The organism is Brucella sp. H1_1004 (assembly GCF_047308065.1).
In the GTDB taxonomy this organism is placed as follows: Bacteria; Pseudomonadota; Alphaproteobacteria; order Rhizobiales; family Rhizobiaceae; genus Brucella; species Brucella pseudogrignonensis_B.
In genome coordinates this window covers 64,277-235,000 of record NZ_JAYKZA010000002.1, presented here as the reverse complement: position 1 = coordinate 235,000, position 170,724 = coordinate 64,277, and the positions used below count along the sequence as shown (strand labels likewise).

Below are 170,724 nucleotides of genomic sequence, written 5' to 3'. Positions count from 1 at the left end.
AATGCTGACATGAGTAACGATAAAGGGAGTGAGAGACTCCCTCGCCGAAAGTCCAAGGGTTCCTGCTTAAAGTTAATCTGAGCAGGGTTAGCCGGCCCCTAAGGCGAGGCCGAAAGGCGTAGTCGATGGGAACCACGTTAATATTCGTGGGCCTGCAGGTAGTGACGGATTGCGTGTGTTGTCAGGTCTTATTGGATTGATCTGGCAGCGAAGCGGTTCCAGGAAATAGCTCCTGCATATAGACCGTACCCTAAACCGACACTGGTGGACTGGTAGAGAATACCAAGGCGCTTGAGAGAACTGCGTTGAAGGAACTCGGCAAAATGCACGCGTAACTTCGGAAGAAGCGTGACCCTTCTTTAGGCAACTATTGGAGGGTGGCACAGACCAGGGGGTAGCGACTGTTTACCAAAAACACAGGGCTCTGCGAAGTCGCAAGACGACGTATAGGGTCTGACGCCTGCCCGGTGCTGGAAGGTTAAGAGGAGATGTGCAAGCATTGAATTGAAGCCCCAGTAAACGGCGGCCGTAACTATAACGGTCCTAAGGTAGCGAAATTCCTTGTCGGGTAAGTTCCGACCTGCACGAATGGCGTAACGACTTCCCCGCTGTCTCCAACGCAGACTCAGTGAAATTGAATTCCCCGTGAAGATGCGGGGTTCCTGCGGTTAGACGGAAAGACCCCGTGCACCTTTACTATAGCTTTACACTGGCATTCGTGTCGACATGTGTAGGATAGGTGGTAGACTTTGAAGCCGTGGCGCCAGCCATGGTGGAGTCATCCTTGAAATACCACCCTTATCTATATGGATGTCTAACTGCGGCCCGTTATCCGGGTCCAGGACCGTGTATGGTGGGTAGTTTGACTGGGGCGGTCGCCTCCTAAAGAGTAACGGAGGCGCGCGATGGTAGGCTCAGAACGGTCGGAAATCGTTCGTCGAGTGCAATGGCATAAGCCTGCCTGACTGCAAGACTGACAAGTCGAGCAGAGACGAAAGTCGGTCATAGTGATCCGGTGGTCCCGCGTGGAAGGGCCATCGCTCAACGGATAAAAGGTACGCCGGGGATAACAGGCTGATGACCCCCAAGAGTCCATATCGACGGGGTTGTTTGGCACCTCGATGTCGACTCATCGCATCCTGGGGCTGGAGCAGGTCCCAAGGGTATGGCTGTTCGCCATTTAAAGCGGTACGTGAGTTGGGTTCAGAACGTCGTGAGACAGTTCGGTCCCTATCTGCCGTGGGTGTAGGAATATTGATAGGATCTGTCCCTAGTACGAGAGGACCGGGATGGACGTATCTCTGGTGGACCTGTTGTCGTGCCAACGGCATAGCAGGGTAGCTATATACGGACTAGATAACCGCTGAAGGCATCTAAGCGGGAAACTAACCTAAAAACGAGTATTCCCTATCAGAGCCGTGGAAGACTACCACGTTGATAGGCCGGGTGTGGAAGTGCGGCAACGCATGTAGCTTACCGGTACTAATAGCTCGATCGACTTGATCATTCTCATTTACAATATCCATCGAACAAAGTTCGATGAAAACTTTGCCCCTCACGCCTTATTCACTTCGTGAATGGCTCCGGGAGGGCGCCGGGCAACCGGCGGCACACAGTCGTGTGCTTATTGTTTATCAGCGCTCTATAAACGCGCTGAATTATCTGCACGAAAGACAACAGCTTCTCATATTTGTGTTCTTCGCCGACCTGGTGGTTATGGCGGAGCGGCTGCACCCGATCCCATTCCGAACTCGGCCGTGAAACGCTCCAGCGCCAATGGTACTTTGTCTTAAGACACGGGAGAGTAGGTCGCTGCCAGGTCTGCTAAGCACACAAATAATCAACATCTTCTCAAAAACATACAAAACAGACATTCAACGCAATAAGCGCAAAAAATACCGAATATATGATTATGTGAGAGTGGCTCGGAGCAGCCCGTTCGGTCTAAAATCGATAATCAATCGATTTTTAAACGACCTCACCTCATCAGGCCAATGCCATGAAAAAAGGCGCCTGACTTCGCTCCCGGGCCGCAATGGTTCGTAACTCATAACGCGGGGTGGAGCAGCCCGGTAGCTCGTCAGGCTCATAACCTGAAGGCCGCAGGTTCAAATCCTGCCCCCGCAACCACTGATAACGACAAACCCGTAGCACCCGCTGCGGGTTTTTTGCGTTTCTGATAGCGGGTGATAATCGCTAAAGCTAACACCCCGGCAAATAAATATCCCGATATTGTGATAACATAGAATTTTGTCGTTGGGTGCCCAGCTGATAAAAGCCCGAGAGAAATAATCTCAACGGAGACAGTAATGAAGCTCTATTACAAACCCGGCGCATGTTCATTGGCACCCCACATCGTGCTCAGCGAAGCGGGATTTTCCTATGATCTCGAAGCCGTCGATCTCAAGGAAAAGAACACTGCCAGTGGTGCCGATTACCTGAAAATCAATCCGCGTGGCGCTGTTCCAGCACTTGAAATAGAACCCGGTGTTGTCATCACGCAGAACGCGGCAATCCTTCAGTACATTGGCGATCACTCCGACGTCGCTGCCTTCAAGCCAGCATACGGATCCATCGAACGCGCTCGCCTGCAAGAAGCACTCGGCTTCTGTGGCGATCTGCATGTCGCTTTTAGCGGTTTGTTCGCGCCCAATCTGACGGAAGAAGCAAAGACCACGATGATTGCCTCCATCAATCGTCGCATGGGGCAGCTTGAGGCGATGCTTTCAAGCGATCACGACTTTTTGCTCGGTGCGGATTTTACGCAACCCGACGCCTATGCATCGGTCATCATCGGTTGGGGCCATATGTTGAAGGTCGATCTTACGGCCTATCCTAAGTCTCTTGCTCTGCGCGAACGCGTCATCGCAAGACCGGCAACCCAAAAGGCCCTCAAAGAAGAAGGCCTGATCTAAACACAAAAAGCCCTGTGGCAAACTGTCGCCGGGCTTTTGGTTTCTAGAGCATTTCCAGTTTTCATTGAATCATTGGAAATGCTCTATGTCTCTTTTTTTTAAGCGCATCCCGAAAACCGTTTTATATTTTTCAGGATGCGCTTTAGAGCGACGAACTGAAATGTGCTTGTATACACTTGATGTACGCGACGAAGCCTAAATTCTAACTATTCTCAGGTAGTTGTTGATGGTTTGGTGTCAGGGCGTTCGACGAAGGCGCAGCTTCTGCGGTCTGTGCTATAGCGGCAGCTGTGCTCACCTGCTCAAACTTATCGACGTGCATTGAATGGTTTTTACGCCATCCCCCATGAAGATAGAGAGCGCCTGCCATAAGCATCGTCGAAAGCATAGCAACAGGGAAGCTCAGCCACAGGGCATCCGCTCCCAGCCAGTCTCGCATGCCTACGGCAACACCAAGTCGTACCGGGTACATTGAAACAAACAGAATGATTAGCGGCCAGATAACTTGCCCATTCGCCCGTACGGTACCAAACAGAACCATGGAAACGCCAAAGGCGATAAAGCCCCAGGTTGCGATCTTGCCAATGTGCTGACCGATTGGAATAGCTGGGCTTTCAGAACCCAGGAATATTTGCATGGCCTGCTTGTCGGCAATGAGCAGCAAAGCAACCAGAATACCGGTCATCAGAATGGCGTAAAAGACGCCAATCCGCGTGATGCTGGTGACGCGATCCCATTTGCCAGCGCCTATGTTCTGAGCAGCCATCGCACTCACCGCTGCGCCAAGCGCCATGGCTGGCATCTGAACATAGGTCCATAATTGTTGTGTTGCGCCAAAGGCTGCGGTCGTATTGACGCCTTCCTGATTGACCAGTCGCATCATTGTCAGCATGGCACTCGACACTACGATCATCTGGATACCTATCGGAAGCCCTTTGCTGAAAATCAGCTTCAAGACCTTGAGGTCAGGCACAAGAAGCCAAAGTTCCTGTCCTTTGAGGCGCAAAGGCAAATCCTTGCGATAGACATAGATGAGCATGGCCGCGAGACTGATATAGTTGGCTACGGCTGTGGCGAGTGCCGAGCCCGATATGCCGAGCGGGGGAATTGGGCCGATCCCGAGAATGAGCAGTGGGTTAAGTGCAATATCGAGGAGCACGGCGAGACCCATAAAAATCAACGGGGTCATGGAATCACCGCTGCCGCGTAGCGCCATCATTAGGATGGTTTGCATGAGAATGGCAGGCATCGCGACGAAGGTAACTTGCAGGAAGGCGCGCGCCAGTGGTTCAATCGTTTCCGGAGTGCCGAGCAGTCCCAAGACATGCGGTGCGAGGAACCAGCCAACCACAGCCACGATAATGCTGACGGGAATGAAAGCTCCAAGTGTCGTGCCTGTGATGGCACGAGCTGTTTCGATATCCCGCCGCCCAAAAGACTGGCCGATCAGGATCGTCGAGGCCATGCCGAAGCCGAAGACAAAGGCGGTGAGCAGAAACATTACCAGATTGCCGTTTGTTGTCGCTGCAAGAGCGTCTGTCCCCAGCAACTGACCGATCCAGATTGCATCGATGGAGCCGTTCGCCGATTGCAGGATTGATGAACCGAGCGTCGGTAGAGCGAAAAGCAACAGTGCCTGATTGATGGGCGCGGTTGTCAGATCAATGGCTTTTTTCATCCGGTCTCAATCTTAGTGTGCGAGCTACATTTGGTTGTGAACATACTTCATTCGGATGGTTTTCACAGTCCGACTTTTAACGCAGTAACGTTTGAAGCAGTTGCACAGCCGTTAGAGAAAATTCGCTTTGATAGAGTGAATCATTTTGCCCTTCTTTAATCTTCGGCACTTGTCAGACCCACTAAATCTGGCTAGATCAAAAATGTAATGTTATTACGTTGCATTGCGCGCGGAGATAAATGGCTTCGCACCTGAAAACAGGAGTTTCACAGTGCTAAAGACGCTTTCACAAATCGCTGTAGCTGGCCTTCTTTCTGGTATCATCATGACGGGGCAGACAATGGCGCATGATACTGCCAAGGAAGAAAGATCTGACGGATATTCACATCGTCATTCTCATAGCCACGACAATGATATTGCTCAGGGTTTTTTCAAGAATAGTCAGATCAAAGACCGTACTCTTTCTGATTGGGAAGGAGACTGGCAGTCTGTTTACCCCTATCTGAAGGACGGGACACTAGAGCCGGTTTTGGCGCATAAGGCAAAACACGGTGACAAAACGGCTGAGCAATATCATGCTTATTACGACACGGGGTATAAGACAGATACTGATCGCATCGTGATTACAGGTGACAAGGTCACTTTTCATGAAAACGGCAAGGCTGCTACGGGAGACTATGCCAGCGATGGTTATGAGATCCTTTACTATGACAAGGGCAAGCGCGGCGTGCGTTATATTTTTAAAAAGACGTCCGGCGATCAGTCTGCGCCGCAGTTTATTCAGTTCAGTGATCACGGCATCGCACCCGAGAAGGCAGGCCATTATCATCTTTATTGGGGTAATGACCGCGCGGCTCTGCTGAAAGAACTCACCAATTGGCCGACTTACTATCCGTCATCATTATCCGGCAAAGAAATCGTTGAGGAAATGATCGCGCACTAACATGCAATAGCTGTCTGCGCATTGGTTTATGTTTTTTTTAAAAACGGCCAATGCGTGGATAGCTCTCAGACGGGCTTTCAAAAAAGATCAGCGCGGCTCGATCTTTGCTTTGACAAAAACATCATAGCGGGTGCTTTTGCCGAGTATCTGATGCGACGGTTTTCGTATTCCGGCCATAGGCTCCGCACGCAGAGGCCATTTAAGCACAACGCGATTTTGCGCATGTTCCAGTGCGACCTGCATCAGCTTTTCCGAATCCGGATCGGTGCCGACGATCTCGCGGATCTGGCGCATTTCTTTTTTGACAAGTGCTGAATTTCCGCGTGGCGGATGCATTGGATCAACGAGAACGACCTGCGGTTTTAATTCTGGCAAAAGCTGACTGGAATCTCCATACAGTAAAGTCATCCGCGCGACGGTTTCGGCATATTGCCCACCCTCTGCAGCGGCCTTAGCCAGAGCATCGGCAAGAAGGGCATGCATGCGTTCTGAACGCTCAATCAACGTGACCTTTGCGCCAAGCGAAGCGAGCAGAAAAGCATCGCGTCCAAGGCCGGCTGTTGCATCCACAATCTCGGGCGTAACCCCTTTTGTGAGGCCTGCGGCTTTGGCCAGAGCCTGACCACGACCTTCGCCAGAGCGAAACCGGTGGCCGACTGCACCGCCAACAAAATCAACGACAAGCTCGGATGCTTCTGCTTTTTGGGACATGACTATTCTCAGAAGGGGCAGGGGGCGGAGAAGCGTACATCGTTGCCGTCGGGATGTGTGAAGCCAATGTCCTGCGCATGCAACATCAGGCGGTCTGCCGAGGCAAGTGCCGGGCCTTCGGCATAAAACGCGTCACCGAGAATGACATGCCCAATTGCCTTCATGTGAACGCGGAGCTGATGGGTTCGCCCGGTCAATGGAAACAGTTGCAGCCGGGTGGTATTTTCGCCCCGCTCTAAAACCTCCCAGCGCGTTTGTGCAGGTTTGCCATTTTCTGGGTCAACACGATGGCGAGGTTTGTTATCGGGATCAATCGCAAGGGGAAGGTCGATGAAACCTTCATTCTTGTCCACTTTTCCCCATACCTCGGCAATATAGCGCTTCTGCGTTGTCCGCGCTTCAAACTGTGCCGCAATGGTTGCATGCGCTTTGCGGTTCAGTGAGATCAGCACGAGACCAGATGTATCCTTGTCGAGGCGATTGATCATCAGCGCTTTTGGAAACTGTTTCTGAACACGGGTGGCGAGGCTGTCGAACAAAGCAGGGTGCCGTCCGGGAACCGACAACAGACCGCTTGGTTTATCCAGTACAAGCATGTCCGCATCGTGATAGATGATCGAGATGTGCGGCTCAAGCGGCGGATTATAAATCGGAATGTCAGACGATGTTAAATTCATATCTTTCATCTAGCATAGTTTGACTCTTCCGGAGAAGTGGCGTGCGCTTTAAAGCTTTTTGCGTCCGCCTCACTTCTCCACATTTCTTGCGTAAATGGATCGAGACTATTTATGGCATCAAAGACCACGCTCAATGCGAAAAATCTTGAAGCGCTCGGCGCAGAGCGTCTGGCCGAACTGCTTATTGAAATCAGCACAGGCAATGCGAACCATAAACGCCGCCTTCGTATGGAGCTTGCTGGAAATTCCAGTGGTTCGGAATTAGCGCATGAGGTGCGCAAACGCCTCAATAGTATTTCGCGCGCCCAAAGCTGGATTGGGTGGCGGAAGATCAAGTCCTTTAAGACCGATCTGGAAAGCCAGCGTAAGATGATCGTGGAGAAAATTGCGCCTGTCGATCCAGATGAAGCTTATGAACTTATCTGGCAGTTCCTGTCGCTTGCGGATTCCGTGTTTGAACGATCGGATGATGGTAATGGCACAATTATCAGCAGCTTTCATGCCGCAAATGAGGATGCTGCACTCATAGCAAAGCAGGCGAAAATCTCATCTGACAGGTTGGCTGAGAAAGTCTTCAATGCCTTACAGGATAACAGCCACGGCCAATATAATAATCTGATTGTTGCCATGGTCCCCGCACTTGGGGAGTTGGGTTTGCGAAAGTTGCAGCATTGCTTTGAAGACTGGTTAGCTGACAGCCGTGATAGCAGGCAGTCGAACAGCAGATCGTTCACTGCCAGACCAGCACTTCAGCAGATAGCGGATGCCCTTGGAGACGTTGATCTTTATATCGCGCAACATCCGCTTAATACACATGTCATTCCGCGCGTCTCAACGGAAATAGCCCGCAGGCTGCTTGATGTTGATCGTGCGCAAGAAGCTTTGACAGTGCTGGACAAGGCCAAGTTTGAGGGGCGGCGGGATATTTCGACTGATTGGCAGGCGATACGGGCCAAAGCGCTCGAAGTGCTTGGCCGCCGCGATGAAGCGCAGCAGTTTCGCTGGCAGAGCTTTGAGCAATCGCTCAACGAAGAGCTATTGCGAGAATTTGTGCGCCGGTTGCCGGATTTCGATGATATGGAAGCGGAAGAGAAGGCCTTCACTTTTGTGGCCGATTACCCGGATGCGAACCGTGCGCTGCAATTCTTTCTGCGCTATCCGTCTCTCAGCGATGCTGCGAAGCTTGTTCTAAAACGCAGTTTGGAGTTGGGCGGTGATCAGTATGAATTTATGTCACAAGCGGCAGAAAAACTCGCAGATAAATATCCTCTTGCAGCAATGCTCGTTCTTCGGAACATGATCGATTTCACACTCGGACATAGCCGCTCAGGTCGATATAAATATGCGGCGCAGCATCTACTTGAATGTAAGATGCTGCATCGTAATATTGTCGACTACGGAATATTAGTTAATCACGATATATATGTAGCAAACCTTCGCAGACAGCATGGAAAAAAGCGCGCCTTTTGGGACCTGATAGATTGATCCTTATTCTCGCAGAAAACATCGATGCCCATCATGGATAATGCAGTGGTCGAGCAACTGGAAAAAGAGGTCGCTCGCTTGCGGCTAGAATTGGCTGACAAAGAAAAACTCATTAATGAGCAGGCGCAGGCACTTCTGCACTTTAAGAAAATCTATGGCCAGTCTTCAATCGTCGCACAGATTGGCATTTGGGAATGCACTTTGCCCGATGAGGAATTAACCTGGTCAGACTATGTGTATGATATTTTTGAGTTGCCCCGCGGTTCTTCCCTTACACGCGCGCATACGCTGGCTTGTTATACTGAGGCTTCCCGGCAAGAGCTGCAAAAGCGGCGGTCAGACGCAATTGCCAGTCGCAGTGGTTTTACGTTCGAAGCCGAAATAACGACGTTTCAGGGCAATAAACGCTGGATACGTATCACTGCGTCGGTTGACTGTCAGGACGATGTGCCAGTTCGCATTTTTGGTATGAAGCAGGACATTACTGATCAGAAAGCTCGTTTTGATCGAATTATGTATCTTGCTGAATATGATCAAATGACTGGTCTGGCCAATAAAAGCCAGTTCCATATGAAGTTATCTTCTGCGCTCGAAGATGTCGTGATCGACAATGAACCTGATTACCTTTTACTCATTGATCTTGATGGCTTCAAAAGAATAAATGACGAATTCGGCCATCTTGCGGGTGATGAATGTATCCGAGAAATCGGCAACCGCCTCAGCAAGACTGATCTTTCGGGCGGCAACATTTTCAGAATTGGTGGTGATGAGTTTGCAATCATCACATCCCATATTTGTAAGCCGGAACAAGTCAATCAGTTGGCCAAAACCATTATCGAAAGTGCGTGTGATCCCATTTCCTATAATGGTATCAATTTAAAGCTCGGCGCATCAATTGGGATTGCGCCTATATCAGGCAGATCAGCGCCTGACGTTTTTTCCAATGCCGATGCGGCTTTGTATGCGGCGAAAGCTTATGGAAAAGGTGTGTTTCGCTTCCATCAGGGATAATATCGACTAAATCAACGTTCAGTCTTTCTATTTTTTGATGCTGTATTAGTTTTAGGCTTGGGTACTCAGAAACTGGTTATATTAGATCGATAGGGAGATAGCTGATGGCAAAAGTGAATGTCGCTGTTCTGGTTGGAAGTCTGAGAAAAGAGTCGTTCAATCGTAAGGTGGCAGTGGGTTTGAATGCGGTAACGCCGGATGACATGGCCCTGACGCTTGTTGAAATTGGCGATTTGCCGCTCTACAACCCTGATCTCGATACGGATACGCCGCCCGAAGCATGGACGCGGTTTCGCTCGGAACTGGCGAAAGCCAATGCTGTTTTATTCGTAACACCTGAATATAATCGGTCTGTTCCGGCTGCGCTTAAAAATGCCCTTGATGTAGGGTCACGCCCTTATGGCGAGAGCGTGTGGAGCGGAAAGCCAGCAGCAATTATCAGTGGCTCGCCGGGCAATATTTCAGCGTTTGGTGCCAATCATCACTTGCGTCAGTCGCTCGTTTTTTTGGATATGCCGACTTTGCAGCAGCCAGAAGCTTATCTCGCGCATGTTGATAAAATGCTGGATGAAAGCGGGAAACTGGTGCCTGATACGGCAAAGTTCCTCGGTGATTTCCTCAAGGCATTCGATCAGTTTTCTCAGAAGAATATCTGATAGAGCTATTTAAAATGATGTAAAGATCGCCGCGCATCCAGTGACTGGTTGCGCGGCGATTTAGTTTTGAAAATTATTGATTGCTTGAGCTGATCCTGCGTTTTAGATCGCAGCGATAGCACATGCTTCATCAAACTGGCCGTCGGTGCACCAGCGACACCCACTGCTCCCATCGTTACATCGCTGACCTTCACCGGAACACAGTCAGCCAGAACGAGGAAGCGATCAATGAATGCGAGTTCGCCTGCTGCAGGGTTCTTGGAGATGTTTTCGGCCAGTGCCTGGTTAACATATGCGGGACGATGAAATGTAAGCCTTCTGCCGTACGGCTTTTGGAGTGCATAAGCTAGTATTGTCGGCATGCAACAGGGCACGAAGGACACCCGCGCGACCAACAACAGCTGTTGAAACATTATAACCCTCAGCGAAACACGCTGCGACTGCTTCGCGTACAATCGTATTGGCCAATTCCACTGACATATTCTTTTCTTCAAGGATCTGTGCGGATGAAGCCGAGGTCTAAGGCGGCGGCCGTGGCCGTTTCAAGTGTGTTTAACGCACCTTTTTTCAGAGTAGCGCACAAAGACCAAAATACTCTTTTTGCATCATAGGCTTTGGTAAGCATCGTTAAATATTCTTCAGTATGACGCGGATATCACTATCAATTGTAATCAGTCGTAATTATTATTTGCTGAGGTGATCCTTGAAATGGTGGGGCAGTAAATGGAGCAGACAGCAGCTAACGATAGCGTTGCAGCGGATATTTTCCGGCTTAAACCTGCCAAATGGAATTCTTGGCGTGCAATTCGCGCTGCTTTTTGCATCGGTTTTCCATTCGCTGTAGGAATCATCTTTGACGATATAATGACGGGTATGTGGGTTGCTATGGGTTGCCTTATGATGGTAACCGGCGAAGGATCTGGCAGCTACAATTCGATTTACAGGAAGATGCTGATTTCAGCGCCCATGGGTGCTGCGGGTTATCTCTTTGGTTATCTCGGCTCTTTGCCATGGGGCGCAGTCGTAGTTTCTATGATGGTTGCTGGCTTTGGGGCCGCTTTTCTAAGCAGCAAAAGCAGTGCACTGTCCATCGGTACATTGCAAACTTTGCTTTTGGCCTCAATCGCGCTGGGTGTTCCTGCAATAACCCCTTTTTGGCAACCTGCCCTTCTATATTTGGTTGGAGCTCTTTTTTACGCAGCAGTTCTTAGCGTGGAGGTTCTGTTGAGAGGCTGGCATTCCGAAGATAGTTCGTCAGAAACTACCAACGTAAAGCAGCCCGCTCAAAATCTAGCTAAAACCGAGCATTTAGCTATTGCAGCTGCGATTGCGTTTTCGGTCTGTCTTGGTGTTTCGTATTGTGCGCATTGGTTTGATCGCGACGCACATTGGTTTTGGATACCCTTAACCGTTGGTTTGGTGATGAAACCCGATTTTGGATCAATACGAGATCGTGCGATTCAGCGCGTGATCGGGACAATCGCAGGCGTTGGAATCGGTGCTGTAGTTTTGGTAACTTTACCAAAGGGTGCTCTGTTTGTTGCAATAATGGCGATTTTGGCGGGGCTTCTCCCTTGGGCAATGCAGCGTTCGTATGTTTTGCAGGCCGTTTTTCTTACACCTTTGATTTTGATGCTGGTTGATGTCATTATTCCGGGGACCGCAAATATCGATTACGGAGTCCAGCGCTTGATCGATACAGCGATAGGAGGCGCGATCGTTATTATCATAGGATATTTGCCACTTCGATATTTCTACAATAGTTCTTACTGAGCAGTGGTTATATCGTCTGCGGGCATTGAATTAGGCAAAGAGCCATCCTGAACTCTTATAAACAATTCTATTTCAGTGTTTTTGTTGGGCGTAGCCATGGAATGGGTGTTTATTGGCATCCATAGCATGCCCAAAGCCGGCGAAAAGGGCGTCTCTTGACTCATCGCGACAGTCATTTGATATAGATGCAAACTTATCCGAGTAATGACTAATAAAGCTCTGCGACTAAATCGAGAACGCGACTATCAGTTCCACCTATCGTTTCAATATCATACGCCGATTGTTGAAGCGCATTCTTCACGTGTAGCAGTACGCGTTGATTACCCTCAACATCCATGTCCTAAAGTCTCCCAAAATCACCATTCACCTCCTTCTTCCCGTCTAATTTCCCCTCTTTTCGACTTTCTTTTTTCATTTATCGAAGTTCGTGAAACTTTGAGCGACAAGTGTTCGCGCTGTTGATTGCCGCTGAGAAGAGAAGTGGCTCGGGAAATCTGCACAGCTAGGATAAGTGGAAATTCTGCCTGACTTCGGCTTAGATGCCGGGAACAGGAGATACCATGACGAGACGACCACGCCGAAACCATAGCCCAGCTTTTAAGGCAAAAGTTGCGCTGGCTGCGATTAGAGGCGAGCAGACGCTAGTGGAATTATCCCAGCATTTTGACGTGCACGCGAACCAGATAAAGCAATGGCAAGATCAGCTTCTTGAGGGGGCCATTGGTGTTTTCGGCGACGAGACCAAGGCGGAATCAGCAGAGCCAACCGTCGACGTTAAAACGCTGCATGCCAAGATCGGTGAGCTAACTCTGGAGAACGATTTTTTAGCCGGAGCGCTCAGCAAGGCGGGATTGCTGGGCGGAAGGAAATGATCGACCGCGCTCACAAGCTTTCGGTCGCACGACAGGCAAAGCTCCTCGGGTTCAGCCGTAGCAGTGTCTACTATTCACCGCGCCCTGTATCGGATGGCGATCTGGCACTGATGCGCCGGATCGATGAATTGCATCTGGAATACCCATTCGCGGGAAGTCGGATGTTGCAGGGGCTTTTGAAAGGAGAAGGGCTTGAAGTTGGGCGGCTGCATGTCGCTACGCTGATGAAGAAGATGAGCATCGAGGCGATTTACCGTCGCCCAAACACCTCGAAGCCAGCGCCAGGGCATAAAATCTATCCCTATCTCCTGCGCAAGCTGGCGGTCACCAGACCCAATCAGGTGTGGGCAATGGACATAACGTATATTCCGATGGCACGTGGCTCTGTCTATCTGTGCGCTGTCGTCGACTGGTTCAGCCGCCGGGTTCTATCATGGCGACTGTCGATCACAATGGAGGCGGACTTCTGCATCGAAGCGGTTGAGGAAGCTCTGGTCAGCTATGGAAAGCCTGAAATATTCAACACGGATCAAGGATCACAGTTCACGTCCATCGACTTCACTAACTTGCTGAAAAAGGCAGAGATCGCCATCTCGATGGATGGCAAGGGTTCGTGGCGAGACAATGTCTTTGTCGAGCGGCTCTGGCGATCAATCAAATACGAAGAGGTTTATCTTCACGCCTACAAAACCGTGTCCGAGGCCCGAACTGGCATCGGCAGATATCTAAATTTCTACAACAGCCGACGGCCACATTCATCGCTTGACCGACAGACACCGGATCAGGTGTACTTCAACGCGCTGACACCAATGATCGTGGCAGCATAATCGAGGCGGTAATCCACTTAGCAAAACGCCCGAAACTGTTCAGACAAACCGAACCACTTCTGTAATCAATAGAATTTTAGTGAAAGACCGTACGGCTAAAGGCTTGCAATGGCGGAGAGGGTGGGAGAAGTTTCCACTTTTGCCTACTCTCAGGATATCAATAGGTTGCGACAATGCCCTCCTTGGCGTCACGATATTAATGTACCACATTACTGTACCAATGCACGATTAATTGCTGGATTTGCGAGAAATTCCATTCGTATTGGAAGAGGTAGATAAACGGACAGTAGAATTATCGCCGCTACTGCCTTGCACGCAACATCGGACATTCATGCGAGTTATCCCTTTGCTTAGAAGCGGACATCCCTCTCCACGGCTCTTTATTGCACTCACCCCCGGGCCCTGTGGCCCGACGGTCGAGCAGAACCGTCACTCATCGGCTACTGGCAAACGAGGTAAACCAAGTTCTTTTAGAAAAGTGTTATACTTCGCTGTTGCCTGACGGACCTGCTTCTCGATCTTAACCAACTCTCTCTGCGTTTCATCCAGATCGATTTCAGCCTCAGCCACAGCAGTGCTGATGTAGCGCGAGATGTTGAGGTTGAAGCCTTCCTCAGCGATGCGCTCCATACTCACGCGCTTGGAGTAGCGGTCCTCTTCTTTGCGGAACTGGTACGTTTCGATGATCTTCTGAATGTCATTCGGTTTGCCATCTAACCCCTCACGCAGTCGGTTCTGTCGCTTGCCTTTTTCATAATGATCGGCCGCGTTGATGAAGAGAACGTCATCCGGCTTCTTGCACTTCTTCAGCACAAGGATACAGACTGGGATGCCGGTTGAATAGAACAGGTTTGCGGGCAGGCCGATAACTGTGTCGATGTGACCATCCTTCAGCAGCTTCGTACGGATGCGCTCTTCTGACCCACCCCGGAAAAGGACGCCGTGCGGCAGGATGATGGCCATCACGCCCTCATCCTTCAAATAGTGGAAGCCGTGCAGTAGGAACGCAAAGTCTGCGGCGGATTTGGGCGCCAGCCCATGGTTCTTGAACCGCACGTCGTCGCCCATCGCTTCAGCCGGCTCCCAACGAAGACTGAAGGGTGGGTTGGCCACGATCGCATCAAACGAGGGTTTCTTGGCAGGGTTCAGCTCTCGAAGGATGTCCCAGTCATTGTTCAGCGTGTCGCCATGGTAGATTTCGAACTCCGTGTCTTTCACGCCGTGCAGCAGCATGTTCATGCGAGCGAGGTTATATGTGGTGATGTTCTTTTCTTGCCCGTAGATTTTTCCTATGCCATGCGGTCCCATACGCTTTCGCACATTCAGCAACAGCGAGCCGGAGCCGCATGCAAAATCGAGCACGCTGGCGAGGCGCTCTTTCTTTCCGGTTGCGGGTTCTTGGCTGTCCAACGTTACGATTGCGGAAAGGATGTCAGACACCTGCTGTGGGGTATAGAACTCGCCTGCCTTCTTTCCAGAGCCAGCGGCAAACTGGCCGATCAGGTATTCGTAAGCATCGCCCAGCGCGTCGACATTGGATGAAAAATCGGCGAGCCCATTAGCGATCTCAGTAATGATCGCGCAGAGCTTCGCATTGCGGTCAGCATAGGTCCGGCCAAGCTTTTCAGAGCCAAGATTGATTTCGGAAAAAAGCCCACTGAACGTGCTCTGGAAAGACTCGTTCTCGATATATTTAAAGCCTGCCTGCAGTGTGTTCAGAAGGTCGTCGCTCTGCGTGCGCGCCATGTGGGCGATGCTGGCCCAGAGGTGTTCCGGTTTGATGACGTAATGCGCCTTAATGCGCATCTGCTTTTCAAAGGCCGAAACATCGTCGGGGTTTTGCGCGTACCACACGGAAAGGGGCGAGCGCCCGCCATTGCCAATCGTGTTGGGATCAGGGTAATCGCGTCCAAGCTCCTTCTTGGCGGCCACCTCGTAATTGTCCGAGAGATAACGCAAGAATAAGAAGGACAGCATATAATCGCGAAAATCGTCCGCGTTCATCGCTCCGCGCAGCGTGTCGGCGATGTTCCAGAGCGTCTTGCCCAATTGCTTTTGGATTTGATCGTTCATTGTGCTGGGGCTTCCACGGGCTTTGGCGCATGAAGGACGAAATTGTACTTGTCCTTCAAGCCAAGGAAAACTCTGTCAAACAGTTCTCGCGTATCATCCTCTAGTAGATCGCCTTCGAAGTAATACACCTTCTTATGTGAAAGCGTGTTGATGACGCGCGCGACGTCCTCAGGATCAGTAATGCCAATTTCTTTAAGCACATAGCCAAACTGGCCAACCCCAAGAAAGGACGCTACGTTCTCCAGCACCTGCCGCAGTAGCGCAAAGTGAAACGCCCTAACCTCATTCGCTAACGACGCTTGCTCAAGTAGTTGCAGAAGGCGCAAGTGATAAAGCAACACGTTGTTGTTCGGGCTCTCTAGTGAAAGCTTACCATTCTTGGCGCTGAGAATGCCGACCTTTGCCTGCTTCTTGAATTTGTCGGCCTTCTCACCCTTCTTCAGCCAATCGGCCAGTATCGCGAAAAATCCTAAATGGTGCGTGGTGATGATGATCTTGCGCTTCTCGAAGTGTTCCTCGATCAAATCGAACAGCGTCGAGGCCGTGATGAAGATGTTATGGTCATCCAGACTTGAAACAGGATCATCGATGAAGAAGTGGGAAGCCTGCTGGTCTGCCCATCCATCAACCTCAAAAAGCGCGAGGAAGAAGCACCAGACGAAAATTCTCTCTTCCCCGCGTGATATCTTGAATGCAACCTTTGAGATATTGTTAGGGTCATCCGGGTCCGCCTCCTCTTGAAAGAACGATACCGCCTGAATGCCGTCTTCGGGATCGTCATAGGGAATGAACTCGAAGCGATAGGCTGGTTTGAAGCGGTTCAGCTTGTCGCGCACGTTATCTTCGGTCAGCGCGCTGTGGAACTTGTTCAGGCTGCACTTGCGGATATCCAGCTTAATGGGCGTTCCGTCGTTCTCGGGGTCATTTTGCCAGATGAAAAGATCCTCACTATAGGCATTGTAGTACACACCTGAATGCGAGCCTTCATCGTCCTTGGTCTCATCCTTGTAGGCGACGGAAAGACGGGTCTTGCCGGTTGCGTTGAAGGCATAGACTAGGACGATCTTTTCCTTTGCGTCGCGGAGGTCGGTGGCAATCTCAGAATGGTTCACGATTGGGGCTCTTCAATGGATGGGAAAAGTTGCTGCATGAGGCCATTCTTGTGGGTCCCGAGCGTGTCGAGCTTTCGTGTCTCGGCGACGATCAGGTCGTCGAGGTAGGTGAGGCCGTCGGCGATGCGTTGTTGTTCGACTGAGTCGCTCGGGTATGAAAACGCGAGCCCCTTGATTAGGCCTTGGCTAAGGTTTTCTTGCCCACCACTGTTGCTAATCCCACGCAACTCCTCGTAACGACTAGCCAAGTTTAGAAACACAAAATTTGGGTTGATGCCCTTTCTTGGTAGAATGGCAGCACACGCTTGATTGGTTGCGGCCTTTACTCCCAACATCGCTACTTGGCCACGCGTTTTTCCTTGGCCATACATCGCCAACAGAATGGTCTTCTCAGGGAAAATTTTCGCCGATGATTTCTTTAACCCAACCTCGCTAATGAATTCGGTAGCCTCAGAAATAACGTTAAAGTTGACGAGTGAAGTGGTAATCCAAGGAATACCACCGTTCCAGTACTCTTCTTTGCTGCGTTCGGGAGTACCTCCCGACGTGATGTCGAAGAGGTTCCCCAAGGTATCCTCAATCCACTCCCCCGTCCCCTCGAACTCGCGGAAGCGGAGGCGGGGTTGGTTTTCGCCTTCCTGTGGGAAAAGTTGTTTCATTAGACCCTTCTTATGTGCCCTAAGCGCCTCCAACTTCCGTGCCTGCGAGGCAATCAGGACGTCCGCTGAGTCGAGACAGTCGGCAATCTTTTGCTGTTCGGGTAGGGTCGGTTTCAGCAGTTGCAGTTCGGAAAACTGCTTGTAGCTGATCATTTTCCCGTCGCGCAGACCTTCAAGGTTCCGAGTCAGCTGTTGGATGAAATCATGTGACTTGAAATGCTGCCGGTAGAACGTGTCAGACAGTCGCCCACGCTTACGGAGTATCACATAGGCTGGGCTACAGACTCCGTGATAGTTAGAAAACTCGATGCCGCCCTGAAAGGAGCGCAAACTGATAATGAAATCACCGGGACGGACTTCCTTGTAGGTCTCAAGGCTTCTGTCGGTCACCGAAACATGATAATCGATCATATGCCTTGGGATCGCGCCATGTTCCTGCGTGATGGCAAGGATCGGAAGGCCCGGGGGCGTTTCACGGTTGCTGACTTGCTTGAATAGTTCGTCGCCCGGCGCGGTATCCCAAACGCCAGTTTCCTGAAACTCCGGAAACCGCAGCTTGGGCACTAAAGCAGCCCCACTGTCTGCCTTGGAAGCAGATTTACCGTTATTGCTCATAAGCGCTAAGCCCCGAAATCTCACGCCCACCGGCGCGCTTGAGCAGCAACGGCATCAGGTTAGCCATCAGGTCCAGTTCCTTCACCCGGCGCATCTTCCAGTTCAGGCCAAGGGGTTCCATCAGATCGGTCAGCGCCTCTCCGTCAAAGATCATGCGTTGCAGGATGGTGTCGACAAAGCTTTGCAGCGCTTCGGTGGCCAGCCCGTGCTTGCCCGCAATCTGCGCCAGTTCCACGGCGTTCTTTTCCGCCTTGAAGCGGCTATAGCCCTCCCGAATAGCCTTTTCGCTGAGCCCTTCACCCGCTTTGAGGGTATTGATGTAGGCCGCGATATCCACCCGCTCGTCCATGAACTTGGCGTCAGACTGGATAAGGCCGATCAGCTCCTCACGGCTCATCTTCTGCTTGCCGGGCATCGCCTCTGAATAGCGAGCGATCAGGCCCATGATGTAGTCATAGTCGATGACGGCGGACGCGAAGAGGACGAATTCGAAATCCAGTTGGTCGGTTTCCTGCGAAGGCTTTTCCGTACCCTTGCCCTGCTGCGCTCGCAGGCGCTGGGCGGTTTCCAGATAAGCGCCGCGGAAGCCAAGCAGGTTGTCGCGCGGCAAAACCTGTTCGATGGTCTTACGGTTTTCGTCGGTCAGGTCCGTGTATTGGTCAAGTTGGGTCTTGAGCCGCTGGACCTCTTTGAAGTGCTCAATGAATGCCGCACGAGCCGCGTCGCCCTTGAGGTTAGGCACGGCTTCCGGGGCGTAGTTAAGGCCCTGTGATTTCATGAAGGTATCGAGATCCTGGACCGCGGCCTCCAGTTTCTGAATTACCAATGGAGCCTTGTCGACTAGCCAGATTTCCCGGGCCTTTTCGGCGGCGGTCTCGCCCGAGAAAAGCGCGATGGCTGCATCGACCGCGCCTTGCTGCTGGCGGAAGTCTAGGATGTTACCGTAGGGCTTGGTGGCGTTCAGCACCCTGTTCGTGCGCGAGAAGGCCTGGATCAGCCCATGATGCTTCAAGTTCTTATCCACATAGAGGGTGTTCAAAAACTTGGAGTCAAATCCGGTCAGTAACATGTCGACGACAATCGTGATGTCGATCTTGCGGTGCGGCTGGTTGGGGTAAGCCTTCTTAAGGTCGGCATCAGGCCATTGCTGATCTTTAATACGCTTCTGCACGTCCTGATAATAGAGGTCGAATTCGCCGATCTTGTGATTGGTGCCGTACTGGACGTTGTAGTCGGCGAGGATGACCTTCAAGGCTTCTTTCTTCTTTTCCGGCTCGACCTTGTTGTCTTCTCTCTCGTGTTCAAGGTCCTCCGAGAGCTGTTCGATGTCCTTCTTCGCCTCTGGGGTTTCCGCCAGTTGGGCAGGCGGGGAAAAGACGCAGGCGATATTCAGAGGTCGGAAGTTAGGATCAACGGCAAGTTTTTCTGTCTGCATCGTCTTGAAGAGGTCGTAATACTCAATGGCGTCATTGATCGATGATGTGGCAAGTAGGGCGTTGAACCGACGCTGCCCAGTGGCTTGGTCGTGCTTGGCTAGGATTGCCTCGATCACTGCCTTTTTGGCCAGAGGTTTGCCGGGCTTGGGAAGAGTTTTGCCCTGCGGCTTGAAATAGTCGACGTGGAACCTGAGGACGTTTCCGTCCTCGATAGCGTGGGTGATCGTGTAGGTGTGAAGGCACTGCTGGAAGAGGTCTTCCGTCGTCATCATGCTACCTTGGGTATCTTCGATCTTCTCGCGGTTTGAGTTTTTGTCGAAGATAGGCGTGCCGGTGAAACCGAAGAGCTGGGCGCGTGGAAAGAAATCCTTAATGGCCTTGTGGTTTTCGCCGAACTGCGACCGGTGACATTCGTCGAAGATGAAGGCGATGCGCTTATCGCGCAGGGGTTCCAGCTGTTCCTTGAAGCTTTTCTTGCCGTCCTTCTTTTGCTGCTTATTGCGTTTGCTGTTTTCGTCCAGCGCGAGGCCGAGCTTTTGGATCGTGCAGACGATGACCTTGTCGGCGTAGTCGTCCGAAAGCAGACGGCGAACAAGGGATGCGGTGTTGGTATTTTCCTCGACGCAGCCATCCTGAAACTTGTTGAATTCCTCGCGCGTCTGCCGATCGAGATCCTTCCGGTCCACGACGAAAAGGCACTTCTCAATGTCGGGATTGTCCTTCAAGAGCGTTGACGCCTTGAAGGAGGTGAGCGTCTTACCACTGCCCGTCGTGTGCCAAATGTAGCCGTTGCCGCAGTCTTGGGCGATGGAGTCGACAATCGCCTTCACCGCGTAAACCTGATATGGTCGCATCATAAGTAGTTTCTGCTCGCTCGCGACCAGAACCATGTACCGGCTGATCGTCTGGCCGAGTGTGCACTTGACAAGGAATGTATCGGCGAAGCTGTCGAGATGGACAATCTTCTTGTTGTCTACGTCCGCAAACTCATAGACCGGGAGAAATCGCTCTTCGGCATTGAAGGCGAAATGGCGCGCATTGTTGTTCGCGAAGTAAAAGGTTCGATCGCGGTTGCTAACGATGAAGAGCTGAAGGAAGCATAAAATGGTCTTTGTATAGCCGTTCCCGGGGTCGTTCTTGTAATCGACGATCTGCTCCATGGCACGACGAGGGCTTATGCCGAGGGTCTTCAGCTCGACCTGAACTACCGGGACGCCATTGATCAGGAGAATGACGTCATAGCGGTGGTGACTGTTGTCCGTGTTGATACGAAGCTGGTTGATCACCTCGAAGGAATTCTTGCACCAGTCCTTGATGTTCACAAGCGTGTAATTCAGCGGGGTGCCGTCATCGCGGGTGAAGCTGTTGCGCTCGCGCAAGATCTGAGATGCCTTGAAGACATCGGGATTGACGATCTCGTCCAAGAGGCGGCTAAATTCGGCTTCTGTGAGTTTAACGCGGTTGAGCGCTTCGAACTTCTCACGAAAGTTCTGTTCAAGCGTAACGCGGTCCCGAATGTCCGGACGATGTTCGTATTTGAGGTCATGCAGCTTGGCGACAAGTGACTCTTCAAGGCCTCTTTCAAGTGTGTGCATGTTAAGACGATTACCCCGCAGACTATCCAAGCGTGCATGCCCCTTTCGAGGATTCGAATTGTATAGCTGTCTATTCATAAAAAGGGGAGCCCACGGTAGACGTAATCTTCAATTTGATGGGGCAATCAAACCGCTTGGCCCGAAATGGACCTCCATCAAAGGCATTCTGTCAAATGCTGACAGTCCGCTCACGGCCCAATAGCTGTTGTACTCGGACGGCAGGCGCATAATTAGGTGATGCACTGCCGAGAGATACCTTTCGAGATCACACATGTGTTTAAAACCCAGGAGCATTTAACTATTACCAACATGAACGAGGCGCTCAAATAGTAAAACACGGGTGCTCCTTGTAGGTCTTGATAATAGATAGTTATCCAAGTTGGAAAACTCCCCTTTAGCGATTTCTTACCCCTCTCGTGTTAATCGATGCACCTGTGAAAGCATAGATACAGCAGTTTAGACAAACTGAGGGGCCGGGGGACGCATGGCTAAGATCACGGCAGATCGTTATGAGCCGTCATATGATGAACTTGAACAGCTCTTCGTTAATAACGAAGCACTTCTGTCAATTGAAAAGCATCTGAACAAGTTTAATCCGATCAAGGTGATGAAGATGCAAGGGATGGAAATTCGCCATTCCGCTATCCTTGCTTGGCTATTAGACCCTAAAGAAACCCATGGGCTTGCGGACAGCTTTCTTAAGGCGTTTCTGGCTGAAGCACTTCGGGGTAATGGGCTTAGCAAAAAGCCCAACGCGTTGCAGATATCACAAGCTGATCTTCGCAATGCAGAGGTGCGCAGTGAGTGGAAGAATATCGATATCTTCATTTTATCACCGGAGAACCGGTGGGCCTTCATTATCGAGAATAAGGTTTACAGCAGTCAGCGTAAAAGCCAATTAAGCGACTATCGGCAGCGCATTGAGGAGCTTTACCGTATTCAAGCGACAGACATTGAAAGACCGCTTGATATTATCGGGATATTTCTGACGCTTAATGATGAAATCCCTGAAGATGGCGAATATGTGCCTATTCGCTATGGCGCAGTGTGCAACTTTATAAGGTTATATCTTAATCACGAAGCCTACTTGCTTCAACCAGAAGTCACTACGTTTTTGACCCACTATATGCACGTGCTGGAGGAATTAATGGGCAATAGTAGCGAACGCACAGAGATGGAAGCTCTTGCCCGGAAGATGTATCGGGAGCACAAAAAAGTCCTGGACTTCATTCTTGAACATGGTGCCGGATCGGATTTCGCGTTGGCGGCCCATCGGATTTTTGGAGACAACCCAAATCATGGAGATGAATTTAACATCCGGGACCGCAAATTCACCTACACGGGTCTGAACGCACGGACTTTTAGTTTTGTTCCAGCGAGTTGGCTTGCCGGCATTGGCGGTTTTAGTAAGAACTGGAAAGGCTGTGAAAAATGGTGGGCTGGATTGCCATTCATTTGTTGGATGGAGATCGTGACTCACGCCGATGGAAAGCAGGGTCATTTGAAAATCGTTGCAGAAATTGGACCACTTGAGGACTACGAGTTCAGAAAGCGCCTTATTGAAGGCATCGAAGACCTTTCAGCTGAACACAATCTGAGTATAGGCTTTCAAAGCGGCGCGAAGCAGAAAGGGACGATGTATTCACGCTTTTTACGACGTAACACTGAAAAGCTTGATGACGTCCAAAACAGCGAAGAGATTTTTCGTAAGATTGAAATTCTTATCCATCGGTTTAATGACGCGTTCGATAGGATTGGAGTTATTTTACCCGAACTCTGCAAGGACGAAACCTTGGTCATTCAAGAGGCCAAATGATGATGCCTCCGTGCCAATTTTAGATTGGCGCGGCTTCTAAAAACAATCACTCGCAAAGCTTCAGTCCACGGCTGATCCAGTCCTGTGGAACGGGCGCTTTGTAAGTCCCGTCCTCGTTAGTAGCGATAAATGGTCGGGGGTCAGGATAGCCACCGATGCTTAGAGCTGGGCCGTTCAATCCATACGCAGGGCCATCGGGCTTATACTGAATGATGACCATGGGACGCCCCGTAGGATCATGGCGGAGGCACTTTATCGTCGCTTCGTTGAACCGGAAATAAGGCCAAGCTGATCCATACTCACTGGCTGTTACATGAATGCTGTTTGCATCATTGGACTGTGTGGTTCGCGTATAGCCGCCGGGAGTTCTTGCGGGTAACAACTGAGCCACTGTGCTAAATGCCGCTATCCCTGCGAAGCCACAAAGCCAAAGCGTCGCAATCTTCTGATAACTCCAGCGGGGAGACATTTTTGGCTTCTCATTCGTGTTCATAGTTGGACTCTCTTTAAGCTGGATCAGCCCGTTACATCATGAATGCGGTTCTGTTTGAGTAACAATCGATGCTTGCAACCCGGACAGGTGATTGCCCCCGGTGGGTTTGCTATGATTTTCACAAGTGTATCGCAGTGCGGACACGTTCCCTGCCGGTAAAAATTTGGAACGCCTTTAAAGGTGAGAAAAAGCATAAGGACATTCGCGCCAAGAAATATCGCAAGGCCCAAGTAGATCAGAGGTCCGAGTGCCGCAGTGACTATAAGTATGACGATGCTTGCCAGATAAGGCATACATCCAGCGCTGCCACGCCCGCCCGAGACGCCAATGGTTCCACTGCTGGGAAACTTATTGGGTTGGCCGCCATCTGCTACTTCATCGCTTGTCTCGACGCATGCAAACTCTTGAGCAGCACTGACATCATTTTCTCGTTCGGCCATGTCAATCATCCATTCCTTATTACGTTCAGGGCTTAACCTTGATCATCCTGATCGTACCGGGGGCTTGCGGTCTTTCGACCTCTTTAAAGCCGTAGTTCGGAGCGATGATGAGCGTGTTGGGCGCGATGAAGCCAAAACATGCGTCGAGCGGATGCGTGTCGGTGGCATTAATTGTCACAAGGCCACAATAAAGCGTCCGACCCTTCGCATCGCGGCGGTCACCAATAAACTTGCGGCCTGCTGAAAAGACATACTGGTTCCACGCATGGTCGCGCACAACGGTAGCGCGGGTGAACTCAATCGCATCATACCCCGCTGACGTGGGCTGGATTGGATTGATCGATACGCAGGCTGATAAGGACAGAGCCGCCACTGCCATCGACAGACCGTGCATTGCTTTTCTGGCACCGCCAGCTGCTGCTGCGGTTTTGCTGAAACTAGTTTCTTGTCTCATGGAATGCCCCACATAATGCCCGAAATTGACCGGCCCCGACTCATCGCTATGAGTTCCAGTCTCGATAAATCCGTAACTCATTTGCGGTAAGTTGCAAGTGTTTTACCGATTTCATCAAATTTGCAATTAATGTCACTGCTTCAAGCGTGGCCGCATGCCTACACCCTTGGGAATGGAGTGTGGCGCATGGATCATCTGAGAAAGAGGTTTGGCCGTTTGCTGGCCGTTCATCGGCGTAGCGCGGGGTTGACTCAAAGTCAGCTTGCCGAGCGTGCCGAAATCAGTGTCGATATGGTCACGAAGATTGAGACCGGCACTTCGGGTGCTCGTTTTCCGGTAATCGAGAAACTCGCTCGCGCATTGAATACCGACCCGGCGGAATTCTTCACACCAGACCTACCCACGAAAGGGCGGACCAATCCCGTCTTGATGGAAATGAAAGTGCTGTTGGCCGGACTAGATGAGAAAGACCTGCTTTGGGTGAAGTCGATCATCGACGCCGCGCTCAATCAGAAGAAATAGCTAGCGCAGCTCGTTTTTCTATAACAGCCGATATATTGCAGCATCCGTGAATAGGTCCGTGTCGCGGATATAGCGCGACAAGCTGCTTTCAGTGTGATGCCCTGTTGTTTGTCTGATTTTGTATGTTGAGGCCCCCGCCTGTGCTGCCGATGTCGCGAAGCCTGCGCGAAGGGAATGGCCTGAGAATGGCTTCGGGTCATATCCCGCATCTGCAATCCGTGTCTTGACAACAAGGCTGACTGCTTCTCCTGAGGCGCGCCGATTGAGCATATGACCGTGCTTGTTGACGCAGACGAAAACGGGGCCGGATGATCTGCCGATCAAGTCTAGCCAAGCTTTCAAGGCCGTCACGGGGCAGTGTCGTGTTCTGCCCAAGGGTACGGCAATCATGCGGCCATGTCCTTCCTGATCCGTTTTTGATCGACGTAGGTTTACCATCATGCCTCGGGGTATGAATTCGATATCATCTACATCAAGCGAAGCCAGCTCTGATCGGCGCATAGCTGTCGCAAAGCCCAACAACAATAGAGCACGATCCCGGACATCTTTCGGGCGCTGGTCACCTAGCTTATCAAGCATGGCAAAAAGATCATCACGCAGAATAGCCGCTGCCTGTCGCTGCTTGGTTCCAAATGATCGACGGATACCGCGCATGGTCGACCTGACAAGTTCAGCTTTACAAGGATCATCATAACCCCGTGTACGATGTGCCTTTGCCAACGATGCCAATCTTCGCTCGATAGTAGCGACCGCGAAATGCCCCGCCATATCTGCAATATAAGTTGCTAAGCCAGAAGGTGGAGCCGGGATAGTGCGTCCAGTAGCTTCAAAATGCGCTAAATCTGCCCGGTAGCTTCGTTTTGTATTCTCGGAAAGGGAATGTGAGAGGAGATCGAGAACAGCCTCTGGCGGCTGAAAACTATGCTCGTCTGATTTGCAATTAATTGCAATCCAATTACGGAAATCAACAGATTTGCAATTAATGTCAAACTTATCGCTTTGCGAAGTGGCTTCCGTATCATGCATCGATACGCGCTCCTTTGCTGCTTCTGCGCTGTAAGCACTGAGCACGAAGGTCATTCAAATGTTCGATATTGGCGCTAACAGCTTCACCAAGCTCTTCAATGCCCTCAATCGGGAAACCGACATGAAGAAAGTCGGCTTCACGTCCAAGACGTTCAAGTTCTACTGATCCCTGCCATATGAAATGGGGACGCACTGGAATGGCATCGACATAGAAAGCCGCCATTGCCGCGGCATCACGAGCGCGAAAATCAGGTGTCCATTTGCTTAGCACATTGGCGACTTGCGCATTCTCAGCCGCCAGCCGACCGATTGCAGCTTTACCTGCGTATGTGTGCTTATCGTAAGCGTAAGCTGGTACGCCGCGAATTGCTGGCGATGGCGGAGCAGTAAAGTCCTTAACTCGTGGAGCGGATGAATTGCCGGGTGAATACGCTGCCGCCCACAACACGGGTAGCATGATCGATATGGGGTGGCGGGTTCGCTCACATGCATAAGAAACGTCAGATAGAAACTCTTCTGGCACCCCCGCATGCGCGAAGCCCGACAGCAATGCTGGCAGGTTGCCGGTTCCGACCCTGCTTTCACCAGACCAGTTCAAACCTGAAGCAAACCATGCTGCAATGGCGCGAGTTACAATCGGCTGGGACGGATCAACAGAAAGCGCGATACGTTCTTCTATCGTCTGCCTACCGACCAGACAGTGTTGCTGCTCGAAGCCCGTATGTGAATAGGTTGCTGAGACGAGGTAATCAGAGCAGCGGCATTTGGGGGCAAGGGCGAGCGTTTCGATCAAACGGGCCAGTGTCCCGATCACATCGCCTTTCGGCTGCCCACGGGTCATTTTGGCGATTTGAATAGCTAGTGAGAGTGCTGAGGGTGATGCGATGCCAATATCCTCCACCGTGATCAGCAACAAGCGAGACCAGATTGCCGCTCCGCGCAACTGATGTAGTCGCAAACCAGCCGAAACTGCTAACTCGACGTCGCTACGGCGTATGGCCTTTTGTAACAAGCTGGAACAGACCCACGGATCAAGCCCACTAACAACATCCCATGCGCTCTCGCTGTAAATTCTGGCTTCCGCAGCATGGGGGCTGTGTACGTTTATTGTCATCACGAATTTCCTTGAGTTTAGGTTCAAGGAAAACGTTAGCTTTGAGCGTGCTAAAGCCAATGAATATTACGGTTTTTTGAGAAGAAAGACGAAATGGACAAACGTTCAAAATGCCATGTGTTCCATTAAGACTTCTGTGTCTCAAAGAATGTCCAAATCTAAGCTCGGGACACTTGTCTGTATTGATGCAAGCGGTGTTAAGCCAACGACCAAAGGTATACGTAACCCGATCTGTTCACTAACCCTTTTCGCTCCTTGTTAAAGGCAAACCCACGTCTGGTTAGGCCTCTGATCGCTCGAATTACATCGTGGTTTTCAAACTCTCCCTCACGACCGCATGATCGCTCTGCGAGCTCGCTTGTCGTCAAACTTGAATTCTGTTGCAGCGCTTCAAGGACTAGCCGCTGGATACGCCCCTGAGGTTTTGCCATGACTTCAATTTCAGTTTTCTTTGACATTGTTCCGCACCCTCACTGTTTGCCAAATCAACCCAACACTGCGACGGGGATCATTCGCCGTAAGATACAATTCCGGAGCAGTCTTTTCTGAAAACTGCCCCGTCTTAAAAGCATCCGAATGAGTCGCTGTCATCAAGTGGTATGGCTGGTGGTGCAGACTATGAGCTGGGAAGCCTTATGCGCTTGCGGCTCAGTCTCCCGGCAACTTCCCGGTGAACTTCATGCCCTCAAGGACATTTTCCCAATTTGACCAGATCGCTTCAGGATCCCACCAAGGAGCAGCACTCTGTTTTATATGCTTGCGGAAGTCAGCTCTTTTTTCGTCAGATAGCAACGCCAACGCATTGCCTAACTGCCTGATCTGCACGCTATCGCAAAACATTTGCCACTGCCCCTTCTGGGGAAGGCTTTTGGCACTAGGAGGTGGCGTGCTCGGTAGATTTTCCAACAATGTTAATTTGGCAAACGGGTTCTCTAGTTTGATGAGCTCTGCAACGTTCAACGGTGGCAGTTTAGATAACCGCCTTTCAACTCGCACTCCCTGCTTGCCTTCATCCGATTGCTTCTTTGCCTTCCGTTTAGCGCCACGATCATAAACGATCGTCTGATTACCAGCTTTCTTTCCGAAGACGATCGTTTGCAAACTGCCGCCCATGCTCCAAGTCCGAGAACTGATCGCCTGATGTGAAAGAAGGAGGAAGTTTTCCATCGACACGTCGGGAATATCTATGCTGACATCAATACGCGTGACTTTGCCGTGCTTACGCACATATCCCCAGCCGCCATCAATTAAACCGCCGAGAACGATGTTCAGTTCATCCATGCCATCGGCCCCAAGATCGACAGGAACGAATTCCAGTCTGAACCGTTCAATAAGCTTTTGTTCTTTAACGTAACGGAACTGTATCAGGGGATAGTGTTTGAGCTGAGTAGCCGTCTGGAGCACGATCCGCTTGGCGAACTGATACACGCCTTTTGGTTTCGGTCCGTCGGAAAAATAGAGCTTCTGATCAAGATCGGTGATTAACTCTTGATACATCGCGTGGCCCCGTTCTTTGTCAGGAGTCACGACAATGCTTATCTTATCAATAAATGGTATGGGATATTTTAGGCTGTTTATACCAGTAGTAGCTGCCTGTTGATGAATATTGATTTCAGGCTTTTCCGGGTGGGTTTCTGTCTTGTTAGAACCCGTGCCCGTCTTTTTTTTGGGAATGATTATCGCCACGTCAACCGTTGCCCACCTAAAGTTTGCCTTAGCCTAAATTGGCTTATTGTAAGAAATCGCCAACTCACATTTCGCTGGAACAGTTAGATCAATTACTTAACAACATCTGATCGATGGTGCCATAACTAACCTTACATATTCCCTCATGAACGCGCTTTAGGCGTGCCTTCGTCCCATATCGTAGGTGGCTGTCGGTTTTCGCAGCGTTGTCGGTGTGCCCTGTTAGCTGTCGACTAACGTCCTCTGCAACTTCAGCCTCTCTCATCGCGTCGGCAAAATTATGTCGGAAGCTGTGAAATGAATTTTTCTTAGTTTTTATCTTTATTATCCCGGTGTAACGGCTCCAGAATTTTGAAAAATTAGCGGAATAATAGTTGTCAGCACTCGGCTTTATGTCGTCGAATATGCGTTTCCGCTTATTTTTGCGTCTCTCAGCTACGTAGGATAATAGCCCTAGAGAAATGAGAATAGGGTGGACCGGTACACGCCTTATTGAAGGAAGCGTTTTGACAGTTTTATCGTCATCTTCATCCAAACATACATCAAAATAGGCAATGCCCTCCTCGGATTTAAAATCGTCTACCCGAAGCTGGACTATTTCACCAAGTCGCATGCCTGAGTAAAGTCCGACCAATGGTATCCAGTATTTGTCATCATAGATCATAAGGGTGCCGGGCAAATTTCTCCGTCCCGGAGATTTACATCCAGCATAAAGCGGAGAATTCAAAATATTGAGCAACTCTTCATCTGTATAAGGGAGCCTCTCTTCGATTGCTGTTTCTTTAGGCGCACCCATCATTTTAATTTTTGCGCCTGGAACGTCGCTAATGAGTTCTTCGTCTTTCGCCCAGTTAAAAAATGAACGGATCATAGTGAAATATTTATCGGTAGTTTTAAAAGAGAGGGTAGCGCTATTCTGATTGTCTTTAATAACTTCTTCGAGCGATTTGCCATTTGAGCTTCTAGCCTTGAAGGCGTTTGCAGGCATGCGCATCAAGGTATCTCGTACCTTGCGCATGTCCTCCGTCTTAATTGTCGCCATTAAAGCGTTTTCGCCTATTATATCCCGCATTAGATATAAACAGCGTTTTTGGTCTGCTTTCGTCTTCCTAGCCCAAACACTAGCTTTCAAATCCATGTATTTATCAATCGCTGAGCCAAGATTGTTTGCGAATGCACTCTGACTATCACTCCACTCTGGTAAAGCGTTTGGTTGTATATTTTTGAATACAGCATCGTCAGGCGCACCGTTGTATGATGAACCCGACAAGTGTTGTACCAAATATTCATTTTGTAAGATCATAGCTCTTGCGACGAGCTGTTTTGTATACGTCAGTGCATCGTCAACGAGGTTGTCGCCGCCAACCTTTCCCAGTATCTCTTTTGCATCAATTTCGACAATCTGATCATATTTGCGTTTTGCAAGCATCGTACGCAACACAGCGATGCGTTCGACGGACCCCTGTATTTCGAATTCAAGATCAATATTATTATCACTCGGAAGATCAATGCTTAATTCTAGCGCTTTGTTCAGACGTTCTTGAAAATAGGCTTGAGCGACGAGATGAATGCGATCAAGCGGTATCTGCGCCATGTTTTTTTCCCCAAAGAACCAATCGAATGCGTTACATAATGATCTGCACCGAATATTCGCTATCATGCGATCCGTAGTTTGCAAGGAGAACTTGAGTTCAGTGCGCAAGAAAGCTAATCGCCACTTGATCGGGATAGCGGCGCGAAAATAGAAGGTATCGTTTCGCTTCTGGAGCCGATGCGAATTTTTACGAGTCATAGAACCCCACTGTACCAGTAGAATGTACCAGTGCCGTGGACGACAAAATCAACCAATGATATTCTTTAGTATTTTCAGTGTGTTAACTGAAAGATGGCGGAGAGGGTGGGATTCGAACCCACGGTGGAGTTACCCCCACGCCGCATTTCGAGTGCGGTACTTTCGACCACTCAGCCACCTCTCCGCATGGTGCACTACGGTAGAACGATTTATAAAAACCGTGCCGTTGGTAAGCATCTAAAGCGAATGCTAAGTGTGTAGCGGCTCAATAACGGGCCAAATGCAATTAGACAAGACCTAATTTGCATAAGAGTGCGAAAATTCTTGACTTTTCCGCTGTCTCACACCTATAAGCACCAGACTTTAAGCGCAGATCTATCCGCGCCTATTGTTTTGATTGGAGATTTTCGGTTTACCGGGCTCTGATCTGGAGGCTGAAAAGCTTTCAAAATCAACCGACTGATAAAAAGACGGCCCGTGCCCAGGGCGCTCGCGTTCAAAGGGCATGAGAGCTGGACCGAACGACCCGAAAGGAAAACAAATGTTCGCAGTCATTAAGACTGGTGGCAAGCAGTACCGCGTTGCCGCAAACGACCTGATCAAGGTTGAAAAGGTTGCTGGTGAAGCCGGCGACATCGTAGAATTTGCAGAAGTTCTGATGGTTGGTTCGACCATTGGCGCGCCAGTTGTTGCAGGCGCTCTCGTAACGGCAGAAGTCGTTGAACAGGGCCGTGCACGCAAGGTTATCGCGTTTAAGAAGCGTCGTCGTCAGAACTCGAAGCGCACCCGCGGTCATCGTCAGGAACTGACGACAATCCGCATCTCGGAGATCCTCACCGACGGCGCGAAGCCTTCCAAGAAGGCCGCTGAGAAGAAGGCTCCAAAGGCAGACGCCGCTGAAGGCGAAGTCGCAAAGCCAAAGAAGGCAGCGCCTAAGAAGGCTGCAGCCAAGGCCGATTCGGCTGAGTAAGTAGAAGAGATTAAAGGAGAAATCCAATGGCACACAAAAAAGCTGGTGGTTCGTCGCGTAACGGTCGCGATTCAGAGTCGAAGCGCCTTGGCGTGAAGAAGTTCGGTGGCGAAGCTGTCGTTTCGGGCAACATCATCGTGCGCCAGCGCGGCACCAAGTGGCATCCGGGCGCCAATGTTGGCCTCGGTAAAGACCATACCATTTTTGCTACCACCAATGGTTCCGTTGCTTTCCGCACGAAAGCCAACGGTCGTACTTACGTGTCGGTCACCCCGATCGCGGAAGCAGCAGAGTAAGCCGGACCTCTATAAAGTACCGGCGTCCCATGGACCCGGTACATATGGCGACCTGCCAGAAGATCAAAGGGAAGATGGGACAACCATCTTCCCTTTTTTTCGTCTGGAGGACAGAACAATGGTCGTCGAAGTTTTAGAAGAAGATTATTACGAGAGCTGTAGTGAGCGGGAGGCCAGCTATGCTGATCTCTCGCCGGGATTAGCAGATCAGTTGAATTGCCCCGTTCTTGTGACTGACAGGCTGGTTCTGCGCCCGCCGCATGTCGAAGACGTGGATGCAATTTCCTATCTTGCCAATAATGCCCGCGTCTCCACTATGCTCGCCCGTATGCCTCATCCATACACTCGCGAAAATGCCGTGGACTTTGTCGAGCGCGTGCGAAAAGGCGAGATGGGAAATTGCATTTACGCAATTACCCAAGCTGAAACCGGTATTTTTATGGGCTGTTGTGGCATCCATCCGCACAGCCACAGCGAAGGTCTGGAGATTGGCTATTGGCTGGGCGAGCCCTATTGGGGGCATGGTTTTGCTACGGAAGCTGCCCACGCATTGATTGATCTGGCCTTTCGCGCCACGCCAATCGAGCGGTTGCATGTTTCCTGCCACGCCAGCAATGGCGGTTCGCGCAAGGTGATCCATAAGTGCGGTTTTCAGTTCAGCAGTATGGGTATGGCGGATTCACTTGCTGCCGGAAATGTTCCCGTCGAGCGCTATGTTCTCGATCGGCGGACATGGATCGGCCTGAGAAGCTGGCAGTCATAATCATAATGAATGGCCCTGCGTTTAGAGCGCATCCCGAAAAGTGTGAAACGGTTTTCGGATAAGATACGCGTTAAAATAAATAGTTAGAGCGCAGGGCCGATAATCATCGGGGAATATAATGAACGATATTTACGCAATCACCCGCCAAAGGGTTGAGGTTCGGGCACTGGATAAGGGCGACTTGCACCGGTTTCGTGCGATACGCCTTTCGGCTTTGCAGCTTGCGCCGCAAGCCTTTGGTTCGACCTTTGAAGAAGAAAACGCTTATTCCGAGAGCGTGTTCGCACGTCGTCTAGAGCAGATAAATGGTAACGTCATTTTTGGTGCGTTTGATGGTGAGAACCTGATGGGCATCGCCGGCATGTTTCGGCATGAGCGCAAGTCGGAGCGGCATCGTGGCACTTTGGTGAGTGTCTATGTTGCGCCCGAAGCGCGTGGACTGCATCTTGGCAAGGCACTTGTTCAGCGTGTTATCGAACATGCAGCAAAGCATGTGGTGATATTGGATGCGAAGGTTTTGGCAACAAATGAGCCCGCCAAGCGCATTTATGACGAACTCGGCTTCAGATCCTATGGTGTTGAGTTAAAGTCACTCTACGTGCAAGGGCAGTATCTGGATCAGGAACTGCTTTACATCGATTTCAGTGATCCAGCATGGAAACTGAATTTAAGCTGAAAACCTATGAGTTCTGCTGTTTGCAGGACGCGGGTTTTGCTGTAATTGCAAATCGGATTGCGCGAGACTTTGCGCAATCCCAAAGTTTAAGACGCGCTCCGATACAAATACGGTGCGTCACAAGAGGTAAGTTCAATGAAGTTTCTCGATCAGGCCAAGATTTACATTCGCTCCGGCGCGGGCGGTGCGGGCGCTGTTTCGTTCCGGCGCGAGAAATTTCTTGAATTTGGTGGCCCTGATGGCGGCGATGGTGGTCGCGGTGGTGACGTTTGGGTTGAGGCCGTTGACGGTCTTAACACGCTGATCGATTATCGTTACCAGCAGCATTTCAAGGCTCAGATCGGCATGCACGGTATGGGGCGCAATATGACCGGCGGCAAGGGCAATGATGTTGTTCTCAAGGTGCCAGTAGGAACGCAGATTTTTGAAGAAGATAATGAAACACTGATTTGCGACATTACTGAACTCGGCCAGCGTTATCGTCTGGCGAAGGGCGGCAATGGCGGGTTTGGCAATCTGCATTTCACAACGTCGAGAAACCGCGCGCCGCGTCATGCCAATCCCGGTCAGGATGGAATTGAGCGCACAATCTGGCTGCGTCTGAAACTGATTGCTGATGCAGGTCTTGTTGGATTGCCGAATGCGGGCAAGTCCACATTCCTCGCAAGTGTCACAGCTGCAAAGCCGAAGATTGCCGATTACCCGTTCACCACATTGCATCCGAACCTTGGCGTTTCGCGCGTCGATGGCCGCGAGTTCGTGATCGCGGATATTCCGGGGCTGATTGAAGGTGCAAGCGAAGGCGTAGGCCTTGGTGATCGCTTCCTCGGCCATGTCGAGCGTACGCGTGTGCTGTTGCATCTGGTTTCTGCACAGGAAGACGATGTGGCGAAAGCTTACACAGTTATTCGTGGCGAGCTTGAAGCCTATGAACATGGCCTGTCTGAAAAGACGGAAATCGTAGCCTTGTCGCAAATCGATACGATTGATCCTGAGACGCGTAAGGAAAAGATTAAGGCGCTTAAAAAGGCATGTGGGCGCGATCCGATGCTGCTTTCCGCGGTCAGCCATGAAGGCTTGAACGATGTTTTGCGCCAGCTTGCGAGCGTGATTGATAAAAGCCGTGCAGCGGAAGCTGGAACAGCCGAAGAAGAATAACAGTAGGGTTTTATTTAATCGCGCATATTTTCCGAAAACCGCTTCACACTTTTCGGGATGCGCTTGATAATGCGGCGCAGGAACTGAAAACATGTTAAAACAACTCAAAGACTATCGCCGCATTGTTATCAAAATTGGATCTGCGCTTCTCGTGGATCGTTCAACCGGTCTCAAGCAGAGCTGGCTTGAAAGCCTTGGACAGGACATCGCAAACCTTTCGCGCGCCGGTGTTGAAGTGTTGGTTGTATCATCCGGCGCTATCGCATTGGGGCGCACGGTGCTTGGACTGCCGAAGAAATCGCTCAAGCTTGAGGAAAGTCAGGCTGCGGCTGCTGCCGGTCAGATTGCACTCGCAAAAGCTTACGCCGATGTGTTGGGCGGTCATGGCGTGAAGTCGGGTCAGATTTTGCTCACGCTGGATGATACAGAAGAGCGTCGTCGCTATCTCAATGCACGCGCAACAATCGAGACATTGCTGAAGCTCGGTGCGGTCCCGATCATCAATGAGAATGATACGGTTGCGACCACTGAAATTCGCTATGGCGATAATGATCGTCTGGCAGCACGCGTAGCCACTATGATGGGCGCTGATCTTCTCATTTTGCTGTCCGACATTGACGGGCTTTACACGGCGCCGCCACATAAAGACCCGAACGCACAGTTTTTGCCTCTTGTGACGGCAATTACCCCACAGATTGAAGCTATGGCGGGTGTGGCTGCTTCCGAGCTTTCGCGTGGTGGTATGAAGACCAAGCTTGATGCAGGCAAGATTGCCAATGCAGCTGGTACGGCCATGATCATTACTTCTGGTACGCGTATGGCACCACTTTCAGCGATTGACCGCGGTGAGCGTGCGACTTTGTTTGAGCCATCCAATGCGCCGGTCAATGCATGGAAAACATGGATTTCCGGCAATCTGGAACCCGCTGGTCGTTTGACAGTTGATGCTGGTGCTGCCAAGGCGCTTAAATCTGGCAAGTCGCTGTTATCTGCCGGTGTCAAAGACATCGAAGGTCAGTTCGAGCGCGGTGACACGGTTGCCGTTCTTAACGAAGATGGTCGTGAAATTGCACGCGGTTTGATCGCTTATGATGCGGAAGATGCGCGCAAAATTGCTGGTCATAAAAGCGATGAGATCAGTGAAATTCTTGGATATGATGCACGTAGCGCGATGATCCATCGAAATGATCTTGTTGTGCGCACGGCCAGTAATGCAGAAGTTATATAAGAGGGAAGAGATGTTGAACAAAGTGGATGCCGGTACTGATATCGCGGCCATTATGGCTGAGGTTGGTCGTAAAGCCAGACAGGCAGCGGCTCCGCTTTCCATTGCTTCGCCTCAACAGAAAAACCAAGCCTTGCTTGCTGCTGCAGATAGCATTCTGGCAAGCAAAGATGCAATCCTTGAAGCCAATAAGCTTGACCTTGCCAATGCTGCGCAAAGTGGCATGGCGGCTTCGTTTGTGGATCGCCTGACGCTGGATGATAGTCGTATTCAGGCTATCGCCGATGGTATTCGTGCGATAGCTGCTTTGCCTGATCCGGTTGGCGAAGTGATTGCCGAATGGGATCGCCCAAATGGTCTGCACATTGAGCGCGTGCGCACGCCGCTTGGTGTGATTGGCGTCATCTATGAAAGCCGCCCCAATGTAACGGCGGACGCTGGTGCGCTTTGCCTCAAGGCTGGTAATGCGGTTATTCTGCGCGGCGGTTCTGATTCCGCGCATTCCTCGGCAGCCATTCACAAGGCGCTTGTTGCAGGATTGGAAGTGGGCAATTTGCCTGCGGATGCCATCCAGATCGTGCCTGTGACAGATCGTGCAGCGGTTGGTGAGATGCTCAAAGGACTGAATGGTGCGATTGATGTGATCGTACCACGCGGCGGCAAAAGCCTCGTCGCGCGCGTGCAGTCTGAAGCGCGTGTGCCGGTTTTTGCGCATCTCGAAGGCATCTGCCATCTCTATATCGATAAGTCTGCCGATCTTGATATGGCGCGTGCGATTGCGCTCAATTCCAAGATGCGCCGCACTGGAATTTGTGGTTCTGCCGAAACGTTGTTGGTTGATCGTGCAGTGGCGAACACTCATCTTGTGCCGATTTTGCAAGATTTGGCTGCCAAGGGCTGTGAAATTCGCGCAAGCCAAGAGGTGTTGGCACTTTATCCCGATGCTGTGCCTGCAACGGAACAAGACTGGTCGACTGAATATCTCGACGCGATTATATCCGTGAAGCTGGTTGACGGCGTTTCAGATGCAATTGCGCATATTGGGCAATATTCATCGCATCATACCGAAGCGGTTATTGCGGAAGATGCAGAGGTTGTGGCGCGTTTTTTCAACGAGATTGACTCGGCTATTCTTTTGCACAACGCCTCGACCCAATTTGCAGACGGTGGCGAGTTTGGCATGGGTGCGGAAATCGGCATTGCCACTGGAAAAATGCACGCACGGGGCCCGGTCGGTGTCGAACAGCTGACATCGTTCAAATATAGAGTTCGCGGCAATGGTCAGGTTCGGGGCTGATGAAATTCGGCTTCGGGCTATCCGCTTTAAAAGCCGCCTATCCAGATGTTGACGCGCATTATCTGCGTATGCCTCATGTTGAGAGGGGCATGACAGTCGGCTTGTTTGGCGGCTCGTTCAACCCTCCACATGGGGGACATGCGCTGGTTGCCGAAATCGCTATCCGGCGGTTGAAGCTCGATCAGCTCTGGTGGATGGTGACACCCGGTAATCCGTTAAAGGATACGCGCGAACTGGCATTACTTGCAGAGCGTTTAAAGCTGAGCGAAGATATATCGACCGACCCGCGCATCAAGGTGACGGCACTCGAAGCGGCTTTCCATACGCGCTACACTGCCGATACTTTGGCCCTGATACAAAAAGCCAATCCGGGCGTGCATTTCGTCTGGGTGATGGGAGCGGACAATCTTGCATCGTTCCATCACTGGCAGCGCTGGCGCGAAATTGCAAAGAATTTTCCTATTGCCGTGATTGATCGCCCGGGCTCAACGCTTGCCTATTTGTCGTCACGGATGGCGCAGACGTTCTCTGCCAGTCGCATTGACGAGCATTATGCGCCATTGCTGGCACGTCGCGCGCCTCCGGCATGGACCTTTATCCATGGGCCGCGCTCGACGCTGTCATCAAGCGCGCTTCGCAAGCAGAAATCAAAAAAGTGAATGGGTGCTATTAGCGTATCCCGAAAAGTGTGAAGCGGTTTTCGGAAAAGATGCGCGGCAAAAAGGATTAAACTCTTGAAAGAATGCAGGGACTCTGCCTATCTTATGCATGTACGGTGCTTATAACTGCCGTATTGCGTTGTTCTTGCTGAAAGGAAATACACTGAGAACAGCAATTGAGAAGAAGGCTCACCACGCGCCTTCATCGGTCGGGATGAACGAAACCACTTTCGTGTCCCAGGCCTTCGATGCGGCTTTGGCCAGTCTCGAAAACTCCAAAGCAGAATCCATCACTCCTATCGACATTCGCTCACGATCTTCGATCGGTGATTTTATGATCATCGCGTCGGGTCGTTCGCATCGCCATGTTTCGGCTGTCGCGGATCATCTTTTGCAGGCGCTTCGTGAGATGGGCTGCAAAGACATTCGGGTCGAAGGGCTCGAAGCTGGTGATTGGGTTCTTATCGATACAGGCGATATTGTCGTCCATATTTTCCGTCCGGAAATCCGTGATTTCTACAATCTGGAAAAGATCTGGATCGACAATGACCTCGAAGACAAACGTGCATCGGGAACTGTGCACTAATCCAGTCTGAGTGAGGGCGCTATGCGTGTGAGTGTGTTTGCCGTGGGCCGGATGAAAGCCGGCCCCGAGCGGGAGCTGGTCGAGCGCTATTTTGACCGCTTTTCCAAGTCTGGACCGCCACTTGGTCTTGAGTTCGCCGGTGTGAGCGAAATCCCAGAAAGCCGTGGACAGACGGCAGAATTACGCAAGACCGAAGAGGCACAGCGCATCAATGAGGCACTGGATAATGGTGCCGCGTTGATTTTGCTCGATGAGCGCGGGAAAACGCTTGGATCGGAAGATTTTGCCGAGCGGATTGGGCGTATGCGCGACGATGGCAAGCGTCAGTTGATTGTCGCCATTGGCGGTCCGGATGGACACGATCCGGCATTGCGCTCGCGTGCTGATCTGGTTTTAGCTCTGGGTGCTTTAACGTGGCCGCATCAGATTGCCCGCATTTTGGTTGCTGAGCAATTATATCGGGCCGCAACAATTCTTGCAGGGCATCCGTATCACCGATCCTAATTCTTTCATGTTCTTCTCATAATCGATGCAACGGGTCGGGTTTCATAACTGCCTCGTGCATCATTTGAAGAATTACATGTCGCTTTCATCGACGAACACAACGTCGCCGCAGATTGCATTCGTAACCGATCGCGGCTTTCTCAAACCCACGCTCGTTGCAATGTGGGGCATGCTGCGTCACTTAACGCAGCCCGGTATCGTGCATTTCTGGGGCGACGGTCTTGAAGAGCAGGATTGGAAGGCGGTGCATCGCGTGGCAGCCACAAATCCTGCCGTGACAGTCAATTGCTTGCGTTTGACTGCCAATGATCTGGAAGGCGCCAAGGGGCCAACCTCGCATATTTCGGCGGCATCGATGGGTCGGCTGCACATACCGTCGCGTATTTCTGGCCGCGTTCTCTACATTGATGGCGACACGCAAGTGGTGGGTGATGTCTCGCCTCTTTTTGCGCTTGATCTTAACGGTTGTCCGGTTGGTGCGGTGCGCGATAGTGTCGTGGCGAAATGGTCGGCTCGCAGTCTCAAGGTCCGCGAAAAGTCGATGCCGCGTGTGCGCGAATTACAGACATTGATGCAGCAAAGCGATATCTCGCGCTATTTCAATTCAGGTATTCTTTTGTTGGATACCGATGCCATTCGTGCAGAACCCGAACTGCATCAGGCCATGCATGATTTGGCCCGCGCGTCGGCCTGTCCTTTGGGTGATCAGGACCATCTCAACAATGTTTTTCGCGGTCGGGTGCATCTGCTCAACCCGGCCTACAATTCGTCATGGAGCCAAGTGGCGCGGCAGCGGCGACATATTGCTCGACTTGGCGGCGATGCTGAGGAAAGCAGAGTTAGCCCTGAAATTATCGTCCATTTTCACGGTCCTGAAAAACCATGGAAGCGGCCACGACATGATCTTTGGAGGCATCGCGCCCGCGCAGTTTGGCGTTATCGTCGCGAGATGCATGAATACGCGCAGGGCTATCCCGATCTTTTGCCGTAATATTACGCGCTTGCTATCTATGGCTAACAATTCCTTAATGCTCTCGGGCTAGTTTTGGCCTTGTTTCTTTCAGATATAGCGCGCCATGAATTCTGTTTGCTCTTTCTCAAAGCTGCCTTTGCTTGCTCTTTTGCGGGCCGGCTTTGCTGCGACTGCGCTTTTGGCAGGTGCGTCTCAGGCCTATGCGCAACAGGCTATTCAGCAGCAGCGCGATCAGGCGGCAAGCGAATATGAGCAGCTAACCACCGAATTGTCGGTGACAGGCGACAAGCTCAAACAGCTTGAAGGCGAGGTGGCGAACCTCAAAAAAGATCAGGCGACGATTACGGCGGCACTTATTCAGTCGGCAAAGACCGATAAGAAGTTGCAGCAGGATATTGCTGATAGTGCCGATAAGCTTGAATCTCTGCGCGAGCAGGAAGATGGCATTCGCACGTCTTTGCGTGCGCGACGCGGGGTTCTGGCTGAGGTTTTGGCTGCCTTGCAGCGTATGGGGCTGAACCCGCCACCGGCGATCCTTGTACGCCCAGATGATGCGCTCGCATCGGTGCGTAGTGCGGTACTGCTGGGTGCTGTCGTACCGGAAATGCGTGGTCAGGTCGAAGAGCTGACGGATGATCTTGCCGATATGCAGCGTGTGACTGCTTCCATAGCACAGGAGCAGGAGAGGCTCAAAGAAACGCGCACGCAACAGGCAGAAGAGCAGAAGCGTCAATCACTTCTTCTTGAAGAAAAGAAGAAGTTGCAGTCACAATCCGAGCAGGAAATTGAAGCCCAGCGCAAGCGCTCTGAAGAGCTTGCAGATCGGGCAGGCAGCCTGAAAGAGCTGATTGATGGGCTGGATAAGCAAATGGCGGGCGTGCGTGATGCCGCTGATGCAGCGCGTAAGGCCGAAGCGGAACGTCTTGCAAAAGCACAGGAAAAAGCCGGAGAATCAACGCCTGATGCGAACCGTCTTCATGCGCAGATTGACTTTGCATCGTTACAGGGAAGGCTGGCACTGCCTGCCACTGGAAAGACGATCAAGCATTTTGCGGAGAAGGATGGTGTCGGCGGCAACATGATGGGGCAGGTGGTTGAAACCTTGCCCGCTGCCACGATTACGTCACCTTCCGATGGCGTTGTATTATATGCAGGAACATTCAGATCTTATGGACAGCTCTTGATCCTCGATGCGGGCAATGGATATCATATTGTCATGGCTGGCATGGGTCGAATCGACGTTGCTCAGGGTCAGTTCGTTTTGGCGGGTGAGCCTGTTGGCGCGATGGGAGAAAAACTTCTCGCAAGTGTTGCACCAATTGAGGTGGGCAATGGCGCTCCATTGCTCTACATTGAGTTTCGAAAAGATGGAAAACCCGTTGATCCGGCCCCATGGTGGTCCGAGCGGCTTTCTGGAAGGACACAAAATGATACGTAAACTGTCGCTGCTGTTCGCCGGAGCCCTGTTGGGCGCGTCAGCCATGGTGATGGTTCAGGGCGCGCCTGCTTCCACTGCTTTTGCAGCAGCGGGAAAAGACAGCGATGTCTATAAGGACCTGGCTCTTTTCGGTGATATTTTTGAGCGTGTGCGCCAGCAATATGTGACGCCGCCCGATGATAAGAAGCTGACGGAAAGTGCGATCAACGGCATGTTGACCTCGCTTGATCCGCACTCTTCTTACCTTAACCCGGAAGCCGCGCAGGATATGCGCGTGCAGACCAAGGGTGAGTTTGGCGGTCTTGGCATTGAAGTCACGATGGACAACGATCTTGTAAAGGTCATTGCACCGATTGACGACACGCCTGCGTCAAAAGCTGGTGTCCTTGCGGGCGATCTGATTAGCAAGATTGACGGCACGGAAGTGCGTGGTCTGAGCCTCAGCGACGCAGTGGAAAAGATGCGCGGTGAAGTTGGTTCTCCGATTGAACTGACCCTTATTCGCGAAGGCGCGGAAAAGCCGATTACGCTCAAGATTGATCGCGCTGTGATCAAGGTCAAGGCCGTTCGTTCGCGTGTTGAGAATGACGTTGGCTATCTGCGTGTGATTTCGTTTACGGAACAGACTTCTGACGATCTGCGTAAGGCAATCAAGGATATTCAGGAAAAGATTCCAGGCGATAAGCTCAAGGGCTATGTACTTGATCTTCGTCTGAATCCGGGTGGTTTGCTTGATCAGGCTGTCGCCGTTTCGGACACTTTCCTCGACAAGGGTGAAATTGTTTCGACCCGTGGTCGCGATCCGCAGGACGTAACCCGTTTTGATGCACGCAAGGGCGATCTTGTTGATGGCAAGCCGGTGATCGTGCTGATCAATGGCGGTTCGGCCAGTGCGTCTGAAATTGTTGCTGGTGCATTGCAGGATCATCGCCGTGCGACGGTGCTTGGCACGCAGTCCTTCGGCAAAGGCTCCGTTCAGACGATTATCCCGCTTGGCGAAAATGGATCGCTGCGTCTGACGACCGCGCTTTATTACACGCCATCGGGCAAGTCGATTCAGGGTAAGGGTATAACGCCGGACATCAAAGTTGAGCAGCCGCTGCCACCAGAAATGTTGGGTCAGGATGTCGTTCGTGGTGAGTCCGAGCTTAAGGGTCATATCAAGGGCAATGCTGAAGACGATCAGGGATCGGGATCGGCTGCCTATGTACCGCTTGAAGCCAAGGATGACGTGCAGCTCAATGAAGCATTGAAGCTCCTGCGTGGTGAAGTCGCCAATGCGTCATTCCCACCAGACCCTAAGAAAGCCGTTTTGAACTAACTGGTTTTCGATGTGACAATTATAGACGCGGGAGTTCAGGCTTCCGCGTTTTCTTTTTGTCGCACGTCAATAACATTGAAACACTACAAACTGCCGCATAAGACTTATTCAAACACCCGCATACGGAGATACCATGTCGAAGCACAAAGGCCTTGTCGATCCTGAAAGCCTACCCTATCGCCCCTGCGTTGGGCTGATGGTACTCAATAAGGCTGGTCTCGTCTGGGCGGGTCGCCGCATTGTCATTCCGGGTGATGAAATGGATGGTGCAACACAGCTTTGGCAGATGCCCCAGGGCGGTATCGACAAGGGCGAAGATCCAGCAGTTGCCTCGTTGCGTGAGCTCTATGAAGAAACCGGCATGAAGTCTGTCACTTTGCTTGAAGAAGCACCGAACTGGATCAATTATGATCTGCCCCCGCATCTCGTCGGACAGGCGCTTAAAGGCAAATATCGTGGCCAAACCCAAAAGTGGTTTGCCTATCGCTTTGAAGGTGATGAGAGCGAAATCGCGATCAACCCGCCGCCCGGTGGACACACGGCTGAGTTTGAGGAATGGGCATGGAAGCCTATGCAGGAATTGCCTGAGCTGATCGTGCCTTTCAAGCGCAAGGTCTATGAAGAGGTCGTGAGCGCTTTCCGGCATCTCGCACCATAATTTGTAAGCCCTCTTGTTTGCTAAGCCGACTCATTGTCAACTCGCCACAGGCGCGTCGGAGATGTGCTGTGATAGGGAGAGATGCTTATGGATGGTATGAGTCTTCTTGTATTTCTGTTCGTTGGTCTGATTGCGGGCTGGCTGGCTGGCAAAGTCGTGCAGGGCGGTGGCTTTGGCCTCATCGGCAATATTATTGTCGGTGTGATTGGGGCCTTCTTTGCAGGATGGTTGTTGCCGCGTCTCGGCTTTTCGGTGGGCGGAGGTGTGATCGCTTCCATCGTCAATGCGTTTATCGGTGCAGCAATCCTTTTGATTATTCTGCGTATCGTCAAACGCGTCTGACGAAATTTTGCCCGGTTGTAACAATCGGGCGACTTTCTTTTAAAGCTTGGAAAAATGACACCGAATTCAAAGCTGTCGCTTGGTTTGGCTTTAACGGCTGCCGCTGGTTTTGTTGATGGAATAGCCTTTCTGGAATTGGGAGGCTTTTTTGCTTCTTTTATGAGTGGCAACACGACACAGCTTGGTCTCGCCATCGCCAGACAGCCGGATATTATGGGCCGGATAATTGTCTGGCTTCCGGTCGCGCTGGTCGGCCTGTTCTTTGCTGGCGCCCTTTTCGGTACGCTTGCCGTCCGCGCTTATGGCCGAAATGGTAGCATCGCCGTCATGGCAATCGTGGCGCTGACACTCGTTCTGGTCTGCGTCTTGCGCCATTTTGGACTGGATTTGATCCATCCGGTGTTGATGCTTGCGGCTGCGATGGGCGCACAAAATGCCGCCGTACAACCGATTGGTTCTGCGCGTTTGGGCGTTACGTATGTAACCGGAACATTGTTTAATTCAGCTGCAGACCTTGCTGGGTATATACGCGGAGAGGTTCCGCGCTGGCGCTGGTTGCAACATTTTTCCGTCTGGCTTTCACTGATGATCGGAGCGGTTTGTGGCGGCTTGGGGCATTATTTTATCGGACTGTATGCGCTCTATATTCCGGTCGTGATTATCGCTGCCGTCATGGCGATTTACGCGCGTATTGGTTAGCTAAACAGCGATTTCTCGTTCTCGACCAGCTCTGAAATCAGCGCTGAAACTGCCGTGACACGCCGCAAGGTGCGTGCGGATTCGTGATAAGTCAGCCAATAGGCGCGCCGGATTGTGCGATCTGTAAACAGCGGTACAAGATCGGGATCAGCCCTCGCAATAAACGCGTGAAGAATGCCAATACCAGCACCTGCTCGAACCGCTTCCACCTGACCAAGCGCACTGGAAACCTCAAAATCGGGCTTCCAGTCGCGGCTTATTTCTGGGGCATAGGCCAGTGATGGGTTGACCACAAGATCTTCGACATAGCCAATTAGCCTGTGATTACTCAGCTCTTCCGTGTTTTGCGGTGTGCCGTGTTCTTCAAGATAGCTGCGATGCGCATATAGGCCGAGTGTATAATCCACGAGCCTGCGGGCAATCAGCCGTCCCTGTTCAGGGCGTTCTACGGTAATGGCGATATCCGCCTCGCGCCGCGACAGCGAAAACGAGCGGGGGACGGGAACCAGCTGTATGGTCAGGTCAGGATATTGTTGTGTGAGACGTGCAAGCCGGGGTGTGAGAAAATTTACACCGAAGCCATCGGGTGCGCCGATGCGTACTGTGCCGGAAACGGCCACATCGGCGTTGCCGATATTTGAACGTGCGGACAGCATCTCTGCTTCCATACGTTCAGCAGCAAGCAGAAATTCCTCGCCCGCATGGGTAAGTGTCGAACCGTTTGTGCGGCGCGTCAAAAGCGTGGTCGACAGAGCCGCTTCAAGTGCAGTCAGACGACGCGCAACGGTGGTGTGGTTGATGCCAAGTCGTTTTGCAGCTCCGAGAATCTGCCCAGAGCGTGCAACAGCCAGAAATATCCGAATATCATCCCAGTTCATGGCATTCTCTGCTCATATGAGTTTTCGGAAACCGTACTATAAAAAATGCACAACGGATACGCTTTTCAGTGCCTTGCAATAACGAATTTGCAGAGTCAGGATGGGCTACAAGAAGACGGCTTTTGACGCCGCCTTAAGGAACAACATAAGGGAGGCGTTTTGATGCGCACTGTAGGACATTTTATCGGCGGCAAGCATGTTGCCGGAAAAAGCGGCCGTACGGCTGATATTTTTCAGCCTCTTGATGGCACAGTTCAGGGTACGGTGGCTCTCGCCACAAAAGATGAAGTCCGTGCAGCGGTCGAAAATGCAAAGGCAGCGCAGCCAGCATGGGCTGCAACCAATCCGCAGCGCCGCGTTCGCATTCTGCGCAAATTCCTTGAACTGGTTGAAGCTGAATATGACAGCCTTGCAGAGCTGCTGGCCCGCGAGCACGGAAAGACGATCGCTGACGCCAAGGGCGACATTCAGCGCGGTCTGGAAGTGGTGGAAGTCTGCCTCGGTTCCGCTCATATGCTCAAGGGCGAATTCACCGACAATGCAGGTACGGGCATCGACACCTATTCGATGCGTCAACCGCTCGGTGTTGTTGCTGGTATAACGCCGTTCAATTTCCCTGCCATGATCCCGCTTTGGAAGGCTGGCCCGGCGATTGCCTGCGGCAATGCCTTCGTATTGAAGCCATCCGAACGCGATCCTGGCGTGCCAATGCGTCTGGCCGAACTGTTCATGGAAGCCGGTCTTCCAGCTGGCATTTTCAACGTCGTTAACGGCGACAAGGATGCGGTCGACGCGCTGCTCGACGATAAGGATGTGCAGGCAATCGGCTTCGTCGGTTCGACACCAATTGCACAATATATCTATGGTCGCGGTTGCTCGAACGGCAAGCGCGTCCAGTGTTTCGGTGGTGCCAAGAACCACATGCTGATCATGCCCGATGCCGATATGGATCAGACCGTGGATGCGCTGATCGGTGCTGGTTACGGTTCGGCTGGCGAACGCTGCATGGCGATTTCGGTTGCTGTCCCTGTTGGTGAAGATACTGCAAACCGTCTGATGGAAAAGCTGATTCCAAGGGTTGAATCTCTGAAGATTGGCCCTTCGACTGATAATTCAGCCGATTATGGCCCGGTTGTCACCAAGGCCGCTCTCGACCGCATTCGTGGGTATGTCGATCTCGGTGTTGAGGAAGGCGCAAAGCTTGTCGTTGATGGCCGTGGGTTCAAGATGCAGGGTTATGAAAACGGCTTCTATATGGGTGGCTGTCTGTTTGATCATGTGACATCCGACATGCGCATCTATAAGGAAGAAATCTTCGGCCCCGTTCTCTCGGTAGTTCGCGCCAAGACCTATGAAGAGGCGCTCGCTCTGCCAAACGAACATGAATACGGCAATGGCGTTGCTATCTTCACCCGTGATGGCGATGCAGCACGCGATTTCGCAAGCCGCGTTCAGGTCGGCATGGTTGGTATCAATGTGCCAATCCCGGTTCCGATTGCTTACTACACGTTTGGCGGCTGGAAAGCTTCGGGCTTCGGTGATCTCAACCAGCACGGTCCGGATGCATTCCGCTTCTACACCAAGACCAAGACTGTTACCTCGCGTTGGCCGTCTGGCGTTAAGGATGGTGCAGAATTCGTCATCCCAACGATGAAGTAACCTCCTTTTCATGAGGTTGCGCGTTCCCGAAAGCAGTGCGCGCCACCTTACTTCTTCCTCCAAGTGAGAGACCTCGCACATGGTACCCCCGCCATAGGCGAGGTTTTCTTTATGTAATCTTTGCGATGAAACAGGTGCACTTTTCCTCAGTGCACACTAGATTACGTCTTATTGAGAATATCAGGAGACGGATTTATGAGCGGAAAAATCAATCAGCAGATCGTCCTTGCATCACGCCCGGATGGAAAGCCAAGTGCCGAGAATTTTCGTCTTGATGAAGCTGCAATCCCTGAGCCCGGTGAAGGCGAGGTTCTGCTTAAAATCCGCTATCTGTCGCTTGATCCCTATATGCGCGGGCGCATGAGTGCAGCCAAATCCTATGCTGCTCCGACTGAGATTGGTGCTCCAATGGAGGGGGGTACAGTTGGCGAAGTTGTAAAAAGCAACAGTGCGGGCTTTCTTCCGGGTGACTTTGTTCTCTCGTATTCAGGCTGGCAGAGCTTTGCGGTTGCTGATGCATCGACGCTGCGCAAGCTTGATCCGAAGCAGGCCCCGGTTACAACTGCACTTGGCGTCATGGGGATGCCGGGCTTCACCGCTTATTCAGGACTTCTGACAATCGGTCAGCCCAAAGATGGTGAAACTGTTGTCGTTGCAGCAGCAACCGGTCCAGTTGGCTCTGCTGTTGGCCAGATTGCCAAGCTTAAAGGTGCACGAGCGGTCGGAATTGCCGGAGGTCCAGACAAATGCAAAGCACTGATTGATGAATTTGGCTTCGATGAAGCACTTGATCATCGCAGTGAGAATTTTGCTCAGGAGCTGGCGCTGGCTTGTCCCAAAGGCATTGATGTCTACTTTGAAAATGTCGGCGGTAAGGTTTTCGATGCGGTTCTGCCACTTCTCAATCCGTTTGCACGTGTTCCGGTGTGCGGTCTGATTGCGCAATATAATCAGAAGGGCGCTTTCGATGGACCGGATCGGATGCCGATGCTGATGCGTGATATTCTGACCAAGAGCCTGACAATTCGTGGTTTCATCCAGCGTGATTTTGCAGATCAGGCGCAGGCTTTTCAGCACGATATGGCGAAATGGATTGCCGATGGTCATGTTCGCTACCGCGAAGACATTGTAGAGGGGCTTGAAAACGCGCCAAAAGCTTTCATTTCAATGCTCGAAGGCGGCAATTTCGGCAAGCTCATCGTGAAACTGACATAAGCAGACAATATTCTGCTTGCAGAACTGCCGTTCGGGCATAATGCTGTATCGTCTAATCCGGAGCACGAGTCTTTCTTGAAGGCAGGCAGAATATGGGAGAACGCCATCAGGCGGGCATAGGCGAGGGCGGAAATCCGGGACGCGAGCGTCAGGATGAGGCTGAGCGTATTCTTGAGCGTCTGGCGCGCGAGCAAACAGGCCCGCAAGCGATGGTTCGGCGTGGGCTTTCTCGTACCAGCAAACATCTCTCTGCCGATGATGCGCCCGAAAACGATCCTATCGAACTCTGGGCCACGCGCGTCGGGCGCTGGCTTGGTCTCATCATCACGCTGGCGATTATCGTCTGGCTGATTTCCTATCTCATGCAAAGCCAGGTTTAACATGACGCTTTCTGCGCCTTCGGACGCGACAACCGTTATTGTCATCTCAAGCCATGTCGTGCGCGGTTCCGTTGGAAATCGTGCCGCTGTTTTCGCTCTGGAAACACTCGGTTTCCCAGTTTGGGCTGTGCCGACCGTGGTATTGCCATGGCATCCGGGCCATGGTCCTGCAGGGCGCATTGTGCCACCTCCACAAGAGTTTGCGACACTGATGCAGGATCTTGAGCGCGCACCTTGGCTCGGTGAAGTGGGCGCAATTCTCACCGGCTATCTTGGCCATCCTGAACAGGCAGCAGCCGTGGCGGGGCTGGTTAAAAAGGTGAAAGAGCACAATCCCAAAGCGCTTTACCTTTGCGATCCGGTGATTGGTGATCAGAAGGGGCTTTACGTGCCGGAAGCGACAGCGATCGGTATTCGTGATCATCTGATGCCGCTTGCCGATATTGCAACACCCAATCGCTTTGAGCTTTCCTGGCTGACGGGTGTTGAGCTTGAAGACAACAAGGCATTGATGGAAGCAGCCCTTGATACAGGACCAGCAACGATGCTGGTAACATCGGCTTTTCCGTTGATGACTGGAAGCATCGGTAATATTTTGCTGACGCCGACCTCAGCACTTATGGCGGAGCATCGTTGCGTTGACGGGCCGACCAATGGTCTTGGCGATCTTACCGCTGCTGTGTTCCTAGCGCGAAGACTTGCGGGCTTCTCGGAGGAAAAATCTCTTCAAAGCACTACGGCTGCCGTCTTTGAAATCATGGCGCGTTCGGCAAAGCGTGGGGCTGATGAGTTGATGCTGGAAGCCGATGCATCGAGTTTGGCCAAGCCTATGGCCATGGTGCAGACAAGACGGCTGGTTCATCCGACCAAAGGCTTGCGTGCATAATGCATTTATAAGCGGCAACGGGTCGCAAGGATTATGGCCCGATGTTTTTTGATTGCTCTGCGTTTTCGATAGGGATAATGGAAAGTCATGGCTGATATTCCAGATACACTCCTCGCCGGTTACCAAACCTTTATGAGCGAGCATTTCGCGTCTGAAACGGCACGTTATAAGGAACTCGCTGAAAAAGGTCAGGCACCACAAACACTGGTGATTGCCTGCTGCGATTCCCGCGCCGCTCCAGAAACAATTTTCAATACCGCTCCCGGTGAGATTTTCGTTCTTCGTAACGTTGCAAATCTCATCCCGCCTTATGAGCCGGATGGCGAATTTCATGCGGCTTCGGCGGCACTGGAGTTTGCTGTGCAGAGCCTTAAGGTGAAGAATATCGTCGTCATGGGCCATGGCCGATGCGGTGGTATCAAGGCGGCTCTTGATACACAATTTGCGCCGCTTTCGCCGGGTGATTTCATCGGCAAGTGGATGAGCCTGATTGCGCCGGCCGCAGAAACGGTCAATGGCAATAGTCTAATGACGCCAACTGAGCGTCAAACGGCGCTTGAGCGTATTTCGATCCGCTATTCGCTCAACAATCTGCGCACATTTCCATGCGTCGATATTCTTGAGAAGAAGGGTAAGCTCACCCTTTTTGGCGCATGGTTCGATATTTCGACCGGCGAACTTTGGGTGATGGATCAACAAACCGGAGACTTCAAAAGGCCGGAAGTTTCAGTGGAAAATGCACCGGAAACACCAGCGTAAGACGAAAAAAAGCCCCGAAAATCGGGGCTTTTCTCTGTTTAGATTATTGCGAAACAGCAAACTGTTAAGCCATACCAATGATTATTGGTCGATTGCCTTGCCCATTTCAGCAATAGCACGCTGGTAAACCTGCGCAGCATTCCAACCCTGGATCGCACCGTAGTTTGGTTCACCTGGCTGGTAGCCAGCACCGCGTTTCCAGCCGTGGCCGACGAGGAAGTTGGCGGTCGAATAAAGAGCGTCAGCCTTTGAACGCGCCATGTCGATATGGCCGCTGCCATCACCATCGACGCCGTATTTCAGAACGTTGACTGGCAGGAACTGGGTCTGGCCGATTTCACCGTGCATTGCGCCAACCGCATTCGGATCGAGGTCCTGATTGTCGATCAGCTTAAGTGCTGCGTAAAGCTGCTGTGTGAAGTAGTCACTGCGGCGGCAGTCATAAGCCAGCGTAGCAACTGCTGATAGCGTGTGCTGCTTGCCGAGATAAGCGCCGAAGCCGGTTTCCATGCCCCAGATTGCAATCAGTGGACCAGCAGGAACGCCATAACGCTTTTCAATTGCTGCGAAGAGCGCTGCATTCTGCTTCTTGATCGATTTGCCACGCTGAATGATGGTGTTAGCGCCACGCTTCTGCATGAACTGCTCAAACGTCAGCTTGAAGCTTTTCTGATTGCGGTCGGCATTGATGGTTGCCTGCGCATATTTGGTGTTCTTCAGAGCGTTGATGGCGCGATTGCCAATGCCGCGCGACTGCGCTTCCTTGATTGTCTGCTGGAGCCAGGCATTATAGCCAGCGCCATTGTTGCCACACTGGGCTGCTTCGACGATGCTTGTACCAGCCATCATGCTCACTGCAAGAACTGCTGCTGCCGTCCATGTCCGGCCCTTGGCAAACAATGCCATTCGTTTCTCCTTCGGAGTTGATTCTACCTCGGCGCGAATTTGCCATTCTTTACACCGGATGTCATGTTGCAATGGGCCCCTAAGCCCAAAGAACAGCGGCGCGCTTATAATCCTTTTTCCACGTAATCTTCAAGTTTTCGTAAACTGGCGCCAACTTGCCTGCTTTTATGGGCCAAACAGCCGTTTAAAAGTGCTGTTTTCTGGCTTTTGCTTGACATGACAGGCTCCCCACTTTAAAGCGACAGCCAATCTATCCGCGATCTTTAGAACGCGAGCCACCGACCGGGACCCATTTGGTATAAAAAGATCCCGGAGGTCCACATCCGACAGCGCGATGCGCCCTCGGGTGTTGTATCGCTTTGGTTGGTTCTTGAACTGGTTTGGTCAAAGAACGATCTATCCCGATGAAGCAATGAGCGTCCTCGCGGATTAAAAGGAAATTAGATGTTTGAATCACTTCAGGAGCGTCTTGGCTCCATTCTGAACGGCCTGACCGGACGCGGCGCTCTCTCTGAAAGCGACGTGGCGGCTGCGCTGCGCGAAGTGCGTCGTGCGCTGATCGAAGCCGACGTTTCGCTGGAAGTGGTTCGTTCTTTCACTGACCGCGTTCGTGAGAAGGCTGTCGGCGCTGAGATTCTTAAAAGCATCAAGCCCGGCCAGATGGTCGTTAAGATCGTCCATGACGAACTTGTCGAAATGCTTGGCACCGAGGGCGTTACAGTTGATTTGAACGCACCAGCACCTGTCGTCATTATGATGGTTGGTTTGCAGGGGTCGGGTAAGACAACAACGACAGGCAAGCTGTCGAAGCGCCTGACCGAGCGTAACCGCAAAAAAGTGCTGATGGCGTCGCTTGATACGCGCCGTCCGGCAGCGCAGGAACAGCTTCGTCAGCTGGGTATCCAGACCTCTGTCGATACATTGCCAATCGTCGCCGGACAGTCGCCGGTCGAAATCGCCAAGCGTGCCGTTCAGGCTGCAAAGCTCGGCGGTCATGATGTCGTGATCCTTGATACCGCTGGTCGCACCCATATCGACGAGCCGCTGATGGTGGAAATGGCGGATATCCGCAAAGCCGCCAATCCGCATGAAATTCTGCTCGTGGCCGACAGTCTGACTGGTCAGGACGCGGTTAATCTTGCGCGCAACTTCGATGAGCGCGTTGGCATTACCGGCATCGTTCTCACCCGTATGGATGGTGATGGCCGTGGCGGTGCAGCGCTTTCGATGCGGGCCATCACCGGCAAGCCGATCAAACTGATTGCCACTGGCGAAAAGATGGATGCGCTTGAGGAGTTTTATCCAAAGCGTATTGCCGACCGTATTCTTGGCATGGGCGACATTGTTTCGCTCGTCGAAAAGGCTGCCGAAAACATTGATGCGGAAAAAGCCGCAGCGATGGCCAAGAAGATGCAGTCGGGCAAGTTCGATCTCAATGATCTTGCCGATCAGCTTGGCCAGATGAAAAAGCTCGGCGGTATGGGTAGCATCATGGGTATGATGCCCGGCATGGGTGGCATGAAGGATAAGGCAGCAGCTGCCGGTCTTGATGACAAGGTATTTGATCGTCAGCTCGCGATCATCGGTTCGATGACCAAAGCCGAGCGCGCCAATCCTGATCTTCTCAAGCACAGCCGCAAGCAGCGCATTGCTAAGGGTTCTGGCACCAGTTCTGCCGACATTAACAAGCTTCTCAAGATGCACCGCCAGATGGCCGACATGATGAAAGTCATGGGCAAGGGCAAGGGCGGAATGATGAAGCAGATGATGGGCGGTCTTGCTGGCAAGATGGGCCTTGGTGGTCTTGGTGGCGGTATGGGCGGTATGCCTGATCTGTCCAAGATGGATCCTAAGCAGCTTGAAGCGCTGGCCAAACAGGCAGAAGCCGCTGGTCTGACCAAAGGTGGCGGAATGCCTGGCCTTCCCGGTGGAGGTCTGCCGGGCTTGGGCGGTCCTAAACTTCCCGGTTTTGGTGGCGGTCTTCCCGGCCTGCCAAAGAAGAAGTGAGTAAGATGGCTGACGAACAGAACACCGTACCCGCTGAACTTCTCTCTCTGCGTGCTTCCATCGATAATATCGATGCTGCACTCATCCACATGCTTGCTGAGCGTTTTCGCTGCACAAAGGCTGTGGGTGTGTTGAAAGCCGAGCGCGGCCTTGCTGCTGCTGACCCAGCACGCGAGAAGCGTCAGGTCGAGCGTCTGCGTGCGCTGGCTGTTGATGCGCATCTCGATCCCGATTTTGCTGAAAAATTCCTGAACTTCATCGTGAAGGAAGTTATTCGGCACCATGAGCATGCCGCTGCAAATCACAGCGGAAACTGAATAGCCAAACTGGCTTAACCGATTGCCCGACAGGGCAGGATAATTGACTAAAGGAAAGAAAAAATGGCTCTTAAGATCCGTCTCGCCCGCGCTGGCTCCAAGAAGCGTCCTTACTACCACGTTGTTGTTGCTGACGCTCGCAGCCCACGCGATGGCCGTTTCATCGAAACCGTTGGTGCATGGAATCCAATGCTTGCCAAAGACGCAGAGCGCGTAAAGCTCGACGCTGACCGTATCCAGCATTGGATTGCACAGGGCGCACAGCCAACCGATCGCGTTCTTCGCTTCCTCGATCAGGCCGGTATTGCAAAGCGTGAAGAACGCAGCAACCTGACCAAGGGTCTGCCAGGCAAGAAGGCTCAGGAACGTCTTGCTATGGCTAAGCAGGCTGAAGAAGAAGCTGCTGCAAAGGCCGCTGAAGCTGCTGCTGCCGCAGCTGCACCAGCTGAAGAAGCTGCAAGCGAATAATTTTTCGCATATTGCGAGTAAGAAGGCAGTGGAGCAATCCGCTGCCTTTTTTATTTGGTTTTCGACTTCGAGCAAATCGACTGGAAAATGCCGGAATTTCGTCTATCTTATTGATTTGACGGCTCGCATTTTCGTGAACGCGCATATGCCAGCATAGAGTTTTACAGCGCTGAAAAGGCGCCCTGTTCAGGAGAATACCATGTCGGCTGTAACGGCTATTCGTGCGTTTTCATTCCGTCGCATTTTCGTTGCTTTGGGTTTGGCTGTTTTGGTTCCGCTGCTTTCAGCTTGCGGCTTCAATACAATCCCCACAAATGATGAAAAAGCCAAAGCCGCTTGGAGCGAAGTGCAGAACCAGTATCAGCGCCGCGCTGATCTAGTGCCCAATCTGGTAGAGACCGTGAAGGGCTATGCCGCGCACGAAAAGGAAACGCTGGAAGCCGTGATCGAAGCTCGTGCCAAGGCGACACAGGTGCAGATTACCCCAGAAACGCTCAACAATCCTGAACTCTTCAAACAGTTTCAGGATAATCAGGCAAACCTAACCAGTGCGCTTTCACGCCTGATGGTGGTCGTGGAGCGTTATCCTGATCTGAAGGCCAATCAGAACTTCCTGGCGCTGCAATCGCAGCTGGAAGGTACGGAAAACCGCATAGCTGTGGCCCGACGCGATTATATTGAAGCGGTCCGCGTCTATAATACATCGATCCGCACTATGCCGACTATGATCTGGACATGGATCTGGTATCGTGATGCTGCGCCGATGCAAACATTCAGTGCCGATGCATCGAGCCAGAGCGCACCGCAGGTCAACTTTAACAACTGATTGGGCGAGCAGTGGCGGCGTTAATCCCAATGCGTGATGCGGTGGTTCGTGGCCTGAATTGGCCGCGATTGCTCGTGGTCTTGCTGCTTTTCATGTTTGCAAGCTTTGTTGCAGTTGGTGCCAACGCGCAGGATGCGTCAAAGCCGACACAGTCTTTGACAGGTCGAGTGGTTGATGCGGCTGGGATTATCGATCCGTCGCAATTGCAGCAACTCACACAGAAGTTGGCTGATTTTGAAGCAAAGTCATCCGATCAGGTGGTCGTAGTAACGGTACCGAGCCTCAATGGCGAAGACATCGAAAGCTACTCCAATCGTCTGTTCCGGGCTTGGGCCTTAGGGCAAAAGCAGGAGAACAATGGTGTCCTGCTGGTTGTGGCACCCAATGATCGCAAGGTGCGTATTGAGGTCGGTTACGGGCTTGAAGGTACGATGACCGATGCGCTTTCGAGCGTCATCATTAATGGCACGATCATTCCAGAATTTCGTAGCGGCAATTACTCTGAAGGTATCGTGCAAGGTGTTGATGGCATTTTGTCGGTTCTTTCCGGTGACGCCGCCGAACTGGAAGCCCGTGCCAAGCGGAATGTTCAGACCAGTTCTGGTTCCGATGACATCGACTGGGTTTTTGTTATCTTTATCATCTTCTGGGCGGTGATCTTCTTTGGCGGCTTCGGCATGGCGATCTTGACACCGATTTTTGGACGCAAGATTGGGCCTGGAAAATATCGCTGGCTTGGCATGGTTGTGGATTTTAATTCCCGTGGCGGTTCCGGCGGCGGCGGATTTTCTGGCGGTGGTGGCGGTTGGTCATCAGGCGGCAGAGGTGGCGGCGGCTTCTCCGGCGGCGGTGGGTCGTCCGGTGGCGGCGGCGCTTCGGGTAGCTGGTAAGGGAGACGTCTGTGAGTTCTAAAAACCTTATCAGCGAACAGGATCACGAGCGCATTGCTGTTTCTATCCGGGATGCGGAAGCCAACACGAGCGGTGAAATTTACGCAGTTCTGGCCCGTACCAGTGATGATTATTTCTTCGCGGCGGGTTTTGTTGCCACCTGCGGCATTCTGATTGTTTCGGTCATCATGGCTTTTCTCGCACATTGGTATTGGTTTGATATCAGCCTGCCGATGTTTGGCCTTGCTATACTTGCGGCTTTTGCCACAGCGATGCTGCTTTTGTGGTTGGTGCCATCCATTCGCATGTTGCTGGTGCCGCGCCATATTCGTTACAAGCGTGCGCATCTCAATGCTTTGCAGCAGTTTCTGGCACGCAATGTTCATATCACCGAACACCGAACTGGCATTTTGCTGTTTGTTTCTATGGCTGAACATTATGCGGAAGTGATTGCCGATGCAGGCATTCATGCGCGGGTGGAACAGGAAGAGTGGAACGGGATCGTTGCGACGCTGACGCACCATGCATCACGCTCGGAAGTGGCCGAAGGCTTTGTCCTGGCCATTGGTCAGGCAGGCCAATTGCTGGAGAAACATTTTCCGGCAGGCGCGCATAATGCCAATGAATTGGATGACCATCTCATCGAACTTTAAGTGCCATTAACAGCACAAGATTCGGCGGTGATTTGTGGCGAAATTTAGCTTTTGTGACGCTTACGTAAATACGCTGTGGCATTTCCGTACAGCCTCGTCGGCACATTCTGAAATTTTTCAAAAGCTTTCCGAAGTTTTGTTCCAATTTAAATGGATTAGATGCAAATTTTCTGACTTTCACAGAAATATTTGGTTGTTTTCAACGATTTGTCATCGAAACGAGCCGGCAATCTGCTAGTTTGGCGCGCATTGCCATCATGACAGGAGTATCCGACGTGACTGCAAAGCAGGATCGGTCGAGCAAAGTTAAGGGTTCCAAGGCAGCCAAGGAGGAAAAAAAGGGAGGAAAGTCGAAGACGCTAACCGCCTTTTCGCAGCTTCTCTTTGAATGGGCACCGCCCGAAGATCTCGCGGCATATGATGCCGCAGCGCTCGATAAATCTGCCCAGTATGGCTATGAAGCGCTTGAGTCCTATCGCAAGGGTAAGAGCATCATCAGCATCGATAACAGTATCGAACGCCATGGCCGCCCTGTCAGCGTCATTACCATCGTCAACGATAATATGCCGTTCCTGCTCGACTCGATCATGGGTGAGCTGAATGATCATGTCAGCCAGATTTTCATGGTTGTTCATCCGGTTCTCGATATTGAGCGGGAAAAAGACGGCCTGACTATTTTGGGCGAAGCATCGCAGCTCGCACCTGTTAAGGGCATCGAGCGCGTTAGCCTTGTGCAGATCCATCTGCCTCTGCTCGATAAGCAGGCTAAGTCCGATCTGACTGCCGCTCTCAAGCGTGTTCTTGGACAGGTTCGCTCTGCGGTCAGTGACTGGAAGCCAATGATCAAGCGCCTTGATGTGGCGATTGATGATTACAAGCGCGTTCAGAAGCTCACCCTTGATCCGGCTATGCCCGAAGCAATCGCCTTCCTTGAATGGCTGCGTGATGATCGTTTCATCTTCCTTGGTATGCGTGAGCTGACCTTCAAGGGGAAGGGTGATAAGCGAGATCTTGTTGCGGACAAAGAAACGCTTGGCATTCTCAATGACGGCGAAGTCCGCGTTCTGCGTAAGGACGATGACGATAAAGCGACGCCACGTGAAATCACAGACTTTCTCGACGGCAATGAACCGCTAATCGTGACGAAGGCGAATTCGCTTTCACTGGTGCATCGCCGATCCTATCTTGATTATGTCGGCGTGAAGATTTTCGGCCCAAATGGTGAAGCTATTGGTGAGCTTCGTGTTGTCGGCCTGTTTACGTCAGTTGCCTACACAAGCTCGGTTGCAGGTATTCCGTTCATCCGCTCTAAGGCGGATACGGTTATCAAGCATCTTGGCTTTAATCGTGAAGATCATTCCGGCAAGGCGCTTATCAATGTGCTGGAAGAATATCCCCGCGATGAGCTTTTCCAGATCGATACGGAAAGCCTTACGGCCAATGCCGAACTTATTCTGGCATTGGGTGAGCGTCCGCGCGTGCGTGCGATCCCGCGTCTTGATCGCTTTGGCCGTTTTGCCACTGTGCTGGTCTATATTCCGCGTGACCGCTACGATTCTGTTGTGCGTGAAAAAATCGGTCGCTATCTGGTCGATATTTATAGCGGCGACAGCTTTGAATTCCATCCGGTGTTCTTGCAGAACGGCCTGACGCGTGTACAGTTCGTCATCCGTCGCCATGAGCGTTCAACGCCGCATGTGGATCGCGATGCGCTGGAAGAAGAAGTGCGTTCTATTGTTCGCACATGGGATGACGCTGTGCGTGAAAGCGCGGATAGTGCTGATGCAAAGACGATTGCTCTGGCGTCAAGCTTCCCGCAATCCTATCGTGAAATCTTCACAGCGCCGGAAGCACTGGTCGATGCGCAGCGTATCGCTGGCTTGAGTGCAGAAGCCCCGCTTTTCGTAGACTTTTATCGCTATCGTACTGATGGACCGGATGCCGTTTCGCTGAAGATCTACCATCACGGTGCGCCGGTTGTGCTGTCGCAGCGTGTTCCGCTTCTTGAAAATATGGGCTTCCGTGTTGTCAGCGAGCAGACCATTGACCTGCCGTTAGCCGGCAAAGATGGTGCAGCTGTTTACGTGCATGACATGCAGCTCGTAAACGCTTATGGCGCGCCGGTCGATTTGTCCGACGATGGCGAAATGCTGGAAGATGTGTTCCGCACTGTATGGGACGGTCTGGCTGACAATGATGCTTATAATGCGCTGGTGCAGACTGCACGTCTCAGCGCACGTCAGATCATGATCTTGCGTGCCTATGGTCGTTATCTGCAACAGGCGGGTATTGCTTACTCGCAGGGTTTCATTGCGGCGGCGCTCAATCGTTATCCAGAAATTGCGAACGACCTCTATTCGCTGTTTGATCTGCGCTTCAACCCATCGGCTAAGCGTCGTGAAGCGGCGGAAACCAAACTGGTTGACGCTATTGAAACCGCTCTTCTTGGCGTACCAAGCATTGATGACGATCAGATTTTGCGTCGTTTTCGCAATCTGATCGAAGCAACGCTGCGTACCAATGCCTATCAGCCTCACGCAGACGGCAATCCACGCGTAACATTCGCGTTTAAGCTCAATCCGCGGCTTGTGGAGGGTCTGCCAGATCCACGCCCTTATCGCGAAATCTTCGTCTATGGGCCTGAAGTGGAAGGCGTGCACTTACGCTTTGGCGCTGTTGCACGTGGTGGCCTGCGCTGGTCGGATCGTGCACAGGATTACCGCACGGAAGTGTTGGGTCTGGTGAAGGCACAGCAGGTCAAGAATGCGGTGATTGTGCCTGTAGGCGCTAAGGGCGGCTTCTATCCGAAGCGTTTGCCTGTGGGCGGTGATCGCAATGCGGTGTTTGAAGCCGGTCGTGATGCTTACAAGGTTTTCATCTCGACGCTTCTTTCCGTCACCGACAATATTCACGACAATGATGTTGTGCCGCCTGTTGATGTTGTTCGTCACGATAAGGATGACCCATATTTCGTGGTGGCTGCCGACAAGGGCACTGCGACATTCTCCGATACGGCGAATGCGATCAGCCAGGCGCATGATTTCTGGCTCGATGATGCTTTCGCATCGGGCGGTTCTGCTGGTTATGATCACAAGGGCATGGGCATTACCGCTCGTGGGGCATGGGAAGCTGTGAAGCGGCATTTCCGTGAACTCAACACAGACATCCAGACCGAGCCTTTTACGGTTGCTGGTGTGGGTGATATGTCGGGCGACGTGTTCGGCAATGGTATGCTGTTGTCCGAGCAGATCAGGCTCGTAGCAGCCTTCGATCATCGCGACATCTTCATCGATCCGAATCCGGTCCCTGCTGACGGCTTTGCGGAGCGCAAGCGTCTGTTTGATCTGCCACGCTCGAGCTGGCAGGATTATGATCGCTCGAAGCTGTCGGAAGGTGGTGGCGTCTATAGCCGTAGTCAGAAAACAATTACGCTTTCAGCGGAAGCAGCAAAGGCCATCGGCCTTGGAAAAACCACTGCTTCACCACAAGAAATCATGACGGCGATCCTGAAAGCGCAGGTTGATCTTCTGTGGTTCGGTGGTATCGGCACTTATATTCGCTCAACCGCTGAGAACGATGCACAGGTCGGTGATCGTGCCAATGATGCGATCCGCATCACAGGATCGGAAGTGCGTGCACGGGTGATTGGTGAAGGTGCAAATCTTGGGCTGACGCAGCGCGGGCGTATTGAATATGCGCTGACCGGTGGTCGCAACAATACTGATGCTATCGACAACTCGGCAGGCGTCAATTGCTCTGACGTTGAGGTCAACATCAAGATTGCACTGGCTGCTGCCATGCGATCAGGCAAGTTAAAGCGCCCAGCACGCGACAAGCTGCTGGTGAGCATGACTGACGATGTGTCGGAACTGGTGTTGCGCAACAACTATCTCCAGCCGCTCGCATTGTCTCTGAGCGAACGTCATGGTCTCACGGAGTTGCCTTATCAGGCACGTTTCATGGCTGAGCTTGAAGCCCGTAAGCTGTTGGACCGTAAGGTAGAATATCTGCCTTCGGATGCGGTGCTCAATGATCGTCAGAAATCCGGTCAGCCGCTGACGCGTCCAGAACTTGCCGTTCTGCTCGCTTATGCCAAGTTGTCGTTGTCGGATGATCTGGTTGCAAGCAAGTTGCCTGATGAGCCATATTTCGAGCAGTTGCTGTTTGGTTATTTCCCGAAGCGCATGGTCAAAACATATGCGGAGGAAATTTCAAACCACCGTTTGAAGCGCGAAATCGTGGCTACTTTGCTGGCTAATGATGTGATCAATCGCGGCGGCATCACCTTCATCAGCCGTCTGGCCGATACGACAGGCAAGGCGCCTGCCGATATTGTTCGCGCCTATGTTGCAGTGCGTGATGGCTTTGAGATCGATGCGATCTATGACGCCATTGATGCGCTCGATAACAAGGTGGCGGGTGATGTGCAGAACCAGTTCTATCATCTGGTTGGCGAAATGCTGCTTGCAACGACAGCATGGGTGCTGCGCAATGACACAACGCGTGCAAACTTGACCGAACTGGTGAGCACGATCACCACTGCTCGCGCAGCGCTTGAGCCACGCTTTGATGGTTTGATGCCTGATTACCTCATTGAGGCGGTTCAGTCTGACAAGGCGGCCTTTGTTGAAAAGGGTGCGCCAGAGAAGCTTGCTCAGCGTCTGGCCAATCTTCAGCTTGCAGGCATCATGCCGGACATTGCGCTGATTGCACATTTGGCTTCTGCCGATCTTGTTGCAACCGCAAAGGCCTATTTTGGTGTGTCGCAAGCGTTCCGTATTGGCCGTATTGAAGAAGCAGCACGCACCATTCCAGTCACCGATTATTATGATGGTCTGGCCTTGTCGCGTGCGAGCGATACGATCACGCAGGCTGCTCGTGGCATTACAATTGCGGCACTCAAGAAATACGGCAAGGACAAAGACGCAGCGGCTGCGTGGTTTGCAGAAGATGCTGTCCGTATCGATCAGATCCGAAATCGTATGGTCGCATTGACCGAGGGCGGTGATCTCACCGTCTCGCGTCTCGCGGTTGCAGCGGGGTTGATGTCAGATTTGGCACAATAGAATGCATTCCATTGGAAATGAAAAGGGCAGCTTCGGCTGCCCTTTTTGCATTGTTGTGGTGTGAAAGCGAGCAGTGTAAGTTCGCAGCGCTTCACGGGGGACGGGCGCGAAAATGACGGAACATGCAATGCCAACAGACAGCTATTCTTCGCGCCGCGGTGTGTGGGGTTGGATATTTTTTGACTGGGCGGCGCAGCCGTTTTTTACAGTCGTCACGACGTTTATTTTTGGTCCTTATTTCATTTCCCGCATGGCAGAGAGCCCAGAGGCTGGGCAGATCGCATGGGGCTATGGCTTTGCAGCAGCAGGGCTTGCGGTTGCGATCCTGTCGCCAATCCTCGGAGCTGTGTCTGACAGAACAGGACCGCGAAAACCATGGATAGCGTTCTTTGCGATTATCAAGATTACAGCGCTTGCTACGCTGTGGTTCGCTGTTCCGGGTGCCAATATTTATTGGGTGCTGTTTGCATTTGCGTTGGCGATGATTGCGGCAGAGTTCTCGATTGTCTTTAATGATTCCATGATGCCGCGGCTTGTTCCGCAAAAAGATATTGGCCGGGTGTCGAATATTGCTTGGGGGCTTGGCTATCTTGGTGGCATGACGGTGCTGATTTTTATCGTGTTTTGTCTGGCTGCTTCACCTCAAACAGGTAAAACAATCATTGGCATTGATCCGCTGTTTGGGCTTGATCCAGTGAAAGGCGAAGACGGACGCATAGCCGGACCGATTTCTGCTCTATGGTATTTCGTGTTTATCCTGCCGATGTTTTTCTTCACGCCTGATGTGGCGAAAGGTGAAAAACTTGCACCAGCTTTGCGCTCAGGTTTGAGTGAATTGAAAAATACGCTTGGCGAAGTTCGCAAACGTCCCGGCATTACCCGTTTCCTGATTGCGCGTATGGTTTATCAGGATGGCGTCAATGCGCTGCTGGCGCTTGGCGCTGGTTACGCGGCAGTGCTATTCAGCTGGTCTATCACCGAAATTGGTCTGTTTGGCATGATCCTGAACGTGATGGCTATTTTTAGCTGTCTGATTGCAAGCAAGCTGGATACGCGGGTGGGATCAAAGGTTGTGGTTCTAGGATCGATTGTCCTGCTATTTATAGCGTCTCTTGGGATTGTATCGACGGGCCATGACTATACGATGTTTGGCTTAATTTCATTCGCGCCGACTGATGCGAAAGGCTTGTTCGCAACACCTGCCGAGCACGCTTATCTGATCTACGGGTTGATGATTGGAGCCGCATTCGGGCCTGTGCAGGCATCATCGCGGTCGTGGTTTGCGCGCAGCATTAAGCCTGAAGAGTCAGGCCGTTATTTTGGTATCTATGCGTTGGCAGGGCGGGCCACCAGTTTCATTGGACCATTTCTGGTGGCGACTGTTACAGCGCTCAGCGGATCGGCGGCGCTCGGCATGTCGGTGTTGGTCGTGTTATTTGGTGCAGGTTTTCTGCTGGCCAAAGCTACGCCCTATCCGGCTGAGCGTGTTTGAAAATAGGGCGCAGCGATGACGCTGCGCCCTATAGTTCACATCATGCCAGCAGCTTTGGCGCAGGTAACTGCGATCAGTCCGCCGATGATGGGGGCTGCTACGGGCACCCAGGCATAAGACCAATCCGAGCCACCTTTACCCGGAATTGGCAGCAATGCATGGGCGATGCGTGGTCCGAGATCGCGTGCCGGATTGATTGCATAGCCTGTTGGCCCACCCAGTGAAACACCAAGTGCCCAGACAAGCAGGCCGACCATCAGTGGTCCAAGGACGCCTGTTGCACCGACGGCCTTTGCCCCAATGGCAATGACAACGAATACCAACACGAAAGTGCCAATGATCTCTGTGAGGCAATTTGCCGGAAGATTGCGGATGGCAGGTCCGGTGCAGAAGACGCCGAGCTTGAGGCCTTTGTCTTCCGTTGGCTTCCAGTGGGGCAGGTAGGCGAGATAGACAAGCACTGCACCTGCGAAAGCACCAAGCATCTGCGCCGCAATATAGGGCGCTACGTTAGCCGCCGGAAAACTACCGGCCGCAAAAAAGGCAAGCGTCACGGCAGGGTTTAGATGACCTGCACTGCCAGCTGCAAATCCAACCATCACGCCGCAGAGAACCGCAAAGCCCCAGCCTGCGGTAATGACGATCCAGCCGGAATTCTGGCCTTTGGATTTTGCAAGAAGCACGTTTGCAACCACGCCATCGCCCAACAGGATAAGTACCATTGTGCCAAGAAATTCGCCGATAAAACCATTACGCATCATCTACTCCGAGAAAATAATTTAGGTACTAAAAAGCCGCCCGGTGAGCGGATTTACTCACCGGCTGTCGATAATCATTGATCGTTTTCAAGTTTGGTTTGTTACGAGAGCCTTCGTTTTAGAGCCCGTTTCGATCTGATTGAATCAGATCGGCGCTCTAAAACCTTTTACTTTAAGCATAATCTTATCGATCCTCGTTCCACTCCGGTCGGATTATGTTCTAATCGACCCAGTTGAGAGACCGCTGCACGGCCTTCTCCCACGCGTTGAACAGACTGGTGCGTTCCTTTGCCGTCATCTTTGGATGCCAGCGCTGGCCGACCTGCCAGTTCTCAATAATGTCGTTGGTCGACTTCCAATAGCCGACCGCAAGCCCAGCCGCATAAGCTGCACCCAGGGAAGTGGTTTCGATGATCTTCGGACGCACGACCGGAACATTCAGAATATCAGACTGAAACTGCATAAGCAGTTCGTTGATGGTCATGCCGCCATCAGCGCGCAGTTCAGTGATCTCTACACCTGAATCCTTGGCCATGGCTTCCAGCACTTCGCGCACCTGATAGGCACTTGCTTCAAGGGCGGCGCGGGCGATGTGACCTTTATTTGCAAAGCGTGTCAGGCCAGCAATGACGCCGCGTGCGGAATCTTCCCAATGCGGTGCATAAAGGCCGGAGAAGGCCGGGACGAAATAGACATCGCCATTGTCTTCGACTGTGCGCGCCAGTGTTTCAATGTCAGCGCTGGCTTTGATAATGCCAAGATTATCGCGCAGCCATTGCACAAGTGCGCCGGTGATGGCAATCGAGCCTTCCAGCGCATAGACTGGCTTTTGTTCACCAAGCTGATATGCAACAGTCGTGAGAAGTCCATAGGTGGATGGAACCAGCTTCTCCCCTGTATTCATCAACATGAAGCAGCCGGTGCCATAGGTGTTCTTGGCTTCGCCCGGATCAAGGCAGGCTTGACCGAAAAGGGCTGCCTGCTGATCGCCCAGAATGCCTGCAAGCTTCACACTGACAAGCGCGGGCAGGGTAATCTCGCCATAGACTTCGCTGGATGAACGAATTTCCGGCAGGCAAGCTGCGGGAATACCGAACAGCTGCAAGATTTCCTCGTCCCATTTGAGCGTAGACAAGTCCATCAACTGCGTGCGTGACGCATTGGTTACATCAGTGATGTGAATGCCGCCATTTGTGCCGCCGGTGAGATTCCAGACAAGCCAGCTATCCATCGTGCCGAACAGCGCATCGCCTGCTTCTGCCTTTTCACGCGCTCCCGGAATATTATCAAGTATCCAGCGCAGTTTAAGGCCGGAGAAATAAGTCGAAATTGGCATTCCGGTCTTATCGCGCAGACGATCTGCACCACCATCTTTCACAAAATGATCGACCAGCTCGTCCGTACGTGTGTCCATCCAGACAATGGCATTATAAAGCGGTGCGCCGGTATTCCTGTCCCACAGCAGCGTTGTTTCGCGCTGATTGGTAATGCCTACGGATGCAATATCGGAAGCCTTGAGCTTCGCTTTCTTCAGCGCTTCGCTGATAACATGCTGCGTATTGCGCCAGATTTCATTGGCATTGTGCTCAACCCAGCCAGCCTTGGGATAGATCTGCTCATGTTCGCGCTGATCCATTGCGACAATATTGCCGTTTCTATCAAAAATAATGAAACGCGAACTGGTGGTTCCCTGATCGATAGAACCGACGAACTGTGTCATTAAAAATGCTCCTCCGCGTTTCATTGCAGTCTAAACTGAACTTAAACGAAAGTGATATGAATGCAAAGAAATAGCCCCCGCAACACCGAAGTTGTGGGGGCTAAAAATTGTTTCAGCAGTTGCTGAAATTAATGGCGGAAGTGACGCATACCAGTCATCACCATGGCAATGCCATGCTCGTCAGCAGCTGCAATCACTTCATCGTCACGCATCGAGCCGCCCGGCTGGATAACCGCAGTGGCGCCTGCCTGAACAGCAGACAGCAAACCGTCAGCAAACGGGAAGAACGCGTCGGATGCAACAACGCAGCCCTTGGTCAGCGGCTCAGCAAGACCGGCTGCTTCTGCTGCATCTTCTGCCTTACGCGCTGCGATACGGGCCGAGTCCACGCGGCTCATCTGGCCTGCGCCGATGCCGACTGTTGCGCCATCCTTGACGTAAACAATGGCGTTCGACTTCACATGCTTGCCAACGCGGAAAGCGAACTTCATGTCGTTGAGTTCGGCTTCGCTCGGGCTCCGCTTGGTGACGACCTTGAGATCAAGGTCATCGACATTGCCGTTGTCGCGTGACTGCACCAGCAGGCCGCCTGCAACGGTTTTCGCTGCAATGCCCTTGGCGCGCGGATCAGGCAGACCGCCCGTTACCAGCAGACGCAGGTTCTTCTTGGCTGCAACGATCGCCTGTGCGCCTTCGGTCGCGTCCGGTGCGATGATGACTTCGGTGAAGATTTTGACGATTTCTTCAGCGGCGGCTTCATCAAGTGTCTTGTTGAGCGCAACAATACCACCAAAGGCCGAAACTGGATCGCAAGCGAGCGCCTTGAGATAGGCTTCCTTGATGGTGGCGGCTTCCGCAACACCGCATGGATTGGCGTGCTTGATGATGGCAACGGCTGCGGTGCGGGCTGGGTCAAACTCGGCTACGAGCTCAAAAGCGGCATCGGTGTCGTTGATGTTGTTATAGGAAAGCTGCTTGCCCTGAAGCTGGGTTGCTGTGGCCACGCCCGGACGCTGTTCGCCCGTCAGATAAAAGCCCGCGGTCTGATGTGGGTTTTCACCATAGCGCATGACGGAGTGCAGCTTGCCTGCAACCGAGCGATAGGTTGGGGTTTCATCATTGATTGCTTCGGCAAACCAGTTGGAAATAGCAGCATCATAAGCGGCTGTGCGTGAAAATGCCTTGGCTGCGAGCTTTTTGCGGAAAGAAAGAGGCAGCGAGCCTTCGTTCTTTTCGAGTTCAGTTACAACGTCTGCATAGTCAGCCGGATCGACAACGGTTGCGACATAGGCGTGGTTCTTTGCCGAGGCGCGGATCATGGCCGGTCCACCAATGTCGATGTTTTCGACAGTGGTGTCGTAGTCGCCGCCCTTGAAGCGGACTTCTTCAAATGGGTAGAGATTAATGACGGCCAGATCGATGCCGCCAATACCGTGGGCTTTCATCGCCGCAACATGTTCAGGATCGTTGCGCACTGCAAGCAGGCCGCCGTGAACCGATGGATGCAGAGTTTTTACGCGCCCGTCCATGATTTCCGGGAAGCCGGTAACTTCCGAAACGTCTTTTACAGGAATGCCTTCGGCGGCAATCGACTTGGCGGTGCCGCCGGTCGAGAGAATTTCAACGCCGTGGGCATGAAGTGCCTTAGCGAAATCGATGAGACCGGTCTTGTCGGACACGGAAAGAAGGGCGCGGCGCACCCGATGAAGATCGGGAGCGGGAATATGCTTGGAGCTGACAGCCATAGGAAACGGTCTCTTCGTTGCTGAAGCGTTTTGCGTTCAGGAAGGGTGGGACGATGGCGAGTTAGCACAGCTGAGACGTGAATCATACCCTAAAAGCCAGAGATCGAAGCTTTATGAGCTAGGTATAGCTTCCGATGGCAACACGGCTGAATTGCCAGTTCACTTCCGGCAGTTCGTGTGCCGGGAACGAGAGTACGATTTGCTTTGATGTCACAGGTCCGCGGAAACCAGCAAAGAAGATGCTGTCTTCAAGCTGCGGAGCCACTTCAAAGCAAGAGAAAGCCCATGTGTCGTCGTGCGGAGCACTTAGATTTATCAGCCCGTTTTCATCAAACGAGATTTCCACCGACGGATGGATATGAAACCGCACAGCAACATTATCGCGGCCATTGGCTTTCAACGCTTTGGCATCGCCACGATAGAAACGGTCGGCACCCTGAATGACACTCCCATTATGTGAAAGCACAACACGGCGTTCATGAAAAATACCGAACAAGCGAACATAGCCATCATGGTTCGCGACAAAACCTTGCCGCCCCTGATCTTCCACACGGTCGCGTTGAACGCGGGTCGGGCCGGCAACGATTGGTGTGCCAATCATGCTGGACAGGCCGGTATTATGACTGAAACGGCATGATGACGTATCATTGATGGTGGCGGTCGAATGTGCGGCAGTTGAGCGACCTAGGGGACGAAATTCCGGCGGGCCGTAACGGTCGATGCCGGAATTTACAATATAGCGCTGGCGCCCTGAGGACATTTCAAAGGCGAGGCAACCGGCATGGGCATCGCGCGATGCCGTCACCGGCGGCGGCAGACCCGTATCGGCGATAATCGTGGTCGCCCCCATCGAAAGGCGTTCATAACCGGAATAGGGCGCGTGTGTCAGCGGTGAGCCTGCGGTTTCATCATGACGCAGCACGGAAATGATGCGCTCAGACAAGGTCGGGCCGACGCCGTTAAACAATGCGAGACTTCCATCCTGATGTCGGAAGAAACGCAGCGCCGGCAACATACGCTCGACCGCTTCGATCAATGCCTTTGGCGGGGATTCCGTGCCATTGGCATAGGTCTGACGCAGCGGCAGAAGATCGGCCAGCAATTCAAGGATCGTCACCGGATTGCGCGAGGTATGCCCGCCATCAGGAAGGATTTGCCGTTTCAATTCATATTCGAGATTGCGGCGTGCGGCGCGCGCGGTCGGCGGCGAAACGGGTAGGGCAAGTGCTGCAAAGGCAAGCGCAATGCGCGCACGCAGACGTTCTTCGCCGTCATCCATGGCGGAGGCGACGGTGCGCAGATAACGCACTTGCATGGCAAGCGAACGCATAAACTTGCGATAAGCAGGTAGTTCTGCGCCAGACAAAATCAGATTGGAATGCTGCAGCCAAGCGATGATGCGCTGCGCCGTTACTTCCGGCGACCAGGCAAGACCGCCGATGCGCTTGCCATAAAAACGCATCCAGTCATCGACCAGTGCGCGCGCGTTTGCGGTGGCAAGTTCGCTGTTGGCACTTTTGAGATGCCTAAGCCAGCCAAAGCCCTGAAGCGCTGCTTCCCATTCCGATGTTGGTGGTTCGACTGCAAAAGGCGACATGCCGCCAGTTTCAACAAGCCGACCAGCCAGCGCGAAACGACCGTGGTAGAATTCCTGTGCCAATTGTGGATCGGCAACGCGGAGATCGGGGGGAGCAATCAGGATGCGTTCCGGCGTGAAGCCGGTGAAACGCCAGCGGTAAAGCGGGCCCATGCGCAGGCGACGGCTAAACTTGCGCCAAGCCTGTGCAACAGCCAGTCCCCAAAGATGCGGGGTTTCGCTCAACGCGACTGCCACCCTCTCGTTCTCCGTATTCAAATTCATTCGCAATGGACCCGATAAGGCAGGTCCGTCCTTTCACGTCATGATGTATCGAAATGCCGGTTTCCGGACTTCGGAATCATGCATTCTTAGAATCGTCTATAATGGTGAATCGAGTGTTAACCATAATGGGTGCAAAGCACCCATTATGCCAAATCCATCGATTTTAATCAGCAATTGCTAACTGATTAAAGCGCGTCGCAATTTATCGTATTCAAGAGACGCGCTTTAAGTCGTTGTTTTCACGCATGTCGTTATCGGATTGAAGCGGGATCAGAAATTAGTCCAGTGGACTAATTTCCCCGCGCAGGCGATTCCCACTTTTCCGCGACATGCTTTAGGCCTTACGTCTGAAACGAGCGGCGAAAAAGCCGTCCATGCCTGCCATATTCGGATTACCATCGAACCTTTCCGGAGGCAGATCGGCAGGGGTTGAGCGCAGGAAGCCTTCTTTGGTGACCAAGCCTTCAAGGCCGGGGCAATCGTCAAGCGTGATAGGATAGGCTTCAATGGCCGGATTTTTGAGCGCATTGCGGGCCATGTCCTCGCCCTCCTGCGGATGCAACGAGCAATTGGAGAACAATATCGTGCCGCCGGGTTTCACAAGCGTGATGGCCTTCTCAAGCATTTTGGCCTGAAGTGTCGCGAGCTTCTTAATATCCTGCGGTGTTTTGGTCCATGGCACATCCGGGTGACGGCGCACGGTGCCGGTGGATGAGCAGGGCGCATCCAGCAATACGGCATCAAACAACGTATCCGGCTTGAAATCCATCATATTGCTTGCAACCGTGCGGGCTTTAAGGCCCAGACGTTCCAGATTGCCGTCTAGGCGCTTGAGGCGGTTCTCTGACATATCAAGCGCTGTCACATCAGCACCCTGAAGCACAAGCTGTGCTGTCTTACCGCCGGGGGCTGCACAAAGATCGGCCAAGCGCTTGCCTTTGATGTCGCCCATCAGGCGCGCTGGCAAGCTTGCGGCGGCATCTTGCACCCACCATTCGCCTTCGGCAAAGCCGGGCAGGTCGGTGAGGTTGCCCGCAACCGTTTCAAGACGGACAGAACCGTTAGGCAAGGCTACACCGCTGAGCTTCTCTGCCCATTCCTTCGGATCACCTTTAACGGTGAAATCGATTGGCGGCTCGTAACCATGCATAGTCAAAATAGCTTCGGTTTTCTTGGGGCCATAGGAATCGATTAGGCTTCTTGAAAACCATTCCGGCACATTTTTTTCAGGCTGCAATGTGTGCTCGAGCGCGCGTTCTTTGTTACGCGACAGACGACGCAGAAGAGCGTTCACCAGACCTGCATATTTGCGATTGCGCGGGTCATAATTTGCCGCTTCAACGGCCAGATCAACCGCTGAATGATCGGGCAGGTTGAGATAGAAAATCTGCGCGACAGCAACATGCAGCAAGTGTTTGAGCGCATGCGCATTTTCTGGCAATGGGCGATCAAGACGCTTGTTGATCGCCCTATCAATGCTGCCGCGATTGCGCAGTGCGGAGCCCAAAATGGCGCGAACCAGCGCGCGGTCGCGTGGTTCGAGCGCGAGATATTGCGGATGCCCGTGGCTGTTATCTGTCAGACCGTCAAGCGATGTGTTCTTTTCAATCACCGCACCAAGCAGCCGGGCCGCAGTCAGACGTGCAGCAAGACCGGGCCTTTGCTGTTCAGCACGGTCTGCGACGTAATCATGTGTCTGCGACTTGTTATTTCCACGCTTCGGCGCAGGTTTCTTATCGTTCACGCTGTTCTACTTTATCTAACGCTTGGGATGCGTTTTTACGACCACGGGCCTCGGTAGCCAGAATTGGAACCACCGCTGTTATTTTTGTCTGCATTACCACTAGTTTGCCCCCAAGGACCACTGTTTTGTGCAGGGGCCGCGTTTCGCTGCGTTATTCCCGCTGAGCGAATACCCATTTCAGCTGCCATCTGTTCGAGTGCCTGAATACGATTGTCGGTATCAGGGTGGGTCGAGAACAGATTGTCTGCACCACGTCCGCTTAGCGGATTGATGATGAACATATGCGCTGTCGCGGGGTTATGTTCGGCTTCTTCATTGACAACAGACTTGGCGCCACGCGCAATCTTGCCAAGAGCTGAGGAAAGCCAGAGCGGGTTGCCGCAAATCTCGGCACCACGACGATCGGCTGCATATTCGCGGGTGCGGCTGACGGCCATCTGCACGATCATTGCCGCAAAAGGCGCTACGATCATCGCGAGGATCGTGCCGATCACGCCGATGATGCCATTGCCGTTTTCGCGGTTTCCACCAAGGAAGAAAGCGAAATTGCCGAGCATGGAAATCGCACCGGCAAGCGTTGCCACGATTGTCATGGTCAGCGTATCGCGGTTTTGAACGTGCGCCAGCTCATGCGCCATCACACCCGCAACCTCTTCTGGCGTCAGGCGGTTGAGAAGGCCAGTTGTGGCTGCAACGGCAGCATTTTCCGGGTTGCGACCTGTGGCAAAGGCGTTGGGCTGGTCTTCATGGATGATATAGACTTTTGGCATCGGTAGTCCTGCATTGGCAGCGAGACCACTGACCATCCGATAATAATCGGAGCCGGAACGCTCATCGACTTCCTGCGCATTATACATGCGCAGCACCATTTTGTCGGAGTTCCAATAGCCAAACAGGTTCGTGGCTACAGCGACCACGAGCGCGATCATCATGCCGCCGCCGCCGCCCAACAAATAACCAATGCTCATGAACATGACTGTCATGAGAGCAATCAGCATGGCAGTTTTCATCATATTCATGTGTCGAGATCTCCAATTCAGCAACAGTTTATATCAATCGGGGTTTTGCTTACCCACGAAGTTTAACTATATGATGGGTATGGAACGTTACCGCTTCAATAATGGATTTGCCGCTTATGACCGATAAGTTCAACGAAACAGAATTGAATGACAACGCTGATCGGCGCAAAATCGACACGCTGCCGCCAGCAGCTCAGCGCGCGTTAAGGGAAGCAGAAGAACGCCGCGCCGCCGAAAGCGCTGAAATACTTCCGCGCGAGATTGGCGGGCGCGGCGGTAAAGATCCAGCGCGCTTTGGCGACTGGGAAATTAAGGGGCGAACGATAGATTTTTGAGCTGTTCGGGGCGTGCATTTTGAAAATCAAGGCAATTTCCATAGTCGCTCCGAGTGGCAGTAAAATCGCTTCCGGCGAGAAGACGCTTGAAGTGAGAAAGTGGGTTCCTGATGTTACTCCCTATGAAGATGTTCTAATCGTAGAGAATAAATTTTTCCTGGGCGATATGATCAGCGTTGACCCGGATGGCTATGCGCTGGCGGTTGTGAAAATTGTGCATGTTCGTCCATTTACGCTAGACGACCTAGCGGCTGCTTGCGCTTCGTCTTTTGAAGATGGGTGGTTTGCATGGGAGCTTTCAGATGTGCGGCCGTTGGCAAATCCAATCTCCGCATTGGCTGCGAGAAAAATCTATGAGCTAGATATGGGCAACCTGGTCTTCAGTTGAAATTAAAAGCCCCGGTTTCCCGGGGCTTTTTACTACTTCTTGTTCTGGCGGTTTTCGATCAGATCATCCACGACGCCCGGATCGGCGAGTGTCGACGTATCGCCAAGCGAGCCGAACTCATCTTCAGCAATCTTGCGCAGGATACGGCGCATGATCTTGCCCGAACGGGTTTTCGGCAGGCCGGGTGAAAACTGAATCTTATCCGGCGTTGCGATAGGCCCGATTTCCTTGCGCACATGCTGTGTCAGCTCTTTGCGCAGGGCTTCTTCGTCCTGCACGCTTTCGCCGGTCATCAGCGTAACATAGCAATAAATGCCCTGTCCCTTGATTGGGTGCGGATAGCCGACAACGGCGGCTTCCGATACCGAATGGTGCGAGACGAGCGCCGACTCAATTTCCGCCGTGCCGAGACGATGGCCGGAAATGTTGAGCACGTCATCGACGCGGCCGGTGATCCAGTAATAGCCGTCTTCATCGCGACGGCAGCCGTCACCTGTGAAATACTTGCCCTTATAGGTGGAGAAGTAAGCCTCGATGAAGCGCTTGTGATCGCCGTAAAGTGTGCGCATCTGGCCCGGCCAGCTGTCGATGATACAAAGATTGCCATCGACTGCGCCTTCAACAACAGCGCCTTCATTATCAACCAACTGTGGCTTTACACCAAAGAATGGGCGGGTTGCAGAACCCGGCTTGAGATCGGTTGCGCCCGGCAATGGTGTAATCAGAATACCGCCGGTTTCTGTCTGCCACCATGTATCAACGATTGGCGAATGCTGATCGCCGACTACGTTGTAATACCATTCCCATGCTTCCGGGTTGATCGGCTCGCCGACTGAGCCGAGAAGGCGCAGCGTGGAACGCGACGAGCGGGTAACAAAGTCATCGCCTGCGCCCATCAGCGCGCGGATCGCCGTTGGTGCAGTGTAGAAGATGTTGACATGATGCTTGTCAATCACTTCCCAGAAACGTCCCTGATCAGGGAAATTGGGGACGCCTTCAAACATCAGTGTTGTTGCGCCATTGGCCAGCGGTCCGTAGACGATATAGGAATGGCCTGTGACCCAGCCCACATCCGCAGTACACCAGTAGATGTCGCCGTCATGATAGTCGAAGACATATTGGTGTGTCATCGATGCATAGACGAGATAGCCGCCGGTGGTGTGCAGCACACCCTTAGGCTTGCCGGTTGAGCCGGACGTATAAAGAATGAACAGCGGATCTTCCGCATTCATCGGTTCTGGTTCGCAAGTCGGTTCGACGCTTGCGACTTCCTGATGATACCAAAGATCGCGGCCCGGGCCCCAGCTGACCTTGCCGCCGGTGCGGCGTACAGTCAGAACCTTGTTGACGAACACATACTGCTTGGCGGCAATGTCGATAGCCGTGTCGGTGTTCTCTTTCAGCGGGACTGGCTTGCCGCCACGCACGCCTTCATCGGCTGTGATAACGAAAGTGGATTCGCAGTCAACGATACGACCTGCCAGCGCTTCTGGCGAGAAACCAGCGAAAACAACGGAATGCACTGCACCGATACGGGCGCAGGCCAGCATCGCATAGGCGGCTTCCGGGATCATCGGTAGATAGATGGTAACGCGATCGCCTTTCTTGACGCCATGCTTTTTGAGCACATTGGCAAGGCGGCAGACATTTTCATGCAGCTCGCGATAGGTGATCTTTTTGTCGATATAGGGATTGTCGCCCTCCCATATAATCGCAACCTGATCGCCACGGCTTTTCAGATGACGGTCGATACAGTTGTAGGAGATGTTGGTAACACCGTCCTCATACCACTTGATCGAAACGTCGCCGTTGAAATCGGTATTTTTGACTTTGGTGAAGGGTTTGAACCAATCAATCCGTCGGCCGTGCTTGGCCCAGAATCCATCCGGGTCGGTCACGCTCTCATTATACCATTCGAGATATTTCTCGTTGTCGATGAGCGTGTTTTTCTTTGCCTCCGGCAGAACAGGGTAAAGCTTTTCCGACATGTCGTCCTCCTTGCTGTCCGGCGATCCTCCCGCCGCAATCGATAGCTCGCATCGGGGCGAAGCTATCGCCAGACTCATCTACATTCCGTCTGGCTCAACGTAAATTAGACATTCGGATCGACTATGGTCCACAGTGACGCAGCATGAAAATATGATCAGCGTGGCAGCACTCATACCTAGACGATGCTAACATATTGTTTTTACTTTTTAAAAACTAATTTCTGCAATTATAATTTCTGTGGGGTCCGCTGAATGTTCACAATGAGATTCCTATAAAAAGGGGAAATCGCCATGACGACATCCGCTTTTCTTTCAAAGTCTGCTTTTGAATTACAGCTTGCCGGTTACGGTCTGACAACGGCAAAGCTTTTCTACCATATGCCTGATCATCCGCATTTGCTGCAGCTTTTTGTCTGGCAGGATTATGATCTCGCACCGGAATTTCCGGTGCTGCATCATTTCATAGAATTCTGGAAAGAAAAGATCGATGGCCCGCTGCATTCGGTTGTCTATGCGCATTGCAAACTGCTGGGGCCATCAGACTGGAAGCATTTAAAGGGAGAAATGCTGCTGCATTGATAAAACAATCAGGCGGATGGTGAATAGGCCCGTCCGCCAAAGATTGCTGAGCCAACACGCACAGAGGTTGCACCGAAACTAACCGCAGTCTCGAAGTCGCCGGACATGCCCATGGAGAGCTTTTCGACGCCTGCTTCGCGGGCGATCTTTTCCAGCAGTGCAAAATGCGGCCCAGGATTTGCATCCGCTGGCGGGATACACATCAGACCTTCTATTGAGAGGCCGTGTTCCGTGCGGCAGCGTTCGACAAAGGCAACAGCCTCTTTTGGCGGTATGCCAGCTTTTTGTTCTTCAAGGCCGGTATTCACTTGTACATAGAGCTTTGGACTTTTGCCCTGCTTTTTGATCTCGACAGCTAAAGCGGCGGCGATCTTCTCGCGGTCCACAGTTTCGATCACATCAAACAGAGCAACAGCATCGGCTGCTTTGTTTGATTGCAGCGGTCCGATGAGATGTAATTCAATATCGGAATAGGCTTCGCGTAAGCCTGGCCACTTGGCTTGCGCTTCCTGAACGCGGTTCTCACCAAACACCCGCTGACCGAGATCGAGCGCCGGGCGAATTTCGTCTGCATCGAATGTTTTGGACACAGCAACGAGTGTGACAGAGCCTTTTTTGCGGTGCGCTTCTTTCTCTGCATTTGCAATCGCGGTCTTGACCGTGTTCAGGTTCGAACCAATATCTGACATGAAACTCTCGCTTTCAGGCTTTTAAGTCCGCAAAAACTTGACGCTCTCGCCAATACGTGGTGAAGGTCGCCATTAAATATCGACTCTCCTTATTGCATCACCTTCGTACGAGTAAATACGCTCATGGCATCCGAACGTTATAATCCGCGTGTTGCGGAAGCACATTGGCAGAAAATCTGGGAAGAAAACCAGACTTTCGAGACTGACAACAGCGATCCGCGCGAAAAATACTACGTGCTCGAAATGTTCCCTTATCCGTCAGGGCGCATTCACATGGGCCATGTGCGTAACTATGCGATGGGTGATGTGGTGGCGCGTTACAAGCGTGCCAAGGGTTTTAACGTCCTTCATCCGATGGGTTGGGACGCATTCGGCATGCCTGCGGAAAACGCGGCAATGCAGAACAAAGTGCATCCGAAAGAATGGACCTATCAGAACATCGACACGATGAAGCGTCAGCTGAAATCCATGGGTCTTTCGCTCGACTGGTCGCGTGAGTTTGCGACCTGCGATGTCGAATACTACCATCGTCAGCAGATGCTGTTCATTGACCTGTTTGAAAAAGGTCTGGTGACGCGCAAGACCTCCAAGGTCAACTGGGACCCGGTCGACAACACCGTTCTCGCCAATGAGCAGGTGGTGGATGGCCGCGGCTGGCGTTCAGGTGCGCTGGTCGAACAGCGCGAACTGACGCAGTGGTTCTTCAAGATCACCGATTTCAGCGAAGACTTGCTGGCTGGTCTCGACACACTTGACCAGTGGCCGGAAAAAGTCCGCGTCATGCAGAAGAACTGGATCGGTAAGTCGGAAGGCTTGCAGGTTCGTTTCGCATTGAATGCGTCTACGGCCCCGGCCGGTTTCTCGGAAGTTGAGGTTTACACGACCCGCCCGGACACGTTGTTCGGTGCGTCTTTCGTGGCGATCTCGCCTGATCATCCGCTGGCTAAGACGCTTGCTGAAAACAATGCTGAGCTGACCTCATTCATTGATGAGTGCCATCAGCATGGCACGTCGCTTGAAGCGCTGGAAAAGGCTGAAAAGAAGGGCTTTGATACTGGCGTTAAGGTCAAGCACCCGTTTGATGAAAACTGGGAGCTGCCGCTCTATGTCGCCAATTTCGTGCTGATGGAATATGGTACGGGCGCGGTGTTCGGCTGCCCGGCGCATGATCAGCGCGATCTGGATTTCGCCAATAAATATGAGCTGAAAGTCACACCAGTTGTTCTGCCAAAGGGTGAGGATGCTGCGAGCTTTAGCGTTGGCGAAACGGCTTTCACCGACGATGGCGTGATGATCAATTCGCGCTTCCTGGATGGTATGACACCGGAAGCAGCATTTGCTGAAGTGGCTGATCGTCTCGAAAAGACTGAGCTTGATGGTCGCCCGCAGGCTCAACGTAAAGTTCAGTTCCGTCTGCGTGACTGGGGTATTTCGCGCCAACGTTACTGGGGTTGTCCGATCCCGATGATCCATTGCGAAAGCTGTGGCGTTAATCCGGTGCCGCGTGCCGATCTGCCGGTCAAGCTGCCGGATGATGTCGAGTTTGACCGCCCGGGCAATCCGCTTGATCGTCATGCAACATGGCGTCATGTGAAGTGCCCGAAATGCGGTGGCGAAGCGCGTCGCGAAACCGATACGATGGATACGTTCGTCGATTCGTCGTGGTATTACACACGCTTCACGGCTCCTTGGGAAAACGAGCCGACAGATCGCGTGGCTGCGGATCGCTGGTTGCCGGTTGATCAGTATATTGGCGGCGTTGAGCATGCGATCCTGCATCTGCTCTATTCGCGCTTCTTCACCCGCGCCATGAAAGTGGCTGGTCATGTCGGCATTGATGAGCCGTTCAAGGGCTTGTTCACGCAGGGCATGGTGGTGCATGAAACCTATAAGGCTAATGGCCAGTGGGTGGCACCTGCCGATATTCGCATTGAAGAATCAGACGGCAAGCGCATTGCGACTATGCTTGATAGTGGCGCTCCGGTTGAAATCGGCTCGATTGAAAAAATGTCGAAGTCGAAGAAGAATGTGGTCGATCCGGACGACATTATCTCGTCTTACGGTGCTGATACTGCACGCTGGTTTATGCTCTCCGACAGCCCGCCAGAACGGGATGTGATCTGGACGGAAGCGGGTGCCGAAGGTGCACATCGCTTTGTGCAGCGCGTGTGGCGTCTGGTTTCGGAAGCTGCTCCTGTTCTGAAGGATGTTGTTGCGAAGTCCGGTGCAGAAGGCGAAGCACTTGCTGTTACGAAAGCTGCGCACAAGACGGTTCAGGCTGTCGGCGATGACATTGAAAAGCTCGCTTTCAACCGCGCTGTTGCCCGTCTTTACGAACTGGTCAACACACTTGCAGCACCATTGCAGCAGGTTGCATCTGGTAAGGCTGATGAGCAGCTAAAGGGCGCTGTGCGCGAGGCCACTGAAATGCTAGTTCTGATGCTGGCACCGATGATGCCGCATTTGGCTGAACAATGTGTGAGCGAGCTTGGTGGAACAATTGCTGGCGAGCAAACGATTGCCGCAACTGCGCCATGGCCGAAGTTTGATGCAGCGATGATCGTGGAAAACGAGATCGTTCTGCCGGTTCAGATTAACGGTAAGAAGCGTGGTGATTTGACAATCGCGCGCGACGCTGATCAAGCTACAATCCAACAGGCAGTGCTCGAACTTGACTTTGTCAAGGCAGCTCTCGAAGGGGGCACGCCGAAGAAGATCATCGTGGTTCCGCAAAGGATCGTCAATGTCGTTGCCTGATCGCTTCATGACCGCTGTTAAGAACCTCCGCGTTGCCGTTGTGGCACTCGGAGCTGCGGTTCTTCTGGCTGGCTGCACCGTGCAGCCGCTCTATTCGGGCGGCGGCAGTGCTGGCAGCACCATCGGTGGCAGTGTTACGCCGGATATGCGCTCGAAGCTGGCATCGATCTCGGTTGAGCCGGTGAATGACATTTATGGTGTTCAGGTTCGCAACCGGCTGATTTTCTTGCTTTCGGGCGGCGCTGGCGAGCCTGCAAATCCGGTCTATAAACTCCGTCTTGGTCTGAGCAAGTCGGTCACGTCATTTGTCAGTGTTGATATTGGCGATCAGACTGATCGCACGGGCCGTCCATCGGCAGGTACGGTCAATGCAAAGTCCAACTTCGTGTTGTTTGATAAGGACGGCAAGCCGTTGAAAGCCGGTACGCGCACTGTTGGCGCGTCGTTTGACCGTCCGCGTCAGGAATTTGCAAACCTGCGTGCAGAGCGTGATGCGACCAAGCGTGCTGCCGAAGAACTGGCCGAGCAGATTTATCTCGCCATCGCGATGCAGATGTCGAAGCTCTGAGCGGATTAGTTCGTTGAATTATAAAAGGCGGCGCATCTTGTGCCGCCTTTTGCTTATCTGACAGAGGAAATTATGCGGCTCGTTTCATTCTCAGCAAAAGGCTATCGTTCACTTCGGTCTGTCCGGTTTGATCTCGGACAGGTTACGGTTTTTGTTGGTGAAAATGGTGCCGGGAAATCCAATCTCTATCGCGCCCTGCAATTGGTGAAGGCTGCCGCCCAAGGTACGTTCTCAAATGAAATTGTCCGTGAAGGTGGCATGCAATCCGCCATGTGGGGCGGTGTGCGGCGCAAGCAGGAGTCCGCCCGAATCATTCTTGAAGCCGAGTTTGAAGACGAACGGCTTGCCTCGCGCTTGTCTTATCGTGTCGAGGCTGGTCTGCCGCCGCCGGTATCGGGTGCATTTCCGTTCGAACCACAGATCAAGCAAGAGCAGCTTAATCTCGATACCGGGCGACGTCCTGTTGATCTCATGGATCGCAAAGGACCTGCGGTTTTTGCGCGCGACGGGGAGGGGCGGCGAACCGAACATCCAAGTCGTCTTTTGACGTCGGAGAGTGCATTGTCGGTGCTTGGACAATCCGGGCATTATCCTGAGATCGGTGATCTCGCGGCGCAAATGCGCGGCTGGCGTTTCTATCATGGTTTCAGAAGTGACCGCGATGCACCTATGCGTCAGCCATCAATCGCAGCAACCGCTTCGATGCTCGATGAAGACGGCAACAATCTCGCTTCGGTCTTTGCGACGCTTGCGCATATCCGTCAGGATACGGTTGATCTCGGTGAGTTGATTGCAAGTGCGCTTGAAGGCGCGAAGCTCGATACCCCCTATCCGCAAGAGACGGCGACATTTGGTCTGAGTTTCCCAGCTTTTCCGCATCGCGTGTTTAGTCCGGGTGAGTTGTCCGATGGGCAGATACGTTTGCTGGCTTTGGCTGGGGCGCTTTTGTCTTACCGCTTGCCGCCTTTGATTGCTTTGAATGAGCCAGAGGCAAGCCTGCATCCCGATATGATACCATCGCTTGCTAAGATGATCGCGCGCGCTTCTGAGCGCAGCCAGATATGGGTGGTGACACATTCGGCTCGGCTTGCTGAGGCGATTACCGAATATTGCGGTAGCAGGCCGATCCATGTTGCAAAGCATGATGGCGAAACGGAACTTGGATAAACAAAAACGGCGGATCACTGATCCGCCGTTTTGTATTTTAATCAGTGAACTGATTAAGCGATTTTCTGGCCAGTCTTCGCCCAGTCGGCGAGGAATGTTTCGAGGCCCTTGTCGGTCAGCGGATGCTTGACGAGTGCCTTGAGTGTTGCTGGTGGTGCAGTAACAACGTCTGCGCCGATGAGAGCAGCTTCCTTGACGTGGTTTACGGTGCGAACCGAAGCAGCCAGGATTTCGGTACGGAAATCGTAGTTGTCGAAGATGGTACGGATTTCAGCAATCAGTTCCATGCCGTTGATGCCCATATCATCGATACGGCCGATGAATGGCGAAACGAATGTAGCACCAGCCTTTGCAGCGAGCAGAGCCTGATTGGCTGAGAAGCAGAGCGTCACGTTGGTTTTGTGACCATCGGAGGTCAGTGCCTTACAAGCCTTGAGGCCATCGAGCGTCAATGGCAGCTTGATGCAGATATTGTCTGCGATCTTGGCAATGACGGCAGCTTCCTTCATGATCTGCTCATATTCTGTTCCAGCAACTTCAGCCGAAACCGGACCCTTGACGAAGGAGCAGATTTCTTTGGTTACTTCAAGAATATCGCGGCCGGACTTCAGGATCAGCGATGGATTGGTGGTCACGCCATCAACCAGACCGAGATCGTTGAGTTCGCGGATTTCCTTGACGTCCGCAGTGTCGACGAAAAACTTCATAACAGCGTTCCTCCATAATGAGCGCGGGTTAGGGGATTTAAATTGATTTAAATCCGGCAAGGTGGCTTTTCTTTAGCGCAAAGCCGCGCCAAGGTCACGCTATCATGTCGAAAGATTCGCACGATATTTTGAGCCTGTTTGCGGAGCCCACCCAAAGCGTGGTGCCGGTGCTTGTACCTATGCCCGCAGAGCGTCCTTATTCTTATATGGTACCGGCTGGAATGCATGTCCAGCCCGGTTCGATCGTGCGCGTGCCTTTGGGGCCGCGCGAGGTTGCGGGCATTGTCTGCGATGGCGCCACCGATGCGGTGGATTCCAAAAAACTGCGGGCAATTACTGAAGTTTTTGATTGCCCGCCTGTCGATGGCGAAATGCTGCGCTTCATGCGCTGGGCCGCAGATTATACACTTTCGCCGCCCGGAATGGTGGCGCGGATGGTGTTGCGCGCGCCTGCGGCCTTTGATCCTGAGCCAAAAGTGCCGGGGATTCGTTACAATGGTAGTGAGCCAGAACGAATGACCGTTGCACGCGCTCGCGTAATGGAGTTGGCGCGTGACGGGCTTGCCTGGACACGTTCAGGCCTTGCGCATGCTGCCGGTGTCTCGCTGACGGTTGTAGATGGCTTGAAAACGCAGGGCGTGTTTGAAGAAGTCATTTTGCCTCCGCCCGCAGTGGTGGCAACGCCTGACACGAGTTATGCGCGAGCAGCACTTTCGGAAGATCAACAAGCGGCTGCTGAAATGCTGGCCGAATCAGTTGAAGCAGATGCTTTTTCCGTATCGCTGCTTGATGGCGTGACCGGATCGGGCAAAACCGAAGTTTACTTTGAAGCGGTGGCCAAGGCACTTGATCAGTGCAAGCAGGTGCTGATTCTCCTGCCTGAAATTGCTCTGACGCAGCAATTTCTTGACCGTTTCCATGATCGTTTTGGCTCAAAACCTGCGGAATGGCACTCTGATCTTGCACCGCGAACCCGCGAGCGTGTTTGGCGGCAAGTGACTGAAGGCACAGTCCGGGTGGTTGCCGGTGCGCGTTCGGCATTGTTTTTGCCATTCAAAGAACTTGGCCTGATCGTGGTCGATGAAGAACATGATCCGGCTTACAAGCAGGAAGATCGCGTCTATTACAATGCGCGGGATATGGCCGTGGTGCGTGGTCATATTGGTGGTTTTCCGGTGATACTGGCGTCGGCGACGCCATCTATCGAGAGCCAGGTCAATGCTGATCAGGGGCGATACAAGCGAATCAAGCTTTATGGTCGTTATGCGGAAGCGGCACTGCCGACACTGAAAACCATTGATATGCGACGGTCGCCGCCGCCGCCGGGGCGATTTTTGTCGCCAGCGCTCACAGAAGCTGTGGGTAAAACAGTGGAACGCGGTGAGCAGGCGCTGCTGTTTCTCAACAGGCGCGGTTATGCGCCGCTTACGCTGTGCCGTGTCTGCGGCCATCGTTTTCAGTGTCCGCAATGTTCCAGCTGGCTGGTCGAGCATCGCTTTCGCAAGCAGTTGATGTGTCATCAATGTGGCTATCACGAGCCAGTGCCGGAAGCCTGCCCGGAATGCGGTACGCTTGATCATCTGGTCGCTTGTGGCCCCGGCGTGGAGCGGATTGCGGAAGAAGTAGCCGCAACCTTCCCGGATGCGCGAATCATTGTGCTGTCATCGGATATGGCGGGTGGTGTGAAGCGTCTGCGGCTTGAACTGGATGCCATCGCCAAGGGCGAGGCGGATATCGTTATCGGTACACAGCTTGTCGCCAAGGGGCATAACTTCCCCAATATGACGCTCGTTGGCGTGGTGGATGCCGACCTTGGGCTTGCTAATGGCGATCCACGTGCGGCTGAACGCACATTCCAGTTGCTCAATCAGGTGACAGGTCGTGCAGGGCGTACGGGCCGCAAAAGTCTCGGCCTTTTACAAACCTATCAGCCTGATCATCCAGTGATGAAGGCTATTATTAGTGGCGATTCGGAAGCCTTTTATGCACGCGAAATCGAAGAGCGGGAGCGTAGTGTTCTGCCGCCTTTTGGGCGTCTCGCGGCACTCATTATCTCTGCGGATAACCGGCCAGATGCCGAGAACCATGCGCGTGCGTTGCGCCGTGCAGCCCCCGCATCACCAGAGATTTCTGTGCTAGGACCAGCAGAGGCACCACTTGCGATTGTGCGTGGGCGCCATCGCTTCCGTATCCTCATTCACGGAACAAAACGCGCAGATATTCAAGGGTTTATACGTGCTTTGTTGGCTGCTTCTCCAAAAGAACGCGGTTCGATCCGGGTGAATATTGACATTGATCCGCAAAGCTTCCTTTAGACAGCTGATATTTTGGTTATGCTGGCCTGCAAACGGCGTCTTCGCGCGCTTCCGGTGCTCACGTACTTCAAGTACGCTGCGCGCCGGTTCTCCTAATCCACCGTTTTCGGCCTAGCAAAACCAAAATCTGCGCTGTCTAACCACCTCAGAGAGCAGGCATGACAACAAGCCCTGATTTCAGCTACAGAGTGCAAGATTGATAAGAGGATAACATCTGATGGAATTCTATCTTCCTGCGACAACTGGCGAATGGCTTGCATGGAGTGCGGCAGTCGTAACAGCGCTGGCCGGTGTCGTCATGTTGTTTGCACCCGGCATCACAATGAAGCTGCTGCGTCTGCAGCCGATCAATGCACGCCCGGAAGCTTACAGCTCCATTCGCGCAGTTCTGGCTGGTCCATATCTGGGTGTAGGACTTGGTTGTCTGATTTTTGCACAGCCATTTTTGTGGGTTGTGCTTGGGGCTGTTTGGGGATTTGCGCTGTTCGGACGCTTCATTTCGATGATGTCGGACAAAGGTGCAACTTTTTACAATATCATCGCTGCCGTCATCGAATTTGCACTTGCTGCCGCAGCTCTGCTTTACGCTTTTGGCTTTATCAGCTGAAGTTGGATTGCTGTGCTAAAAAGCATCATGCTTGATTAGTGAGCTTAGTCAGTCGTTTTCTAACCTAAAATAGCGGCAAAACTTACACAAAAGTGCGGGATTCGCGTGTTGCGAGTCCGGTTCGTCTATGCTAGACGGCAATCACATTTCGGTGTTGTCGCGCTCGCGCGTCAGGGGTTCCCCGGAAACATTCAATAAAATCATCTGCTTGGGCCATTTGGTCCTGCTGAACTCCCAAAAAGATGGTTTCAACGTAGAGAGCAGGTTGTTCGTGGCAGAAACGTCTTCGCTCATTTCAGGTGTCGCACAGCGCTACGCCGGATCGTTGTTTGAGCTTGCGCTCGATGCAAAATCCGTTGCTGCTGTGGAAAAAGATCTTGGCCGTTTCGAGGCGCTTCTGAGCGGAAGCGAAGACCTGAAGCGTCTGATTTCCAGCCCGGTCTTCAATGCGGAAGACCAGCTTCACGCCATTGGCGCGATTGCTGATAAGGCTGGCATCAAGGGTCTTGTCGGCAATTTCCTGCGCGTCGTGGCGTCTAATCGCCGCCTTTTCGCGTTGCCTGGCATTATCGCCGCTTTCCGTGCGATTGCAGCCGAACATCGCGGTGAAATTTCCGCCGATGTTATCTCTGCGCACGAATTAACTGCTGCACAGCAGAACGAATTGAAGGCAACGCTGAAGGGCGTCGCCGGCAAGGACGTGACGATCAATGTCACCGTCGATCCTTCGATCCTCGGCGGGCTTGTCGTCAAAATGGGTTCGCGTCAGATCGACACGTCCCTTCGCACAAAACTTTCTTCTCTCAAGCTTGCACTGAAAGAGGTCGGCTGATGGACATCCGCGCCGCGGAAATTTCCGCTATCCTGAAAGAGCAAATCAAGAACTTCGGCAAGGAGGCTGAGGTCTCCGAAGTCGGTCAGGTTCTGTCCGTTGGCGACGGTATCGCCCGCGTTTACGGTCTGGACAATGTTCAGGCTGGCGAAATGGTCGAATTCCCTGGTGGTATTCGCGGCATGGCGCTTAACCTCGAAACCGACAATGTCGGTGTGGTTATTTTCGGCGCCGACCGTGACATCAAGGAAGGCGACGTCGTCAAGCGTACCGGCGCGATCGTTGACGTTCCAGTCGGTCCAGGCCTGCTCGGCCGCGTTGTCGATGCTCTCGGCAACCCAATCGACGGCAAGGGTCCAATCGTTGCTACTGAACGTCGCCGCGTCGACGTTAAGGCGCCGGGCATCATTCCGCGTAAGTCGGTTCATGAGCCAATGTCGACCGGCCTCAAGGCTGTTGACGCTCTGATCCCTGTTGGTCGTGGTCAGCGCGAGCTGGTCATCGGTGACCGTCAGACCGGTAAAACCGCGATCATTCTCGATACTTTCCTGAACCAGAAGCCAATCCACGACAACGGCCCAGACAGCGAAAAGCTTTATTGCGTTTACGTTGCTATCGGCCAGAAGCGTTCGACTGTTGCTCAGTTCGTTAAGGTTCTCGAAGAACGCGGCGCTCTTGAATATTCCGTCGTGATCGCGGCTACCGCTTCTGATCCGGCTCCGATGCAGTATCTTGCACCATTCGCAGGCTGCGCAATCGGCGAATATTTCCGTGACAATGGCCAGCACGCTCTGATCGGTTATGACGATCTTTCCAAGCAGGCTGTCGCTTACCGTCAGATGTCGCTTCTGCTTCGTCGTCCTCCGGGCCGTGAAGCGTATCCGGGCGACGTTTTCTACCTTCACTCGCGTCTTCTCGAGCGCGCTGCGAAGCTCAACGACGAAAACGGCGCTGGTTCGCTGACGGCTCTGCCAGTCATCGAAACGCAGGGTAACGACGTTTCCGCGTTCATTCCGACCAACGTGATCTCGATCACTGACGGCCAGATCTTCCTCGAAACCAACCTGTTCTATCAGGGTATCCGTCCTGCTGTTAACGTGGGTCTGTCGGTTTCGCGCGTTGGTTCGTCCGCTCAGATCAAGGCCATGAAGCAGGTTGCCGGTTCGATTAAGGGTGAACTCGCCCAGTATCGTGAAATGGCAGCATTTGCTCAGTTCGGTTCGGATCTTGATGCTTCGACACAGCGCTTGCTTAACCGCGGTGCACGTCTGACCGAACTTCTCAAGCAGCCACAGTTCTCGCCGCTCAAGACGGAAGAACAGGTTGCCGTGATTTACGCTGGCGTGAATGGCTATCTCGACAAGATCGCCGTCAACCAGGTTGGCAAGTTCGAAGCGGGTCTTCTTTCTTCGCTGCGCACCGAGCACAAGGATGTTCTCGACGCGATCCGCGATGAAAAGGCACTCACCGACAACATCAAAGCAAAGCTCAAGGCAGCGGTCGACGCGTTCGCCAAGTCTTTCGCTTGAACTTTGTGACGGGATGAACGGATGCCTTCACTAAAGGATCTGAGAAACCGTATCGCCTCGGTCAAGGCGACGCAGAAAATCACCAAGGCGATGCAGATGGTCGCCGCGGCGAAGCTGCGCCGTGCCCAGGAAGCTGCAGAGGCCGCACGGCCTTACTCGCAGCGCATGGGTGCCGTTCTCGCTAACATCGCGCAGAACGTGAGCGGTGAAGATGCACCGGCTTTGATGGCTGGTACAGGTAAGGACGACGTGCATCTGCTCGTCGTCGCGACGGCAGAACGTGGTCTTTGCGGCGGTTTCAACTCGCAGATCGCGCGTTATGCGCGTGATCATGCCCGCAAGCTCCTGAGCGAAGGCAAGACAGTCAAGATTCTGACCATCGGCAAAAAGGGTGCAGATATTCTGCGTCGTGAATTTGCGTCGTTGATCATCGACCATGTCAATCTGCGTGAAGTCAAACAGCTTGCTTTTGTGCATGCCGACCAGATCGGCCACAAGATCATCGAACTGTTTGAACAGGGCGCATTTGATGTCTGCACACTGTTCTATTCCGAGTTCAAGTCGGTGATTGCACAGATCCCAACTGCACAGCAGATTATTCCGGCTTCGGCTGGTGCTACTGAGCAGGCAGGAACTGCAGGCGATGCGATTTATGAGTACGAACCTGATCCTGCGGAGATCCTGAGCACCCTGATCCCGCGCAATATTTCGGTCCAGATTTTCCGCGCTCTGCTGGAAAATGTGGCGGGCGAAATGGGCGCGAAGATGAGCGCGATGGACAATGCAACGCGCAACGCGGGTGACATGATCAACAAATTGTCGATCACGTATAACCGTCAGCGTCAGGCTCAGATCACCAAAGAACTCATCGAAATCATTTCGGGCGCGGAAGCGCTTTAGAGTTAAGGTTCATCGCATGGTTTTCTCCGAAAGGTCTGCAACTTTTCGGGATCATGCTAACGGAAGGTAAAGGATCGATGGCAAAAGCAGCGACCCCGAAAACTACCGCCGCGGCCGAAGCAAAGCCAGCAGCGGCAAAAGCTCCAGCCAAAAAGGCTCCTGCAAAGACTGCTGCCACTAAGGCCGATGCAGCTCCGAAGGCTGCAACGACAGGCGCAGTTGGCAAAATTACACAGGTTATCGGCGCTGTTGTCGACGTACAGTTCGAAGACGGTCAGCTTCCGCTGATCCTTAACGCTCTGGAAACTGACAACCTCGGTAGCCGTCTGGTACTCGAAGTTGCTCAGCATCTGGGCGAAAACACCGTTCGCACGATTGCTATGGACTCGACCGAAGGTCTGGTTCGTGGTCACGAAGTACGCGACACGGGCAACCCGATCATGGTTCCGGTTGGCGAAGAAACGCTTGGCCGCATCATGAACGTTATTGGTGAGCCAGTTGACGAAGCCGGTCCAATCAAGACCACTGCACGTCGCGCGATTCACCAGGAAGCTCCTGAGTACATCGAACAGTCGACGGAAGCTGAAATCCTCGTAACGGGCATTAAGGTTGTTGACCTTCTCGCTCCTTACGCAAAGGGTGGTAAGATTGGTCTGTTCGGCGGTGCGGGCGTTGGTAAGACCGTTCTCATCATGGAACTGATCAACAACGTTGCTAAGGCGCACGGCGGTTACTCGGTATTCGCAGGCGTTGGTGAACGTACTCGTGAAGGTAATGACCTTTACCACGAAATGATCGAATCAGGCGTTAACAAGCTCGGTGGCGGTGAAGGCTCCAAGGCCGCACTCGTTTACGGTCAGATGAATGAGCCGCCAGGTGCGCGCGCTCGTGTTGCTCTGTCGGGTCTGACGGTTGCTGAAAACTTCCGTGACAAGGGCCAGGACGTTCTGTTCTTCGTGGATAACATCTTCCGCTTTACGCAGGCTGGTTCGGAACTTTCGGCTCTTCTCGGGCGTATTCCATCTGCTGTGGGTTATCAGCCAACGCTGGCAACTGACATGGGCGCGATGCAGGAACGCATCACCACTACGACGAAGGGTTCGATTACTTCGGTTCAGGCAATTTACGTTCCTGCCGACGATTTGACCGACCCTGCACCAGCAACGTCGTTCGCTCACTTGGACGCGACAACCACGCTGAACCGTTCGATTGCTGAAAAGGGTATCTACCCGGCTGTGGATCCACTAGAATCCACCTCGCGTATGCTTGATCCAATGATCGTTGGTGAAGAACACTACGCAGTTGCCCGTCAGGTTCAGGCAATCCTGCAGCGTTACAAGGCTCTTCAGGATATCATCGCCATCCTTGGTATGGACGAACTGTCGGAAGAAGATAAACTGACCGTTGCGCGCGCTCGTAAGATCGAACGCTTCCTGTCACAGCCGTTCTTCGTTGCTGAAGTGTTCACGGGTTCGCCAGGTAAGCTTGTTGCGCTCGAAGACACCATCAAGGGCTTTAAGGGCCTTTGCGCAGGTGAATACGATCATCTTCCAGAACCAGCCTTCTACATGGTTGGCTCGATTGAAGAAGCGATCGAAAAGGCGAAGAAGCTGGCTGCTGAAGCTGCTTAATGAATTGAATTTTCGGCGGGTTTTAAAGCCCGCCGAAAATGCCTGTTCATGTGTTTGAGTATGATCTTTTATCGAAGCTGTTTTGTTTTCGGGATCAGGCTCCAGAAATTTAAGTGAGAACCATGGCTCAAGCTTTCCAATTCGAACTCGTTTCGCCAGAGCGCCTTCTGCTTTCGGCTGAAGTGACGGAAGTTGTCATTCCGGGCAGCGAAGGCTACCTGACGGCGCTTGCTGGTCACTCGCCGCTGATGACGACGATCATGCCGGGTGTCGTTTCGGTTAAGCTGAGCGACGGCAAGTCTGACTCCTACGTGGTGTTTGGCGGCTTTGCTGACATTACCCCACAGGGCTGCACTGTGCTGGCTGAATCGGCAACGCATGTTGATGATGTCGATCCGGCTGATATTCAGAAGCGCATTGAAATTGCACGTAAGCATCTTGAAGATGCTACAAGCAACGAACATCGCACGAAGGCAGAGATTTTCCTGCACCAGCTGATGACGTTGCAGGGGTCGGTGCTTCCGGCCTGAAAAGGACAAGCTTCGGCTTCCCATTAAAAGAGAATTTGAAAAGGCGGACTTCGGTCCGCTTTTTTTATTTTGAACGGTAGAGCGACCTATACCATCACGGTTGCGTGAGGTGTCGAAGATCGCTTGAAAATAATATTCCGGCCTTTTATCTCATGATAGAATTGTTAGGCTGCTAATATAAAGGTTGATGCAATGAGCAGAGCAGAACTCAGCGCGGAAATGATCGATGCAATGGCGAAGGTCAACCGCAAGCTTCGTACTGTTTTTGATGCTCGTGTGAAGGAACGTGGCCTGACATTGGCACGCGCACGTACCCTGTTGACGCTGATGGAACAAGAGGGCCTTTACCAGAAAGAACTGGCAGAGGTGTTGGAGATTGAGAATGCCACGATGGTTCGTCTGATTGACGGGCTTGAACGTCAGGCGTTTGTTGAGCGCCAAGCCGTTAAGGGCGACCGTCGTGCAAAACGCATCGTCATGACACAAGAGGGTAAAGCCCTTGCCCAGCAGGTCGTAGATCTCGCCGCTGAAGTCCGCGTTGATCTTCTTGAAGGCATTAGCGATGATGATTTGAACACAACGCTTCAAGTTATGCGGAGAATGTCGGACTTAATGCATAAAGTCAGCTAAAGGCATAAAGTCAGCTGACGCTGATCGCATATTTGTGATGTGATCGCTTATTGTTGCGATGTATTTGCCATTATTCTGACATGAGACGGCGCTTAATTTGAGCCGTCAAATTCCATGGCGGAGCGTTGGAGATGCGTTACTCGTCGCAGGCACTGTTCGGCTTTATGGCCATATTTTCGATCATGACAGTTCAGAACATTGATATGGCGCATGGAAGCCGGCATTCTTATTTGCAGGCTACCAATGACATTGGCACTGATGACGGAGTTATCTTCGATACCCGCTCGGTAGCAGATTCCGACGTGAGTTCTACTTCCTATTCAAATCGCCTGACGAACGCGGGTTGAAGTTTCGCATTACGGAGCCAGCGTGCGCAAATAGCTCATCAATTCGCTGGCGGTATCACTCGCGCGGTCTGGCTCTCGTGATATGATCGCTTCAATGAGTGTCGCGTGGGCACTTGCTGAGCCAACAATCCCTGTTGTTGGACGCAACCGGAACCAGAAACGACGGCTGTGTGTTTGCAATGGAGCTGCAAGGCGCGTGGCGTAGGGGTTACCGGCAGCGCTTCCCAACACGATGTCGAAAGCTTTGTCAGCATCAAGAAACAATGAAACATTATCAGTCGGGATTGCTTCTCGCATCGCATCGGCGGCAGTTTGTAGTCGTTCGTAATCGCGCGCGCTGCCAAAGCGTGCAGCGTCGCGAGCCAATACGCGCTCAACGCCTTCGCGGGCATCCAGAACCTTGTTGAAGTCCTTTGGATCAATCGGCGCAATAGCAATGCCGGAACGTGGCCTAACTTCAACCAGTCCTTCCCATGCAAGCCGCTGGATCGCTTCGCGGATCGGGGTGCGACCCATGCCAGTCAATTCGATCAGCGTGCGTTCATTGACGATAGAGCCCGGTTCAAGTTCCAGCGTAACGATCAAGCGTTCCAGCACCCGATAAGCTTGTTCAGCAAGGCTTTCGCTGCCCCAGCTATCTATGAGGGTTATACTTTTTCTGGCTGCTTTATCACTAACACTTGCACGTTCCATGCAGTCGAAGCCTCATACTGATTGCGATTGACAGGTATCGAGCCTACAGATATATCATTGATATATCAATTAAGAGCAGTTTGCCGTCGCAAAAATAATACCGATAACGGTAAGGAGCGACTATCATGGATAACGGGCTTTTCGCATGGTGTCATTCCAAAAGATGCTGAATGATGGTCGTGCTACCAGATCCAAACTGTGCCAGAATTTTGTGCTGAGACGATGATGGCTGAAACGGTCGGGAGCCGTGCATTTATGAAATCTGATCCGAAGGCCTCGCACGACATTGTTATTATCGGCGGCGGGATCGTGGGCGTGGCGACGGCAGCATTGCTTGCAGAGGCGGGCCGTGATGTTCTGGTCATTGATCGAAGCGGCATTTGTGAGGAAACCAGTTCCGGCAATGCAGCAGCGCTCGCTTTTTCTGATATTCTGCCGATGGCTTCCAAAGGTGTGATGGGTAAAGTTCCGGGTTGGCTGATGGATCCGCTTGGACCGTTCACGATCCGCGCGTCGTATTTCCCAAAAATGATCCCGTGGCTTTATCGATTCTGGCGCGCTAGCAGCAAGCACGCATTGGAAAAGACCACTGTTGCGCAGGGCCATATGATGCAGCTTGCGCAAAGCGAGATGTTGGGTCTGATTGATCGCGCTGGCTTGCGTGACCGTTTGCGTGAAGACGGCAACCTAGAACTTTATGAGAGTGAAGCAGAACTGAAGGCGTCTCAACCCGGATGGGATGCGAAAGCAAAAGCTGGTATCGCTTATGAGCATGTTCGCGGCGAGCGTTTGAAAGCATTGCAGCCGGGTCTCGACCCGCGTTTTGTTGCCGGAACCTTTGTTCCTGGCTGGAAGAATGTCAGTGATCCCAAGCTTTTTGGCCAGGCGATATGGGCCTATGCCGAAAGCAAAGGCGCGCGTTTTTTGAAAGCCTCCGTGAAAAGTGCACATGCAGAGAATGGCGGCGCAGTCGTTCGTCTCGATGATGGTTCGGAAATTGCAGCTTCACATCTGGTTCTCATGGCAGGTGCCTGGTCGAAGAAGCTTGCAAAAGGTTTTGGTGATGTTGTGCCGCTCGATACTGAGCGCGGCTATAACACGACTCTTCCGGTTGACAGCTTTGATGTAAAGCGACAGCTCACCTTCCCCGGTCATGGCTTTGTCGTGACGCCTATGGCTACGGGTTTGCGTGTTGGCGGTGCGGTTGAGTTTGGCGGTTTGGAACTCGCTCCTAACTATGCTCGCTCGGCTGCAATGCTGAAAAAAGCTTCACAGTTTTTGCCGGGATTAAAAACTGAAAGTGGACGCCAATGGATGGGATATCGCCCGTCCATGCCCGATTCCATGCCGGTCATCGGACGCGCCTCCGCTGGGGGCAATATTTACTATGGCTTCGGCCATGGCCATCTTGGCCTTACACAATCGGCAGCGACGGCACGCATCATTCGTGATCTGATCATGGGCAATGCGCTGGCGCTCGATATAGAACCTTTCAAGCCACAACGTTTTCGGAACTGACCATCATGGCAAGACATTCTTTTTTCTGTGTCGACGGACATACATGCGGCAATCCAGTGCGGCTGGTTGCAGGTGGTGGCCCAAATCTCGTTGGCGCCAACATGATGGAAAAGCGCGCACATTTCTTGCGCGATTATGACTGGATTCGTACAGGCCTGATGTTTGAGCCTCGTGGCCATGACATGATGTCTGGCTCAATCCTTTATCCGCCGACACGCGATGACTGTGATGTCGCCGTTTTGTTTATTGAAACATCCGGCTGTTTGCCGATGTGTGGTCATGGCACCATTGGCACCGTTACCATGGCGATAGAGCAGGGGCTTATAACGCCGAAAGTTCCGGGCAAAATTAATCTCGAAACGCCTGCCGGTCTGGTTGCAATCGAATATGAGCAGAACGGCCAATATGTTGATCGGGTGCGACTGACGAATGTTCCAGCTTTCCTTTATGCGGAAGCGATGGAAGTGGAATGCCCCGATTTAGGCACGCTTAAGGTCGATGTTGCCTATGGTGGAAACTTCTATGCGATTGTTGAACCGCAAGAAAATTACACTGACATGCAAGATTATTCCGCATTGCAACTTATTGCGTGGAGTCCAGTGCTGCGTGAGCGCCTGAATGCGAAATATAAATTCCAGCATCCGGAACTGGCGGATATCAATCGCCTTACGCATATTCTTTGGACAGGCAAGCCGAGACACCCGGAAGCGCATGCACGTAACGCGGTATTCTATGGTGACAAGGCAATCGACCGTTCCCCTTGCGGAACCGGCACTTCGGCCCGCATGGCGCAGCTTGCGGCCAAAGGAAAGCTCAAGCCGGGTGATGATTTTGTGCATGAATCCATCATCGGATCGCTGTTTCATGGCCGCGTAGAACGGGCCGTTGAAATTGGTGGCAGGACGGGAATCATCCCTTCAATCGCCGGTTGGGCACGCATGACCGGGTACAATACAATCTTCATTGATGACCGTGACCCGTTCGCGCATGGGTTCACTGTTGCGTAAAAGCGGTACGGCTGGCAAAAATAGGGATCTGATCCCTATTTTTTGTCTGTGAAGCCTCGGGAAAAATATGGAACAACGCGCCTTAAATAGGAGAAAAATATATATACAAGGTGCTTTCTAGGGGACATAACTAGTTTGTGGAGGAAGTAAGACATTAGCCTTTTGTCTGAGACAAAAGGGGCTTGCAATCCTTAATACAGCCGTTAGGTGTAATTATCCGGGAAAAAAATGAAGGCGCACGAAATAATGATGCGTCAATAAAATCCCGGCAGAGTTAAATGGGTGGCTTCTCGATGGAATATTTCTTCCAGCAGGTGATCAACGGGCTCGCGCTCGGATCGATTTATGGCCTGATCGCCATCGGTTACACGATGGTCTACGGCATTATCGGCATGATCAACTTTGCGCATGGCGATGTCTTTATGCTCGGCGCCTTTATGGCGCTGATTGTTTTTCTGATCATAACAACATTCATTGGCGCGCTGCCAATTGCGCTTATGCTGATGCTGATGATGGTTGTTGCAATGCTTCTCACGGGGCTGTGGAGCTGGACGATTGAGCGGGCCGCTTATCGGCCATTGCGCGGATCGTTTCGCCTGGCGCCGTTGATTACGGCTATCGGTATGTCGATTGCGTTGTCCAACTTCGTTCAAGTAACGCAGGGACCACGCAATAAGCCGGTGCCACAGTTGCTGAACGGCTCTTATAGTATCTTCGGAACCGATGTGACGATCTCGCTCAAGCAGATTGTGGTTATTGTTGTGACGGCAGTGCTGCTGACAATCTTCTGGTACATCGTCAACCGTACCTCGCTTGGCCGTGCACAGCGCGCCTGTGAGCAGGATCGCAAGATGGCTGCGCTTCTTGGCATCAATGTCGATCGCGTTATCTCGCTGACCTTCGTGATGGGTGCGATGCTGGCCGCTGTTGCGGGTACGCTTTATCTCTCCTTCTACGGTGTCATTTCCTTTGCTGATGGGTTCATACCCGGGGTTAAGGCCTTCACCGCTGCCGTTCTGGGTGGGATTGGCTCGCTGCCGGGCGCCGTTGTTGGCGGCTTGCTCATCGGTCTTATCGAGGCCTTGTGGTCAGCTTATTTCTCGATCGACTACAAGGATGTTGCCGCGTTCTCGATCCTGGCAATCGTGCTGATCTTCATGCCGTCCGGCATTCTTGGTCGTCCTGAAGTCGAAAAGGTGTAATCATGGCCGTACAATCAGGTCCACGCCCGGATTCCCTTTTTGCCCGGGCCATTCGTGAAGGGTTCATTGCCGGTCTTGTGGCTTTGGGACTTTTCATCCTCATCGTCGGTTTCAAAACCGATCAGAATATCAGCAATGAACTGGTGCTGACACAGCGCTGGGGTGCACTCGCGATACTGGTGGCGATTGCCGCCATTGGCCGCTTTGCTTTCATCGCGTTCCTGCAGCCATGGCTTCAGGCGCGCAAGTTTGAAAAGGCAAGTCGGCCTATAGGTGCGGTCGAAGCGCCATCGTTCTTCCGCAGGCATTTCTCGCATTTCGGTGTTGCATTCCTTTTTGCCTATCCAATCCTGATTGTTGCCCTCGTTGGCTGGCAGGGTTCGCTGAAATGGGTCGATAACTTCGGCGTCCAGATCCTCATCTACGTGATGCTGGCTTGGGGTCTTAACATCGTGGTTGGCCTCGCAGGTCTGCTCGATCTGGGTTATGTCGCCTTCTATGCGGTTGGCGCTTATTCCTACGCTATTCTGTCCGCTTACTTTGGTTGGTCGTTCTGGGTTCTGTTGCCAATTGCAGGTCTTTTGGCGGCAACATGGGGGGTGATCCTCGGTTTTCCAGTTCTGCGTCTGCGCGGTGACTATCTTGCTATCGTGACATTGGCCTTTGGTGAAATCATCAGGCTTGTGCTGATAAACTGGACCGAACTCACCAAAGGTACTTTTGGTATTTCGGGCATCGCCAAGGCAACGTTCTTCGGCCTCCAGTTCAACGCAAGCAAGGATGGTTTTGCAGCCTATTACGGCCTGACCTTCTCGGCGGCACACTACAAGTTCTTCCTCTATTATATCATCCTCATTCTGGCGCTGATCACCGCACTTGTAACGATCCGTCTGCGCCGCTTGCCGGTTGGTCGTGCGTGGGAAGCGCTGCGTGAAGATGAAATCGCCTGCCGTTCGCTCGGTATCAATACCACAACCACCAAGCTCACCGCTTTTGCGACTGGTGCTATGTTCGGTGGTTTTGCGGGTTCTTTCTTCGCTGCACGTCAGGGCTTCGTCAGCCCGGAATCCTTCGTGTTCCTTGAATCCGCAGTCATTCTGGCAATCGTTGTTCTGGGTGGCATGGGATCGCTTGTTGGGATCGCCATTGCGGCAATCGTGATGATTGGCGGCACGGAAATTCTGCGCGAGATGAGCTTCCTGAAAGCTATCTTCGGTCCAAACTTCACGCCTGAACTCTACCGCATGCTGATCTTCGGTCTTGCCATGGTGGTAGTTATGGTCTGGAAGCCGCGTGGATTTGTCGGAAGCCGAGAACCAAGCGCATTCCTCAATCAGAAGAAGATGGTGTCAGGTGCCTTTACTAAGGAAGGGCACGGCTGATGGCGGAGACAAAAATTATGGCTGGCAATGGTTCGAAAGACACCATTCTTACAGTTGAGCATCTGTCGATGCGCTTTGGCGGTCTCGTCGCGATCAACGATCTAAGCTTTAATGTGAAGCGCGGTGACATCACGGCGATCATTGGCCCAAATGGTGCAGGCAAGACCACGGTATTTAACTGCATCACCGGCTTCTATAAGCCGACCGGCGGCATGCTAACGATGAACCGGAATACGGGCGAGAAGTTCCTGTTGGAACGCTTGCCGGATTTCAAAATTACGCAGGATGCGCGTGTTGCGCGTACCTTCCAGAACATTCGCCTGTTTTCAGGTCTGACTGTTCTCGAAAACCTGCTTGTCGCGCAGCACAACACGCTGATGCGCTCGTCGGGTTATACGATCCTCGGTCTGCTTGGTTTTCCAACCTATCGCAAGGCTGCGAAGGACGCGATCGAGAAAGCACGTCAATGGCTTGAGAAGATCAATCTGATTGATCGTGCAGATGATCCGGCGGGTGATCTTCCTTATGGCGATCAGCGTCGTCTGGAAATCGCACGCGCCATGTGCACCGAGCCGGAAATCCTTTGCTTGGATGAACCGGCAGCGGGTCTAAATCCGCGCGAATCGGCAGAGCTGAACAAGCTTCTGCTCGACATTCGTAAGGAAACAGGCACCTCGATCCTGCTCATTGAGCACGATATGTCGGTGGTTATGGAAATTTCCGACCACGTCATCGTGCTTGAATATGGCACCAAGATTTCGGATGGTTCGCCTGAAGAGGTCAAGAATGATCCGCGCGTGATCGCTGCCTATCTTGGCGTCGACGATGATGAGATCGCTGATCTCATCGACGAGGCTGACAAGCCGGGTACTGGCGACCCTGCTGACTTTATCGCGTCGCAGCTTGCTGAAGAGGCGATCGAGGAAGAAAAGGCAGAGGAAGCGGTCCGTTTCGCAGGCGGTCTGGCTGCAGCGCGAGATGGCACGCCCGACAATCTGACGCTCATCAAGGGCATCGGTGAAGTCAACGAAAAGAAGCTGAACGAACACGGCATCTATCATTTCGATCAGATTGCCGCCTGGACTGAAGCCGACATCGTTCAGGCCGAAACCTATCTGGAATTTGACGGTCGTATTGCCCGCGAAGACTGGGTTGGACAAGCAGCACAGCTTAGCGTTGGTCAGGCAACGGCGTTTTCAGCGCGTGTTGAAGCAGGCGATGTCCCAACAAGCCATAAGACCACTCCCGCAAAGGCAGCCCGAGCGCCGAAAGGCAGCAAAGCTCCGGCCAAGCCTAAGAAGGGAAGCGAATGATGACGGCTGAAACCATGCAGACAAAACAACCGCTTCTTGCCGTTGAAAAGGTCGAAACTTACTATGGCAATATCTGTGCGCTGAAGGGCATTGATCTCACCGTGAATGAGGGTGAAATCGTTGCGCTCATTGGTGCAAACGGTGCCGGTAAGTCCACGCTGATGATGACAATCTTTGGCTCGCCGCGTGCGCGCTCAGGCCGCATTCTCTTCGGTGGCAAGGACATTACCGCCATGCCTCCGCATGAGATCGCCAAGCTGCGCATTGCGCAGTCGCCGGAAGGTCGCCGCATTTTCCCGCGGATGACGGTTCTCGAAAACCTTCAAATGGGCGCAAGCCTCGATAATCAGCAATATTTTGAAGAAGATGTTGCGCTGATGTTTGATCTGTTTCCGCGTCTGAAAGAGCGTATCACGCAGCGCGGCGGTACACTTTCTGGTGGCGAGCAGCAGATGCTGGCTATCGCTCGTGCACTGATGGCGCGTCCGAAGCTGCTGCTTCTGGATGAACCGTCGCTTGGTCTGGCACCGCTGATCGTGAAGCAGATTTTTGAGGCGATCAAGGAGTTGAACCGCACACAGGGGCTGACCGTGTTCCTCGTTGAGCAGAACGCATTTGGTGCGCTCAAGCTTGCTGATCGCGGTTATGTTATGGTCAATGGATCAATCACAATGAGCGGCGCAGGCCGTGAACTGTTGGCTGACCCGGAAGTGCGTGCTGCCTATCTCGAAGGCGGAAGGCATTAAGGAGCAAAAACATGCAGGGAATTCTCTACGAAGAACCGTCATTCTGGCTGTTTTTTCTCATCACTTGCCTTCTGGGCGGTTGGGCCGCGTGGATGACAGGACGTGCCTGTGCTCAGACATGGCGGACTTATCCGCAGCTTTTGCTGTATCTTATCCCATTGGGTGCGGCGGTGCGTTTCATTCATTATGCTTTGTTTGGTGGTACGCTGCTGTCGTGGCACTACTACCTGGTCGATCTCGTCGTTCTGGTGATCGTTGGAACGATAGGGTTTCGCTTTACCCGTACCAAGCAGATGGTGCGTCAGTATAACTGGCTCTATGAAAAGGCTTCGCCTTTGAGTTGGAAGGCAAAGTAATTTAAAATTTCGCCGCGAGAGACATGCAAAGCATGGCTTTAAAGCAGTCGTTCTGAAAATAAAAACTAAAATGCTCTGGCGGCGGAGTTTTTCTAAGAGATCACGTTGAACAAATAGAATTCAGCGTCGATATTGCTGGGGAATCAGCAAGAAAATAAGCGATGCAAAACATCGTTCGGGGTAACTATAATCGGGAGTTCAAGTAAATGAAGAAATCGCTTTTTTCCGGCGTTGCTCTTGCAGCAGTGATGGCTTTCAGTGGCTCGGCTTGGGCAGACGTGCTTTTGGGCATCGGTGCACCATTGACTGGTCCAAACGCTGTTTACGGTGCGCAGATTCAGAAGGGTGCTGAAGCCGCTATCAAGGAAATCAATGATGCCGGTGGTATCAATGGTGAAAAAATAACGATCACGCTCGGCGACGACGTGTCTGATCCGAAACAGGGTATTTCCGTTGCAAACAAGTTTGCTGCTGATGGCGTGAAATATGTGATCGGTCACTTCAACTCCGGCGTTTCGATCCCGGCTTCTGAAGTTTATGCCGAAAATGGCATTCTGGAAATTTCGCCAGCTGCAACCAACCCGGTGTATACCGAGCGTGACCTGTGGAACACGTTCCGTACCTGCGGCCGTGATGACCAGCAGGGCATCGTTGCCGGGCAGTACATCTTTGACAATTTCAAGGATGGCAAGATTGCTGTCATCCACGACAAGACGCCTTATGGTCAGGGCCTTGCCGATGAAACCAAGAAGAAGCTGAATGAACTTGGCGTGACGGAAACTGTTTATGAAGGCGTGAATGTTGGCGAAAAGGATTTCTCGGCACTGATCGCTAAGCTCAAGCAGCAGGGTGTGAATGTTCTGTATTGGGGTGGTCTTCACGCTGAAGCCGGTCTCATCATCCGTCAGCTCGCTGATCAGGGTCTGAAGGTTCAGTTCATTTCGGGCGATGGTATCGTTTCCAACGAACTGGCTTCGATTGCTGGCGACGCGGTTGCTGGAACACTCAATACGTTCGGTCCAGATCCACGTAACAATCCAGCCAATGCTGAGCTCGTCAAGAAGTTCCGCGACGCGGGCTTTGAGCCTGAAGCTTACACGCTCTACTCTTATGCCGCTGTTCAGTCGCTGGCAGGTGCTGCAAAAGCTGCTGGTAGCAACGACCCACAGGAAATTGCGAAAGCGTTGAAGGAAAAGGGTCCGTTCCCAACCGTTCTTGGCGATCTGTCTTATGACGAAAAAGGCGATCCAAAACTCCCAGGTTACGTAATGTATAAGTGGGAAAAGGGTGCTGACGGGAAATATACTTACATTCAGCAGTAAGTTTTTCGTAGCATTATTTCGTAGATTGATAGAATGCCCGGCTTTGTGTCGGGCATTTTTATTTTAGAATTATTTAAATGAATGACATCATGCGTAAAAAACATGATTTTTAGTTTAAATTGGTGTGGACTTCTCAAAAAGAAGATAATCTATCTGCTTTGTCGAATTCTAATGGCGATTATCGCGGCGTATATTTGTTTGCCCTGAGGAGGGGTGAATTAGCTAGGGAGTAGTTGAAATGAAAAAATCCTTATTCTGCGGTGTGTGTCTTTCCGCGTTGGTGGCAATGGGGGGAGCCTCTTTCGCTGATGTACTTTTGGGCGTTGGTGCACCGCTTACAGGCGGTCAGGCTGCCTATGGCGAACAGATCAAGCGTGGTGTAGAGGCTGCAGTTGCGGAAGCCAATGCCAAGGGCGGCATGAACGGCGAACAGATCACTATTGTGTATGGTGATGATGCCGCCGATCCGCGTCAGGGTATTTCCGTTGCAAACAAGTTTGTCGGCGATGGCGTTCAGTTTGTTATCGGTCATTTCAATTCTGGCGTAAGTATTCCAACATCGGATATTTATGCAGAAAACGGCGTGTTGATGATTGCGCCTGGTACGACGAACCCAACCTTTACCGAGCGTGATTTGTGGAACACCTTCCGCACATGCCGTCGTGACGATCAGCAGGGCATCGTTGCAGGTAAGTATATTGCCGACAACTACAAGGACGGCAAAGTTGCTATCCTGCACGACAAGACCCCTTATGGTCAGGGCCTTGCCGATGAAACCAAAAAGTCGCTCAATGCCAATGGCAAGGAAGAAACGCTTTATGAAGGCGTCAATCAGGGCGACAAGGATTTCTCGGCGCTGATTTCCAAGATGAAGGCAGCCGGAATTACCGCTGTTTATTGGGGTGGTATGCACCCGGAAGCAGCACTCATCATCCGGCAGATGGCCGATCAGGGTTTGAAGGCGCAGTTCATTTCGGGTGACGGCATTGTTTCCAACGAACTGGCCTCGATTGCAGGTGATGCGGTTGCCGGTGTGCTCAATACTTTTGGCCCAGACCCGCGTGATGATGCAGCCAATGCTGCCCTGATCAAGGCGTTCCGCGACAAGGGATTTGAGCCAGAAGCCTACACCTTCTATGCTTATGCGGGTGTTCAGTCGCTGGTTGATGCAGCCAATGCTGCCGGAAACAATGATCCGCAGGAAGTTGCCGCTGCTCTCAAGGGCAAGGGTCCATTCAAGACAGTTCTCGGTGATCTGTCCTATGACGCAAAGGGCGATCCTAGCCTTTCGCCTTACGTGATGTTTGAATGGCGCAAGGGTGATGATGGCAAATACAACTACTTCCAGAAGAAGTAAGTCAGACTCAGTCAGTCAATTTGATTTCTGAACGTTGTTCAGTCAGCTGAATGCACTAATTCCTGAGTAAATCAGTGCAATCTGCCTCATATATTAGCAAGTTTTGCTTCTAATTTTAGCAGTGTGCCCGGCTTTTGGTCGGGCATATTGTTTTTCTCTCCTGATTGCACAGTTTGTTTGCGCTTGCTTACATTGCACGCTAATCAAAGTCGTATCTATCATTGCAGTCTTGGGAGTCCTGCCTTGCCCATTAGAAAAATTCTGGTCGCCAATCGTTCAGAAATTGCTATCCGCGTGTTCCGTGCAGCCAACGAGCTTGGCATAAAAACGGTGGCCATATGGGCAGAGGAAGACAAACTCTCACTGCATCGCTTTAAAGCAGACGAAAGCTATCAGGTCGGTCGTGGACCGCATCTGGCGCGTGATCTTGGACCGATTGAAAGCTATCTGTCGATTGATGAAGTGATCCGCGTGGCTAAGCTATCGGGCGCTGATGCTATCCATCCGGGCTATGGCCTTTTGTCGGAAAGTCCTGAATTTGCCGAAGCTTGTGCGCAGAACGGCATTATTTTCATCGGCCCTAAGCCGGAAACTATGCGCCGTCTGGGTAACAAGGTTGCCGCGCGCAATCTCGCCATTGAGATTGGCGTTCCTGTGGTGCCCGCGACCGATCCGCTGCCGGACGATATAGCCGAAGTAAAGAAGCTCGCCGCCAAGATCGGCTATCCGTTGATGCTGAAAGCATCATGGGGTGGTGGCGGTCGCGGTATGCGTGCCATTCGTGCTGAAGAAGATCTTGATCGCGAAGTGACGGAAGCCAAGCGCGAAGCCAAGGCTGCGTTTGGCAAGGATGAAGTCTATCTCGAAAAGCTTGTCGAGCGTGCACGTCACGTCGAAGTGCAGATTTTGGGCGATACGCATGGCAATGCTGTTCATCTTTATGAGCGCGACTGCTCGATCCAGCGTCGCAATCAAAAAGTGGTTGAGCGTGCGCCTGCGCCTTACCTCAATGACGAACAGCGTCAGGAACTGGCCAGCTATGGTCTGAAGATCGCTCATGCCACCGATTATATCGGTGCAGGCACCGTTGAATTCCTGATGGATGCCGACACTGGCGCATTTTACTTCATCGAAGTGAACCCGCGCATTCAGGTTGAGCACACCGTCACGGAAGAAGTAACAGGCATCGATATCGTTAAAGCCCAGATTCATATTCTGGAAGGCTATGCGATTGGTACGCCAGAATCGGGCGTGCCGGAGCAGAAGGATATTCGCCTCAACGGTCATGCGCTGCAGTGCCGCATTACCACCGAAGATCCTGAGCAGAATTTCGTTCCAGACTATGGCCGCATTCAAGCCTATCGCTCGGCATCGGGCTTTGGCATTCGTCTCGATGGCGGCACAGCCTATTCTGGCGCGGTCATCACGCGCTATTACGATCCGCTGCTGGTGAAGGTCACAGCGTCGGGTTCTACGCCGATTGAAGCCATCCGTCGTATGGACCGCGCATTGCGTGAATTCCGTATTCGTGGTGTGGCGACAAACCTCACCTTCGTTGAAGCAATCATCAATCATCCGAAATTCCAGTCGAATGATTATACGACGCGCTTTATCGATACGACGCCTGAGCTTTTCACCCATATGAAGCGTCAGGATCGTGCGACCAAACTCCTGACTTACGTTGCTGATGTGACGGTCAACGGTCATCCGGAAACCAAAGGTCGTGCGTTACCAACTCAGGATGCGGCGAAGCCGATTGTGCCGTGGTTTGGTGATCTTCCGGTCGTCGACGGCACCAAGCAGTTGCTCGACAAGCTTGGACCGCAGAAGTTTGCTGAATGGATGCGCAATGAAAAGCGTGTTCTGTTGACCGATACGACCATGCGTGACGGTCATCAGTCACTGCTGGCAACGCGTGTGCGTACCTATGATATTGCGCGCGTGGCCAATGCCTATGCGCAGGCACTGCCGAACCTCTTCTCGCTTGAATGTTGGGGCGGTGCGACCTTTGACGTGTCGATGCGCTTTTTGACGGAAGATCCGTGGGAGCGCCTGGCAATGGTGCGCGAAGGCGCGCCAAACATCCTGCTGCAAATGCTCCTGCGCGGCGCGAATGGTGTTGGCTACAAGTCCTACCCGGACAATGTGGTAAAGTATTTCGTGCGTGAAGCAGCGCGTGGCGGCATGGACCTGTTCCGCGCGTTCGATAGCCTTAACTGGGTTGAGAACATGCGCGTATCGATGGATGCGGTGCTGGAAGAGAACAAGCTTTGTGAAGCGGCGATCTGCTACACAGGCGATATCCTCAATCCAGAACGCGCTAAATACGACCTTAAATATTATGTCGATTTGGCCAAGCAGGTTGAAAAGGCTGGCGCGCATATAATCGCCGTCAAAGACATGGCGGGCTTGTTGAAGCCTGCGGCGGCACGTGTGCTGTTTAAGACGCTGCGTGAAGAAACCGATCTGCCTATCCATTTCCACACCCATGATACGTCGGGCATTTCGGCGGCGACTGTGCTTGCAGCCGTGGATGCCGGTGTCGATGCAGTTGATGCGGCAATGGATGCCTTCTCCGGCAATACATCGCAGCCATGCCTTGGGTCGATTGTCGAAGCGCTTCATGGATCAGATCGTGATCCGGGCCTTGATACGGAAACTATCCGCCGCATTTCCTTCTATTGGGAAGCGGTGCGCAATCAGTACGCGGCCTTTGAAAGCGATCTCAAGGGACCGGCTTCGGAAGTGTACTTGCACGAAATGCCGGGCGGGCAGTTCACAAACCTCAAAGAACAGGCGCGTTCGTTGGGTTTAGAAACCCGCTGGCATGAAGTGGCGCAGGCCTATGCCGATGTGAATTGTATGTTTGGCGATATCGTCAAAGTCACGCCATCTTCGAAGGTGGTGGGCGACATGGCGCTGATGATGGTTTCTCAGGACCTGACTGTTGCCGATGTTGAAAACCCGGACAAGGACATTGCTTTCCCGGATTCGGTCGTCTCGATGATGCGCGGCGATCTTGGTCAGCCGCCATCGGGCTGGCCAGCATCGTTGCAGAAGAAGGTGCTGAAAGACGAAAAACCATTCACTGTACGCCCTGGTTCGCTGCTTCCAGCCGCTGACCTTGATGCCGAACGTAAGTCGATTGAGGAAACACTTGGTCGCGAAATCACGGATCAGGAGTTTGCTTCCTACTTGATGTATCCAAAGGTCTTTACCGATTATGCAGCAGCGCAGGAAAATTATGGTCCGACCAGTGTTCTTCCAACGCCAGTTTATTTCTATGGCTTGAAGCCGGAAGAAGAAGTGTTCGTTGATCTCGAACGCGGTAAGACACTTGTGATCGTCAATCAGGCAATGTCTGAAACGGATGAGAAGGGCATGGTCACTGTGTTCTTCGAGCTCAACGGTCAGCCGCGCCGCGTCAAGGTGCCAAACCGCGCTAAGGGTGCGTCGGGTGGTGTGAAGCGCAAAGCGGAACTCGGCAACGACAAACATGTTGGTGCGCCAATGCCGGGTGTTGTGTCCACTGTCGCTGTTTCTCAGGGCCAGAACGTGAAAGCTGGCGATGTGTTGCTGTCCATCGAAGCGATGAAGATGGAAACGGCCCTGCGTGCTGAACGCGATGGTTCGATTGCCGAAGTGCTCGTGCGCCCCGGCGAACAGATTGACGCGAAGGATCTTTTGATCGTCTTTGGAGAATAATTTCTTTTTTTAGAAATCTTGAAAACGCCGCGCCCTGAAAAAGAGCGCGGCGTTTTCTTTTGCTTGCGTGGTCATAAAAATCTGCTATGCACGTTTTCGCCGATTCATGCATGTTTATGCATGGTAACAGGAATGAGCGATGACAGAGCTATTACTGGACGAAAGACAAGCGCGTATTCAGCAGTTGCTTGAGCAGTCTGGCCGCGTCTTGGCGAGCGAACTCGCTGAATCCTTTGGTGTTTCGGAAGATACAATCCGACGTGACCTTCGCGAGATGGCGGCTGCGGGCCTCTGCAAGCGTGTTTATGGAGGTGCCTTGAAGGCCGCGCCTTCCTACGCGCCGCTTTCTGAACGTGACACGGAAAGACCGGAGGCCAAGACGACCCTTGCCGCCGCGCTGGCTGGTCTGATCGAGCCAAACATGACGGTGTTTCTCGATTCCTCCTCAACCAATCTGGCGCTTGCACGTCTGCTCGTGGATCGGGGTGATGTGATCACCATTGTCACCAATACGCCATCGATTGCAGCAATTGTTTTGCAGTCGGACAAGATCGATGTTGTGATGATCGGTGGTCCCATTGATCGCCGCGTCAGTGCAGCGGTTGGTGCACGCGCTTTGCGTGATGCGGAGCTGGTGCGACCTGACCTTTGTATGCTCGGAGTATGCGGCTTTTCTGCCGAAACAGGCATTACAGCGCTTCATCTGGAAGATGCGGAATTCAAACGGGTTATCGCTGGGCGAAGTCGTAAGGTTGTGCTGGCAATCACCAGTGACAAGCTCGGGACGGTTGCTGCGCACGATGTCATACCCATTGAGGCTGTTGCTGTTATGGCTGTTGAACATGATACAAAAGAAGATGTCCTTGCGCCTTATCGGGCATCAGGCATGACGATTATACATGCCGCAGAAGGGCGTGACTGAGGAAGCCATGGAACAGACTGCCGGACGAAATGATGCGTTGAGTGATCGGGCGCCAATCGTAACCAGAGAGCGCATTGCGGTGGCTCTGCTCTTTCTGATGAACGGATATATTTTTGGTGGCTGGGCACCAAAAATTCCCGAATTTGCAGGTCGTCTTGGGCTTGATACCAGTGGCATGGGGCTGATGATCCTTGTGTTTGGTATTGGCTCGCTTTCGATGATGCCGGTGGCAGGCGCGCTGTCCGCACATCGTGGATCTGGCGCGGTTGTGAAGCTGTTTGCAATCGGCCTTGTCCCGGCTTTGCTGATTATTGCGCTGGTGCCCAATATCGTCACAGCCGTGATTGTCATGTTCTATTTTGGTGGCATGATCGGCGCGATGGACGTTGCAATGAACGCGAATGCGGTTGGCGTCGAAAAGCATATGCGTCGCGCAATCATGTCGTCCTGCCATGCTTTCTGGAGCCTTGGCGGACTGATTGGGGCAGCAACGGGCGGCTTTTTGATTGCGCATGTTGGCTCAACTGCTCATGCGCTGATTGCAACGGTTGTAGCCGCAGGCGTGCTTGCTTTTGCTTGGCCTTCAATCATTGCCGATAAGCATTATCATCCAAGTGGTGAAAAGCAGAAGCTGACTTTGCCACGCAATGCACTCCCATGGCTGGTGGGCATTATCGCTCTGTTCTCGATGATCCCAGAAGGCGCAATTCTCGATTGGGGTGCCTATTATCTTCGCGATGAACTGGGCGCATCCGTGACCGTTGCTGGCTTTGGTTTTGCTGCCTTCTCAATGACCATGGCAATCATGCGCTTTGCAGGTGATATTGTCCGCGACCGTTTCGGCGCAATCAACACGCTGCGTTTTTGCACGTCGATTGCCATTATCGGCATGGTGATTGTCGGCCTGTCGAGCAACCCTTATGCGGTAATCTTTGGCTTTGCGATTTGCGGTATTGGCATCTCCAACATGGTGCCGATAGCCTTTTCCATCGGCGGCAATCTGCCGGGCATCAATCCAAGTGTCGGCCTGTCGATTGCCACCACCATGGGCTATTCGGGGATGCTGGTTGCACCTTCGCTTATCGGCTTTGTTGCCAAGCATAGCGGTTTCAGCGTGGTGTTTCTGTCGCTGCCTGTCCTGTTGCTGGTGGTACTCGCCTTCTCAGGGCTGGCAAAATACGCGGACAGTTCGCATTAAGCATTTCCAGCAAAAGTGCGTAGCGGTTTTGCGTAGGATAATGCGTGGAAAAAATACATCGAGCGATTATTGCTCGATGTTTATTCAGCGGTCCAGCCGCCCTCGACCGGGAGGGCGGCACCGTTGATCTGTGCTGCGGCATCCGTTGCAAGGAAGGCCGCAAGTGCGCCAATCTGGGCAGTCGTTACAAATTCCTTTGTCGGCTGCTTATCCAGCATGACCTCGCGGATCACCGTTTCGCGATCCATGTTATGGGCTTTCATCTGATCGGGTATCTGAGCTTCGACAAGCGGGGTGAGTACATAGCCGGGGCAGATGGCATTGGCTGTAATCTTTGCGGTGGCAAGTTCAAGTGCCAGCGTTTTTGTGAAGCCAACAATGCCGTGCTTTGCTGCGACATAAGCCGACTTGAACGGTGACGCGACCAGCCCATGCGCTGACGCGATATTGATGATACGGCCCCAGCCAGCTTTTTTCATATGGGGGATCGCTGCGGCTGAGGTGTGAAAAGCCGATGTCAGGTTGATCGCGATAATCCGGTCCCATTGATCGGTCGGAAATTCTTCGACGGGCGCGACGTGTTGGATGCCCGCATTATTGACGATAATGTCTGCGCTGCCAAAGGCGTCAACGCTCTTTTCGATCAATGCGCGACAATCGTCAGGCTTTGACATATCAGCGGCAACATAGATCACGCTTACGCCATGTTCTTTGGCGATTGCTTGTGCCAGATCGTGGTCTTCGCTGCGGTCTGTGAAGGAGTTGATCACAACATTGTGCCCGGAACCGGCCAACGCATGGGCGATGCCAAGACCAATGCCGGAATTGGAACCCGTGACAATAGCGGTTTTGCGGGCCTTAGCATTTGCCATGTTTCATCTCCTCCTCTGGAATCATTGCATAATGAGGAGGCGACAAGCCGTCGGCAAGTGATTATATAACAAGAAAACGATGCAGGCAGGCGTTGACAATTGCGCCTTGCTACGCCACCTGAAAACAGGCCCGTACGAAGAGCGGTTTCCGATACGCGAAATATAATTTGCTTCGGCAATTGCAGCAGGACAAAAGAACAGAGCACAATGTCTTCCGAGACCGTCAGCTATTTTTCGCATCCTTTTCCCCGTCGCCGATCCGTTGGCGTGAGCGTTGGCGGAGTTATCGTTGGCGGCAGCGAGCCTGTTGTTGTCCAGTCAATGACCAATACCGATACGGCTGATGTTGATGGAACTGTTGCACAGGTTGCTGCTTTGCATCGTGCCGGTTCCGAGATCGTGCGTATTACAGTGGATCGGGACGAATCGGCTGCGGCTGTGCCGAAGATCCGTGAGCGTCTTGAACGCCTCGGCATGAATGTGCCACTGGTCGGCGATTTTCATTATATCGGTCACAAGCTTTTGGCCGATCATCCGGCCTGCGCTGAAGCGCTCGCGAAATATCGCATCAATCCGGGCAATGTCGGTTTCAAGGACAAAAAAGACAAGCAGTTCGCTGACATCGTCGAAATGGCGATCCGGTATGACAAGCCGGTGCGCATTGGTGTGAACTGGGGTTCACTCGATCAGGAATTGCTGACCACGCTGATGGATCGCAATCAGGCCGAGGGTGCGCCTTTGAGTGCGCAGGAAGTCATGCGCGAAGCCATTGTGCAATCGGCACTGATTTCTGCTAACCTTGCCGAAGAGATTGGTCTCAGTCGCGATAAGATTATCTTGTCTGCCAAGGTCAGTCAGGTTCAGGACTTGATCGCTGTCTATACGATGCTTGCGAATCGTTGCGATCATGCTCTGCATCTTGGTCTCACCGAGGCCGGAATGGGCACCAAGGGCGTTGTCGCGTCATCCGCTGCGATGGGTATTTTGCTACAGCAGGGCATTGGCGATACAATTCGCATTTCACTCACACCAGAGCCAGGTGGTGATCGCACGCGCGAAGTTCAGGTGTCGCAGGAATTGTTGCAGACCATGGGCTTCCGCCAGTTCATTCCAATTGTTGCGGCGTGCCCGGGGTGCGGACGTACGACGTCTACGGTTTTTCAGGAATTGGCGCAGAATATTCAGGACGATATTCGCCGTAGCATGCCGATCTGGCGTGAAAAATATCCAGGCGTGGAAGCACTTTCGGTGGCGGTCATGGGATGCATTGTCAATGGTCCGGGCGAATCGAAACATGCCGATATTGGCATTTCGCTTCCGGGTACAGGCGAAACGCCGTCCGCCCCCGTCTTTGTCGATGGCAAGAAGGTGACGACGCTGCGCGGACCGGAGATTGCCGCTGATTTCCAGAAAATGGTTGCCGAATATATCGAGAACCGCTTCGGGCTTGATCAGAAAGTGGCTTCTTAGCTAGCTTTGCCGTTCTGCGATGAAGCGGGCGGCTTGCTTGAGAATCGTTGCATTTTCACCAAATGGCTCAAGAAGGTCCTCAGCCTGAGCAACCAGACCGGAAAGCTGTTTGCGGGTCCATTCGATGCCATGAAGCGACACGAGCGTAGCTTTGCCTGCCGCTGCATCTTTGCCAGTTGCTTTGCCCATGACGGCGGCATCCGCAGTCACGTCCAGAAGGTCATCGGCAAGCTGAAAAGCAAGGCCGATAGCTGAGCCAAACTCCGCCATGCGCTCGCGGTCTTCGCGCGATGCACCTGCAATGATTGCTCCGGCTGCACAGGCAAAGCGGATCAACGCACCGGTCTTCATGGCTTGCAGCGTGATGATACCCGCTTCATCCGGTTTGTTGCTTTCTGCCATCAGATCAAGCGCCTGACCGCCAGCCATGCCACCGATGCCTGATGCACGCGCCAGCGCCGAGACTAGTTCGATGCGGATTTTGGCTGGAAGATCAGTTTCGTCAGACGCAACAATATCAAAGGCATAGGTTAGCAGACTGTCACCTGCGAGGATCGCTGCGGCTTCATCAAAAGCCTTATGCACGGTTGGTTGCCCGCGCCGCATGTCGTCATTGTCCATTGCAGGCAGATCATCATGCACCAGCGAATAGCAGTGAATGCATTCGAGTGCCGCTGCTACGCGCAGTACAGAATCGCCGTGCTTGCCAAACATGGCGGCACTCTCAACAACGAGAAAGGGGCGCAGGCGTTTGCCACCATTCAGTACACCATGGCGCATAGCGGCTAACAATCGCTCGGGGCGCGCCACTTCGCCGGTGCGCAACCGAAGATCCAGAAGCCCGACCAGCATTGTCTCGACTTCGAGAGCGCGCAGATGCAGGGATTGAGCAAAATCTACAGACACGTTTTCCATATGTTAGGGGATGGACCAAAGTGCAGATTTGGTCAACTGGGCACAACGATCAGCACAGGCTTTTTCATCCAGCGGTCATCAAACAGGTTGTTTCTTGTCAGAAGCTTTATGGAATCAGGTTCATTATTGTTAAGGAATAGTTTATGTCGCTTAATAAGGAATAACGGGCGGTGGATGTGGCAAAAATCATTCTCAGGAGCAAAGATGGTCGCAATTACTTGGCTGATCCCGTTTGGGGTGGCAGGATTGCCCTTATGCTCAAGATTTTGATCGGTCTTGCCGTCTTACCGCTTTTTTTGATCCTCGTTTATTCAATACCCTTTGTGCGCCCGATTTCGACATTGATGGTGAAGGACTATGTTCTTTTGCGCGATGTGGACCGGCAATGGGTTAGTATCGACGATGTTGCGCCAGTTCTGGTGAATTCCGTGATGATGGCTGAGGATGGGCAATTTTGCAGCCATGGCGGCGTAGACTGGCACCAGCTCAGTCTTGTGCTCGACAGTGATGGCGCCCCCAGTCGTGGAGCTTCGACCATTACCATGCAGACAGTGAAGAACCTTTTCCTCTGGAATGGCCGGTCTTACGTGCGCAAAGGGCTGGAGTTTCCATTGGCGCTGGTTGCCGACGCTGTGCTTTCAAAGCGACGCATTATGGAGATTTATCTCAATATTGCTGAGTGGGGTCCGGGCATCTATGGCATTGAGGCGGCGGCTCAACATTATTTTAAACGCCCCGCATCGCGGCTGAATGCGCAGCAGTCGGCCTTGCTCGCTGTAACGCTTCCCAACCCATTGCTTCGCAATCCTGCCAAACCGACACGCAACATGCAGCGCATTTCACGTATTGTTGCCGGACGTGCTTCACGCGCTGGTCCTTATGTGACTTGTGTTCAATAGCTGGAAAAAAGATAAGACTCCGCTGGTCAAATGCCGCAAGAGCGTGTATAGGCACGTGACTTTCCGGAATTTTGTCCGATGTGACAGGCTCTTCGGGGCCGTGCCGGACGTTTATTGATCGATCAGTGGAGCTGAATCCATGGCAGTACCTAAACGCAAAACGTCTCCGTCGAAGCGCGGCATGCGCCGCTCGGCAGACGCACTCAAGGCCCCGACTTACGTCGAGGACAAGAACTCGGGCGAACTTCGTCGTCCACATCATATCGACCTTAAAAGCGGTATGTATCGTGGCCGTCAGGTCCTCGAAGCTAAGGAATAGTCTTAAGCTGCTTTGCAGCTGAAAGATGGTTTTCAAAAACGCCGTTTCCGGTTTCCGGAAGCGGCGTTTTCTTTTTTATCCGGCATCGGCAACAAAGCTGGCAGCTTCAATGCCAGCAACAGCAGCAATTTCATCATTATCCGAAGTGTCGCCGGAAATGCCAACCGCACCGATGATTTCGTTGTTTGCATCCTTGATGAGAACGCCGCCCGGCACTGGTACGATTCTACCGCCGGAAACATTGGATAGACCTTCAAGGAAATGCGGACGGTCTTTTGCCTGGTTGTTAAGCCAGCGTGATCCAGCGCCGACAGCGAGAGCGCCGAAGGCTTTGCCGGCTGCGATTTCAAAACGTAGAATCGATGCACCGTCCTGTTTCTGAAAAGCCTTCAGATGACCACCGGCATCAAAGACTGATACGGCCAACGGCTTTAGCTTCAGTTCCGTGGCTTTTGCAAAAGCGGTTGTGATGATGGCATTGGCTTTTTCTAGTGTCAGTGCGGACATAGTGATCTCCTTGGTTTCCGTGATCCTAACTTAACGCGTGTTGCGCGAGGCGTGTGGTCTTAACTGCGCGTTCCATGACGAAACAGATTATTGATTTGAGCAAAAATACTTCGCATCGCCTTATTCTACGAAACTTGCAAAGCGATGCGTTTTGGTCTTTCTCTGTCGGTGATTTTCAAGGAGGAAAGAATGACTGCATCACATATCCAGAAAGCAATCGTCATCGCCAGTGCAGCGCGTACCGCTGTGGGGGCGTTTAATGGCGCTTTCGCCAATGTAACCGCGCATGAACTTGGAGCCGCTGCAATTAAGGCCGCACTTGAACGTGCCGGTGTTGATGCAACGGACGTGGATGAAGTTATTCTCGGGCAGGTGTTGACGGCAGGCGAGGGGCAGAATCCGGCTCGTCAGTCCGCCATGGCCGCGGGTTGTCCAATTGAGACGACTGCCTTTTCGATCAATCAGCTTTGTGGTTCGGGCCTACGTGCCGTGGCGCTCGGAATGCAGCAAATATTGGCAGGTGATGCGAAAATCATTGTCGCAGGTGGTCAGGAATCGATGTCGATGGCGCCACATTGCGCGCATCTGCGCAGTGGCGTGAAGATGGGCGACTTTAAGATGATCGATACAATGATCAAGGACGGCCTGACCGATGCCTTTCATGGATATCATATGGGTATCACCGCCGAAAACATCGCAAAGCAATGGCATCTGAGTCGGGATGATCAGGACAGCTTTGCGCTTGCTTCGCAAAACAAGGCAGAGGCAGCGCAGAAGGCAGGCCGTTTCGATGATGAAATCGTGCCGTTTGTTGTCAAAAGCCGCAAGGGTGAAACGGTTGTTTCTGCGGACGAATATATTCGCGCAGGAACGACCATCGAAGCGCTTTCAAAACTCAAGCCTGCTTTTGATAAAGAAGGCACTGTGACGGCTGGTAACGCATCCGGTATTAATGATGGTGCTGCCGCGCTGGTCCTGATGGATGCCGATGAGGCTGAAAAGCGTGGTGTTGAGCCGCTTGCACGGATTGTTTCCTGGGCAACAGCCGGTGTTGACCCATCGATTATGGGAACAGGACCAATTCCTGCTACGCGCAAAGCACTCGAAAAGGCTGGCTGGACAGTTGCAGATCTTGATCTGGTTGAAGCCAACGAAGCTTTCGCCGCGCAATCCTGTGCTGTTGTTCGCGATCTTGGGATTAATCCAGAGATCGTCAACGTGAATGGCGGAGCGATTGCCATTGGTCATCCGATTGGCGCATCAGGCGCGCGCGTGCTGACAACGCTTCTTTATGAGATGAAACGCCGTGGTGTGAAGCGCGGTCTTGCTACGCTTTGCATCGGTGGTGGCATGGGCGTCGCCATGTGTGTGGAACGGCCATAAACAGCTTAAAGGTTAACGCCAATATGGCTTGAAACGACATTAGGGCAGCAAATCTGCGCTGCCCTATGGAATTCCAATCACAGAACCACTACATATTGTGAGAACAAAGGCAGAAAATCGATCAATCAGCGATTCGTCGCCGATTCGTTCTGGCTTTGAACTGAAGGTTAATGAAAAGACGTTTTTAATCGGCCTGAATTAAACTAAGGCCCGGAAAAAAATGATAATTTAGAAACGAGTGATTTAATTGCGCTCTGCGAATTTTGTCGATGAATGCAAAGGTTAACAATCGCGCAGTTCTATTCTTAAAAAGTCCGATGCATTAACGATTGCGATTCAGCATATAGTGGCAGGATAGGCGCCAACGTCTATATGTTGCCGTGAACAAAAGGCGAAGAGTGCGGAGTCAGCGATTCGTCGCCGATTCGTTCCAGAGTCGTTCTATTTGTTAAACGGCGTATTTGTTAAGATGTCTGGGCATCGAAAACCCAGAGTGAATCATGTGTATTGAGGCGCAGTGCCATGGATAAGCCGTTTTGTTTTTTTGAGGGTGCATGCAGCAAGAGTTCCGGCTAGAACAGTCGCGGCTTTGACCGCGCCGGAATTCCTTTAAGAACATAGGTCTAAACTTAACAGGAGCGCTTTCGGCTCAAGTCATATAGTGCTATCGCATAGCTTTACGTATGGCATTTGTTCCGGGAATTCTACAATTGGCATGAACCACCTCCCTGCCCATGATCTGCCGCTGACCTTGAGCGGCCGCGGTGTGACTGCGGTGCTTGGGCCGACGAATACCGGTAAGACGCATCTCGCGATTGAGCGTATGTTGTCACATGGCAGTGGCATGATTGGTCTTCCGCTACGGTTACTCGCGCGCGAAGTCTACAATCGTGTCGTCGAGAGAGTGGGCGCGGCTAATGTTTCGCTGATTACCGGCGAAGAAAAAATCGCTCCGCCCAATTCGCGCTATTCTGTTTGCACGGTTGAGGCCATGCCGCGCCGCACGGATATGCCCTTTGTGGCTATCGATGAAGTGCAGCTAGCAGGCGATCTTGAACGCGGGCATATTTTTACGGATCGCATTCTGCATCTGCGCGGGCGGCAGGAAACGTTGTTGCTCGGCGCTGGCACGATGCGCGGCATTTTGGAAAAGCTGTTGCGTGGCATTACGGTGGTGACGCGTCCGCGCCTGTCCCATCTCACCTATGCAAGTTCGAAGAAGATTATCCGCTTGCCGAACCGTTCGGCGGTTGTCGCTTTTTCTGCGGATGAAGTTTATGCGATTGCTGAATTAATTCGCCGTCAGCGCGGTGGTGCTGCGGTGGTTATGGGGGCTCTGAGCCCACGCACCCGAAATGCACAGGTCGAGCTTTATCAGTCGGGTGATGTTGACTTCCTCGTGGCGACCGATGCCATTGGCATGGGCCTAAATCTGGATGTTGATCATGTCGCCTTTGCGCAGAATCGCAAGTTTGATGGCTATCAGTTCCGTGATTTAACGCCGTCTGAGCTGGGACAGATTGCGGGCCGTGCCGGGCGCCATTTGCGTGATGGTACGTTTGGCGTAACAGGTCAGGTTCGTCCGCTGGATGACGAAATGGTCGAGCGGATTGAGGCGCATGACTTTGACCCAGTTAAAGTTCTGCAATGGCGGACGGGTCGCTTCGACTTTTCTTCGCTGAATGCTTTGCTCTACTCTTTGGACACACCAACGCCGGTTGTCGGTTTAACCAAGGCTTTGCCTGCTGTTGATCAGCAGGCTCTTGAAAATTTGTCGAAAGACGAAGACATTGTGCGGCTTGCAACAACGCCTGCGCGAATTGAACTTTTGTGGGATACCTGTGCGCTCCCCGATTATCGTAAGATCGCGCCGGCGCAACATGCCGATATCATAGCAACCATTTATCAGGATCTGGTCCGCCGAGGGAGCGTTGATGAAGATTATATGAGCGAACAGGTGCGCCGCGCCGATAGTACAGAGGGGGAAATCGACACTCTGTCTCATCGCGTCGCGCAAATCCGTACCTGGACTTTTGTGTCGCACAGGCCCGGTTGGCTTGCCGATCCGACACACTGGCAGGAAAAGACGCGCGAAATTGAGGACAGATTGTCCGACGCGCTGCATGAAAGGTTGACGAAACGCTTTGTAGACCGCAGGACAAGCGTGCTTATGAGGCGCCTGAGAGAGAATGCTATGCTAGAAGCAGAAATCAGTTCGACCGGAGACGTAAACGTCGAAGGCCATAATGTCGGGCAACTGGAAGGATTCCGTTTTACCGCTGACGTTCAGTCCGATGGACCGGATGCGAAGGCAGTAAAGACGGCTGCACAAAAGGCGCTGGCCGCCGAATTTGACCGTCGTGCGGAGCGTTTTGCTGCTGCTCCCAACGGTGATTTTGCGCTCGGTTCAGACGGTGTTCTGCGCTGGGTTGGTGCGACTGTCGCCACGCTTGTTGCGGGTGATGATGTGTTGAAGCCGCGCGCGGTCATTTTGGCTGATGAGCAGCTGACTGGCCCAGCGCGCGATAAGGTGGCTGCACGCATTGAACGTTTTGTCGCTCATCACATTGAGACCGTTTTGAAGCCTTTGACGGATCTCAGTGCCGCTGATGCGCTGACCGGCATGACACGCGGTCTGGCTTTCCAGATCGTGGAAGGTCTTGGTGTTCTTCAGCGCCGCGATGTGAGCGAAGAAGTACGTGGTCTTGATCAGGACTCGCGCGCAGCACTTCGTCGTCTTGGCGTGCGCTTCGGTGCTTACCATGTTTTCATGCCAATGCTGCTTAAGCCTGCTCCTGCTGGCCTGATCACACTGCTTTGGGCGTTGAAGAACGAAGGCAAAGAACGCGCCGGTTATGGCGATGTGGTCAATGTTCTGGCCGCTGGCCGTACATCGGTTGTCGTTGATCCGGCTTTTGATCAGCAGTTCTACCGTCTTGCAGGCTATCGCGTGCTGGGCCGTCGTGCTGTTCGTATCGACATTCTGGAACGTTTGGCTGATCTTATCCGTCCGGCACTTGCCTGGCGTCCAGGCGCGGGTACGCGTGCAGAGGGCGCATTCGATGGCGGTCGCTTTATTGTGACGCCAGCGATGATGTCTATTCTGGGTGCAACTGCTGAGGACATGGAAGAAATTCTGAAAAGTCTCGGTTATCGTCAGGAAGCGATGGACGCGGCTGCTGTCACCGCTAAGCTTGCCGAGCTTGATGCATTTGCGGCTGCTGCTGCAACTGCGGCTCAAGCTGAGGTTGTTGAAGAAGAAACTGTCTTCAAAGCAGCCGTTCCAGCTTCTGCGCCGGCTAGCGAAGCAAAGCCCGCTGTTCCTGCTGCGGAACCTGTTCCAGCGCCTGTTAAGGCTGTTGCACAAGCAAAGGCAGCATCAGAAGCAGTTGAAGCTCCAGCTGAAGAGCCAAAGCCAATTCTTCTCTGGCGGCAGGGCCGCTTTGAAGGCCGCAATCGCAATCATGACCAGAACCAGAATCGTCAGCGCAACCATCGCCCACAGCAGGGTGATGCGCGCAAATCAGATGCTGGTTCTGAAGGTGGTGATGCGCAGGGCGCACGCGATAATCGCGGTGGCGCGAAGCGTTTTGACAAGAACCGTCGGAATGATGGCGAAGGTCAGGATCGTGGCCAGAACAAACGTGAAGGCTTTAAAGGCAAGGCTCGCGATGGCAATCGTGATCATCGCCAGTCAAAGCGTGACAATGTGAACCCACAGGCAAACAAGCGCGTTGAGCAGGAACGTCCGGTTCGTATCGACCCCGATTCGCCATTTGCCAAGCTTCTTGCTCTCAAGGAGCAGATGAAGAAGTAAAATGGTGACCGAAGCGATTGCACGACAGCGCATTGATAAGTGGCTGTTCTTTGCTCGCGTGGTTAAATCAAGATCGCTGGCGGCGAAACTCGCCGCTGGCGGCAAGGTCCGGGTCAACAGTGCAAAGATCGATCAGGCCGCCTATCAGGTGAAGATTGGCGATGTTCTCACCATCACGCTTGAACGACATATTCTGGTCTACAAGGTTTTGGCTCCCGGAGAACGCCGCGGCCCAGCACCCGAAGCGCAGCTTCTTTATGAAGATATGACGCCCAAACCAACGCAACAATCGAAAGCTATCGAGGCTGTTCAGCCACAGCGTGAAAGTGGTGCAGGGCGACCAACGAAGAAAGAACGGCGTGAAACGGATCGTTTGCGCGGTCACTGATGCGGACGCAATGACGCAGTTTGATGTGCCTTAACGAATGAAATTTCGTGTTAAGCGTCTAAAATAAAAGCATTTTCTGAATTTTAACACGCAAAAGAAATGTCATTTCAGATGTTCGTGACATAGTGATATTGCGTCGTTTGGACCCTTGTCATGGCGAGATAAAATCGTTACCTCACCGTTGGCGATTGCATAGGCATGAGCTGGCAAGCAAGCCACACGCCGTAGCACCATATGCGTGACACATATGACGTGACCGGAGCGAAAACATTCAGATGTTCGATCTGCGTGTTTAACTGTCAGTTCACTAGAGATAAGCCGTCTCTTCAAATGGGAGAGTGGCAACAGGAGTTGGACAATGACTTATGTCGTGACCGATAATTGCATTCGTTGCAAATATACGGACTGCGTCGAGGTTTGTCCTGTCGACTGTTTCTATGAGGGCGAGAACATGCTCGTCATCAATCCGGACGAGTGCATTGATTGTGGTGTCTGTGAGCCTGAATGCCCCGCTGAAGCCATTAGTCCTGATACTGAGCCGGGCCTCGACAAGTGGCTTGAGCTGAACGCTGAATATGCAGCGAAGTGGCCAAACCTGACCGCCAAAAAAGATGAGCTTCCCGAAGCGAAAGAAATGGACGGCGTGTCGGGTAAGTTTGAGCAGTTCTTCTCGGCCGAAGCTGGCCCCGGCGATTGATTGCTCGTCCGAGCTTTTTTCGATTAATTTTGATAAAAATAGTTGCCTCAAAAATGCGTTCTGAATCGTGGAATGCGACATATTTGGCAATTTGTTGATTCTTGCGCGAAATTGTGTTACCTTGCGTAAATAATTTCGGTGACTGGACGTCAACACGTGGCGCAAATGCGTTAATCTCTGAAAGGGCTAATCTTTTTTACTGGGCTGTATGGCACCGGGATGGATTATTGCGAATGCAGCAACCGTTCCTCACCAAACTCTCCCGGTAAATAAATTTGTGCCTGAGATGCGTTTCCAGCTCAAAACCGCAACGACTTCCGTACGTCTCCCAAGACGTGCGGTCGAAATCATGTGTTAACCGGCTAGTTGTGCCGGGCACAACAGGGAGTATTAGAGCGTATGACATCCCAGCAGAAGAAGGCGCCGGCTCGTCAGGGTTTCAAGACCGGTGAATCCATTGTTTATCCAGCTCACGGCGTCGGCCAGATCGTTGCCATCGAAGAGCAGGAAGTTGCCGGCCACAAGCTTGAGCTTTTTGTTATCGACTTTGAAAAAGACAAGATGCGCCTCAAGGTGCCGGTCGCTAAGGCTGTCAGCATCGGTATGCGCAAGCTGTCGGAAACCGATTATGTTGAACGCGCATTGAAGGTCGTACAGGGCCGTGCACGCGTCAAGCGCACCATGTGGTCGCGCCGCGCACAGGAATATGATGCAAAGATCAATTCCGGCGACCTAATCATGATTTCTGAAGTTGTACGTGATCTGCATCGCGCAGAAAATCAGCCAGAGCAGTCCTATTCTGAGCGTCAGCTTTATGAAGCAGCGCTTGATCGTATGGCCCGCGAAATTGCTGCAGTGAACAAGCTTTCGGATACAGAATCTGTTCGTCTCATTGAAGCAAATCTTGCTAAGAGCCCGAAGCGCACCAAGGCTGATATTGAGGCCGAAGGCGATGCTGAAGGTGATGAAGTCGAAGCAGCATAATAAATTGTTGTAATTTTTCTAAAAAGCCCGGTTTTGCCGGGCTTTTTATTTTCTGAATAACAGATTTGGGCATTGCCCAAGTGATCCTGAACTCTATTTTCTTTGATATCTGAAGATTTGTTGCGTTCCTTATGGAACCGCAGAGCTTCCTTTGCGTTGTAATCAAACCAGTTCGTAAACGGGTTTGTTTTGCGGCGTATTAATCTGGCCTCAAAGCAGGTCTGTCACAGGGTTTTTGAACGAATACGAGTTGTTCATTCAATTGTTCTTCGCAGAGCTGATTTATCTTTTGTCTTGTCCTTCAAAGTTCTTTTGAAGGCTTTGCACTAAGAACAGGAGAACCAGATGAGCATGTTGTCGATTAGCAGTTCCTCCCCAGTTCCAACCCAAGTTTCAGCATCAGTTCCCTCGTTGCGGTTGCCGAAGGCATCGCGCAATATGGTGCCTGCACCATCTTCTTCCCCTCAATCCATGATCCGCAACGCTATGTCAGCGCCTTATCTTGAGCGTGACGAAGAGCGTTCGCTGGCAATAGCGTGGAAAGAAAACAAAGATCAGAACGCACTGCATCGAATGACTGCATCACATATGCGGTTGGTCATTTCGATGGCGGGACGTTTCCGGAAGTTTAAGCTGCCGATGAGTGATCTCATTCAGGAAGGTTATGTGGGTCTGCTTGAAGCGGCAGCACGCTTTGATCCTGAGCGTGAAGTTCGTTTCTCGACTTATGCGTCATGGTGGATCCGCGCTTCGATGCAGGATTACATTCTGCGTAATTGGTCGATCGTCCGTGGTGGCACCAGTTCGGCGCAAAAGTCGCTGTTTTTCAATCTTCGTCGCCTGCGCTCGAAGCTTGCGCAAGAAGATGAAACACTGACGAAGGCAGAAATCTATCGCCAGATTTCCACCCAGCTTGGAGTTTCGGCGAATGACGTTGAAGTGATGGATAGCAGGCTTTCGGGGTCTGACAGTTCGCTTTCAGCGTCGTTGAACAATGATGAATCAGGCACGTCAAGCCGCATGGATTTTCTTGTCGATGATCATCCTTTGCAGGATGAGGTCGTGGAAGGCGCAATCGATAGCGAACGTCGTGTTGGCTGGCTTCACACGGCACTCCATGCGTTGAATGAACGCGAGTTGCATATCATTCGCGAGCGTCGTCTGGATGATGATGGTGTGACGTTAGAGGCGCTCGGTGAAAAGCTTGGCATTTCAAAAGAACGTGTCAGGCAGATTGAAAGCCGCGCGATGGAAAAACTTAAGATCGCGCTGCTTGATCAGCACGAAATGGCGGTTTACCAAGTCTAATATTTAGCCCTGACTTCCGTTTAATCGGCCTGACCAGTCTTCTACTTTACGGTTCTCAAGGCGGCGAATGGCATAGCGCTTCCAGCCATCGGCAAGGTGAACGATCTTGGCCATCTGTGCCAGTTCGTCATAATTGAGCGTATCGACATAAAGCAGATTCCAGAGACGGTGTAACGTCCATTCCGGCGACAGACGCTCGATCAGTGTCATTGCATCGTCTTGGGCCACGACGCCTTCTTCCAAAACACGATAATACCAGCCGGTACGCCCCGTCTTCTGAACACGGACGGCCATATCTGCGACATTGAAACGAGCGTTTAGCTTCCAGCAGGGTTGTCTGCCTTGAGAGACTTCAATGACAGCCGTGCCTATGCGAAAGCGATCACCGACTGCAACATTTTGCTCAGTTAGGCCGATGGTAGAAATATTCTCGCCAAAGGCACCTGCATCATTCAGCTGCTCATTTTCTCCCAAATCGTTGAGCCAGTCTGCGTAATGATCGCGTGGGTAGTGATGGACGGCCTTCTCAGGCCCACCATGCACTTTTTTGTCGCCTTGTTCGTCGCACTCCAATCCATCGCGCAGCAGGCGCACAGGGCCAGAAACCGGCTTTTTATCAATGCCGCTTGGCGCTTGCCGCTCGCCCAAGGGAGAGATCTTACCAGCGAGCAATGATTGGACGATGACTTCCATTGGGATTTACTCGCTGATGAGCTTCACGCGGTCGCCAACAGATACCGTCGCACCGGCTGGCATAGCATTCAGAAGGCGGAAGAGTTCAAGTTTGCGCGTCGTGCCCTGCATGCGCGCCGAAAGGCTTGCCATGGTGTCGCCCGGCTTCACAGTGACCACGCGAATGCGCAATGGTTTGATAGCTTCTTGTTCAGCGCGTGTAAGCAGGCGGAACGACTGTGTCACGGTTTGCGATGCAGGCATCAAAGCATTGCTGCCTTTTGGCGCTGCTGTGAGGAAGCGATAAACTTTGTTATTTGCGGCTATCACCACAATATCGAATTGCCAGCGATCGGCACTTGCGCGTGCAGTTGCAGCGGGCAGGCCGTTGATGGTGATCGGACGGATTGAACTTTCGTCCAAGCCTGTTACCCAACCCGATTTGATGTAATCGGTGAGGTTTGAGCCTGACGGTAGCGAAGCGCCGTCGAAGCGGATTGCCACTTCGCCCGGGCCACTTGCCATGACGGCTGTCGCCGAATTGTCGATGGTGAAACCGGCGGGAGCTGTAAAGGTCACACCAAGTTTTGGATGAATGAAAGTCTGCTCGCGAACGTAGCCCTCACTCGGTGAGTCGCCATAAAGCAGCCCATCAATACCATTGAGGAAAGAATCGCGATCCGTGGTGCCGACGCCCGGTGCACCGATACGGCGCGCATGGCCAAGTGCCAACTGAATGCGCTGCGGCGTTGCAGGGTGGCTCGCAAGGAAGTCGAGGCTTGCATCGGTCGCGCCAGAAACCGAACGGAAATCCGTATAGGCTTCCATCGATTGCAGGAAGCGTGCAGACGCAAAGGGGTCGTAACCCGCTTCACCGATCATCTTGATGCCGATAGCATCGGCTTGCAGTTCCTGATTGCGTGAGAACTGCGCAAGACGCAGCTTACCACGAATGTCTGCTTCACGGCTGGCGCTTTCATTGTGCAGCACTTCGGTTGCAACACGTCCGGCGATTGCCGTCTCGGCTTCTTTTTCCTGACGAAGAATACCGTGATTGGCAACCACATGGCCCATTTCGTGTGCAATGACGGCTGCAACTTCCGACGAGTCATTGGCGAGCGCCAACAGCCCACGCGTTATGTATAGAAAACCGCCCGGCAATGCGAAAGCATTGATGTTGGGGCTATCCAGAATCGTGATGCGATAGGTTTGATCCGGTTTGTCAGAAACGGTGGTGAGATTACCCACAATTTTGGCGACCATGCGCTCAAGCTTTGCGTCCTTATATTCGCCGCCATAGGTGGCAAGAATACGCGGGTGCTGCTGTGCGCCGATTTGCGCCAGGCGATCATTGCGCGAAACGTTTTCAACGGTCACCGGATTTGAAGACGGCTGAAGGCCGAGATCCTTACTGGAATTGATCGACTGGCAGCCCGAAATCACGGCAACAGAAAGCAAGCCAAAACCGATGGCTGATTTCCGCCAATTGTGCTGTGCCCATTCTGGCAGCGAAAGGGGGAGACACAGGGAGGCCCGAAGACGGGTCGTATGACGGAACAGTATTTTACCCTCGCAATTGAATCAGTACCGATCACTCTGGCACAAATCTAGCTACTGACTGAAACACCTACAAGAAGTAGTTCGGTCATCAAAGCTGTTGTTCAAGGCGAATGCGAACAAAATATGTCCGCGACGGTAACTCTATTTGAGCTGGAAAGTCTGATCGCCGATATAGCGCTTCAAAGCGTCTGGTCCAGATGGTGACAGCAAATCACTCGCCGGTCCGTGAGCGGTAATGTGACCATTTTCTAAAAATAGTAGCAACGCATCGAGATAAAGTGCGTCTTCCGGCGTGTGCGTGACCATGAGTACGGTCATAGCATTTTCCTGCTGCAACTCTCGTACAAGATCGAGCATCTGATGTCGAAGGGCAGGGCCGAGCGAAGCAAAAGCTTCATCGAGTAGCAGGACCGGGCGCTCGCGCACGAGTGCTCGTGCAATCGCCACACGCTGGCGTTCGCCACCGGAGAGCGCTTCCGGATTACGTTGTTCTTTGCCCTTCAAGCCCACGCGTTCTAATGCGGTGGTAATGGCTGCGCGATCCAGCTGGGTAAGCTTGAGGTTTGGCGAGCGACCCAGGCCGATATTCTGCTCAACGGTTAAGTGAGCGAAGAGATTGTTTTCCTGAAAAACCATCGAGACCGGACGGCCAGCAGGCTGCAGAGCGGTTACATCTGCATCGCCGATAATAATTGCCCCCGATTGGGGGGCTTCAAAGCCGGCAATCAAATTGAGCAGGGTGGATTTTCCCGAACCGCTGGGGCCGACAACAGCCGCAATTACGCCGCCCGGTATAATGGCGTCGAAGTGCATGGTGGTTTCGCCATAGCTGAAATGCACATCGCGAAGCCTGATGTCGGCTTGAACTGTCATGAGAGTGGCGTTTCCTTTCGCGATGCTGCACGGTCTGCAAGCATCATCAGGCAAAGACATAAGATTCCGAGGATAAGCGCAAGGCCTGCCGCGTCGAAAGTGCGATAGCTGCCCATGCGCTGAAATAACAGATAGGGGAGTGTTAAGAGCGCATCGCTGCCAAAAAGTGCGATCGTGCCGAGGTCTCCAAGCGATAATGCCATGGCGAAGGCAAAGGCCATGCCGAAAGGTTTGCGGATGGATGGCCAGTCTATCAGCCGTAAGCGATTGAATCCGGTTATGCCAAGCTGTGCACAGAGCCTGTTATGGCGTGCTGCTGAAGTATCCCACGCTGGGCGCAATAGACGCACAGCAAAAGGCATGGCCATCGCTGCATTAACGGTCACAACCATGAAAGGCGCCACAGTAAAGGGGTCGGTGAAGTTTCTGAGCAGAATGAACCAGCCTGCACCAAGCACAATGGGAGGCATCACAAGAATGAGGCTTGAGCCGGTATCGAATAGGCTCGAAAGCCGCGCACTTCTTGTTGCTTCGTGGGCAATGACAAGTGAAAGCGAAAGAACTACCGAAAGAAGGGCTGCGGAAAAGCCGAGCGCGATGCTTGTGCTGATGGCCCGCCACACGGTTCGTTCGCTCAACAATCGAATAAGATCGGCAGCAAGGCCGGAAATGACCACGCCACTAACGGGTAATGCAACATAGAGAAAGCCCAGGGCGATAGCTGCGATGTTGAAAATGCGCTCAGGCGCGGTGGGCTTGCCATAACGCTTAGTAGTGTTTGTCAGCGTAAAACCTTCTTCGGATGGACGTCCGGTCAGTCGCAAAGCCAGCAGCATTACCAGTGTAAGCGTGAGTTGTGCCAGTGTAAGCGCCACAGCCCGTGCCGGATCGAAATCGAAATGCAGGCTCTGGTAGATCGCGACTTCCAGTGTCGTTGCGCGTGGCCCGCCACCGAGCGTCAGAACAGTGGTAAAGCTTGTCACGCAGAGCATGAAGATGAGGCCGATCATGCCCGGCAGATTGCGCCGGATGACAGGCCACTCAATCAGGCGGAAGCGTGCTTTGTTACCCATGCCAAGCTGAGCGGAAAGCTTCCAGTAATCAGCAGGGATCGATTCGTAGGCTGCCAGAATGAGCCGCACTGCCAGCGGCATGTTGAAAAATACATGCGCGATCAAAATGCCGGTGAGGCCATAAATGTCGGGCGAGACCGGATAGCCAGCTGATTGCGAAAGCTGCGCGATAAAGCCGTTGCGACCATAAATGCTGGTGATACCCAAAACGGTTACAAGCGCTGGCAGGGCAAGCGGCAACGCAAAAAGGCGTAAAATCAGGCCGCGTCCGGGAAAGCTCGTTTCCGAATAAAGTGCGCGTGCCACAGGAATGGCAAATAGCACCGACAAAAGCGCCGATGCTGCCGCTTGCAGCACGGTAAAGCGCGCAACACGCAGCAGATAGGCGTCGAAATAAACGTCAGTGTTAAAGCCGCTGGCTTCAAACGCCAATGCTATCAAAGAGCCGCCGACCAGAACCGCTAAAAAGCAAAGCGCCAGCACGCCTGCGAGTTGCTTCATCGCAGGCGTATTTCTGGCAGAGTTTTTGGTCGGCGATTTTATCATTTGCTGGATGCAGCCAGCCATTCATCGACCCAGGCGTTGCGGTTTTTCGCAACGTCATCAGCCGGGATCAGCAGTGTTTTTTCAGGCTTTGGCAGTTTGTCGAAAGCCGCAGCAAGCGGTGCGGACGTTTTTCCTGCTGGATACATCCAGTTGGTTTCAGGGATTACGTCCTGAAAGCCGGGGCCAGTCATGAAAGCCAGAAACTTTTGCGCCAGCGGGTTCTTTGCGCCGGTTGTTGTCTGTGCTGCAAGCTCGATCTGAAGGTAATTACCTTCCGGGTAAGCTAGCGCCTTATAGCGCTCAGTGCCTTCCGCAATCATGTGATAGGCAGGCGAGGTCGTGTAGGAAAGCACCATCGGCGCTTCGCCTTTGGTGAACAGGCCATAGGCTTCGGACCAACCCGGCGTGACCGTGAGAATGCGCTTCTGCAGCTTTTCCCAAGCTTCGCCTGCCTGATCGCCATAGACTGATTTGATCCAGAGCAGAATGCCAAGGCCCGGTGTCGATGTGCGTGGATCCTGAATGACGATCTTTTGCGACGAATCACCTTCGACCAGCTCTTTCAGGCTTTGCGGTGGGTTGGGCAGTTTTTCGGAGTCATAAACGACAGCAAAATAACCATAGTCGTAAGGCACGAAAATATCGTCCTTAAAGTCGCCCGGCACTTTGACATTGGTGAGATCAACATTGCTAGGCGCGAAATAGCCGGTAGCGCGTGCTTCCGTGGTCAGGTTGGTATCGAGGCCGAGAACGATGTCGGCTTTGGTATTGCCGCCTTCAAGCTTGAGGCGATTAAGAAGGGCAACACCATCCGCCGATGCGACCCATTCCAGCTCACAATCGCATTCTTTTTCAAAGTTTTCCTTCACTTTGGGGCCGGGACCCCATTCGGAAACAAAACTGTCATAGGTGTAGATGGTGAGTTTATCCTTGGCCTGCGCTGAAAAGGCAAAAGCCGCAGTCAACGATAATGTAAGCAGAGATAAAAACCGCATAACGGCATTCCTTTCTTTTGTTCGAAAAGATTGTGCGCCGTTATCAAAATCGGTCAGCATCTAATCCCTCCGCCGGTACAAACCGGATCAGGTTCAGCGGGTTAGCCGGAGTACGGCCTCTCAGCCATTCAAAGACTGAATGGCACCCCGTTAGAGCAGGATCGATAATAGTGGTTCGCGCGTCCGAGGGCAAGCGATGAAGATGCGGGCTTTCGGGGATAATTCTCGCGTGTTATGAGCGACTTATGAGTACATTTGTCATTCTTCTCGGCGGTGATCTTGTTGTCACAGAACGCCTGAAACGTCAGATAGCGGGTGCACGGGTATTGGCCGCGGATAGTGGTATGCGCCATGCGCAGGCGCTTGGTGTTGAGCCGGAGCTATGGCTGGGCGATTTTGATTCCACATCGGATGACTTGCTTGCGCAATATGCGCATGTACCGAAAAAAACGTTTCCAGCCGCCAAGGATATGACTGACGGAGAACTTGCTCTCGAAGAGGCATTTGAGCGCGGCGCTGAGCGCGTTATCCTTTGCGGCGCATTCGGTGGTTCACGCACGGATCACACGCTTTTACATTTGACGATGGCGACAGCACAGGCGGCAAAGGGCCGTGAAATTTTGCTCTCAAGCGGTGCTGAAGAGGCGTGGCCGCTGGTTGCCGGAGACTATGTTTACGATTTCCCTGATGGTACATCATTCAGTGTCGTTAATTTTTGTACTGTTGAAGGACTTTCAATCACAAATGCAGAGTGGCCGTTAGACAATGTGACCTTGCCTTTCGGTTCTTCATGGACGGTTTCTAACGTTGTGCGCGGAACCCTTTGTGTTTCCGCGCGTTCTGGTCTTGCGATACTTGTAGCAAACCTGATTGATCCATCATCTGTTCAGGCGTGCCGCTAACCTTAATAATTGAAACTGCTTGACGCTGTACGTCGAAACGTATTGTAACTATGTCAAGCGTGACGCCGAATTTGGGGACGCAACGTCGGTGTTAGTGTAACTCTAATAGGAGATTGTTTCATGAAATCACGTCTTTCCATGATCGCAATCGTCGGTGCGCTTGCGTTCTCAACAGCAGCATGCACGACGGGTGAACAGCGTACAGCCGGTTACGGCGTTGGCGGCGCAGCGCTTGGTGCGCTTGCAGGTGGCGCTATCGGCGGTAACGGTCGCGGTGCTTTGACTGGCGCTGCAATTGGTGCAGTTGGTGGTACGCTGCTTGGTGCAGCAACAACACGCAACAATGTTCAGTATTGCCGTTACCGCGATAATTACGGTCGCGTTTACGAAGCGCCTTGTAACTAAGACGCCTAAGCTATTTAAGTTTGAAAACAGGCCGGAGAAATCCGGCCTGTTTGTTTTTCCGGGCCATATCATTTGACAGAATGCGTTTTGTCCTCGACAAGCAGGTCACAAATTTCAACGGCAGTTTTCAAAGAGAACCATGGCACCTCCGCTTCTTCGCCTCGACCAGATCAAGCTCACCTTTGGCGGTACACCGCTTCTGGAAGAAGCAGCCCTTTCTGTAAGTGAGGGCGACCGCATTGCGCTGGTCGGCCGCAACGGTTCCGGCAAATCCACTTTGCTTAAAATTGCAGCGGGAATGGTTGAAGCGACATCCGGTGAAATATTCAAGCATCCGGGCGCGACTATTCGTTATCTGCCGCAGGTGCCAGACCTTGATGGCTATGCCAATGTGCGCGCTTATGTGGAAGCCGGTCTTGGACCGGCAGATGATCCGCATCGTGTGACCTATCTGCTTGAGCATCTTGGCTTGACCGGTGAAGAAAAGCCGGATCACCTTTCAGGCGGTGAAGCGCGCCGCGCAGCGCTTGCGCGGGTTATTGCTCCTCAGCCTGATGTCCTGTTGCTAGACGAGCCGACCAACCATCTTGATCTTACAACAATCGAGTGGCTTGAAGGTGAGTTGCGCCAGATCCGTTCGGCGATCGTTCTGATCTCGCATGACCGTCGTTTTCTTGAAAATGTCAGCCGTTCGACGGTCTGGCTTGATCGTGGCATTACACGCCGTATCGATCAGGGCTTTGCGCATTTCGAAGAATGGCGCGACAAGGTTCTCGAAGAAGAAGAGCGTGATCATCACAAGCTTGGCCGCCAGATTGCGCGCGAAGAACATTGGCTGCGCTATGGTGTAACCGCGCGCCGCAAGCGCAATATGCGCCGGCTTGGTGAGTTGCATTCCATGCGCGCTGATTTCCGCAATCATCGCAAAGCGCAAGGAACCGCCGTGCTTGCGGCAAGTGATTCCAAAGAGTCCGGCAAGCTGGTGATCGAAGCTAAGAAGCTCAACAAAGCTTATGGCGAACGGGTTCTTGTTCATGATTTTTCTACCCGGATACAGCGCGGTGATCGTATTGGTCTTGTCGGGCCAAATGGAGCGGGCAAGACGACGCTTTTGTCGATGCTGATGGGCAAGCTTGAGCCTGATTCGGGCACGTTGCGCCTCGGCGTTAATCTGGAAATGGCAGAGCTCGATCAGAAGCGTGAAAGCTTGAACCTTGATGACACGCTAGCGCATTATCTGACCGATGGGCGCGGGGAAAATCTGGTCATCAATGGCGAACAGCGCCATGTCGTGTCCTATATGAAGGACTTTTTGTTCCAGCCGGAACAAGCGCGCACCCCAATCCGCGAGCTTTCCGGTGGTGAACGCGCGCGTCTGATGCTGGCGCGTGTTTTGGCGCGGCCTGCCAATCTGCTGATCCTCGACGAGCCGACCAATGATCTCGATATGGAAACGCTCGATCTTTTGCAGGAGCTGGTTTCTGGCTTTCCCGGAACCGTTATCCTTGTCAGCCACGACCGTGATTTCCTTGATCGCACGGTAACGTCCGTAATTGCGCCGGAAGGTGATGGCAACTGGCTGGAATATGCTGGTGGCTATGCCGATATGATGGCGCAACGCAAGGAGCAGGCCTTAGCGCGTCGCAATGTGAAAACAGCTGCTGCACGTTCAGATGACAAAAGCACTGACGCACCGCAGCCTAAGCGTGAAGAAAAGCGCAAGCTTTCCTACAAGCAAAAATTTGCGCTTGAAACCTTGCCCGGCAAAATGGACGCTTTGGCAAAAGAAATGTCAGTGCTCGAAGGCAAGCTTGCTGATCCGCAGCTTTACGCCAAAGACCCAACACTTTTTGGCAAGACCGCCGATCTTCTCGACAAGAAGCGCTCCGAGCATTCCGCCATGGAAGAAGAATGGCTGGAGCTGGAGATGCTGCGGGAAGAACTGGAAGGGTAGTTTACCCTTCCGTTTCGTTTTTGGTTAAGCGCTTGCCTTGTCGAGTAGGGCGATTGCTTCATCGTCCAGCTTGATCTGTACAGCATCGATCAGCTCATTGAGCTGGGTGAGACGTGTTGCACTGGCAATCGGTGATGTGACAGCGGGTCGTGCGATCAGCCACGCGATTGCGATCTGCGCGGGTGTCGCATCATTGGCGCGGGCAACCTGATCAAGCGCAGCAATAATTCGCGATCCGCGATCGGTCAGATATTTTTCGACCGTTTGACCACGTGCGCTTTGACCAAGGTCATCTTTTGAGCGGTATTTGCCGGTTAGAAAACCGGAAGCCAGCGAGTAATAGTTGATGACGCCAAGTTCGTTGTCACGGCAGATCGCTTCAAGCCCATCCTCAAACCCTGCACGATCGTAGAGATTATAGAGCGGCTGCAATGTTTCGTAGCGCGGTAGGTTGTGCTGCTTTGCAACACTGAGCGATTCTGTCAGGCGTTCTGCTGTGAGATTGGATGCGCCGATAGCACGGACTTTACCGGCCTTGATCAGTTCCTGATAGGTGCCCAATACATCTTCGAACGGCGTTTCGGGATCATCCCAATGCGATTGATAAAGATCGATATAGTCAGTTTGCAGCCGCTTGAGAGAGGCATCGACAGCTTTGCGAATATAGGCGGGAGACAATCCCTTTTCGTCTGGTCCCATTTCTGAACCGACTTTGGTGGCGATCACAACTTTGTGACGAAGGCCACGAGATTTCAGCCAGTTTCCGATGATGGTTTCGGATTCGCCACCGAAATTGCCCGGTGCCCATGCGGAATAAACATCGGCTGTATCAATAAAATTCAGTCCCACATCGACAAAACGGTCGAGAAGCGAAAATGATGTTGCTTCATCGACCGCCCAGCCAAATACGTTGCCGCCAAAACACAGCGACGAAACCTCGAGTTCAGTACGTCCGAGTTTTCTAAACTCCATGGACCCTATCCTCTTCCTTTGCCTGCGGCCCATTTCTGAGCCTTAGCGTTATGATTTCAGGAAGAAGGAATTGGATCCAAAGAATCAACCCATGCCAAGCGCGTCCATGTAAAGCTGGAGCATCGCTTCTTCTTCCTGACGTTCATGGTCTTCTTTTTTACGCAGACGAATAATGGTCCTTACGACCTTGCTGTCAAACCCCGAACCCTTCAATTCCGCATAAACTTCCTTGATATCGTCGCCAATGGTCTTTTTTTCTTCTTCGAGGCGCTCGATGCGCTCGATGAAAGCACGCAACTGGCCAACAGCAATGGTCTGGGCTTCGCTGGTAATGTCGTCGCTCACGCGTTTCTCCAATTCAAAGTCGATTATGAATGCGGGTCAAAGGTCATCCGTTACAGGAACAGGACCATTGCCGAAAGTCGGACTTAGTTTTTCTGCGAGTCGCAGGCAAAATTAAGAGCCAGTGGGCTTGGAAATGCGCTTTTTATCGCCGACAGGCTGTGGATAGCGGGCAAAGGATCAGCCAATCGGGCCAGTTCGCGAACCGAAATGCCGGATTTCATGGATTTCGGGCATCGCGTTGATTTTTGCCAGCATTGGCGCCAGCAGTTCCGCCCATTGTGTTGCCCCGGCTTTATCAGCAATCAAATCCTGCCGCACTTCAATGAGAACATGCGCAAAGCCTCTGGCGGTTGCATGGCGATAAAGCGCATCGTTTTTAAGTGCGCCATCATAAGGTTCGTTATCGCCGACAACCAGTCCAGCCTCATTGCGCAGCATGGAAAGGAAAGGGGTAACACCACGCGGGTCAGCATCCCACAAAAGCCCGATATGCCACGGGCGGTCTTTGCCGCGCCAGTTTGGTGTAAAGGAGTGGATCGCGACGATGAATGGTGCTTTGCCGCTTTCGCCTGCAACCTGCGTACTCATCGAGGCAACGGCATCATGATAAGGGCGATAGAAACAGTCGAGCCGGTTTTCGCGCTCTTCCGGCGTCATTGGATAGTTGCCGGAAATCACTGCGCCGTCTGATAATTGCATGATGAGTGTTGGGTCGTCTTCGCCGCGATTGGGATCAATCAGCAACCGGGAAAAGCCACCCATGACCGCTGGGGCGTTGAGCTTGGCTGCCAGCTGCCGCGTTAGTTCTTCGACGCCGATATCATAAGCGATATGGCGCTCAAACTCGCTTTGCGCCATGCCAAGGCTGCCATATTTGACAGGCAAATCACGCCGGGCATGGTCGGCAGTCAGAAGCAGGCCGAGGCTAAGGTCGCCATCGAGCTGATATACGGGTGAGAACGATGGATCAAATGACATGGATGCAGCTTCTTGGGTGGGATTTCTGTCATAAATCGCAAGTAGTTTCAGCTCTGTCATGAGAAAGTCGGTATTGCAACGATCATTCTCAAAAGAATGGTGAAGGCGTTTCGGGATTGAGGCAAGCCAGGAATCTAATCGTTTAAATTGCGCGAAAATCGCTATGCAGTTTGATTGGAAATGCTGTAACTGATTTGTTCTCTCCGGGATTGCGTTGACATCAAAGGCGAAACTGCCGAAAAGAGATCGACCGAAAGAGGATTTCCTTGCGTGAGACAAAAGCGATTGCGGACTGAAGGAGTTCGGCGAATGCGACTTCCAGTGTTTTTGGGTTTGTTTTCCACTGTGCTTGTGGGTGCTTTGGGTGTGACTTCCATGGAAGCGCGTGCTGATTTTCGAGTATGTAACTCAACTCAGAATCTGGTTGGTGTTTCCATTGGCTATCGAGCCAAGGCCGGCTGGGTGACAGAGGGCTGGTGGCATATTGATGGCTCCACCTGCAAGACGCTGATCGAGGGGCCGTTGACCTCCCGATATTATTATCTTTTCGCAGAAGATTCTCAGAGCGGCGGTCGCTGGGAAGGCAAAGTGAACATGTGTGTGGCGGAAAAAGAATTCCGTATCACAGGTGTTCAGGACTGTTTTGCCCGTGGTTTCCAGCGCAATGGCTTTCAGGAATACGATACCGGGGAACAATCGAGCTGGATGGTACAGCTCACGGACGAAACGCCGTTAGAAAACTCCACAGTTACAGGAACGAATAGCCCATGAAGCGCAACCGCAAGGTCAAGATTCTCGCCACACTCGGCCCGGCGTCTGGCGAGGAATCCGTTATCCGTCAGCTTTTTGAAGCAGGCGCAGACGTCTTCCGTATCAATATGAGTCATGCTGATCATGATATGATGCGTGCGCTTGTGAAGCGCATCCGCAATGTTGAAAAAGAGCTTGGTCGTCCAATCGGCATTCTGGCCGATCTTCAGGGTCCAAAGCTCCGCGTTGGCAAGTTCAAAAATACCAAGGTCACATTGACCGTTGGTCAGACCTTTACCCTCGACAACAATCAGGAACCGGGCGATGAAACCCGCGTTTATCTTCCGCACCCGGAAATTCTGGAAGCTGTGGAAGCTGGCCATCGTCTTCTGATTGATGACGGCAAGCTGGAGCTGATTGCAGAATCAAGCGATGGCAAGTCGATTGTTTGTAAGGTTGTTGCTGGAACCAGCATTTCCGATCGTAAGGGTGTTAGCCTGCCAGATACCACGCTGGGTGTCGGCGCTCTGACGGAAAAAGATTACAAGGATTTCGACGCGGTTCTGAAGGAAGATATCGACTGGGTTGCCCTGTCGTTCATTCAGCGCCCGGAAGATCTGATCGAAGCACGCAAGATTTCAGGCGGCAAGGTCGGCCTGATGTCCAAGATCGAAAAGCCGCAGGCTGTCACCCGTTTGGATGAGATCATCGAACTGTCCGACGCGATCATGGTTGCCCGTGGTGATCTTGGCGTTGAAATGCCACTGGAAAGCGTTCCGGGCATTCAGAAGCAGATGATCCGCAAGGCACGCCGCGCTGGTAAGCCGGTTGTGGTTGCGACACAGATGCTTGAATCAATGATCACCGCACCTGTTCCAACCCGCGCTGAAGTATCGGACGTCGCAACGGCTGTTTTTGAAGGCGCAGACGCGGTCATGCTTTCGGCAGAATCGGCTTCCGGTCAATATCCGGTTGAAGCAGTTGCCACGATGAACCGCATTGCGGAAAAGGTTGAGCGCGAGCCGACCTATCCGGGCATTCTGGATGCGCAGCGCGCAATCCCTGAACCAACCGGTTCCGATGCGATTGCTTTGGCTGCACGTCAGATCGCTGAAACGCTGAACCTTTCAGCAATCGTCACCTACACGGCTTCGGGTGCAACTGGTCTTCGTGCGGCGCGTGAACGTCCTCGTACACCAATCATCGCGCTGTCGCCGGTTGTTGAAACTGCACGCCGCCTGTCGGTTGTCTGGGGTCTGCATTGCGTTGTCACAGAAGACGCGCATGATCTGGAAGACATGGTCGATCACGCCTGTCAGGTCGCATTCAAGGAAGAGTTCGGCAAAGCTGGCGATCGTCTGATCGTTACGGCTGGTGTGCCATTCGGAACACCGGGCGCAACCAACCTTCTTCGCATCGCCTATATTGGGGCGGATGGTCAGTCTTCAACTGACTAATTCTGAGCATCCAGTTTTGGGTGGGCCTGATGTACAAGAAAAAACGCGCTCCTTTCGGGGCGCGTTTTTGTTTGTATCTCTGTCAGAGAATCAGGTGCGGGTGTCGCTCAGCTCTTCCGTGAGATCGAGCAGATTCTTCTGCGCATCACGCATCATCGGATTAACTTCGAGCGCTTTCTCGTAGGCCTTCAGAGCTTGCTCCTTGAGGCCGCGAGCGCGCAGAATGTCGGCCATGCCAGTTAGCGCGCCGTAATGGCGTGGTTCAAGCTCCAGCGTGCGATTGATGTCATACATGGCATGCGCATAATCATTGCGCAGGTAATAGACCGTCGCACGACGATTCCATGCTTCCGCATAATCGGGATTGATCGCGATGGCTTCATTGAGAAAATCGAGCGCTGACGTATAGCGCTTTTCAAGCATCGCTGAATTGGCCCATTGCACTAGAAGGTCCACCGTGGCGCTGCCAGATTGCTGCCAGATCTGATTGATCTGGATCGTCAGGCGACGAGCCTTGGTCGCATCGGAGGTGCGCTTGAGATCAGCAAAAAACTTATCGAGCCGCTCTTCAGGCGTCTGGTCTGCTTGTTCTTGAGGTTTGGGAGTGGGCTTTTGTTCGCTGTCGGCACCCGTCTGCACAGGCAGGATAGGGGCGGTCAGCTGAGGCTTCGTATCGGCGAGCGCAGGGCTGGTGATCAGCAGAGCTGCGCTAAAGGCAGATAGGAGCGTGAAGTGTATTGGATAAGCAAAAACGTTCCGCATACGCATAATGTTGATTATACGTAGCGAAACGTCAAATGCAAAATCAGAAATAAGATTAGCCCTGACGTGCCTTGAAGCGCGGAGCAGTCTTATTGATGATGTAAACGCGGCCCTTGCGACGAACGAGCTGGCAGTCACGATGACGGCCCTTGAGCGCCTTGAGCGAATTCTTGATCTTCATGTCAATCACCGGTCTTGGTTGGGCCCATCGACAGCACGTGTCGCGGGGCGGCATAAAAACAGGCGCCCAAGGCGCCAATTGGTTACAGGCAGTATTCCTGCCCGAAGGGTTGGCCGAAATACACAATATTTCAGCCGAATGTCAACTCCTGCGCCGCAGATTCACGAAGACTGGTCCCGAAAATCTTGCCGCAGGACCTGCTAACGCAGGAATCTGATCGATTCCTGCGCAATGCTTAGCGCGCGCGGGGGTGAATGCGGGTCACATGACCCATTTTGCGGCCTGGGCGGGCTTCTTTTTTACCATAGAGATGCAGCACAGCATTCGATTCTGCGAGAATCGCCGGAACCTGCTCAATATCGTCGCCGATGAGGTTTTCCATCACGCAATCGGAATGGCGCACCGTGTCGCCAAGCGGCAGCCCTGCAACGGCACGGATATGCTGTTCAAACTGCGAGATCGCGCAGGCAGCTTCTGTCCAGTGACCCGAATTATGCACGCGCGGTGCAAATTCATTGGCAAGCAGCGTTCCGTCAGCAAGAACGAAAAACTCAAGACCAAGCACACCGACATAATCAAGCGCATGGAGAAGCTTCTCTGCGGCCTTGCTGGCGGTGTCAGCTGTCTCAGCCGAGATTGCTGCGGGAACCGTCGAAGTTGCGAGAATGCCGTCCTTATGGACGTTTTCTGAAATATCGAAGATGGCAACATTGCCCTGGCGGTCGCGCGCTGCAATCACAGATACTTCGCGCTCAAAAGCAACAAAGCCTTCAAGGATTGCCGGTGCGTGCTTGATTGCGTGAAGCGCGTTCTTCGCTTCGCTTTCGTCGAGCGATGTGAGGCGGACTTGTCCCTTGCCATCATAGCCGAGGCGCCGAGTTTTCAGAATACCGCGTTCGCCAAGTGCTCCGAGCGCTGCAATGAGCGATTCTTCATCGTCAACGAGACGCCACGGGGCGGTTTCGATGCCGCTTTCATTGAGGAATTGCTTTTCGGTAAAACGGTCCTGCGAAATCTCAAGCGCTGCTGGTGGCGGAAATACGAGCGCCGATTCTGCAAGTTTGTCGGCGGCTGATACCGGCACGTTCTCAAACTCATAGGTGATGACATCAGACGCTGCAGCAAGCTGTGCCAGCGCTGCCGGGTCATCATAGGCCGCAATAATCTGGCGATTTGCCACCTGAGCAGCCGGGCAATCGGCTTGCGGCTCGAGAATGATGGTTTCATAACCAAGGCGTGCAGCCGCCATAGCGAGCATACGCCCAAGCTGGCCCCCGCCGATGATTCCGATTGTAGAACCGGCCTTCAATGCTGAAACTGCCATATCAGACCTCATCGGATGGGCGTTCTGCAACGCTTTCGGTCTGGGCAGTGCGCCACTCGTCAAGACGGGCCGCAAGTGCATCGTCATAAAGCGCAAGGACTGCTGCCGATAAAAGCGCTGCGTTGACTGCGCCAGCACGACCAATGGCAAGTGTGCCGACTGGGATACCGGCTGGCATCTGTACGATGGACAGAAGCGAATCCTGACCAGAAAGCGCTTTCGACTGAACCGGAACGCCAAAGACCGGAAGTGGCGTCATTGCTGCGGCCATGCCGGGAAGGTGGGCAGCGCCACCAGCGCCAGCAATCACGACCTTGAAGCCTTCGGCTTTTGCGCCTTTGGCAAAAGAAACGAGGCGATCAGGAGTACGGTGTGCCGAAACAATGCGGGCATCGAAAGATATGCCCAATGCGTCAAGCGTATCAGCGGCATGGCGCATTGTTTCCCAATCGGATTGGCTTCCCATAATGATTGCGACATCTGCACTTCTGCTCATTGATCCGTCCTGCTTCTTGAGATCATGGAATGAAAAACAAAGCCGGGTGACCCCCGGCTATGAAACGTTTTTTATATGATGCTCAGGCGATGATGTCAGGGATAACCTGATCTTCCAGTTCCTGAAGCTTGTCTTTGATTGCGAGTTTTTTCTTTTTCATGCGCTGTATGCGCAGCTGATCGCAGCCGACTTGCATCATAGCATCGATGGCTGCATCAAAATCCGCGTGTTCCTGTTTCAGACGTGCGACGGCCAATCTGATTTCGGCCTGATCCTGATCGGACATGCGGTTTGCCCCATTTCTTAAAAATAATATTACGGGCCGCTCCAGACTGGTGCAGACCCGTTTCAGGCGAAGCCTTTATCACATTTTTCGTGATTGGAAAATCCTACCAAAACAAATTCGACTTTGCATCAAACTCATGCCACAGTGTCATTGTTCTGTCATGAACAACGGTTGCTAACGAAACTGTTGAATGGCAGCCGGGACTGCGTAATTGGCCCGGATAGCAGGAGGTGTACTACCGGGCGTTTGCGCAGGTGAGAGCGGATAGAGCCATTTGTTGGCAAAACGCGACATGGCTCTGTCCTTTTGGTTAAATCAATCGAAGGAGAATTGATGATGGCTATTGAGTCCCATCTTGCCACGCTTGAACAGAAGCACGGCGCTTTGGAAGAGGAAATCTCCGAAGCTTTAGCGTCACCGGCAATAGATGACCTGCATGTTACGTCTCTCAAGCGCAAGAAGCTGGCTCTTAAAGAGCAGATTGAAAAACTGAAAATTCAGGTGACGCGTCACTGATCTCCTAGTCCGATGCTCAGCACACTTAAATTGTTGATATAGTATCGTTTTCCGTTTCCGCTTAAACTAAAGCGTGTTGCAATCAGATTAAATCAGATCGGCGCTCTAAAGATTGTGATCTGGATAGCGATGCAAACAATCATCCCTTAGATATTGGCGGCTGCGTTACAGCCGCCGAACATCTTTATTTAATTCGCTTCGCCTTCCGCCCGTGGGTCGAGATTCATCCCCTCAGGCGTTGCGCTTTTCACTGATGGCATGCTCTTGAACTGCTCTTTTTCAGATTTCGGTACAGATGCACGTCGGCGTGAACGAAACAATGCATAGCCCGTGATCGAAATATGCGCGAGTGCCGTGATTGCAAACAGTCCCGATGGCCAGAAAATATCCATCGCAGCTGCAGCCAGCAATGGCCCAAGCATAGTGCCAAAGCCATAAAGCAGCAGCAGTCCGCTTGATACTTTCACAAAGCTTTCAGATGTGGCATGGTCATTGGCATGAGCGACTGCGACCGGATAAAGAGCATAGGCAAGCGCGCCATAGCAACCGGTCATAATGATGATAACTGTGCCGTTTGACGGCCCAATGATGAAAGCGGCCAGACCGACAAGTGCTGCCAGGGAAGCGACGCCAGCCAGCACATAACGCCGGTCTATCAGGTCGGAGATACGGCCCACAGGTATTTGCATCAAGGCCCCTGCGGCAATTGTAACGCTGACCATGAGGGCTATTTCGGCGGTAGAAATGCCGGATTTTGCGCCGAATACCGCGCCTAGCGTTCCCCATGCCCCATTAGCAATGCCGATCAGGATGCAGCCGACGAATGCGGCAGGTGAATTGCGATAGAGTGCTTTGAGGTCCAGCTGCACTTCGGTCAGTGGTTTGGGGCTGACGGCAGTAGACATGGCGGTCGGGATCAGTGCCAGGCAGAACAAAATGCCAGTGATCATAAAAAGGTGATCAGAACGAATATCGCCGTTGGCCACCATCATCTGGCCACTCATAGTCGCACCATAGTTGACCATCATATATAGGCCGAAAATCTTGCCACGCGATTCATTGGTGGCGCGCTCGTTGAGCCAGCTTTCAATGACCATGAAAGCGCCGGCCATTGAGAACCCGGTGAAAGTGCGTAAGATTATCCAGGATACTGCATCGATATATATGCCGGATAGAAGGGCAATGATTGCTGCGGAGGCTGCGAAACAGCCAAAAGCGCGCACATGGCCGACACGTCGCACAAGACGCGGTGCAAACAGGCAACCAGCAACGAAGCCACCTGCCCATGTGGTGCCGAGCATACCAAGTGATGCGACAGAAAAGCCTTCGAGTCCGCCGCGTAATGGCAGAAGCAGACCATGCAGGCCGGAGGCCATTAACAGAAAGGCTGTGCCGCAGAGCAGCGCCAGAACCTGAATATAAATGCGCAAGATCACGTTCCCGGGATTTTATGAAGCCGCATAGCTGCTACTTCGCTTTGTCATTGATGAGGAAACAGCGCAGTCTCAACGGAAAAGAGCTTCCGCCGCAGCGCGGCTGTCTCCCTTCTTTAGCCTCTCGGCTTTTAGACGTTCTATTTCAGACTGGAGCAAAGCGATGTGCTGGTCGATTTCGATAACCGACAACAGCGATAATTCTTCATCGCTAAGAACCACACTGTTGCGTGGTTTTGTAATATCTTCGTCAAAACCGCTCATGGCCTTCCTCCGGAGTCTCGAGCATTTCTTGTTTAGATTTGACCGTGCGAAATGCTCAATTTTTTTGTTTTACGCGCACCTTATTCCGAAAACCGCTTCGCACTTTGCGGGATGCGCTATAGGCTGCGCTTATAAAGACAGAAAAGATTTAACACCTTGAATCTTCGCATATATATTTTCAGAAATCGATGATGATTTCGCCAAATTTGCTTAGGATGCCATTATGTGCGGCATTTATGCGACGATGGGACGAAACAGGAGCTTTGATCATGACGGCTGAATTGCCTTCCCACATGACTGCAGTCGAAATTGTGCAGCCGGGTGACGCAAATGTATTGCAACCTGTTGAGCGCGTAGTTCCTCAGCCGCAAGCTGGCGAAATACTGGTGCGGGTTCGCGCTGCGGGTGTGAACCGTCCCGATGTGTTGCAGCGACAAGGGAGTTACGCCCCGCCACCGGGAGCGTCCGACATTCCGGGGTTGGAAATTGCCGGTGATGTTGTAGCACTAGGGGAGGGGGTGAAGCGCTATCGCATTGGCGATGCGGTCGTGGCATTGCTCGGCGGTGGTGGTTATGCAGAATATGCCACGGTGCATGAAAGCACGGCTCTGCCGTTGCCATCCGGCTATAGCTACATCGAAGCGGCGGCGATCCCCGAAACCTTCTTCACCGTTTGGCACAATGTGTTTGAGCGCGGCGGGCTGAAAGAAGGTGAGACACTGCTGATCCATGGCGGGTCATCCGGCATTGGCACGACGGCCATTCAGCTTGCCAAGGCTTTTGGTGCGAAGGTGATTATTACTGCTGGCTCCACTGATAAATGTGAAGCTTGTCTCAAGCTCGGTGCCGACCGCGCGGTGAATTATCGTGATGAAGATTTCGTTGCCGTAGTGAAAGAAATGACGGACGGCAAGGGCGCCGATGTTATTCTTGATATGGTTGGCGGCGATTATGTTGATCGCAATTATAAAGCTGCCGCTGAAGATGGCCGTATTGTACAGATTGCTTTTCTCAATGGTGCAAAGGCTACAGCCAATTTTGCACTCCTGATGACGAAGCGCCTCACACATACGGGTTCGACATTGCGATCACGTTCAGTGGAGTTCAAGGCAGGTATTGCGCGTGAACTGGAAGCAAAAGTCTGGCCGCTTCTGACGGAACGGAAGGTTGCGCCGGTGATGGATATGACCTTTCCGTTGAAAGATGCGCGGCAGGCGCATGAGCGCATGGAGGGCAGTCAGCATATCGGCAAGATCGTGCTCGAAGTCGCCTGATTTTGTTCAATGAAAAGAGAACATGGGATGGGATGGCAGCAGTTTCTTGCTCTGCGCTCAAAAAAAATATATATAGACCGTGATTTCCCGGAATTTGTGGTTTTTCCCACGGCCCGCCCTACCGGAGCGGACGAACAAGAGGATTATATCTAATGGCCACCCAGCTTCTTATGCCGAAGGCAACGGCAGTCTGGCTCGTTGATAATACGGCTCTGTCCTTTGATCAGATCGCGGCTCTTTGCAAGCTGCATCCGCTCGAAGTGAAGGCTATTGCGGACGGTGAGGCCTCGCAGGGTATCAAGGGACTTGATCCGGTGATTACCGGCCAGCTTTCGCGCGAAGAAATCGCGAAGGGCGAAAAAGACCCGTATCATCGTGTGAAGCTCTCTGAGCCAAAGGTTCGCGTGCCAGAAGCCAAGCGCAAGGGGCCACGTTATACCCCGCTTTCAAAGCGTCAGGATCGTCCGAATGCGATTCTCTGGCTGGTTCGCAACCATCCTGAATTGAAGGATGCGCAGATTTCGCGTCTGGTTGGAACGACAAAGTCGACCATCGAGCAGATTCGCAACCGTACCCATTGGAATTCGGCAACCTTGACTGCAATGGACCCGGTAACACTTGGTCTTTGCTCGCAGATTGATCTCGATCTAGAAGTTGATCGCGCAGCACGCAGCCGTCCTGTTGTCGAATCTGACAGCACATTGTTGCCAGCATCCGCGACCGAAAACTTTGATTACCGCGATGCGGCTCCTGAAGAAGAAGAGCTGGATGCGGAAAAGGTTTTCGCCAAGCTTTCTTCATTGAAGAGCTCAAACACGGATGAAGACGAAGAATAATATTTTCTTCGACTGAATACAGAAAACCCGCCGGTCTGGCGGGTTTTTCGTTTTGAGCTGGATGGCGATTCAATCCTTAAAAGAATTCCACTCGCTTAATTCCATGAGCCGATAAAAGTCAGCCAGTGTTTTGCCGCGTTCTGAACGGAATGTGCGACCAGCCTTGTCGGCGGCGATAATGCGGTCCGTGCGAAAAGTGCGGAAAGCATTGCGCAATTCGCACCAGCCGATCACAGTCCAGACTTTCCCCCAGAACCAAAGACCAAGCGGACGGATGTCACGCTCACTCTCACGGGCTTCAAGGTCTCGATAGCGGATGCTGAGCACGGTGCCTTCATCAACAGCGCGTTCGACTGCATCAATAATGCGCCGTTCATCCACACTAATGGACGTGGACGGCGCATGAATTTGCGTGCTGGTAATGCGCGCGCGCTCTTCCTTGGGCAGAACGGCTTCAATCTTTACAAGTGCTTCCTCGGCACCGCGTGCCATGGAAACACCACCCCATGCACGAATCAGGCGCGCACCTGCAACCAGTGCTACGATTTCATCGCGCGTAAACATTAGCGGCGGCAGCTCGAACCCCTGACGCAGAATATAGCCCACACCAGCCTCTCCATCGATAGGAACACCCGTTGATTGAAGATCGGCTATATCGCGATAGATGGTGCGTTCAGAGACTTCCAGCCGTTCGGCAAGCTGCCGTGCGGTAACAAGCCTGCCCCCGCGCAGGTGCTGAACAATCTGGAATAGGCGGTCTGCGCGGCGCATTCCGAGCTTATTCTCCGTTACATTGTTTTGCTTTACGCTGTTCCAGATGGCGATCTGGCCAGCCCATATCCTTTACGCAGTTCGCCCGGAAGTTCATCGAGTGCGCGCTGTGTAAGAATGTAGTGCCGACGTTCGTTTTGTCTGCGCCTGTATTCCTTCAGAATTGCGAGCAGTGGTGCGATTGCGAATGCCATGGTGAAATCCCTCGTCTGTAAGAATGCACTATGGCATAGTGCTCCTGACAACTTTCTGTCAGGAGTAAAGCTGTTGCTTAGGGTTTAAATCGCGGTTCTGCCGTGTAGCTGAGCGGCAGGCGTCCGCCGTCAGCATAAATGGTCTGACCGGTGATGAAACTCGACTCATTGGATGCCAGGAATGAAGCAATTGCTGCGATTTCAGCGGCTTGACCGATTCGGCCCAATGGCGTGCGGTCGATTATCTTTTTGCGTGCTTCCTTGTCTTTATTCACCGCAGCAAGCATATCGGTTTCAATCGAACCGGGGCCAATCGCATTAACGCGGATACCCCATTTGGCAAGTGCCACTGCCATTGTGCGTGTCAGCTGGTTGATGCCGCCTTTGGAGACAGAATAAGCGAGCTGTTCTGGTAGGCCGTAAATGGCATTGATGGACGACATGTTGATGATTTTGCCAGCATCGCCACCGGCTTCCACGCGTGCGACCATGCGTTTTGCAACAGACTGCCCACAGAGAAATGCACCCTTGAGATTAACGCGCACCACCCGGTCGAAATCGTCTTCCTTCAGATCAAGAAAATCGGCCTGATGCACGATACCGGCATTGTTGACCAGAATATCGATTTCGCCAAGATTGGTTGTCGCATAGGTCAGCAGATTGTGAATGTCGAGCTTGTCACCCACATCGCAGGCAATCGACAGGACCTTGCCATATTGCTCCAGATCTCTGACGGCCTTTGCAGCTTCTGATCCGTCAATATCTGATAAAACAATGCTGGCACCATCCATCAGAAAGCGTTTGGCAATGGCATAGCCGATGCCGCGCGCAGCTCCTGTGATGATCGCGACCTTGCCTTCTAACTGCATATATTATTCTCCGAATTTTGCCGGAGAGTGGACCGGCGACTTTCGCCGGTCAATGCATGATAAATAAATTAAACAAAAGCCAGCCCGATATGACGTTCGCGCAGAACCGTGCTGATCTCGTCGAGAATCGCCGGGTCATCAATGGTTGCAGGCATTTTCCATTCCACACCATCCGCGATTTTCTGAATTGTTGAGCGTAAAATTTTGCCGGATCGGGTCTTTGGCAGACGTTTGACCGTGAGGGCCAGCCGGAAAGCGGCGACCGGCCCAATGGCATCGCGAATCATGCTGACGCACTCTTTTTCGACTTCATGGCTATCGCGGTCGATATTGGATTTCAGCACCAGAAAGCCGCAAGGCACCTGACCTTTGACAGAATCGGAAATGCCAAGCACCGCGCATTCTGCAACATCCGGATGGCTGGAAAGCACTTCCTCCATGGCGCCCGTAGAGAGACGGTGGCCCGCGACATTGATGATGTCATCGGTGCGGCTCATGATGTAGAGATAGCCATCATCATCCATATAGCCCGCATCGGCGGTTTTATAATAGCCGGGAAACTCGTTGAGATAGGCTTTGCGAAAGCGTTCATCGGCGTTCCACAAGGTCGGCAGGCACCCCGGTGGCAAGGGCAACTTAATCAGGATATTTCCAAGCTGTCCGCGTTCGACTTCGTGGCCTGCGTCGTCGAGCACCTGAATATCATAGCCGGGCAGGCAGACCGCAGGTGAGCCATATTTGGTTTCAAGTAGCCCAAGGCCGAGCGGGTTGGCGACCATCGGCCAGCCGCTTTCTGTTTGCCACCAATGGTCGATTACCGGACAGCCGAGCAGATTTTCTGCCCAGTGGATCGTGTCTGGATCGGCACGTTCGCCTGCCAGATAGAGCGCACGTAATTTGGAAAGATCATATTTGCGCACGAAATTGCCGTCAGCATCGTCTTTTTTGATGGCGCGCAAAGCCGTTGGTGCGGTGAACATCACTTCCACATTATGTTCAGAGATGATGCGCCAATAGGTGCCTGCATCGGGCGTGCCGACTGGCTTACCTTCAAACAGAATGCTGGTGGCACCGGCAATGAGTGGTGCATAGACAATATAGGAATGGCCAACGACCCAGCCCACATCAGACGCGGCCCAGAAGACTTGTCCTGGTTCAACGCCAAAGACATGCTTCAGCGACCATGCAAGCGCCACCATATGTCCGCCATTGTCGCGCACGACACCTTTGGGCTCACCTGTGGTGCCGGATGTATAAAGCACATAAAGCGGATCAGTAGCATCAAGCGGCGTACAGGGAACGTGACGACCGCGTGCAGCATCGACGGATGTGCGGTAATCAATGTCGCGTCCTTCAACGAGATTATACGGATGCTGGTCGCGCTGAAGGATAATGCAATGTTCGACCTTATGACGGGCAGTGGCAATCGCTTTGTCGAGCATGGCCTGATACGGCACGATACGGGTTGGCTCAATCCCGCAGGAGCCTGCGATAATCATCACTGGCTTTGCGTCGTCAATACGGGTCGCAAGCTCGTTGGCAGCAAAGCCACCAAACACGACGGAATGCACGGCGCCAATACGCGCTGAGGCCAGCATTGCGATCGCTGCTTCCGGTACCATTGGCATATAGATAAGCACACGGTCGCCTTTGCTCACGTTATTGTCGAGCATGACGGCGGAAAGCGCTTCTACCTCTTCCAGCAATTCGCGATAGGTGAACTTGCGTACGGAACCAGTAATCGGGCTTTCATAGATGAGTGCCACCTGATCGCCACGCCCATTTGCGACATGACGGTCGAGCGCATTATAGCAGGTGTTGCATTCGGCGCCTTTAAACCAGCGTCCATAGACGCCTTCATCGTTCGCAAAAACCTGATTCCATGGCTTAAACCAGTCAATGGCTTTGGCCGCGTTCGCCCAGAACTCCTCCGGGTCGTTCTGCCATGCAGCATAGGTTTGCGCATATTTCGATGTCATGCTGTTCCTCCCAGACGCACGCTTTGACGGGCCGATAGCCTATAAAAGCGTTGCGATAATATGTTGGATGAAAGTGCAAGATTTGGCTTGTTGGCCTTGTCTCCTCCACGCGCTTTTCATCTCTTCCGGGGGTGAGTGTAAGCTGATGAGCGAAGTTTCGTCCATCAAACTAAAGATGAATAAAAATATCACAGTCGGGAAAGCAGTGATCAGACTTGCAGCAGGCCTGTTGCTACGTCACTAAAGCATGTCGCGGAAAAGTGGGAACCGGTTTTCCGATAACGACATGCGTAAAAATAAGGAGTTAGAGCGAGTGCTGTGGATACGAATAAGCGCGATACGCTCTAGGAGGTATGAGAGGTGCTTCGTGACGAAAATTCTGCCGGTGCTGCTTGTAGCCCTCATGGCTCTGCATATTATCAAGCCGCTGGGCTGGCCGGGACTGAAAAAACGCGGTGATTTCTGGAAGATCGCCGTGTTTGCAATTTTCGCTATGGCGGTGGTCGTCGGATTTCATTTCGCTGAAAACTAAAATTATCGATTAGCGTGAGTTTTTATTGATATTTTCACAGCTTAACAGTCATTTTAGCCATAATTGGGTTTTGAAATGGCGTTGAAAAATCCCATCTAAAGGTGAACAGAGTATTTCCAGTTTTCATTGAATTATTAGAAATGCTCTATCTCTTTGTATTTTACGCGCATCTTGTTCCGAAAACCGTTTCACACTTTTCGGGATGCGCTCTAGTTATAGGAGGAGAGATGCGACGTGCCCTGTTAAGCCTGCCATTCATGCTGGCTGCATCGATGATCGCCGTTCCGATGCAGACCGCATTCGCGGAAAGTATCAATGCAGGAAGCAGGGAGGCGACCACAGAGTTACCCTTTAACGTCGCAGCAGTGGCAGAATTTGATACTCCATGGGCGATTGCATTTCTGCCGGGCGGAAAATTAATCCTTACCGAGAAGGGTGGCAAAGCTTTTGTCGTAACCCAAAAGGGCGAAAAGACTGAAGTTTCCGGTCTTCCTGAAGTCCTCTATAGTGGCCAGAATGGATTGCTGGACATCCTGCCTGCGCCTGATTTTGCCAAGAGCAAGGCAATTTACTTCACCTATGTCATGCCGGAAAATGGTGGCGGCAGTCTTGTGCTGGTGCGTGCCAATTTGTCTGAAGGCAAAGGCAAGGCCGAGTTTAAGAACCTTGAGGCAATCTGGAAACAGTCGGCGGTTGCAAAGGGCGGACAACCCGGTGGCAAGATCGCGTTTTCGCCCGATAAAAAGCATCTGTTTCTGTCGGTCGGTGATCGGATGATCCCTGCTACTGCGCAGGATGAAAATGCACCAATGGGTAAGATTTTGCGCATGAATCTTGATGGTTCTGTTCCAAAAGACAATCCACATGCATCAGAAGAGGGCGTTAAAGCGCTGACATGGAGCATGGGGCATCGCAATCCCTATGGGCTTGCTTTCGCGCCTGATGGCAAGCTCTGGGAGCATGAGATGGGACCGCGCGGTGGCGATGAGTTCAATCTCATCAAGCCGGGTTTGAACTATGGCTGGCCGGTTGTTTCCAATGGCGACAATTATAGCGGCAGACCTATTCCACGGCACAGCACACGACCGGATTTTGAGGCTCCGATGCTGTTCTGGACGCCGGTGATTTCACCGGGCGGACTGGCTTTCTATAAGGGCAAGCAGTTCTCGGATTGGAATGGTTCTGCGCTGATTGCTGGGCTTTCATCGCAGGCATTGATCCGCGTCACGATCAATAGTGATGGTCAGCCGAATGAAGCAGAGCGCTTTGCGATGGAAAATCGCATCCGCGATGTGGCGGTTGCGCCTGATGGTGCGATCTGGGTGATCGAAGACGATAATCCGGGTCGTTTATTAAAACTGACGCCTAAGTCATAAAGAAAAAGCCCGGAGGAAACTCCGGGCTTTTTGTTTTCTTATTTCTTCAGCACATCAACGCCGGGAAGCGGCTTGCCTTCCATCCACTCGAGGAAAGCGCCGCCTGCGGTCGAGATATAGGTGAAGTCGTCTGCGACGCCTGCATGGTTCAGCGCTGCAACCGTATCGCCGCCGCCGCCAACCGAAACCAGCTTGCCAGCTTTGGTGCGGGCTGCGACATGCTTTGCGGTCTTAACGGTTGCTGCATCGAACGGACGCAGTTCAAACGCACCGAGCGGACCGTTCCAGATGAGCGTCGCCGCATCATCAATAGCGGAAGCAATCAGGTCGGTTGAAAGGCTGCCGGCATCGAGGATCATGCCGTCGTGTGGTACGCCATCAACGCCATAGGTCTGGTTTGGTGTGTCGGCAGCAAAGTGCCAGCCCACAACAGCATCAACAGGCAAGATGATGGCGCATTTGGTCTTTTCAGCTTTGGCCATGATTTCGCGTGCGGTTTGCGCAAGATCATGTTCGCAAAGCGATTTTCCAACATCGTGGCCCTGTGCTGCGAGGAAAGTGTTGGCCATGCCGCCGCCGATAACCAGCGCATCAACCTTTTCAATCAGGTTTGAAAGCAGGTCGAGCTTGGTGGAAACCTTGGCGCCGCCAACGATTGCAACAACCGGACGCGCTGGCTGGCCGAGGCCTTTTTCCAGTGCTTCCAGCTCTGCCTGCATACCACGGCCTGCATAGGCTGGCAGTACGTGGGCCAAACCTTCGGTCGAAGCGTGCGCGCGGTGTGCAGCCGAGAACGCGTCATTGACGAAGATGTCGCCGTTTGCAGCAAGTGCTGCCACGAATTCCGGGTCGTTCTTTTCTTCGCCTTTGTGGAAGCGGGTGTTTTCGAGAAGAAGAATATCACCGTCTTTCAGCGCATCGACTGCAGTCTTGGCTTTGTCGCCAATGCTGTCTTCCGCAAAATGCACACCATGACCAAGAACCTTGGCGAGCGGCTTTACGACATGCTTCAGTGAGTTTTCATCAGAGGCCACACCCTTCGGACGACCGAAATGGGCGAGCAGGATAACCTTTGCACCCTTCTTCGAGAGCTCCGCAATGGTTGGAACAATACGTTCGATACGGGTGAGGTCAGTTACCTCGCCGTTTGCCATTGGTACGTTGAGGTCCACGCGAACCAGAACGCGCTTTGATTTGACGTCGACATCATCAAGGGTGCGGAAAGCCATTTTTCTTCTCTCAAAATTTGGAACGCTAAGTGAAAACGCCCCTTCGTGATTGAAGGGGCGTTGTCAGTTATTAGATCAGCTTGCCCATAGCGACAGCGGTGTCGCTCATGCGGTTCGAGAAGCCCCATTCATTGTCGTACCACGACAGGATACGAACCATCGTGCCGTCCATGACCTTGGTCTGGTCGGTATGGAATACCGATGAATGCGAATCATGGTTGAAGTCGTGCGATACCAGCGGCTCATCGGTGTAACCGAGAATGCCCTTGAGACGACCATTGGCAGCTTCACGGATCGCATTGTTGATTTCTTCAACAGTGGTGGTGCGCTTGGCAACGAAAGTCAGGTCAACGACCGAAACATTCGGGGTTGGAACGCGGATTGCAACGCCGTCGAGCTTGCCCTTAAGTTCTGGCAGAACCAGACCAACGGCCTTAGCAGCGCCCGTCGAAGTTGGGATCATCGAAAGAGCTGCTGCACGTGCGCGGTAGAGGTCCTTATGCATGGTGTCCAGCGTTGGCTGGTCGCCCGTGTAGGAGTGGATCGTGGTCATGAAGCCCTTTTCGATGCCGATTGCATCGTTAAGGACCTGTGCCACTGGCGCAAGGCAGTTGGTGGTGCACGAAGCGTTGGAAATGACCTGATGGTCCTTCGTCAGCTTGTCGTGGTTCACACCGAAAACGACAGTCAGATCAGCGCCATCGGCAGGAGCCGAAACGATAACGCGCTTTGCGCCAGCTTCAAGATGAAGAGCTGCCTTGTCGCGTGCAGTGAAAATGCCGGTGCATTCCAGAGCGATGTCGACGTTTTCTTCTTTCCACGGCAGTTCAGCAGGGTTGCGAACAGCGTGAACCTTGATCGGGCCGTAGCCAACGTCGATGGTGTCACCAACGACTTTTACTTCCTTTGGAAAACGACCATGAACGCTGTCATAGCGCAGAAGGTGCGCGTTTGTTTCGACCGGACCGAGGTCGTTGATTGCAACGACCTGAATGTCGGTGCGGCCCGATTCGACGATAGCGCGAAGGACATTGCGGCCGATGCGGCCAAAACCGTTGATTGCGACGCGAACTGCCATTTTCTCTCATTCTCCCAAAAGGGTTCTGCATATGCAGTGGCTTGATAAAACAGCTAAGGCGGTAAGCCCCAACTGGAAAGGTAAACGCCGGCGTGTTTAGCGCCGGCGTTTGATCATTATGCGGCGTTGAGCTTCTTTTCCGCAGCTTCAGCAGCATGTTCTGCTGTGATGCCGAAATGCTTGTAGAGATCGTTGATCTCGCCCGAAGCGCCGAAGCCCTTCATGCCGATGAAGACGCCGTTTTCGCCGATGAAGCGTTCCCAGCCCATCGAAATACCAGCTTCGATTGCGACATTAACGGAAGCATCGCCAAGCGTTGCCTGCTTGTAAGCATCGCTTTGTTCTTCAAACAACTCAAAGCATGGAACCGAAACAACGCGGGTTGCAATGCCCTTGGCTTCGAGAAGGTCACGCGCCTTGAGCGCGATTTCAACTTCGGAACCAGTTGCAAAGATCGAAACTTTCGCATCGCCCTGTGCAGCGGCCAGTTCGTAAGCGCCGAATGCGGAGAGGTTTTCTTCGCGATGTTCGGTACGAACGACAGGCAGGTTCTGGCGGGTCAAAGCGAGCGTCGAAGGCGTGCCCTTCGAATGCAGTGCAAGCTGCCAGCATTCTGCAACTTCCACAGCGTCAGCCGGACGGAAGACATTGTGGTTCGGAATGGCGCGTAGAGCTGCAAGATGCTCAACCGGCTGGTGGGTCGGACCGTCTTCGCCAAGACCGATCGAATCATGGGTCATGACGTAAACAACGCGGATGCCCATCAGCGACGACAGACGCATGGCCGGACGGCAATAATCCGAGAAGCACATGAAAGTGCCCGAGTAAGGGATCAGACCGCCATGCAGTGTGATACCGTTCATGGCAGCAGCCATGCCGTGTTCGCGGATACCGTAGTGGATGTAGCGACCACCGTAGTTTTCCGGCGTAACAGCCTTGGTCTGGCTGGTCTTGGTGTTGTTGGAGCCGGTCAGGTCGGCAGAGCCGCCGAGCGTTTCAGGCACAACGCCGTTGATCACTTCCAGAGCCATTTCGGACGACTTGCGGGTCGCTACCTTTGGCTTTTCAGCGGAAAGCTTCTTCTTGTATTCGTTGATCGCGTCATCGAAGTTTGCAGGCAGATCGCCACGCATACGACGTTCAAATTCAGCGCGGGTTTCTGCGTCAGCCGCAGCGAGACGCTTTTCCCATTCCTGACGCTTCTTCGCTGCATTGAGGCCAGCAACGCGCCATGCGTCGAGAACTTCAGCAGGAACAACGAAAGGCTCAGAAGCCCAGCCGAGTGCCTTGCGTGTTGCAGCAATTTCTTCTGCACCGAGTGGCGAACCGTGAACCTTGTTGGTGCCAGCCTTATTTGGCGAACCAAAACCAATCGTGGTCTTGCAGGCGATGAAGGTTGGCTTGTCCGAAACCTTGGCCAGTTCGATTGCCTTTGCAATCGCATCTTGATCATGGCCGTCAACGGCCAACGTGTTCCAGCCGGACGCGGCGAAACGTGCAGGCTGATCGGTGTTGTCGGACAGCGAGATTGGGCCGTCGATGGAGATGTTGTTGTCATCCCAAAGAACGATCAGCTTATTGAGCTTCAGATGACCAGCAAGCGAAAGAGCTTCCTGGCTGATGCCTTCCATAAGGCAGCCATCACCCACGATCGCATAGGTGTAGTGGTCAACGAGGCTGTCGCCGAACTGTGCGTTCAGAACGCGTTCGGAAAGCGCCATGCCAACAGCATTGGCAATGCCCTGTCCAAGTGGACCCGTTGTGGTTTCTATACCAGCGGCATGACCGTATTCCGGGTGACCCGCAGTACGTGCGCCGAGCTGACGGAAATTCTTGATTTCCTCAATCGAGATGTCTTCGTAGCCCGAAAGGAAGAGCAGCGAATAAAGAAGCATCGAGCCGTGACCTGCGGAAAGCACGAAGCGGTCGCGATCTGGCCAATGTGGGTTCTGTGGGTCATGCGACAGGAAGCGCGTGTAGAGCGTGGTCGCAATATCGGCTGCACCCATAGGCAGTCCGGGATGGCCGGAGTTGGCTTTTTCAACCGCATCAATCGAGAGGAAGCGGATTGCATTGGCCAACTGATTTTGTTTATCGGAATTCGTCATGGTCTCAGCCGTCTTTCCAGAGTGGTTTGAACGGGGTTGCGGCGATGCCTCGGGACTGAAGCACGAACTTCTTATACTAAACGATTTAATCAATTTAAACCGATTAAATGCGTCAGATGCTCGCGCTGCAAAAGGCTTTGGGACACATAGCACCTGCGACCGAGGAGTCAACAAAACGATAGCTTTTCGACGATAAACACTCCGCGATTCAGTACGAAATGCGGGCAATTGCTGGGGCGACTAACACTGAAAAGCCTTTTTTGCGCTGATAACGGTGCATGAACGGGGTCAAAGCCCCCTCATTTGTTGCTTATCGGGCTGACGATTATTACAGTCTTTTTAAAGATGCCCGTCCGGCAGGCGCGATTCGAAGTCTGTAATCTGGGTCTGTGATCTGGCATTGGAAAGGATATGGATGGCACCCGATACGACCCTCAGGCAAGTCCTCGAACGGCTGGACAAAGCACTCAACACGCTTGAACAAGCAGTTGATCTGCGGCTGGACAAGGAAGGCGACTTCGCCGAAGCCGAGGAAGAGGTGCAGCGTATGAACGCTGACCGTAGCAAACTTGCTCAGGAACTTGATCAATCTGAGGCACGCGCAGAGCGGCTTGAGGCTGCGAACCGTGAAGTGTCACGTCGTCTTGTGACCGCTATGGAAACCATCCGCGCCGTTCTGGATCGATAAAGGATACGTGCATGGCGACTGTAACTGTTACCATTGATGGCAAAGCTTATCGGATGGCGTGTGACGAAGGGCAAGAAGAGCACCTCTCTGGTCTTGCGGATCGTTTCGACCAATATGTCACTCACTTGAAATCCTCTTTTGGTGAAATTGGTGATCTGCGTCTTACTGTTATGTCTGGCATTATGGTGATGGACGAGCTTGCTGAGACGCAGAAGCGTGTCAAAGCGCTCGAAAAAGAGGTTGAAAATCTGCGTCACTCACATGATGAAGCGCTGACAAATGCAGATAGAAATGACGCTGCCGTCACCGGAATGCTCGCAGATGTTGCAGCGCGTCTTGAGCAGGTAGCAGCGCGTATCGCACCGCGTCGTAGCTCGACTTAATTTTCCTAAAAGTTTTCTGTATCTGTCTTGATTGCTCTGGCGCTTATGTGTGACTGCGCCTATATATGTTGTCGGCGTACTGCGCTTCCCGACAGGTGTAACAGCATCCCCGGGGCCTTATTGATCTCTAAGGGAGCTGTCCCTGTGAAGGCCTGTGGGCTTTCGCATATGGCGCCCACCTACGTTGTAGGTTCCCGGGATCAAACACTACCATCGGTCGTCGTGGTCGCCACTTTCTCTCGCTTAACGCTTTTTTGAGCCAAGCGGTTTGTTAATTCAGACGAATATAGTCTAAAACGCCTTATCCCTTCAAAGATATGTGCGTTTACTGATGACATATACTCCCCCTGATTTACCTCCAGTGTCTGAACGTCTGCGCGTCGCTGTTCCGATTGCGATGGTCTACGGGCTGTTGCTCTATATGCTGATCTGGCTGACGCCGATTTCCGATATGATGCCCTTTTTCGGTGGCCTTATGCTGTTGCCGATGGGGATTGCAAGCCTTGCATCCAGCATCAGCGACCCGCGTGCGCAAAAAGCCCTTTGGAATCACGTAAAAATGGCCTGGATGATAATTGGCGGCCTTGTCGTGATCAGCATGGTCTTCTTTCGCGAGGGCGGGATTTGCGTGATTATGGCTGCGCCATTCTTCGCAGTTTTTTCGGCGATTGGATCATGGGTGACGCTTTCCCTTATTCGGCGCTTCCGTTCACCGCGTTCGACAATGCTGGTGATTGCACTTCCTTTGATGGTTTACCCTTTGGAACCGTTGCTGAAATATGAGCCCCATGAGGGGGCGGTTACCACCGTCATCGATATTACAGCTTCACCTGACATTGTGTGGCAGCAGACGGCTGAAATCCGCAACCTTCGCGCGGATGAACTGTCTTGGACATTCAGTCACGGGATCGTCGGAGTTCCGCAACCTGTCGATGCGCGGCTTGAGGGCAAGGGTGTCGGCGCTGTACGCCAGCTTGAGTGGACACGCGGTGTAAAATTTCAGGAAATCATAACGAAGTGGGAAGAAAATCGTCTTCTTGCATGGGATTTCAATTTTGGACCGGAATCGATCCCTGCAGCCGTTGAAGCGCATATCGATGTGGATAGTTCCTATCTCAAGCTTACCAATGGCGATTATCAGCTTGAAGCACTTCCGAATGGTCACACGCGCCTGACACTGACCACGCGCTACCGGATTGCCACGCCGATCAATTTCTATTGTGATTTTTGGGGCAAGGTTTTCCTGAATGATTTTCACGGTGTTGTGCTGAAAGTCATTCGTGATCGTTCGCAACGGATTGCAGCTGCTGCTTGACTGATGCCGCCATTCCGGGTCCACTATCAGCAATTGGTGGAGGCGTTTTATGAATGACAATGGACAGCCGCAAGGTGGCGATAAGCAGGAGTTAAGGCGAGCAGTGCTTTCGCGTCGCGATGCGCTTGATCCGCGATTTCGTTACGAGGCGTCTTTGTCGGCGGCTAAAAAGGCAGAAGCTGCTCTTCATATTCCCAAGGGAACAATGATCGCCGGGTATTGGCCGATCCGGTCGGAGATTGATCCACGCCCGCTATTGTCTTTTCTGCGTGATAAGGGTGTGCGGCTCTGTCTGCCAGTGGTTGTGGATAAGGAGACAATTGCTTTCCGCGAGTTTTTGCCGGATGCGGAACTCGTGCAGACGGGCTTTGGTACGATGGGACCAGATAAAAATGCCCCGCTGGTTGATCCTGCCATTTTGTTGATGCCGCTTGCCGGCTTTGACAAGCGTGGTCACAGGCTTGGTTATGGAGCAGGGCACTATGATCGGGCACTGTCGCGTTTTACCAAGCGCGGTCTCGAGCCGCTCCTGATCGGCATGGCATTTGAATGTCAGGAAGTGCCACATGTGCCCAATGAGCCGCACGATATCGCTCTTCACCAGATACTGACTGAGACTGGCTTGCGCTCCTTCGATCAGGGCTGATAAAGACGGATTTATGAGATTACTTTTTCTTGGTGATATGGTGGGCCGGTCGGGGCGCACGGCGGTCTATGACAAGCTGCCGGGGCTTATTTCCGATCTGAAGCTGGACTTCGTGATCGTCAACGGTGAAAATGCCGCTGGCGGCTTCGGTATTACCGAAGAGATTTTTCACGACACAATCCGCGCGGGTGCCGACGTTGTAACGACGGGCAATCACGTTTGGGATCAGCGCGAGGCGCTTGATTTTTCCAAGCGTGAAGACCGTTTTCTGCGTCCTGCAAATTTTCCGAAAGGAACGGCGGGCAAAGGCGAAGGGCTTTACATCGCCAAAAACGGTGCGCGCGTGCTGGTCTCCAATGTGATGGGCCGCGTTTTCATGCATCCCGACCTCAACGACCCGTTCATCGCAGCCGAGAAAATTCTCGAAGCCTGTCCGCTCGGTGAGCAGGCCGATGCCGTATTCTTCGATTTTCACGCAGAAGCCACCAGTGAAAAGCAATGCTTCGGCCATTTTGTCGATGGTCGCGCCAGTGCCGTGGTTGGAACGCACACCCATGTACCGACGGCAGATTATCAAATTCTGCGCAACGGCACGGCCTATATGTCGGATGCTGGCATGTGCGGCGATTATGATTCGTCGCTGGGCATGGAAAAGGAAGAGCCGCTTAATCGGTTCCTGTCGAAAGTACCGAAAGGTCGTTTTGAGGCCGCCAGCGGTCCTGCGACGGTTTGCGGCGTGGGGATTGAGATTTCTGATCGCACGGGACTTGCTGAAAAAATTGCACCGTTGCGTATTGGCGCGCGACTGGAAGAGCATATTCCAGAATTCTGGAAATAGTTCCGAGCTACAATCTGATTTGAACGCCCGCATAATCGTCCTGGACGGCGATGCGGGTGCAGAGATCTGACCATTCGCAAGACCGGCAGGCTTTGCGAATGATTCCTGCTGCAAAGGCAGTGCGCATCAATGCAAGTCGAGCCGCATCAAGCTCGAAATCAGAGCCTGCGGCAATTGTCGTTTCAAGTAAGTCTGAGACGGCGTTAAGCGCCAGTCGGTCGCGCACCACAACATTCTCATTGAAGCAGTGGCAATCGCCGGTACAAAGCAGCGGTTGGCAAATATCGTCCGGCCCATCAATGATCTCGATGTCTTCTCCACCAGACAAGCGCCTGGCAATCGTGTCATAATTGTCCACGAATGCCGGGCTGTAGCCTTTGCCGATATAAGTCAGCATGCAGAGAAGATGATGGCCGCGCAGGCGTACCGTCATTTTTTGCTTATCGGTTTGCTGCTTTAAGGATTGCAGCGCCGAGTGCGGATTTGATCACGGCACCGACGATGAATGGCGTGACACCGAAGGCAACGGCCTTTTCAATGCCAATAGCGCCCGAAAGCCATAGGGCGCCAAGCGCCAGACATATTGCGTTGGCAGCAAGAAAAGACATGAAGCTCAGAACAATGCTCTTATTCCAGCCGCGCTCAGCGAGATAGCCGGTCAGCGCTGCGATAATGGGGAAGGCTGCGAGATAGCCAGCCGTTGCGCCTACGAAGTGGTGGATGCCACCCGCACCGCCTGCCAGAACGGGAAGGCCAATCATCGCCTGACCAAGCCATGCTAGCACTGTGACAGCACCCAGGCGCCAGCCATAAAGCGCACCAATCAATGGCACGATCAGCGTCTGAAGTGTGATGGGAACGGGGATCATTGGAACGACGATCTGCGATGAGATTGCCAGTACCAATGTGCCAAACGCGACGGCTGCAATGCGCAGGGCAGGCGAGCGGGACTCAAGATCAAGCGGGCTGAAAGATACACTCTTCTGGGTGATGTCGGTCATAGCTTCCTCAAATTATAGATAAAATTGCGACTCAATCTATTTAAAATCTCTGGATTGATGCTTCTTGGCAAGTGAGAAATAGATAAAATATATAAAATTTAGGAATTATTTAAAATTAGTACGATAAAACCTGTTCGCGATCTGCGTCAGCGGCAGGTCACGGGGCAGTAAAAATCTGTTTGTTAAAGCTGGCTTCTAGCCGACGATAGCGAAAGAATCGCGGGTTTTGCCCGACGCCGTTTTGATCGGGCGATGGCCGATCCATTGAACATGGCGGGCCAGAATGGTCGTTGCTGCTTCAATGTCATTTTGACGAAGCGCAGTTAAAATAGCTCGGTGGTCATGATCGGTGCGGGTTTCCCACTCCGATCGCCATGTGGCGAACAGAAAGCGCGCACTGGCTGCATGCAGATCGTCGATTGTCGCCAGAAGACGCGGCATGTTGCAGGGTTCGAGAATCAGCCGATGAAAACGGCGATTGGCTTCTTCCCAGCTTCTGACGTCGCGTGATTTATCACCTTCGACGGTTGCCTGCTCTGCTGCATCAAGCGTGGCGCGTGTGATGTGCGGTGCCGCATGGCGCAATGCCAGCACTTCAAGAGCTGCACGCATTTCGGCGACTTCACGAATTTCTTTGATGTCGAAAGAAGCAACCCGAACACCACGCCTTGGCTCTGAAATTGCCAGCCCTTGCGCTTCCAGTCGTCGAAACGCTTCGCGGACAGGGACATGGCTCGTTTCAAATTCTTCAGCAATATGATCCTGCCGCAACTTTACGCCGGGCTCGATCTCACCCGCAATAATGCGGTCAGCCAGAATGCGGCTGATGCGGGTAGCAATTGTTTCGCTGGAGGTATTGCTGGAATGCTGTTTCATGGCTTTATAGATAAAGCTGTTTGGGTCCGGGCGTCGACAGCTAATCGCATAATTGACAGAGGAATTTGTAATTTGGCGCTTTTGCTGGACGAATGAGCCTCAATTCCTTATAACGCGCCCATTCTGCACGGAAAGCACGCTGGCCCGAGCTGTGGCCTGCCCTCTTCTCAAGTGACGCTTTCTCCGTGCGCTTCATTTGAACCGAACAGGGGTGCCATGGCTGGCCATTCACAGTTTAAGAATATCATGCACCGCAAAGGCCGTCAGGATGCCGTGCGGTCGAAAATGTTTTCAAAGCTCGGACGCGAAATTACCGTTGCGGCCAAGCAGGGTCTGCCTGACCCGTTGATGAACCCGCGCCTGCGTCTGGCAATTCAGAATGCCAAGGCGCAGTCGATGCCGAAAGACAACATTGAACGCGCCATTAAAAAAGCTGCAGGCAATGACGGGGAAAACTACGATGAAGTGCGTTACGAGGGCCGTGGCCCGGGTGGCGTTATGGTCATCGTTGAAGCCCTGACTGATAACCGCAACCGTACCGCATCCAATGTGCGTGCAGCTTTCACCAAGTCTGGTGGTGCGCTGGGCGAAACCGGTTCTGCAGCCTTCATGTTCGATCGCGTTGGCGAAATCGTTTATAAGATTTCCGTTGGTGATGCCGACAAAGTCATGGAAGCAGCGATTGAAGCCGGTGCTGACGACGTTCAGTCGGGCGAAGAAGAGCATGTGATCCTCTGCGCCTTTGAAGATATCGGTGACGTATCTAAGGCGCTGGAGGCAGCGCTTGGAGAAGCCGAATCGATCAAGACGATCTGGAAGCCACAGACCAACACTGAGCTTGATGAAGAAAAGGCGCGTTCTGTGCTGAAGCTTCTCAACGTGCTTGAAGATGATGATGACGTACAGAACGTCTACAGCAACTTCGAAGTCAGTGACGAAGTTATGGAAAAGCTGAGCGCCTAAGTTCTGGTTTCAGTTTTAATTCTTACAACTCCCGGTTTGTCCGGGAGTTTTTTATTAGAGCGCTGCATTATACGGTAGCCACTGGCGTGAAATGCAGACAACAAAAAACCCCGCCAGAGCGAGGTTTTTCGTAAGTTCATCAATAACGATATTAGATACCGAGATTGCCGAAACGGTTTTTGAACTTGGTAACGCGGCCACCGCGGTCGAGCAGAGTCTGCGAACCACCGGTCCATGCTGGATGCGTGGTTGGGTCGATATCGAGGTTCATCGTATCGCCTTCTTTGCCCCAGGTGGAACGGGTTGTGTATTCGGTGCCATCGGTCATCACGACCTTGATGGTGTGGTAGTCGGGATGGATATCAGCTTTCATCTTCTCAATCCTGAAAGTCTGGGAAGAAAAGCCCAGCTCTAATGTTTAAAACTGCGGCACTTTCGCCCGATGGTCAATATGAAGACCCGTTACCAAAGGCAACGGCTTCCAAAAGGGTTGGCGAGCCTATACATCAGGCGCACGGCAATAACAAGGGCGCAATCTCAAGAATGGCCAGCACAGATAGTCAAATTCGCATGAATCCTGATTTCAACACCCAGGAAGATCGGAAACGCCGCTCGCTTAAGCCTTTGAAGCGGATGATCCCATTTCTCTCGCGCTATAAGCGTCTGGTTGTTGGCGCGCTTTTTTCGCTGGTCCTTGCTGCTGTAACAACTCTTGCCGTACCTGTCGCCGTTCGCCGGATGATTGATCATGGATTCTCAGGTTCTGATGCGATCTTCGTCAATAATTACTTTGTCATGCTGGTGGCATTGGCGCTGGTGTTAGCGCTGGCATCCGGGCTTCGCTATTTCTTTGTGATTTCGCTTGGTGAGCGCGTAGTGGCCGATCTGCGCAATGCCGTGTTTTCGCATGTGACCAGCCTTTCGACCGAATTCTTTGATCGCTCGCAGTCTGGAGAGATCGTTTCGCGACTGTCTGTCGATACAACGCAGATCAAGTCCGTTGTCGGGGCTACGGCATCGGTTGCTTTGCGCAATGTGATTCTCGGCATTGGTGCGCTGATCATGATGGTCGTCACCAGCCCCAAGCTTTCCATGCTGGTAATTGCTGCTATTCCGTTGATTGTTATTCCGCTGATTGCCTTTGGTCGTTCGGTGCGCCGACGTTCGCGCATGACGCAGGACATGCTTGCGCATGCGAATGCTTATGCCAGCGAGCAGATTGGTGCTATGCGCACTTTGCAGGCTTTCACCAATGAAAATATGGTGGTGGGTCGTTTTGCGGGCGCTGTTGAAAAGGCCTATCAGGCTGCACGTTCATCCATCAAAGCACGTGCTATTCTCACCGGCTTTGCGATCTTCCTGATCTTTGCCAGTGTTGTTGCGGTGTTGTGGTTTGGCTCGCGTGATGTGTTGTCGGGCACAATGAGCGCAGGGACGTTGGGCCAGTTTGTTCTCTACGCGGTATTTGCGGCCAGCGCCTTTGGTGCGCTTTCTGAAGTGGGTGGTGAACTTGCTCAGGCCGCTGGTGCTGCTGAGCGTCTTGCTGAAATTCTCGATGAGAACCCGGGTATTGTCGCACCGTTAAAGCCAGTTGCTCTTCCGCAACCAGCGCGGGGCGACATTAGCTTCGATAATGTGCACTTCTCTTATCCGACGCGTCCCGATGCGCCATCGCTCAATGGTGTGAGCTTCGCTGTAAAGCCCGGTGAGACGGTTGCGATTGTTGGCCCGTCGGGCGCTGGTAAAAGCACGATCTTCTCGCTGGTGATGCGTTATTATGATCCTCAGACGGGTTTGGTGCGGATGGATGGTGTGGCTTTGCCTGATGCTGATCCAGCTAAGGTGCGCGAACGTATTGCAGTCGTGCCGCAAGACGTTGTGATTTTTGCCACCAGCATTCGTGAAAATATCGGCTTTGGTAAGCCGGGCGCGAGTGATGCGGAAATCGAAGCCGCAGCAAAAGCAGCACTTGCACATGATTTTATTCTGGCACTCGACAAGGGATATGACACGGAAGTCGGCGAACGTGGCGTAACGCTCTCAGGCGGTCAGCGTCAGCGTATTGCAATTGCGCGCGCAATCCTGCGGGCGGCACCCATTCTGTTGCTGGATGAGGCGACTTCGGCGCTTGACGCCGAAAGCGAAATGCTGGTGCAGAAAGCGCTCGATAGCCTTATGGATAATCGCACGACGCTGGTCGTGGCGCATCGTCTTGCAACCGTTCTCAAAGCCGACCGCATTCTGGTGCTCGATAAGGGCCAGATTGTCGAAGAGGGAACCCACCAGACGCTGGTTGAAAAGGGTGGGATTTATGCCCGCCTTGCCAAGCTGCAATTTGAAGCTGGTTCCGGCGTTTTCGGGAAATAAATAAAGGGGCTAAGCGCCCCTTTATTTCTATCTTTCAGTCAGTTTTAGCTCGATGCGGCGGTTTCTGGCGCGGGCATCGGGCGTATCTGCATTATCAAGCGGCTGGTATTCGCCAAAGCCCGCCGCAACCAGTCGGTTGGGCGGAACACCGTTGGCGATCAGGTCTTTGACGACAGCTGTCGCACGCGCTGAGGAAAGCTCCCAGTTGTCGCGGAAGCGACCAGTGCCTGCGAGCGGCACATTGTCAGTATGGCCATCCACACGCAGAACCCAGTTGATGTCATCCGGGATTTCCTGATTGAGTGTGATGACCGCCTCGGCAAGCTTCTTCATCTCCTCCAGTCCAGCGGGATTGAGATCAGACGAGCCAGTCGGGAAAAGAACTTCCGACTGAAACACGAAACGGTCTCCGACGATGCGGATGTTTTCTTTGTCGGACAGAATCGCCCGCAGGCGACCAAAGAAGTCTGAGCGATAGCGGTTCAATTCTTGCACGCGCTGTGCAAGCGCCACGTTCAGGCGGCGACCGAGATCGGCGATCTTGGCGTTTGACTCGCGATCTCGTGATTCTGACGCATTGAGTGCATCTTCCAGTGCCGCAATCTGACGACGAAGTGCAGAAATCTGCTGGTTGAGCAATTCAACTTGCGAAAGCGCGCGTGCGCTCACCTGTTTTTCTGCATCTAGGCTCTGGCTGAGTTCCCCGGCGCGTTTTTCAGCGGCAGCACCAGCACCACTGCCTTCATTGAGCAGAGCTTGCAAGCGGGAACGCTCGCTCTCGGCACCTGACAAGGATGCTTGCAGATTGGCAATCGTGTCCTGCATGTCCTGAGAGTTGCTTTTTTCGAGCGACAGAAGCTGGGTGAGTTCCTGTATCTGGCTGTTGAGGCGTGCGAGAGCGGTATCTTTGCTATCGACATCGCGGCTCAACAAAAACTGACCCAGCACAAAGACTGTAAGCAAGAACATGATGGCCAGCAGCAATGTTGTCAGTGCATCGACAAAGCCGGGCCAATAATCGACATGACGTTGCGGGCGGCGGTTACGGCCTAGAGCCATGCTGCTTACTCCGGCCGTTTGCTGTCACTAGGGCGACCTGGAGCGCGCTCGGCAGGGGCTCTGGAGGCAATGGCGTCATTGAGACGACCAAGTGTTTCACGGATGGCCTGTTGCTCTTCCGTTTGCTTCTCAGCCCAGTCGCGCATCAGCTGCTGTTCGCTGCGCATACTCTTGACTAGCCCCTGAATGCCTTCCGCAAGATTGGCAAGCGCTGCTGTCGTGCGCTGGCTGGAAGCCTCGCCACCTTGCAGGTTCTGCACATGCTCTGTCAGGCTACGTATGCCGCCCAGATGCTCATCGGTGCTGATATCCGAACCAAGGTCGGTCACAGATGACAACCAGTTTTCAAGCTCGGTATAGAAACGATTTTGGGCACGGCCCGATTGCAAATCGAGGAAGCCCAGAATCAGTGAGCCGGAAAGGCCAAACAGCGACGACGAGAACGCCGTTCCCATACCTGATAGCGGCGCTTGCAATCCGGCTTTGAGCGAATCAAGCACATCGGTTGTGCTACCCGAACTCGGGTCGAGTGACTGGATGGTTTGGCCAATAGAACCCACTGTTTCAAGCAGGCCCCAGAAGGTACCAAGCAGGCCGAGGAACACAAGAAGGCCAATCAGATAACGTGAAATATCGCGGCTTTCATCAAGGCGGGTGGCAATCGATTCGAGAATGGATCGGGTTGAAGTGGTCGTCAGTGCCATGGATTGCCTGCGACCGATCAGAGCGCGCATTGGCGCAAGAAGCACCGGCGGGCGTGTCGTGCCATCGCGCTCGCCATCGCGGAATGAATTGACCCAGCGGATTTCCGGCAGTAGCCGCAGTACCTGTCCGAAAGCGAGCAGAATGCCGATGAGCAGCACGCCAAAGATCAGACCATTCAGGCCGGGATTGGTGACGAAGAACGTATGGATCTGCCGCATCAGAATCGCTGCAAGGAATGCAACAATGATGAGAAAGATCACCATGGAAAGAATGACAATTCTCGGGCTGCTCAGGCGGTAGGGGTCATAGTCCCGTGCATCGTCGAGGCGTTCCCGTGAAAGTCTCAGATCGCTCATGCGTTTGGCTCCATGGATATCCGTTGGGATAATCTGTCGCGGGGGAGCCTACTGCATAATTTAGCGAAGCGGAATCGCTTAAAGCGAAAAAATAATGCGCCCCGGTTGGAATACCGGAGCGCAGTAAAACATAGAAATAGGAAGCGGATCAGATTGGCTTGTTGACCGTTTTAAGCAATGCTTTCTGAATAATTTCATTGCCAGCAACAATGGTCTTGGTGCCAAAAATGTCCTGGCCACCCTTCTTGTCGGATACAAAGCCACCAGCTTCGCGGATCATCAGCATGCCTGCGCCGAGATCCCAAGGATGCATGCCGTCTTCCCAGAAGCCATCAAGGCGACCTGCTGCGACATATGCAAGATCAAGTGCAACGGCACCCATGCGACGAATGCCCGATGTTTCAGCCATGACATTGCGCAGTTCGACAAGGTATTGGCCGTGGCCGGGACGACCGAGATGCGGGATGCCGGTGCCGATAACGCAATCAACCAGCTTGTTGCGGGCCGCAACGCGCAGACGACGATCATTGAGGAATGCGCCACCGCCGCGTTCAGCGGTGTAAAGCTCGTCCATAGCTGGATTGTAAATCACGCCAGCAACAATCTGTCCCTGACGCTCAAGAGCGATAGAGACTGCGAAAACAGGAATACCATGCAGGAAGTTTGTGGTGCCGTCGAGTGGATCGACCAGCCAGCGATGCTGTCCGTCTTTCGATTCAACCTCACCCGATTCTTCCATCAGGAAGCCAAAGTCCGGGCGGGCGCGGCTCAGTTCGGTGTAAATGACTTTTTCGGCTTTGCGGTCGGCCTGGCTGACATAATCGCCTGGACCTTTAAGGGAAACCTGAAGGTTCTGCACTTCGCCGAAGTCGCGCGCGAGACCGCGTCCGGCTTTCATAGCGGCCTGAACCATAACATTGAGAAGGGCTGAACGCGCCATCTGATCGTCCTTTTAGAAGCGCATTCCGAAGCCTTGGAGCTTGCTTTCGAAAAAGATGCGCGTTGATAAATCACAGAGCGCCGATTTGATGAGATCAAACCTATGGCACTCAGAACTGAGCAAGCTGAGAAAGAACTGTCGCATTTCTCTTCAAAGAGAATGGACTGCGGCGCCCAATTTGCAGGCGCCGCATGATTTCAAATATTCGATTATGCGCGGCTGACGTAGGTCAGTTCGTTGGTATCAACGATCACGCGTTCACCCGAAGCGATGAATGGTGGAACGAGGATACGGATGCCGTTTTCAAGAACAGCCGGCTTGTAAGAAGAAGCTGCCGTCTGGCCTTTGACGACCGGATCAGCTTCGACGATTTCAAGTGTAACCTGATCAGGAAGACGAATGCCGATTGGCTTTTCTTCGTAGAGTTCAACGGTAACCATCATGCCGTCCTGAAGGAAGGCGGCGCGGTCACCAACGAAATCCTTCAGCAGCTCAAGCTGTTCGTAGGTTTCGGTATCCATGAAAACCAGCGCTTCGCCCTGTTCGTAAAGGAACGAGAAGTCCTTCTGTTCCAGACGAACGCGCTCTACGGTTTCAGCTGCGCGAAAACGTTCGTTGAGCTTGGTGCCGGTGATAAGGTTCTTGAGTTCAACCTGATTGTAGGCGCCGCCTTTACCAGGCTTGACTGCATTGGTCTTAACCGCTGCCCACAGGCCGCCATCATGTTCGATAACATTGCCTGGGCGGATTTCGTTACCATTGATCTTCATAAGATTAATCCGGGAGTAAATGTGAAACTGTTGCGGCCCGGCGCATCACGACAGAAAGGCAATCTCCCGCTTATTTGCAGGGATTGCGTCCATCTTTAACTCGAACCACGATAATCGGGCTCTCCAAGACCATAAAATAGCGCTTTGTGCAAGCCTGAGCCGCAAATCAGCGTGTCAGCTCATCAAAAAACTGTCTGGTTTTATCGAACGCGGAGATTGTTTGCGATCTGGATTGCCTGCTTAAGCTGATCATCAGCTAAACCATCCATCATGTCATTGAGGTCTGGTGAGCGATAACCGGCGCGCTGAGCAACGATATACCATGCTGCGGATTTGACTGTGTCACCATCCGTGCCGATACCATCGCGATAAAGACGAGCAAGCCATGCCTGCGCCATCACCATGCCGCGCTGGGCGGCAATCTGCATCCAACCAAAGCCCTGCTCGTAATTGCGATCACCACCACGACCCTGAATGAGCCAGTTTGCGAGATCGTATTGCGCAGTGTCATAACCCTTGCGCGCAGCGCGCAGCAGATATTCACGCGCCTTCTTGTCGTCATGCGGTATTTTGTCGGTGCCGTTGGCGTAAATCTGGCTCAAAGCATATTCAGCATCGGCGAGCTGCGCGGTAGCAGCTCTCTCAAACCAAGGGAAAGCCGCATCGATGCCAGAAGCAGTCGTCGCTTTCATCATGAGCAGCTGGCCATAATTGAACTGCGCCATGGCATTGCCGCTTTCAGCAGCTTTTTGCATCAGTTCCGTCGCCTTGGCGGTGTCTTTTTTGACGTAGCGGCCTTGAAGCAGCAGGGCGGCGTAGCGGAACTGCGCTTCATGCACGCCTTTATCGGCAGCTTTGGCATACCATTCGGCAGCTTTTTTCTGATCGGCAGGGACACCCAGACCGCGCGCGTAAATTTCTGCGACAAGTGTCTGTGAAGCCGGATCGCCTTGCTCAGCTTTTGGTTTCGCCAGATTGAATGCGGTCAGATACAGCCCACGCTGATAGGCACCAAAGGCTTCATCTGCGGGCTTATCGCCAAACCGGCTTGGATCAATTGCAGGCAAAGCGCTGGTCGATGCCGGTTGTGGCAGCATCTTGGGCTTTTCAGCAGGTTTATCGCTTTTCTTGTCTTGTTTCTTTTGAACGCCTGCGGGTTCACCAGCAGTTCCGGCAGCATGAACAACCGGAACAGACGCAGCGAATATCAAAGCTGTGGTGAGAAGAATTTTGCTCTTCATAGGGCGTACAAAACCTTGGGCGTTATTTCTCGAAACGAGGTGCGTGTTCGTCAAGAAGCCGGTTGGCTTCCGCAACAGCTTCCGCAGGGTTTTCCGCTTCAAATATGGCACTACCAAGGGCGACAAAATCTGCACCAGTTTGCGCGGCAGCGATGACGCTTTCCAACGTGTTACCGGCCTGTGCGATGCTTGGAATTTCAACCAGCTCAGACCACCATTCAGCCAGAGACAGGTTGCGCGGGTGCGCGTCTGGCTTGTTGTCAGCGCCAATCTTGCCGAAGAAAACATAATCAGGCTGCAATTCACCGATTTCCATAGCACTATGGCGATCGCGCAGATTGCCTGTGCCAACGATGAATTTTGGCGTGTGCTTTTCGATTGCTTCAGCAAGCTCTGCCGCTTTGCCTTCAATGTGGATGCCATCGGCACCAACGCGGCCTGCAATGCGCGTATCGTTTAGGATGATCGCGGCAGCGCCTTTTTCCTGAATGACGGAAACGGCCTTCTGGGCTGATGCCTGAAATGTGGCTTCATCCAGATCGGTTCCGTCGAGAATCACACTTGCAACGTCGCCACCTGACAAGGCTGCTGACAACAGTTTTGCAAGTGCATCCCCATTTGCGATGGGGGGTGCAACCAGCAAAAGGCGGCAGCGATCATTGTTTTGTTTAGCAGTTGGCGTGTTCATAAACCAAACCTAGCGAAAAATGTTGATGGAATTCGGGCATAAAGTAAGAGGCGTTGCTTGAACAGCCCCTTTGCATTGTAACGCTTTTGTTGCGGGGGCGGGAAACAGCTGTGTTGGCATAATGTTATCCACTGGAACGAAAGTTGATTGGAACCAACCGCGTTCTGACCGAATTACCCGTTATATAGGCGGCAATAAGTGCTGCGCTAACGCAGAATGAAAACAATCAGCAGGCAGGCGAAATGACGAATGAAACGGCGAAAATAGTGCCAAAAGTCCGCGACACACGCATTGATGTGTTTCGCGCGCTGGCACTGCTTACGATTTTCATCAATCATGTGCCCGGAACCTTTTTCGAGCATTTCACGCATAAGAATCTCGGCTTTTCGGATTCGGCAGAAGCTTTTGTTCTGATTTCAGGCATGGCGGTGGCACTGGCCTATGGGTCGAAGTTCGCTCCGGGCAATCGTCTGATGCTGACTTTGAAAATGTGGCGTCGCGCCTGTGTGTTGTATACCGCGCACATTATGACGACGCTCGCGACCATCGGTATTTTTGCCTCCGCCGCGATTTTCCTTAAGCATCGCGAGCTTCTGACGCAGATCAATATTGGGCCGCTGGTTAAGCAGCCGGTTGAGGCGCTTCTCGGTCTCGTTACGCTCGGTCATCAGCTTGGCTATAACAATATTCTCTCAATGTATGCGGTCGTTCTTCTGCTGACACCATTGCTGCTTTTGCTCGCGCGTATCAGCCTGTCGCTCATGCTTGGTGTATCGGGCATGGTGTGGTTGCTTGCCGGCATCTATCATGTTGCTCCGGTCAATTATCCGACTGAAGGCGTCTGGTTCCTCAACCCACTATCGTGGCAGTTCCTGTTTGCTATCGGTATTGCGGGCACAATTCATGTGCGTCGTGGCGGCAAACTTCCGACCAATCCTGCATTGATTGCAGCGGCTGTTGGTTATCTGGTTCTTTCGCTGGCTTGGGTCCGCATTCCGCTTTGGGGCATTGATGTTTCAATGGGTATGCCCGCGGTTCTGACCGGTTTTGACAAGACGTTTCTGTCGGCTCCACGTCTTCTGCATGTGCTCGCCATGGCTTATCTGATTGCTGTCGTCCCAACGCTTAACAGCATTGCGCGCACTTCGCCGGATAATCCGCTCGCAATTCTCGGCAAGCATTCGCTGCCAGTGTTCATTGCCGGTACGCTGTTGGCGATGGTTGCGCAGGTTATGAAGCTTGTTAATCCGGGTGGCCTGCCATACGACGCGCTGCTTATTGCAACGGGTGTGGTGATGCAGTTCGCGCTGGCTTATTATCTCGAGTGGCTCCCAACCATTGGCTGGGGCAAGAAGCCTGCCGCAAAACCCGCTGCGGAAGGTTCAAAGGCCTCGATTGGAGCCAATCCAAAACCGGCACTTCAGCAGATGTAATTAAAAGCCGCCTTCGGGCGGCTTTTTTGTTTGCGGATTATTCCACAGCTTGCGCTCAGAATTAACCAATCATTAATCTTAACGGCGTTTAATGGTTTACATCCAGTTCGGCTGGATTCTTACCGAGTGGTGAAGCCACTTTGTTTGACGCCTCCCTGTTAAACTCCTGAGAGCCGCCTTTGCGGCTCTTTTTTTTATGGTTTTGAGGGAATCGCCTGTTTTCCGGCAAATCTGACGTCAATGCCTTTCACAGTTTATTCAAAACCATTTTAAAAAATTAACCGAATGTTAAACATAAACTTGCGCGACGGTGCATGAAGGTGCAGTTTGTCGTGGACTCGCCCGATCAAGCTGTTCCGTCCCAGCTCTCCCCATGATCGAACGGCAGCTCATTCTATTATCTCACGCACATTTTGACGGTGCGCGGGCAACAAAATATTCGCAAATGCGTTTATGTAAGGTGGCAGAGCAGTGATTAGCGAACAGGGACAGATGCCGGGCAATATGATCAGCCTCGCTGAGCGCATGGTTTTCTCAGATTCGTTCAAGCCGATTTACAGCGAAGGCATGGACATGGTTGAGGAAGCAGCCAGCTATCTCGACGGTGAAGGCCGTGAGGAAGCGCGCAATCTCTCGCGTGTTGCCGCGACCCTTTATGCGGCCGAATCGATGCGCCTGACGACACGTCTCATGCAGGTTGCTTCATGGCTTCTTTTGCAGCGTGCAGCGCGCAATGGTGAAATGTCCCGCAAGCAGGTTGAAGCTGAAAAGGCCAAAGTTCGTCTTGATACGCCTTCGGCTGGCGACGTCGCACCGGGCTGGAATGAGTTGCCTTATGCTTTCACTGAGCTTGTTGAGCGCTCGATTCGTCTCCAGGCGCGTGTTCGCCGCATGGATCGCAACGTCTATGGTGAAGTTGTAGCTTTGCAGAGTGTGCCGCGTGGAAATCCGGTTTCCGATCAGATTGTGCTGCTGAAGACTGCTTTTGGCGCGTCTTAAGTAAAATCTACGCAGTCTTATTGCATCTTCGGATGCAATGTTTCTCTTTTGTTCACATTTATGCTGTCAAGTGGATCCGTCTGAGGATAGGGTTCACTTATGAAAGAAACGATTCGCATCATTGGTATTGATCCGGGGCTCCGCCGTACCGGCTGGGGTGTTGTCGAATCGCTTGGAAATTCTCTGCATTTTATCGGCTCCGGCACTGTGACCTCGAATGCTGAGATGGATCTCGCATCGAGACTGTGCCAGTTGCATGATGGACTGTCCAACGTCCTGCATGAATTCATGCCCCATGAAGCAGCCGTTGAGCATACATTCGTCAACAAAGATGCGACGGCGACGCTGAAGCTTGGTCAGGCGCGCGGCATTGCACTTCTGGCGCCCGCACAGGCTGGATTGCCGGTTGCGGAATATGCGCCGAATGCCGTCAAGAAGGCGGTGATTGGTGTGGGGCATGGCGAAAAGCAGCAAATTCATATGATGGTGAAGGTTTTGATGCCGCGCGCAACGTTCGATACGAGCGATGCTGCCGATGCGCTTGCCATTGCTATTTGCCATGCGCATCATCGTCAGAGCATTGTCAGCGCACGTCGTATGCAAGCGTTATTAGCAGGATAGATATAAAATGATCGGCAAGCTTAAAGGCGTGATCGATGAAATTGCTGATGATCATGCCGTCATCGACGTGCATGGCGTTGGCTATGTTGTGTTCTGTTCTTCCCGCACACTCGGTAATTTGGGTGGAGAAGGCGAGGCGGCGGTGCTGCTCATTGAGACATATGTGCGCGAGGATATGATCCGCCTTTATGGTTTTGGATCACAGCTTGAACGCGAATGGTTCCGCCTGTTGCAGAACGTGCAGGGCGTTGGTGCCAAGGTGGCACTTGCCGTGCTCGGAACATTGACGCCGCCTGAACTTGCAAATGCAATTGCGCTTCGTGATCTCGCGATGGTTTCGCGGGCGCCGGGCGTTGGTAAAAAAGTTGCCGAACGCATTGTGACTGAGTTGAAGAACAAGGCTCCGGCCTTTGCGGGGGAAGCCAGCGGCACAATCGGCCTTAAGCAGGAAATCGGCGCGGGCGCTGCATCGGCTCCGGTTAGCGATGCGGTCTCAGCTCTCGCCAATCTTGGCTATTCTCGGGATCAGGCCGCAAATGCTGTTGCCGCAGCACTCCGAGAAGCCGGGGAAGATGCCGATTCGGCCAAGCTTATTCGTCTTGGTTTGAAGGAACTGTCGCGTTGAGTGACTTGTCTGAATTGAATGTTCATGCGAGAGGACTGGCATGAGCGACCGCAACCCCCTGATTGACGCCGATCTGCGTGGCGAAGATGCCGACACGACATTGCGCCCGCAAACGCTGGACGATTTTGTCGGGCAGGCTGCTGCGCGCGCCAATCTCAAAGTGTTTATTGAAGCTGCAAAGGTGCGTGGCGAGGCACTTGATCATGTGCTGTTTGTCGGCCCTCCAGGGCTTGGCAAGACGACGCTCGCGCAGATTATGGCCAAGGAGCTTGGTGTCAATTTCCGTTCGACCTCCGGTCCGGTCATTGCAAAGGCGGGCGATCTTGCGGCTCTGCTGACCAATCTTGAAGATCGCGATGTGCTGTTTATCGATGAAATTCATCGTCTCAGCCCGGCTGTCGAGGAAATTCTCTATCCTGCGATGGAAGATTTTCAGCTTGATCTGATTATCGGTGAAGGGCCAGCAGCGCGTTCGGTGAAGATTGATCTCGCGAAATTTACGCTGGTCGCAGCAACCACACGTCTGGGGCTTTTGACGACGCCGCTGCGTGATCGTTTTGGTATTCCGACACGGCTCAATTTCTATACCGTCGAAGAACTCGAATATATTGTGCGCCGTGGCGCACGCATTATGCAGATGGGTATTTCGCCGGATGGTGCGTTGGAAGTGGCCCGTCGTTCACGTGGTACCCCACGTATCGCAGGGCGTCTGTTGCGCCGCGTTCGTGATTTCGCGCTGGTCGCAGGTGCCGATGTCATCGACAGCAAGATTGCCGACGAGGCTTTGTCGCGTCTTGAGGTGGACAACCGCGGGTTCGATCAGTTGGACCGGCGTTATCTCGATATGATTGCGCGCAATTTCGGTGGTGGACCAGTCGGTATTGAAACCATCGCTGCCGGACTGTCAGAACCGCGTGATGCGATTGAAGACATTATCGAACCTTATATGATCCAGCAGGGCTTTTTGCAGCGCACACCGCGTGGACGTGTGCTGACCAATCTTGCATGGCAACATCTGGGGCTTGCCGCGCCCGCTGAAGCCGCGCAGCAATCGCAGTTTGGCCTTTTCATGGAAGACGAATAGATATGGAACATGCGCAGATTGCAGGCGAGTTGAAAGACGGCACGCATTATCTCTATGCCCGCATTTATTATGCCGACACGGATTTTTCCGGCTTTGTCTATCATGGTCGCTACCTCGAATTTTACGAACGTGGCCGCACCGACTTTCTGCGCTTGCAGGATG

158 protein-coding genes, 2 tRNA genes, 2 rRNA genes, 1 other RNA gene, 2 pseudogenes and 1 riboswitch (2 of these 166 only partly in view) are annotated in these 170,724 nt (G+C 52.7%); of the genes and pseudogenes, 101 read left to right on the top strand and 64 right to left on the bottom strand.

Annotated elements, in window-relative coordinates; translation table 11 throughout:
* The 4 genes from U2P60_RS08360 to gst form a co-directional block, all read left to right on the top strand.
* Positions 1-1,507: ribosomal RNA gene (locus U2P60_RS08360) — 23S ribosomal RNA — on the top strand; it begins 1,305 nt to the left of the window's first position.
* A 199-nt stretch (positions 1,508-1,706) separates the two neighbouring features.
* A 5S ribosomal RNA gene (gene rrf / locus U2P60_RS08355) occupies positions 1,707-1,821 on the top strand.
* 232 nt (positions 1,822-2,053) lie between these two features.
* Positions 2,054-2,130: transfer RNA gene (locus U2P60_RS08350), tRNA-Met, on the top strand.
* 179 nt (positions 2,131-2,309) lie between these two features.
* On the top strand, positions 2,310-2,915 hold the full coding sequence (gene gst / locus U2P60_RS08345) for a glutathione transferase (RefSeq protein WP_413572190.1): 606 nt from the start codon (positions 2,310-2,312) through the stop codon (positions 2,913-2,915).
* Between the two features lie 202 nt (positions 2,916-3,117).
* Here gst and U2P60_RS08340 read toward each other — a convergent pair whose 3' ends face one another.
* The gene (locus U2P60_RS08340) at positions 3,118-4,593 is read right to left on the bottom strand and encodes an MATE family efflux transporter (RefSeq protein ID WP_413572189.1); all 1,476 of its coding nucleotides are present in this window, start codon (positions 4,591-4,593) and stop codon (positions 3,118-3,120) included.
* A gap of 325 nt (positions 4,594-4,918) precedes the next feature.
* On the opposite strand from U2P60_RS08340, the gene U2P60_RS08335 reads away from it, so the two are divergent.
* Complete coding sequence (locus U2P60_RS08335) at positions 4,919-5,536, top strand: ZinT family metal-binding protein (protein WP_413573722.1); 618 nt, start codon at positions 4,919-4,921, stop codon at positions 5,534-5,536.
* An 87-nt stretch (positions 5,537-5,623) separates the two neighbouring features.
* Here U2P60_RS08335 and U2P60_RS08330 read toward each other — a convergent pair whose 3' ends face one another.
* Both U2P60_RS08330 and U2P60_RS08325 read right to left on the bottom strand, forming a co-directional pair.
* The gene (locus tag U2P60_RS08330; protein ID WP_413572188.1) at positions 5,624-6,247 is read right to left on the bottom strand and encodes a class I SAM-dependent methyltransferase; all 624 of its coding nucleotides are present in this window, start codon (positions 6,245-6,247) and stop codon (positions 5,624-5,626) included.
* 8 nt (positions 6,248-6,255) lie between these two features.
* Entirely contained in the window at positions 6,256-6,924 is a 669-nt protein-coding gene (locus tag U2P60_RS08325; RefSeq protein WP_413572187.1) for an RluA family pseudouridine synthase, read from the bottom strand.
* A 111-nt stretch (positions 6,925-7,035) separates the two neighbouring features.
* On the opposite strand from U2P60_RS08325, the gene U2P60_RS08320 reads away from it, so the two are divergent.
* The 3 genes from U2P60_RS08320 to U2P60_RS08310 all read left to right on the top strand — a co-directional run bounded on the left by U2P60_RS08320 (position 7,036) and on the right by U2P60_RS08310 (position 10,076).
* The gene (locus U2P60_RS08320; protein ID WP_413572186.1) at positions 7,036-8,409 is read left to right on the top strand and encodes a DUF6880 family protein; all 1,374 of its coding nucleotides are present in this window, start codon (positions 7,036-7,038) and stop codon (positions 8,407-8,409) included.
* Positions 8,410-8,433: 24 nt separating this feature from the next.
* A complete protein-coding gene (locus tag U2P60_RS08315; protein ID WP_413572185.1) occupies positions 8,434-9,420 on the top strand; it encodes a diguanylate cyclase domain-containing protein in 987 nt (328 codons plus the stop codon).
* 104 nt (positions 9,421-9,524) lie between these two features.
* Positions 9,525-10,076, top strand: a complete 552-nt coding sequence (locus U2P60_RS08310) for an NADPH-dependent FMN reductase (protein ID WP_413572184.1) — start codon at positions 9,525-9,527, stop codon at positions 10,074-10,076.
* A 285-nt stretch (positions 10,077-10,361) separates the two neighbouring features.
* Here the strand turns inward: U2P60_RS08310 and U2P60_RS08305 are convergent, their stop codons facing one another.
* Positions 10,362-10,556 carry a heme-binding protein gene (locus U2P60_RS08305; protein ID WP_413572183.1) on the bottom strand — a complete coding sequence of 65 codons (195 nt, stop codon included), beginning with the start codon at positions 10,554-10,556 and terminating at the stop codon, positions 10,362-10,364.
* A 243-nt stretch (positions 10,557-10,799) separates the two neighbouring features.
* Here U2P60_RS08305 and U2P60_RS08300 point away from each other — a divergent pair, with 243 nt between their 5' ends.
* Both U2P60_RS08300 and U2P60_RS08295 read left to right on the top strand, forming a co-directional pair.
* Entirely contained in the window at positions 10,800-11,849 is a 1,050-nt protein-coding gene (locus U2P60_RS08300) for an FUSC family protein (protein WP_413572182.1), read from the top strand.
* A 560-nt stretch (positions 11,850-12,409) separates the two neighbouring features.
* Positions 12,410-13,548, top strand: a protein-coding gene (locus U2P60_RS08295; RefSeq protein WP_413571901.1) for an IS3 family transposase whose coding sequence is annotated in 2 segments (ribosomal slippage) — positions 12,410-12,677 and positions 12,677-13,548 — 1,140 coding nt in all. Because the reading frame shifts where the segments join, the coding sequence is not laid out codon by codon here.
* 429 nt (positions 13,549-13,977) lie between these two features.
* Here the strand turns inward: U2P60_RS08295 and U2P60_RS08290 are convergent.
* From U2P60_RS08290 to U2P60_RS08275, 4 genes are read right to left on the bottom strand one after another with little or no spacing between them, the layout of a single operon-like run.
* Positions 13,978-15,621 carry a type I restriction-modification system subunit M gene (locus U2P60_RS08290; RefSeq protein ID WP_413572181.1) on the bottom strand — a complete coding sequence of 548 codons (1,644 nt, stop codon included), beginning with the start codon at positions 15,619-15,621 and terminating at the stop codon, positions 13,978-13,980.
* Positions 15,618-16,733 (bottom strand): AAA family ATPase, encoded by a 1,116-nt coding sequence (locus U2P60_RS08285; protein ID WP_413572180.1) that lies wholly within the window; start codon positions 16,731-16,733, stop codon positions 15,618-15,620. The genes U2P60_RS08290 and U2P60_RS08285 overlap by 4 nt, the downstream gene beginning before the upstream one ends.
* Positions 16,730-18,007, bottom strand: a complete 1,278-nt coding sequence (locus U2P60_RS08280; RefSeq protein WP_413572179.1) for a restriction endonuclease subunit S — start codon at positions 18,005-18,007, stop codon at positions 16,730-16,732. The genes U2P60_RS08285 and U2P60_RS08280 overlap by 4 nt, the downstream gene beginning before the upstream one ends.
* Complete coding sequence (locus tag U2P60_RS08275; protein WP_413572178.1) at positions 17,997-21,038, bottom strand: type I restriction endonuclease subunit R; 3,042 nt, start codon at positions 21,036-21,038, stop codon at positions 17,997-17,999. Before U2P60_RS08275 ends, U2P60_RS08280 begins: the two co-directional genes overlap by 11 nt.
* 484 nt (positions 21,039-21,522) lie before the next feature.
* Here U2P60_RS08275 and U2P60_RS08270 point away from each other — a divergent pair, with 484 nt between their 5' ends.
* Positions 21,523-22,854, top strand: a complete 1,332-nt coding sequence (locus U2P60_RS08270; RefSeq protein ID WP_413572177.1) for a PD-(D/E)XK nuclease family protein — start codon at positions 21,523-21,525, stop codon at positions 22,852-22,854.
* A 46-nt stretch (positions 22,855-22,900) separates the two neighbouring features.
* On the opposite strand, the gene U2P60_RS08265 is transcribed toward U2P60_RS08270, so the two are convergent.
* The 3 genes from U2P60_RS08265 to U2P60_RS08255 are packed head-to-tail and all read right to left on the bottom strand — an operon-like array spanning position 22,901 to position 24,241.
* Positions 22,901-23,347 carry a hypothetical protein gene (locus tag U2P60_RS08265; protein ID WP_413572175.1) on the bottom strand — a complete coding sequence of 149 codons (447 nt, stop codon included), beginning with the start codon at positions 23,345-23,347 and terminating at the stop codon, positions 22,901-22,903.
* A gap of 23 nt (positions 23,348-23,370) precedes the next feature.
* Positions 23,371-23,787 carry a hypothetical protein gene (locus U2P60_RS08260; RefSeq protein WP_413572174.1) on the bottom strand — a complete coding sequence of 139 codons (417 nt, stop codon included), beginning with the start codon at positions 23,785-23,787 and terminating at the stop codon, positions 23,371-23,373.
* Positions 23,788-23,812: 25 nt separating this feature from the next.
* Positions 23,813-24,241: a hypothetical protein gene (locus U2P60_RS08255; RefSeq protein WP_413572173.1), complete on the bottom strand. Its 429-nt coding sequence runs from the start codon at positions 24,239-24,241 to the stop codon at positions 23,813-23,815.
* Between the two features lie 186 nt (positions 24,242-24,427).
* On the opposite strand from U2P60_RS08255, the gene U2P60_RS08250 reads away from it, so the two are divergent.
* Positions 24,428-24,763, top strand: a complete 336-nt coding sequence (locus tag U2P60_RS08250; protein ID WP_413572172.1) for a helix-turn-helix domain-containing protein — start codon at positions 24,428-24,430, stop codon at positions 24,761-24,763.
* Positions 24,764-24,781: 18 nt separating this feature from the next.
* Here the strand turns inward: U2P60_RS08250 and U2P60_RS08245 are convergent, their stop codons facing one another.
* The 6 genes and pseudogenes from U2P60_RS08245 to U2P60_RS08220 all read right to left on the bottom strand — a co-directional run bounded on the left by U2P60_RS08245 (position 24,782) and on the right by U2P60_RS08220 (position 30,565).
* Positions 24,782-25,789 carry a site-specific integrase gene (locus tag U2P60_RS08245; protein WP_413572171.1) on the bottom strand — a complete coding sequence of 336 codons (1,008 nt, stop codon included), beginning with the start codon at positions 25,787-25,789 and terminating at the stop codon, positions 24,782-24,784.
* Entirely contained in the window at positions 25,782-26,903 is a 1,122-nt protein-coding gene (locus U2P60_RS08240; RefSeq protein ID WP_413572170.1) for a hypothetical protein, read from the bottom strand. The genes U2P60_RS08245 and U2P60_RS08240 overlap by 8 nt, the downstream gene beginning before the upstream one ends.
* 648 nt (positions 26,904-27,551) lie before the next feature.
* Positions 27,552-28,589 carry a hypothetical protein gene (locus U2P60_RS08235; RefSeq protein ID WP_413572169.1) on the bottom strand — a complete coding sequence of 346 codons (1,038 nt, stop codon included), beginning with the start codon at positions 28,587-28,589 and terminating at the stop codon, positions 27,552-27,554.
* A gap of 88 nt (positions 28,590-28,677) precedes the next feature.
* Positions 28,678-30,183 (bottom strand): site-specific integrase, encoded by a 1,506-nt coding sequence (locus tag U2P60_RS08230; RefSeq protein ID WP_413573721.1) that lies wholly within the window; start codon positions 30,181-30,183, stop codon positions 28,678-28,680.
* A gap of 24 nt (positions 30,184-30,207) precedes the next feature.
* Positions 30,208-30,381: pseudogene (locus tag U2P60_RS08225) on the bottom strand (DUF6538 domain-containing protein); the annotation flags it as partial.
* Between the two features lie 94 nt (positions 30,382-30,475).
* A tRNA-Ser gene (locus U2P60_RS08220) sits at positions 30,476-30,565 on the bottom strand.
* A gap of 357 nt (positions 30,566-30,922) precedes the next feature.
* Here U2P60_RS08220 and rplU point away from each other — a divergent pair.
* From rplU to U2P60_RS08140, 16 genes are all read left to right on the top strand, one after another.
* A complete protein-coding gene (gene rplU / locus U2P60_RS08215) occupies positions 30,923-31,351 on the top strand; it encodes a 50S ribosomal protein L21 (protein WP_250041315.1) in 429 nt (142 codons plus the stop codon).
* A gap of 26 nt (positions 31,352-31,377) precedes the next feature.
* Entirely contained in the window at positions 31,378-31,647 is a 270-nt protein-coding gene (gene rpmA / locus U2P60_RS08210; RefSeq protein ID WP_250041313.1) for a 50S ribosomal protein L27, read from the top strand.
* Between the two features lie 118 nt (positions 31,648-31,765).
* Complete coding sequence (locus U2P60_RS08205) at positions 31,766-32,410, top strand: GNAT family N-acetyltransferase (RefSeq protein WP_413572168.1); 645 nt, start codon at positions 31,766-31,768, stop codon at positions 32,408-32,410.
* A 118-nt stretch (positions 32,411-32,528) separates the two neighbouring features.
* Positions 32,529-33,086, top strand: a complete 558-nt coding sequence (locus U2P60_RS08200; RefSeq protein WP_413572167.1) for an N-acetyltransferase family protein — start codon at positions 32,529-32,531, stop codon at positions 33,084-33,086.
* 135 nt (positions 33,087-33,221) lie between these two features.
* The gene (gene obgE, locus U2P60_RS08195; RefSeq protein ID WP_413572166.1) at positions 33,222-34,244 is read left to right on the top strand and encodes a GTPase ObgE; all 1,023 of its coding nucleotides are present in this window, start codon (positions 33,222-33,224) and stop codon (positions 34,242-34,244) included.
* Between the two features lie 91 nt (positions 34,245-34,335).
* Complete coding sequence (proB, locus tag U2P60_RS08190; RefSeq protein ID WP_413572165.1) at positions 34,336-35,472, top strand: glutamate 5-kinase; 1,137 nt, start codon at positions 34,336-34,338, stop codon at positions 35,470-35,472.
* 10 nt (positions 35,473-35,482) lie between these two features.
* Positions 35,483-36,766 carry a glutamate-5-semialdehyde dehydrogenase gene (locus U2P60_RS08185; RefSeq protein ID WP_413572164.1) on the top strand — a complete coding sequence of 428 codons (1,284 nt, stop codon included), beginning with the start codon at positions 35,483-35,485 and terminating at the stop codon, positions 36,764-36,766.
* Positions 36,766-37,425, top strand: a complete 660-nt coding sequence (locus U2P60_RS08180) for a nicotinate-nucleotide adenylyltransferase (RefSeq protein WP_413572163.1) — start codon at positions 36,766-36,768, stop codon at positions 37,423-37,425. The genes U2P60_RS08185 and U2P60_RS08180 overlap by 1 nt, the downstream gene beginning before the upstream one ends.
* 214 nt (positions 37,426-37,639) lie before the next feature.
* Complete coding sequence (rsfS, locus tag U2P60_RS08175; RefSeq protein ID WP_313828557.1) at positions 37,640-38,011, top strand: ribosome silencing factor; 372 nt, start codon at positions 37,640-37,642, stop codon at positions 38,009-38,011.
* Between the two features lie 21 nt (positions 38,012-38,032).
* On the top strand, positions 38,033-38,515 hold the full coding sequence (gene rlmH, locus U2P60_RS08170; RefSeq protein ID WP_313827284.1) for a 23S rRNA (pseudouridine(1915)-N(3))-methyltransferase RlmH: 483 nt from the start codon (positions 38,033-38,035) through the stop codon (positions 38,513-38,515).
* Between the two features lie 76 nt (positions 38,516-38,591).
* On the top strand, positions 38,592-39,506 hold the full coding sequence (locus tag U2P60_RS08165) for a glycosyltransferase family 8 protein (RefSeq protein WP_413572161.1): 915 nt from the start codon (positions 38,592-38,594) through the stop codon (positions 39,504-39,506).
* Between the two features lie 85 nt (positions 39,507-39,591).
* Positions 39,592-40,926, top strand: a complete 1,335-nt coding sequence (locus U2P60_RS08160; protein WP_413572160.1) for a murein hydrolase activator EnvC family protein — start codon at positions 39,592-39,594, stop codon at positions 40,924-40,926.
* A complete protein-coding gene (locus U2P60_RS08155; protein WP_250041288.1) occupies positions 40,916-42,247 on the top strand; it encodes a S41 family peptidase in 1,332 nt (443 codons plus the stop codon). The genes U2P60_RS08160 and U2P60_RS08155 overlap by 11 nt, the downstream gene beginning before the upstream one ends.
* A gap of 133 nt (positions 42,248-42,380) precedes the next feature.
* Positions 42,381-42,905, top strand: a complete 525-nt coding sequence (locus U2P60_RS08150; protein ID WP_413572159.1) for an RNA pyrophosphohydrolase — start codon at positions 42,381-42,383, stop codon at positions 42,903-42,905.
* 87 nt (positions 42,906-42,992) lie between these two features.
* On the top strand, positions 42,993-43,247 hold the full coding sequence (locus tag U2P60_RS08145) for a GlsB/YeaQ/YmgE family stress response membrane protein (RefSeq protein ID WP_250041285.1): 255 nt from the start codon (positions 42,993-42,995) through the stop codon (positions 43,245-43,247).
* Positions 43,248-43,301: 54 nt separating this feature from the next.
* The gene (locus U2P60_RS08140; RefSeq protein WP_313827279.1) at positions 43,302-43,946 is read left to right on the top strand and encodes a YoaK family protein; all 645 of its coding nucleotides are present in this window, start codon (positions 43,302-43,304) and stop codon (positions 43,944-43,946) included.
* Here the strand turns inward: U2P60_RS08140 and U2P60_RS08135 are convergent.
* A complete protein-coding gene (locus U2P60_RS08135; protein WP_313827278.1) occupies positions 43,943-44,824 on the bottom strand; it encodes a LysR family transcriptional regulator in 882 nt (293 codons plus the stop codon). The two genes, U2P60_RS08140 and U2P60_RS08135, sit on opposite strands and share 4 nt — an antisense overlap.
* 162 nt (positions 44,825-44,986) lie before the next feature.
* On the opposite strand from U2P60_RS08135, the gene U2P60_RS08130 reads away from it, so the two are divergent.
* From U2P60_RS08130 to U2P60_RS08110, 5 genes are all read left to right on the top strand, one after another.
* Positions 44,987-46,483, top strand: coding sequence for a CoA-acylating methylmalonate-semialdehyde dehydrogenase (locus U2P60_RS08130; RefSeq protein ID WP_313827277.1), 1,497 nt, complete (start codon positions 44,987-44,989; stop codon positions 46,481-46,483).
* Positions 46,484-46,678: 195 nt separating this feature from the next.
* Positions 46,679-47,698 (top strand): NADP-dependent oxidoreductase, encoded by a 1,020-nt coding sequence (locus tag U2P60_RS08125; RefSeq protein WP_413572158.1) that lies wholly within the window; start codon positions 46,679-46,681, stop codon positions 47,696-47,698.
* A 92-nt stretch (positions 47,699-47,790) separates the two neighbouring features.
* The gene (locus tag U2P60_RS08120) at positions 47,791-48,078 is read left to right on the top strand and encodes a hypothetical protein (RefSeq protein WP_313827275.1); all 288 of its coding nucleotides are present in this window, start codon (positions 47,791-47,793) and stop codon (positions 48,076-48,078) included.
* Position 48,079: 1 nt separating this feature from the next.
* A complete protein-coding gene (gene pdxY, locus U2P60_RS08115) occupies positions 48,080-48,964 on the top strand; it encodes a pyridoxal kinase PdxY (protein WP_413572157.1) in 885 nt (294 codons plus the stop codon).
* A gap of 87 nt (positions 48,965-49,051) precedes the next feature.
* Positions 49,052-49,723, top strand: coding sequence for a carbonic anhydrase (locus tag U2P60_RS08110; protein WP_313827272.1), 672 nt, complete (start codon positions 49,052-49,054; stop codon positions 49,721-49,723).
* Between the two features lie 81 nt (positions 49,724-49,804).
* On the opposite strand, the gene U2P60_RS08105 is transcribed toward U2P60_RS08110, so the two are convergent.
* Positions 49,805-50,629 carry a lytic murein transglycosylase gene (locus tag U2P60_RS08105; protein ID WP_413572156.1) on the bottom strand — a complete coding sequence of 275 codons (825 nt, stop codon included), beginning with the start codon at positions 50,627-50,629 and terminating at the stop codon, positions 49,805-49,807.
* Between the two features lie 444 nt (positions 50,630-51,073).
* On the opposite strand from U2P60_RS08105, the gene ffh reads away from it, so the two are divergent.
* The 8 genes from ffh to U2P60_RS08065 all read left to right on the top strand — a co-directional run bounded on the left by ffh (position 51,074) and on the right by U2P60_RS08065 (position 62,348).
* Positions 51,074-52,636 carry a signal recognition particle protein gene (ffh, locus tag U2P60_RS08100; RefSeq protein ID WP_413572155.1) on the top strand — a complete coding sequence of 521 codons (1,563 nt, stop codon included), beginning with the start codon at positions 51,074-51,076 and terminating at the stop codon, positions 52,634-52,636.
* A 5-nt stretch (positions 52,637-52,641) separates the two neighbouring features.
* A complete protein-coding gene (locus U2P60_RS08095) occupies positions 52,642-52,953 on the top strand; it encodes a chorismate mutase (RefSeq protein WP_036566570.1) in 312 nt (103 codons plus the stop codon).
* 63 nt (positions 52,954-53,016) lie between these two features.
* On the top strand, positions 53,017-53,421 hold the full coding sequence (gene rpsP / locus U2P60_RS08090) for a 30S ribosomal protein S16 (RefSeq protein ID WP_313827267.1): 405 nt from the start codon (positions 53,017-53,019) through the stop codon (positions 53,419-53,421).
* Positions 53,422-53,620: 199 nt separating this feature from the next.
* Positions 53,621-54,247: a LemA family protein gene (locus U2P60_RS08085; protein WP_413572154.1), complete on the top strand. Its 627-nt coding sequence runs from the start codon at positions 53,621-53,623 to the stop codon at positions 54,245-54,247.
* A 92-nt stretch (positions 54,248-54,339) separates the two neighbouring features.
* The gene (locus tag U2P60_RS08080) at positions 54,340-55,137 is read left to right on the top strand and encodes a TPM domain-containing protein (protein ID WP_413573719.1); all 798 of its coding nucleotides are present in this window, start codon (positions 54,340-54,342) and stop codon (positions 55,135-55,137) included.
* Between the two features lie 11 nt (positions 55,138-55,148).
* Positions 55,149-55,790 (top strand): TPM domain-containing protein, encoded by a 642-nt coding sequence (locus tag U2P60_RS08075; protein ID WP_313827263.1) that lies wholly within the window; start codon positions 55,149-55,151, stop codon positions 55,788-55,790.
* Positions 55,791-56,065: 275 nt separating this feature from the next.
* A complete protein-coding gene (locus U2P60_RS08070) occupies positions 56,066-60,856 on the top strand; it encodes an NAD-glutamate dehydrogenase (RefSeq protein WP_413573717.1) in 4,791 nt (1,596 codons plus the stop codon).
* A gap of 112 nt (positions 60,857-60,968) precedes the next feature.
* Positions 60,969-62,348 (top strand): MFS transporter, encoded by a 1,380-nt coding sequence (locus U2P60_RS08065; protein ID WP_413572153.1) that lies wholly within the window; start codon positions 60,969-60,971, stop codon positions 62,346-62,348.
* Between the two features lie 35 nt (positions 62,349-62,383).
* Here the strand turns inward: U2P60_RS08065 and U2P60_RS08060 are convergent, their stop codons facing one another.
* From U2P60_RS08060 to htpX, 6 genes are all read right to left on the bottom strand, one after another.
* Entirely contained in the window at positions 62,384-63,106 is a 723-nt protein-coding gene (locus U2P60_RS08060) for an MIP/aquaporin family protein (protein WP_413572152.1), read from the bottom strand.
* Positions 63,107-63,326: 220 nt separating this feature from the next.
* Positions 63,327-64,826, bottom strand: coding sequence for a glycerol kinase GlpK (glpK, locus tag U2P60_RS08055; RefSeq protein ID WP_413572151.1), 1,500 nt, complete (start codon positions 64,824-64,826; stop codon positions 63,327-63,329).
* Positions 64,827-64,954: 128 nt separating this feature from the next.
* Positions 64,955-66,571 (bottom strand): bifunctional phosphoribosylaminoimidazolecarboxamide formyltransferase/IMP cyclohydrolase, encoded by a 1,617-nt coding sequence (purH, locus tag U2P60_RS08050; protein ID WP_413572150.1) that lies wholly within the window; start codon positions 66,569-66,571, stop codon positions 64,955-64,957.
* 118 nt (positions 66,572-66,689) lie between these two features.
* Positions 66,690-68,405 (bottom strand): heparinase II/III family protein, encoded by a 1,716-nt coding sequence (locus U2P60_RS08045; RefSeq protein ID WP_413572149.1) that lies wholly within the window; start codon positions 68,403-68,405, stop codon positions 66,690-66,692.
* Between the two features lie 361 nt (positions 68,406-68,766).
* A complete protein-coding gene (locus U2P60_RS08040; RefSeq protein WP_413572148.1) occupies positions 68,767-70,176 on the bottom strand; it encodes an RsmB/NOP family class I SAM-dependent RNA methyltransferase in 1,410 nt (469 codons plus the stop codon).
* A gap of 35 nt (positions 70,177-70,211) precedes the next feature.
* Positions 70,212-71,195 carry a zinc metalloprotease HtpX gene (htpX, locus tag U2P60_RS08035; RefSeq protein ID WP_413572146.1) on the bottom strand — a complete coding sequence of 328 codons (984 nt, stop codon included), beginning with the start codon at positions 71,193-71,195 and terminating at the stop codon, positions 70,212-70,214.
* Between the two features lie 116 nt (positions 71,196-71,311).
* On the opposite strand from htpX, the gene U2P60_RS08030 reads away from it, so the two are divergent.
* Both U2P60_RS08030 and U2P60_RS08025 read left to right on the top strand, forming a co-directional pair.
* A complete protein-coding gene (locus U2P60_RS08030; RefSeq protein WP_413572145.1) occupies positions 71,312-71,530 on the top strand; it encodes a DUF1674 domain-containing protein in 219 nt (72 codons plus the stop codon).
* Between the two features lie 19 nt (positions 71,531-71,549).
* Entirely contained in the window at positions 71,550-71,918 is a 369-nt protein-coding gene (locus U2P60_RS08025) for an ASCH domain-containing protein (RefSeq protein WP_413572143.1), read from the top strand.
* Between the two features lie 32 nt (positions 71,919-71,950).
* On the opposite strand, the gene acs is transcribed toward U2P60_RS08025, so the two are convergent.
* The gene (gene acs / locus U2P60_RS08020) at positions 71,951-73,906 is read right to left on the bottom strand and encodes an acetate--CoA ligase (protein ID WP_413572141.1); all 1,956 of its coding nucleotides are present in this window, start codon (positions 73,904-73,906) and stop codon (positions 71,951-71,953) included.
* Positions 73,907-74,197: 291 nt separating this feature from the next.
* Here acs and U2P60_RS08015 point away from each other — a divergent pair, with 291 nt between their 5' ends.
* Positions 74,198-74,485 carry an usg protein gene (locus tag U2P60_RS08015; RefSeq protein ID WP_413572140.1) on the top strand — a complete coding sequence of 96 codons (288 nt, stop codon included), beginning with the start codon at positions 74,198-74,200 and terminating at the stop codon, positions 74,483-74,485.
* A gap of 8 nt (positions 74,486-74,493) precedes the next feature.
* Here the strand turns inward: U2P60_RS08015 and U2P60_RS08010 are convergent, their stop codons facing one another.
* Positions 74,494-75,174, bottom strand: coding sequence for a YggS family pyridoxal phosphate-dependent enzyme (locus U2P60_RS08010; protein ID WP_413572139.1), 681 nt, complete (start codon positions 75,172-75,174; stop codon positions 74,494-74,496).
* Between the two features lie 123 nt (positions 75,175-75,297).
* Here U2P60_RS08010 and leuS point away from each other — a divergent pair, with 123 nt between their 5' ends.
* From leuS to U2P60_RS07995, 3 genes are all read left to right on the top strand, one after another.
* Positions 75,298-77,931: a leucine--tRNA ligase gene (leuS, locus tag U2P60_RS08005; RefSeq protein ID WP_413572138.1), complete on the top strand. Its 2,634-nt coding sequence runs from the start codon at positions 75,298-75,300 to the stop codon at positions 77,929-77,931.
* Positions 77,918-78,499 (top strand): LPS assembly lipoprotein LptE, encoded by a 582-nt coding sequence (gene lptE / locus U2P60_RS08000; RefSeq protein ID WP_413572136.1) that lies wholly within the window; start codon positions 77,918-77,920, stop codon positions 78,497-78,499. Before leuS ends, lptE begins: the two co-directional genes overlap by 14 nt.
* A 72-nt stretch (positions 78,500-78,571) precedes the next feature.
* Positions 78,572-79,666, top strand: a complete 1,095-nt coding sequence (locus U2P60_RS07995) for an AAA family ATPase (protein WP_413572135.1) — start codon at positions 78,572-78,574, stop codon at positions 79,664-79,666.
* A 53-nt stretch (positions 79,667-79,719) separates the two neighbouring features.
* Here the strand turns inward: U2P60_RS07995 and fsa are convergent, their stop codons facing one another.
* Entirely contained in the window at positions 79,720-80,373 is a 654-nt protein-coding gene (gene fsa, locus U2P60_RS07990; protein ID WP_250041236.1) for a fructose-6-phosphate aldolase, read from the bottom strand.
* Between the two features lie 104 nt (positions 80,374-80,477).
* On the opposite strand from fsa, the gene U2P60_RS07985 reads away from it, so the two are divergent.
* From U2P60_RS07985 to U2P60_RS07945, 9 genes are all read left to right on the top strand, one after another.
* Positions 80,478-82,688, top strand: coding sequence for a primosomal protein N' (locus U2P60_RS07985; protein WP_413572134.1), 2,211 nt, complete (start codon positions 80,478-80,480; stop codon positions 82,686-82,688).
* Positions 82,689-82,905: 217 nt separating this feature from the next.
* Positions 82,906-83,295 carry a DUF4345 family protein gene (locus U2P60_RS07980; RefSeq protein WP_313827243.1) on the top strand — a complete coding sequence of 130 codons (390 nt, stop codon included), beginning with the start codon at positions 82,906-82,908 and terminating at the stop codon, positions 83,293-83,295.
* 271 nt (positions 83,296-83,566) lie between these two features.
* Complete coding sequence (locus U2P60_RS07975; protein ID WP_250041224.1) at positions 83,567-84,127, top strand: F0F1 ATP synthase subunit delta; 561 nt, start codon at positions 83,567-83,569, stop codon at positions 84,125-84,127.
* The gene (gene atpA, locus U2P60_RS07970; RefSeq protein WP_007876822.1) at positions 84,127-85,656 is read left to right on the top strand and encodes a F0F1 ATP synthase subunit alpha; all 1,530 of its coding nucleotides are present in this window, start codon (positions 84,127-84,129) and stop codon (positions 85,654-85,656) included. Before U2P60_RS07975 ends, atpA begins: the two co-directional genes overlap by 1 nt.
* Before the next feature lie 21 nt (positions 85,657-85,677).
* Positions 85,678-86,556, top strand: coding sequence for a F0F1 ATP synthase subunit gamma (locus U2P60_RS07965; protein ID WP_413572133.1), 879 nt, complete (start codon positions 85,678-85,680; stop codon positions 86,554-86,556).
* A 77-nt stretch (positions 86,557-86,633) separates the two neighbouring features.
* Positions 86,634-88,187, top strand: a complete 1,554-nt coding sequence (gene atpD, locus U2P60_RS07960; RefSeq protein ID WP_313827241.1) for a F0F1 ATP synthase subunit beta — start codon at positions 86,634-86,636, stop codon at positions 88,185-88,187.
* Between the two features lie 122 nt (positions 88,188-88,309).
* On the top strand, positions 88,310-88,717 hold the full coding sequence (locus U2P60_RS07955) for a F0F1 ATP synthase subunit epsilon (protein ID WP_250041216.1): 408 nt from the start codon (positions 88,310-88,312) through the stop codon (positions 88,715-88,717).
* Between the two features lie 192 nt (positions 88,718-88,909).
* The gene (locus U2P60_RS07950) at positions 88,910-89,347 is read left to right on the top strand and encodes a MarR family winged helix-turn-helix transcriptional regulator (protein WP_413572130.1); all 438 of its coding nucleotides are present in this window, start codon (positions 88,910-88,912) and stop codon (positions 89,345-89,347) included.
* A gap of 131 nt (positions 89,348-89,478) precedes the next feature.
* On the top strand, positions 89,479-89,694 hold the full coding sequence (locus tag U2P60_RS07945) for a hypothetical protein (RefSeq protein WP_413572129.1): 216 nt from the start codon (positions 89,479-89,481) through the stop codon (positions 89,692-89,694).
* Between the two features lie 9 nt (positions 89,695-89,703).
* Here the strand turns inward: U2P60_RS07945 and U2P60_RS07940 are convergent, their stop codons facing one another.
* On the bottom strand, positions 89,704-90,387 hold the full coding sequence (locus U2P60_RS07940; protein WP_413572128.1) for a GntR family transcriptional regulator: 684 nt from the start codon (positions 90,385-90,387) through the stop codon (positions 89,704-89,706).
* A gap of 255 nt (positions 90,388-90,642) precedes the next feature.
* Between U2P60_RS07940 and U2P60_RS07935 the strand changes: the two genes are divergently transcribed.
* The 12 genes from U2P60_RS07935 (at position 90,643) to U2P60_RS07880 (ending at position 106,415) form a co-directional block, all read left to right on the top strand.
* Positions 90,643-91,905, top strand: a complete 1,263-nt coding sequence (locus tag U2P60_RS07935) for an NAD(P)/FAD-dependent oxidoreductase (protein ID WP_413572126.1) — start codon at positions 90,643-90,645, stop codon at positions 91,903-91,905.
* A 5-nt stretch (positions 91,906-91,910) separates the two neighbouring features.
* Positions 91,911-92,912, top strand: coding sequence for a 4-hydroxyproline epimerase (locus U2P60_RS07930; protein ID WP_413572125.1), 1,002 nt, complete (start codon positions 91,911-91,913; stop codon positions 92,910-92,912).
* 293 nt (positions 92,913-93,205) lie between these two features.
* Positions 93,206-94,114 carry a branched-chain amino acid ABC transporter permease gene (locus U2P60_RS07925; protein ID WP_187546558.1) on the top strand — a complete coding sequence of 303 codons (909 nt, stop codon included), beginning with the start codon at positions 93,206-93,208 and terminating at the stop codon, positions 94,112-94,114.
* Positions 94,115-94,116: 2 nt separating this feature from the next.
* Positions 94,117-95,496, top strand: coding sequence for a high-affinity branched-chain amino acid ABC transporter permease LivM (gene livM / locus U2P60_RS07920; RefSeq protein ID WP_313827234.1), 1,380 nt, complete (start codon positions 94,117-94,119; stop codon positions 95,494-95,496).
* Between the two features lie 17 nt (positions 95,497-95,513).
* Positions 95,514-96,809: an ATP-binding cassette domain-containing protein gene (locus U2P60_RS07915; protein WP_313828554.1), complete on the top strand. Its 1,296-nt coding sequence runs from the start codon at positions 95,514-95,516 to the stop codon at positions 96,807-96,809.
* Positions 96,809-97,555, top strand: coding sequence for an ABC transporter ATP-binding protein (locus U2P60_RS07910; protein ID WP_313828552.1), 747 nt, complete (start codon positions 96,809-96,811; stop codon positions 97,553-97,555). The genes U2P60_RS07915 and U2P60_RS07910 overlap by 1 nt, the downstream gene beginning before the upstream one ends.
* 11 nt (positions 97,556-97,566) lie before the next feature.
* Complete coding sequence (locus tag U2P60_RS07905; RefSeq protein WP_313827232.1) at positions 97,567-97,911, top strand: DUF6867 family protein; 345 nt, start codon at positions 97,567-97,569, stop codon at positions 97,909-97,911.
* Between the two features lie 206 nt (positions 97,912-98,117).
* Positions 98,118-99,233, top strand: a complete 1,116-nt coding sequence (locus U2P60_RS07900) for a branched-chain amino acid ABC transporter substrate-binding protein (protein ID WP_313827230.1) — start codon at positions 98,118-98,120, stop codon at positions 99,231-99,233.
* Between the two features lie 238 nt (positions 99,234-99,471).
* Positions 99,472-100,590, top strand: a complete 1,119-nt coding sequence (locus U2P60_RS07895; protein WP_413572123.1) for a branched-chain amino acid ABC transporter substrate-binding protein — start codon at positions 99,472-99,474, stop codon at positions 100,588-100,590.
* Positions 100,591-100,833: 243 nt separating this feature from the next.
* Complete coding sequence (pyc, locus tag U2P60_RS07890) at positions 100,834-104,295, top strand: pyruvate carboxylase (protein ID WP_413572121.1); 3,462 nt, start codon at positions 100,834-100,836, stop codon at positions 104,293-104,295.
* Between the two features lie 139 nt (positions 104,296-104,434).
* Positions 104,435-105,217 carry a DeoR/GlpR family DNA-binding transcription regulator gene (locus tag U2P60_RS07885; protein WP_313827225.1) on the top strand — a complete coding sequence of 261 codons (783 nt, stop codon included), beginning with the start codon at positions 104,435-104,437 and terminating at the stop codon, positions 105,215-105,217.
* Positions 105,218-105,224: 7 nt separating this feature from the next.
* Complete coding sequence (locus U2P60_RS07880; RefSeq protein WP_413573715.1) at positions 105,225-106,415, top strand: MFS transporter; 1,191 nt, start codon at positions 105,225-105,227, stop codon at positions 106,413-106,415.
* 80 nt (positions 106,416-106,495) lie between these two features.
* Here the strand turns inward: U2P60_RS07880 and U2P60_RS07875 are convergent, their stop codons facing one another.
* Complete coding sequence (locus U2P60_RS07875; protein ID WP_413572120.1) at positions 106,496-107,287, bottom strand: 3-hydroxybutyrate dehydrogenase; 792 nt, start codon at positions 107,285-107,287, stop codon at positions 106,496-106,498.
* Between the two features lie 207 nt (positions 107,288-107,494).
* On the opposite strand from U2P60_RS07875, the gene ispG reads away from it, so the two are divergent.
* Positions 107,495-108,757, top strand: a complete 1,263-nt coding sequence (ispG, locus tag U2P60_RS07870) for a flavodoxin-dependent (E)-4-hydroxy-3-methylbut-2-enyl-diphosphate synthase (RefSeq protein WP_313827222.1) — start codon at positions 107,495-107,497, stop codon at positions 108,755-108,757.
* On the opposite strand, the gene U2P60_RS07865 is transcribed toward ispG, so the two are convergent.
* On the bottom strand, positions 108,758-109,672 hold the full coding sequence (locus U2P60_RS07865) for a polyprenyl synthetase family protein (RefSeq protein WP_413572119.1): 915 nt from the start codon (positions 109,670-109,672) through the stop codon (positions 108,758-108,760).
* A gap of 176 nt (positions 109,673-109,848) precedes the next feature.
* Between U2P60_RS07865 and mtgA the strand changes: the two genes are divergently transcribed.
* Entirely contained in the window at positions 109,849-110,571 is a 723-nt protein-coding gene (mtgA, locus tag U2P60_RS07860; RefSeq protein WP_413572117.1) for a monofunctional biosynthetic peptidoglycan transglycosylase, read from the top strand.
* A gap of 139 nt (positions 110,572-110,710) precedes the next feature.
* Positions 110,711-110,890 carry a 50S ribosomal protein L32 gene (gene rpmF, locus U2P60_RS07855; protein WP_006467787.1) on the top strand — a complete coding sequence of 60 codons (180 nt, stop codon included), beginning with the start codon at positions 110,711-110,713 and terminating at the stop codon, positions 110,888-110,890.
* 75 nt (positions 110,891-110,965) lie between these two features.
* Here rpmF and U2P60_RS07850 read toward each other — a convergent pair whose 3' ends face one another.
* Positions 110,966-111,397, bottom strand: coding sequence for a GlcG/HbpS family heme-binding protein (locus U2P60_RS07850; RefSeq protein WP_413572116.1), 432 nt, complete (start codon positions 111,395-111,397; stop codon positions 110,966-110,968).
* A gap of 189 nt (positions 111,398-111,586) precedes the next feature.
* Here U2P60_RS07850 and U2P60_RS07845 point away from each other — a divergent pair, with 189 nt between their 5' ends.
* The 6 genes from U2P60_RS07845 to U2P60_RS07820 all read left to right on the top strand — a co-directional run bounded on the left by U2P60_RS07845 (position 111,587) and on the right by U2P60_RS07820 (position 119,974).
* Positions 111,587-112,780, top strand: a complete 1,194-nt coding sequence (locus U2P60_RS07845) for an acetyl-CoA C-acetyltransferase (protein ID WP_413572115.1) — start codon at positions 111,587-111,589, stop codon at positions 112,778-112,780.
* Positions 112,781-113,495: 715 nt separating this feature from the next.
* Positions 113,496-116,597 carry a helicase-related protein gene (locus U2P60_RS07840; RefSeq protein WP_413572114.1) on the top strand — a complete coding sequence of 1,034 codons (3,102 nt, stop codon included), beginning with the start codon at positions 113,496-113,498 and terminating at the stop codon, positions 116,595-116,597.
* 1 nt (position 116,598) lies between these two features.
* Positions 116,599-116,985, top strand: coding sequence for an RNA-binding S4 domain-containing protein (locus U2P60_RS07835; RefSeq protein ID WP_413572113.1), 387 nt, complete (start codon positions 116,599-116,601; stop codon positions 116,983-116,985).
* Between the two features lie 358 nt (positions 116,986-117,343).
* Entirely contained in the window at positions 117,344-117,682 is a 339-nt protein-coding gene (fdxA, locus tag U2P60_RS07830; RefSeq protein ID WP_250041177.1) for a ferredoxin FdxA, read from the top strand.
* Between the two features lie 399 nt (positions 117,683-118,081).
* Entirely contained in the window at positions 118,082-118,666 is a 585-nt protein-coding gene (locus U2P60_RS07825) for a CarD family transcriptional regulator (RefSeq protein WP_313827213.1), read from the top strand.
* Positions 118,667-119,011: 345 nt separating this feature from the next.
* A complete protein-coding gene (locus U2P60_RS07820; RefSeq protein ID WP_413572112.1) occupies positions 119,012-119,974 on the top strand; it encodes an RNA polymerase factor sigma-32 in 963 nt (320 codons plus the stop codon).
* Positions 119,975-119,977: 3 nt separating this feature from the next.
* Here the strand turns inward: U2P60_RS07820 and U2P60_RS07815 are convergent, their stop codons facing one another.
* The 5 genes from U2P60_RS07815 to thiB all read right to left on the bottom strand — a co-directional run bounded on the left by U2P60_RS07815 (position 119,978) and on the right by thiB (position 125,693).
* On the bottom strand, positions 119,978-120,667 hold the full coding sequence (locus U2P60_RS07815; protein WP_413572111.1) for an MOSC domain-containing protein: 690 nt from the start codon (positions 120,665-120,667) through the stop codon (positions 119,978-119,980).
* 6 nt (positions 120,668-120,673) lie between these two features.
* Positions 120,674-122,155, bottom strand: coding sequence for a cell division protease CdlP (gene cdlP, locus U2P60_RS07810; RefSeq protein WP_313828548.1), 1,482 nt, complete (start codon positions 122,153-122,155; stop codon positions 120,674-120,676).
* A gap of 192 nt (positions 122,156-122,347) precedes the next feature.
* Entirely contained in the window at positions 122,348-123,079 is a 732-nt protein-coding gene (gene thiQ / locus U2P60_RS07805) for a thiamine ABC transporter ATP-binding protein (protein WP_413572110.1), read from the bottom strand.
* Positions 123,076-124,719 (bottom strand): thiamine/thiamine pyrophosphate ABC transporter permease ThiP, encoded by a 1,644-nt coding sequence (gene thiP, locus U2P60_RS07800; protein WP_413572109.1) that lies wholly within the window; start codon positions 124,717-124,719, stop codon positions 123,076-123,078. The genes thiQ and thiP overlap by 4 nt, the downstream gene beginning before the upstream one ends.
* Positions 124,695-125,693: a thiamine ABC transporter substrate binding subunit gene (gene thiB / locus U2P60_RS07795; RefSeq protein ID WP_413572108.1), complete on the bottom strand. Its 999-nt coding sequence runs from the start codon at positions 125,691-125,693 to the stop codon at positions 124,695-124,697. Before thiB ends, thiP begins: the two co-directional genes overlap by 25 nt.
* Positions 125,694-125,740: 47 nt before the next feature.
* Positions 125,741-125,853, bottom strand: a riboswitch (TPP riboswitch).
* A gap of 85 nt (positions 125,854-125,938) precedes the next feature.
* On the opposite strand from thiB, the gene U2P60_RS07790 reads away from it, so the two are divergent.
* The 3 genes from U2P60_RS07790 to U2P60_RS07780 all read left to right on the top strand — a co-directional run bounded on the left by U2P60_RS07790 (position 125,939) and on the right by U2P60_RS07780 (position 128,954).
* Positions 125,939-126,595, top strand: a complete 657-nt coding sequence (locus U2P60_RS07790) for a thiamine diphosphokinase (protein ID WP_413572107.1) — start codon at positions 125,939-125,941, stop codon at positions 126,593-126,595.
* A gap of 120 nt (positions 126,596-126,715) precedes the next feature.
* Positions 126,716-127,000 (top strand): glycine zipper domain-containing protein, encoded by a 285-nt coding sequence (locus U2P60_RS07785; protein ID WP_094578220.1) that lies wholly within the window; start codon positions 126,716-126,718, stop codon positions 126,998-127,000.
* Between the two features lie 139 nt (positions 127,001-127,139).
* A complete protein-coding gene (locus U2P60_RS07780) occupies positions 127,140-128,954 on the top strand; it encodes an ABC-F family ATP-binding cassette domain-containing protein (protein WP_413572106.1) in 1,815 nt (604 codons plus the stop codon).
* A 24-nt stretch (positions 128,955-128,978) separates the two neighbouring features.
* Here the strand turns inward: U2P60_RS07780 and U2P60_RS07775 are convergent, their stop codons facing one another.
* The 3 genes from U2P60_RS07775 to U2P60_RS07765 all read right to left on the bottom strand — a co-directional run bounded on the left by U2P60_RS07775 (position 128,979) and on the right by U2P60_RS07765 (position 131,249).
* Positions 128,979-129,926 carry an aldo/keto reductase gene (locus tag U2P60_RS07775; protein WP_413572105.1) on the bottom strand — a complete coding sequence of 316 codons (948 nt, stop codon included), beginning with the start codon at positions 129,924-129,926 and terminating at the stop codon, positions 128,979-128,981.
* A gap of 84 nt (positions 129,927-130,010) precedes the next feature.
* A complete protein-coding gene (locus U2P60_RS07770) occupies positions 130,011-130,271 on the bottom strand; it encodes a DUF2312 domain-containing protein (protein WP_007876730.1) in 261 nt (86 codons plus the stop codon).
* A 177-nt stretch (positions 130,272-130,448) separates the two neighbouring features.
* A complete protein-coding gene (locus U2P60_RS07765; protein WP_413573714.1) occupies positions 130,449-131,249 on the bottom strand; it encodes an N-formylglutamate amidohydrolase in 801 nt (266 codons plus the stop codon).
* A gap of 309 nt (positions 131,250-131,558) precedes the next feature.
* Here U2P60_RS07765 and U2P60_RS07760 point away from each other — a divergent pair, with 309 nt between their 5' ends.
* Both U2P60_RS07760 and pyk read left to right on the top strand, forming a co-directional pair.
* Complete coding sequence (locus U2P60_RS07760; protein WP_413572104.1) at positions 131,559-132,020, top strand: DUF1036 domain-containing protein; 462 nt, start codon at positions 131,559-131,561, stop codon at positions 132,018-132,020.
* Complete coding sequence (pyk, locus tag U2P60_RS07755) at positions 132,017-133,456, top strand: pyruvate kinase (RefSeq protein ID WP_313827202.1); 1,440 nt, start codon at positions 132,017-132,019, stop codon at positions 133,454-133,456. The genes U2P60_RS07760 and pyk overlap by 4 nt, the downstream gene beginning before the upstream one ends.
* Before the next feature lie 90 nt (positions 133,457-133,546).
* Here pyk and U2P60_RS07750 read toward each other — a convergent pair whose 3' ends face one another.
* The 5 genes from U2P60_RS07750 to U2P60_RS07730 all read right to left on the bottom strand — a co-directional run bounded on the left by U2P60_RS07750 (position 133,547) and on the right by U2P60_RS07730 (position 136,505).
* Positions 133,547-134,236, bottom strand: a complete 690-nt coding sequence (locus tag U2P60_RS07750; protein WP_413573712.1) for a tetratricopeptide repeat protein — start codon at positions 134,234-134,236, stop codon at positions 133,547-133,549.
* 37 nt (positions 134,237-134,273) lie between these two features.
* Positions 134,274-134,399, bottom strand: a complete 126-nt coding sequence (ykgO, locus tag U2P60_RS07745; protein WP_075657282.1) for a type B 50S ribosomal protein L36 — start codon at positions 134,397-134,399, stop codon at positions 134,274-134,276.
* 235 nt (positions 134,400-134,634) lie between these two features.
* Positions 134,635-135,723: a 5-(carboxyamino)imidazole ribonucleotide synthase gene (locus U2P60_RS07740; RefSeq protein ID WP_413572102.1), complete on the bottom strand. Its 1,089-nt coding sequence runs from the start codon at positions 135,721-135,723 to the stop codon at positions 134,635-134,637.
* A gap of 1 nt (position 135,724) precedes the next feature.
* Positions 135,725-136,219: a 5-(carboxyamino)imidazole ribonucleotide mutase gene (gene purE / locus U2P60_RS07735; protein ID WP_339513141.1), complete on the bottom strand. Its 495-nt coding sequence runs from the start codon at positions 136,217-136,219 to the stop codon at positions 135,725-135,727.
* Between the two features lie 82 nt (positions 136,220-136,301).
* Positions 136,302-136,505, bottom strand: coding sequence for a YdcH family protein (locus U2P60_RS07730; protein ID WP_187544001.1), 204 nt, complete (start codon positions 136,503-136,505; stop codon positions 136,302-136,304).
* 333 nt (positions 136,506-136,838) lie between these two features.
* Between U2P60_RS07730 and U2P60_RS07725 the strand changes: the two genes are divergently transcribed.
* Positions 136,839-137,021 (top strand): YdcH family protein, encoded by a 183-nt coding sequence (locus U2P60_RS07725; protein ID WP_250041152.1) that lies wholly within the window; start codon positions 136,839-136,841, stop codon positions 137,019-137,021.
* A 188-nt stretch (positions 137,022-137,209) separates the two neighbouring features.
* On the opposite strand, the gene U2P60_RS07720 is transcribed toward U2P60_RS07725, so the two are convergent.
* Together U2P60_RS07720 and U2P60_RS07715 are read right to left on the bottom strand one after the other, a co-directional pair.
* Positions 137,210-138,451, bottom strand: coding sequence for an MFS transporter (locus tag U2P60_RS07720; RefSeq protein ID WP_413572101.1), 1,242 nt, complete (start codon positions 138,449-138,451; stop codon positions 137,210-137,212).
* Between the two features lie 75 nt (positions 138,452-138,526).
* Positions 138,527-138,718, bottom strand: a complete 192-nt coding sequence (locus tag U2P60_RS07715; protein ID WP_313827192.1) for a DUF1192 domain-containing protein — start codon at positions 138,716-138,718, stop codon at positions 138,527-138,529.
* A gap of 269 nt (positions 138,719-138,987) precedes the next feature.
* Between U2P60_RS07715 and U2P60_RS07710 the strand changes: the two genes are divergently transcribed.
* A complete protein-coding gene (locus U2P60_RS07710; RefSeq protein ID WP_413572099.1) occupies positions 138,988-139,992 on the top strand; it encodes an NAD(P)H-quinone oxidoreductase in 1,005 nt (334 codons plus the stop codon).
* Positions 139,993-140,144: 152 nt separating this feature from the next.
* Complete coding sequence (locus U2P60_RS07705; RefSeq protein WP_413572098.1) at positions 140,145-140,828, top strand: DUF1013 domain-containing protein; 684 nt, start codon at positions 140,145-140,147, stop codon at positions 140,826-140,828.
* A gap of 69 nt (positions 140,829-140,897) precedes the next feature.
* Here U2P60_RS07705 and U2P60_RS07700 read toward each other — a convergent pair whose 3' ends face one another.
* The 4 genes and pseudogenes from U2P60_RS07700 to U2P60_RS07685 all read right to left on the bottom strand — a co-directional run bounded on the left by U2P60_RS07700 (position 140,898) and on the right by U2P60_RS07685 (position 144,641).
* A complete protein-coding gene (locus U2P60_RS07700; protein ID WP_413572096.1) occupies positions 140,898-141,599 on the bottom strand; it encodes a helix-turn-helix transcriptional regulator in 702 nt (233 codons plus the stop codon).
* A gap of 7 nt (positions 141,600-141,606) precedes the next feature.
* Positions 141,607-141,793, bottom strand: a pseudogene (locus U2P60_RS07695) (hypothetical protein).
* 77 nt (positions 141,794-141,870) lie between these two features.
* Positions 141,871-142,662 carry an SDR family NAD(P)-dependent oxidoreductase gene (locus U2P60_RS07690; RefSeq protein ID WP_413572095.1) on the bottom strand — a complete coding sequence of 264 codons (792 nt, stop codon included), beginning with the start codon at positions 142,660-142,662 and terminating at the stop codon, positions 141,871-141,873.
* Between the two features lie 68 nt (positions 142,663-142,730).
* The gene (locus U2P60_RS07685; protein ID WP_413572094.1) at positions 142,731-144,641 is read right to left on the bottom strand and encodes a propionyl-CoA synthetase; all 1,911 of its coding nucleotides are present in this window, start codon (positions 144,639-144,641) and stop codon (positions 142,731-142,733) included.
* Between the two features lie 367 nt (positions 144,642-145,008).
* Between U2P60_RS07685 and U2P60_RS07680 the strand changes: the two genes are divergently transcribed.
* Both U2P60_RS07680 and U2P60_RS07675 read left to right on the top strand, forming a co-directional pair.
* Positions 145,009-145,173 (top strand): hypothetical protein, encoded by a 165-nt coding sequence (locus tag U2P60_RS07680; protein WP_313828640.1) that lies wholly within the window; start codon positions 145,009-145,011, stop codon positions 145,171-145,173.
* 227 nt (positions 145,174-145,400) lie between these two features.
* Entirely contained in the window at positions 145,401-146,549 is a 1,149-nt protein-coding gene (locus U2P60_RS07675) for a PQQ-dependent sugar dehydrogenase (protein ID WP_413572093.1), read from the top strand.
* 38 nt (positions 146,550-146,587) lie between these two features.
* On the opposite strand, the gene U2P60_RS07670 is transcribed toward U2P60_RS07675, so the two are convergent.
* From U2P60_RS07670 to tkt, 3 genes are all read right to left on the bottom strand, one after another.
* Positions 146,588-147,778 carry a phosphoglycerate kinase gene (locus U2P60_RS07670; RefSeq protein ID WP_413572092.1) on the bottom strand — a complete coding sequence of 397 codons (1,191 nt, stop codon included), beginning with the start codon at positions 147,776-147,778 and terminating at the stop codon, positions 146,588-146,590.
* Positions 147,779-147,848: 70 nt separating this feature from the next.
* Positions 147,849-148,856, bottom strand: coding sequence for a type I glyceraldehyde-3-phosphate dehydrogenase (gene gap / locus U2P60_RS07665; protein WP_250041135.1), 1,008 nt, complete (start codon positions 148,854-148,856; stop codon positions 147,849-147,851).
* Between the two features lie 116 nt (positions 148,857-148,972).
* Positions 148,973-150,964: a transketolase gene (gene tkt, locus U2P60_RS07660; RefSeq protein WP_413572090.1), complete on the bottom strand. Its 1,992-nt coding sequence runs from the start codon at positions 150,962-150,964 to the stop codon at positions 148,973-148,975.
* Positions 150,965-151,379: 415 nt separating this feature from the next.
* Between tkt and U2P60_RS07655 the strand changes: the two genes are divergently transcribed.
* The 6 genes from U2P60_RS07655 (at position 151,380) to U2P60_RS07630 (ending at position 154,834) form a co-directional block, all read left to right on the top strand.
* Positions 151,380-151,652, top strand: coding sequence for a DUF4164 domain-containing protein (locus tag U2P60_RS07655; protein WP_250041133.1), 273 nt, complete (start codon positions 151,380-151,382; stop codon positions 151,650-151,652).
* Positions 151,653-151,663: 11 nt separating this feature from the next.
* On the top strand, positions 151,664-152,035 hold the full coding sequence (locus U2P60_RS07650) for a cell division protein ZapA (RefSeq protein WP_413572089.1): 372 nt from the start codon (positions 151,664-151,666) through the stop codon (positions 152,033-152,035).
* Positions 152,036-152,108: 73 nt separating this feature from the next.
* A non-coding RNA gene (ssrS, locus tag U2P60_RS07645) (6S RNA) lies at positions 152,109-152,267 on the top strand.
* Positions 152,268-152,366: 99 nt separating this feature from the next.
* Entirely contained in the window at positions 152,367-153,350 is a 984-nt protein-coding gene (locus U2P60_RS07640; RefSeq protein WP_413572087.1) for an SRPBCC family protein, read from the top strand.
* Between the two features lie 49 nt (positions 153,351-153,399).
* Positions 153,400-153,996 carry a 5-formyltetrahydrofolate cyclo-ligase gene (locus U2P60_RS07635; RefSeq protein ID WP_413572085.1) on the top strand — a complete coding sequence of 199 codons (597 nt, stop codon included), beginning with the start codon at positions 153,400-153,402 and terminating at the stop codon, positions 153,994-153,996.
* Between the two features lie 13 nt (positions 153,997-154,009).
* Positions 154,010-154,834, top strand: a complete 825-nt coding sequence (locus tag U2P60_RS07630) for a TIGR00282 family metallophosphoesterase (protein ID WP_313827176.1) — start codon at positions 154,010-154,012, stop codon at positions 154,832-154,834.
* Between the two features lie 7 nt (positions 154,835-154,841).
* Here the strand turns inward: U2P60_RS07630 and U2P60_RS07625 are convergent, their stop codons facing one another.
* The 3 genes from U2P60_RS07625 to U2P60_RS07615 form a co-directional block, all read right to left on the bottom strand.
* On the bottom strand, positions 154,842-155,267 hold the full coding sequence (locus tag U2P60_RS07625; RefSeq protein WP_413572084.1) for a DUF1284 domain-containing protein: 426 nt from the start codon (positions 155,265-155,267) through the stop codon (positions 154,842-154,844).
* Between the two features lie 7 nt (positions 155,268-155,274).
* Positions 155,275-155,835 carry a biotin transporter BioY gene (locus U2P60_RS07620; RefSeq protein WP_413572083.1) on the bottom strand — a complete coding sequence of 187 codons (561 nt, stop codon included), beginning with the start codon at positions 155,833-155,835 and terminating at the stop codon, positions 155,275-155,277.
* 195 nt (positions 155,836-156,030) lie between these two features.
* Positions 156,031-156,711: a GntR family transcriptional regulator gene (locus U2P60_RS07615; RefSeq protein ID WP_413572082.1), complete on the bottom strand. Its 681-nt coding sequence runs from the start codon at positions 156,709-156,711 to the stop codon at positions 156,031-156,033.
* A 216-nt stretch (positions 156,712-156,927) separates the two neighbouring features.
* On the opposite strand from U2P60_RS07615, the gene U2P60_RS07610 reads away from it, so the two are divergent.
* Positions 156,928-157,674, top strand: a complete 747-nt coding sequence (locus U2P60_RS07610) for a YebC/PmpR family DNA-binding transcriptional regulator (RefSeq protein ID WP_313827172.1) — start codon at positions 156,928-156,930, stop codon at positions 157,672-157,674.
* 151 nt (positions 157,675-157,825) lie between these two features.
* Here U2P60_RS07610 and rpmE read toward each other — a convergent pair whose 3' ends face one another.
* Positions 157,826-158,047: a 50S ribosomal protein L31 gene (gene rpmE, locus U2P60_RS07605; RefSeq protein WP_187544024.1), complete on the bottom strand. Its 222-nt coding sequence runs from the start codon at positions 158,045-158,047 to the stop codon at positions 157,826-157,828.
* A gap of 197 nt (positions 158,048-158,244) precedes the next feature.
* On the opposite strand from rpmE, the gene U2P60_RS07600 reads away from it, so the two are divergent.
* Positions 158,245-160,041, top strand: coding sequence for an ABC transporter transmembrane domain-containing protein (locus U2P60_RS07600; protein WP_413573711.1), 1,797 nt, complete (start codon positions 158,245-158,247; stop codon positions 160,039-160,041).
* A gap of 27 nt (positions 160,042-160,068) precedes the next feature.
* Here the strand turns inward: U2P60_RS07600 and U2P60_RS07595 are convergent, their stop codons facing one another.
* The 6 genes from U2P60_RS07595 to U2P60_RS07570 form a co-directional block, all read right to left on the bottom strand.
* Positions 160,069-161,100 (bottom strand): peptidoglycan -binding protein, encoded by a 1,032-nt coding sequence (locus tag U2P60_RS07595; protein ID WP_413572081.1) that lies wholly within the window; start codon positions 161,098-161,100, stop codon positions 160,069-160,071.
* 5 nt (positions 161,101-161,105) lie between these two features.
* Entirely contained in the window at positions 161,106-162,161 is a 1,056-nt protein-coding gene (locus U2P60_RS07590; RefSeq protein ID WP_413572080.1) for a flagellar motor protein MotA, read from the bottom strand.
* 148 nt (positions 162,162-162,309) lie between these two features.
* The gene (locus U2P60_RS07585) at positions 162,310-163,101 is read right to left on the bottom strand and encodes an inositol monophosphatase family protein (protein WP_310015282.1); all 792 of its coding nucleotides are present in this window, start codon (positions 163,099-163,101) and stop codon (positions 162,310-162,312) included.
* Positions 163,102-163,310: 209 nt separating this feature from the next.
* Positions 163,311-163,871 (bottom strand): elongation factor P, encoded by a 561-nt coding sequence (gene efp, locus U2P60_RS07580; RefSeq protein WP_250041117.1) that lies wholly within the window; start codon positions 163,869-163,871, stop codon positions 163,311-163,313.
* Between the two features lie 200 nt (positions 163,872-164,071).
* Entirely contained in the window at positions 164,072-165,112 is a 1,041-nt protein-coding gene (locus U2P60_RS07575; RefSeq protein WP_413572079.1) for a tetratricopeptide repeat protein, read from the bottom strand.
* 22 nt (positions 165,113-165,134) lie between these two features.
* Positions 165,135-165,800, bottom strand: a complete 666-nt coding sequence (locus tag U2P60_RS07570; protein ID WP_413572078.1) for a thiamine phosphate synthase — start codon at positions 165,798-165,800, stop codon at positions 165,135-165,137.
* Between the two features lie 242 nt (positions 165,801-166,042).
* Between U2P60_RS07570 and U2P60_RS07565 the strand changes: the two genes are divergently transcribed.
* From U2P60_RS07565 to U2P60_RS07540, 6 genes are all read left to right on the top strand, one after another.
* Entirely contained in the window at positions 166,043-167,233 is a 1,191-nt protein-coding gene (locus U2P60_RS07565; protein ID WP_413572077.1) for an OpgC family protein, read from the top strand.
* A 492-nt stretch (positions 167,234-167,725) separates the two neighbouring features.
* Positions 167,726-168,232, top strand: coding sequence for a DUF1465 family protein (locus tag U2P60_RS07560; RefSeq protein ID WP_413573709.1), 507 nt, complete (start codon positions 167,726-167,728; stop codon positions 168,230-168,232).
* Between the two features lie 99 nt (positions 168,233-168,331).
* Positions 168,332-168,853 carry a crossover junction endodeoxyribonuclease RuvC gene (gene ruvC, locus U2P60_RS07555; protein ID WP_313827164.1) on the top strand — a complete coding sequence of 174 codons (522 nt, stop codon included), beginning with the start codon at positions 168,332-168,334 and terminating at the stop codon, positions 168,851-168,853.
* Positions 168,854-168,860: 7 nt separating this feature from the next.
* Positions 168,861-169,478 (top strand): Holliday junction branch migration protein RuvA, encoded by a 618-nt coding sequence (gene ruvA, locus U2P60_RS07550; protein WP_313827163.1) that lies wholly within the window; start codon positions 168,861-168,863, stop codon positions 169,476-169,478.
* Positions 169,479-169,518: 40 nt separating this feature from the next.
* Positions 169,519-170,562 (top strand): Holliday junction branch migration DNA helicase RuvB, encoded by a 1,044-nt coding sequence (ruvB, locus tag U2P60_RS07545; RefSeq protein ID WP_313827162.1) that lies wholly within the window; start codon positions 169,519-169,521, stop codon positions 170,560-170,562.
* Positions 170,563-170,564: 2 nt separating this feature from the next.
* On the top strand, positions 170,565-170,724 hold the 5' portion of the coding sequence (locus U2P60_RS07540; RefSeq protein ID WP_313827161.1) for a YbgC/FadM family acyl-CoA thioesterase. The gene runs 281 nt beyond the window's last position; only the first 160 of its 441 coding nucleotides appear in the window; its start codon is at positions 170,565-170,567; its stop codon lies off the right edge, out of view.

Excerpts from the sequence above, each read along its gene's own strand:
- U2P60_RS08085 (WP_413572154.1), top strand. The coding sequence starts at position 53,621 with ATGTCGGCTGTAACGGCTATTCGTGCGTTTTCATTCCGTCGCATTTTC.
- U2P60_RS07655 (WP_250041133.1), top strand. The coding sequence starts at position 151,380 with ATGGCACCCGATACGACCCTCAGGCAAGTCCTCGAACGGCTGGACAAA.
- htpX (WP_413572146.1), bottom strand. The coding sequence starts at position 71,195 with ATGAATATGATGAAAACTGCCATGCTGATTGCTCTCATGACAGTCATG.
- purH (WP_413572150.1), bottom strand. The coding sequence starts at position 66,571 with ATGGCTGTCAGCTCCAAGCATATTCCCGCTCCCGATCTTCATCGGGTG.
- U2P60_RS07825 (WP_313827213.1), top strand. The coding sequence starts at position 118,082 with ATGACATCCCAGCAGAAGAAGGCGCCGGCTCGTCAGGGTTTCAAGACC.
- U2P60_RS07620 (WP_413572083.1), bottom strand. The coding sequence starts at position 155,835 with ATGACCGACATCACCCAGAAGAGTGTATCTTTCAGCCCGCTTGATCTT.
- U2P60_RS08260 (WP_413572174.1), bottom strand. The coding sequence starts at position 23,787 with ATGGCCGAACGAGAAAATGATGTCAGTGCTGCTCAAGAGTTTGCATGC.
- U2P60_RS07900 (WP_313827230.1), top strand. The coding sequence starts at position 98,118 with ATGAAGAAATCGCTTTTTTCCGGCGTTGCTCTTGCAGCAGTGATGGCT.
- U2P60_RS08080 (WP_413573719.1), top strand. The coding sequence starts at position 54,340 with ATGTTTGCAAGCTTTGTTGCAGTTGGTGCCAACGCGCAGGATGCGTCA.
- U2P60_RS07670 (WP_413572092.1), bottom strand. The coding sequence starts at position 147,778 with ATGGCTTTCCGCACCCTTGATGATGTCGACGTCAAATCAAAGCGCGTT.
- lptE (WP_413572136.1), top strand. The coding sequence starts at position 77,918 with ATGTCGTTGCCTGATCGCTTCATGACCGCTGTTAAGAACCTCCGCGTT.
- U2P60_RS08060 (WP_413572152.1), bottom strand. The coding sequence starts at position 63,106 with ATGCGTAATGGTTTTATCGGCGAATTTCTTGGCACAATGGTACTTATC.
- U2P60_RS07565 (WP_413572077.1), top strand. The coding sequence starts at position 166,043 with ATGACGAATGAAACGGCGAAAATAGTGCCAAAAGTCCGCGACACACGC.
- U2P60_RS08105 (WP_413572156.1), bottom strand. The coding sequence starts at position 50,629 with ATGGCATTGTTTGCCAAGGGCCGGACATGGACGGCAGCAGCAGTTCTT.
- efp (WP_250041117.1), bottom strand. The coding sequence starts at position 163,871 with ATGAAGATCAATGGTAACGAAATCCGCCCAGGCAATGTTATCGAACAT.
- U2P60_RS07690 (WP_413572095.1), bottom strand. The coding sequence starts at position 142,662 with ATGCAGTTAGAAGGCAAGGTCGCGATCATCACAGGAGCTGCGCGCGGC.
- U2P60_RS07635 (WP_413572085.1), top strand. The coding sequence starts at position 153,400 with ATGAATGACAATGGACAGCCGCAAGGTGGCGATAAGCAGGAGTTAAGG.
- U2P60_RS07610 (WP_313827172.1), top strand. The coding sequence starts at position 156,928 with ATGGCTGGCCATTCACAGTTTAAGAATATCATGCACCGCAAAGGCCGT.
- U2P60_RS08305 (WP_413572183.1), bottom strand. The coding sequence starts at position 10,556 with ATGTCAGTGGAATTGGCCAATACGATTGTACGCGAAGCAGTCGCAGCG.
- U2P60_RS07740 (WP_413572102.1), bottom strand. The coding sequence starts at position 135,723 with ATGGCAGTTTCAGCATTGAAGGCCGGTTCTACAATCGGAATCATCGGC.
- U2P60_RS07780 (WP_413572106.1), top strand. The coding sequence starts at position 127,140 with ATGGCACCTCCGCTTCTTCGCCTCGACCAGATCAAGCTCACCTTTGGC.
- thiB (WP_413572108.1), bottom strand. The coding sequence starts at position 125,693 with ATGCGGTTTTTATCTCTGCTTACATTATCGTTGACTGCGGCTTTTGCC.
- U2P60_RS07790 (WP_413572107.1), top strand. The coding sequence starts at position 125,939 with ATGAGTACATTTGTCATTCTTCTCGGCGGTGATCTTGTTGTCACAGAA.
- U2P60_RS07995 (WP_413572135.1), top strand. The coding sequence starts at position 78,572 with ATGCGGCTCGTTTCATTCTCAGCAAAAGGCTATCGTTCACTTCGGTCT.
- U2P60_RS08255 (WP_413572173.1), bottom strand. The coding sequence starts at position 24,241 with ATGAGACAAGAAACTAGTTTCAGCAAAACCGCAGCAGCAGCTGGCGGT.
- U2P60_RS07905 (WP_313827232.1), top strand. The coding sequence starts at position 97,567 with ATGCAGGGAATTCTCTACGAAGAACCGTCATTCTGGCTGTTTTTTCTC.
- U2P60_RS07945 (WP_413572129.1), top strand. The coding sequence starts at position 89,479 with ATGCGTTACTCGTCGCAGGCACTGTTCGGCTTTATGGCCATATTTTCG.
- U2P60_RS07950 (WP_413572130.1), top strand. The coding sequence starts at position 88,910 with ATGAGCAGAGCAGAACTCAGCGCGGAAATGATCGATGCAATGGCGAAG.
- U2P60_RS08275 (WP_413572178.1), bottom strand. The coding sequence starts at position 21,038 with ATGCACACACTTGAAAGAGGCCTTGAAGAGTCACTTGTCGCCAAGCTG.
- U2P60_RS08155 (WP_250041288.1), top strand. The coding sequence starts at position 40,916 with ATGATACGTAAACTGTCGCTGCTGTTCGCCGGAGCCCTGTTGGGCGCG.
- U2P60_RS08335 (WP_413573722.1), top strand. The coding sequence starts at position 4,919 with ATGACGGGGCAGACAATGGCGCATGATACTGCCAAGGAAGAAAGATCT.
- pyk (WP_313827202.1), top strand. The coding sequence starts at position 132,017 with ATGAAGCGCAACCGCAAGGTCAAGATTCTCGCCACACTCGGCCCGGCG.
- U2P60_RS07760 (WP_413572104.1), top strand. The coding sequence starts at position 131,559 with ATGCGACTTCCAGTGTTTTTGGGTTTGTTTTCCACTGTGCTTGTGGGT.
- proB (WP_413572165.1), top strand. The coding sequence starts at position 34,336 with ATGTTAAAACAACTCAAAGACTATCGCCGCATTGTTATCAAAATTGGA.
- U2P60_RS08330 (WP_413572188.1), bottom strand. The coding sequence starts at position 6,247 with ATGTCCCAAAAAGCAGAAGCATCCGAGCTTGTCGTTGATTTTGTTGGC.
- U2P60_RS07685 (WP_413572094.1), bottom strand. The coding sequence starts at position 144,641 with ATGACATCGAAATATGCGCAAACCTATGCTGCATGGCAGAACGACCCG.
- U2P60_RS08200 (WP_413572167.1), top strand. The coding sequence starts at position 32,529 with ATGAACGATATTTACGCAATCACCCGCCAAAGGGTTGAGGTTCGGGCA.
- U2P60_RS07615 (WP_413572082.1), bottom strand. The coding sequence starts at position 156,711 with ATGAAACAGCATTCCAGCAATACCTCCAGCGAAACAATTGCTACCCGC.
- U2P60_RS07910 (WP_313828552.1), top strand. The coding sequence starts at position 96,809 with ATGACGGCTGAAACCATGCAGACAAAACAACCGCTTCTTGCCGTTGAA.
- U2P60_RS07840 (WP_413572114.1), top strand. The coding sequence starts at position 113,496 with ATGAACCACCTCCCTGCCCATGATCTGCCGCTGACCTTGAGCGGCCGC.
- U2P60_RS07980 (WP_313827243.1), top strand. The coding sequence starts at position 82,906 with ATGGAATTCTATCTTCCTGCGACAACTGGCGAATGGCTTGCATGGAGT.
- ruvC (WP_313827164.1), top strand. The coding sequence starts at position 168,332 with ATGAAAGAAACGATTCGCATCATTGGTATTGATCCGGGGCTCCGCCGT.
- U2P60_RS08120 (WP_313827275.1), top strand. The coding sequence starts at position 47,791 with ATGGGAGAACGCCATCAGGCGGGCATAGGCGAGGGCGGAAATCCGGGA.
- U2P60_RS07930 (WP_413572125.1), top strand. The coding sequence starts at position 91,911 with ATGGCAAGACATTCTTTTTTCTGTGTCGACGGACATACATGCGGCAAT.
- U2P60_RS08065 (WP_413572153.1), top strand. The coding sequence starts at position 60,969 with ATGACGGAACATGCAATGCCAACAGACAGCTATTCTTCGCGCCGCGGT.
- pdxY (WP_413572157.1), top strand. The coding sequence starts at position 48,080 with ATGACGCTTTCTGCGCCTTCGGACGCGACAACCGTTATTGTCATCTCA.
- fsa (WP_250041236.1), bottom strand. The coding sequence starts at position 80,373 with ATGAAGTTTTTCGTCGACACTGCGGACGTCAAGGAAATCCGCGAACTC.
- U2P60_RS08205 (WP_413572168.1), top strand. The coding sequence starts at position 31,766 with ATGGTCGTCGAAGTTTTAGAAGAAGATTATTACGAGAGCTGTAGTGAG.
- U2P60_RS07600 (WP_413573711.1), top strand. The coding sequence starts at position 158,245 with ATGAATCCTGATTTCAACACCCAGGAAGATCGGAAACGCCGCTCGCTT.
- gst (WP_413572190.1), top strand. The coding sequence starts at position 2,310 with ATGAAGCTCTATTACAAACCCGGCGCATGTTCATTGGCACCCCACATC.
- rpmA (WP_250041313.1), top strand. The coding sequence starts at position 31,378 with ATGGCACACAAAAAAGCTGGTGGTTCGTCGCGTAACGGTCGCGATTCA.
- U2P60_RS08145 (WP_250041285.1), top strand. The coding sequence starts at position 42,993 with ATGGATGGTATGAGTCTTCTTGTATTTCTGTTCGTTGGTCTGATTGCG.
- U2P60_RS07730 (WP_187544001.1), bottom strand. The coding sequence starts at position 136,505 with ATGTCCGATCAGGATCAGGCCGAAATCAGATTGGCCGTCGCACGTCTG.
- U2P60_RS07590 (WP_413572080.1), bottom strand. The coding sequence starts at position 162,161 with ATGAGCGATCTGAGACTTTCACGGGAACGCCTCGACGATGCACGGGAC.
- U2P60_RS07895 (WP_413572123.1), top strand. The coding sequence starts at position 99,472 with ATGAAAAAATCCTTATTCTGCGGTGTGTGTCTTTCCGCGTTGGTGGCA.
- U2P60_RS08180 (WP_413572163.1), top strand. The coding sequence starts at position 36,766 with ATGAAATTCGGCTTCGGGCTATCCGCTTTAAAAGCCGCCTATCCAGAT.
- U2P60_RS07815 (WP_413572111.1), bottom strand. The coding sequence starts at position 120,667 with ATGGAAGTCATCGTCCAATCATTGCTCGCTGGTAAGATCTCTCCCTTG.
- ruvB (WP_313827162.1), top strand. The coding sequence starts at position 169,519 with ATGAGCGACCGCAACCCCCTGATTGACGCCGATCTGCGTGGCGAAGAT.
- U2P60_RS07875 (WP_413572120.1), bottom strand. The coding sequence starts at position 107,287 with ATGGCAAATGCTAAGGCCCGCAAAACCGCTATTGTCACGGGTTCCAAT.
- rplU (WP_250041315.1), top strand. The coding sequence starts at position 30,923 with ATGTTCGCAGTCATTAAGACTGGTGGCAAGCAGTACCGCGTTGCCGCA.
- U2P60_RS08290 (WP_413572181.1), bottom strand. The coding sequence starts at position 15,621 with ATGAACGATCAAATCCAAAAGCAATTGGGCAAGACGCTCTGGAACATC.
- U2P60_RS08010 (WP_413572139.1), bottom strand. The coding sequence starts at position 75,174 with ATGTCAGATATTGGTTCGAACCTGAACACGGTCAAGACCGCGATTGCA.
- U2P60_RS08125 (WP_413572158.1), top strand. The coding sequence starts at position 46,679 with ATGAGCGGAAAAATCAATCAGCAGATCGTCCTTGCATCACGCCCGGAT.
- U2P60_RS08110 (WP_313827272.1), top strand. The coding sequence starts at position 49,052 with ATGGCTGATATTCCAGATACACTCCTCGCCGGTTACCAAACCTTTATG.
- U2P60_RS08270 (WP_413572177.1), top strand. The coding sequence starts at position 21,523 with ATGGCTAAGATCACGGCAGATCGTTATGAGCCGTCATATGATGAACTT.
- U2P60_RS08130 (WP_313827277.1), top strand. The coding sequence starts at position 44,987 with ATGCGCACTGTAGGACATTTTATCGGCGGCAAGCATGTTGCCGGAAAA.
- purE (WP_339513141.1), bottom strand. The coding sequence starts at position 136,219 with ATGAGCAGAAGTGCAGATGTCGCAATCATTATGGGAAGCCAATCCGAT.
- U2P60_RS07595 (WP_413572081.1), bottom strand. The coding sequence starts at position 161,100 with ATGGCTCTAGGCCGTAACCGCCGCCCGCAACGTCATGTCGATTATTGG.
- U2P60_RS07570 (WP_413572078.1), bottom strand. The coding sequence starts at position 165,800 with ATGAACACGCCAACTGCTAAACAAAACAATGATCGCTGCCGCCTTTTG.
- gap (WP_250041135.1), bottom strand. The coding sequence starts at position 148,856 with ATGGCAGTTCGCGTCGCAATCAACGGTTTTGGCCGCATCGGCCGCAAT.
- atpD (WP_313827241.1), top strand. The coding sequence starts at position 86,634 with ATGGCAAAAGCAGCGACCCCGAAAACTACCGCCGCGGCCGAAGCAAAG.
- rsfS (WP_313828557.1), top strand. The coding sequence starts at position 37,640 with ATGAACGAAACCACTTTCGTGTCCCAGGCCTTCGATGCGGCTTTGGCC.
- rpsP (WP_313827267.1), top strand. The coding sequence starts at position 53,017 with ATGGCTCTTAAGATCCGTCTCGCCCGCGCTGGCTCCAAGAAGCGTCCT.
- U2P60_RS08265 (WP_413572175.1), bottom strand. The coding sequence starts at position 23,347 with ATGAACACGAATGAGAAGCCAAAAATGTCTCCCCGCTGGAGTTATCAG.
- U2P60_RS08030 (WP_413572145.1), top strand. The coding sequence starts at position 71,312 with ATGACCGATAAGTTCAACGAAACAGAATTGAATGACAACGCTGATCGG.
- U2P60_RS07560 (WP_413573709.1), top strand. The coding sequence starts at position 167,726 with ATGCCGGGCAATATGATCAGCCTCGCTGAGCGCATGGTTTTCTCAGAT.
- U2P60_RS07765 (WP_413573714.1), bottom strand. The coding sequence starts at position 131,249 with ATGTCATTTGATCCATCGTTCTCACCCGTATATCAGCTCGATGGCGAC.
- U2P60_RS07710 (WP_413572099.1), top strand. The coding sequence starts at position 138,988 with ATGACGGCTGAATTGCCTTCCCACATGACTGCAGTCGAAATTGTGCAG.
- U2P60_RS07845 (WP_413572115.1), top strand. The coding sequence starts at position 111,587 with ATGACTGCATCACATATCCAGAAAGCAATCGTCATCGCCAGTGCAGCG.
- U2P60_RS07850 (WP_413572116.1), bottom strand. The coding sequence starts at position 111,397 with ATGTCCGCACTGACACTAGAAAAAGCCAATGCCATCATCACAACCGCT.
- leuS (WP_413572138.1), top strand. The coding sequence starts at position 75,298 with ATGGCATCCGAACGTTATAATCCGCGTGTTGCGGAAGCACATTGGCAG.
- U2P60_RS08165 (WP_413572161.1), top strand. The coding sequence starts at position 38,592 with ATGTCGCTTTCATCGACGAACACAACGTCGCCGCAGATTGCATTCGTA.
- U2P60_RS07880 (WP_413573715.1), top strand. The coding sequence starts at position 105,225 with ATGGAACAGACTGCCGGACGAAATGATGCGTTGAGTGATCGGGCGCCA.
- U2P60_RS07640 (WP_413572087.1), top strand. The coding sequence starts at position 152,367 with ATGACATATACTCCCCCTGATTTACCTCCAGTGTCTGAACGTCTGCGC.
- U2P60_RS07575 (WP_413572079.1), bottom strand. The coding sequence starts at position 165,112 with ATGAAGAGCAAAATTCTTCTCACCACAGCTTTGATATTCGCTGCGTCT.
- U2P60_RS08230 (WP_413573721.1), bottom strand. The coding sequence starts at position 30,183 with ATGGCGCAGATACCGCTTGATCGCATTCATCTCGTCGCTCAAGCCTAT.
- U2P60_RS07955 (WP_250041216.1), top strand. The coding sequence starts at position 88,310 with ATGGCTCAAGCTTTCCAATTCGAACTCGTTTCGCCAGAGCGCCTTCTG.
- U2P60_RS08160 (WP_413572160.1), top strand. The coding sequence starts at position 39,592 with ATGAATTCTGTTTGCTCTTTCTCAAAGCTGCCTTTGCTTGCTCTTTTG.
- U2P60_RS08320 (WP_413572186.1), top strand. The coding sequence starts at position 7,036 with ATGGCATCAAAGACCACGCTCAATGCGAAAAATCTTGAAGCGCTCGGC.
- U2P60_RS07785 (WP_094578220.1), top strand. The coding sequence starts at position 126,716 with ATGAAATCACGTCTTTCCATGATCGCAATCGTCGGTGCGCTTGCGTTC.
- U2P60_RS07925 (WP_187546558.1), top strand. The coding sequence starts at position 93,206 with ATGGAATATTTCTTCCAGCAGGTGATCAACGGGCTCGCGCTCGGATCG.
- U2P60_RS08150 (WP_413572159.1), top strand. The coding sequence starts at position 42,381 with ATGTCGAAGCACAAAGGCCTTGTCGATCCTGAAAGCCTACCCTATCGC.
- U2P60_RS08250 (WP_413572172.1), top strand. The coding sequence starts at position 24,428 with ATGGATCATCTGAGAAAGAGGTTTGGCCGTTTGCTGGCCGTTCATCGG.
- rlmH (WP_313827284.1), top strand. The coding sequence starts at position 38,033 with ATGCGTGTGAGTGTGTTTGCCGTGGGCCGGATGAAAGCCGGCCCCGAG.
- ffh (WP_413572155.1), top strand. The coding sequence starts at position 51,074 with ATGTTTGAATCACTTCAGGAGCGTCTTGGCTCCATTCTGAACGGCCTG.
- U2P60_RS07675 (WP_413572093.1), top strand. The coding sequence starts at position 145,401 with ATGCGACGTGCCCTGTTAAGCCTGCCATTCATGCTGGCTGCATCGATG.
- obgE (WP_413572166.1), top strand. The coding sequence starts at position 33,222 with ATGAAGTTTCTCGATCAGGCCAAGATTTACATTCGCTCCGGCGCGGGC.
- U2P60_RS07835 (WP_413572113.1), top strand. The coding sequence starts at position 116,599 with ATGGTGACCGAAGCGATTGCACGACAGCGCATTGATAAGTGGCTGTTC.
- ispG (WP_313827222.1), top strand. The coding sequence starts at position 107,495 with ATGTCTTCCGAGACCGTCAGCTATTTTTCGCATCCTTTTCCCCGTCGC.
- rpmF (WP_006467787.1), top strand. The coding sequence starts at position 110,711 with ATGGCAGTACCTAAACGCAAAACGTCTCCGTCGAAGCGCGGCATGCGC.
- U2P60_RS08300 (WP_413572182.1), top strand. The coding sequence starts at position 10,800 with ATGGAGCAGACAGCAGCTAACGATAGCGTTGCAGCGGATATTTTCCGG.
- U2P60_RS08015 (WP_413572140.1), top strand. The coding sequence starts at position 74,198 with ATGACGACATCCGCTTTTCTTTCAAAGTCTGCTTTTGAATTACAGCTT.
- U2P60_RS07725 (WP_250041152.1), top strand. The coding sequence starts at position 136,839 with ATGATGGCTATTGAGTCCCATCTTGCCACGCTTGAACAGAAGCACGGC.
- rpmE (WP_187544024.1), bottom strand. The coding sequence starts at position 158,047 with ATGAAAGCTGATATCCATCCCGACTACCACACCATCAAGGTCGTGATG.
- tkt (WP_413572090.1), bottom strand. The coding sequence starts at position 150,964 with ATGACGAATTCCGATAAACAAAATCAGTTGGCCAATGCAATCCGCTTC.
- U2P60_RS07965 (WP_413572133.1), top strand. The coding sequence starts at position 85,678 with ATGCCTTCACTAAAGGATCTGAGAAACCGTATCGCCTCGGTCAAGGCG.
- atpA (WP_007876822.1), top strand. The coding sequence starts at position 84,127 with ATGGACATCCGCGCCGCGGAAATTTCCGCTATCCTGAAAGAGCAAATC.
- U2P60_RS07715 (WP_313827192.1), bottom strand. The coding sequence starts at position 138,718 with ATGAGCGGTTTTGACGAAGATATTACAAAACCACGCAACAGTGTGGTT.
- U2P60_RS08245 (WP_413572171.1), bottom strand. The coding sequence starts at position 25,789 with ATGCATGATACGGAAGCCACTTCGCAAAGCGATAAGTTTGACATTAAT.
- U2P60_RS07985 (WP_413572134.1), top strand. The coding sequence starts at position 80,478 with ATGTCGAAAGATTCGCACGATATTTTGAGCCTGTTTGCGGAGCCCACC.
- ykgO (WP_075657282.1), bottom strand. The coding sequence starts at position 134,399 with ATGAAGATCAAGAATTCGCTCAAGGCGCTCAAGGGCCGTCATCGTGAC.
- U2P60_RS07700 (WP_413572096.1), bottom strand. The coding sequence starts at position 141,599 with ATGCGCCGCGCAGACCGCCTATTCCAGATTGTTCAGCACCTGCGCGGG.
- U2P60_RS08325 (WP_413572187.1), bottom strand. The coding sequence starts at position 6,924 with ATGAATTTAACATCGTCTGACATTCCGATTTATAATCCGCCGCTTGAG.
- ruvA (WP_313827163.1), top strand. The coding sequence starts at position 168,861 with ATGATCGGCAAGCTTAAAGGCGTGATCGATGAAATTGCTGATGATCAT.
- U2P60_RS08340 (WP_413572189.1), bottom strand. The coding sequence starts at position 4,593 with ATGAAAAAAGCCATTGATCTGACAACCGCGCCCATCAATCAGGCACTG.
- acs (WP_413572141.1), bottom strand. The coding sequence starts at position 73,906 with ATGTCGGAAAAGCTTTACCCTGTTCTGCCGGAGGCAAAGAAAAACACG.
- U2P60_RS08185 (WP_413572164.1), top strand. The coding sequence starts at position 35,483 with ATGTTGAACAAAGTGGATGCCGGTACTGATATCGCGGCCATTATGGCT.
- U2P60_RS07885 (WP_313827225.1), top strand. The coding sequence starts at position 104,435 with ATGACAGAGCTATTACTGGACGAAAGACAAGCGCGTATTCAGCAGTTG.
- U2P60_RS07915 (WP_313828554.1), top strand. The coding sequence starts at position 95,514 with ATGGCTGGCAATGGTTCGAAAGACACCATTCTTACAGTTGAGCATCTG.
- fdxA (WP_250041177.1), top strand. The coding sequence starts at position 117,344 with ATGACTTATGTCGTGACCGATAATTGCATTCGTTGCAAATATACGGAC.
- U2P60_RS07650 (WP_413572089.1), top strand. The coding sequence starts at position 151,664 with ATGGCGACTGTAACTGTTACCATTGATGGCAAAGCTTATCGGATGGCG.
- U2P60_RS07585 (WP_310015282.1), bottom strand. The coding sequence starts at position 163,101 with ATGGCGCGTTCAGCCCTTCTCAATGTTATGGTTCAGGCCGCTATGAAA.
- U2P60_RS07940 (WP_413572128.1), bottom strand. The coding sequence starts at position 90,387 with ATGGAACGTGCAAGTGTTAGTGATAAAGCAGCCAGAAAAAGTATAACC.
- U2P60_RS08095 (WP_036566570.1), top strand. The coding sequence starts at position 52,642 with ATGGCTGACGAACAGAACACCGTACCCGCTGAACTTCTCTCTCTGCGT.
- glpK (WP_413572151.1), bottom strand. The coding sequence starts at position 64,826 with ATGACACAGTTCGTCGGTTCTATCGATCAGGGAACCACCAGTTCGCGT.
- U2P60_RS07865 (WP_413572119.1), bottom strand. The coding sequence starts at position 109,672 with ATGGAAAACGTGTCTGTAGATTTTGCTCAATCCCTGCATCTGCGCGCT.
- U2P60_RS08240 (WP_413572170.1), bottom strand. The coding sequence starts at position 26,903 with ATGACAATAAACGTACACAGCCCCCATGCTGCGGAAGCCAGAATTTAC.
- thiP (WP_413572109.1), bottom strand. The coding sequence starts at position 124,719 with ATGGCTGGCTGCATCCAGCAAATGATAAAATCGCCGACCAAAAACTCT.
- U2P60_RS08140 (WP_313827279.1), top strand. The coding sequence starts at position 43,302 with ATGACACCGAATTCAAAGCTGTCGCTTGGTTTGGCTTTAACGGCTGCC.
- U2P60_RS08280 (WP_413572179.1), bottom strand. The coding sequence starts at position 18,007 with ATGAGCAATAACGGTAAATCTGCTTCCAAGGCAGACAGTGGGGCTGCT.
- U2P60_RS07935 (WP_413572126.1), top strand. The coding sequence starts at position 90,643 with ATGAAATCTGATCCGAAGGCCTCGCACGACATTGTTATTATCGGCGGC.
- U2P60_RS07775 (WP_413572105.1), bottom strand. The coding sequence starts at position 129,926 with ATGGAGTTTAGAAAACTCGGACGTACTGAACTCGAGGTTTCGTCGCTG.
- thiQ (WP_413572110.1), bottom strand. The coding sequence starts at position 123,079 with ATGACAGTTCAAGCCGACATCAGGCTTCGCGATGTGCATTTCAGCTAT.
- livM (WP_313827234.1), top strand. The coding sequence starts at position 94,117 with ATGGCCGTACAATCAGGTCCACGCCCGGATTCCCTTTTTGCCCGGGCC.
- U2P60_RS08310 (WP_413572184.1), top strand. The coding sequence starts at position 9,525 with ATGGCAAAAGTGAATGTCGCTGTTCTGGTTGGAAGTCTGAGAAAAGAG.
- U2P60_RS07630 (WP_313827176.1), top strand. The coding sequence starts at position 154,010 with ATGAGATTACTTTTTCTTGGTGATATGGTGGGCCGGTCGGGGCGCACG.
- U2P60_RS08135 (WP_313827278.1), bottom strand. The coding sequence starts at position 44,824 with ATGAACTGGGATGATATTCGGATATTTCTGGCTGTTGCACGCTCTGGG.
- U2P60_RS07705 (WP_413572098.1), top strand. The coding sequence starts at position 140,145 with ATGGCCACCCAGCTTCTTATGCCGAAGGCAACGGCAGTCTGGCTCGTT.
- U2P60_RS07625 (WP_413572084.1), bottom strand. The coding sequence starts at position 155,267 with ATGACGGTACGCCTGCGCGGCCATCATCTTCTCTGCATGCTGACTTAT.
- U2P60_RS08315 (WP_413572185.1), top strand. The coding sequence starts at position 8,434 with ATGCCCATCATGGATAATGCAGTGGTCGAGCAACTGGAAAAAGAGGTC.
- U2P60_RS07820 (WP_413572112.1), top strand. The coding sequence starts at position 119,012 with ATGAGCATGTTGTCGATTAGCAGTTCCTCCCCAGTTCCAACCCAAGTT.